Annotated in this window: 208 protein-coding genes and 7 pseudogenes (2 of these 215 cut by a window edge); 122 read left to right on the top strand and 93 right to left on the bottom strand. The window is 58.6% G+C overall.

Annotated features, from left to right (window positions below):
• The 5 genes and pseudogenes from LJU29_RS18340 to LJU29_RS18320 form a co-directional block, all read left to right on the top strand.
• A pseudogene (locus LJU29_RS18340) lies at positions 1–48 on the top strand (sialidase family protein); it begins 1,226 nt to the left of the window's first position.
• Positions 45–665, top strand: a complete 621-nt coding sequence (locus tag LJU29_RS18335) for a hypothetical protein (protein ID WP_257111025.1) — start codon at positions 45–47, stop codon at positions 663–665. The pseudogene LJU29_RS18340 and the gene LJU29_RS18335 overlap by 4 nt, the downstream one beginning before the upstream one ends.
• 10 nt (positions 666–675) lie before the next feature.
• Positions 676–2,709 carry an LTA synthase family protein gene (locus tag LJU29_RS18330; RefSeq protein ID WP_122320759.1) on the top strand — a complete coding sequence of 678 codons (2,034 nt, stop codon included), beginning with the start codon at positions 676–678 and terminating at the stop codon, positions 2,707–2,709.
• Positions 2,710–3,059: 350 nt separating this feature from the next.
• Complete coding sequence (locus tag LJU29_RS18325) at positions 3,060–3,674, top strand: biliverdin-producing heme oxygenase (protein ID WP_005746349.1); 615 nt, start codon at positions 3,060–3,062, stop codon at positions 3,672–3,674.
• Positions 3,671–5,908 (top strand): annotated as a pseudogene (locus LJU29_RS18320) (ATP-binding protein). The gene LJU29_RS18325 and the pseudogene LJU29_RS18320 overlap by 4 nt, the downstream one beginning before the upstream one ends.
• A 46-nt stretch (positions 5,909–5,954) precedes the next feature.
• Here the strand turns inward: LJU29_RS18320 and LJU29_RS18315 are convergent.
• The 14 genes and pseudogenes from LJU29_RS18315 to pobA form a co-directional block, all read right to left on the bottom strand.
• Positions 5,955–6,236: pseudogene (locus LJU29_RS18315) on the bottom strand (permease); the annotation flags it as partial.
• A gap of 145 nt (positions 6,237–6,381) precedes the next feature.
• Positions 6,382–7,362: an IS5-like element ISPsy2 family transposase gene (locus LJU29_RS18310; RefSeq protein ID WP_054078085.1), complete on the bottom strand. Its 981-nt coding sequence runs from the start codon at positions 7,360–7,362 to the stop codon at positions 6,382–6,384.
• A gap of 100 nt (positions 7,363–7,462) precedes the next feature.
• A pseudogene (locus LJU29_RS18305) lies at positions 7,463–8,147 on the bottom strand (permease).
• Positions 8,144–11,542, bottom strand: coding sequence for a toxin VasX (locus LJU29_RS18300; RefSeq protein WP_257111023.1), 3,399 nt, complete (start codon positions 11,540–11,542; stop codon positions 8,144–8,146). Before LJU29_RS18300 ends, LJU29_RS18305 begins: the two are co-directional and overlap by 4 nt.
• 292 nt (positions 11,543–11,834) lie before the next feature.
• A complete protein-coding gene (locus tag LJU29_RS18295; protein WP_054994749.1) occupies positions 11,835–12,605 on the bottom strand; it encodes a DeoR/GlpR family DNA-binding transcription regulator in 771 nt (256 codons plus the stop codon).
• Positions 12,606–12,644: 39 nt separating this feature from the next.
• Positions 12,645–13,331 carry an SDR family NAD(P)-dependent oxidoreductase gene (locus LJU29_RS18290; protein WP_004664406.1) on the bottom strand — a complete coding sequence of 229 codons (687 nt, stop codon included), beginning with the start codon at positions 13,329–13,331 and terminating at the stop codon, positions 12,645–12,647.
• A 53-nt stretch (positions 13,332–13,384) separates the two neighbouring features.
• Complete coding sequence (locus LJU29_RS18285; protein WP_257111022.1) at positions 13,385–14,509, bottom strand: sialidase family protein; 1,125 nt, start codon at positions 14,507–14,509, stop codon at positions 13,385–13,387.
• Positions 14,496–15,911, bottom strand: a complete 1,416-nt coding sequence (locus LJU29_RS18280; RefSeq protein WP_005744538.1) for a sodium:solute symporter family protein — start codon at positions 15,909–15,911, stop codon at positions 14,496–14,498. Before LJU29_RS18280 ends, LJU29_RS18285 begins: the two co-directional genes overlap by 14 nt.
• Before the next feature lie 78 nt (positions 15,912–15,989).
• Complete coding sequence (gene pdxA / locus LJU29_RS18275) at positions 15,990–17,024, bottom strand: 4-hydroxythreonine-4-phosphate dehydrogenase PdxA (protein WP_005731526.1); 1,035 nt, start codon at positions 17,022–17,024, stop codon at positions 15,990–15,992.
• Positions 17,017–18,276: a four-carbon acid sugar kinase family protein gene (locus LJU29_RS18270; protein WP_057423769.1), complete on the bottom strand. Its 1,260-nt coding sequence runs from the start codon at positions 18,274–18,276 to the stop codon at positions 17,017–17,019. Before LJU29_RS18270 ends, pdxA begins: the two co-directional genes overlap by 8 nt.
• Complete coding sequence (locus LJU29_RS18265; RefSeq protein WP_005780387.1) at positions 18,273–19,442, bottom strand: iron-containing alcohol dehydrogenase; 1,170 nt, start codon at positions 19,440–19,442, stop codon at positions 18,273–18,275. The genes LJU29_RS18270 and LJU29_RS18265 overlap by 4 nt, the downstream gene beginning before the upstream one ends.
• 10 nt (positions 19,443–19,452) lie before the next feature.
• Positions 19,453–20,331 (bottom strand): 4-hydroxy-tetrahydrodipicolinate synthase, encoded by an 879-nt coding sequence (gene dapA / locus LJU29_RS18260; RefSeq protein ID WP_257111021.1) that lies wholly within the window; start codon positions 20,329–20,331, stop codon positions 19,453–19,455.
• Between the two features lie 171 nt (positions 20,332–20,502).
• On the bottom strand, positions 20,503–21,828 hold the full coding sequence (locus tag LJU29_RS18255; RefSeq protein WP_010198285.1) for an MFS transporter: 1,326 nt from the start codon (positions 21,826–21,828) through the stop codon (positions 20,503–20,505).
• 296 nt (positions 21,829–22,124) lie between these two features.
• On the bottom strand, positions 22,125–23,309 hold the full coding sequence (gene pobA, locus LJU29_RS18250; RefSeq protein ID WP_005759358.1) for a 4-hydroxybenzoate 3-monooxygenase: 1,185 nt from the start codon (positions 23,307–23,309) through the stop codon (positions 22,125–22,127).
• A 152-nt stretch (positions 23,310–23,461) separates the two neighbouring features.
• Here pobA and LJU29_RS18245 point away from each other — a divergent pair, with 152 nt between their 5' ends.
• Positions 23,462–24,331 carry a helix-turn-helix domain-containing protein gene (locus tag LJU29_RS18245; protein WP_057422180.1) on the top strand — a complete coding sequence of 290 codons (870 nt, stop codon included), beginning with the start codon at positions 23,462–23,464 and terminating at the stop codon, positions 24,329–24,331.
• 51 nt (positions 24,332–24,382) lie between these two features.
• Here the strand turns inward: LJU29_RS18245 and ppnN are convergent, their stop codons facing one another.
• Complete coding sequence (gene ppnN, locus LJU29_RS18240; protein WP_002554339.1) at positions 24,383–25,756, bottom strand: nucleotide 5'-monophosphate nucleosidase PpnN; 1,374 nt, start codon at positions 25,754–25,756, stop codon at positions 24,383–24,385.
• A 452-nt stretch (positions 25,757–26,208) separates the two neighbouring features.
• On the opposite strand from ppnN, the gene LJU29_RS18235 reads away from it, so the two are divergent.
• The 7 genes from LJU29_RS18235 (at position 26,209) to LJU29_RS18205 (ending at position 32,503) form a co-directional block, all read left to right on the top strand.
• A complete protein-coding gene (locus tag LJU29_RS18235; protein WP_002554338.1) occupies positions 26,209–26,883 on the top strand; it encodes a TIGR04211 family SH3 domain-containing protein in 675 nt (224 codons plus the stop codon).
• A 367-nt stretch (positions 26,884–27,250) separates the two neighbouring features.
• On the top strand, positions 27,251–28,852 hold the full coding sequence (locus LJU29_RS18230; protein WP_005759356.1) for a tetratricopeptide repeat-containing response regulator: 1,602 nt from the start codon (positions 27,251–27,253) through the stop codon (positions 28,850–28,852).
• Complete coding sequence (locus LJU29_RS18225; RefSeq protein ID WP_257111020.1) at positions 28,849–29,544, top strand: sensor histidine kinase; 696 nt, start codon at positions 28,849–28,851, stop codon at positions 29,542–29,544. The genes LJU29_RS18230 and LJU29_RS18225 overlap by 4 nt, the downstream gene beginning before the upstream one ends.
• A gap of 275 nt (positions 29,545–29,819) precedes the next feature.
• A complete protein-coding gene (locus LJU29_RS18220) occupies positions 29,820–30,029 on the top strand; it encodes a hypothetical protein (RefSeq protein ID WP_005759354.1) in 210 nt (69 codons plus the stop codon).
• 52 nt (positions 30,030–30,081) lie between these two features.
• Positions 30,082–30,843, top strand: a complete 762-nt coding sequence (locus tag LJU29_RS18215) for an SDR family NAD(P)-dependent oxidoreductase (RefSeq protein ID WP_054995771.1) — start codon at positions 30,082–30,084, stop codon at positions 30,841–30,843.
• Positions 30,840–31,481, top strand: a complete 642-nt coding sequence (gene vioB / locus LJU29_RS18210) for a dTDP-4-amino-4,6-dideoxy-D-glucose acetyltransferase VioB (RefSeq protein WP_002554333.1) — start codon at positions 30,840–30,842, stop codon at positions 31,479–31,481. The genes LJU29_RS18215 and vioB overlap by 4 nt, the downstream gene beginning before the upstream one ends.
• 5 nt (positions 31,482–31,486) lie before the next feature.
• Entirely contained in the window at positions 31,487–32,503 is a 1,017-nt protein-coding gene (locus LJU29_RS18205; protein WP_004658699.1) for a ketoacyl-ACP synthase III, read from the top strand.
• A 62-nt stretch (positions 32,504–32,565) separates the two neighbouring features.
• Here the strand turns inward: LJU29_RS18205 and LJU29_RS18200 are convergent, their stop codons facing one another.
• The 3 genes from LJU29_RS18200 to vioA all read right to left on the bottom strand — a co-directional run bounded on the left by LJU29_RS18200 (position 32,566) and on the right by vioA (position 38,005).
• The gene (locus LJU29_RS18200; RefSeq protein WP_257111019.1) at positions 32,566–36,087 is read right to left on the bottom strand and encodes a glycosyltransferase; all 3,522 of its coding nucleotides are present in this window, start codon (positions 36,085–36,087) and stop codon (positions 32,566–32,568) included.
• Between the two features lie 74 nt (positions 36,088–36,161).
• Entirely contained in the window at positions 36,162–36,887 is a 726-nt protein-coding gene (locus LJU29_RS18195; protein WP_005759347.1) for a class I SAM-dependent methyltransferase, read from the bottom strand.
• Positions 36,887–38,005, bottom strand: coding sequence for a dTDP-4-amino-4,6-dideoxy-D-glucose aminotransferase VioA (gene vioA / locus LJU29_RS18190; RefSeq protein ID WP_002554329.1), 1,119 nt, complete (start codon positions 38,003–38,005; stop codon positions 36,887–36,889). Before vioA ends, LJU29_RS18195 begins: the two co-directional genes overlap by 1 nt.
• A 384-nt stretch (positions 38,006–38,389) precedes the next feature.
• On the opposite strand from vioA, the gene LJU29_RS18185 reads away from it, so the two are divergent.
• Both LJU29_RS18185 and LJU29_RS18180 read left to right on the top strand, forming a co-directional pair.
• Positions 38,390–39,631, top strand: a complete 1,242-nt coding sequence (locus LJU29_RS18185; RefSeq protein ID WP_257112781.1) for a glutamine synthetase family protein — start codon at positions 38,390–38,392, stop codon at positions 39,629–39,631.
• 54 nt (positions 39,632–39,685) lie between these two features.
• The gene (locus tag LJU29_RS18180; protein WP_057423409.1) at positions 39,686–41,095 is read left to right on the top strand and encodes an MFS transporter; all 1,410 of its coding nucleotides are present in this window, start codon (positions 39,686–39,688) and stop codon (positions 41,093–41,095) included.
• A gap of 78 nt (positions 41,096–41,173) precedes the next feature.
• On the opposite strand, the gene LJU29_RS18175 is transcribed toward LJU29_RS18180, so the two are convergent.
• From LJU29_RS18175 to flgA, 4 genes are all read right to left on the bottom strand, one after another.
• The gene (locus LJU29_RS18175; RefSeq protein WP_005759338.1) at positions 41,174–41,920 is read right to left on the bottom strand and encodes a flagellar brake protein; all 747 of its coding nucleotides are present in this window, start codon (positions 41,918–41,920) and stop codon (positions 41,174–41,176) included.
• An 82-nt stretch (positions 41,921–42,002) separates the two neighbouring features.
• Positions 42,003–42,470, bottom strand: coding sequence for a flagella synthesis protein FlgN (locus LJU29_RS18170; RefSeq protein ID WP_002554325.1), 468 nt, complete (start codon positions 42,468–42,470; stop codon positions 42,003–42,005).
• A 49-nt stretch (positions 42,471–42,519) separates the two neighbouring features.
• Positions 42,520–42,834, bottom strand: a complete 315-nt coding sequence (flgM, locus tag LJU29_RS18165) for a flagellar biosynthesis anti-sigma factor FlgM (RefSeq protein ID WP_004664423.1) — start codon at positions 42,832–42,834, stop codon at positions 42,520–42,522.
• A 160-nt stretch (positions 42,835–42,994) separates the two neighbouring features.
• Positions 42,995–43,753 carry a flagellar basal body P-ring formation chaperone FlgA gene (gene flgA, locus LJU29_RS18160; RefSeq protein WP_044299339.1) on the bottom strand — a complete coding sequence of 253 codons (759 nt, stop codon included), beginning with the start codon at positions 43,751–43,753 and terminating at the stop codon, positions 42,995–42,997.
• A gap of 78 nt (positions 43,754–43,831) precedes the next feature.
• On the opposite strand from flgA, the gene LJU29_RS18155 reads away from it, so the two are divergent.
• Positions 43,832–44,758 (top strand): chemotaxis protein CheV, encoded by a 927-nt coding sequence (locus tag LJU29_RS18155; RefSeq protein WP_002554322.1) that lies wholly within the window; start codon positions 43,832–43,834, stop codon positions 44,756–44,758.
• A gap of 51 nt (positions 44,759–44,809) precedes the next feature.
• Positions 44,810–45,637 carry a protein-glutamate O-methyltransferase CheR gene (cheR, locus tag LJU29_RS18150; protein ID WP_004658712.1) on the top strand — a complete coding sequence of 276 codons (828 nt, stop codon included), beginning with the start codon at positions 44,810–44,812 and terminating at the stop codon, positions 45,635–45,637.
• 103 nt (positions 45,638–45,740) lie between these two features.
• On the opposite strand, the gene cynR is transcribed toward cheR, so the two are convergent.
• On the bottom strand, positions 45,741–46,643 hold the full coding sequence (cynR, locus tag LJU29_RS18145) for a transcriptional regulator CynR (protein WP_005747420.1): 903 nt from the start codon (positions 46,641–46,643) through the stop codon (positions 45,741–45,743).
• A gap of 73 nt (positions 46,644–46,716) precedes the next feature.
• Here cynR and cynS point away from each other — a divergent pair, with 73 nt between their 5' ends.
• The 8 genes from cynS (at position 46,717) to LJU29_RS18105 (ending at position 52,803) form a co-directional block, all read left to right on the top strand.
• Positions 46,717–47,184, top strand: coding sequence for a cyanase (gene cynS / locus LJU29_RS18140; protein WP_054995769.1), 468 nt, complete (start codon positions 46,717–46,719; stop codon positions 47,182–47,184).
• Between the two features lie 10 nt (positions 47,185–47,194).
• A complete protein-coding gene (locus LJU29_RS18135) occupies positions 47,195–47,668 on the top strand; it encodes a nuclear transport factor 2 family protein (protein ID WP_003370064.1) in 474 nt (157 codons plus the stop codon).
• A gap of 59 nt (positions 47,669–47,727) precedes the next feature.
• The gene (locus LJU29_RS18130; RefSeq protein WP_221033945.1) at positions 47,728–47,967 is read left to right on the top strand and encodes a hypothetical protein; all 240 of its coding nucleotides are present in this window, start codon (positions 47,728–47,730) and stop codon (positions 47,965–47,967) included.
• Complete coding sequence (gene flgB / locus LJU29_RS18125) at positions 47,948–48,355, top strand: flagellar basal body rod protein FlgB (protein WP_003370068.1); 408 nt, start codon at positions 47,948–47,950, stop codon at positions 48,353–48,355. Before LJU29_RS18130 ends, flgB begins: the two co-directional genes overlap by 20 nt.
• 3 nt (positions 48,356–48,358) lie before the next feature.
• Positions 48,359–48,799: a flagellar basal body rod protein FlgC gene (flgC, locus tag LJU29_RS18120; protein WP_002554316.1), complete on the top strand. Its 441-nt coding sequence runs from the start codon at positions 48,359–48,361 to the stop codon at positions 48,797–48,799.
• A 15-nt stretch (positions 48,800–48,814) separates the two neighbouring features.
• Positions 48,815–49,501, top strand: coding sequence for a flagellar hook assembly protein FlgD (flgD, locus tag LJU29_RS18115; RefSeq protein WP_002554315.1), 687 nt, complete (start codon positions 48,815–48,817; stop codon positions 49,499–49,501).
• Between the two features lie 25 nt (positions 49,502–49,526).
• The gene (gene flgE, locus LJU29_RS18110; protein WP_005754780.1) at positions 49,527–50,852 is read left to right on the top strand and encodes a flagellar hook protein FlgE; all 1,326 of its coding nucleotides are present in this window, start codon (positions 49,527–49,529) and stop codon (positions 50,850–50,852) included.
• A 190-nt stretch (positions 50,853–51,042) separates the two neighbouring features.
• Positions 51,043–52,803 carry a flagellar hook-basal body complex protein gene (locus LJU29_RS18105; RefSeq protein ID WP_257111018.1) on the top strand — a complete coding sequence of 587 codons (1,761 nt, stop codon included), beginning with the start codon at positions 51,043–51,045 and terminating at the stop codon, positions 52,801–52,803.
• Here the strand turns inward: LJU29_RS18105 and LJU29_RS18100 are convergent, their stop codons facing one another.
• Positions 52,804–52,995: a hypothetical protein gene (locus tag LJU29_RS18100; protein ID WP_005754776.1), complete on the bottom strand. Its 192-nt coding sequence runs from the start codon at positions 52,993–52,995 to the stop codon at positions 52,804–52,806.
• A 283-nt stretch (positions 52,996–53,278) separates the two neighbouring features.
• Between LJU29_RS18100 and LJU29_RS18095 the strand changes: the two genes are divergently transcribed.
• The 50 genes from LJU29_RS18095 (at position 53,279) to LJU29_RS17850 (ending at position 109,468) form a co-directional block, all read left to right on the top strand.
• Positions 53,279–54,019: a flagellar basal body rod protein FlgF gene (locus LJU29_RS18095; RefSeq protein WP_257111017.1), complete on the top strand. Its 741-nt coding sequence runs from the start codon at positions 53,279–53,281 to the stop codon at positions 54,017–54,019.
• A 46-nt stretch (positions 54,020–54,065) separates the two neighbouring features.
• A complete protein-coding gene (gene flgG / locus LJU29_RS18090; protein ID WP_002554310.1) occupies positions 54,066–54,854 on the top strand; it encodes a flagellar basal-body rod protein FlgG in 789 nt (262 codons plus the stop codon).
• Between the two features lie 84 nt (positions 54,855–54,938).
• Positions 54,939–55,652 (top strand): flagellar basal body L-ring protein FlgH, encoded by a 714-nt coding sequence (gene flgH, locus LJU29_RS18085; protein ID WP_004658720.1) that lies wholly within the window; start codon positions 54,939–54,941, stop codon positions 55,650–55,652.
• A 13-nt stretch (positions 55,653–55,665) separates the two neighbouring features.
• A complete protein-coding gene (locus LJU29_RS18080) occupies positions 55,666–56,775 on the top strand; it encodes a flagellar basal body P-ring protein FlgI (protein ID WP_003404340.1) in 1,110 nt (369 codons plus the stop codon).
• Between the two features lie 10 nt (positions 56,776–56,785).
• Complete coding sequence (gene flgJ, locus LJU29_RS18075; RefSeq protein WP_005754767.1) at positions 56,786–58,030, top strand: flagellar assembly peptidoglycan hydrolase FlgJ; 1,245 nt, start codon at positions 56,786–56,788, stop codon at positions 58,028–58,030.
• 11 nt (positions 58,031–58,041) lie between these two features.
• On the top strand, positions 58,042–60,102 hold the full coding sequence (gene flgK / locus LJU29_RS18070) for a flagellar hook-associated protein FlgK (RefSeq protein ID WP_057424307.1): 2,061 nt from the start codon (positions 58,042–58,044) through the stop codon (positions 60,100–60,102).
• Between the two features lie 13 nt (positions 60,103–60,115).
• Positions 60,116–61,708: a flagellar hook-associated protein 3 gene (locus LJU29_RS18065; RefSeq protein WP_257111016.1), complete on the top strand. Its 1,593-nt coding sequence runs from the start codon at positions 60,116–60,118 to the stop codon at positions 61,706–61,708.
• An 88-nt stretch (positions 61,709–61,796) separates the two neighbouring features.
• A complete protein-coding gene (locus LJU29_RS18060) occupies positions 61,797–65,372 on the top strand; it encodes a glycosyltransferase (RefSeq protein ID WP_257111015.1) in 3,576 nt (1,191 codons plus the stop codon).
• 141 nt (positions 65,373–65,513) lie between these two features.
• Positions 65,514–68,420 carry a glycosyltransferase gene (locus tag LJU29_RS18055; protein WP_122358933.1) on the top strand — a complete coding sequence of 969 codons (2,907 nt, stop codon included), beginning with the start codon at positions 65,514–65,516 and terminating at the stop codon, positions 68,418–68,420.
• A gap of 285 nt (positions 68,421–68,705) precedes the next feature.
• Positions 68,706–69,632 (top strand): ketoacyl-ACP synthase III, encoded by a 927-nt coding sequence (locus LJU29_RS18050; RefSeq protein WP_002554302.1) that lies wholly within the window; start codon positions 68,706–68,708, stop codon positions 69,630–69,632.
• Between the two features lie 329 nt (positions 69,633–69,961).
• On the top strand, positions 69,962–70,810 hold the full coding sequence (locus tag LJU29_RS18045; protein ID WP_257111014.1) for a flagellin domain-containing protein: 849 nt from the start codon (positions 69,962–69,964) through the stop codon (positions 70,808–70,810).
• A gap of 72 nt (positions 70,811–70,882) precedes the next feature.
• Positions 70,883–71,275 (top strand): flagellar protein FlaG, encoded by a 393-nt coding sequence (locus LJU29_RS18040; RefSeq protein ID WP_257112780.1) that lies wholly within the window; start codon positions 70,883–70,885, stop codon positions 71,273–71,275.
• An 82-nt stretch (positions 71,276–71,357) separates the two neighbouring features.
• Entirely contained in the window at positions 71,358–72,836 is a 1,479-nt protein-coding gene (gene fliD, locus LJU29_RS18035) for a flagellar filament capping protein FliD (protein WP_004664447.1), read from the top strand.
• Positions 72,837–72,961: 125 nt separating this feature from the next.
• Positions 72,962–73,360, top strand: a complete 399-nt coding sequence (gene fliS, locus LJU29_RS18030; RefSeq protein WP_002554298.1) for a flagellar export chaperone FliS — start codon at positions 72,962–72,964, stop codon at positions 73,358–73,360.
• Positions 73,361–73,386: 26 nt separating this feature from the next.
• Positions 73,387–73,683 carry a flagellar protein FliT gene (gene fliT, locus LJU29_RS18025; RefSeq protein WP_002554297.1) on the top strand — a complete coding sequence of 99 codons (297 nt, stop codon included), beginning with the start codon at positions 73,387–73,389 and terminating at the stop codon, positions 73,681–73,683.
• Between the two features lie 177 nt (positions 73,684–73,860).
• Complete coding sequence (gene fleQ / locus LJU29_RS18020) at positions 73,861–75,336, top strand: transcriptional regulator FleQ (protein WP_257111013.1); 1,476 nt, start codon at positions 73,861–73,863, stop codon at positions 75,334–75,336.
• 122 nt (positions 75,337–75,458) lie between these two features.
• Positions 75,459–76,673 (top strand): sensor histidine kinase, encoded by a 1,215-nt coding sequence (locus LJU29_RS18015; protein ID WP_054078054.1) that lies wholly within the window; start codon positions 75,459–75,461, stop codon positions 76,671–76,673.
• The gene (locus LJU29_RS18010) at positions 76,673–78,088 is read left to right on the top strand and encodes a sigma-54-dependent transcriptional regulator (RefSeq protein WP_004664453.1); all 1,416 of its coding nucleotides are present in this window, start codon (positions 76,673–76,675) and stop codon (positions 78,086–78,088) included. The genes LJU29_RS18015 and LJU29_RS18010 overlap by 1 nt, the downstream gene beginning before the upstream one ends.
• Positions 78,089–78,331: 243 nt before the next feature.
• Positions 78,332–78,661 (top strand): flagellar hook-basal body complex protein FliE, encoded by a 330-nt coding sequence (gene fliE / locus LJU29_RS18005; protein ID WP_002554293.1) that lies wholly within the window; start codon positions 78,332–78,334, stop codon positions 78,659–78,661.
• Between the two features lie 15 nt (positions 78,662–78,676).
• Positions 78,677–80,461, top strand: coding sequence for a flagellar basal-body MS-ring/collar protein FliF (gene fliF / locus LJU29_RS18000; RefSeq protein WP_002554292.1), 1,785 nt, complete (start codon positions 78,677–78,679; stop codon positions 80,459–80,461).
• Entirely contained in the window at positions 80,454–81,470 is a 1,017-nt protein-coding gene (fliG, locus tag LJU29_RS17995) for a flagellar motor switch protein FliG (RefSeq protein WP_002554291.1), read from the top strand. The genes fliF and fliG overlap by 8 nt, the downstream gene beginning before the upstream one ends.
• A gap of 15 nt (positions 81,471–81,485) precedes the next feature.
• A complete protein-coding gene (fliH, locus tag LJU29_RS17990; RefSeq protein WP_054072791.1) occupies positions 81,486–82,304 on the top strand; it encodes a flagellar assembly protein FliH in 819 nt (272 codons plus the stop codon).
• Entirely contained in the window at positions 82,294–83,652 is a 1,359-nt protein-coding gene (gene fliI / locus LJU29_RS17985; protein ID WP_004664459.1) for a flagellar protein export ATPase FliI, read from the top strand. Before fliH ends, fliI begins: the two co-directional genes overlap by 11 nt.
• A 6-nt stretch (positions 83,653–83,658) precedes the next feature.
• Entirely contained in the window at positions 83,659–84,108 is a 450-nt protein-coding gene (gene fliJ, locus LJU29_RS17980) for a flagellar export protein FliJ (protein WP_002554288.1), read from the top strand.
• An 85-nt stretch (positions 84,109–84,193) separates the two neighbouring features.
• Positions 84,194–84,544 carry an STAS domain-containing protein gene (locus LJU29_RS17975; RefSeq protein ID WP_002554287.1) on the top strand — a complete coding sequence of 117 codons (351 nt, stop codon included), beginning with the start codon at positions 84,194–84,196 and terminating at the stop codon, positions 84,542–84,544.
• Positions 84,501–86,207: a SpoIIE family protein phosphatase gene (locus tag LJU29_RS17970; RefSeq protein WP_257111012.1), complete on the top strand. Its 1,707-nt coding sequence runs from the start codon at positions 84,501–84,503 to the stop codon at positions 86,205–86,207. The genes LJU29_RS17975 and LJU29_RS17970 overlap by 44 nt, the downstream gene beginning before the upstream one ends.
• A 33-nt stretch (positions 86,208–86,240) precedes the next feature.
• Entirely contained in the window at positions 86,241–86,597 is a 357-nt protein-coding gene (locus tag LJU29_RS17965; RefSeq protein ID WP_005731569.1) for an Hpt domain-containing protein, read from the top strand.
• A 125-nt stretch (positions 86,598–86,722) separates the two neighbouring features.
• A complete protein-coding gene (locus LJU29_RS17960; RefSeq protein ID WP_122358934.1) occupies positions 86,723–88,126 on the top strand; it encodes a flagellar hook-length control protein FliK in 1,404 nt (467 codons plus the stop codon).
• Between the two features lie 777 nt (positions 88,127–88,903).
• The gene (gene fliL, locus LJU29_RS17955; RefSeq protein WP_002554282.1) at positions 88,904–89,404 is read left to right on the top strand and encodes a flagellar basal body-associated protein FliL; all 501 of its coding nucleotides are present in this window, start codon (positions 88,904–88,906) and stop codon (positions 89,402–89,404) included.
• Positions 89,405–89,413: 9 nt separating this feature from the next.
• Positions 89,414–90,382, top strand: coding sequence for a flagellar motor switch protein FliM (gene fliM / locus LJU29_RS17950; RefSeq protein ID WP_257111011.1), 969 nt, complete (start codon positions 89,414–89,416; stop codon positions 90,380–90,382).
• 61 nt (positions 90,383–90,443) lie between these two features.
• Positions 90,444–90,902 carry a flagellar motor switch protein FliN gene (gene fliN / locus LJU29_RS17945; RefSeq protein WP_002554280.1) on the top strand — a complete coding sequence of 153 codons (459 nt, stop codon included), beginning with the start codon at positions 90,444–90,446 and terminating at the stop codon, positions 90,900–90,902.
• Entirely contained in the window at positions 90,903–91,343 is a 441-nt protein-coding gene (fliO, locus tag LJU29_RS17940; protein ID WP_002554279.1) for a flagellar biosynthetic protein FliO, read from the top strand.
• A complete protein-coding gene (gene fliP / locus LJU29_RS17935) occupies positions 91,343–92,095 on the top strand; it encodes a flagellar type III secretion system pore protein FliP (protein ID WP_004664470.1) in 753 nt (250 codons plus the stop codon). The genes fliO and fliP overlap by 1 nt, the downstream gene beginning before the upstream one ends.
• Before the next feature lie 25 nt (positions 92,096–92,120).
• Positions 92,121–92,390, top strand: a complete 270-nt coding sequence (locus LJU29_RS17930; protein WP_002554277.1) for a flagellar biosynthetic protein FliQ — start codon at positions 92,121–92,123, stop codon at positions 92,388–92,390.
• 6 nt (positions 92,391–92,396) lie between these two features.
• Positions 92,397–93,182, top strand: a complete 786-nt coding sequence (gene fliR / locus LJU29_RS17925; RefSeq protein ID WP_002554276.1) for a flagellar biosynthetic protein FliR — start codon at positions 92,397–92,399, stop codon at positions 93,180–93,182.
• A gap of 1 nt (position 93,183) precedes the next feature.
• Positions 93,184–94,320: a flagellar biosynthesis protein FlhB gene (gene flhB, locus LJU29_RS17920; protein WP_002554275.1), complete on the top strand. Its 1,137-nt coding sequence runs from the start codon at positions 93,184–93,186 to the stop codon at positions 94,318–94,320.
• A 664-nt stretch (positions 94,321–94,984) separates the two neighbouring features.
• Positions 94,985–97,114, top strand: a complete 2,130-nt coding sequence (gene flhA, locus LJU29_RS17915) for a flagellar biosynthesis protein FlhA (RefSeq protein WP_002554274.1) — start codon at positions 94,985–94,987, stop codon at positions 97,112–97,114.
• 11 nt (positions 97,115–97,125) lie between these two features.
• Positions 97,126–98,454: a flagellar biosynthesis GTPase FlhF gene (gene flhF, locus LJU29_RS17910; protein WP_002554273.1), complete on the top strand. Its 1,329-nt coding sequence runs from the start codon at positions 97,126–97,128 to the stop codon at positions 98,452–98,454.
• A 115-nt stretch (positions 98,455–98,569) separates the two neighbouring features.
• Complete coding sequence (gene fleN, locus LJU29_RS17905) at positions 98,570–99,403, top strand: flagellar synthesis regulator FleN (RefSeq protein WP_003412391.1); 834 nt, start codon at positions 98,570–98,572, stop codon at positions 99,401–99,403.
• Positions 99,400–100,140 carry an RNA polymerase sigma factor FliA gene (gene fliA / locus LJU29_RS17900; protein ID WP_002554271.1) on the top strand — a complete coding sequence of 247 codons (741 nt, stop codon included), beginning with the start codon at positions 99,400–99,402 and terminating at the stop codon, positions 100,138–100,140. Before fleN ends, fliA begins: the two co-directional genes overlap by 4 nt.
• A 252-nt stretch (positions 100,141–100,392) precedes the next feature.
• Positions 100,393–100,767 (top strand): chemotaxis response regulator CheY, encoded by a 375-nt coding sequence (locus LJU29_RS17895; RefSeq protein ID WP_011169086.1) that lies wholly within the window; start codon positions 100,393–100,395, stop codon positions 100,765–100,767.
• A gap of 19 nt (positions 100,768–100,786) precedes the next feature.
• Entirely contained in the window at positions 100,787–101,572 is a 786-nt protein-coding gene (locus LJU29_RS17890; protein WP_002554269.1) for a protein phosphatase CheZ, read from the top strand.
• A gap of 33 nt (positions 101,573–101,605) precedes the next feature.
• On the top strand, positions 101,606–103,888 hold the full coding sequence (locus LJU29_RS17885) for a chemotaxis protein CheA (RefSeq protein WP_257111010.1): 2,283 nt from the start codon (positions 101,606–101,608) through the stop codon (positions 103,886–103,888).
• A 50-nt stretch (positions 103,889–103,938) separates the two neighbouring features.
• Positions 103,939–105,099 (top strand): protein-glutamate methylesterase/protein-glutamine glutaminase, encoded by a 1,161-nt coding sequence (locus tag LJU29_RS17880; protein ID WP_005754723.1) that lies wholly within the window; start codon positions 103,939–103,941, stop codon positions 105,097–105,099.
• On the top strand, positions 105,099–105,839 hold the full coding sequence (locus LJU29_RS17875; protein ID WP_002554266.1) for a flagellar motor protein: 741 nt from the start codon (positions 105,099–105,101) through the stop codon (positions 105,837–105,839). Before LJU29_RS17880 ends, LJU29_RS17875 begins: the two co-directional genes overlap by 1 nt.
• 6 nt (positions 105,840–105,845) lie before the next feature.
• Positions 105,846–106,733, top strand: a complete 888-nt coding sequence (gene motD / locus LJU29_RS17870; RefSeq protein ID WP_257111009.1) for a flagellar motor protein MotD — start codon at positions 105,846–105,848, stop codon at positions 106,731–106,733.
• Between the two features lie 44 nt (positions 106,734–106,777).
• The gene (locus tag LJU29_RS17865) at positions 106,778–107,566 is read left to right on the top strand and encodes a ParA family protein (protein ID WP_002554264.1); all 789 of its coding nucleotides are present in this window, start codon (positions 106,778–106,780) and stop codon (positions 107,564–107,566) included.
• 102 nt (positions 107,567–107,668) lie between these two features.
• Entirely contained in the window at positions 107,669–108,529 is an 861-nt protein-coding gene (locus LJU29_RS17860) for a CheW domain-containing protein (protein WP_005754721.1), read from the top strand.
• Between the two features lie 57 nt (positions 108,530–108,586).
• Positions 108,587–109,066, top strand: coding sequence for a chemotaxis protein CheW (locus tag LJU29_RS17855; RefSeq protein ID WP_003370201.1), 480 nt, complete (start codon positions 108,587–108,589; stop codon positions 109,064–109,066).
• The gene (locus LJU29_RS17850; protein WP_004644274.1) at positions 109,067–109,468 is read left to right on the top strand and encodes a DUF2802 domain-containing protein; all 402 of its coding nucleotides are present in this window, start codon (positions 109,067–109,069) and stop codon (positions 109,466–109,468) included.
• A gap of 565 nt (positions 109,469–110,033) precedes the next feature.
• Here the strand turns inward: LJU29_RS17850 and LJU29_RS17845 are convergent.
• The gene (locus LJU29_RS17845) at positions 110,034–110,582 is read right to left on the bottom strand and encodes an adenine phosphoribosyltransferase (protein WP_002554260.1); all 549 of its coding nucleotides are present in this window, start codon (positions 110,580–110,582) and stop codon (positions 110,034–110,036) included.
• 61 nt (positions 110,583–110,643) lie between these two features.
• Positions 110,644–111,378 carry a fumarate/nitrate reduction transcriptional regulator Fnr gene (gene fnr / locus LJU29_RS17840; RefSeq protein WP_054995642.1) on the bottom strand — a complete coding sequence of 245 codons (735 nt, stop codon included), beginning with the start codon at positions 111,376–111,378 and terminating at the stop codon, positions 110,644–110,646.
• Between the two features lie 152 nt (positions 111,379–111,530).
• On the opposite strand from fnr, the gene LJU29_RS17835 reads away from it, so the two are divergent.
• The gene (locus LJU29_RS17835) at positions 111,531–112,001 is read left to right on the top strand and encodes a hypothetical protein (protein WP_005754717.1); all 471 of its coding nucleotides are present in this window, start codon (positions 111,531–111,533) and stop codon (positions 111,999–112,001) included.
• A gap of 14 nt (positions 112,002–112,015) precedes the next feature.
• Here LJU29_RS17835 and hemN read toward each other — a convergent pair whose 3' ends face one another.
• From hemN to ccoN, 12 genes are all read right to left on the bottom strand, one after another.
• The gene (hemN, locus tag LJU29_RS17830) at positions 112,016–113,398 is read right to left on the bottom strand and encodes an oxygen-independent coproporphyrinogen III oxidase (RefSeq protein WP_005754715.1); all 1,383 of its coding nucleotides are present in this window, start codon (positions 113,396–113,398) and stop codon (positions 112,016–112,018) included.
• 96 nt (positions 113,399–113,494) lie between these two features.
• The gene (locus tag LJU29_RS17825; RefSeq protein ID WP_057453700.1) at positions 113,495–114,178 is read right to left on the bottom strand and encodes a sulfite exporter TauE/SafE family protein; all 684 of its coding nucleotides are present in this window, start codon (positions 114,176–114,178) and stop codon (positions 113,495–113,497) included.
• On the bottom strand, positions 114,171–114,374 hold the full coding sequence (gene ccoS, locus LJU29_RS17820; RefSeq protein ID WP_002554255.1) for a cbb3-type cytochrome oxidase assembly protein CcoS: 204 nt from the start codon (positions 114,372–114,374) through the stop codon (positions 114,171–114,173). Before ccoS ends, LJU29_RS17825 begins: the two co-directional genes overlap by 8 nt.
• Positions 114,353–116,827 (bottom strand): heavy metal translocating P-type ATPase, encoded by a 2,475-nt coding sequence (locus tag LJU29_RS17815; RefSeq protein ID WP_257111008.1) that lies wholly within the window; start codon positions 116,825–116,827, stop codon positions 114,353–114,355. Before LJU29_RS17815 ends, ccoS begins: the two co-directional genes overlap by 22 nt.
• A gap of 2 nt (positions 116,828–116,829) precedes the next feature.
• Positions 116,830–117,366, bottom strand: coding sequence for a FixH family protein (locus LJU29_RS17810; RefSeq protein WP_005754708.1), 537 nt, complete (start codon positions 117,364–117,366; stop codon positions 116,830–116,832).
• A 10-nt stretch (positions 117,367–117,376) separates the two neighbouring features.
• Positions 117,377–118,789 carry a cytochrome c oxidase accessory protein CcoG gene (ccoG, locus tag LJU29_RS17805; RefSeq protein WP_005754706.1) on the bottom strand — a complete coding sequence of 471 codons (1,413 nt, stop codon included), beginning with the start codon at positions 118,787–118,789 and terminating at the stop codon, positions 117,377–117,379.
• A gap of 64 nt (positions 118,790–118,853) precedes the next feature.
• Entirely contained in the window at positions 118,854–119,306 is a 453-nt protein-coding gene (locus tag LJU29_RS17800) for a type II toxin-antitoxin system VapC family toxin (RefSeq protein WP_257111007.1), read from the bottom strand.
• Positions 119,306–119,557 carry a type II toxin-antitoxin system prevent-host-death family antitoxin gene (locus tag LJU29_RS17795; RefSeq protein WP_003370228.1) on the bottom strand — a complete coding sequence of 84 codons (252 nt, stop codon included), beginning with the start codon at positions 119,555–119,557 and terminating at the stop codon, positions 119,306–119,308. Before LJU29_RS17795 ends, LJU29_RS17800 begins: the two co-directional genes overlap by 1 nt.
• A 125-nt stretch (positions 119,558–119,682) precedes the next feature.
• Positions 119,683–120,660 carry a cytochrome-c oxidase, cbb3-type subunit III gene (ccoP, locus tag LJU29_RS17790; RefSeq protein WP_057453697.1) on the bottom strand — a complete coding sequence of 326 codons (978 nt, stop codon included), beginning with the start codon at positions 120,658–120,660 and terminating at the stop codon, positions 119,683–119,685.
• Positions 120,657–120,848 carry a CcoQ/FixQ family Cbb3-type cytochrome c oxidase assembly chaperone gene (locus LJU29_RS17785; protein WP_002554248.1) on the bottom strand — a complete coding sequence of 64 codons (192 nt, stop codon included), beginning with the start codon at positions 120,846–120,848 and terminating at the stop codon, positions 120,657–120,659. The genes ccoP and LJU29_RS17785 overlap by 4 nt, the downstream gene beginning before the upstream one ends.
• Positions 120,849–120,853: 5 nt before the next feature.
• On the bottom strand, positions 120,854–121,462 hold the full coding sequence (ccoO, locus tag LJU29_RS17780; RefSeq protein WP_005754699.1) for a cytochrome-c oxidase, cbb3-type subunit II: 609 nt from the start codon (positions 121,460–121,462) through the stop codon (positions 120,854–120,856).
• A complete protein-coding gene (gene ccoN, locus LJU29_RS17775; RefSeq protein WP_057422786.1) occupies positions 121,462–122,904 on the bottom strand; it encodes a cytochrome-c oxidase, cbb3-type subunit I in 1,443 nt (480 codons plus the stop codon). Before ccoN ends, ccoO begins: the two co-directional genes overlap by 1 nt.
• Positions 122,905–123,575: 671 nt before the next feature.
• Here ccoN and LJU29_RS17770 point away from each other — a divergent pair.
• Positions 123,576–124,265 (top strand): alpha/beta family hydrolase, encoded by a 690-nt coding sequence (locus LJU29_RS17770; RefSeq protein WP_005744602.1) that lies wholly within the window; start codon positions 123,576–123,578, stop codon positions 124,263–124,265.
• A gap of 1 nt (position 124,266) precedes the next feature.
• Here the strand turns inward: LJU29_RS17770 and LJU29_RS17765 are convergent, their stop codons facing one another.
• The 3 genes from LJU29_RS17765 to LJU29_RS17755 form a co-directional block, all read right to left on the bottom strand.
• Entirely contained in the window at positions 124,267–124,725 is a 459-nt protein-coding gene (locus LJU29_RS17765; RefSeq protein WP_057422784.1) for a hypothetical protein, read from the bottom strand.
• A 91-nt stretch (positions 124,726–124,816) separates the two neighbouring features.
• A complete protein-coding gene (locus LJU29_RS17760) occupies positions 124,817–126,409 on the bottom strand; it encodes an immunoglobulin-like domain-containing protein (RefSeq protein ID WP_257111006.1) in 1,593 nt (530 codons plus the stop codon).
• A gap of 51 nt (positions 126,410–126,460) precedes the next feature.
• Positions 126,461–128,341, bottom strand: coding sequence for a hypothetical protein (locus tag LJU29_RS17755; RefSeq protein WP_257111005.1), 1,881 nt, complete (start codon positions 128,339–128,341; stop codon positions 126,461–126,463).
• A 765-nt stretch (positions 128,342–129,106) separates the two neighbouring features.
• Here LJU29_RS17755 and LJU29_RS17750 point away from each other — a divergent pair.
• Entirely contained in the window at positions 129,107–130,972 is a 1,866-nt protein-coding gene (locus tag LJU29_RS17750; RefSeq protein WP_257112779.1) for an autotransporter outer membrane beta-barrel domain-containing protein, read from the top strand.
• 64 nt (positions 130,973–131,036) lie between these two features.
• Here the strand turns inward: LJU29_RS17750 and LJU29_RS17745 are convergent, their stop codons facing one another.
• From LJU29_RS17745 to acnA, 5 genes are all read right to left on the bottom strand, one after another.
• Complete coding sequence (locus LJU29_RS17745; protein WP_257111004.1) at positions 131,037–131,561, bottom strand: hypothetical protein; 525 nt, start codon at positions 131,559–131,561, stop codon at positions 131,037–131,039.
• A gap of 933 nt (positions 131,562–132,494) precedes the next feature.
• The gene (locus LJU29_RS29700) at positions 132,495–132,722 is read right to left on the bottom strand and encodes a hypothetical protein (protein WP_371321893.1); all 228 of its coding nucleotides are present in this window, start codon (positions 132,720–132,722) and stop codon (positions 132,495–132,497) included.
• Between the two features lie 6 nt (positions 132,723–132,728).
• Positions 132,729–134,060 carry a methyl-accepting chemotaxis protein gene (locus tag LJU29_RS17740; RefSeq protein WP_371321892.1) on the bottom strand — a complete coding sequence of 444 codons (1,332 nt, stop codon included), beginning with the start codon at positions 134,058–134,060 and terminating at the stop codon, positions 132,729–132,731.
• A gap of 96 nt (positions 134,061–134,156) precedes the next feature.
• On the bottom strand, positions 134,157–134,948 hold the full coding sequence (locus LJU29_RS17735; RefSeq protein WP_057423534.1) for a CPBP family intramembrane glutamic endopeptidase: 792 nt from the start codon (positions 134,946–134,948) through the stop codon (positions 134,157–134,159).
• 130 nt (positions 134,949–135,078) lie between these two features.
• The gene (acnA, locus tag LJU29_RS17730; RefSeq protein ID WP_057423533.1) at positions 135,079–137,823 is read right to left on the bottom strand and encodes an aconitate hydratase AcnA; all 2,745 of its coding nucleotides are present in this window, start codon (positions 137,821–137,823) and stop codon (positions 135,079–135,081) included.
• Between the two features lie 192 nt (positions 137,824–138,015).
• On the opposite strand from acnA, the gene rlmM reads away from it, so the two are divergent.
• Positions 138,016–139,089, top strand: a complete 1,074-nt coding sequence (gene rlmM, locus LJU29_RS17725) for a 23S rRNA (cytidine(2498)-2'-O)-methyltransferase RlmM (RefSeq protein ID WP_057423532.1) — start codon at positions 138,016–138,018, stop codon at positions 139,087–139,089.
• A 528-nt stretch (positions 139,090–139,617) separates the two neighbouring features.
• Here the strand turns inward: rlmM and LJU29_RS17720 are convergent.
• The 5 genes and pseudogenes from LJU29_RS17720 to LJU29_RS17700 form a co-directional block, all read right to left on the bottom strand.
• Positions 139,618–141,078 (bottom strand): aldehyde dehydrogenase family protein, encoded by a 1,461-nt coding sequence (locus LJU29_RS17720; protein ID WP_257111003.1) that lies wholly within the window; start codon positions 141,076–141,078, stop codon positions 139,618–139,620.
• A gap of 184 nt (positions 141,079–141,262) precedes the next feature.
• Positions 141,263–142,123, bottom strand: coding sequence for a GNAT family N-acetyltransferase (locus LJU29_RS17715; RefSeq protein ID WP_005754672.1), 861 nt, complete (start codon positions 142,121–142,123; stop codon positions 141,263–141,265).
• A gap of 38 nt (positions 142,124–142,161) precedes the next feature.
• Positions 142,162–143,346: an NAD(P)/FAD-dependent oxidoreductase gene (locus tag LJU29_RS17710; protein ID WP_005754670.1), complete on the bottom strand. Its 1,185-nt coding sequence runs from the start codon at positions 143,344–143,346 to the stop codon at positions 142,162–142,164.
• Positions 143,347–143,365: 19 nt separating this feature from the next.
• Positions 143,366–143,758 (bottom strand): RidA family protein, encoded by a 393-nt coding sequence (locus tag LJU29_RS17705; protein WP_005744616.1) that lies wholly within the window; start codon positions 143,756–143,758, stop codon positions 143,366–143,368.
• A pseudogene (locus LJU29_RS17700) lies at positions 143,748–144,884 on the bottom strand (DSD1 family PLP-dependent enzyme). Before LJU29_RS17700 ends, LJU29_RS17705 begins: the two are co-directional and overlap by 11 nt.
• A gap of 96 nt (positions 144,885–144,980) precedes the next feature.
• Here LJU29_RS17700 and LJU29_RS17695 point away from each other — a divergent pair.
• Together LJU29_RS17695 and recR are read left to right on the top strand one after the other, a co-directional pair.
• Positions 144,981–145,865 carry a LysR family transcriptional regulator gene (locus LJU29_RS17695; protein ID WP_257111002.1) on the top strand — a complete coding sequence of 295 codons (885 nt, stop codon included), beginning with the start codon at positions 144,981–144,983 and terminating at the stop codon, positions 145,863–145,865.
• Between the two features lie 110 nt (positions 145,866–145,975).
• A complete protein-coding gene (gene recR / locus LJU29_RS17690) occupies positions 145,976–146,578 on the top strand; it encodes a recombination mediator RecR (RefSeq protein ID WP_002554228.1) in 603 nt (200 codons plus the stop codon).
• A 21-nt stretch (positions 146,579–146,599) separates the two neighbouring features.
• Here recR and LJU29_RS17685 read toward each other — a convergent pair whose 3' ends face one another.
• Both LJU29_RS17685 and fliK read right to left on the bottom strand, forming a co-directional pair.
• A complete protein-coding gene (locus LJU29_RS17685) occupies positions 146,600–146,923 on the bottom strand; it encodes an EscU/YscU/HrcU family type III secretion system export apparatus switch protein (protein ID WP_005754664.1) in 324 nt (107 codons plus the stop codon).
• Positions 146,923–148,560 (bottom strand): flagellar hook-length control protein FliK, encoded by a 1,638-nt coding sequence (gene fliK / locus LJU29_RS17680; RefSeq protein WP_257111001.1) that lies wholly within the window; start codon positions 148,558–148,560, stop codon positions 146,923–146,925. The genes LJU29_RS17685 and fliK overlap by 1 nt, the downstream gene beginning before the upstream one ends.
• A 190-nt stretch (positions 148,561–148,750) precedes the next feature.
• On the opposite strand from fliK, the gene ccmA reads away from it, so the two are divergent.
• Genes ccmA through LJU29_RS17630 form a run of 10 tightly spaced genes read left to right on the top strand, consistent with a single transcriptional unit; the run spans position 148,751 to position 156,129 of the window.
• On the top strand, positions 148,751–149,392 hold the full coding sequence (gene ccmA, locus LJU29_RS17675; protein ID WP_011169058.1) for a cytochrome c biogenesis heme-transporting ATPase CcmA: 642 nt from the start codon (positions 148,751–148,753) through the stop codon (positions 149,390–149,392).
• Complete coding sequence (ccmB, locus tag LJU29_RS17670) at positions 149,389–150,060, top strand: heme exporter protein CcmB (RefSeq protein ID WP_005754657.1); 672 nt, start codon at positions 149,389–149,391, stop codon at positions 150,058–150,060. Before ccmA ends, ccmB begins: the two co-directional genes overlap by 4 nt.
• Before the next feature lie 54 nt (positions 150,061–150,114).
• Positions 150,115–150,918 carry a heme ABC transporter permease gene (locus LJU29_RS17665; protein ID WP_057422198.1) on the top strand — a complete coding sequence of 268 codons (804 nt, stop codon included), beginning with the start codon at positions 150,115–150,117 and terminating at the stop codon, positions 150,916–150,918.
• On the top strand, positions 150,915–151,091 hold the full coding sequence (gene ccmD, locus LJU29_RS17660; RefSeq protein ID WP_005754653.1) for a heme exporter protein CcmD: 177 nt from the start codon (positions 150,915–150,917) through the stop codon (positions 151,089–151,091). The genes LJU29_RS17665 and ccmD overlap by 4 nt, the downstream gene beginning before the upstream one ends.
• On the top strand, positions 151,088–151,555 hold the full coding sequence (ccmE, locus tag LJU29_RS17655; protein ID WP_005754652.1) for a cytochrome c maturation protein CcmE: 468 nt from the start codon (positions 151,088–151,090) through the stop codon (positions 151,553–151,555). The genes ccmD and ccmE overlap by 4 nt, the downstream gene beginning before the upstream one ends.
• Before the next feature lie 3 nt (positions 151,556–151,558).
• Positions 151,559–153,532, top strand: coding sequence for a heme lyase CcmF/NrfE family subunit (locus LJU29_RS17650; RefSeq protein WP_257111000.1), 1,974 nt, complete (start codon positions 151,559–151,561; stop codon positions 153,530–153,532).
• Positions 153,529–154,065, top strand: coding sequence for a DsbE family thiol:disulfide interchange protein (locus tag LJU29_RS17645; protein WP_005754645.1), 537 nt, complete (start codon positions 153,529–153,531; stop codon positions 154,063–154,065). The genes LJU29_RS17650 and LJU29_RS17645 overlap by 4 nt, the downstream gene beginning before the upstream one ends.
• The gene (locus LJU29_RS17640) at positions 154,062–154,532 is read left to right on the top strand and encodes a cytochrome c-type biogenesis protein (protein WP_005744628.1); all 471 of its coding nucleotides are present in this window, start codon (positions 154,062–154,064) and stop codon (positions 154,530–154,532) included. The genes LJU29_RS17645 and LJU29_RS17640 overlap by 4 nt, the downstream gene beginning before the upstream one ends.
• Positions 154,529–155,710: a c-type cytochrome biogenesis protein CcmI gene (gene ccmI, locus LJU29_RS17635; RefSeq protein WP_257110999.1), complete on the top strand. Its 1,182-nt coding sequence runs from the start codon at positions 154,529–154,531 to the stop codon at positions 155,708–155,710. Before LJU29_RS17640 ends, ccmI begins: the two co-directional genes overlap by 4 nt.
• 11 nt (positions 155,711–155,721) lie before the next feature.
• The gene (locus LJU29_RS17630) at positions 155,722–156,129 is read left to right on the top strand and encodes a hypothetical protein (RefSeq protein WP_002554216.1); all 408 of its coding nucleotides are present in this window, start codon (positions 155,722–155,724) and stop codon (positions 156,127–156,129) included.
• A 59-nt stretch (positions 156,130–156,188) separates the two neighbouring features.
• Here LJU29_RS17630 and LJU29_RS17625 read toward each other — a convergent pair whose 3' ends face one another.
• Together LJU29_RS17625 and LJU29_RS17620 are read right to left on the bottom strand one after the other, a co-directional pair.
• Complete coding sequence (locus LJU29_RS17625; protein WP_002554215.1) at positions 156,189–157,187, bottom strand: sulfate ABC transporter substrate-binding protein; 999 nt, start codon at positions 157,185–157,187, stop codon at positions 156,189–156,191.
• Between the two features lie 103 nt (positions 157,188–157,290).
• Entirely contained in the window at positions 157,291–158,124 is an 834-nt protein-coding gene (locus tag LJU29_RS17620; protein WP_057424016.1) for an ion transporter, read from the bottom strand.
• A gap of 418 nt (positions 158,125–158,542) precedes the next feature.
• Between LJU29_RS17620 and LJU29_RS17615 the strand changes: the two genes are divergently transcribed.
• Positions 158,543–159,088, top strand: a complete 546-nt coding sequence (locus tag LJU29_RS17615; RefSeq protein WP_004657079.1) for a GNAT family N-acetyltransferase — start codon at positions 158,543–158,545, stop codon at positions 159,086–159,088.
• 20 nt (positions 159,089–159,108) lie between these two features.
• Here LJU29_RS17615 and LJU29_RS17610 read toward each other — a convergent pair whose 3' ends face one another.
• From LJU29_RS17610 to LJU29_RS17585, 6 genes are all read right to left on the bottom strand, one after another.
• Positions 159,109–160,542 carry an efflux transporter outer membrane subunit gene (locus LJU29_RS17610; RefSeq protein ID WP_257110998.1) on the bottom strand — a complete coding sequence of 478 codons (1,434 nt, stop codon included), beginning with the start codon at positions 160,540–160,542 and terminating at the stop codon, positions 159,109–159,111.
• Positions 160,539–161,423 (bottom strand): efflux RND transporter periplasmic adaptor subunit, encoded by an 885-nt coding sequence (locus tag LJU29_RS17605; protein WP_005744634.1) that lies wholly within the window; start codon positions 161,421–161,423, stop codon positions 160,539–160,541. Before LJU29_RS17605 ends, LJU29_RS17610 begins: the two co-directional genes overlap by 4 nt.
• Positions 161,420–161,629, bottom strand: coding sequence for a DUF1656 domain-containing protein (locus tag LJU29_RS17600; RefSeq protein ID WP_005744635.1), 210 nt, complete (start codon positions 161,627–161,629; stop codon positions 161,420–161,422). Before LJU29_RS17600 ends, LJU29_RS17605 begins: the two co-directional genes overlap by 4 nt.
• Complete coding sequence (locus tag LJU29_RS17595) at positions 161,626–163,713, bottom strand: FUSC family protein (protein ID WP_257112778.1); 2,088 nt, start codon at positions 163,711–163,713, stop codon at positions 161,626–161,628. The genes LJU29_RS17600 and LJU29_RS17595 overlap by 4 nt, the downstream gene beginning before the upstream one ends.
• Positions 163,710–164,162 (bottom strand): MarR family winged helix-turn-helix transcriptional regulator, encoded by a 453-nt coding sequence (locus LJU29_RS17590; RefSeq protein ID WP_257110997.1) that lies wholly within the window; start codon positions 164,160–164,162, stop codon positions 163,710–163,712. The genes LJU29_RS17595 and LJU29_RS17590 overlap by 4 nt, the downstream gene beginning before the upstream one ends.
• Positions 164,163–164,440: 278 nt before the next feature.
• Positions 164,441–164,680 (bottom strand): hypothetical protein, encoded by a 240-nt coding sequence (locus LJU29_RS17585; RefSeq protein WP_306459403.1) that lies wholly within the window; start codon positions 164,678–164,680, stop codon positions 164,441–164,443.
• 37 nt (positions 164,681–164,717) lie between these two features.
• Here LJU29_RS17585 and LJU29_RS17580 point away from each other — a divergent pair, with 37 nt between their 5' ends.
• On the top strand, positions 164,718–165,386 hold the full coding sequence (locus LJU29_RS17580; protein WP_005733740.1) for a polysaccharide lyase family 7 protein: 669 nt from the start codon (positions 164,718–164,720) through the stop codon (positions 165,384–165,386).
• Positions 165,387–165,405: 19 nt separating this feature from the next.
• Here the strand turns inward: LJU29_RS17580 and LJU29_RS17575 are convergent, their stop codons facing one another.
• Positions 165,406–166,794, bottom strand: coding sequence for a heavy metal sensor histidine kinase (locus tag LJU29_RS17575; RefSeq protein ID WP_257110995.1), 1,389 nt, complete (start codon positions 166,792–166,794; stop codon positions 165,406–165,408).
• Positions 166,773–167,462: a heavy metal response regulator transcription factor gene (locus LJU29_RS17570; RefSeq protein ID WP_002554192.1), complete on the bottom strand. Its 690-nt coding sequence runs from the start codon at positions 167,460–167,462 to the stop codon at positions 166,773–166,775. Before LJU29_RS17570 ends, LJU29_RS17575 begins: the two co-directional genes overlap by 22 nt.
• 170 nt (positions 167,463–167,632) lie before the next feature.
• Here LJU29_RS17570 and LJU29_RS17565 point away from each other — a divergent pair, with 170 nt between their 5' ends.
• From LJU29_RS17565 to LJU29_RS17555, 3 genes are all read left to right on the top strand, one after another.
• Entirely contained in the window at positions 167,633–168,238 is a 606-nt protein-coding gene (locus LJU29_RS17565; protein WP_002554191.1) for a hypothetical protein, read from the top strand.
• A 72-nt stretch (positions 168,239–168,310) separates the two neighbouring features.
• Positions 168,311–168,931 (top strand): cytochrome b/b6 domain-containing protein, encoded by a 621-nt coding sequence (locus LJU29_RS17560; RefSeq protein WP_004657063.1) that lies wholly within the window; start codon positions 168,311–168,313, stop codon positions 168,929–168,931.
• Positions 168,928–169,698 carry a molybdopterin-dependent oxidoreductase gene (locus LJU29_RS17555; protein ID WP_002554189.1) on the top strand — a complete coding sequence of 257 codons (771 nt, stop codon included), beginning with the start codon at positions 168,928–168,930 and terminating at the stop codon, positions 169,696–169,698. Before LJU29_RS17560 ends, LJU29_RS17555 begins: the two co-directional genes overlap by 4 nt.
• 748 nt (positions 169,699–170,446) lie before the next feature.
• On the opposite strand, the gene efeO (LJU29_RS17550) is transcribed toward LJU29_RS17555, so the two are convergent.
• The 4 genes from efeO (LJU29_RS17550) to efeU are packed head-to-tail and all read right to left on the bottom strand — an operon-like array spanning position 170,447 to position 174,722.
• On the bottom strand, positions 170,447–171,271 hold the full coding sequence (gene efeO, locus LJU29_RS17550) for an iron uptake system protein EfeO (RefSeq protein WP_005754622.1): 825 nt from the start codon (positions 171,269–171,271) through the stop codon (positions 170,447–170,449).
• Between the two features lie 29 nt (positions 171,272–171,300).
• Entirely contained in the window at positions 171,301–172,623 is a 1,323-nt protein-coding gene (gene efeB / locus LJU29_RS17545; protein ID WP_257110994.1) for an iron uptake transporter deferrochelatase/peroxidase subunit, read from the bottom strand.
• Between the two features lie 24 nt (positions 172,624–172,647).
• Positions 172,648–173,859 (bottom strand): iron uptake system protein EfeO, encoded by a 1,212-nt coding sequence (gene efeO, locus LJU29_RS17540; protein ID WP_257110993.1) that lies wholly within the window; start codon positions 173,857–173,859, stop codon positions 172,648–172,650.
• Positions 173,860–173,867: 8 nt separating this feature from the next.
• Entirely contained in the window at positions 173,868–174,722 is an 855-nt protein-coding gene (efeU, locus tag LJU29_RS17535; protein WP_057423622.1) for an iron uptake transporter permease EfeU, read from the bottom strand.
• 313 nt (positions 174,723–175,035) lie between these two features.
• Here efeU and LJU29_RS17530 point away from each other — a divergent pair, with 313 nt between their 5' ends.
• Both LJU29_RS17530 and ada read left to right on the top strand, forming a co-directional pair.
• Complete coding sequence (locus tag LJU29_RS17530) at positions 175,036–175,650, top strand: DNA-3-methyladenine glycosylase family protein (protein WP_004657053.1); 615 nt, start codon at positions 175,036–175,038, stop codon at positions 175,648–175,650.
• Positions 175,651–175,720: 70 nt separating this feature from the next.
• On the top strand, positions 175,721–176,827 hold the full coding sequence (gene ada / locus LJU29_RS17525; RefSeq protein WP_257110992.1) for a bifunctional DNA-binding transcriptional regulator/O6-methylguanine-DNA methyltransferase Ada: 1,107 nt from the start codon (positions 175,721–175,723) through the stop codon (positions 176,825–176,827).
• Here ada and ampC read toward each other — a convergent pair.
• Both ampC and LJU29_RS17515 read right to left on the bottom strand, forming a co-directional pair.
• On the bottom strand, positions 176,816–177,973 hold the full coding sequence (gene ampC / locus LJU29_RS17520) for a class C beta-lactamase (RefSeq protein ID WP_057453619.1): 1,158 nt from the start codon (positions 177,971–177,973) through the stop codon (positions 176,816–176,818). The two genes, ada and ampC, sit on opposite strands and share 12 nt — an antisense overlap.
• Positions 177,973–178,119, bottom strand: a complete 147-nt coding sequence (locus LJU29_RS17515; RefSeq protein ID WP_183135689.1) for a hypothetical protein — start codon at positions 178,117–178,119, stop codon at positions 177,973–177,975. The genes ampC and LJU29_RS17515 overlap by 1 nt, the downstream gene beginning before the upstream one ends.
• On the opposite strand from LJU29_RS17515, the gene LJU29_RS17510 reads away from it, so the two are divergent.
• A complete protein-coding gene (locus LJU29_RS17510; RefSeq protein ID WP_122322159.1) occupies positions 178,118–179,563 on the top strand; it encodes a SulP family inorganic anion transporter in 1,446 nt (481 codons plus the stop codon). The two genes, LJU29_RS17515 and LJU29_RS17510, sit on opposite strands and share 2 nt — an antisense overlap.
• Before the next feature lie 51 nt (positions 179,564–179,614).
• Entirely contained in the window at positions 179,615–180,730 is a 1,116-nt protein-coding gene (zapE, locus tag LJU29_RS17505) for a cell division protein ZapE (RefSeq protein WP_257110991.1), read from the top strand.
• A gap of 3 nt (positions 180,731–180,733) precedes the next feature.
• Here zapE and rarD read toward each other — a convergent pair whose 3' ends face one another.
• On the bottom strand, positions 180,734–181,618 hold the full coding sequence (gene rarD / locus LJU29_RS17500) for an EamA family transporter RarD (RefSeq protein WP_257110990.1): 885 nt from the start codon (positions 181,616–181,618) through the stop codon (positions 180,734–180,736).
• 224 nt (positions 181,619–181,842) lie between these two features.
• On the opposite strand from rarD, the gene LJU29_RS17495 reads away from it, so the two are divergent.
• A complete protein-coding gene (locus LJU29_RS17495; protein ID WP_005754603.1) occupies positions 181,843–182,994 on the top strand; it encodes an MFS transporter in 1,152 nt (383 codons plus the stop codon).
• Between the two features lie 6 nt (positions 182,995–183,000).
• Here LJU29_RS17495 and LJU29_RS17490 read toward each other — a convergent pair whose 3' ends face one another.
• Complete coding sequence (locus LJU29_RS17490) at positions 183,001–183,834, bottom strand: PhzF family phenazine biosynthesis protein (RefSeq protein ID WP_057453616.1); 834 nt, start codon at positions 183,832–183,834, stop codon at positions 183,001–183,003.
• Positions 183,835–183,962: 128 nt separating this feature from the next.
• Positions 183,963–184,445, bottom strand: a complete 483-nt coding sequence (locus LJU29_RS17485) for a multidrug/biocide efflux PACE transporter (protein ID WP_005754600.1) — start codon at positions 184,443–184,445, stop codon at positions 183,963–183,965.
• Between the two features lie 99 nt (positions 184,446–184,544).
• Here LJU29_RS17485 and LJU29_RS17480 point away from each other — a divergent pair, with 99 nt between their 5' ends.
• The 3 genes from LJU29_RS17480 to LJU29_RS17470 all read left to right on the top strand — a co-directional run bounded on the left by LJU29_RS17480 (position 184,545) and on the right by LJU29_RS17470 (position 188,046).
• Positions 184,545–185,429 carry a LysR family transcriptional regulator gene (locus tag LJU29_RS17480; protein ID WP_257110989.1) on the top strand — a complete coding sequence of 295 codons (885 nt, stop codon included), beginning with the start codon at positions 184,545–184,547 and terminating at the stop codon, positions 185,427–185,429.
• A gap of 97 nt (positions 185,430–185,526) precedes the next feature.
• Complete coding sequence (locus tag LJU29_RS17475; protein ID WP_011169042.1) at positions 185,527–185,745, top strand: DUF6434 domain-containing protein; 219 nt, start codon at positions 185,527–185,529, stop codon at positions 185,743–185,745.
• Positions 185,746–185,952: 207 nt separating this feature from the next.
• On the top strand, positions 185,953–188,046 hold the full coding sequence (locus tag LJU29_RS17470; RefSeq protein WP_257110988.1) for a hybrid sensor histidine kinase/response regulator: 2,094 nt from the start codon (positions 185,953–185,955) through the stop codon (positions 188,044–188,046).
• A 12-nt stretch (positions 188,047–188,058) separates the two neighbouring features.
• Here LJU29_RS17470 and LJU29_RS17465 read toward each other — a convergent pair whose 3' ends face one another.
• Together LJU29_RS17465 and katB are read right to left on the bottom strand one after the other, a co-directional pair.
• Entirely contained in the window at positions 188,059–188,619 is a 561-nt protein-coding gene (locus LJU29_RS17465) for an ankyrin repeat domain-containing protein (RefSeq protein WP_005734718.1), read from the bottom strand.
• A gap of 61 nt (positions 188,620–188,680) precedes the next feature.
• Positions 188,681–190,186 (bottom strand): catalase KatB, encoded by a 1,506-nt coding sequence (katB, locus tag LJU29_RS17460; protein WP_004665787.1) that lies wholly within the window; start codon positions 190,184–190,186, stop codon positions 188,681–188,683.
• A gap of 567 nt (positions 190,187–190,753) precedes the next feature.
• Here katB and LJU29_RS17455 point away from each other — a divergent pair.
• From LJU29_RS17455 to LJU29_RS17445, 4 genes and pseudogenes are all read left to right on the top strand, one after another.
• Complete coding sequence (locus LJU29_RS17455; RefSeq protein ID WP_054996453.1) at positions 190,754–191,479, top strand: GNAT family N-acetyltransferase; 726 nt, start codon at positions 190,754–190,756, stop codon at positions 191,477–191,479.
• Between the two features lie 151 nt (positions 191,480–191,630).
• Positions 191,631–192,446, top strand: a pseudogene (locus tag LJU29_RS29925) (MCP four helix bundle domain-containing protein); the annotation flags it as partial.
• Entirely contained in the window at positions 192,441–193,304 is an 864-nt protein-coding gene (locus LJU29_RS29920; protein WP_404940565.1) for a methyl-accepting chemotaxis protein, read from the top strand. The pseudogene LJU29_RS29925 and the gene LJU29_RS29920, both read left to right, overlap by 6 nt.
• Before the next feature lie 138 nt (positions 193,305–193,442).
• A pseudogene (locus LJU29_RS17445) lies at positions 193,443–194,212 on the top strand (CAP domain-containing protein).
• A 28-nt stretch (positions 194,213–194,240) separates the two neighbouring features.
• Here the strand turns inward: LJU29_RS17445 and LJU29_RS17440 are convergent.
• The 3 genes from LJU29_RS17440 to LJU29_RS17430 form a co-directional block, all read right to left on the bottom strand.
• Complete coding sequence (locus LJU29_RS17440) at positions 194,241–194,669, bottom strand: nuclear transport factor 2 family protein (RefSeq protein WP_032701925.1); 429 nt, start codon at positions 194,667–194,669, stop codon at positions 194,241–194,243.
• 141 nt (positions 194,670–194,810) lie between these two features.
• Entirely contained in the window at positions 194,811–196,439 is a 1,629-nt protein-coding gene (locus LJU29_RS17435; protein WP_054996456.1) for a methyl-accepting chemotaxis protein, read from the bottom strand.
• A 185-nt stretch (positions 196,440–196,624) separates the two neighbouring features.
• Positions 196,625–197,254, bottom strand: a complete 630-nt coding sequence (locus LJU29_RS17430; RefSeq protein ID WP_005780575.1) for a TetR/AcrR family transcriptional regulator — start codon at positions 197,252–197,254, stop codon at positions 196,625–196,627.
• A gap of 224 nt (positions 197,255–197,478) precedes the next feature.
• On the opposite strand from LJU29_RS17430, the gene LJU29_RS17425 reads away from it, so the two are divergent.
• The gene (locus tag LJU29_RS17425) at positions 197,479–198,000 is read left to right on the top strand and encodes a DUF3237 domain-containing protein (protein ID WP_005754575.1); all 522 of its coding nucleotides are present in this window, start codon (positions 197,479–197,481) and stop codon (positions 197,998–198,000) included.
• A gap of 58 nt (positions 198,001–198,058) precedes the next feature.
• Here the strand turns inward: LJU29_RS17425 and LJU29_RS17420 are convergent, their stop codons facing one another.
• The 3 genes from LJU29_RS17420 to LJU29_RS17410 form a co-directional block, all read right to left on the bottom strand.
• Positions 198,059–200,179, bottom strand: a complete 2,121-nt coding sequence (locus tag LJU29_RS17420; protein ID WP_122321284.1) for a TonB-dependent siderophore receptor — start codon at positions 200,177–200,179, stop codon at positions 198,059–198,061.
• Between the two features lie 109 nt (positions 200,180–200,288).
• Positions 200,289–200,726, bottom strand: coding sequence for a GNAT family acetyltransferase (locus tag LJU29_RS17415; RefSeq protein ID WP_057423423.1), 438 nt, complete (start codon positions 200,724–200,726; stop codon positions 200,289–200,291).
• A 54-nt stretch (positions 200,727–200,780) separates the two neighbouring features.
• Complete coding sequence (locus LJU29_RS17410) at positions 200,781–201,725, bottom strand: alpha/beta hydrolase (protein ID WP_005754567.1); 945 nt, start codon at positions 201,723–201,725, stop codon at positions 200,781–200,783.
• Positions 201,726–202,088: 363 nt separating this feature from the next.
• Between LJU29_RS17410 and LJU29_RS17405 the strand changes: the two genes are divergently transcribed.
• The 3 genes from LJU29_RS17405 (at position 202,089) to LJU29_RS17395 (ending at position 205,389) form a co-directional block, all read left to right on the top strand.
• Positions 202,089–202,571, top strand: a complete 483-nt coding sequence (locus LJU29_RS17405; protein WP_005747636.1) for a GNAT family N-acetyltransferase — start codon at positions 202,089–202,091, stop codon at positions 202,569–202,571.
• A 489-nt stretch (positions 202,572–203,060) separates the two neighbouring features.
• Positions 203,061–203,321: a DUF1652 domain-containing protein gene (locus tag LJU29_RS17400; protein ID WP_002554159.1), complete on the top strand. Its 261-nt coding sequence runs from the start codon at positions 203,061–203,063 to the stop codon at positions 203,319–203,321.
• A 667-nt stretch (positions 203,322–203,988) separates the two neighbouring features.
• On the top strand, positions 203,989–205,389 hold the full coding sequence (locus LJU29_RS17395; RefSeq protein WP_005754564.1) for a hypothetical protein: 1,401 nt from the start codon (positions 203,989–203,991) through the stop codon (positions 205,387–205,389).
• Positions 205,390–205,497: 108 nt separating this feature from the next.
• Here the strand turns inward: LJU29_RS17395 and csrA are convergent, their stop codons facing one another.
• From csrA to LJU29_RS17380, 3 genes are all read right to left on the bottom strand, one after another.
• Positions 205,498–205,686: a carbon storage regulator CsrA gene (gene csrA / locus LJU29_RS17390; RefSeq protein ID WP_002554157.1), complete on the bottom strand. Its 189-nt coding sequence runs from the start codon at positions 205,684–205,686 to the stop codon at positions 205,498–205,500.
• Between the two features lie 558 nt (positions 205,687–206,244).
• Positions 206,245–207,597, bottom strand: coding sequence for a GntP family permease (locus LJU29_RS17385; RefSeq protein ID WP_004667761.1), 1,353 nt, complete (start codon positions 207,595–207,597; stop codon positions 206,245–206,247).
• A 98-nt stretch (positions 207,598–207,695) separates the two neighbouring features.
• Complete coding sequence (locus LJU29_RS17380) at positions 207,696–208,184, bottom strand: gluconokinase (protein WP_005732609.1); 489 nt, start codon at positions 208,182–208,184, stop codon at positions 207,696–207,698.
• Between the two features lie 282 nt (positions 208,185–208,466).
• On the opposite strand from LJU29_RS17380, the gene gntR reads away from it, so the two are divergent.
• Both gntR and LJU29_RS17370 read left to right on the top strand, forming a co-directional pair.
• Positions 208,467–209,483, top strand: a complete 1,017-nt coding sequence (gene gntR / locus LJU29_RS17375) for an HTH-type transcriptional regulator GntR (protein WP_057423425.1) — start codon at positions 208,467–208,469, stop codon at positions 209,481–209,483.
• A 328-nt stretch (positions 209,484–209,811) separates the two neighbouring features.
• On the top strand, positions 209,812–210,783 hold the full coding sequence (locus tag LJU29_RS17370; RefSeq protein ID WP_002554154.1) for a WD40 repeat domain-containing protein: 972 nt from the start codon (positions 209,812–209,814) through the stop codon (positions 210,781–210,783).
• Positions 210,784–210,861: 78 nt separating this feature from the next.
• On the opposite strand, the gene LJU29_RS17365 is transcribed toward LJU29_RS17370, so the two are convergent.
• From LJU29_RS17365 to glcD, 4 genes are read right to left on the bottom strand one after another with little or no spacing between them, the layout of a single operon-like run.
• Positions 210,862–211,269, bottom strand: a complete 408-nt coding sequence (locus tag LJU29_RS17365) for a heme-binding protein (protein ID WP_002554153.1) — start codon at positions 211,267–211,269, stop codon at positions 210,862–210,864.
• Between the two features lie 35 nt (positions 211,270–211,304).
• Positions 211,305–212,537, bottom strand: coding sequence for a glycolate oxidase subunit GlcF (gene glcF / locus LJU29_RS17360; protein ID WP_057423426.1), 1,233 nt, complete (start codon positions 212,535–212,537; stop codon positions 211,305–211,307).
• A gap of 2 nt (positions 212,538–212,539) precedes the next feature.
• Positions 212,540–213,598, bottom strand: a complete 1,059-nt coding sequence (gene glcE, locus LJU29_RS17355; RefSeq protein WP_057454618.1) for a glycolate oxidase subunit GlcE — start codon at positions 213,596–213,598, stop codon at positions 212,540–212,542.
• Positions 213,598–215,097, bottom strand: a complete 1,500-nt coding sequence (gene glcD, locus LJU29_RS17350) for a glycolate oxidase subunit GlcD (RefSeq protein WP_057423427.1) — start codon at positions 215,095–215,097, stop codon at positions 213,598–213,600. Before glcD ends, glcE begins: the two co-directional genes overlap by 1 nt.
• Before the next feature lie 159 nt (positions 215,098–215,256).
• Between glcD and maiA the strand changes: the two genes are divergently transcribed.
• A complete protein-coding gene (gene maiA, locus LJU29_RS17345) occupies positions 215,257–215,892 on the top strand; it encodes a maleylacetoacetate isomerase (RefSeq protein ID WP_005744496.1) in 636 nt (211 codons plus the stop codon).
• A gap of 144 nt (positions 215,893–216,036) precedes the next feature.
• Positions 216,037–217,113, top strand: a complete 1,077-nt coding sequence (hppD, locus tag LJU29_RS17340) for a 4-hydroxyphenylpyruvate dioxygenase (RefSeq protein WP_257110987.1) — start codon at positions 216,037–216,039, stop codon at positions 217,111–217,113.
• 58 nt (positions 217,114–217,171) lie between these two features.
• Here hppD and LJU29_RS17335 read toward each other — a convergent pair whose 3' ends face one another.
• Positions 217,172–219,370: a putative bifunctional diguanylate cyclase/phosphodiesterase gene (locus tag LJU29_RS17335; protein WP_057454620.1), complete on the bottom strand. Its 2,199-nt coding sequence runs from the start codon at positions 219,368–219,370 to the stop codon at positions 217,172–217,174.
• A gap of 356 nt (positions 219,371–219,726) precedes the next feature.
• Here LJU29_RS17335 and LJU29_RS17330 point away from each other — a divergent pair, with 356 nt between their 5' ends.
• Positions 219,727–221,298, top strand: coding sequence for a sensor domain-containing diguanylate cyclase (locus tag LJU29_RS17330; RefSeq protein ID WP_057423430.1), 1,572 nt, complete (start codon positions 219,727–219,729; stop codon positions 221,296–221,298).
• Between the two features lies 1 nt (position 221,299).
• Here the strand turns inward: LJU29_RS17330 and LJU29_RS17325 are convergent, their stop codons facing one another.
• On the bottom strand, positions 221,300–222,091 hold the full coding sequence (locus LJU29_RS17325) for an IclR family transcriptional regulator (RefSeq protein ID WP_257110986.1): 792 nt from the start codon (positions 222,089–222,091) through the stop codon (positions 221,300–221,302).
• Positions 222,092–222,229: 138 nt separating this feature from the next.
• Here LJU29_RS17325 and hmgA point away from each other — a divergent pair, with 138 nt between their 5' ends.
• Both hmgA and fahA read left to right on the top strand, forming a co-directional pair.
• Positions 222,230–223,537, top strand: a complete 1,308-nt coding sequence (hmgA, locus tag LJU29_RS17320; protein WP_005754533.1) for a homogentisate 1,2-dioxygenase — start codon at positions 222,230–222,232, stop codon at positions 223,535–223,537.
• Complete coding sequence (gene fahA / locus LJU29_RS17315; protein WP_005754531.1) at positions 223,534–224,829, top strand: fumarylacetoacetase; 1,296 nt, start codon at positions 223,534–223,536, stop codon at positions 224,827–224,829. Before hmgA ends, fahA begins: the two co-directional genes overlap by 4 nt.
• Positions 224,830–224,847: 18 nt before the next feature.
• Here the strand turns inward: fahA and LJU29_RS17310 are convergent, their stop codons facing one another.
• Positions 224,848–225,462, bottom strand: coding sequence for a TetR/AcrR family transcriptional regulator (locus LJU29_RS17310; RefSeq protein WP_257110985.1), 615 nt, complete (start codon positions 225,460–225,462; stop codon positions 224,848–224,850).
• 194 nt (positions 225,463–225,656) lie between these two features.
• Here LJU29_RS17310 and LJU29_RS17305 point away from each other — a divergent pair, with 194 nt between their 5' ends.
• The 3 genes from LJU29_RS17305 (at position 225,657) to LJU29_RS17295 (ending at position 229,109) form a co-directional block, all read left to right on the top strand.
• Positions 225,657–226,766: an MBL fold metallo-hydrolase gene (locus tag LJU29_RS17305; protein WP_057454622.1), complete on the top strand. Its 1,110-nt coding sequence runs from the start codon at positions 225,657–225,659 to the stop codon at positions 226,764–226,766.
• A gap of 112 nt (positions 226,767–226,878) precedes the next feature.
• Positions 226,879–228,105 carry a cyanate transporter gene (locus tag LJU29_RS17300; RefSeq protein ID WP_257110984.1) on the top strand — a complete coding sequence of 409 codons (1,227 nt, stop codon included), beginning with the start codon at positions 226,879–226,881 and terminating at the stop codon, positions 228,103–228,105.
• 68 nt (positions 228,106–228,173) lie between these two features.
• A complete protein-coding gene (locus tag LJU29_RS17295; RefSeq protein ID WP_257110983.1) occupies positions 228,174–229,109 on the top strand; it encodes a LysR family transcriptional regulator in 936 nt (311 codons plus the stop codon).
• A 7-nt stretch (positions 229,110–229,116) separates the two neighbouring features.
• On the opposite strand, the gene LJU29_RS17290 is transcribed toward LJU29_RS17295, so the two are convergent.
• The 3 genes from LJU29_RS17290 to LJU29_RS17280 form a co-directional block, all read right to left on the bottom strand.
• Positions 229,117–229,266 (bottom strand): hypothetical protein, encoded by a 150-nt coding sequence (locus LJU29_RS17290; RefSeq protein WP_004656957.1) that lies wholly within the window; start codon positions 229,264–229,266, stop codon positions 229,117–229,119.
• A 126-nt stretch (positions 229,267–229,392) separates the two neighbouring features.
• Positions 229,393–230,070 carry a type 1 glutamine amidotransferase domain-containing protein gene (locus LJU29_RS17285; protein ID WP_005754517.1) on the bottom strand — a complete coding sequence of 226 codons (678 nt, stop codon included), beginning with the start codon at positions 230,068–230,070 and terminating at the stop codon, positions 229,393–229,395.
• 166 nt (positions 230,071–230,236) lie between these two features.
• On the bottom strand, positions 230,237–230,686 hold the 3' portion of the coding sequence (locus LJU29_RS17280) for an aldose 1-epimerase family protein (protein ID WP_057423434.1). The gene runs 768 nt beyond the window's last position; the window shows 450 of its 1,218 coding nt (coding positions 769–1,218); the start codon falls outside the window, past its right edge; the stop codon is at positions 230,237–230,239.

Raw genomic sequence — 230,686 nt, 5'->3', positions numbered from 1 at the left:
AAACATGTCAGCTTCAACGAGGCCTGGCTGGCGGAGCAACTTTTATGATCGCTTTGGGATTGGCTCATCTGGCGTTTGCCTGGACCCTGTTTGTGCTATTGGCTCCGCTGACCGCATCGTTATGGTGGCGCTGTGGCCTGCTGGCAGCGACCTCGCTGTTGAGCGTTATTTCATTCGACGGTTTGTCGATGGCGTCGTACGCTCGCAGCCTGACCGACGATCTGGCAATCAGCAGTCTGGTGGTGCTGGGCTGGCTGACCTTGCAGCGATTGGGTGTGCTCAGACCGATGGCAGTGTCCCGGCGATGGGTGATGCTGCTGGTGTTCGCTGTGCTGGCGCTGACGTTGTATCCGGGCACGCTGGGTCTGACGTACTTCGACCCCTACCGCTGGGGTTACAATCCGCGACCGATGATCATTATTGTCGCCGTTATCGCGTTGGGGCTGGTCTTGATGCGTAATGCGCTGGCTGTAGTGATGCTGGCTGCTGCGACGCTGGCATTCACATTTCGTATCAAACCGTCGGAAAATTATTGGGATTACCTGATAGACCCGCTTCTCGCCCTTTACTGCTGCGGGGCTTTGCTGAGCCTGGGCATCCGTTTTGTTTATCGCCGGGCAACGGAGTCGCGCCGTTCGGCCACCCTGTCTGCCGGCAATGTCTAGAGGAATGACGATGAGTTGGTTGCAATCGCGACGCCTGCATTATTGGCTGGGCGCGGTCATGTTGGTATTCCTGCTGTCGGCGTTACTGAGGGGGGTGTTTTTCTTCGGATTTTCTGGCGTCGAGCCGGGCGCCCTGTTTACCCATGGCGAGGTTGCGCAGACGCTGGGTATCGGCGTGCGTTTCGACCTGCGTCTGGCGCTGCTGATACTGCTGCCGGTCGCAGTGCTGCTCTGGTTGCCGCGCTGGAACATGGTCAGCCAGCCGGTCTTGCGCTGGCTGGCGCGAGGCTATCTGATTGTTGCGCTGGCTGTTCTGACGATGATTCATATCGTCGACTTTGGTCATTACGCCTATCTCGGGGTCAGGCTCAACGCCAGCGTGATGCGCTATCTGGAGGATGCGCAGATTTCCCGGGACATGCTCTGGCAGACCTATCCGGTGCTGTGGATCACTGCCGGCTGGTTGCTGACCGTTGCAGCGCTTGGCTGGGCGCTGCTCAGGCTTGAACGTGTCACTCTGGACCGCCAGGCCCGGCCGCTCAATCGCTGGTCCGTGGTCTGGGGTTCGGCACTGGTGGTCTGTGCGACCTTTCTCGGTTTGCTGGGCCGGGTCGAGAATCTCAATCTGGAAAATCCCGTACCGTTGCGCTGGAGCGATGCATTCTTCTCCGGCAACAGCCAGGTCGCGGCACTGGGGCTCAACCCGGCGCTGTTCCTGTACGACACGCTCAAGGTCTCCCAGTCCCACTTCGATGAAGCCCAGGTGCGTGAGCACTATGAGTCGGTCGCGCGCTATCTGGGTGTCCAGCAGCCAGATGCGCAGGCCTTGAGCTTCAAGCGTCACCAGCCTGTGCAGCCTTACCGAGTGCGCAGCGAGCGGCCGACGAATGTCATGTTCGTCATGCTTGAATCACTGGGCACCAGTGCTGTCGGTGCCTACGGCAATCCGCTGAACCCGACGCCGAATCTGGACCACCTGGCGACTCAAAGCTGGTTCTTCAAGCACTTCTATGTGCCGGTGACCGGCACCGCAAAAACGGTCTGGGCAAGCATCACCGGGGTGCCCGATGTCACCCGCCAGGAAACGGCCACGCGTCATCCGCTGCTGACGCGTCAAAACACCATCATCAATGACTTCAAGGGCTACGAGAAGCTGTACATGATTGGTGGCAATTCCGGTTGGGCCAACATGAACGCGTTGATCCGCCGCAGTATCGATGACGTGCGCCTTTACGACGAGCGCGACTGGAAGTCGCCGCAGGTGGATGTGTGGGGGATTTCCGACCTGGATCTGTTCAAGGAGAGCGACCGGATTCTGCGCGCGTTGCCAACTGACAAACCGTTCTTTGCCTACGTGCAGACCGCTGGCAATCACCGGCCATTTACCATCCCCAAAGACAACGATGGTTTTCAGGTCAGCGACAAGACACTGGAGCAGGTCCAGGCCGCCGGTTCGCGAAGCGTGGAGCAATACAATGCGGTGCGTCTGCTGGACTTCAATATCGGTCGGTTGATGGAACTGGCCAAGGCGGGCGGTTATTACGAAAACACCATCTTTGTGCTGTTTGGTGATCACAACACACGCATCAGCCAGATCCCGCACATGGCCCCGGCGTTCGAACAACTGGGGCTGGAGAGCAATAACGTTCCGCTGTTGATTCATGCGCCCGGCCTGCTGGGCACCCGGGTAGTCGATGACGCGGTCGGCCTTGCGGATCTACTGCCAACACTGGCGGGAATGACCGGTATGCCATTCACCAGCGGCACGATGGGCCGTGACATTCAGCAGCCCGCCCCCGAAGGCGAACGTGTGGTGCCGTTGGTACTGCGTGAAGGCACGTTCCCGCTGATTGGCGGTGTCACCCGTAACTACCTGCTGCAAATGGAGCACGATGGCAGTTCGCCCACGCTTCACGATCTGTCTTCCCCCACGCCGCTGGATAACGTCGCCGAGCAGAACCCGCAAGAGTTCGAGCGGCTGCGTGACCTCACTCGCGGCCTGCATGAAACCTCGCGAATGATGCTGTATCAGAACGTGCGCTGATCACCCGAACCGCGCCAGGCGCAGGATATTGCGCAAGCCTATGGTCAAGGCCGTATGCTCGCGTAATGATGGCATCTGTATTTGATGATGTTAAAGTGCTTGCCAATGTGAACCCTGCACGGATTAAAGACGTACATGGCGCTGTTTTCGACTATCGTCACCAGTCAAGAGCAAGTTCTTCGGGCGGTATAAACAGCTGCCCGAGGCACTGGCTATTTTTCTGGTGGATTATGGTATTTCATCGCTAATACCGGAAAAAACTGTCGGATTTTGCTTCGAATCTGTATTTTGGCGGCCTGTTTTCGCTCGGATGCGTTTTTTGTCTATTGCACACTCAAGAGCCTTCCTGGATGCCGGCAAGTTTTTCATGTGTTACCCCGCCGAAATTGCTTGCTGCACTGCGTGCTGAAACGAGTCAGCTTCACGTTAAGCTCGAAAAACGCATGCCGTTTTTTTCACCCGCGCTGGATCATGCTCTTTACCTTCGCTTGCTTAAGGCTTATTACGGCTTTTATGCACCGCTTGAAGCTGCATTGCACGACAGTGCCTTGATGCCTGCGGAGCTTATCCCGCAAGATCGGGTCAAAACCGCTGTGCTGGTCGAGGACCTGCGTGCTCTGGGTCTGTCTGATGACGACATCAGGCAACTGCCTCGCTGCGAGCAATTGCCAGCAGTGGATACGCCCGGTTCATGCCTGGGAGTCATGTACGTCCTTGAAGGTGCAACGTTGGGCGGGCAGGTGTTACGGCGCGAAATAAACAGGCGACTGGGTCTGGATGAGCAGAGTGGAGCGGCCTTTCTCGATGTTTACGGTGCCGATACCGGGCCACGCTGGAGGGCGTTTTTGAACCACCTGGATGCAGTGCCGCGAGAAGTTGTTTTTATTGACGCCGCAGCGTTTGCGGCGCAGTCCACATTTGCATGTTTCGAGCAATGGCTCGATGGTCAAGAGGTACTGCTATGAGCCAACTCGACAAGGACGCTTTTGAAGTCCTCCTGGCCAATTGTGCGGATGAGCCTATTCAGTTTCCCGGAGCCATTCAGCCTCACGGTCTGTTGTTCACTCTGGAAGAGCCAAACCTGACGATCCTGCAGGTCAGTGCGAACGTGCAGAGCGTGCTGGGCCATGCACCCGAACACGTTCTCGGTAAAGGCCTCGAGCATGTTCTGGGGGCCGGCTGGGCCGAGGTGATCAGAAGCGCCAGCGCTCATGATTTGTTCGTTGATGCGCAACGCTTGCTGATGACGGTCAATGGCATCGAGTTCGAAGCCTTGATGCACCGCAATCAGGATGTACTGGTTCTGGAACTCGAGATTCAGGACAAGGACGCGCAAGCGGTCAGTTATACCGAGCGCACTGGCAACATGGGCCGTATGTTGCGTCAGTTGCACGCTGCGAGTGATCTGCAAACGCTGTATGAAGTCAGTGTCCGCGAGATCCAGCGTATGACCGGTTACGACCGGGTACTGATCTATCGTTTCGAAGAAGAAGGCCATGGTCAGGTGATCGCTGAAGCGTCTGCGCCCAGCATGGAACTCTTCAACGGCCTGTTCTTTCCGGCGTCGGACATTCCCGAGCAGGCGCGCGAACTGTACCGCCGCAACTGGCTGCGCATTATTCCTGATGCCGATTACACCCCGGTGCCATTGGTGCCTCAATTGCGCCCCGACACTCAGCAGCAACTCGATCTGAGTTTTTCGACGCTGCGAAGTGTTTCGCCGATCCACTGTCAGTACATGAAAAACATGGGCGTGCTGTCGTCCATGAGTGTTTCGCTGATTCAGGGCGGCAAGTTGTGGGGGCTGATCAGTTGCGGGCACCGTACCCCGTTGTACGTGTCCCACGAACTGCGCAGTGCCTGCCAAGCGATAGGTCAGGTGTTGTCGCTGCAGATCAGCGCAATGGAAGCTCTGGAAATAAGCCGTCAGCGCGAGGCGAAAGTCAGAGCGCTTGAGCAACTGCATCAAGCCATGGCCGAGTCCGAAGAAAACGTCTTTGACGGTCTGGCACAGCAGCCACAATTGCTGATGGATCTGGTCGGTGCGACCGGTGTCGCGATCATCGAAGACCGGCAGACGCATTGTTACGGGGCCTGCCCGGAGGTTTCGGATATACGTGCGCTGCATACATGGATGATTGCAGGCGGCGAGCCGGTGTATGCCAGTCATCATCTATCCAGTGTCTATCCGCCTGCCGAGGCCTATCAGCCAATTGCCAGCGGCGTGTTGGCGATGAGCCTGCCAAAGCCTGTCGACAACGGCGTTATCTGGTTTCGCCCCGAGGTCAAGGAAACGGTTCAGTGGAGCGGTAATCCGAAAAAGCCACTGGATATGGAGAGCTCGGCAGGCGGCATGCGTCTTCGGCCGCGCACCTCGTTTGAGATCTGGAAAGTCGAGATGACCGGGATCGCTACGAAGTGGAGCTATGGCGATGTGTTCGCCGCCAATGACCTGCGCCGCTCCGCGCTGGAAAACGACCTTGCCCGCCAGGTGCGCAAGGAGCAACAGGCCGTTCGTGCCCGTGACGAACTGGTAGCGGTCGTTTCCCATGACTTGCGCAACCCGATGACGGTCATTTCCATGCTCTGCGGAATGATGCAGAAGTCGTTCAGCTCCGATGGGCCACACACCTCGCGGCGTATTTCCACGGCAATCGACACCATGCAGCAAGCAGCCAGCCGCATGAATGTGTTGCTCGAAGACCTGCTCGACACGTCGAAAATCGAAGCGGGCCGTTACACCATTACGCCGCAGCCACTGGAAGTCAGCCAGATTTTCGAAGAGGCCTACACCTTGCTGGCCCCGCTGGCGATGGACAAATCCATCGAGATTTCCTTCAATGCCGAGCCCGACCTCAAGGTCTAGGCCGACCCGGAGCGCCTGTTTCAGGTGCTGTCCAACCTGATCGGCAACGCCATCAAGTTCACCCCGAAACTGGGCAAGATCGGCGTGGCGGCGATGTCCAACGGCACTGAAATCGTGTTCACCGTGCGTGATTCCGGCGAGGGCATCCCACCCGAGCAACTGCCGCACATCTTCGAACGCTACTGGACCGTCAAGGAGGGCAACCCGACCGGCACCGGTCTGGGCTTATACATCTCCCAAGGCATCATCAAGGCCCACGGCGGAGAACTGGGAGCGCAAAGCCAGTTGGGTGAGGGTAGCGAGTTCCGCTTTACTGTGCCAATTGCGCATTGATTGCTTTCTCAGGCTTGAGGCGTAGATGACTCAAGCCTGAGCGGCATCAGCCCTGATGCCAGTCAGTGGCTTTTTCGATGTATTGAGCGTTGGCTGGAAGGGCCTTGCGCAGAAACGCGAGGTATTTGTCCATAAGCGCCTTGCTGGGAAAGCGCGCGGCGAAGCCGGTGGTGATATCGTCGCAATGGATGATGACCATCAGGCGTCTGTGATCGACCGTGACAAATTCATGCAGGTGCCAGGGGGCGGTTTGTCGATGGTGGACAGGGTTTTCCCAGTTCAGCAGTTTGATGGCTGTGATAAAGGCCATCGCCACTGGGCTGATTAGGGAAGGTTGAAGTAGCCGGATGTTTTCCGGCTACCGAGTCCTCAGCACTTTTCAAAAAACGATGCATGTCGAAATTTGCTCAATTATCTTCGCTTTTTAGCTCTTTCGGCCGCTGCAAAGCCTTTTGCGGTAACCATTTCCTGCATTACACGCGCACCTCTCCTGCGCTCGCCAACAAATGTCGGCGGGCCATCCACAGGTTTGACAGGGCGAACAACGTCACCATCTGCGCGGTGTTCTTGGCCAAGCCCCGAAAGCGCACTTTTTCATAGCCAAACTGGCGTTTGATGACCCGAAACGGATGCTCGACCTTGGCGCGAACCTGGGCCTTGGCCTTCTCGATTTTGCGGATCGCCTTGTACAAAATACTGCGTTTTCCGTGCTTTTTGTAAGTGCTGCGGCGGGCGGCAATCTGCCAAATGACCTTGCGCCCAGCGTGTTCTTCGCGCTTCTCGACCCCGGTGTAACCTGCGTCGGCGCAGACTACGTTTTCCTCGCCGTGCAGCAGTTTGGCAACCTGCGTGACGTCTGCCACATTGGCCGCTGTTACTACCACACTGTGCACCAGGCCTGACTCGTCGTCGGCGCCGATGTGAGCCTTGGCGCCGAAATAGTACTGGTTACCTTTCTTGGTTTGATGCATCTCAGGATCGCGTTTGCCATCCTTGTTCTTGGTCGAACTGGGCGCGTGAATCAGCGTGGCATCGACGATGGTGCCTTGACGCAACGACAAGCCACGGTCGCCCAGATAACCATTAATTACGCCGAGAATCCCGGTCGCCAACTCGTGCTTTTCCAGCAGACGACGGAAGTTGAGAATGGTGGTTTCGTCTGGAATTCGCTCCAGGCTCAGGCCTGAAAACTGACGCAGGATGGTCGTCTCATACAGCGCTTCTTCCATCGCCGGATCGCTGTAGCCGAACCAGTTCTGCATCAGATGAACACGCAGCATCGCCATCAGTGGGTAGGCGGGCCGGCCACCTTCTCCTTTTGGATAATAGGGCTCAATCAGGGCAATCAAGCCTTTCCAGGGCACCACCTGATCCATCTCGATCAGGAACAATTCCTTACGGGTCTGCTTGCGCTTGCCGGCATACTCGGCGTCGGCGAAGGTCATCTGTTTCATCATCGAAAAGCTCGGCGACTGGTGTCCGGAGATTTTGCCAAATTAGGAAGTCTTTTTCAGAGTTTCCTTAAGGGAGTGCTTATTGAGGTCGGCAACGGGGCTACCATTTCCAGGCTTTTTCCGTGAACTCAGTTGTTGGGGGGAGCACGGTGTGGAGAAACGCGAGGTATTTGTTGAACAGCACCTCATGCTGGAATCGGGCCTCAAAGCCCAGTGTGACATCCGTGCGGTGTGTGACGATCATCAGCCGTTTACGGTCGACGGTCACAAAGTTGTACTCATCCCAGGGCAGGCTTTGTTCATGGTGAATGGGGTTTTCCCAGCTGAGTAGCTTGAGGGCTGTGATACAGGCGATGGCTGCCGGCCCGACCAGGAAAAGCAGTAAGCCGGTGAGAGCGGCGATGAAGACGAATATCAGGATGACGGCTATGGCAATGCCCTTGAAGAAGGACGAGGCGAAGTCGGGGTAGTGAAGGTAGTACTCCAGGTGGGCACAGTTGGTTTTTATGGTGTAGTTGTAGATGGTTTTTTGGCGGATGAGCAGGCCTATGAAGTAAGCCAGAACCCCTCCAAGAGCAAGTATCAAGCCCGCTAGTAGAGGCGGGTTTTTTAAAAATACTTTCCAGCCCCCCCCAAATAAAAATTGAGCTCCCGGTCAGATGAATTGCGGCAAATATGGACTGCGCTATCATGATTTCTTTAGGTGATTTAGCCAGCGTTTTTATTTTCCAGTTTAGAATATCTCGGCCTTTTAGCAGGCATGGGGAGGGCGTCTGTTGAATCATAAGGGAGTACTCTCTGCGACTTCCAGAGTCAGGGTGCCAATTCTGCTTGATGCCTGTACTTCAAGCTCCACAGCAGCCAAACCATCAATAGCGGTATCGCCCCTTGTGCCAAGCTCCATCTGAAACAGATAGCCTCTATCGTCCTCACTAGGATTGATCAGATTGTTCGGATACCAGATTTGCAGCTCAAGATACGTTGCGTCCTTGTCGAGCGGCACCCAGGTTTCCCAGATGAGGTCTTCGTTTTCAGGTGGCATGAGAGGATAGGTGAAATCTTCACTCGTCTTGCCAGCTTGCTTGTTGGTAAGCGTCCCGAACTGTTCGGCCTTCCTGAATTGTCCGCGGTCCAGAAAAGCTTCATGCAGAGGGTCGTCCATTTTTTCTACAGGTAGCACTCCCCATGGTCGCTTGCTGCTGACTATGTTGAAGTGCACAGATTGCCCGCGTAACAGATTGGGTAAGCGCACTTGTACCCCTGCGCCATTTTGTACGGCTACGCTGTAGTAATCGCCTTTGCCAAGGTAACGGTCTTCGTAATGCACGGTGCTTTTTGCATGGACCTGCGGAGATAATTGAATTTCCATCAGCGCGCGCACTTCTTCCTGCTCACCTTCGGCGGTCTCAGCGTAACGATAGGCTAGGGTTCTCGACCAACAGCACTTGCGTAGCCACCAGCCAACACTGTCTTGCTTGAAATAATTCAGGGCCATCGTAGCGATGAGATAAATAAAACCAGTTGCCATCAAGGCTACGCTGAACCACGGATTCATCGCGATAATCGTAAAAACACCAGCGGGAAAAATGCCTGCCAATAACTGGGCTGCAGAACCCAATCCCATTACCAATACAGAAAATCCCTTAATGCCAATTCCGTATTCTTCTCCTGATGTTTTTGCTTCGTGAAAATCATCTGTGATATCAAATAGCTCAAGTACAACCGCCGCGATCCCAAACCCACCCATCGCCACCATCGAAACCCTGAACCCTCGTATTGCATCACCCCAAGTTACATTTCCCTTGGCTTTCCAATACGCACTGGACCTGTCCAGAACCCCCACATTCTTGCCATCGATCAGTACCGGTGTCGCATCCCTTATTACGCTCCACGGCGCTTCAACAAACACCGCCATCAACAGATTGAAGCTATACCCCAGTCCATAGGTAACCTTGCCAATATCCTTGGCACTGAAGTCTCCGTCTCGGGTGAGATCACGATAAGTAAGTGCGGTGTTGATGAAGTTGAGCATGATCACGCCCCAGGTGATCGAGCCTGCAGCGCCGCCGAGTCGGTCGGTCCAGCGTTTGGCTTGGGCGAGCCAGTCCTTGGCCAGGGTTTTGCCGGACTGGAAGTGCAGGCGAATCTCGTCCTGCAACTGCTTTGCGTATTGGTTGTTCTGATAGTCGAGCAGGGCGGGGATGCTCAATTCATGCAGACGAAGTTTTTCCTCAAGGACGCGAAGGTGGCTGGCGTTGCTTTTGCGGGTGTTGTAAGCGGTTGGATAAAGCCAGCTGCGACGGGTATCGCTGATCTGCTTGTTGAGGACCTGCCACTCGCGTATCCACTGTTTGAGCTTGGTGAATACCTGTTGATCGACTGCAATACGCGCCTTCGAATCAAGCAAAATCTGGCCGATCAACAGGGTGCGAAGCAATGCGACGATGTTCTGCTGTTTGCCCAGGGCCATGCGGCTGTCGATGGGTACCCAGGCCAGCAGGATACTCTCGAGCGTTGCCTTGCCTGCGCCTCTGGCCAGTTCGCCGAGAGCCTTGAAGGTACCTTGAACAGGTTGCTTCAGCGCCTTCATCCACGGCTTGTCGGCAAAGCCCTGGTGATTGAGGGCGCCATTGAGTTCGCCAATACGTGTAGCCAGGTTGGTTACGTCGCCAAGGCCGTTCAGCAGCGCGTCGGCCTCCTGGTGCAGTGCTTGTTTGAGCGCGGGTGAGAAGCCGTAGCGCAAGCTGCCAAACAGCGTGGTGGCGTTGGCTTCCTGCTCGGCCAGCCAGGTGGTGGCCGCGCTGTCCTGGGCGTAAATGATCTGCAGGTTGAGCATGATCGTTTGCAGGTACAGCAGTTGTGTTGGGCGGGTGGTATCGATAAACAGCTTGAGCGGGTCTGTGCCGATATGTGTCGCCCAGAGCTGAAAATCACTTTGTGTGTCACGCACCTGCTGCAGCAGTGCGTCTCCGCTTGGCAGATGCTGTTGAAGATACTGACGCGCGCTGGCCAGATCGACTTCGCGCCGCCATTTGTGGCGATCTTTCCAGGCCTGCGCGGCCTTTTCGGTAGGGACGCTGCCGTAACGCGCTTCGATCGATTTGCGCATGTCCAGGCTCTTGAACATGTCCGGCAGCAGCAGAAAATCTCCGGGAACGTTGCTGCTGCTGATCTGTGCTTCTTCAAGGATGCATTGCTCGAAGTACGCTTCGACCTCGCTCAGGTACTGGTGCGTGCGAGCCGCATTGCCGCGCACCGACGCTGGCAGTTTTAGCGGGTCGCTCTCGGCACCGCACAGTCCGGAGACAGTCTGGGCGATCTGGATTTTGTGTTCGTGCCTGGCTTGCCAGTCGCGAAAAGCCGCCTGATCAGCGGCCAGTTGCATGCCCAGATCATTGAAAACGGCCAGCGGGTCATCAAGGGCGATGAGCAGGGAACTGTCCTGATCGTCGACGCTGCCTTGCCAGAAAACGTCAGCACCCAGCGGTGTCCATAACGGATTGGTTTCTGCATCTTCCGCCAGCGGGCGAGCAGTGGGGATTGCCGAGTCAGCGAAACGGCCGTCGTCGGCAACATGGCTCTTGTCGATGTCCGCCACCGCCTCGGCGATACGGTTCACCGGCAGAGTGTCCGGCTCGGCCATGGTGATGCAGTAGCTGGCCAGATCCAGCGCTTTCATCCACAGCGCACGGCTTGGGGCGCTGGAGCGCATATGCTCACAAACTCGCCATGTCCATTGCTGCGGGGAAAAGGCGATGTGCAGTGTGCTACGTCTCGGGTAGAGCAGAAACGGCTTGCCATCGCTGGCGCCGCTTCGCTGATCACTGCCGATCTGCGCGTCCGTCCAGACAATGCGGCTCAGATGGCCGTTGTTTGCTGAAGCGACATATTCATGCAGCGTCCCGGCCGTTTCGTCGAACACATAGACGTAGCCGTCATACAGCTGGCGAAGGGTGTAGCTGCGTGTTTTCAGTGTCGGCATCAGCGCCCATTTGCCTTGTTTCGGCAATGGTTTCAGCTGCTCCGGCGCGGCGTCGTAGCGGGAGCGATCCAGCGCGTAGCGCACCGGCACGATGGCGACGTTCGGTCCTCTGAAAGGACAAAGGCTGGTGGCCGTCGCCGGAGTCTTGGGGAACAGTGCGGCGCGTCGTTGCTGGTGTGTGCCGTGTTTATCGGTCATGCGGGAAACTCTCTGCGCAGAAACGGGCAATTTCGCCCGCTGTATGCAGAAGTACATTCCAAGATGTGTGCCGACAATTTTTTTATCTATTTAAAACAAATAGATAGCGTTTAAAAGTTTAAAAAAAGCTCAATGGCCAGGCAAAAAACGCGAAATAGTGCGCAGGCTTTTGCGCATGTATGCGCAAGCTCGTTTAGGTGCTGGAGGGCTTTGTGTATGGGGCGTGACCAGTTTCAGCGTCAGGTGATGCGCAAGAATTTGCACATCACGGTTTTATGCCATGAGCGTGAAGTCAGCCGGGCAGGGCAATTTCCACCTGAATGCTCTTGCGAGCCCTGAATGGGGCGAGCAGTGACTCGTCATCCACCGGGTTGGTGATCAACGTCCAGGGCTGGCGCAACGGTGTCCAGTGCTGCTGACGCGCGCGGCCCAGCTTGGTGATGTCGGCCAGTACGAAGACCTGTGCGGCACGCGCCAGCATGTTTTCCTTGAGGTACGCCTGCTCGGCGCTGGCCTCGCACAGGCCCAGTTCGGCCACCACGCCGTCGGCACTGATGAACAGTTTGTCGGCGCTCAGGTGTTCCAGCGCTGCCTGCGCCGCCACGCCATAAGTCGACATGCTCGATGCCCGCAGTGTGCCGCCCAGCACGGTAATACGGCCATCGGGTATCAGCGCCAGATCGCTGAGTGCCAACAGGTTGTTGGTGATTACATGCAACCCGCGTCGCTGATTGAGAATGTGCGCCAGCGCGCTGGTGCTGGTGCCGCCTTCAAGAAACAGTGTGTCGTGATCGTTGATATGCGCCAACGCGGCACGGGCGATGTCCATTTTTTCCTGGCTGTGCTGGCGGCTTCGCTCTTCCAGCGAGGTTTCCGGTTCGCGCTGGCCGACATGCGCCGCGCCGCCATAGGTGCGCAGGATCAAGCCGTCTTCGGCCAGGGCTGTGAGGTCGCGGCGTACAGTGGCTTCCGAGACGCCGAGTTGGGCGCACAGCTCGTCCACGTTGGATTTGCCGGAAAGAACCAGTTCGAGTATCGCTTGACGACGGTTGGCGACTTTCATTACAGCCCTTGCGTTAAAGCCTGGAAACGGGATGCAACCTTACAACGACGCACCGCCGCACACCACAAGGCTTTGCCCGGTAATTGCACCCGCGTCGGGGCCAAGCAGAAAGGCCGCCAGACCGGCGATTTCATCCGGTTGCACAAAACGGCCGATGGGTGGTTTTCGCGGTGGCGTGCCACTGCGTCCGGGGGCCAGCAACATGGGCGTTTCGGTGGCACCGGGGGCGATCAGGTTGACGGTGATGCCGCGTGGCGCCAGTTCGATGGCCCAGGAACGAACCATGCCTTGCAGCGCCGCTTTGCTGGCAGCGTACTGACTGCGTCCGGCGGCACCCTGCATGGTCCGGCTGCCGATCATCAGAATCCGCGAACCGGCGCGCAGCCGTGGGTACAGCGCGTTGACCATGTGACTGGCAGCGGCGACATGCAGATGCCACATGGCTTGGCCATCGGCGTCGTTCAGCTCGCCCAGCGGCGCGGTGCGCATGAAGCCTGCCGCATGGATCAGCGCATCGATGTGCGGCGTCTGTTGCAGCGCCTTGTCCAGCGCGGCGAAGTCATTGAGGTCGCACTCGCGCCAGGTGAAGTTCGGGTGTTGCAGGTCTGGCGCACGACGGCTCAGACCGGTGACCTGCAAGCCCTGTTCCAGCAGGCGCGTGACAATGGCTTTGCCGATGCCGGAGCTGGCACCGGTGACGAGTACGGACTGGATCGGTTCGGGCATGACATGGGTTCCGCAAAGGCGTCGATCAGCAACAGGCCAATCGACGCGGAGTGTCAACGGATCGCGTTCAGCGGCAGGTGAACATGCTTGATCTTCTGCCGGAAGTAGGTGAACGCGACGTGCAGGCTGCCATCGGCGGCCTGAATGATGCTGGGGTAGGAGAACTCGCGATTGAGCTTTTCCTGCGAGTTGTTGGTCAGGCAGAAGCCGTCACCCAGCTCCAGGTCCAGCCGGGTTGGCCAGCTGTGCCCGCCGTCGCGGGAGATCGCCAGGCTCATCGGTGCGCGGGGGATGCCCCACACCGCTGCCTTGCCGTCCTGACGTGCGCCCGGTGTGACGCGGTCGTCGCTCTCATCCTCGATTTCGTCGTACAGCGAGGCCCGGCGCTGGGCGTGGCCTTCGGCACTGACCGGGTTGTAGACCAGGGCCAGTTCGTCGGTCGCCAGCTTCACGAACTGGATCGACGAGTTGTTGTTAGGCAGTTCGGTCGGCGTCGGGGCGCTCCAGGAGCGGCCACGGTCGGTTGAGCTGCTGCTGTAGATGAAGTCCGCCCAGCGGCTGCGGAACAGGCCGAGCAGGCTGCCATCCGGCAATTGATGAACATTCATGTGCACGCTGCCAGTGCTGTCCGGCACATCGTGGCGCGTCCAGCTGTGGCCTTGATCGGTGGAGATCATCACCGCGCTGACATCATGGTTGCCGACCCACTTTTCGCCGGGCCCGGTGATGCAGTACCAGACCGGTAGCAACCAGTCGCCGTTATCCAGCACCACTGGCGGCTGGCGCACAAAGGTGCCGGGCTCGTCGAACAGGGTATCGATCGGCCCCCAGCTTTGGCCGTTATCCAGCGACAGACGACGGCGGATGATGGCGGTCTCCTGATTGCCGGAAATCTGTGCTGTCCAGATCAGCCACAACGGGCCACCGGGTGCCTGGAACAGAATCGGATTCTGTTCCGAGCGGGACGAATCTTCGGACATCTTCTGCGGCTCGCTCCAGACGCCGGTGGCCGGGTCGCGGCGCGACAGCAGCACGAAGATGTCGGCCATGCCCTCCTGAGTACCGGCGAACCAGGTGCACAGCAGCGTGCCGTCGGCCAGCTCGTGCAGGTTCGCGGCATGGTTCTGCGCGTAAGGCGTTGGCAGGAACGCGTCCTGGCGGGTATCAGCGGTTGGCATGGGGAACCTCGGTTTGAGCAGGTTTGGACGACGCGGACTGCGGCAGCAGGCGCTCGATGGCAATGACGATAGCCGGTGTCACCAGCGCGATATACATGTTGTCGATGCCGTAGGGGTTGTCCAGCAGATACCAGACGCTGGTGGTGATGGCTGAAGCGATCAACCCCAGGGTAGCGCCTCGGCCCGAACCGAAGAACGGCAAGTAGATCGCGATCATGGCGACCACGGCAATCGACAGGCGCAGGGCACGGGTAAAGAACGACAGGTTAAGGATCTCGGGCACGAAGAATACGAAGAACAGCGGCACAAAACCGATCACCAGTGCAATCAGGCGGGTGGTTTTGAACTCCTGATCCACCGACGGCTTGCGCCACGGCACGTAGAAATCACGGACCACCAGCGAGGCGATGGCCAGCGCCACGGTGCTGACGCTGACGAAAATCGAGGCAACCAGCGAGATGGTCACCACGCCTGCCAATACCGGGCTCATCGATTGCAGGAAGATCGGCAGGGCGTACAGGCTGCTCATTTCCGGGTGCAGGTATTTGGAGGCGACACCGATGAAGCCCAGCGCCAGGGCAATCGGGATGCACAGCAGCGAGGCGTAGAAGGTCGAGCGGCGTGCCGCGTTCTGATTCTGGGTCGAGGAGATGGCCTGAATGATGAACTGCGTGGAGAAAATCGCGCCGACCGTGCCGATGATCCAGGCCATGATTTTCGAGCCGCCGATGGCACCGTCCCACGTGAAGTAATGCTCGGGCATGTTCTGCACCACGGGGCTGAAGCCGCCGGTCATTTTCAGCGCCACACCCAGCACGATCAACACACCGATGTATTTCACCCCGGTGTGCAGGATGCTCATGTAGGCCACGCTTTTCAGGCCGCCGAACACGTAGTACAGCGTGCTGATGATCGCCGTAATGAACGCCGCGGTGGTCAGGTTTATTTTCAATACCGTGGCAATGGCTGCCGCGCCGCTGACGTAGTTACCGACGTTCACCAGCAATAGCGCGTAGATCATGATGATCGAGACCGCGAGCTTGGTGGAGGTGCCATATTTTTTGGCGATGAAGCCGGAAATGGTGAACTCACCGGAGCTGTACAGTTTGCGTGCCATCAACAGGCCGAACAGCGGGAAGCCGATGGCCGCGGCGATCACCGACCAGGAGGCGGCGAAACCACTCTCGAATGCGGCCTGTGCCGTACCGACCGTCGACTTGGCACCGATGAACTCGGACATCATCAGCACGCCGACGACGAAGGCGGGCATGGTGCGCGAGGCGACCATGTATTGCTCGCTGGTCTTGCTGCGCAGGCGCATGCTCATCCAGGTGGTTATGACGATATAGACGACCACCATGCCGATGATGATCGAGGTGTCTTGCGCGTTGAAGGTATCCATCAGTCTCGCTCCATTGTTGTTGTTCTGGCGCGTTATGGGGTGCCGCTGGGGATCGTTGGGTCAGTACCGGTAACGACCTCAGACGGCGATGGAATTGCGGGTGTCGCGTTTACGGGTTGCCAGTTCCACGGCCTGACGCATGGCTTCGATCAGGCTGCGTTCGTCGGCAATGCCCTTGCCGGCAATATCGAAGGCGGTGCCGTGGTCCACCGAGGTACGAATCACTGGCAGGCCGATGGTTACGTTGACGCCGGCTTCCAGGCCCATGACCTTGACCGGGCCGTGGCCCTGGTCGTGGTACATCGCAACCACTGCATCGAAGTCGCCACGTCCGGCGCGGAAAAACAGCGTGTCGGCGGGCAGCGGGCCTTCCACACGCCAGCCGCGGGCGTGCAGTTCATCGATTGCGGGCTGAATCTTTGTGGCTTCCTCGCCATAACCGAACAGGCCGTTTTCCCCTGCATGCGGGTTGATGCCGCACACCGCGATCAACGGATTTTCGATACCGGCGCGAATCAGTGTTTCCCGGGCACGCTCAATGGTGCGCTTGACCAGCCCCGGCTCGATCCGCGCAATGGCGTCGATGATGCCGATGTGCGTCGTGACGTGAATCACGCGCAAGGTCGGGGTCATCAACATCATCGAGACTTCTTCGATGCCCAGCAGGTGCGCGAGCATTTCGGTGTGGCCAGGGAAGATATGCCCACCTGCGTGCAGCGCTTCCTTGTTCAGCGGGGCAGTGCATATGGCGTCCAGCTCACCGGCCTGAGTCAGTTGCACGGTGCGCTCGATGTAGCGGAAGGCTGCATTGCCGGCCACCGCTGACAGTTTGCCGTAGGGCAGGTCAGCGGGTATCAGGCCCAGATCGATGCAGTCCACCGTGCCCTGGGTGAAACGGGCTTCTGCAGGGCTGGCGATGCTGTTGACGCGCAACTGGCTACCGACGATGCGGTTGGCGTCTTCCAGGCGTTGGGCATCGCCGATCACCAGCGGACGGCAGGTGGCGTACACCGAGGCGTGGGTGAGCATTTTCATGATGATTTCCGGTCCCACCCCGGCGGCGTCGCCCATGGTGATACCAATGACGGGACGTTCAGACAGACGCTCAGACATAGGAAGCTTCCTCGTTGAAAGGGGTGCCGGTCGCAGCCGGTGCGTGGAGCATTTGCCAAGCGGTGAGCAAGGTGTCGGAGTTGCCGAACCCCCCAGCTTTGGTCACGACATTGAGCGTGTGTTTGCCCAGTCGGGCCTCGGCCAGAACCACGCCGGTGGCCAGTTCGCCAAACAGCGTCAAGCGTTTGATACCCGCTGCCATCAGAATGGCTCTGGCGGTTTCGCCACCGGTGGCTACCACTGAGCCGGCATGGGGCAGGGCGTGGGCCAGCCACTGCGCCAGCGCGTTGCTCAATGTGGCCGCCTGCGCCGGGTCGCGTTGTTGTTGATCGAGGCGTACCAGCACATCTCGCCCGGCAGCCAGGTGTTGTTGGAGTTGCAGGTACGCTGCGGCGCGCTCGGCGTGCGCATCTTCACTGAGTAACGTTGCCGGTTGCAGTGTCAGGCACAGTGGCTTGCTGGCCTGTGCGAGCCGGTCGGCCTGGGCCTGGGAATGCCGGGACATGCTGCCCACCACGGTCAGCACCGGTGAACGCGGCTCGACCTTGATCGGCAAGGCTTCGGCCAGCTCGAAAGCGTGCGGTAGATGGCGAGCCAGCCCGGCAGAGCCGACCCAGAACAGTTCGTCATGCCAGGCCACCGATGCCTGAGCCAGTTGCAGCAGGTCACTGTCCAGCTCTGCATCGCAGACCAGCGCCTGCACACCCTGTTCAAGTGCGTTGCGCAACGTGGTTTTGAGCCGTGAAGGATCACGCAGGGTGTCCAGGCCGAGCCACTGGGTACGCAGGCCCTGCGCGACAAACAGATCCAGCAGGTTGCCGGTACCTTGCAGGTTCTCGTTGCGCCAGACATCGCTCTGATCGACCGGCACACCGTCAATCAATTGCACACCCTGAACGGTCGTGCGTTTCATGGCCGGGAACGCCGGAGCGACCAGCGCCATGCCGCGCAGGCCTTGCAAGGCATCGACCTCACTGGCGACGTTGCCGCGCAGTGTGGAGTCGATTTTCTTGTACAGCGCCATACCGATTCGGGACTGCTGTTGCAGGGCTGCGCGGTTGTTTTCGGCGGCCTGTTGCGGGTCAAGGCGACGTGAGTCGGCATCAATGGCGATCACCCCCGACAAGTCTTTGGCATTGCCGGTCAGGACCACATGAGTGTCGATCCGTGAAGCAAAGTCCGCTGCGCAATCGGCTGCCCCCGACAGGTCGTCAGCAATGATCAGCAGGCCCGGAAATTCGGCGCGGCTCATGGCAGCAGGCACCGATACAGTTGCTGGATATCATCCAGGCTGAGGGCTTTGGGGTTGTTGGTCATCAGGCGTGTGACCTTGGAAGCCGCTACCGCCATGTCCGCCAGATGCTCTTCGGCAACCCCGAATTCACGCAGGTTCTGTGGGATGTTCAGCACCTGGGTCCATTGGCGAATCTGTTCGATCAGCTTGTGAGCAGCGGTCTCGTTACTGTCGTCCTGCTGCGCCACGCCGCAGACCAGTGCCGCGCGCTTGAGGCGTTCGGCGCAGCTGTCCAGGTTGAAAGCCATCACGTGGGGCAACAGCATGGCGTTGGCCACGCCGTGGGTGACGTGAAACTTGCCACCCAGCGGGTAAGCCAGTGCATGCACCGCTGCGGTTCCGGCGGCGGTCAGCGCCAGGCCCCCATACATCGAGCCCAGCAGCATGTCGCCACGTGCGCGAACCGATTCCGGTTGTTGCCAGGCTTCGACAATGCTGCCTGCGATCAGGCGCATCGATTCCAGCGCAAACGCATCGCTGATCGGGTTGGCCTTGGTGGAGATGAAGGACTCCAGCGAATGGGTGAAGGCATCCATCCCGGTCGCGGCGGTGATCGGGCGCGGCAGGCTGAGAGTCAGCAGCGGGTCGAGAATGACCAGCGTCGGCAGCAGATGACGGCTGACGACGCCTATCTTCAGTTCTTCATCGGGCAGAGTGACGATGGCATTGGGCGTCACTTCCGACCCCGTACCGGACGTGGTCGGGACCAGCACCATAGGCTTGCCGGGGTGAGTCACCTTGTCGATGCCCAGTAGGTCTCTGAGCGGTGTGTCGTTGGTCAGCATGACGGCGAACAGCTTGGCGGCATCCAGCACGCTGCCCCCGCCAATCGCGATCAGGGCGTCCGGGGCGTGCGGCGCGACATCTTCGCGGAATACCCGCTCGATATTTTCCAGCGTCGGTTCTATTTCGACGTTATCAAGCATGTGCACACGGATATTCTGCGCACTGAGTTGCTCGGTGACGCGCTGGGTAACCCCCAGGTTATGCATGGCGTTCTGAGTAACCAGAATTACGCTTTTGACCGGCACATCGAGCAGCGGCAGTTTTTCGCTCAGCAGGTCGAGGCTGCCGGGGCCGTGGAGCACATGTTTCACAGTCTGGAAGTGGTAGGTAGCAGACATCGCGATTACCTCAGGCTTGGCGGTAGACGGCCAGCAGGTTCTGGAGTTTTTCCAGTGCGGCGGCATCAAGCGGCTGCACGGGCGCACGGCATGGGCCGACCGGGACATTGAGCAGTTGCGTTGCGGTTTTCAGCACCACCGGCATGGTGCCCAGCGCGAAGGCATCGCGCAGCGGGCGCAGGGCTTCCTGCGCGGCACGGGCCGCTTCATGGTTGCCTGACTGGAAGTTGTTCCAGATCGACATGACCACCTCCGGCACGGCGTTGGCGGTTGCGGCAATAGCGCCGTCACCGCCAGCCAGCAGGTTCCAGTAGATCAGCGAGTCGGTTCCGGCGAACACCGCAAAGTCGTCGCTGCGGTACTGCATCATCTGCACCAGTGCGTCGAAATTGCCGGCGCTGTCCTTGATGCCCTTGATCTGCGGATGCTGGCTGAGGGTTGCGACGGCACCGATGCCGATCGACATGCCGGTCTTGGCCGGGATGTTGTACATCATCAGCGGCAGCTCGGCAGCGTCGGCGATGGCGGTGTAGTGCTTGATCAGTTCGGACTGGCTGATAGCGTTGAAGTACGGCGTGATGATCGACAGGGCATCTGCGCCCACATCAATCATCTTTTTGTTCATTTCAATCACTTCATGCGTAGCGAACGCGCCGGTACCGACCACAACCGGCACACGTCCTGCTGCGGCTTCGACAGTGATTCGAGCTATTTTGAGTTTTTCCGATTCGGAAAGGGTGAAGAATTCGCCATTGGTGCCCAGTACGAAAAGCCCGTGAACGCCTGCATTCAGGAGGTTTTCGATCAGATTACGCAGGGCCTGCTCGTCGAGTTGCTGATCAGCAGTGAAGGGTGTGACCAGAGTTGGAATGATGCCGCGAAATTGCATGGCCAGGTTCTCGTTTTATTTTTAGTAAAACGATAGTGATTGAATCAATCATTTATGGCAAGCCGTTTTGATCGTTTTTTTCACGTGTGGGTAGGGTTTCTGGCTGAAAGTGACAGGTTCAATCAAAAAGCCAGGCACATGGCCTGGCTCAAGAGAACGGTGTAGTTAAGTTCAGGCGGTCGCCGCAACCTTGCCTGTCGATTGACGACTGACTCGCAAGGCCATCAGGCTGCCGACGATGGTCAGCGCGGCCAGCGAGTACAGCGCAAGGGTGGTCGAGCCGGTCTGGTCCTTGATCCAGCCCACCAGATACGGGCTGAGGAAACCTGCCATCTGGCCGATCGAATTGATTAGCGCCAGCCCGCCCGCTGCAACGCTGGCGCTGAGCAGTGCGGTTGGCAAGGGCCAGAACATTGGCAGGCTGGTGAGGGCACCCATCGTGGCGATGGTCAGACCGAGAATGGCGATGATGGGCACTGTCGCGAAGTTGGCGGCGATGATCAGGCCCGTGGCGCCCATCAGCATCGGCACCACCAAATGCCAACGGCGCTCATTGCGCAGGTCGGCGGAGCGGCCGACCAGCAGCATGAACACGCCTGCCATCAGGTAAGGCACGGCGCTGATCCAGCCGATCACCAAGGCATCGCTGAAACCGAGGTTCTTGATGATTGACGGCAGCCAGAAGTTGATTGCGTAGACGCCGCTCTGAATGCAGAAATAGATAAAGCCCAGAATCCATATGAACGGCATGCTCAGTACCGAGGCCACCGAGCTTTTACCCTGCACCGGACGGCTCAGTTCATCGTTGGTGATATCGGTCTTGACCCGCTGACGCTGCTCGGGCGTTAGCCAGCGTGCGTCCTCGACCTTGTCACACAGCAGAACGAACGCCAGCACACCGAGCGCCACGGTCGGCAGGCCTTGAATCAGGAACATCCACTGCCAGCCCGCCATGCCGCCCTGACCCGCGGCGAAGTGGTTGAGGATCCAGCCGGAAAACGGACCGCCCAACAGCCCGGAGACCGGAATGGCCGACATGAACAGTGCCATGATCCGCCCACGCCTCTGGTTTGGGTACCAGCGCGAGAGGTACAGCACAATGCCGGGGAAGAAACCGGCTTCTGCCATGCCGGTCAGAAAGCGCAGTACGTAGAACTCGACCGGCGTGGTGACGAACAGCAGGCAGGTCGAGAAGATGCCCCAGGTAATCATCATCAGGCCGATCCAGCGGCGCGGCCCGAAGCGGTTCAGCGCCAGATTGCTGGGCAAGCCGCACAGCACGTAGCCAATGAAGAAGATACCGGCACCGAGACCATAGACCGTCTCGCTGAAACTCAGGGCGTCGAGCATCTGCAGCTTGGCGAAGCCGACATTCACGCGGTCCAGGTAATTGAACAGGTAGCAGATGAAGATAAACGGGATAAGGCGCAGGGTGATACGACGGTAGACATGATTGCCGTCAGCGTCGCCCGCCTCGTGGGTCGAGGTAGCGGTCATGGTGTGTGTTCCTCTGTGCTTGTTGTTTTTATGCAGCTATGGAGCTGTCTGGTGCACTGCCGATCATAGGGTGGCGTCCATGAAAACGCTTTGGGGTTTTGCACGGCTGTGGAGGGCGTGCGTTGTGTGATTGCACAACGCAGGGCTCTGCGCAGGCCTGCATCAGGTGGCTGCGCATCCTCTTGGCGAAGCTGCTCAAGACCGGACGCAGAGCTCACTACCGCTATCGTGCGACGCTCGGCGTCGGCATGCTTTTCAGGACGCTCTGCGTCCTCATACGCAATAGGTGAAATACGCTACTCAATCGCCTCATACGGCAAACCCACATAATTTTCTGCAATGGTTCTGCGCCCGGCTTGCGAGCCGACGTAGTAGTCCAGCTCGGTTTGCTGGATGCGCTGGCTGAACGCATCGGTGTCGGGGAAGTTGTGCAGCACCGAGGTCATCCACCAGGAAAAACGCTCGGCCTTCCACACGCGGCGCAGGCAGATTTGCGAATACTTTTCCAGAAGGTCGGTGCGGCCCTCGCGGTAAACCTTGAGCAGAATCCGGTACAGCGTGCTGACGTCACTGGCCGCCAGGTTCAGGCCCTTGGCGCCGGTAGGCGGGACGATGTGCGCAGCGTCGCCGAGCAGGAACAGGCGACCGTACTGCATGGGTTCAACCACGAAGCTGCGCAGCGGCGCGATGCTTTTTTCGATGGACGGGCCGGTCACCAAGCGGTCTGCCAGATGCTCTGGCAGACGGGCTTTCAACTCGGTCCAGAAGCGTTCGTCCCACCAGTCTTCGACTTTCTCTTCGGCACTGACCTGCACGTAATAGCGGGTGCGAATGGCCGAGCGCATGCTGCACAGGGCAAAGCCACGCGGGTGATTGGCGTAGACCAACTCCTCATTGACCGGCGGCGTGTCGGCCAGCACGCCGAGCCAGCCAAACGGGTAAACGCGCTCGAAGATTTTCAGCGTTTCAGAAGGAATCGATTGCCGCGATACACCATGGAAACCGTCGCAGCCGGCAATGTAGTCGCAGTCCAGGCGCACGGTTTCGCCGTCTTTCACGAACGTGACATAGGGACTGTCGGTTTTTGGATCGTGTATGTTCACGTCACACGCGTCATAGACAGTCATCGCACCTGCTGCTGCGCGCGCGGCCATCAAGTCGCGGGTGACTTCAGTCTGGCCGTAGACCATCACGGTTCTGCCACCGGTCAGGGTTTTCAGGTCGATACGCTCGCAGCGCCCGTCGAAGGCCAGCTCGAAACCGCCATGAATCAAGCCCTCGGCGTCCATTCGTTCGCTGACGCCTGCTTCACGCAACAGGTCGGTCATGCCTTGCTCAAGCACGCCGGCGCGGATGCGCGAGAGGATGTAATCGGGGTCCTTGCGCTCGACAATCACGTTGTCGATGCCGGCACGCTGCAGCAGTTGGCCCAGCAGCAGCCCTGAAGGGCCTGAACCGATAATGGCAACCTGGGTTTTCATGGCGATGGTCCTGTTTTTGATCCCTGCCAAGTGTCATCAGCGGGATATGATTGTTTTTGTCTCCTGCATTTTTAATGGATGCCATCGAGATAAGAAGGCAATATTCGACGCATTATCTGGACTTTTCGAGGGTCAGGACGGGAGAAGAACACATGGCCAGACCTGCCACTGCAACGATACCGGTGTTCAAGCTTTACGGGGAAACCGCGGCCTGGCCGACCCCGGACCTGATCCATTGCGAGTCGATCCCCGAGCGCAGCAAGATGCACGAATGGGAGATCAAGCCGCATCGCCATGGAGATCTGGTGCAGTTGCTGTATGTGCAGTCCGGCAGGGCGATGCTCAAGGTCGAGGATGTGGTCACCGAGGTCGAGACACCTTCGCTGCAGGTAGTTCCGACGTTAAGCGTGCACACCTTCAGGTTTGCCGAAGATATTCAGGGGCACATTCTCAGTCTGGCCAAACCCTTGGTGGAGCAGCTTGAGACGGCACTCGACAGCTCGGCAATGCGCACGGCACGGTGTTACGAGCTAGGGGCGGACAGCCATTACGTTGATACGCTGTTAAGCGCCATCGCCCGCGAGTACCGGCAGCCCAAGGCTGGTCGCGATCTGATGCTGCATTCATTGATCAACGTGCTGGTGGTCTGGCTCAGTCGGCGCAGCAGCGAGCATGCTGGCGAAGAAATTCACGCCATGGACCGCGGCCGTGAGCATTTGCAGGTGTTCATGCATCAGTTGGAGGCGAGTTTTCGCGAGCACTGGTCCATTCACCAGCATGCGCAGGCCATGGGCATCAGCGCCGCGCATTTGAATTCGCTGTGTCGGCGCCTGTGCAACCAGTCGGCCTTGCAGATCATCAGCCAGCGGCTGTTGCTGGAGGCCAGGCGCAACCTGATCTACACCACCATGACCATCAATCAGGTGTCCGACAGCCTCGGGTTTTCCGAACCCGCTTATTTTTCGCGCTTCTTCAAACGCGCCACCGGGCAGTCGCCCAAAGCGTTTCGTCAGCAGAAATAGAAACGGGGCGCTCAAGGGCACCCCGTTTGCCTGCCGGTTATTGCCGTGAGATCAGGCCACGACCTGATAACACGGCACGTAGGCCGCGCCACCGGGCAACTTCATCCGATGCTGATCGACAAACGCCTGCAGCAGCTTGTCCAGCGGCCCCATGATCGAAGGATCGCCTTGAATCTGATAAGGACCGTGCTCTTCGATCAGGCGAATGCCCTTGTCCTTGACGTTGCCCGCCACAATCCCTGAAAACGCCCGGCGCAGGTTGGCGGCCAACTCGTGAGTGGGCACGTCGTGGTTCAGTTGCAGCTTCGACATGTTCTCGTGAGTCGGATCGAAAGGGTGCTGGAAGCTTTCTTCGATCTTCAGCAGCCAGTTGAAGTGAAACGCGTCATTACGCTCGCGGCGGAACTGCTTCACTTCTTTCAGGCCCTGAGTCATCTGCCGGGCGACGTCTGCCGGGTTGTCGATGATGATCTGGTAATGACGCTGCGCTTCTTCACCCAGCGTGGCACCGACGAACGCGTGCAACTGTTGCAGGTACGGCTCGGTATTTTTCGGACCGGTCAGGATTACCGGGAACGGTACGTCCTTGTTGTCCGGGTGCATCAGAATGCCAAGCAGATAGAGGAATTCTTCAGCCGTGCCTGCGCCACCGGGGAAGATGATGATGCCGTGGCCAACGCGCACGAAGGCTTCGAGACGTTTTTCGATGTCCGGCAGGATCACCAGCTCGTTGACGATCGGGTTGGGTGCTTCGGCCGCAATGATGCCCGGCTCGGTCAGGCCCAGGTAGCGACCGCCGACAATGCGTTGCTTGGCGTGGGCAATAGTCGCGCCCTTCATCGGGCCTTTCATTACGCCAGGGCCGCAGCCGGTGCAGATATCCAGGCTGCGCAGGCCCAGTTCATGGCCGACTTTCTTGGTGTATTTGTATTCTTCAGTGTTGATCGAGTGACCACCCCAGCACACCACCATCTTCGGCTCTACGCCAGCGCGTAGCGTGCGGGCATTGCGCAGCAGGTGGAACACGTAATCGGTGATGCCCTGAGAATTGCTCAGGTCGATGCGCTGGCTGTCCAGTTCGCTTTCGGTGTAAACGATGTCACGCAGGGCGCTGAACAGCATCTCGCGGGTGCTGGCGATCATTTCACCATCGACAAACGCATCGGCCGGAGCGTTGAGCAGCTCCAGGCGCACACCGCGATCCTGCTGATGAATTCGTACTTCAAAGCTTTCGTACGCCTCAAGAATGGTCTTGGCGTTATCGACGTGGGCGCCAGTATTGAGAATGGCCAGGGCGCACTGGCGAAACAGGGTGTAGGTGCTGCCTGAACCGGCCGCGCTGAGTTGTTGCACTTCACGCTGGGACAGGGTTTCAAGGCTGCCTTTCGGGCTTACGGTGGCGTTAATCACTTGTCTTGGGATCATTCTATTTTCCATTAGAGCGATGCAGTCGAGCATCAGGATGGTGAACATTGAGAACATTCACCCCTGTGGAGCCTTTTCTACAGCACTTGGCCGGGAAAGCAAACGCCGGACCGCAGACGTCCCCTGTTTGAGCCTTTGTGCGCCATCGCAGGATTGAATCGGCAAGCGAATTCTTTTGAAAGCAGGCACTTGCCCGGCATGACCGTGCGGCTGAATTTTGACGCGGACAACGGGCAATAGTGAACCTGACCCCGTTAACGGAGTCTGTTAGCTGATGGACTTTCTGGACGGCCTGCACGAAAGGGATCATCAGGTGCTTTTTAAGCGCGCCTGATAGGCAGACATTCCGTCCGGGCAGGAGTTGCAAAACCTTTGATCGCCTGCCGCTCCCATCCTTAGCCGGCCCGTTAAACGAGGCTTTATTTTCATTTCAGATAAAGATAATTATCGCCATGTCTCGTCATTTCTCCGCACTTCTTTCCCGAGCCCCTGGCCTGTTCGCTGTTTCGCGTCGCTTGCTCGGCGCAGGCCTGTTTGGCGCTGCATTGACCGTTGTCGTTCCTGGCAACGCGCAGGCCGCAGGCAGCGATCGCTGGGTCAGCGACAGCCTCACCACCTACGTACGCAGCGGACCAACCGATGATCATCGGATTGTGGGGACGCTGAAATCCGGGCAGAAGGTCGAGCTGCTCAGCTCTTCGGGCAAGTTCAGCCAGGTGCGCGGCGAAGGCGGTTCCACGGTATGGATCCCCAGCACTGACCTGCAGGAGGTGCCTGGTCAGGCCGAGCGTGTGCCGCAACTGACCCAGCAGGTCAGCGAACTGACCGATCAACTGGCAGGCATCGACAATACCTGGAAGACCCGTGTGCAAGGCATGCAAGAGACTCTTGATGCGCGCAAGAAACTGGTCGACGAACTGGAAGCCCGCACCAAGACCCTTAACGATCAACTGGCTGATTCTCAGGCCGAATTGCGTGCCACTCAGGCGCGGCTCGGCGACGAGAACAAGCAGGTGATGATGCGCTACATGGTCTATGGCGGCAGCATTGCCGGTGCAGGCCTGCTGGTGGGCCTGATCCTTCCGGCGTTGACCAAGGGTCGCAAGAAGAACGATGGCTGGGTGTAAACCTGCCCGAAACACCTGTTCATGCTGGCGCCGCGCGCAGGCATGAACGAAAGGTGATGAGCCTCCGCTAAAACTCCCTTCCTGCTCCTGCAATTACGATCCAGCTCGCAAAATGTCTGCATGCCTGCCGCCCGGACAATGCGCGAAGTTGATGTTCGTTCTACAGTTTCTGCCCGTATGGTCGAAAAACTGAGTGTTGCCCTGAACCGCGTGGCTTGTTGCGGGGAGGGCGGCAACGGCGAACTGTGTTATGGCATGTTGCCATCAGTTATTATGTGCGTCCTGAAAAATGGGCTGCCGAGTCGGGTCTGAGTGGTTTTCAGGCCGTGGGTCTCATATTTTCACCCTCTCCTGTGCAGGAATCCGGATGCTGGCGTACAACCAAAAAAGCTTTCTTATCGTTGATGACTTCTCTGACTTTCGCAGTTCAGTGCGGTCGATGCTGCGTGAACTGGGCGTCAAGGAAGTGGATACCGCCGACACCGGCGAGCAGGCGCTGCGCATGTGCTCGCAAAAGCGTTATGACTTCGTATTGCATGACTTCAATCTGGGTGATGGCCGCAAGAATGGCCAGCAGGTGCTGGAAGACTTGATGGTCGAGCGGCTGCTGAGCTACGAAAGCGTGTTCATTATGGTCACCGCCGAAAACAGTCAGGCGATGGTCATGAGTGCGCTTGAGTGGGAGCCGGACGGTTACCTGACCAAGCCGTTCAACCGTGCCGGGCTGGCCCAGCGCCTGGAAAAGCTGGTGCAGCGCAAGACCTTGCTCAAGCCGATTCTGCAGGCCCTCGACCGGCGCAAACCGGCCGAGGTACTGGCCGCGTGCGACAAGCTGATCGAGCAGGACCCGCGTTATGCGCCGTTGTGCTTGCGCTACAAGGCGGATGCCTTGCGTGATTTGAAGCAGAACGAGCCACTGGAAGCTTTTCTCAAGACCATTCTGGCTGATCGTGCCACGCCGTGGGCCTACGGCGCGTTGGGCAGTCTGCTGCTGAAACGCGGCAAGACTGCCGAAGCGCAGGCCGTCTATGAACAGGCAATCAAGGCGTTTCCGGCCATGCCGGCGCTGTTCGACGGCCTGGCTGATGTGCTGGTGGCGCTTGGCGATGCCAAGCGGGCGCAGACGGTTCTGGAAAGCGCTGTGCGCCTGTCGCCTCTGGCAGTCCGTCGACAGAAGCTGCTGGGCAAGCTGGCGCTGGGCAACGAGGATTTTGAAAGTGCCTCCAAAGCCTATCGCCAGGCGGTTTCCCAAGGCCAGCATTCGCGCTTCAAGGACCCGGAAACCAACCTGGGTCTGGCACATGCTCTGATCAGCAAGGGCGGCGAGCAGGGGTTGGATGCGCGCACGCGTGTCGAGATCAACAACGCCCTTGTCGACGTTGCCAAGGAACACACCGACGACGAAGGTCTGCAAGTGCGCACCCGCCTGATGAAGGCTGCCAGCCTGCAGCACTCGGACCCGGAAACCGCAGCCAAGCTCACCGAACAGGCGATGGCCAGGCTCGATGGCATGGAGCAGGTGCTCAGCGCCGATGCCGCCCTGATGGTGGCTGCGCAGCTCAAGAAGCTGGGGCAGGAAGAAGCGGGCGCCAGTGTTCTGAAGAGCTGTGCTGAAGCCTATGGCGATGATCCGGCGGTGATGAAAAGCGTCGCCAGCATGACCGACGATCCCGCGATTCTGGGCGCCAGCAAGGCTGCAATCGATTTCAACCTGCAAGGCGTGCGCAGTTACAAGGCCGGCAACCTCACCGAGGCGCAGGCGTTTTTCCGCAGCGCGCTGGGCTTGCAGCCGAAGAACATCAGTATTGTGCTGAACATGGTGCAGTCGCTGCTTCATCCGGGGCAGAACCTCGGGCAGGCCGGCATTGACGAATGCCGTGCCAGCCTGAAGGTGCTGGGCAAGATTCCGGAAAGCGATCCGCGTTATGAGCGTTACCAGAAACTCAGGGAGAGGGCGTTTGGCGCATGAGTGAAGAGACAGAGCAGGGCCTCGACTTTTCCATGGTGATCGCCTCCACCGTGCACGACATGAAAAACTCGCTGGCGACCCTGACACAGGCGCACAGCGAGTGGCTGGCGAAGCTTTCCGGTCAGCAGCGTGACATGCCGGAACAGGGCGTCATCGACTATGAGTTCGCCAACCTCAACGGCATGCTCGTGCAACTGCTGAGCCTATATAAACTCGGTGTCAACCAACTGCCGTTGCGTCCGGATTACCACGAACTGGACGATTTCATCGAAGCGCAGCTGGCGCACCATCAGGACGTGCTGGCCAGCCGCGGTATCGCCGCGCGCTATGAAATCGATGACATGAGCCCCTTGGGTTTTTTTGACCGTGAACTGGTGGGCTCGGTGGTCGGCAATATCATCGTCAATGCCATCGGCTTTGCCCGCGAGCAGATCGTGATCAGCATCGGTGAAGAAGGCGGTCAGTTGAAGATCACCCTCAATGACGACGGTCCCGGTTACCCGGCGTATCTGATCGAGCGTCAAACCGAATACGTGCAGGGCATCAATCAGGGCAGTGGCAGTACCGGCCTGGGCTTGTACTTTGCTGCGCACATTGCCCGGCTGCATGTGCGCAACGGCATGCGCGGGCGAATCGAAATCGCCAACGGCGGCGTGCTGGGCGGGGCAATGTTCAGCATTTATCTGCCCTGAAACCCGAACTGCAATTGCTGCGAAATATGAGACAGCCGCGCACCAGCATTATATTGACGCGGTGCCGCGCACTTGCGTTATCCCGTTGTCGATAAGCCTGTCATGTTTTTGACTTTCGTGTCCTCAATGCCTGCCTTTTGCCCCTGTCCAGCCCGGTAACAGGGGCTTCCCCGTGTGCTCAATGGCTTGGTTCGATTATTGCTAACGTCCTGTCAGGCGCAGGCTTTGGTCGGCGCGCGTTTTAATCCAATAGCAGGCTGTCCGGGAGCATCGAGATGGAAGACAAAGTACTTAAGCTGATCGAAGAAGCGATGGAAGCAGGCGAAGGCACCTTGAGCAAAGGACAAAGTTTGGATTGGGACTCCATTGCGGTCCTGACCTTCATGTCGCTTGCGAATGAACGGCTGGATAAGAACCTGTCGGCCGACCGTCTCAACGCTTGCAAGAGTGTGGATGACGTCATCGGTCTCGTTACAGAGTCATAAGCGATCAGGGGTTTTCCAGGCGGTGCCGGTCAGCCCTGAAGAGGAACGTTGGGTGGTGAGTAATCCGTTTTCATTAAGCGGCAAATTGATCATGGTCACAGGTGCCTCTTCCGGCATCGGCAGCCAGGTTGCGATATGGCTGAGCCAGCAGGGCGCCCGGGTGGTACTGGTTGCCAGGAACACCGAACGGCTTGAAGCAACAAGGCGCCAGCTTCACGGTGAGAGTCACGGGGTCGAGCCTTTTGACTTGCTTGACGGGCATGCAGTCCCGGCCTGGATGAAAACCCTGGCCAGCACCTACGGGCCTTTCGACGGGCTGGTGCATGCTGCCGGTGTACAGATGCCGCTACCGATTCGAGCCCTGGCAATCGAGCAATGGGAAACGGTATTTGCCACCAACGTGACCTCTGGCTTTTCGCTGATAAAGTCATTCAGGCAGAAAGGCGTCTTCGTTCAAGGGGCCAGTATTGTTCTGCTTTCATCGGTAATGGCTCAGGCCGCCCAGCCTTCCCTGATGGCCTACTGCGCCAGTAAAGGCGCAGTGGAATCGATGGTCCGCGCTGCGGCACTTGAACTGGCCAGAGACGGAATAAGGGTCAATGCCATTGCGCCGGGCATAGTGCGAACCGAAATGACCCGCAAGCTTGAAGAACTGGTCGGTATCGATTCCATGGCCGTGGTTGAGCAGAAGCACCCGCTGGGGTTTGGTGAGCCGCTGGACATAGCCTATGCGGTCAATTACCTGTTGTCTCCGGCGGCTCGCTGGGTGACCGGAACAGCGATGGTTGTGGATGGAGGATACCTGGCGCAATGAATGCCAATAGATTGCTCATCGTAGGTGCCGGTGCTTTCGGCCGTGAAGTGCATGCGTGGCTGACGGATTGGGTGGAGAACAATCCGGGATGGCTCATCGCCGGATTCATCAATGACGGCCCCGGCTCAACCGAGCGCTTCGACCATTATCCGCCTGTCGTTTCGACGGTGGACGGCTACCAGCCAAAGCCCGAAGAGTATCTGGTCTGCGCGATTGGTGACCCGAGCGGCAAGCGCCTGGTCGTGGAAAAACTCCTTGCCAGGGGCGCGCAATTTTTCACCCTCATTCACCCCTCGGTCATCATTGGCGAAAATGTTTCCATTGGCCAGGGTGCGGTGATCTGTCCTTCAACGGTGCTCACGGTCGATCTTCGCATCGGCGCATTTGTAACCCTCAATATTGGCTGTCTGGTGGGGCATGACGCAGACATCGGCGACTTCTCCACCTTGAGCGGGCATTGCGATATCACTGGCGGTGTCGTGCTGGAGGAGGGTGTTTTCATGGGGACGCATGCCAGCGTCCTGCCAAAGGTAAGGATTGGCAAACAGGCTGTGGTCGGAGCGGGTAGCGTTGCAATACGCAATGTCGCCGCTGGCACTACAGTATTCGGTGTACCTGCCACACGCATATCGGGGTAACGCTCATGGGCGCTCATGCCAGGATCGTGAACATAGAATATGAACTGCCTGCTCATTCGCTGGACAATGAAACACTGGCGCGCGAATTTCCCGAATGGGATGTCGAGAAAATCTTCTCGAAGACCGGTATTGGCGAGCGGCGCATCATCGACAAGGATGAAACTGCGTCCGACCTTGCGTACCGCGCCTGCGAGAAGTTGTTTCTCAACGGAGATATTCAGCGCAGCGAAGTAGACGCATTGATTTACTGCACGCAAAGCCCGGATTATGTATTGCCCGCCACCGCCTGCATTCTGCAGCACCGCTTGCAACTTCCCACCCACTGCGCCGCCTTCGATTTCAATCAGGGCTGTTCAGGCTACATTTACGGGCTTGGCATCGCCAAAGGGTTGATCGAGTCAGGGCAATGCCGGAACGTATTGCTGGTGACGGCGGAAACCTACAGTCGCTACATTCATCCGCAGGACAAAAGTGTTCGTACCCTGTTCGGTGACGCCGCGGCTGTGACCCTGCTCAGCGCGACTGAGGGCGGGCCTTTCCTGGAACGTTTTCGTTATGGCAGTGACGGCTCCGGGGCGGAAAACCTGATGGTCCCGATTGGCGGTGCGCGAAGGCCCTCGGCGGAAAACCTTCAGCCTGCCGAGTATCAGGATGACGGTGGCAGTGTGCGTACCGATGCACACCTGTACATGAATGGCCCGGCGATTTTCGAGTTTTCCATGACCCGCGTACCGCAGTTGTTCGCATCGTTGTTCGATGACGAACTGGGTGTGGCCGATGTCGATCTGTTCGTGTTTCATCAGGCCAACCACTTCATGCTGGATGCCCTGCGTCGGCGTTTGAAGTTGCCGGTCGAGAAGTTCGTTTCTGCCTTCCAGCACTGTGGCAATACGGTGTCGTGCACCATTCCCATTGCGCTGAAGGAATCCTTGAACCGCGGTACGCTGAAACCGGGCGACCGGGTTGCTGCGGTCGGGTTCGGGGTGGGCTATTCGTGGGGGGCGTGCGTCATACGCTGGTAAACATCATCGCTCTGCGTCACCGCCCGGACGCAGAGCTTGTTGTTGGTTTTAATCCTTTCTGATCAGCCCTTCAGCCAGGCATCGCGCCAGGCTTGCAAGTGATCGGCCTCAAGCATCCAGTTATCAATGACAGCCTGTCTCAAGGCGTCGCCCTTGCGTGCGCACTCATCCAACTGATCAATGTGTTGCTCGATGGCACTGACCCAGGCATTCGTCTCGTTTTCCACCCGAGTGACGGGCAGGTCTTCAGGCACGCTGAGCACATCACTGCAAATGACTGGAAAACCGCAGGCACCGAACTCCAGCAGGGCCACCGGGCTTTTGCTCGTATTGATCAGGTTGGATTCTGCAGGCGCCAACACCAGATCCAGGTTCAGACTGGCCAGCGTCCCGGGGAACAAAGTGCCCTCCACGGGCGAACGCAGTTCATGAATATAAGGGCGTAGCCAGCGCGTGCAGGGTCCCATGATGACCCACTCCACACGGTCTGCCAGCGCCTTGATGACTTCTGACAGAATCAGCAGGTCGCCCGTTTCTGCCGCCGTGCCTACCCAACCTACACGAGGTCTGGGGCGAGTCTGGCGCTGGCTTTGCAGATTGCGCCATGGCTCAGGCGCAAGTCGGGTTTCAATCACCTGAACGTTGGGGTGTGAGCCCTCCAGCAGCTCCGCCAGCGCTGTTGTGGGGACTGTGATCAGATCTGCCCGCGCCAGCCCGTGGCGCAGGGAGGCCTGCACTGTTGCGAGTGGCACAGCGCTCTTGTCTATTTCAGCGTACGCCGGGTAGTGCGGCAGGTCGTAGGCCACCCAGGCATTGGTGTGGTCCTTGATCGCGTTGATGCTGGCAATCAGGCTTTCGTTTACTGGCCCCTGGATAACCACCGTATCCGGGCTGAGTCTGGCAATTTCCACGAATGGAAGCGGCGCATGGCTGATGATGCCGTCTGTCTCGCGCTCTGCGCTCAGGCTTTGCAGCGCGGTGCTGATGCGATTGCCGGCAGCCGCATGATTGCAGGGCAGAGCAAGGACCACCGGCAGTGGACGGTGGGTCAATGGCCGCCAGCTCAACTGCGGGTTGCTCTGGGCGACGAAACTTTCAGTCAGCGTCAGATTCTTGTTGTATGCAGGGTCCCAGGCCATGTAATGCAGCCAGCGGTGGTAGAGCGCGCGCGTCGCGAAGTCCAGTGCTTCAGCGTCGCTCTGTGCGTCGTCCGGGCGCAGCGCGACGATGGCGTGCGGTGTCCAGACGACCAGATGCCCAGTGCTGCGCGCCTTCAGGCACAGGTCCACATCATTGAAGTGCAGGGGGAACAAGTGTTCGTCCAGGCCTTGCACCTCTTCATGCACGGACTTGCGAATCATCAGGCAGGAGCCGCTGACAGCGCTGTAGTTCTGATCTGTTTCCAGACGTTGCGCATCGCTCGCAGATCCTGCGATGTCGCTGGCAGTGACGGTGGCCGCGGTGCCATTGAGGCCCATGATGATGCCGGCCTGCACGACATTACCATCCGTCGAAATGAGTTTCGCGCCGACAACACCCACTTCAGGGCGCAGTGCGTGGTTGAGCAGGTGGTTGAGCCAGTCCTGCTGGATGATCAGGGCGTGGCTGTCGAGCATCACAAGATAGTCGCCCAGCGCGTGTTCGGCTGCGGAGTTGAGCAGCGCCGACGGGCTCAGTGCCTGTTCGTGGCGAACGATGCGAATCCGTTCCGACTGCATCGAATCGATGGTCGCCAGCCATTGCGTGGTCTGTGCCGACTGGCTGTTGTTGTCGCAGATCAGAATTTCATAGTGCGGATATGTCGTGTGTTCCAGAATGCTCTCTACGCAGGGCAGCAGCGTTTCGAGCTGATCCTGCGAGGTGACGAGAATGGAGACCAGAGGCTGATCGGCATGGCCGTAATCGATCCGGTAAAGTCCCGATTCCAGCGCATGCACCTTACTGCCTGGGTAGCCACGCACGTGCAGATGCCGTTGCACGGTGCGCGCCTGATCGTAGTTCTCCTGCGCCTGCCATAAGGGCGAGATGATCATCGGCTCGCAAGAGTGCGCAAATTCGGTATAGCCCGAACCCTCAATCATGCGCAGGATCAGGTCGAGTTCAATGGCCTGCGCGTGGACTGGGTCGAAGCCGCCCACTTCCAGAGCTTTTTCACGATTGAACAGCCAATTGCGGCTGGTTGCCGCCGGGCAGGTCAGCAGGTAATCCAGGCTGAAGTCCGGGCGAAAGGCCAGATGAGCACCTGCCTGCGCATGCAGGGTCACTTCGTCGCCGAACACTGCACAGGCTTCGGGTGTTTCGATCATTTTCATGACAGCGCACAGCAGGCCGCTCGAGGTGAACGTCGTGCCGGCGTCAACCAGGATCCACCACGCTTGGTCGTTTTCCTGCATCAACGCGTTGATGACCGTCGCGCGGTTTTCCATGCTGGCATCCCGCCAGGGCAGTTGCGCTTGCAGCGGCGTCTGCTGTTCCCGGTCGTAGTCGGCAAGGACAAACACCTTGAGCTTGTCGAGCAGCGGCGCATCGGACGCCAGGCTTTGCAGCGTGCTCAGCACGCTCTCGGGCTGCTGATTGAAGTCCGACACGACAATCGCAACCGCAGGGCCGCCGTTGTGTTGTTGCAGGTACTCTTCAAGCAACACATGCTGGGCTGGCGTAGGTCGACGCTGAGCCAGCCAGCCGGCGACACGGGTATTCCGAACAGTGGCTTCGGGCCTTCTGTCGAAATAGGCCAGCAGGTCCATTTCCTGAATATTGTCGCGTTGTGACAGCGGAGCAACCTTGACCTTGCCATTGAACTCGTCAGGCCTTACCCAGCCCAGCTCTGTGGGAATGCGCCTGAAGTTGGCGTGACCTTCGCGAGGCAGGGTCGGGTCTTTTCTGAATGCCTCGCTGCTCTGCTGATCCGACACCCGGAAATAGGAAAGGGGACGGGCGAGCATCGCCAGGTTGCCATGACGCAAGAGCTTTACGTACATGGCCAAATCACCCAGCCCCCAGATCAGCACCTGTTGCAGAGACATGATGTCCTGCCCGAATACCAGCAGGTCTTCGCGACGAGACATGACTGCACTGGGCTCGCCGACGAAGTTGATCGGGTGACTGGCCAGAAAGGACACCAGCTCGGGACCGTTCAGAACGACGTTTTTGCCGAATGGGTAGGCCGTGTAGAGGTTGTCTGCCAGCAGAGCGCCGTTGGCGTCGATCCTCTTTCTGGTCGCTGACACGACTTTGATGTCCGGGCTGTCGTGCATGACATCGAACATCAGGCGCACGCAGTCCGGGAGAAGGATGTCATCGTCGTAGAGAAACTTGATGTACTCACCCTGCGCACGCGCTATGGCGTGTGCGATGTTGTGAGGTTCGCCCAGCGGCGTTGCATTTTTGAAATAGTGAATGGGCCAGCGGCTGTTCGGGCTGAGCTTTTCGACAATAGCCTTGATGCCATCGTCACGGCAGTCGTCGGTGATGATGATCTCGATGTCGTCGTGGTTCTGGCGCAGCGCGCTGGCAAGCGCTGCTTCGAAGAAAGCCGGTTTGTAAGCGGGGATGACAATACTGACCAGGCGTGAAGAACTCATCGCAATACCACTTTTGAAAAAGTTTTAAAAAACAACCGGGCAAAGCAGTCGGCGTCCATGATCTGCAGTTGTCGTCAGCTTTTTTGGCCTATATACAAAACCGACTGCTCCGTAATGCCGTGCTGCTTGAAGACGCCTTCACCAAATGCCTGCGAGCCGAGGGCCTTCACGTCGAAACCGGCCTGCGTCAAACGGGACTGGAAGTCTTGTCTGGCGTACATCCGCACATGATCGTCCTGGCCGAAGCGCGCCCAGCGCTCATCGACGCTGGCCTCGTCCGGGTCTTCTTCGGTTTCGGTGGCGGTCAGCAGAATCGGCACCATCAGGATGGCAGAGCCGCCTTTGGCCAGTACCCGAAACAGCTCGGACATGGCCTTGCGGTCATCAGGTACGTGCTCAAGTACGTGTGAGCACACGATGAAATCGAAGGACTCGCCGGCATACATGTGCATGTCCATGATGTCGACCACGTCATCAGCCAGCGGCGAGAACAGGTCGGCCGAGCGATATCGGGCGTTGGGCAGGCTGCGCAGAAACTTCGAGAGCACCACTGCCGGTGCGATATCGAGAATGCGCAGTGGTTTGCCCGGCGGGTTGTCGAGCATGTTCATGGCAAACAGCGCGTAAAGCCGGTCACGGTCCGACGCCATGCATTCGGGGCAGCTGTATTGCCCGACGTTAAGGGTCTCGAAGTCTTCGATGCAGTAGTGGACGTTCAGGCGGTGGAGGATTTCCAGATGGCTTCTACCCAGCGGATAGAAGTTCGGAAAACGACAGGAGCAGACCGGGCACGTTCGCATTAGCAGTTCTCTTTACTGGCTGTGACGATCACATCAATGATGCTGTCGAAGGCTTCATCCGTCAGGCTGTCGTAGATCGGCAGGCACAGGATCTGACTGGACAGACCGGTCGCGACACGCAGGCGATCAGGTTTTGCCGAGTCAAGGCCCCGGTACATCGGGAATGTGGAAATGAGCGGGTAAAAGTAACGGCGCGCCAGGATGTTGTGGTCGCGGAACCGCTGATAAAGGTCATCGCGAGAAATCGCGAAGTCTTCGGTGACCAGCACAGGGAAGTACGAGTAATTGTGTTTTTCGGTACTTTTCCAGAGAATTTTCAGCCCCGGTACCGTTGCCAGCGCATCGCGATAGCGTTCATCGATACGTTGCCGTTTCAAGAGCGCTTCATCGATGTACTTCAACTGAAGCAGACCGAACGCAGCGTTGATTTCACTCATCTTGCCGTTGATTCCCGGCGCGACCACGGTCACTTCGTCAGCAAAGCCGAAGTTCTTCAGGTAATCGATACGTTGCTTGGTCTTGGCATCCGGACTGATGATGGCCCCGCCTTCGAAGGTATTGAACACCTTGGTGGCGTGAAAGCTCAGCACCGACAGATCCCCGTGATTCAACAGGCTTTGCCCGCGATGCTGGACACCGAACGCATGGGCGGCATCGTAGATGACCTTCAGGCCATAGCGATCGGCGATCTGCTGAATGCGGTCGACGTCACACGGGATGCCGTAGCAGTGTACGGGCATGATCGCCGTGGTAGCCGGAGTGATGGCTTCTTCGATGCGCTCCGGGTCCAGGTTGTAAGTACCCGGGTCGATGTCGACAAACACCGGCGTCAGGCTATTCCAGAGCAGTGAATGGGCGGTTGCCACGAACGAGTAGGGCGTGGTGATGACTTCGCCCTTGATGCGCAGCGCCTGAATGGCGGTCATCAGCGCCAGCGTGCCATTGGAAAACAGCGAGAGATGCTGCACGCCCAGGTACTCGGCCAGCTCCTTTTCAAGCTGCTGGTGAAACGGACCGCCATTGGTGAGCTGGCGGCTTTCCCATATGTGTTCGAGGTAGGGAATGAACTCCTCCAGAGGCGGTAACAGAGGACGAGTTACTGGAATCGGTGCGCTCATGGAGAGTTCTCTGCTCGTGTTTTATCCGATTGCTGTTCGAAAGGGCATCTGCTTCAAGGGCTTCCGGCAAAGGCGTTGCCATTGACATAAAAATGACAGTCGAACTGTTGTGACCGGGGTACACAGCAAGAACCCGGCCAAGACCGCTTTTGCCGGATCAGGTAGAGGTCGGGTAGTGATCCTTCTCACGAAGGTGTTTCAGTGCTTGATATCCCGAACGCCCGCTGCGTATTTTGTACGGGTTGCCGCCAAGCGGCCTGGCCCATGACAAAGGATTGAACCATGACACGCAATGACCCCCATCCGCTGGCACAGCTGCTGATGGGCATTGATGAAGTGGAGTGTGTGACCCCGGACCTGAACGGCGTGCCTCGCGGCAAGGTGATGACCGCTGCCGGTTTTCTGGAGGGCAGGCGATTGCAGCTTGCGCGGGGGGTGTTGCTGCAATGCATCATGGGCGGGTACCCGCCGTCACGGTTTTACGGTAGCGATGATGGCGACCTCGCGCTGCTCAGCGATCCGCAGCAGGTCCATCGTCTGCCCTGGAGCGAGCAACCGCGCGCCTTGGCCATCTGCGATGCCGAAGAGTTGAGCGGCGAGCGTTGCAAGCTCTCGACGCGTAGCCAGCTAAAGGCCGTCATCGCCCGCTACGCCGCACGGGGGTTGGCACCGGTGGTGGCCACCGAACTGGAGTTCTTTGTCTTTGCGCCCAACCCCGAGCCGCTGTATCCGTTCGTGCCGCCGACAGGGCTGGACGGACGACGCGAGCAGGGGCATTCAGCGTTCAGTGTCAGCTCGAACAATGGCTTGCGGCCTTTTTTCGCCGAGGTATACGCCTGCATGGCGGCGTTGGGTCTGCCGCGTGACACGGTGATGCACGAGATGGGCGTCAGCCAGTTCGAGATCAACCTGCTGCATGGCGACCCGCTGCTGCTCGCCGACCAGACCTTTCTGTTCAAGCACCTGCTCAAGGAGGTCGCGCTCAAGCACGGGCTTATTGTGGTCTGCATGGCCAAGCCGCTCGCGCACACGGCGGGCAGTTCGATGCATCTTCATCAGAGCGTTGTAGCAACAGACTCCGGGGTAAACGTCTTCAGTGGTGCAGATGGCCAACCGACTGACACGTTTCGTCACTTTATTGCGGGTCAGCAGGCCTGCATGGCTGATTTCACAGCGCTGTTCGCGCCCAATGTGAATTCCTATCAGCGCCTGTGCCAACCCTATGCTTCGCCCAATAACGCCTGCTGGTCCTACGACAATCGCGCAGCCGGCCTGCGCATCCCGTCGAGTGCAGCGGCGGCTCGAAGGGTGGAGAACCGTTTGCCAGGCGCCGACGCCAATCCTTATCTGGCCATCGCCGCAAGCCTGGCGGCCGGGCTGCATGGCATCGAGCAAAAGCTGGAACCCACCCCGCCCATGCAAGGCGCGATTGAGGTGCCGGAAGAATTGTCATTGCCGTGTACCCTGCACGCCGCTCTGGAGCGTCTGAAAAGCAGTCAGTTGGCCAAGGAACTGTTTGGTCATGAATTCATCGAAGGCTACATCGCGTCGAAGACCCTGGAACTGACCAGTTTTTTTGACGAGATAACCCCCTGGGAACGGCGCGTTCTGGCTGCTCAGGTTTAAGAATCGCAGTGTTGGGCTCGCCCGGTGGGGCGACTCCCTATTTTTGGAAAGTTGATGCGCCAAATCTGGAAGTCCTTTCGAGCGCTTTATTTTGCCTCGTTGATGATGTTGATCGGTTCAGGTCTGCTGAGCACCTATCTGGCCCTGCGCCTGGCGGCTGATCAGGTCGACAGTCTGTGGGTCGGTGCGCTGATGGCCGCCAACTATTTCGGTCTGGTCCTGGGGGGCAAGATCGGTCACCGTCTGATCGGCCGTGTCGGTCATATTCGGGCCTATGCCACCTGCGCCGGTATCGTTGGTGCTGCGGTGCTCGGGCATGGCCTGATCAGTTGGTTGCCCGCCTGGCTGGTGCTGCGGGTGATTGTCGGCCTTGGCATGATGTGCCAATACATGGTCATCGAGAGCTGGCTGAACGAGCAGGCCGCCGCCAAACAGCGCGGCATGGTGTTCAGCGGTTACATGATTGCGTCCTATCTGGGCCTGGTGCTGGGGCAACTGGTACTGGTGGTCCACCCGCAACTGGGCCCTGAGCTGCTGATGCTGGTGGCATTGTGCTTCGCGCTGTGTCTTGTGCCGGTCGCCATGACCCGGGCAATTCACCCCGCACCGTTGCACCCGGCACCGCTGGAGCCGCTCTTCTTCATGAAGCGTGTGCCGCAGTCGCTGACGGCGGTGTTGGGTGCCGGGCTAATCATCGGTTCGTTCTACGGTCTGGCACCGGTTTACGCCGCCGAACAGGGGCTGTCCACCGAGCAGGTCGGTCTGTTCATGGGCTGCTGCATACTGGCCGGGTTCCTGGTGCAGTGGCCATTGGGTCTGCTTTCCGACCGCTATGACCGATCCGTACTGATGCGCATCTTTGCCGCTGCACTGGTGGTGGCGTCATTGCCGCTGGCGGTGTTTCCGAGTGTGCCTGTCGAAGTCCTGTTCGGCGTCGGCTTTCTCGCCTCGCTGATGCAGTTCTGCCTCTATCCACTGGCGGTGGCATTTGCCAATGACCACGTCGAGGCCGAGCGCCGGGTGTCGCTGACGGCGATGTTGCTGATGACCTATGGCATCGGCGCGAGTATCGGCCCGTTGGCTGCCGGCGTGGTCATGAAGCTGTTTGGCGGCCACATGCTGTATGCGTTCGTCTGTGGTGCAGGGGTGATTCTGGTGCTGCTGATCAGACCCAAGGCCGTTACCCATTTGCATCAGGTCGAAAACGCACCGCTGCATCACGTCGCCATGCCGGACAGCATGTCCAGTTCGCCGCTGGTGGTTGCACTGGACCCGCGCGTCGATGAGCAGGTGGTTCAGGAGCAGATGCAGACCACCGTCGAGCCGGAGTCCGAACCTGAGTCTGAAGTGGTGGCCGACGCCGACGCAAAAACCGAGGCACAGGCCGAGCCGGTCGCGGGCACGGAAACAGCCGAAGCTGAAGAGCACGAACGCGAGCGTGAAAGCGAGACCTGGAAGGCTTGAGTGTAGCGGGGGGCAGAGCAGGGGATTACGGTGTGATTGCGGCAGGTTGCCGCAATCACCAGCAAGCAGAAGCGGGGATCAGAAGTCGTCGTCTTTGTCGAAGCGGCGAGCTTCACGCTGCAACTGGTAGACGAAACGCTCAACCTGACGCTGCACAAGCCCACTCATGTTGTGGAAGCGCACGCCGGCAAAGGTGGTGTGAAATCTTTCTTCGAAGTGCAGATAACGCAGCTCTACGGGGGCTGTCATTGCTCCGAATGGCAACTTCGCAATAAAGCGTTCGTATACCTGGCCCAACTGCATGCGCTCGGACACATCGCCTTCAAAGCGCAGTTTGCAACCGGTTGCAGAGATGTCCAGCAGTTTGCCAGTCAGAGGGGATTTCAAACGGTCGCCGCCGATCTCGATGTCGACCAGCTGTGCCAGCTTCAGCGCTGCACGAAATGCGTTGCGCCGCTGGTGGTAAATCACTTCTTCAGGCATCGGTCCGCGGTACAGGCGCTGCCCGTCGGTATCGACAATCTCCATCTGAGACGAGCTTTCCCAGGCGATACGCACGCCGTCGTGAAAACCTTCGACGCGGAAAGATTCGCCATTACTTAAAAAGCGTTCGCCATCACGGGGGATCATTTCGTCGAGCGCCATGACGTTGCTGTCACGGTCGACTTCAAGCAGGTAGCTCTGAAAGCGTTGAGCACGCTCATGGAAGGTAATGATCAGAGGATCATGACTCTCGAGTAGCAACCGCAGGTTAGCGGCAATTTCCAAAGGTGTGTTGAGGACCTTCGGGGGCTGCGGAGCATCGTCCGCGCTTGAGCCATTCACGTTCTTGAATCTCCAGGCAAAATACTACGGCAACGCAACAACAGGCATTCTGCCACTACGCACGAAACCTTGATACAGGAAGTTACGCCTGACTCAGAGGGCGTGGTTTTGCTCTAAGCGCAGTTGACCCGCGACTGTCATAGAGCGTGGGCGTCTCACCGCCGTTCAGTATGCGAAGCTGATGAGCGGTGCTGATCTGTTGCAGCTGGATCAGACTACCATTCTGCTCGTTCAGCGTCTGGCATTCATTGATCAACGCATTCAGTTCGTCACCGGCCATCAGCAATTGCTCGCCGACATCCGACTGGCTGGCCAGTTGCTGGAGACCACTGCGATTGGCTGGCAGCCCCATGCCCGCAAGCACCTGGCTACGTTTGCGCCCATGTTGATCGAGAAGAATGACCAGCGCCTGTTTCTGCGCCAGCACCTGCTCCATCTCACCCATGTCGCGGCCGTGAAGAATCAGGGATTCGGCCTGCAGCAGCTCTAGAAGCTGTCGGGCCGAAACCATGTCGTCAGTGATCATCTGCAACAAAGTAGTGTCTTGCATCGCATGCTCTGGTTTTTAAGCGTCCAGAATATCCAGCGCCAGCCTTGGCTTAGCGTTGGGTTTCGAAATTCAACAGCTTGCTGGCGACACGGTTGCTGTCCACTGTGTAACTACCGTCGGCGATGGCCTGCTTGAGCTCGGCAACGCGAGCACTATTGACGGTTGGCAGATCGGTCAGCTTGTCCGTGATTTTCTGCAACTGTTGAGCCTCACTGCTCAAAGAAAAAGTTTCCCCGGTGCTTTTGATACCTGCGGTGGCTGCAGGAGCTGTCGCATCGGTTTTGACGGTGTCTTTACTGGCACTGGTACGTGTTGTACCGGCAACAGACTGTGAATTGTTAAGGCGACTGAAATCTATGACCATGATTGAAAAAACCTCTGGGTGTTTGGACGCTTGCCTTGTTTTCGGCCAACCCCTATCAAACTTTAGGCCGATTGTGAGAAAGCTTCCCAATAGACGCTTTTCACCGTCGGATATTCCCCGCAGTCTAAAAAAACACACCCTCTGCGCCAGCATCAATGCATTACATGGCCACTTCCACCTGCCCTGGGCCGGTGACATTCGCTTTGATCACCCGCTGGGAATTAAGGTTTTTCACCCGTATCTGTTCGTTGAAACCACCGTCGGACATCGCTTCGCCGGGCATGCGCACCGCCAGCGAACCGCTGCGGGCGATGATGACCACCTGGTCGCCCTTGTGAATCATTTGTGGCTGTTCCAGCGCCACCGGGGTAACGACCTGGTCGATGACCATTTGTCGGACAACCTTCTGACCGACTGCCTGATCAAGGGAGGCCAGGAATCCCTGGCCCAGGCTGCTCACGTCGCGCTCACGTAGCGCAACGTCTTGTTCAGTAACGATGGCGTCGCGTTTTAACGGGCGCATCACGGTTACGACGTTGCGATACAGCAGCACCTGGGCTGGCACAAACACTGTCCAGGGCGAAGAACCTTCGCAGCGTACCCGCACCGTAACCCGGCCGACCGGGCGCGGGCTTTCCAGTGTGGCTGTCAAATCCTTGTCACAGGCACCCATCCGTAAACGCGGGTCGAGCTGCTTGACCTGTATGTCATGACGCCCGTCAATCTGGTTGGTTGCCAAATAGTCTTCTACTGTGAACTCAAGAAACCCTTGGGTGACGCCGATAAGCTGTTCAGGCAGTGTGAAATTCTCTGCGCGAGCGAGGCTCACCGTGCCACAAAGGCACAGCAGAGCGATTGCGCACAGAAGCCTGCGGGTTTCTAATGCGAGGTGTCGAGAAATTGTCGTCTTTGCGTTCATGAGGTAATAAATAGCAAAGCCCGTGCCGCTTGTTGATCTGGTGTCTGGGCGGCGGTCATTTTGGTAAGGGGGTTCGGCATGGCAGGTGTAATGGATTCGGTAAACCAGCGAACTCAGCTGGTGGGTCAGAATCGCCTGGAGCTGCTCTTGTTCCGTCTCGACGGCAAGCAGCTCTATGGGATCAACGTCTTCAAGGTAAAAGAAGTACTGCAATGCCCGAAACTCACCATCATGCCCAAATCGAGCAAGATCGTCCGGGGTGTGGCCAATATTCGTGGCGGTACGATCCCGATCATGGATCTGGCGATGGCGACGGGTTCCACGGGCATGATTTCGTTGGTCAATTCCTTCGTCATCATTACTGAGTACAACACCAAGGTTCAGGGGTTTCTGGTGCATTCTGTAGAACGCATCGTCAACATGAACTGGGAAGAGATTCATCCACCACCCAAGGGGACCGGGCGCGATCATTACCTGACCGCCGTCACCCGGGTTGATAATCAGTTGGTGGAAATTATCGACGTCGAGAAGATTCTTGCCGAAGTCGCACCTATTTCCGAAGAAGTGTCAGTCGGTGTGATCGATGCCGAGGTTCAGCACAAGGCGATTTCGCTGCGTGTCCTGACGGTCGATGACTCGTCGGTAGCCCGCAAGCAGGTCAGCCGCTGCCTGGAAACCGTCGGTGTGGAAGTGGTTGCCCTGAACGATGGCCGTCAAGCGCTGGATTACCTGCGCAAAATGGTCGAAGAGGGTAAAAAACCGGAAGAAGAGTTTCTGATGATGATCTCCGACATTGAAATGCCGGAGATGGATGGCTATACCCTTACAGCTGCGATACGCAATGACCCGCGTATGCAGAAGATGCACATCACCTTGCATACCTCTCTGTCCGGGGTATTCAACCAGGCGATGGTCAAGAAAGTCGGCGCTGATGATTTTCTCGCGAAATTCCGGCCTGATGATCTTGCGGCCAGGGTCGTTGCGCGGATCAAGGCAGCAGAATAACCAGCCGGGGGCGTCGTCCCCGGTGATTCACATGATTTGAGAGGCGGCACCTTGTCTACGGGTAATTTGGATTTTGATCAGTTCCGGGTATTTCTGGAAAAAGCCTGTGGCATCTTGCTTGGGGAAAACAAGCAGTATCTGGTGTCCAGCCGCCTCAACAAACTGATGGAGCAGCAAAGCATCAAGTCGCTTGGCGAGTTGGTTCAGCGCATCCAGACCCAGCCGCGCAGTGGGTTGCGCGAACAGGTTGTCGATGCGATGACCACCAACGAAACCCTGTGGTTTCGCGATACCTATCCGTTCGAAGTGCTGAAGAACAAAGTGCTGCCCGAGCAGATCAAGGCCAGCCCTGGTCAGCGACTGCGCATCTGGTCGGCGGCCTGCTCATCGGGCCAGGAACCGTACTCACTGTCGATGTCGATCGATGAGTTCGAGCGCGCCAATCAGGGCCAGCTCAAATCGGGCGTGCAGATTGTTGCCACCGATTTGTCTGGTGCAATGCTCAACAACTGCAAGACTGGCGAGTACGACAGCCTGGCTATCGGCCGCGGCTTGTCGCCGGATCGCCTACAGCGCTTTTTTGACGTGAAAAGTCCGGGTCGCTGGGTCGTCAAAACGCCGATCAAGAGCCGTGTGGAGTTCCGCTCGTTCAACCTGCTCGACAGCTACGCTGCGCTGGGCAAGTTCGACATCGTGTTCTGCCGCAACGTACTCATCTACTTCTCCGCCGAAGTGAAGAAAGACATCCTGCTGCGCATCCACGGCACGCTCAAGCCAGGTGGCTACCTGTTTCTGGGTGCCTCCGAAGCGCTTAATGGTCTGCCGGATCATTACCAGATGGTTCAGTGCAGCCCGGGGATTATCTACAAAGCCAAGTGACGGTCTGTCAGTTGCTTGCCATGAACAAAGAGACCTTCGGGTCTCTTTTTTCATGGGCAGACAACAGCAGTTTTTCGTTTGCCTATCGGTTTCATGTTTACGTTCAGATATCACTCACCAGTTTGGCAAAAGCGTTGGCGGCGGCGCTCTGGTAGCCGTTTTTACGCAGCAGCAGCGCAACCGTCCGCCCAGGCAGGGCAGGGATCGTCTGAACTTCGCGCAACCCGGGCTGCTCGCGAACGATGGCATCGGGAAGAATGGTTGCCATACGCCCCTGGGCAACAACCTTGAGCAAAATGGCGATCGAGTTCGCCTCCAGGTTGACCGCAGGCTTGAAATTCTGCGTCTGGCACCAGGCATCCAGCAGCTGGCGAGTGGCGAATCCGGGGGCGAGCAAGGCAAAGCGAAGCGTTTGCAGGTCCTCAAGTGTCAGCGCGGTCTGCTTATCGGGGGCAGGTTTTGCCATGACCAGGCACAGTTGTTCATCGAACAGAGGCTGGCTGTCTATCTCGACAGCATGACTGCCGGCAAAACCAATGGCCAGATCGAGCGCGTCATTGATCAATGCCTCGGTAATCTGCTCCAGAGGCAGCTCTGTGAGGATTATCGCCACGCCGGGGTACAGCGCGTTGAAGCGGTCGATCAACGGCGCTATCAGGTATTCACTGAAGGTTGGCGTGACGCCGAGGCGCAATTGTCCGCGTGACAGATCGCTGACATCGTTGAGCGCACGCTTCCCGGCCTCCAGCTCAAGCAGGCAGCGACGCGCGTGGTCCAGATACACGCGGCCAGCATCGGTCGGCACGACGCTGCGGCGGGTGCGGTCGAACAGTTGTACACCCAGGCTGCTTTCCAGTTGCCTGATCTGTTGCGATAACGCCGGTTGCGAGACATGCAGGGCCTCGGCCGCCCGGGTGAAATTGCCGTGGTCGGCGACCACCAGCAAATAACGTATATGGCGTAACAGCACGGCATCACCATAAGGCAGGATTATGGCGATGATCATAAATCAGTCTTGGATCTTATGATGATAGTTGCTGATGCTGTGATTGATGTGCATTCATTCCGGAGGGTTACCTATGCCGCACAGCAACATTTCCAGAGCGCCGCGCCAGAATCTGACTGAACGTGTGCTGCAGGCCAAGACCGCAAAGAACCTGACGTGGGCAGGGCTTGCAGAGGGTACGGGGTTGAGCGTGGTGTATGTCACGGCTGCATTGCTCGGTCAGCACCCATTGCCGGAAGCGGTGGCCGAAGTGGTCGCCGAGCGTCTCGGGCTGGACAGGGATGCGGTCGCCGAACTGCAAACCATCCCGTTGCGCGGCAATGTCGAGGACGTTTCCAATGACCCGACGATCTATCGCTTCCACGAAATGGTTCAGGTTTACGGCACTACGCTGAAGGCATTGGTGCATGAGCAGTTCGGCGACGGCATCATCAGCGCAATCAACTTCAAGCTCGACATCAAGAAAGTCGAAGATCCGGAAGGGGGTGAGCGAGCCGTGATAACCCTTGATGGAAAATTTCTGCCCTACAAACCGTTCTGAGGACGCTGAGATGAGTGATAAAGGAAGACCGCCATTTCCACCCTTCACCCTGGAGACGGCTGTTCAGAAGGTCCGTGGCGCCGAGGATGGCTGGAACTCTCGCGATGCGGCTAAAGTTGCGCTGGCCTACACCGAAGACACCTACTGGCGTAACCGCAGCGAGTTCATCAATGGCCGCGCAGAGGCTCAGGCCTTTCTGGAACGCAAGTGGCGCAAGGAACTGGACTATCGGCTGATCAAGGAGCTCTGGGCATTTACCGATAACCGCATTGCCGTGCGCTATGCCTATGAATGGCATGACGACTCTGGCAACTGGTTCCGTTCGTATGGCAACGAAAACTGGGAGTTCGCTGCAAACGGCCTCATGCAGCGGCGCTTTGCCTGCATCAACGATTTGCCGATCGCCGAGTCCGAGCGCAAATACCATTGGCCACTGGGGCGCCGACCTGATGACCACCCTGGGTTGAGTGAGCTTGGCCTCTGATTCAGTCGTCAAAGAGACCTTCGGGTCTCTTTTTTATTGGGTGTCCGAATGAGGCAGTAATGAAGTGCCGCCATTGTCAGGCGGCAAGCCGATACTGGCAAAAAAACGGCACCCCTCTTGCCGCTTTCTTCTCCCACAGCGGAAATGCCTTGCCGCTTTTCTGGCATCGCCGCCTCGCCGCTGGCTGCGGCCCCCGCAATCATTGGCTTTTGCAACATGGCACGCTGATTGCTTTGTCAGTAACAACAGAATCAGGTCAACCGGCAAAGGTTTCCCGAAATGAGCATCAGCTTCGATAAAGCGCTAGGCATACATGAAAAGGCTCTGAACTTCCGGGCTCAGCGTGCAGAGGTGTTGGCCAACAACATCTCCAACGCCGATACCCCGAACTTCAAGGCTCGCGATCTGGACTTCTCGTCGGTGCTGGCTGCCGAAAACGACAAGGTGCAGAACGGTCATTTCGCGCTGAACAAGACCAACAGCCGCCATATCGAAGCCGAAGGCATGGGCAATGATGACGGGACGCTGATGTATCGCACCCCGTCCCAGCCTTCGCTGGACCAGAACACCGTCGATTCCCAGGTCGAGCAGGCCAGCTACACCGAGAACGCCATGGGCTTTCAAGCCAGCTTCACATTGCTCAACAGCAAGTTCAAAGGGCTGGTTGCAGCCCTTCGCGGAGAATAATTCATGTCACTAGCCAATGTGTTCAACATTGCCGGTAGCGCCATGAGTGCCCAGACCACGCGTCTGAACACTACGGCCAGTAACATCGCCAACGCCGAGACCGTGTCTTCGAGCATGGACCAGACCTACCGCGCCCGTCACCCGGTGTTTGCAACCGTGATGCAGGGTCAGCAGTCCACAGGCGGTTCGTTGTTCCAGGATCAGGGGGAAGCCGGGCAGGGCGTTCAGGTCAACGGCATCATCGAAGACAGCTCGAATCTGGAAGCACGTTACGAGCCCAATCATCCTTCCGCTGACAAGGACGGGTATGTCTACTACCCCAACGTCAATGTCGTGGAAGAAATGGCCGACATGATTTCTGCCAGCCGGTCTTTCCAGACCAACGCCGAAATCATGAACACCGCTAAATCCATGATGCAGAAGGTTCTGACCCTCGGTCAGTGATAGAAGGCGAACGTTATGGCTGATAACACCACAGCAAGCAGCGTCTCATCGACGTTCTTGAACACACTGCAGAATCCGACGCCGACCGCGACGAATTCCACCGGTACGCTGGGCAAGGACGCGTTCCTGCAGCTGCTCGTGACGCAGATGAAGAACCAGAACCCGCTGGACCCACAGGACAACACTCAGTTCGTGGCCCAACTGGCGCAGTTCAGCAGCCTTGAAAGCATGCAGAACCTGACGTCGACGGTTGACACGATTGCAACCAGTTACAAGTCGTCCCAGGCGTTGCAGGCATCGTCGCTGGTAGGTCGCTCGGTGATCATCGATTCGAGCTCCACCACCGTGGATACCACCAAGGGTATGACCGGTTCGATCGTTATTCCGAGCGCCACTACGGCGACAAGTATCAAGGTTTACGATTCGCAATCGAATCTGGTCGACACCGTCGAGCTGGGCGCGCAGAAAGTCGGCACCACCAGCTTTTCCTGGGACGGTACGGACAGCGACGGTACAGCGCTTGCGTCGGGCAACTATACCTTCAAGGCTGAAGGCTCGGTTGACGGCAAGAACACACAGCTTTCGACTTACCTGCCTGCCACGGTCAACAGCGTCACGTTGGGTGTGAATGGTGCAGAAACAATGCTCAATCTGGCCAGCGGCAGTGTTGCCCTGTCCAAAGTTCAAACCATCGGATTGTAGAGCCTACCAGGCGCAGGAGTGAAACATGTCTTTCAATATCGGCCTTAGTGGGCTCTATGCTGCAAACAAAAGTCTCGACGTTACCGGCAACAACATTGCCAACGTTGCGACCACTGGCTTCAAATCTTCGCGCGCGGAGTTTGCCGATCAATACGCTCAATCGATTCGCGGCACTTCCGGCCAGACCAATGTGGGCAGCGGCGTAACAACCGCAGCGGTTTCCCAGCAGTTCACGCAGGGCAACCTGACTACCGGTACTGCCAACAGCCTCGACCTTGCCATCAACGGCAACGGTTTCTTCATGCTCAGCAATAACGGCGAGAAGCTGTACACCCGTGCCGGTGCATTCCACACCGACAAGGAAGGCTACGTCGTCAACAGCGGCGGTATGAAGTTGCAGGGTTACAACGTTGATGCCAACGGCAGTGTGGTAACCGGTGCACTGAGCGACCTGCGGGTGGATTCGTCCAACCTTCAGCCCAAGGCAACCACCGCCATTACCAACGTTGCCAACCTGAATTCGACCACTGCCTTGCCGTCGCTCACTACGTTCGACGCGACTGACACCAAGTCGTACAACATGAAGTACAGCACGCCGACCTATGACACTCAGGGTAATGCGCATACGCTGGATCAGTATTTCGTCAAGACCGGCACCAACACCTGGTCCATGTACTCGCTGATGGACGGTCGCAGCATTTCCAACCCGACCACTACTACGGCCGACAAGAACGACCTGACATTCGACTCCTCGGGTAATCTGGTCGTCGCAGCGCCGGGCACCGTACCGACCGACAGTGCGAACATCAAGTTCAACACTGATGGCACCTTTACTGTCGCCAACTGGGTACCAGGTGTGCAATCCGGCACCGGCACGACCACCAGCTGGGGCGCGAACGGTGCTACGGGTGCCTCTATCAAACTGAACATGGCCGGTATTACCCAGACCGCGTCGGTGTCGGGCCTGATCACTCAGGACCAGGACGGTTACGCCACTGGCCAGCTCAGCGCGATGAGCGTTGATGCGACCGGCAACCTGTTCGCGACCTACACCAACGGCAAATCCCAAGTGATCGGGCAAACCTCGCTCACCAACTTTGCCAACGTGCAAGGCCTGGCGCAGGCAGGTGGCACCAACTGGCGTGAAACCTTCGCTTCGGGCGTACCGGTCAGCGGCACGCCGCAATCGGGCACCCTCGGCTACATCACTGGTCAGGCGCTGGAAGAGTCCAACGTCGATCTGACCATGGAGCTGGTCAACCTGATCAAGGCGCAGAGCAACTACCAGGCGAACGCCAAGACTATCTCCACTCAAAGCACCATCATGCAAACCACTATTCAGATGACTTGATAGTGTAGAGCGTTAAATAAAGCCCCTTTTCGAAGGGGCTTTATTTTGGTTGTTTTTTACAAAGTGATGCACGCTCGAGTTTAATTAAACTTGCAGAAAGTTCAGTCAATGTACTTGGAAATCTCCTACGCGCGATGATGTGAGAATCAAAACTCCTCTATGAGTTGCCCTTTGGGGTAAAGGAGTTTTCATGTCGTTCAATACCGCGATTAGCGGCATTCATGCCGCGAACAAAAGGCTGGAGGTGGCCGGTAACAATATTGCCAACTCCGGCACTATCGGGTTCAAGTCGTCGCGTGCGCAGTTCTCGGCGCTGTATTCAGCCAGCCAGTTGGGCAGTGGTCGCAATGCTGTAGGTGATGGCGTACGTCTTGCTTCAATGCAGCAAAACTTCAATCAGGGAGAAAGCATGACCACGTCGGGTAATCCGCTCGACATGCGTATTCAGGGCAACGGCTTTTTTGTGGTGAGTGACGGTGGGTCTCTTGCCTATACCCGTGCCGGAGCGTTCCTCAAGGACGCGGCGAACTTCGTTGTCGACAGCGAGGGTGGACGATTGCAAGGCTATGCGGCAAACGAGCAGGGCGAGATCAAACGGGGATTGCGTACCGACTTGCAGATTGACACGTCGAATGTGTCTGCCAGAGCTACCACGCGGGTTGCCGAGAACATCAACCTGGACGCCTCGCTGCCTTCGCTCGCGCGTTTGCCGGTCTTCGATCCGGCCGATCCTGCGACCTACACGCGGGCCGTTGGTCGTACCATTCAGGACGCGGGGTCTGGAGCAGGGGCTACTGCTTTGCCTGCGGCGGATCATGAACTCAAGCAGTACTTCGTCAAGACCGGCGACAGTCAGTGGTCCATGTATGTGCTGATCGATGGGCGCAATCCGGTGGATCCGAACAGCGTGGCGCCGTTGCACGTCACCCTTGAGCAAAGGCCAAACGGATCGTTGTCATACAGTGGTAATAGCCAGCACCTTCGTAAAATCTCGGACACCGAATTTGCCCTGCAAGGCTGGCGGCCGGCTGAAGAGGTCGGTGGTGCCTGGGTCAGTAACGGCGCTGCCAATGGCGGCACAGTGTCGCTGCCGTTGAATAATGGATCGATCAGCATGCTTGACCCTGGTGATGCGTTGATGGATCGCCCGGTTCCGGCGTTCGATCCATCGGACCTGAAGACGTACAGCGATATGTTTGCCAATGCGATTTTCGACAGCCAGGGCAATCAGCACGAGCTGAAGCAGTATTTCGTGAAGGACGGCACCAACAGCTGGCGCATTCATGCGCTGATTGATGGCCGCAACCCGCAGATGCCTGATTCCACCGACCCGCTGACGGCAAACATCGTGTTTGATTCTGGCGGCTGGGTACAGTCATTGACCGGCGGCCCTGGTTTTGCGAGTACCCATAGCAACGGTCTGCAACTAACCGGCTGGACACCGGCCATGCCTGCCGAGCGGGTCACAGGGCCAGAAAAATGGGTGCCCAACGGTGCGGCTGGCAGTGCGAAGGGCATTACGATCGACTTCAACAACCTGCTGCAGCACAACGCCGCCAGTTCGCGTTCTTCCACCCATGTTGATGGCCACGCGGCGGGGCAGTTGAGCAGCTTGAGCGTGGGGCGCGATGGCATCCTGCGTGCCGGGTTTACCAATGGCATGAACAAGAATATCGGTCAGGTGATACTCGCCAGCTTCGCCAATCCGCAGGGGTTGCAGGTGCGCAGTGATACGCGCTGGACCGAATCCGCCGACTCTGGCGTTGCCGATTACGATGTGCCGGGTGTCGGCACGCTGGGCAGCCTCATTGGCGACGGGCTGGAGGGGGCCAATGTCGTCCTGGCTGATGAGCTGATTGCTCTCATCCAGGCGCAGACGGCTTATCAGGCCAACTCCAAAGCTATATCGACAGAGGCGACCGTGATGCAGACGCTGATTCAGTCGACCTGATCAGATTGAGCAGTCGGATTTGATGAAGTGACCTTTCAGCCGTGTCCAGCCAGGCCCGGGGCTGGTCTGGGCGCAGACAATCCGGCTGTCGCCCTGCCATTTGTAATAGTGGGCGGGGGCGGCCTGGGCGAGGAGGGCGAGGGTCATCAGGCTCGCGCTGGCGATGCCGGCAATGCATGCACGAAAAAGCATGAGGGTTCCCGTTCAGGGCTGTGGTGTCGGCAAGATTATCACTGTCGATCCGCTTGTCAGCCCATACCAATGAAGTTTTTTTGGCGGTGCTCGCTGCTTGATGATCGGCAGGCGGCAGTCCTCCGCCGCTATTGGGTGGCGCTTTGCCCGAAGGGCCTCATCGAATGCCGGTTTTTGCTGGTTAATCAGGCATTTGTATCGAGCCTGACAAGTTGGTTCAAAAATTGCTTTAACCCTTTCAGAACAGCTACAGGCGGCAAGCGTCTGTCGGAGGAGGAAGACTGTGGACAAGTTGCTTTACGTCGCAATGAGCGGTGCATCCGAAAACGCAATCGCGCAGAAGGCTCACGCCAACAACCTGGCAAACGTATCAACCAACGGTTTCATGCGTGACCTTGAACAGGCCCGCTCGATGCCGGTGTTTGGCGAGGTCATTCCGTCGCGTGCCTATGCGATGAGCGAACGTCCGGGGACCGACTTTTCCGCCGGTGCCATGGTCGAGACCGGCCGTGAACTGGACATCGCCGTCAAAGGTGATGGCTGGATTGCAGTGCAGACCCCTGATGGTGGCGAAGCCTACACCCGCAGCTCCGGCATGAACATCGATGCTCTGGGTGTGTTGCGCGACGGCAGCGGTTTGCCGGTAATGGGCAATGGCGGTCCGATTGCCGTGCCGCCTCAGCAGCAGATCGAGATCGGTGCCGACGGCACAATCAGCATTCGCTCACTGGGCGAAAGCCCACAGGTGATGGCGCAGGTCGACCGTATCAAGCTGGTCAAGCCTGACCTCAAGACCATGGAAAAAGGCCCCGATGGCCTGATCCACACCAAGACCGGTCGGCCTGCCGACGCAGATGCCACCGTTCAGGTCGAATCCGGCTTTCTGCAGGCGAGTAACGTCAATGCGGTCGAGGAAATGACCTCGGTACTGGCCTTGTCCCGTCAATTCGAATTGCACGTCAAGATGATGAAGACCGCCGAAGAAGACGATCAGTCGATGGCTCGCGTCTTGCAACTTGGCTAATCAATGACAGCTTGCGCCGACAAACCGGCGCTTGAGGAGAACACACATGCTTCCTGCACTATACGTCGCTAAAACCGGTCTTGCCGCTCAGGACACCAACCTGACCACCATCTCCAACAACCTGGCGAACGTTTCGACCACAGGTTTCAAGAGTGACCGTGCCGAGTTTCAGGACCTGCTGTACCAGATCAAACGCCAGCCGGGTGCCCAGTCCACTCAGGACAGCGAGCTGCCATCCGGTCTGCAATTGGGTACCGGTGTGCGCATTGTCGGTACGCAGAAGAACTTCACAGCCGGTAGCCTGCAGACCACCAACAACCCGCTGGACCTGGCGGTCAACGGTCGTGGTTTCTTTCAGGTGACCCAGCCGGACGGCACTGTTGCCTACAGCCGCGACGGTACTTTTCACCTGGACGCCAACGGCCAGATCGTGACTGCCAACGGCTACGCTCTTGAGCCTGCGATTGTCGTTCCACAGAACGCCCAGACCTTCACTGTCGGTCAGGACGGTACTGTTTCCGTCACCCTGGCCGGTGCAACCGCCACACCGCAGATCATCGGCAACATCCAGACCGCTGACTTCATCAACCCGGCCGGCCTGCAGGCCATCGGCGGCAACCTTTATCTGGAAACCGGTTCAAGCGGCGCGCCGCAGATCGGCACGCCTGGCCTCAACGGCCTGGGGCCGACCCTGCAGAACACCCTGGAAAACTCCAACGTCAGCACAGTTGAAGAACTGGTCAACATGATCACCACCCAGCGTGCTTACGAGATGAACTCCAAAGTGATCTCGACCGCCGACCAGATGCTGCAGAACCTGACTCAGAACCTGTAAGTGTTTGATGTTGTTGCTCGTAAAACTGCTCAATCCGATAGGGCGCCCGATAAGCGCCTGTTACACCGCGAGGTTTCAAGTGTCATGAACCGCATTAGTGTTCCGCGTTTTTCAGTGTTGATCGCTTCATTGTGCGGGATCACCCTGCTGTCTGGCTGTGTTGCGCCGACGGCCAAGCCCAATGACCCTTATTACGCTCCGGTGTTGCCGCGTACACCCATGTCGGCCGCTGCCAACAATGGTGCCATCTATCAGGCCGGTTTCGAGCAGAACCTGTACGGCGACCGCAAGGCTTTCCGTATCGGCGACATCATCACCATCACGCTTTCCGAGCGTATGGCAGCCAGCAAGGCGGCCACTTCGGCGATGACCAAGGACAGCACCAACAGTATTGGTCTTACCTCGCTGTTCGGTTCGGGCCTGACCACCAACAACCCGATTGGTGGCAATGACTTGAGCCTCAACGCAGGCTACAACGGCGCTCGTACTACCAAGGGCGATGGCAAGGCCGCACAGAGCAACAGCCTGACCGGTTCGGTCACTGTGACTGTGGCGGATGTTTTGCCCAACGGCATTCTTGCGGTGCGTGGCGAGAAGTGGATGACCCTCAATACCGGTGACGAGCTGGTGCGGATTGCCGGGCTGGTTCGGGCTGATGACATCGCCACCGACAACACCGTGTCGTCCACCCGTATTGCCGATGCACGTATTACCTATTCGGGGACTGGAGCCTTTGCCGATACCAGCCAGCCAGGCTGGTTCGACCGGTTCTTCCTCAGCCCGTTGTTCCCTTTCTGATAGCGGGATAAACATGATCAAGCTCAAGCAACTGATAGCGGCGACCTTGTTGTTGTCCACAGCGTTCGGCGTTCACGCCGAGCGTCTGAAGGACATCGCAAGCATCTCCGGCGTGCGGGCCAACCAGTTGATCGGTTACGGTCTGGTCGTGGGTCTCAATGGTACGGGCGACCAGACCACCCAGACTCCGTTCACCCTGCAGACGTTCAATAACATGCTGTCGCAGTTCGGCATCAAGGTGCCGTCCGGTTCCGGCACTGTGCAGTTGAAAAACGTTGCAGCAGTTGCTGTGTACGCGGATCTGCCAGCGTTCGCCAAGCCGGGTCAGACGGTCGATATCACCGTTTCCTCGATCGGTAACTCCAAGAGCCTGCGCGGTGGTGCGCTGTTGATGACGCCGATGAAGGGTGTCGATGGCAATGTCTACGCCATCGCACAGGGCAACCTGGTGGTCGGCGGTTTTGACGCGGAAGGCCGTGACGGTTCGAAAATCACTGTCAACGTTCCGTCGTCGGGCCGTATTCCCGGTGGTGCGTCGGTCGAGCGCTCGGTGCCGAGCGGCTTCAATCAGGGTAATACCCTGACCCTTAACCTGAACCGGTCCGACTTCACCACTGCCAAGCGGATTGTGGACAAGATCAATGAGCTGCTTGGTCCTGGTGTTGCTCAGGCGCTGGACGGTGGCTCGGTACGTGTGACCGCGCCGCTTGATCCGGGCCAGCGTGTCGACTACCTGTCGATTCTGGAAAACCTGGAAGTCGATCCGGGCCAGACCGCTGCCAAGGTCATCATCAATTCGCGGACCGGCACTATCGTGATCGGTCAGAACGTCAAGGTTTCGCCTGCTGCGGTAACGCACGGCAGCCTGACCGTGACCATCACCGAAGACCCGATTGTCAGCCAGCCGGGCGCCTTGTCCGGTGGGCAGACGGCGGTCGTGCCGCGTTCGCGGGTCAATGCCCAGCAGGAACTGCACCCGATGTTCAAATTCGGCCCAGGCACCACGCTGGACGAGATTGTTCGTGCGGTCAATCAGGTGGGCGCTGCGCCCGGTGACCTGATGGCCATTCTCGAAGCCCTTAAGCAGGCCGGCGCGTTGCAAGCCGACCTGATAGTTATCTGAGGACTCGAGCATGGATATGCCCAAGAGCGGAATTTCGTCGGCGGTCGATTCGGGTGCCTACACCGACGTCAACCGTCTGGCGTCGCTGAAGCATGGCGACAAGGACAGTGTGGAAAACCAGAAGAAGGTGGCCCGCGAGTTCGAGTCGCTGTTCGTCAGCCAGATGCTCAAGGCCATGCGCTCGGCCAACGAAGTGCTGGCCAAGGACAACCCGATGAACACCCCGGCGACGCGCCAGTATCAGGACATGTATGACCAGCAATTGGCGGTCACCCTGTCCACCCGTGGCAACGGCATCGGTTTGCAGGACGTGTTGATGCGTCAACTGTCCAAGGACAAGGGTATTCAGCACGCAGCACCGACCGATACGACGGCCACGCCTGCAACGACCACCGATGCAACCCCGGCCAAAACCGGGCTGGCGACCAGTGTCTATCAGCGTCCGCTGTGGGCCACGCGCTCGGCGGCGGCAGATCAGGCGGCTGCGGCAGTTTCGGCATCCGGTGATGGACGCAATGACATGGCGGCGCTCAACTCGCGTCGTCTGTCGTTGCCAACCAAACTCACCGACCGATTGCTGGCCGGCATCGTGCCTTCCGCCACAGCCGCCGTCAGCAATAGCCCGGTGCCTGCTCGCGCAACGGCCAGCAGCAACGGCAACAACGGTGACTGGACGCTCGACCCCAACCTGGCACCCGCGCCTGAGTACGTGCGTTCCATGGCCCAGCCACCGCTGGCACCGGCCAAGCGCGCATTCAGCAACGCCGATCAGTTTGTCGAGACCATGCTGCCGCTGGCCAAGGAAGCAGCCGCACGCATCGGCGTCGATCCAGTGATGCTGGTGGCGCAGGCTGCGCTGGAAACCGGCTGGGGCAAGTCGATCATGCGTCAGCAGGATGGCAGCAGCAGTCACAACCTGTTCGGTATCAAGGCAGCGGGTAGCTGGAAAGGCGCTGAAGCGCGCGCCATTACCAGCGAGTTCCGTGACGGCAAGATGGTCAAGGAAACCGCGGATTTCCGTTCCTACGATTCCTACGCCGACAGCTTCCATGACCTGGTCAGCCTGCTGCAGAACAACAATCGGTATAAAGAAGTGGTCAATTCGGCCGATAAACCGGAACAGTTTGTAAAAGAATTGCAGAAGGCCGGTTACGCCACTGACCCGGACTATGCCAGCAAGATTTCGCAGATCGCGAAGCAGATGAAGAGTTACCAGACTTACGCTGCTGCATCGGGCTCTTCCACGACTTTATAAGGTTTTGAATCATGTCGCTGATTTCAATTGGGCTCTCAGGTATCAATGCCAGCAGTGCCGCGATCAACACCATCGGTAACAACACGGCCAACGTGGATACCGCCGGTTACTCGCGTCAGCAGGTAATGACCACGGCTTCGGCACAGATCAATATCGGCCTGGGTGTCGGTTACATAGGCACCGGTACGACGCTGTCCGACGTGCGTCGTATCTACAACAGCTACCTTGATGCCCAATTGCAAACCAGTACTGCCCTGAGCGCCGACGCGGTTGCGTACTCCGGCCAGGCCAGCAAGACCGATACGCTGCTGTCCGATAGCGCCACTGGCGTGTCCACGCAGCTGGCTGACTTTTTCACCAAGATGCAGGGTATTGCCACCAACGCTACTCAGTCGTCGGACCGTTCGGCATTTCTGACTCAGGCTTCTGCGTTGAGCTCACGCTTCAATTCGGTCGCTTCACAGTTGTCGTCGCAGAATGACAACGTCAATGCCCAGCTCACCACCTTCACCAAACAGGTCAACGAGCTGACCACGACCCTGGCAAGCCTGAACAAGCAGATCACTCAGGCAGGGGCTGGTAACACTACGCCCAACTCGCTGCTCGATTCGCGCAATGAGACTGTGCGCCAGCTCAACGGGCTGGTGGGTGTCAAAGTAATCGAGAACAACGGCAACTACGATATCTACACCGGCACCGGCCAATCGCTGGTCAGCGGTGGCACGTCGTACACCATGTCGGCGACCCCGAGCCCTGCCGATCCTCTGCAGTACAACGTACAAATCGCTTACGGCCAGACCAAGACTGACGTCACCTCGGTGATCAGCGGTGGCTCGATTGGCGGTCTGCTGCGCTATCGCTCGGACGTGCTGGTGCCTGCGACCAATGAGCTTGGCCGTGCCGCGATGGTGCTGGCCGATCAGGTCAACAGCCAGATGAGCCAGGGCATCGACAGCAAAGGCAACTTCGGTTCCAGCCTGTATTCCAACATCAACAGTGCCGACGCCATTTCGCAGCGCAGTACCGGCAAGACCACCAACAGTGCCGGTTCCGGCAACCTGGACGTGACCATTGGCGATACCAGCAAACTGACCGCCGACGATTATGAAGTCACCTTCAGCGACGCCTCCAACTTCACGGTTCGTCGCCTGCCCAACGGCGAAAGCGTCGGCACCGGTGCGCTGACTGACAACCCGCCTAAACAGTTCGATGGCTTCAGTGTCAGCCTCAATGGCAATGCGCTGGCTGCTGGCGACGTTTTCAAGGTCACTGCGACACGCAACGGCGCCTCGGGTATCTCGGTGGTGTTGACCGATCCCAAGGACATTGCAGCCGCCGCGCCATTGACCGCTACTGCCGGGGCCAGCAACTCGGGTACAGGTGGATTCACGCAGCCAGTGCTCAATACCAAATCGGACATCTATAACAGCGTTCAGACGTCTGACCTGCGTAACGCGATCAAAGACTCCGCGCCGATGAAGCTGGTGATGGGCGCGGTCAGCAGTACCGGTGTGCAGAGCTACACGCTGATCAATGCCAGTGGTGCGCCCGTGCTCGACCAGAATGGCAGCGCGGTAAGTGGCACGATCATTCAGGGCCAGAGCAACGCCATAAAGCTGAGCATCGGTTACACCGACAACACCACCACGCCAGCCGGCAAGACGGCATTCGAAGTGCAGATGACCCTCTCCGGTTCGCCGTTGGTCAATGACACGTTCAGCATCGGCCTGACGGGTGCCGGCTCTTCGGACAACCGCAACGCGCTGGCAGTAGTAGGGTTGCAGACGGCCAAGACTGTCGGCGTCACCAACGGCGGCGTGGGCACCAGCCTGTCCGGCGCTTACGCCGATCTGGTCTCGGTGGTCGGTACGCTGGCAGGGCAGGGCAAGAGCGATGTCACCGCCAGCGCTGCCGTCGTTGCACAGGCCAAATCGGCGCGTGATTCGGTCTCCGGCGTGTCGCTTGATGAAGAAGCGGCCAACCTGATCAAGTATCAGCAGTACTACACCGCCTCTTCGCAGATCATCAAGGCGGCCCAAACCATTTTCAGCACGCTGATCAACAGCCTTTAAGGAGTCGTGAACCATGCGGATCTCAACTACCCAGTTCTACGAATCCACCAACACCAACTATCAGCGTACTTATTCGAATGTGCTCAAGACCAGTGAAGAGGTCTCCAGCGGCATCAAACTCAATACCGCCAGCGATGATCCGGTAGGCGCTGCACGTGTCCTGCAACTGGCTCAGCAGAACTCCATGCTGACCCAGTACGCGTCGAACATCGGCACGATCAATACCAACATCGTCAATTCCGAGACCGCGCTGACCAGCATCGTCGATACGATGCAGACGGCCCGTGAAGTGATCGTGTCGGCAGGCAACGGTGCCTACACCGATTCCGACCGCCTGGCCAAGGCTGCTGAACTCAAGCAGTATCAGAGCCAGCTTCTCGGCTTGATGAACAGCCAGGACTCCAACGGCCAGTATATTTTTGCCGGGTCCAAGTCTTCGGCGCCGCCGTACGCGCAGAATGCCGATGGCACTTACAGCTACAGCGGGGACCAGACCAGCGTCAATCTGGCGATTGGTGATGGCCTGGTTTTGCCGAGCAACACCACAGGCTATGAAGCGTTCGAGCAAGCCGTCAACACTACCCGTACGTCGTCGACGCTGCTTTCGCCTGCGACCGACGACGGCAAGGTCGGCCTGACTGGCGGTCAGGTGACGTCCACCAGCGCCTACAGCTCGGGCTATCAGGCTGGCGAACCGTACACCATGACGTTCCTCAGTGGCACGCAGTTCAAGATTACCGATGCCAGCGGCACCGATGTCACGACCGATGCGTCAACTGCCGGTAAATTCAGCTATGGCTCGTTCGCTGATCAGACCTTCACCTTCCGCGGTGTCGAGCTGACCATGAACATCAACCTGTCAGCTGCCGAATCTGCCACACCTGCAACGGCCGCTACTGCACTGACCAATCGCAGCTATGAACTGGCCTCGACGCCGGACACGGTTTCGGCGTCGCGCAGCCCGGGTAACACGTCGGCCGCTACTATCAGCAGTTCGGCAGTAGGCAATACAACGGCTGACCGCACGGCGTTCAACAACACCTTTCCGCCCAATGGTGCGATTCTCAAGTTCACCAGTGCCACTGCCTACGACCTGTATGCGTCGCCCGTCACCAGCAGCAGCAAGCCGGTGTCGAGTGGCACGTTGACCGGTTCGACGGCTAATGCGTCGGGCGTCAATTTTACGGTCAGCGGTACGCCAGCAGCCGGTGACCAGTTTGTCGTGGAGTCCGGCACGCACCAGACCGAGAACATCCTCAATACGCTGACCGCAGCGATCAAGGCGTTGTCGACACCCACTGACGGCAATCTGGTTGCCTCGCAAAAGCTTGATGCCGCATTGGGCTCGGCGCTTGGCAACATTGCCAGCAGCATCGACCAGGCGTCCACAGCGCGCTCCGCCGGCGGCGCACGGCAATTGGCTGCGACGGCGCAGGGCACGACCAACGATTTGCTCAAGGGTAACAACACAGTTGAGCAAGGCACCTACGTCAACGCCGATATCGTTGAGGCCACCACCCGATTGACGTTGCAGAAGACTATGCTGGATGCCTCTCAGCAGGTATTCGTCCAGTTGTCCAAGCTGAACCTGTTCAGCCAGCTGTAACCCTGGCATTGAGCATCCGCCGTCTTTATTTCAGCGGTGAGGGAGGTTACTTGACCGGTAGCTTCCCGCCGCTCGCGAGTCTGCAATAGTGAATTCAGTCCCCCTCGTCAGTATCGTCATTCCCGCCCTCAATCCCCGGTTCTTCCGCGCCGCGCTACAAAGTGCCTTGAATCAGGTTTACGACAACCTGGAAATCATTGTCTGCGACGATTGCCGCACCGATGAAATCAAGGCCGTTTTCGACGAACTGGTGCCCGCATCCGGCAACCTCGCGCGTTACGTGCGCAACCCGCAGCGGCTGGGGTTTCAGGGCAACCTGCTGAAGTGCCTTGAAGAATCACGCGGCGAATACATCAAGTTTCTGTGTGACGACGACCGACTCTTTCCGTACTTCATCGCTAACCAGGCAGGCGTTCTGGATGCCTATGAAGACGTGAGTCTGGTCGTTGGCCGACGACATCTGGTCGACATCGATGACTACGTATTGCCACCCCGTCTGGAAAACGTCGGGCTCGTGCCCTACGACGCCGTGTTCAAAGGCGAGGACATGCTGGCGATTTTCGAGCGTACGCCACGCAATTATCTGGGTGGGTTCAGTGCTGCTCTGATGCGCCGTGCCGATGTTATGGAGTACCTGCCTTCGATTGCCCAGTCGGGACAGGGGTTTATCGCGCTGCTGGATTTTGCGCTGTTCATATGTCTGTTGCGCCGTGGCAATCTGGTCGCGCTGCACACTATTCAAAACGTCGAGCGCCGGCACCCGGATCGTTTCAGCGGCCAGCCCGACGTGATTCAAAAGGCCGCCACTGAATGGGGCTGGCTGAGCGAAATGCTCAAGGCACGTAGCGGTGAGCAGGCCCCGGCCCAGGGCTGGGTGCGCTTTTTGCCCTTGCGCAAGGCGCTGGAGCAGCCCCGCGAGTGGGACGAGGTCGGCCTTTACGGGATAATGGCCAGTCGTCAGGGGGGCATGCACAGCAGGGTGGGCAGCAAGAGCGAAACCTACGCCGAGCTCTACACTGAATGGCTGTCGTGTCGGCAATTTACCGCCCCGCAGAGAAAACTGATCGAGAAACGCATCGGACACTGGACATGGCAGCCGCGCATCGTTCCGGTGGTCGTTGACCCGTTTGGCGATGCCGAAGGGCTGGATATCACCCTGCGCAGCATTGCCGAGCAGGATTACGCCGCTGACTCAGTGGTTGTGTTGACCAATGCCGATGTTGACGATCCGCAGGTGCTGCGTTTCTCGTTGCAGCCAGATTGGGCGCGCCAACTAAATGAAGTGCTGCCGCTGTTGGAGAACGCCGATTGGGTTTATCTGCTGCGTGCCGGTGACCGGCTGACTCAGCCGTCACTGCTGGTGCTGGCAGAGCGAGTCGCGCAAAGCGAGGGCCTGTTGTGCATTTACAGCGACGAAGGCGCGCTGGTCGATGGAAAATCCAGCGAGCCGATCTTCAAGCCTGATTTCAACCTGGACCTGATGCGGGCCTATCCTTACGTTGGCCGCACGCTGGCGTTCCAGCGCCGCAAGCTGCTGGACACAGGCGGCTTCGACCCTGTGCACGGCGAGCTGGCACCGCACGATTTCATCTGGCGCCTGGTGGAAGGCGTCGGGCCTCAGGCTGTGGAACACATCGCTGAGGTTCAGGTTGAATCGACCCTGACCTACGCTGAATGGCTTTCGCTGCCTCAGGTGATCGAGCATAACGAGTCGGTCGTATCGGCCCATCTTTCGCGCATTGGCCGAGAGCACGTCATCCACCATGATCAGTTGCCACTGCTGAACCGGATCGAGTACCGGCATGCTACAAGCCCGCTGGTATCGGTGATCATTACCACCCGGGATCAACTGGCAGCCCTGGAGCGCTGTGTAGAAAGCCTGCTCAGCAACACGACTTACCCTTATTTTGAAGTGCTGATCGTCGATAATGCCAGCGAGAGCGCCGATACCCGCGCCTGGTTTGCCGCGATGAGTGAGCTGGGCAGCGACAAGCTGCGCATTTATGCGCTGACCGAGCCCGGCAGCGAAGCCAGCGCCCAGAACCTTGCCGCCCGGCACGCCAACGGCGATTATCTGCTTATGCTCAGCCCGCATGCCGTGCTGCATCAGGCTGACTGGCTGCAAGGCCTGCTCAATCATGCTCAGCGCCCCGAAGTCGGTATCGTCGGTCCACGAATCCTCACCCCTCAGGGCAATATTCTCTATGCAGGGATGGTGATGGGCATGGACGGGCTGGCGGGTCGGCCCTTCATCAATTATCCGACAGGCTCAAGCAGCTACATGCAGCGCTTGCAGTTGACACAGAACTGGAGCGCGGTCAGTGGCAATTGCCTGATGGTCCGCAAGGAAGTGTTCGACCACGCAGGCGGCATGGAAGCAGCAACCTTCACTCAGGGGCTGCAGGATCTGGACCTGTGCATGCGGGTCGGGCGTGACGGCTACCTGATTGTCGGCACACCCGATTCGTCTCTGGTATTGGCCGAGCCTGCCGCCGCCGAGCGTTCTGAAACGTCTCGTCAGGCGCTGGATAAAGAGCAGCAATCGTTCTTTGAAAAATGGCTGCCGAAAATGGCTCGGGACCCGGCCTATAACCCCAGTCTTCAGCTCAATGAAGTGCAGGCGTTCGATCTTGACCCAGGTCTGCAAATGGGCTGGGAACCGTTCTGCACCCGCCATCTGCCTTCGATTCTGGGCATGCTGGTCAACTCGTCGGCGGTAGGCCACTACCGTGTCAGCCAACCCTTGCTTGAGTTGATGGCAGCCGGGCGAGTGGTAGGCCGAATGTCCTATGAGTCGACTACGCCCGTCGAGATCGAGCGCCAGCGTCCGGACGTCATCGTTTTTCAAGGGCGTTATTCAGAACCCAAGATCAAGGATATCGTTCTGGCCAAGAATTACTCCAGTGCCATGCGCATTTTTGAACTGGATGACTACATCATCGATGTGCCCGAGCGCAACGAGCACAGGCGCAGCATGCCCGACAACATTGCCGAGATGCTGCGCAAGGGCATAGGCCTGTGCGACCGAGTGGTAGTGTCTACCCAGCCACTGGCTCAGGTGCTGTCGAGCATGCACAGCGATATTCGTGTCGTACCGAACATGTTGGCGACGCACTTGTGGAGCAGCCTCAAAAGCCAGCGTCGCACCTCCGGCAAGCCGCGCATCGGCTGGGGCGGCGGGACCAGTCATCGGGGCGACCTGGAATTGATTGTCGATGTCGTGCGTGAACTGGCCGATGAGGTCGAATGGGTGTTCTTCGGCATGTGCCCGGACTTGCTCAAGCCTTACATTCATGAGTATCACACAGCTGTAAGCCTGCAAACCTACCCGGCCAAACTGGCCAGCCTGAACCTTGATCTGGCCCTGGCACCGCTGGAATTTCATATCTTCAATGACTGCAAGAGCAATCTGCGGCTGCTGGAGTACGGTGCGTGCGGCTACCCGGTCATCTGTTCGGACACCGAGGCGTACCGCGGGCATTTGCCGGCTACGCGGGTCTACACCAACAGCTCCGAAGAATGGTTGCAGGCGATTCGCATGCACCTGTCAGACCCCAATGCGAGCTATCGTATGGGCGACGAATTGCGCGAAACCGTCTTGCGCGATTTCATGTTGCGCGGAGAAAACCTGCAATATTGGGCTAACGGCTGGTTGCCCGACTGACCCGACCTGTTTAATGCGCTCCAGTCACTTATGGCTGGGGCTGTGTTGTTCGCTCTTGCGTTGACCGGGTCTTTTGGTTATCAGGGTTTCTTCTGGTCACCAGGATTAGAGACGCGATCGGCACGCTATCAAGGAAAGCTCATGCAAAGCCATTCTGGAAATGAAACCACCCCGTTGAGCCAGCGTTTGACCCTGCTGTTGCTCGCCGAGAATCAGCCGGATTTCCTGCGTCGTGCGCTGAAGTACTACAGCAGTTATCCGTGCAATGTGATTGTGGTCGATGCCTCGCCTGCGCCCGACGCGCAGGTTGCGGAGCGTGCCGGGCTGCAGTACATCCACAACGCCGCCCTCAGTGAAACCGGGCTCAGCGCCAGAATTGCAGAAGGCCTCAAGCAGGTGTCTACGCCCTTTGTGGTGTACGCGCAGGTCGACAGTTTCCTGCTGCCTGACGCACTGACCGAGGCCGTGAGTTTCCTTGAAAGCAACGAGCGTTACGGTGCTTGCCAGGGCTATAGCCTGGGTTACCAGGCTTACGTCGATCACGTGGATTATTTCCGCCGCGACCGCAAGGTTCATGAGGACTACGCGTCTGATCAGGCCGACGAGCGGCTTCTGAGCTTCATGGGTCAGAGCGTGTCACTGCTCAACGCCGTGACCCGGACCAGGCTGGCGCGTCAGTGGTTCACGTCAGTGCCTGAGGGCACCGAGCGGCGCTGGCAGGAAATCGGCCATATGGCCTTTATGGTTGCGGCTGCTGCCTTGCGCATCCTGCCCATTCCCTATGCGTTGCACGTCAACGCCGGCAAGGAGGCAGAGCATCGCTATGGCACTGCCATAGCAGGCGCAGTCAAGCATATCGACCCCAAGGCCAAAGCCGAGCGCGAAACGCTTGCGCGCCTGGTTGTTTCGTCGCTCGGCAATAGCCGCGATCTGCAAGGTGAGCAGGGCGAGCACGCTGTACTGGCCGGCCTGGCAGCCATGGCTGAATGCCTCGAAACCCAGCCGTATCAGGGCGGCGAAAAAATCATCAGTTCAGCGTGGAACGTTGCCCTGACGCAGGCAGATGCGCAGTTCGAGCCTCGCCAGTTCGTTGAACTGCCGTTCTACAACCAGCCGTTGTTCGACGAACTGGCGCAAATCGAGTTTCTGATCCATCTCTTGCCGGCAGGGCAGGTGCAGATGGAAGGGCTGGAGTCCGTGCTGGTCAAGCAGGCCGAGCTGTTGCGTGTACAGAGCAACCCGGACGCCGAGTCGCTTTTGAGCCGTCTGTGGCAAGCCTATGCACACTACTCCTTCAGTCACAGCGTCGTGCAACGTCTGGCCGATGAGCTGGGCAAGTCCGAGGACGAGGACGACATCGAGCGCGCCGAGCGCATCGTTGCCTGGGGCCAGCGCCTGCAGTCTGATTCCGCTTTCGATAACAGCCAGCTGTTGCGTGGCATGCCTTCCGGCAAGTTGCTCGACTGGCTCGATGCGCGTGATCCGGCACCGGCACAACTGAAAAAGCTCACCACGCAGCTGACGCGTCGGCCAGCAGGATCGCAAATCGGTATTTTGCTGCTTGATCTGGACGCCGATGTGTTCAAGCTGCAGGCAACCTTCGACAGCCTTATCAACAGCCATTATCGAGCGTTCAAGGTCGTGGTATTCACCACCGGTGAGCTGCCGGCAACCACCAGCCTGAACGACACACTGCACTTCGTCAAAGTCACCGAAAGCAACTATGTCGACAAGATCAATCAGGTCGTCAAACAGGCTTCCAGCGACTGGCTGATGCTGGCGCAGGCGGGTGAAGAGTTCACCCGCAGCGGTCTGCTGCTGGCCAGCGCCGAGCTGATTGACGCCGGGCAGTGCCGAGCCGTTGCTGTGGATGAAATTCACCGTCAAGCCAACGGCACCCTGGCGCCGGTGTTCCGTCCGGGCTTCAACCTCGATCTGCTGCAAAGTGTGCCGACGCTGGCCGCTCGGCACTGGCTGATTCGCCGCGAACTGCTGGTCGAGGCGGGCGGCTATTCGCGAGAGTTTCCCAAGGCGCTGGAATTCGACCTGCTGCTGCGCCTGATCGAGCAAGGCGGCATGAGCGGTCTGGCGCATTTGAGCGAGCCGGTACTGATCTGCGATGCCCCCGAGCTTGAAGAGAATCAGGACGAGCAAAAGGCGCTGACGCGTCATCTGGGGCAGCGGGGTTATCAGGCTGAGGTCAGCTCGGCGTTGCCCGGCACCTACAAGATCGATTATCGCCATGCCCATCGGCCGGTGGTCTCGATTCTGCTCCACAGCCAGGACAATCTGCCGGAACTGCAACGTTGCCTGCACAGTATCCTGCAACGCACCCGCTATCAGCGCTATGAAGTGTTGATCGGTGATAACGCCAGCACCTCTGCCGAATTATCGACGTGGCTTGATCAGCAGCAACAGCTGTCCAGCCGGGTACGCGTATTCCGCGCCGAGCAGCGTGTCAGCACGGCCGCCTTGCGCAATCTGGTCAGCCAGGAAGCCAAGGGCGAGTACCTGATTCTGCTGGATGCCGAAAGCCAGATCGTCAATGTCGGCTGGATCGAGTCACTGCTCAACCAGGCACAACGTCCGGAAGTGGGCGTGGTCGGGGTCCGTCTGGTTGATCGTGAAGGAACCATTACTCAGGCAGGTCTTGTTCTGGGACTTAATGGCGGTGTCGGTTCCGGTTTCGTTGGCGAGCCAAAGACGTCGCGCGGTTATATGCAGCGGCTGGTGGTCGAGCAGAACTACTCCGCGGTGTCATCGGCCTGCCTGATGATTGCCAAAGCGTTGTACGACTCACTGGGCGGGCTGGACGAAGAGGCTTTTGCCGAGTCTCTGGGCGATGTCGACCTGTGCCTGAAGGCGGCGCAGGCGGGCTATCTGACGGTCTGGACCCCGCATGTTCAGGTGGTGCATTCAGGCGTGGTAAATGCTCCCCAACCAGCGCTTGGCGCGCTGGCCGGAAAGTGGGCGGCGCAGTTTGCCCAGGACGAAGCCTATAACGCCAATCTCGATCTCGATGGCAAGGGGTTCACACTGGCGGTTTAAGCTGCATGCATCACGCGATCCGGCTGTTTTACGGCCGGATCGTCGCCCTCCTGCTGCGGCAGCATTTTGTTTTTTCCCTCCGCCAATAATCGCAAAGCGTGCAAACCGGCGTGACCTGCGGGTCATAACGTGCATCTTCACTGTATTGTGTTACAGGGAGCGACACGCGCCTGGCTTGCTTTCACACGCCTTGCGCCCTGAAAATGTCTGCAATCACCCTTATTCGGTAGCGCCCTGATTCTGATCGGGACGAAAAATGACCTGTTTACTCATCGGGAAGCCATGATGATTGGCATTAAAAGCATAGCGAGTTACGTGCCCACTGCTGGCGTGGATAACTACGCTCAAGGTGCCAGTTTCGGCAAGGATGAAGATTTCATCCTCGGGAAAATCGGTTCCACGTTCCTGCCGCGTAAAGACGCTGGCCAGGAAACCTCGGACCTGTGCGTTGAGGCGGCCAATACCCTGTTTGCCAACAACCCGCAGCTCAAGCGCGAAAGTATTGACGTTTTGATCGTCGTCACCCAGAACGGTGACGAAGAGGGGCTGCCGCATACCGCAGCCATCGTTCAGGACAAGCTGGGTCTGTCGACCAATGTCGCTGCGTTCGACATATCACTGGGCTGTTCCGGCTATGTCTATGGCATCTACGCGATCAAGGGGTTCATGGAGGCAGCAGGGCTGAAAAACGGCCTGCTGATAACCGCTGACCCGTATTCGAAAATCGTCGACCCGCAGGACCGCAACACCACCATGTTGTTTGGCGATGCAGCCACAGCGACCTGGATGGGCGAGGACGCTGCCTGGCAACTGGGCAAGGCAAAATTCGGCACCGATGGTTCGGGTGCGCCGCACTTGAAGGTCAGCAACGGCGTGTTTTTCATGAACGGTCGTCAGGTGTTCAATTTTGCGCTGCTGAAAGTACCGGCGCACCTGCACGAACTGTTGGGAGAGTCAGACCTGACGCCTGACGATATCGATGCATTCTGCATTCATCAGGGCAGCGCTGCTATTGTCGATGCCGTGGCACGCCGCTTTGAAGACAAACCCGAGAAATTTCTCAAGGACATGGTTGAAACGGGTAACACCGTGTCGTCGAGCATTCCATTGCTGATTGAAAAGCACGTACTCAACTCTTCGTGGCATCGAGTAGCACTGAGCGGTTTTGGCGTGGGGCTTTCCTGGGGTTCTGCGATTATCTATAAAGCCTGAATCGCCGCAGGCTAAAAACAGCGCCCGTGACTAGTTCACCGGGCGCTTTTTTTTGAATAATCGATTCTGGTCACATTTTTGAACTTCTACAGTGGCCTGCTCTTTCTGGAACGTGAAGTTCAGACAACGGGTTTTCTCGCGTCATGTTGGTTTGGTTTCGCCCCAAACCCTTGTTTTATAAGGGGTGCATGCATGATGGCAAAATATTCAAAAAAAAACACTCAAGCAACCTGCCATCGCGACGATAACTATTACGAAGGTTCTCTAGGCACACCCGGCGCTTGCAGGGGCCGGAAGCCACGTAGTACCAAACCAACGAGGAATTCATCATGGCTTTAACAGTAAACACCAACGTAGCATCGTTGAACGTCCAGAAGAACCTGGGTCGCGCTTCCGACGCACTTTCGACCTCGATGACTCGTCTGTCTTCCGGTTCGAAAATCAACAGCGCCAAAGATGACGCTGCCGGCATGCAAATCGCTACCAAGATCACTTCGCAGATCCGTGGTCAGACAATGGCGATCAAAAACGCCAACGACGGTATGTCTCTGGCGCAGACCGCTGAAGGCGCACTGCAAGAGTCGACCAACATTCTGCAGCGTATGCGTGAACTGGCTGTTCAGTCGCGAAACGACAGCAACAGCTCGACTGACCGTGACGCGCTGAACAAAGAATTCACCGCGATGAGTTCCGAGCTGACCCGTATCGCTCAAAGTACCAACCTGAACGGCAAGAACCTGCTCGACGGTTCCGCCAGCACCATGACTTTCCAGGTCGGCTCCAACTCGGGCGCTTCGAACCAGATCACTCTGGCTCTGAGCGCAAGCTTCGACGCCAACACCCTGGGTGTCGGTTCGGCTGTGACCATCGCTGGTTCCGATAGCACCACTGCAGAGACCAACTTCTCTGCCGCTATCGCCGCCATCGACTCGGCTCTGCAGACCATCAACTCCACCCGTGCTGACCTCGGTGCTGCACAAAACCGTCTGACCAGCACCATCTCCAACCTGCAGAACATCAACGAAAACGCCAGTGCTGCACTGGGTCGCGTACAAGATACCGACTTCGCTGCTGAAACTGCACAGCTGACCAAGCAACAGACCCTGCAACAGGCTTCCACCTCTGTTCTGGCTCAGGCTAACCAGCTGCCATCCGCTGTACTGAAACTGCTTCAGTAATATCGGCATGAGTTTTAGCGGGGGAGTGCGTAATAGCGCTCTCTCGCTTTTTTACTTTCGGAGGTGATGGTCATGGATATGAGTGTAAAGCTGAGCGTGTCTTATCCGGCCGCTCAACCGGCGAGTCAGGCGCCAGTGCCAGACAAGTCTGTTGACAAGCCTGCCGATACGCCGTCAGTCGAGCGTGTTGCCGCCACGGCGGAAAGTAAAGGCTCAGATCTGCACAAGGATGACTCCCACGACGAGGCGAAAGTCAAAGCCGCGGCAGAAGACATCCAGAAATTTTTTCACTCGGTGAAGCGCAATCTCGAGTTTTCGATTGATGAAGCTTCTGGCAAAGTGATCGTCAAGGTCATTGCCAGTGACTCGGGTGAAGTGGTAAGACAAATTCCCAATGCAGAAATCCTGAAACTGGCCGATAGCCTGAGTGATGCGAACAGCTTGTTGTTCCGCGCCAAGGCCTGATTGTCAGTACGGTATTTGTTGCCGTTTTGCGAGACCTGTGAAAAGGCGGTGAAACCGGCGACATTCTTGAAGGGAGAAGCAAATGGCTAGTCCAATTACATCTACAACAGGCCTGGGTTCGGGTCTGGCAATCACGGCCATCGTTGAAGGTCTTGTGGGTGCCGAGAAAGCGCCCAAGCAAAACCAGATCGACAAGCAGACCGCCGCTACAACCGCATCGTTGTCGGGTGTGAGTCAGCTGACGTCGGCACTGGCCGCGTTCCAGAAAACCCTGGATACCCTGGGTAGCTCAACGACGCCTGCGTTTCAGGGCTTTGCTGCGACATCTGCCAACGAGGCGGTGGTCAAGGCAACGGCCGGCAACACGGCCGTCAACGGTACTTACGCGATCGGTATCACCCAGCTGGCAACGCCTTCAAAGGTGGCCACAGCTGCGCTGAATTCCACGCAGGCGAGTGCTATTCCGAGTGGTACCCTGAAAATCACTCAGAATGGCACTGACTACAGTGTCGTGATCGACAAGACCTCGACGTTGCAGGAAGTGCGCGACAAGATCAACTCGTCGCTGCAGGGTAAAGGCATTACTGCCAACATCATCAACGACGACAATGGTGCCAGGCTGGTATTCAGCTCGACGACCACCGGCAAGGGCAGTGATATTTCGGTAGTGGGTGCTTCCGGTCAGGAAGCGCTGAATATCGATGGCACCAAGCTGATGAGCGATACCAGCACGGGGACCGATGCCAACGGCAAGGCGATTCCCGGTGCTGGCGCTATTACTGCGACCGCCAAGGATGCTGCTTTCACTGTTGACGGCCTGAGCCTGACCAGCAAGACGAATACAGTCAGTACCGCGATTTCCGGCCTGACTTTCGATCTGGTTGCGCCAACTGCTGCTGGAGCAACCACTACCGTCACCGTCGCCACCAACACCGATGGGTTGAAAGCGTCGCTGCAGTCCTTCGTGGACTCTTACAACACGCTGGCCACCCTAGTGACTTCCCTGACCAAGGGGTCGATCAGCGACAAAGGTGTTTACACGGCGGCCGCGCTGACTGGCGATGCCACGCCGCGCGCGCTGCTGGCGACTATCCGTGATCAGCTGGCGAGTGCCTCTTCAAGTGCCGGCCTCAGTGCTCTTTCGCAGTTGGGCATCAAGACCCAGCAGTCCAACGGTACGCTGTCACTGGACACTGCTACATTCACAGCAGCGCTGAACGATAAAAAACTGGGCAGTCAGATTCAGACGATGTTCACTGGTACGGGGGCAACAAATGCCGACGGTACGGTTGATGGCGGCCTGGTTTCGCGTATGACCAAGGCGCTTCTGCCCTACACAAAGTCTGACGGTGTTCTGGCCAGCAAGACGAGCAGTCTTAATAAAATACAGACTCGTATTGCCAGTGATCAGGACGCACTGGATCGTCGTATTACAAGCTTGACGGCGAGTTTGACCAAGAAATACAACGCGATGGACCTGGTTGTAGGGCAGCTCAAGGCGACCGCTACCAGCATCACGTCGATCTTCGAAGCGATGAACGCGCAGAAAAACGCTTCGTAAATTCGTTTTACAGAAGTATCAAGAACCCGACTCCGTGTCGGGTTTCTGCTTTTGGGCTAAAGTTTCTGCGCCATGCGTCGATAGCTTGAGTATCAGTATTATGGATTTGCGACGAGGTCCCCCTTATGAATCCGATGTTAGCGTTGCGGCAGTATCAGAAGATCGGCTCCCAGGCTCAGACCTCGGAAGCCAGTCCTCACCGTCTGGTTCAAATGTTGATGGAGGGTGGCCTCGACCGTATCGCTCAAGCCAAGGGTGCCATGGCGCGCAAGGACGTCGCCAGCAAAGGCGTGTTCATCAGCAAGGCGATCGGCATCGTAGGTGGTCTGCGTGAAGGGCTTGACCTGGACAACGCCCCCAGCGAAGCGCTGGTCAGGCAGGACAGCCTTTATCACTACATGATGACGCGTCTGGCCGAAGCCAACGCACGCAACGATCAGAAGATGCTCGACGAGGTTGCCGGGCTGCTGATCACCGTCAAGGAAGGCTGGGATGCTATCGGTACCGCACAAGCACAACAATAAGTTGCTGCCCTGAGGAGAACAACAAGATGAGTGCTGCGCTCAAGCGTATCGAAGAAACCCGGGAAGCACTGGTGGGGGCGCTTGCCGAACGCGACTGGGAGGCTATCGTCAAACTTGACCTGGCGTGTCGCGAATGTGTCGATGCGGTGGTCAGCGAAGCGCCTGCTGACGAACCGGCTCTGCGCAGCAACCTTGAGGAGTTATTGGGGGTCTACAGGCAACTGATTGATGTTGCAACCGGGGAGCGTCAAGCAGTCGTCGATGAAATGACTCAAATCCAGAATGCGAAGAACGCGACGAAGGTATACCATCTGTTCGGTTAATGTTTAATTGTCATTTTTATTGTTCGACAAGAATTTCGCCATAAATTTGACTGTGTTCGTTTTTTTGACTTAACTAGTGATGTTTACTATTTTCTGGCGTCTCAAGGTTTATACAGCTGAGATGCCAAGCTGCCCCCCAATCATGGGCATTGAGTTGACTAGGGAAGTTGCTATTGCATGTTGCGTGAAATCAAGATTCTGCTAATCGATGACGATAGCCAGCGCCGCCGGGATCTGGCGGTTATACTGAATTTTCTTGGCGAAGAAAACCTCTCCTGTTCAAGCCAGGACTGGCAGCAGGTGGTCGGCTCTCTGGCATCTCCGCGAGAAGTCCTTTGTGTGCTGGTCGGCAGCGTAAACGCGCCGGGCAGCCTTCAAGGGCTTCTTAAGACCATCGCAGCATGGGATGAGTTCCTTCCTGTGCTGCTTATGAGTGAAAATTCTTCTGTCGAGTTGCCGGAGGACCTGCGCAGGCGGGTTCTTTCCGCGCTTGAGATGCCGCCCAGCTACAGCAAGCTGCTCGACTCCCTGCACCGTGCCCAGGTCTATCGCGAGATGTACGACCAGGCCCGCGAGCGTGGACGTCATCGTGAGCCGAACCTGTTCCGCAGTCTGGTGGGAACCAGTCGCGCGAATCAGCATGTGCGGCAGATGATGCAGCAGGTCGCTGACACTGACGCCAGCGTTTTGATTCTCGGTGAGTCTGGGACTGGCAAGGAAGTGGTAGCGCGCAACCTGCACTATCACTCCAAGCGCCGCGATGCGCCGTTTGTGCCGGTCAACTGCGGTGCCATTCCGGCCGAGCTGCTCGAAAGCGAGTTGTTCGGGCATGAGAAGGGCGCGTTTACCGGGGCAATCACCAGTCGTGCCGGCCGTTTCGAGCTTGCCAACGGCGGTACGCTGTTCCTTGATGAAATTGGTGACATGCCGCTGCCCATGCAGGTCAAGTTGCTGCGCGTGTTGCAGGAGCGCACTTTCGAGCGCGTGGGCAGCAACAAGACGCAGAGCATCGACGTGCGCATTATTGCCGCGACGCACAAGAATCTCGAAAACATGATCGAGCTTGGCAGCTTCCGCGAAGACCTTTATTACCGTCTCAATGTGTTCCCCATCGAGATGGCACCGTTGCGCGAGCGTGTTGAAGACATTCCGCTGTTGATGAACGAACTGATTTCGCGCATGGAGCATGAAAAGCGCGGCTCGATTCGTTTCAATTCCGCAGCCATCATGTCGCTGTGTCGTCATGCCTGGCCGGGCAACGTTCGCGAGCTGGCCAACCTGGTCGAGCGCATGGCGATCATGCACCCGTACGGCGTGATCGGCGTGGCCGAGCTGCCGAAGAAATTCCGCTATGTCGATGACGAAGACGAGCAGATGGTCGACAGCATGCGCAGCGATATCGAAGAGCGCGTCGCCATCAACAGCAACACGCCGAATTTCGCGTCGGGCGCAATGCTGCCGCCTGAAGGTCTGGACCTGAAAGACTATCTGGGTGGTCTGGAGCAGGGTCTGATTCAGCAGGCGCTCGACGACGCGAACGGTATTGTTGCCCGTGCTGCAGAGCGTTTACGGATTCGTCGCACCACGCTGGTCGAGAAGATGCGCAAGTACGGTATGAGCCGTCGCGAAGGTGATGAACAGGCAGATGATTGACGCCTGTCTGTAGCGCCAAAAATCAAGCCCCTGAATTTTCAGGGTTTTTTTTTCGGCACGAGGATTGCAAAGTCCCTCTCAACACACCGTTTACTGACGGTTCGCCACGAGAGAGATGAACTATGTCCCAGGCCGCCCAACTGACTTCTGCCCTATCTGCTCAGGCTCAATACTCCCCGGAGCTGGAAAGTCGTCAGGGGCTTGAGCAGGCGTTCTCGCTGTTCAATCAAATGTCGGCACAATTGACTGACTCCTATGGTCTGCTCGAAGCGCGTGTCACTGAACTCAAGGGCGAACTGGCCCATGCCGGTGCCCAGCGCCTGCAAGAGCTGGCGGAAAAGGAGCGGCTGGCCAACCGCCTGCAGAACCTGCTTGATCTGCTCCCCGGTGGCGTAATCGTTATTGATGGCATGGGCGTGGTTCGCGAAGCCAACCCTGCGGCAATTGATCTGCTGGGTCAGCCATTGCTGGGCATGCTCTGGCGTCACGTCATCAGTCGGTGTTTTGCCCCGCGTGAAGACGATGGCCACGAAGTCTCGCTCAAGGACGGCCGCAGGCTTTCCATTGCAACCCGCTCGCTGGACGCTGAACCCGGGCAGTTGGTGCTGCTTAATGACTTGACCGAAACCCGCCATCTCCAGGAGCAACTGGCGCGTCACGAGCGCTTGTCATCGCTGGGTCGGATGGTCGCTTCTTTGGCGCATCAGATTCGTACACCGTTGTCGGCCGCGATGATCTACGCCAGTCATCTGACCGAGCAGGAATTGCCGGTGGAAACCCAGCAGCGCTTTGCCGCACGGCTCAAGGATCGTCTGCATGAGCTCGAGCATCAGGTTCGCGACATGCTGGTGTTTGCCCGTGGCGAGTTGCCGCTGACGGATCGCCTGACGCCCGTTGCCTTGTTTCAGGCTTTGCAAAACGCTGCGGTCACCCATGTGCAGGGCGTACCGGTGCGTTGGCAGTGCGACAGTATTGAAGGCGAGTTGCTGTGCAATCGCGACACGTTGGTTGGTTCGTTGCTCAACCTGATTGAAAACGCCGTCCAGGCCAGTGCTGGCCGGACACTGCTGAAAGTTCATGTGTACAGCCGCGGCAATGTGTTGCGCATATGCTTCAGCGATAATGGCAGTGGTATGGACAAGGCTGCGCTGGCGCGTATCGGCGAGCCGTTTTTCACCACCAAGACCACCGGCACCGGGCTTGGTCTGGCTGTGGTGACGGCGGTGTCGCGTGCGCATCAGGGCGGCGTGCATTATCTGTCGCGGGTCGGTCGTGGCACCTGTGCAATTGTCAGCCTGCCATTGATTCCGGCTTCCGGCTCGATGGGTAACAACTGATGTCGATCAACGTGCTGTTGGTCGAGGACGACCGTTCGCTGCGCGAGGCACTTGGGGAAACCCTTGAATTGGCTGGCTATGGATACCAGGCGGTCGGCTCTGCTGAAGAGGCGTTGGTCGCAGCCGAGGCGCAACCGTTCAGTCTGGTGATCAGCGACGTCAACATGCCGGGTATGGACGGTCATCAGTTGCTGAGCCTGTTGCGCAGTCGGCATCCGCAACTGCCGGTATTGCTGATGACCGCTCACGGCGCCGTTGATCGCGCGGTCGATGCCATGCGTCAGGGCGCGGCCGATTATCTGGTCAAGCCTTTCGAGCCCAAGGCCCTGATTGCATTGGTTGCACGACATGCACTGGGTCGTCTGGAGCCTGCCGAGCGCGACGGGCCGATTGCTGTTGAACCCGCCAGTATCCAGTTATTGAACCTGGCCAGCCGTGTGGCGAAGAGCGACTCCACTGTGCTCATCTCCGGTGAGTCCGGCACAGGCAAGGAAGTGCTGGCGCGTTTCATTCATCAAAATTCTCCGCGTGCCGATAAGCCTTTTATTGCGATCAACTGCGCTGCGATTCCGGACAATATGCTGGAAGCGACGCTGTTCGGTCATGAAAAGGGCTCGTTTACCGGCGCCATTGCCGCGCAGGCCGGCAAGTTCGAACAGGCTGACGGCGGGACAATCCTGCTTGACGAGATTTCCGAAATGCCACTGGGGCTGCAGGCCAAACTGTTGCGTGTGTTGCAGGAGCGGGAAGTCGAGCGCGTGGGTGCGCGCAAGCCGATCATTCTGGATATTCGCGTTGTGGCTACTACCAACCGCGATCTGGCAGGGGAAGTGGCGGCGGGGCGCTTTCGCGAAGATCTGTTTTATCGCCTGTCGGTATTTCCACTGGCCTGGCAGGCGCTGCGTCAAAGGACTGCCGATATTCTGCCACTGGCCGAGCGGCTTCTGGCCAAGCACGTCAATAAAATGAAGCACGCGCCGGTTCGTCTTTCTGCCGAGGCGCAGCAGTGTCTGGTCAGCTACCCCTGGCCTGGCAATGTGCGTGAGCTGGATAACGCCGTGCAGCGAGCCTTGATTCTGCAGCAGGGCGGGGTGATACAGGCGCAGGATTTCTGTCTCTCCGGGCCGGTGACAAGTCTTCCAGCCGCTGCCGTGGTGGAGGCTGTGCCGTCTTTGCCTGTCACATCCTCGCCTGATAATGCAGGTGCTGGTGGCAATGCGGAGTCTGTCGGTGCCCTGGGTGATGACCTCAGGCGTCGCGAGTTTCAGATGATTATTGACACGCTGCGTGCCGAGCGCGGTCGTCGCAAGGAGGCCGCCGAGCGCCTGGGTATCAGCCCGCGTACCTTGCGTTACAAGCTGGCGCAGATGCGCGATGCCGGGATGGATGTGGAAGCCTATCTGTTCGCTACCTGAACCGGTGGCGCTGATCGGTGGTTGTGATCGCCGGTCACTGAATATTCGTATAAACGGCGCAAGCCGGAAATATCCGGATACCCCCATGAATACGGGAGGTCTGGAGTGATTTCATGTCGGGCAACATGGTATTCCCATTTGGTGTGGCAAATAGCCGCCATCTAGCTGGCACCGTTGTTGCTATGTCTTCTGTACCCGCTGAATCAGTGTCAAAAATTTGCGGGCCTTACGAGAGAAACGTCCATGAGCCAAGGTGTTGAATTTAATCGCTTGATGTTGGATATGCGGGCCATGCAGATGGATGCGATGTCTGCACCCAAGCCCGTGTCCGGCGCGCAGGAAGCCGGCGCCAGCAGCTTTGCCGACATGCTTGGCCAGGCCGTCAACAAGGTCGCGCAGACCCAGCAGGCCTCCAGCCAGTTGGCCAATGCATTTGAAATCGGCAAGAGCGGCGTGGATCTGACCGACGTCATGATTTCGTCGCAGAAAGCCAGCGTGTCTTTTCAAGCGTTGACCCAGGTGCGTAACAAGCTGGTTCAAGCTTATCAAGACATCATGCAGATGCCGGTTTAAGGGACGTACTGAGTCATGGCCGAAGCAACTGCCGATCCCGTTCCAGCAAGAGCGGGCGCTTCCGATAAGAAACCGTTGTTCGGTTTGTCTTTTCTGGAAAACCTTTCCGAAATGACCATGCTGCGTCAGATCGGCCTTATGGTCGGTCTTGCCGCGAGCGTGGCCATCGGCTTTGCCGTGGTGCTCTGGTCCCAGCAGCCTGACTATCGTCCGCTTTATGGCAGCCTGGCGGGCATGGACAGCAAGCAGATCATGGACACTCTGACTGCGGCGAATATCAACTACACCGTCGAACCCAATTCCGGCGCGTTGCTGGTCAAGTCCGATGATGTGCAGCGTGCGCGTATCCAGCTGGCGCAGGCAGGCGTGGTGCAGAACGACGCCAACATCGGTTTCGAAATCCTCGACAAGGATCAGGGCCTGGGGACCAGTCAGTTCATGGAAGCCACGCGCTATCGTCGTGGTCTGGAAGGCGAACTGGCACGTACCATCTCTGCCCTGAACAACGTCAAGGGTGCCCGTGTGCACCTGGCGATTCCGAAGAGTTCGGTGTTTGTCCGTGACGACCGCAAGCCAAGCGCTTCGGTACTGGTCGAGCTGTATGCTGGCCGCTCGCTGGAGCCCAGCCAGGTTATGGCCATTATCAACCTGGTGGCCACCAGTGTTCCCGAGCTGAGCAAGTCGCAGATCACGGTTGTCGACCAGAAGGGCGCTTTGCTGTCCGATCAGGCGGAAAACTCCGAACTGACCATGGCTGGCAAGCAGTTCGACTACAGCCGTCGCATGGAAGGCATGCTGACCCAGCGTGTGCAGAACATTCTGCAGCCGATTCTGGGCAACGATCGCTACAAGGCTGAAGTCTCGGCAGTAGTCGATTTCAGCGCCGTCGAATCGACCGCCGAAAGCTTCAACCCTGACCAGCCTGCCTTGCGCAGCGAGCAGTCGGTCAACGAACAGCGCTCCAGCAGTTCAAGCACGGGCGGCGTTCCGGGCGCGTTGAGCAACCAGCCGCCAGGTCCTGCGACGGCTCCGCAGAATGCAACGGCCGGTGCGGCCGGTGCTGCCGGCCCTATCGCTCCAGGCCAACCGCTGCTGGATGCCAATGGTCAACAGATCATGGACCCGGCGACCGGTCAGCCAGCGTTGGCTCCTTACCCGGCCGACAAACGCGTGCAGTCGACCAAGAATTTCGAGCTGGACCGTTCGATCAGTCACACCAAGCAGCAGCAGGGCCGTCTGACTCGTCTGTCAGTTGCGGTGGTAGTCGACGACATGGTCAAGACCAACGCCGCCAACGGCGAAGTCACTCGTGCTCCGTGGAGCGCGGCGGACCTGGCTCGCTTTACCCGTCTGGTGCAGGATGCCGTCGGTTTCGACGCCAGCCGCGGCGACAGCGTCAGCGTGATCAACGTGCCATTCTCCAGCGAGCGCGCTGAAGTGTTGCCAGAGGCGTCGTTCTACTCGCAGCCGTGGTTCTGGGACATCGTCAAACAGGCGGTGGGTGTGATCTTCATCCTGATCCTGGTGTTCGGCGTGTTGCGTCCGGTGTTGACCAACATCACCACCGGCAAGAGCAAGGAGCTGGCCGGTTTCGGTGGCGACGCCGAGCTGGGTGGCATGGGCGGCCTGGATGGTGAGTTGTCCAACGACCGCGTCAGTCTGGGTGGCCCGCAAAGTATTCTGCTGCCTAGCCCGACCGAGGGTTATGACGCACAGCTGAACGCAATCAAGAGCTTGGTGGCCGAAGATCCGGGTCGTGTGGCCCAGGTCGTGAAAGAGTGGATTAACACTGATGAATGATCGAGCCATGGTAGCCAAACTCTCCAAAGTCGAGAAAGCTGCAGTGTTGCTGCTTTCCCTCGGCGAAACCGACGCTGCTCAGGTGCTCCGGCACATGGGTCCCAAGGAAGTCCAGAAAGTGGGCGTAGCGATGGCTCAGATGCGCAATGTGCATCGCGAGCAGGTCGAAGAGGTCATGAGCGAGTTTGTCGACATCGTCGGCGACCAGACCAGCCTTGGCGTCGGTTCCGATGGCTATATCCGCAAGATGCTGACCCAGGCACTGGGCGAAGACAAGGCCAACGGCCTGATCGACCGGATCCTGCTGGGTGGCAACACCAGCGGTCTGGACAGCCTCAAGTGGATGGAGCCGCGTGCCGTCGCCGACGTGATCCGTTTCGAGCACCCGCAGATTCAGGCCATCGTGGTGGCGTATCTTGACGCTGACCAGGCGGGCGAGGTGCTTGGGCATTTCGACCACAAGGTCCGTCTGGATATCATCCTGCGCGTTTCCTCGCTCAATACAGTGCAGCCAGCAGCGCTCAAAGAGCTTAACCAGATTCTCGAGAAGCAGTTCTCCGGTAACGCCAACACGTCGCGTACCACCCTGGGTGGTATCAAGCGTGCAGCCGACATCATGAACTTCCTCGACAGCTCCATCGAAGGCGCGCTCATGGATTCGATCCGCGAGGTCGACGAAGACCTTTCGGTACAGATCGAAGACCTCATGTTTGTCTTCAACAACCTCTCCGACGTGGACGACCGCGGTATTCAGGCGCTGTTGCGCGAAGTATCCTCGGACGTGCTGGTACTGGCGCTGAAGGGCTCGGACGAGGCGATCAAGGAAAAAATCTTCAAGAACATGTCCAAGCGTGCCGCCGAACTGTTGCGCGACGACCTGGAAGCAAAAGGTCCGGTGCGTGTCAGCGATGTGGAAACCGCCCAGAAAGAAATCCTCACCATTGCGCGTCGTATGGCCGAGGCCGGCGAGATCGTACTCGGTGGCAAGGGTGGCGAGGAAATGATCTAAGGATTCAGCCGACTCATGTCCAGTTCCAATAAAGAATCGGCCAGCGACCTCATTCGCGCCAAGGACGCCGGGCTACTCGATATCTGGTCGTTGCCCAGCTTCGATCCACATGTGGAACCCGAGCCTGAGCCCGAACCGGAACCGGTCGATGAACCGGCCGAGATGGAAGAAGTACCGCTGGATGAAGTTCAGCCGTTGACCCTGGAGGAGCTGGAAAGCATCCGCCAGGAGGCGTGGAACGAAGGCTTCGCCACCGGTGAAAAGGAAGGCTTTCACAGCACCCAGCTAAAAGTGCGCCAGGAAGCGGAAGTCGTTCTTGCGGCCAAGGTCGCAAGCCTGGAACAACTGATGGGCCACCTGTTGGCACCTATCGCCGAGCAGGACACACAGATCGAAAAGGCCGTCATTCATCTGGTCGAGCACATCGCGCGGCAGGTCATTCAGCGCGAACTGGTCACTGATTCCGGGCAGATCGCCAGCGTGTTGCGCGATGCCCTCAAGCTATTGCCGATGGGTGCGCAGAACCTGCGAATTTTCATCAATCCTCAGGACTTCCTGCTGGTCAAGGCCATGCGCGAGCGTCATGAAGAGTCGTGGAAAATAGTCGAAGACGAAGACTTGCTGCCGGGTGGTTGCCGTATCGAAACCGAGCACAGTCGTATTGATGCCAGTGTCGAAACGCGAATCGCCCTGGCTATTTCCAAAATGCATGACCAGTTGCATGAGCAGGTGACGCATCCGGCTGCGGCGGACCTCAGCGTCGAGCTGGAGGCTGCGCCCGGCAAGGCTTCCAGTGCAGCCGAAGCTGACGCGGACACGCTCGATGCGCCTTGATCGCACCAGTTTCGGCAAGCGCCTCGGCTCCTACGCCGAGTCGATCAGTCTGCCTGCCCAGCCCGTTGTAGAGGGCCGCCTGCTGCGTATGGTTGGCCTGACACTAGAGGCCGAGGGCCTGCGTGCTGCGATGGGCAGCCGTTGTGTGGTCATCAACGATGACAGTCATCACCCGGTCGAAGTCGAAGCCGAAGTGATGGGGTTTTCTGGCGGCAAGGTGTTTCTTATGCCGGTCGGCAGCGTGGCGGGCATTGCGCCCGGTGCGCGGGTCGTGCCACTGGCCGATACCGGTCGCCTGCCAATGGGCATGAGCATGCTGGGCCGTGTGCTTGACGGCGCGGGCCGGCCGCTGGACGGCCGCTCGCCGATCAAGGCTGAAGACTGGGTGCCAATGGATGGCCCGACCATCAACCCGCTCAAGCGTGACCCCATCAGCCAGCCGCTGGATGTCGGCATTCGCTGCATCAACGGTTTATTGACGGTTGGCCGCGGTCAGCGTCTGGGGTTGTTTGCCGGTACCGGTGTGGGCAAGAGTGTGCTGCTGGGCATGATGACGCGCTTCACCGAGGCGGACATCATCGTCGTCGGCCTGATCGGTGAGCGGGGTCGTGAGGTCAAGGAGTTCATCGAGCACATTCTTGGCGAAGAGGGCCTGAAGCGCTCGGTGGTGGTTGCATCGCCAGCCGATGATGCGCCGCTGATGCGGCTGCGCGCTGCCATGTATTGCACGCGGATCGCCGAATACTTTCGTGACAAGGGCAAGAATGTCCTGCTGCTGATGGACTCGCTGACCCGTTTTGCTCAGGCTCAGCGGGAAATCGCCCTGGCCATTGGCGAGCCGCCAGCCACCAAAGGCTACCCGCCCTCTGTGTTCGCCCGGTTGCCCAAGCTGGTGGAGCGCGCAGGCAATGCCGAGGCGGGTGGTGGTTCTATCACGGCCTTTTACACGGTGCTGTCGGAAGGCGATGACCAGCAGGACCCGATTGCCGACTCCGCGCGTGGTGTGCTCGACGGCCACATCGTGCTGTCCCGGCGTCTGGCTGAAGAAGGCCATTACCCGGCCATCGATATCGAAGCCTCCATCAGCCGGGTCATGCCTGCGGTGGTCAGCCCCGAGCACATGGCGCGTGCGCAGCATTTCAAACAGTTGTGGTCGCGCTATCAGCAGACTCGCGACCTTATTAGCGTGGGTGCCTATGTGGCGGGTGGTGATCGCGAGACCGACATGGCGATTGCGTTGCACCCGGTGTTGGTGCGCTATCAGCGCCAGGGCCTGCGAGACAACGAAAGCATGCAAGGCAGTGGCGAGGCGCTGGCGTCTATATTCGCACCGGCACCTGGCGGCTGATAGCTTATGGCTCAGAGTCGAGCGGCGCGTCTTGCGCCAGTGGTCGAGATGGCGGAAGCCGCCGAGCGAACGGCGGCTCAGCGGCTTGGGCATTTTCAGGGGCAGGTCAATCTGGCCAACAACAAGCTGCAGGAGCTTGACCAGTTTCGTCAGGATTATCAGCAGCAATGGTTGCAACGCGGCAGTGCCGGGGTTTCCGGGCAGTGGTTACTGGGTTATCAGCGCTTTCTCAGCCAGCTCGATGTCGCCGTTGCCCAGCAATACAAAAGCCTTGAGTGGCACAAGGCCAATCTCGATAGGGCGCGGAGCGCCTGGCAGGATTGTTACGCGCGGGTCGAAGGCTTGCGTAAGCTGGTGCAGCGTTATATGGATGAAGCACGCAGGCTGGAGGATAAGCGGGAGCAGAAATTGCTCGACGAGTTGTCGCAGCGTCTGCCTCGTCACGAACAATTCTGACGTTTGACCCAATCAGACCCGCGGTGATTTCTCTGGCTGGTCTACGCTATCAATGTCTCGGTAATGAAACACCTCGAGGTTCCCCATGACAGTCACTTCCGAACGCTCTGCCGATGGCCAGACGCTGACCCTTTACATCGAAGGGCGCTTTGATTTTCAATCCCATCAGGCGTTTCGCGCAGCCTACGAGGATTACCCGCAGACGCTGAACTATGTAGTCGACCTGCGGGGCACGCATTACCTGGACAGTTCTGCGCTGGGGATGCTGTTGCTGTTACGCGACCATGCCGGTGGCGATAAAGCGGTGGTGCACCTTGTCAATTGCACGCCTGATGTACTGAAGATTCTGGCTATTTCCAATTTCTCGAAGTTGTTCGAACTGAGCATACCCAGTGCAGTCATCCCCGAAAAAACTGTGCATTCTGATCGCCGATGACAGTGCCAGTGACCGGTTGCTGCTTTCAACCATCGTTGCGCGGCAGGGCCACAGGGTTCTCAGTGCTGGCAATGGTGTCGAGGCTGTGGCCATCTTCAAGGCTGAAAGTCCGCAGTTGATTCTGATGGACGCCATGATGCCGGTCATGGATGGTTTTGAAGCTGCGCGACGGATCAAGGCGATGAGTGGTGAGTCGCTGGTGCCGATCATCTTCCTCACCTCGCTGACTGAAGGTGAGGCGCTTGCACGCTGCCTGGACGCCGGTGGCGACGACTTCATGTCCAAGCCTTACAACCCGCTGGTGCTGGCCGCCAAGCTCAATGCCATGAACCGCTTGCGGGTATTGCACGAAACTGTCCGTCAACAACGTGACCAGATCAGCAAACACCACGATTACCTGCTCAACGAGCAGCGTGTGGCCAAGGCGGTGTTCGATCAGATTGCCCATGCCGGTTGCCTGGGGGCCGGCAATATCCGCTACTTGCAGTCTCCTTATGCCTTGTTCAACGGCGACCTGATGCTGGCCGCCTACACGCCGGCCGGGCACATGCAGGTGCTGCTTGGGGATTTCACCGGGCATGGCTTGCCGGCTGCCGTCGGGGCGATGCCGCTCGCCGAGGTGTTCTACGGCATGACGGCCAAGGGCTACGGCCTGGTTGAAATCCTTCGTGAAATGAACGCCAAGCTCAAGCGTATCCTCCCTGTCGACATGTTCTGTTGTGCAACGCTGCTTTGTATCAACCTTGCACAACGGCAGGTCGAGGTCTGGAGCGGTGGCTTGCCGGACGGTTACCTGTTGCGCGGCGCGCAGGGTGAGCATGTGCCGCTGGCTTCCAGTCACTTGCCATTGGGCGTGCTGAGTGTTGATGCTTTCGATGCACGCACCGATGTCTATCCGTTGGCGCCGGGCGATCGCATCTTCCTGTTGTCCGACGGGGTGCTCGACACCAGCAACAGCAATGACGAACTGTTCGGTGCGCAGCGTTTGCGCCAGGTGCTTTCTGCCAACCGCGAGCCGCACTTGCTGATCGAGGAAATTCTCGAAGCGCTCAACGATTTTGGCGGCAAGGCACGTGACGATGTCAGTTTGCTGGAAATCAGTGCCGTCGATGAGCCATTGCAGAGTCTGCCTGCCCTGACCTATTCGGACAGCGGTGCCTCCAGCCCACTGGACTGGTCGGCCAGCTTCGAGTTTCGCGCTTCGACCCTGAGGCGCTTCAACCCGTTGCCGTACGTCTTGCAGTTGCTGCTTGAAGTTCATGGCCTGCGCAATCAGGGTGCTGCATTGCACATGGTGCTCGGCGAGCTTTATAGCAATGCGCTGGAACATGGTGTACTAGGGCTGGATTCGGCGCTAAAGCATGATGCAGCAGGTTTCGCCCTGTATTATCAGCAGCGCGCCGAGCGTCTTGGCATGCTTCAGACCGGGTTTATCCGCGTGACTGTGCGGGTCGAGCCGGTCGCAGCGGGTGGTCGGCTGACCCTCAGCGTGGAGGACAGTGGTCAGGGATTTGATATTGAAAAAGTCCGGATGCAGATACCTGCGGGCAATGAGCTGTATAGTCGCGGGCTCCGCCTGGTGTGTGAATTGAGTCGTGAGGCTCGATGGTCCGCGGATGGCAGGACGGCCTGCGTGGAATTTTCCTGGGAGGGAGTGGCATAATCCCCCCTGGAGTCTTGATCAAGGAGTGAACAAGTGTCGATTCATCTGGATTACAGCGTGCTGAATGCCTTGCAGGAAGTCATGGAGGACGAATATCCGACCTTGCTGGATGTGTTCCTCAAGGATTCCGAGCAGCGTATCGCGCAACTGCGTCTTGCTGTTCAAGTCAGCCATCCTGACTTTCAGGAATTGAGCCTCACCGCGCACAGTTTCAAGGGCAGCAGCGCCAATATGGGTGCCTTGCAACTTTCCGAGTTGTGTCGTCAGTTGGAAGAGCAGTCCCGTCAGCAGTTGTTCACAGGTCTGACAGAGTTGATCGGTAAAATCGACAGCGAATACATGACTATTCGCGGTTTGTTTAACGCAGAGCGGCAGTTGTTTGTCAGCTGATCACTGACTTCCAGATCCCCGATCTTCCTTTAATCGGCAACCTTTCAAGTGGGTGTGGAAGGTTGGCCCGCATATTGCTCAGTGTTCTGGTAAGGCGATAACCAGCAGCTTATGCGGAGACCGAAATGCCCCTCGCTACCAATGCGCTTCTTCAGGCCACAAGCACTGCGACCTCAAGGTCCGGTACGGCCAATAATGCGGTCAAGTCTGCTGACAGCAGCAAAGACGGGGCCTCCAGCTTTTCCAATGTCTATGCCAAACAGGCGAAGGATGCCGTTCCGTCGCGTGATGATGCGCCGGTCAAGCCGGCTCGCGACAAGGCTGCGCCTGACAAGGACAAGGTTGCCGCCGGCAAGGACAAGCCTGCCAGTGATCAGGCCAATGCTGCTGACACGTCGAGTGTTGCCGATAGCGGCAATGATTTGCCAACCCGATCGACTGCCGCTGAGGATGATGCTGCCAGTTCCGGTTCAAAGCAGGATGATGCACAGGCATCTGCCGACTCTGCATTGACTGAAGGGCTGGCGATTGTCGATCCGGTGCTTGACCCGGCGTTGCAGGCGATGGCTGCTCAAGCGCCTGCGTTGCCGGTCGCCAGACCACAAAGCCCTGACGTCACGGCTGCGCCCGTAGCTATCGTGCTCACGGTCACTCAGGCTGCTCCGCCCGCAGCGACTGAAGAAGCATTCAATCCGGACGCCGATCCGCTTGATGGTCTGGATGCAGTGCAATTGGCGCTGGAGAATGCCAACGCCAAAACGCAGCTGGCTGCGCAGAATACCCATGCTGCCAACAAAGCAACGCCGACCAACGCAGAGGCCGATCCAAACCAGAATCTCGTCAATAACCTGTCGGCCCTGAGCGAGCAGCTTCCCTCGGAAGAGAGCAGCACGGAAAGCAGTGACAAGTCGTTCAGCGGCTTGATCGGCGAAGGACTGAAGGATGTCAAAAGCGCCGCGGGCGACACGCGCGTCGACAACTTTGCCGATCGCCTCGCTGCGCTGAGTCAGGCCGCGCAACCGGCCCGTGTTGCGGCAGCACCTGCCGCAGCGCCGTTGATGAATCAGCCGTTGGCCATGCACCAAAGCGGCTGGACCGAAGGCATTGTCGACCGCGTCATGTACCTGTCGAGCCAGAACCTCAAAACCGCCGATATCAAGCTGGAGCCCGCCGAACTCGGACGTCTGGACATTCGCATCAACATGGCACCTGAGCAGCAGACCCAGGTAACGTTCATGAGCGCCCATATGGGCGTGCGTGACGCACTGGAAAGCCAGATGTCGAGGTTGCGTGAGTCGTTCGTTCAGCAGGGGCTTGGCAACGTCGACGTCAACGTTTCCGACCAGTCGCAACAGCAGGCCCAGCAACAGGCTCAAGAGCAGGCCAGCCGTGCCCAGCGCAACGGTCGTGGCAATGGCGTGAGCTCAGGCGACACTCCGGATGAAATTGCAGGCGTCGATGCCGCTGTTCCGGTCAGCCAGCCGGCTGCGCGCGTGATCGGCAGCAGCGAGATCGATTATTACGCGTGATGCTCCTGCCTCACATGGCAGCCGCGACGCGAATTCATGCCTTGTCTGCTAGTTGTTAAGGCAGAAATGCTTTTCGATCCCGATGGTACAGACGACGCAAATTGCGACCTTAGTGAAGGCTGAGTCCTGGCGCTGATCCGGGGGTAGCCTGGCAGGACGCCAGGCTAGCCGCACCGGGCCATGGATGGCCCGTTGCGGCGACCCCCGGATCAGTGACAGGGCGAAGGAACCCGACGAAGTCGGGCCGGAAACAGGAGCGAGGGGATTTGCCTACTTTGGCCCCATCAAAGTAGGTCGCCGAGGGGCGAAAAGGTAACCTGAGCCGGACACAAACATAACTGACATAGCAGAACCGCTGTGTGACGCAGAGCGTCACGAAAGGCATTACCACGCGGAGCGTGGGAACGAGAATCTGGGCCGAACGCCAATCTACCTGATCTCGCAGGACCGCTGTGTGACGCAGAGCGTCACGAAAGGCATTCCCACGCGGAGCGTGGGAACGAGAATCTGGGCCGAACGCCAATCTACCTGACCTCGCAGGACCGCTGTGTGACGCAGAGCGTCACGAACGGCATTCCCACGCGGAGCGTGGGGACGATAGTCATCAGCTCCCGGGTCGGGCTGATTCGGCACTGACACAAGCGTTACCATCCCTCCGCGCCCAGCCGCGTAACCGGTTGTGTCCAATACATCTCCATCTCGTACAACTCTGGCATAACACTTGCTCTGCCTCTGTCACGTATTGAAGAACCTCTTGAATAGTGACGGATTATTGGCATGGCGAAGAGCGAAGAAGTTAAAGACCCGGCAACCAAAGGCAAACTCAAGCTCATCATCCTCGCCGTTGTGGCGTTGCTGCTGGCGGTAGGTTTGTCGGTGGGCGCGACCTGGTTCCTCATGCACAAGAGCGAAAGCACACCAGACCCGGCTGCTGCCGCTGCCGCAGCTAACGTCAAGCCAGTGGCGGTGTTCGAACCCATGACCCCGGCCTTCGTGGTCAACTTCAACTCCAATGGTCGTCAGCGCTATATGCAGGTCAGTATCACCATGCTGGCGCGCAATGCCGCCGACATGGAAGCGCTGAAGGCGCATATGCCGCTGATCCGCAACAACCTGGTCATGCTGTTTGCAGCTATACCCTTTGAGTCGCTGGCCTCGCCGATCGGCCAGGAAATGCTGCGTCAGAAAGCGACCGCGAGCATTCAGGAAGTGGCACAGAAAGAACTCGGCAAGACTGTGATTGAACAGCTGCTCTTCACTAACTTCGTATTGCAGTAGGACTCTCACATGGCCGTGCAAGACCTGCTCTCCCAGGATGAGATCGACGCGCTGCTGCATGGCGTCGACGACGGGATGGTCCAGACCGACACCGTCAGCGAGCCTGGCAGCGTCAAAAGCTACGACCTGACCAGTCAGGACCGGATTGTCCGCGGGCGCATGCCGACGCTGGAAATGATCAACGACCGATTCGCCCGCTACACGCGTATCAGCATGTTCAACCTGCTGCGCCGCTCGGCGGACGTGGCGGTGGGTGGCGTTCAGGTCATGAAGTTCGGCGAGTACGTGCATTCGCTGTACGTGCCGACCAGCCTCAACCTGGCCAAGATCAAGCCGCTGCGTGGTACTGCGCTGTTCATCCTCGATGCCAAGCTGGTGTTCAAGCTGGTGGACAACTTTTTCGGCGGCGATGGCCGTCACGCCAAGATCGAAGGCCGTGAGTTCACGCCGACCGAACTTCGCGTCGTGCGCATGGTGCTGGATCAGGCGTTCATCGACCTCAAGGAAGCCTGGCAGGCCATCATGGAAGTGAACTTCGAGTACATCAACTCGGAAGTGAACCCGGCCATGGCCAACATCGTCGGGCCGAGCGAGGCCGTGGTGATTTCCACTTTCCATATCGAACTGGATGGCGGTGGCGGCGATCTGCACGTGACCATGCCGTACTCGATGATCGAGCCGATCCGCGAAATGCTCGATGCCGGTTTTCAGTCGGATCTGGACGATCAGGATGAGCGCTGGATCAACGCGCTCAAGGAAGACGTTCTTGATGTCAATGTGCCGCTCACCACGACCATCGCTCAGCGCCAGTTGCCGTTGCGGGACATCCTGCACATGCGTCCTGGTGACGTTATCCCGGTGGAACTGAGCGAGTCGCTGGTCATGCGTGCCAATGGCGTACCGTCATTCAAGGTCAAGCTTGGCTCGCACAAGGGCAAGATGGCCTTGCAAGTAATCGAACCCATAGCGCGACGCTGACCTGTCGGGTCAACGTCGGAAATTGTTGCGTAACTGAAATACTGCGTGCAGAGGACAACTGATGGCTGATGAAAACGATATGACGTCTGCTGAAGATCAGGCGTTGGCCGACGAGTGGGCTGCTGCATTGGGCGAAGCTGGCGACAGTCAGGCTGATATCGATGCGTTGCTGGCGGCGGATGCGGGGAATTCGGGTAGCCGGATGACCATGGAAGAGTTCGGCAGCGTGCCGAAAAGCACGGGTCCGGTTTCTCTGGACGGTCCCAACCTGGATGTGATTCTCGACATTCCGGTGTCGATCTCCATGGAAGTGGGCAGCACCGATATCAATATTCGTAACTTGTTGCAGCTCAACCAGGGCTCGGTGATCGAACTGGATCGCCTGGCTGGCGAACCGCTGGATGTGCTGGTCAACGGCACGCTCATCGCGCATGGCGAGGTGGTGGTGGTCAACGAGAAGTTCGGCATCCGTCTGACCGACGTGATCAGCCCGAGCGAACGCATTAAGAAGCTGCGCTAAATGAGGCGCTGGCTAAGTGTTCTGCTAACCCTGCCGTCGCTGGCCTGGGCTGCCGAGCCCGCTGCTCAGGCCGCACCTGCGCAGGTAGCCAATACGGTATCCGGCGGTATGGGCGGGCAGTTGGTGCAGCTGCTGTTCGGTCTGATACTGGTGATCGGTCTGATTTTCGTGCTCGCATGGCTGATGCGCCGCGTGCAGCGAGTGGGGCCGAACAATGGTCAGGTCATCGAATTGGTGAGTTCGCGCGCGCTCGGTCCGCGTGATCGGTTGGTGCTGGTGCAGATCGGCAGTGAGCAGATCTTGCTGGGTATCACGCCAGGGCGGATCACGCCCCTGCATGTGCTCAAGGAACCGGTACAGGTGCCAGTGCGTGAGCAGGCGACCCCTGAATTCGCTCAGCGCCTGATGGAGCTGATGGGCAAGGATAAGGACAAGAAGTGATGGGCGCGCTGCGTTTCGTGATACTGCTGTTGCTGGTCATGGTGACGCCTGCTGTACTGGCAGCCGATCCGCTATCGATACCGGCGATCACGCTGTCCAATGGTGCGGATGGTCAGCAGGAGTATTCGGTCAGTCTGCAGATCCTGCTGATCATGACTGCGCTGAGCTTCATTCCGGCGTTTGTCATGCTGATGACCAGTTTCACCCGGATCATCATCGTCTTCTCGATTCTGCGTCAGGCCCTCGGTTTGCAGCAGACACCTTCCAACCAGATCCTGACGGGCATGGCGCTGTTTCTGACCATGTTCATCATGGCGCCGGTTTTCGACCGCGTGAATCAGGATGCGCTGCAGCCTTATCTGGCTGAAAAGCTCAGTGCACAGGATGCAGTCGCCAAGGCGCAGGTGCCGATCAAGGACTTCATGCTGGCGCAAACCCGTACCAGTGACCTTGAGCTGTTCATGCGCCTGTCCAAGCGTACCGACATCCCCACCCCGGATGCCGCGCCGCTGACCATTCTGGTTCCAGCGTTCGTGATTTCGGAGCTCAAGACGGCGTTTCAGATCGGCTTCATGATCTTCATCCCGTTTCTGATCATCGATCTGGTGGTGGCCAGTGTGTTGATGGCGATGGGTATGATGATGCTGTCGCCGCTGATCATTTCGCTGCCGTTCAAGATCATGCTGTTCGTGCTGGTGGATGGCTGGGCGCTGATCGTCGGCACCCTGGCTGGCAGTTTTGGTGGCGTATGAGCCGTTTCACTGAGGAGTCTGCCCGATGACGCCGGAAGTAGCTGTCGATCTGTTTCGCGAGGCGCTGTGGCTGACCACCGTGCTGGTCGCGATTCTTGTGGTGCCGAGCCTGTTGTGCGGTCTGCTGGTGGCGATGTTTCAGGCGGCCACGCAGATCAACGAACAGACCCTGAGCTTCCTGCCGCGCCTGTTGGTCATGCTCGTGACGCTGATTGTCATCGGCCCCTGGCTGCTGAAAATTTTCATGGAATACATGCTGTCGTTGTACACCAGTATTCCGACGCTGATCGGCTAGCGCCGCATGCAGCCGATGCTTGCGCTGACCGATATCCAGATCAGTACCTGGGTAGCGAGCTTCATGCTGCCGATGTTTCGTATCGTCGCGCTGCTGATGACCATGCCGGTGATCGGCACCACGCTGGTTCCCCGACGCGTGCGTCTTTACCTCGCATTTGCCATCACTGTGGTGGTCGCTCCAGCGCTGCCAGCCATGCCGCCGGTTCAGGCGCTTGACCTCAGTGGGCTGTTGCTGATCGGCGAGCAGATCATCATCGGTGCTGGCATGGGGCTGTCCCTGCAGATGTTTTTCCATATCTTCGTGATTGCCGGGCAGATCATCTCGACGCAGATGGGCATGGGCTTTGCCTCGATGGTCGACCCTACCAACGGCGTATCTTCAGCTGTTATCGGCCAGTTTTTTACCATGCTGGTCACGCTATTGTTCTTGTCCATGAACGGCCATCTGGTGGTGTTGGAAGTGCTTGTCGAAAGCTTCACTACGATGCCGGTGGGTGGTGGTCTGCTGGTCAATAATTTCTGGGAGCTGGCGAACGGGCTAGGCTGGGCGTTGAGTTCCGGACTCAGGCTGGTGTTACCTGCTATTACTGCGTTGCTGATCATCAACATCGCTTTTGGCGTCATGACCCGTGCAGCGCCGCAACTCAACATCTTCTCGATCGGTTTCCCGCTGACCCTCGTGCTGGGCATGGTCATCCTGTGGATGAGCATGGGCGATATTCTCAATCAGTATCAGCCGATTGCCAGTCAGGCACTGCAATCGTTGCGCGACATGGTGAGGGCTCGTTGAGATGGCAGAAAACGAGAATGGCCAGGACAAGACAGAAGACCCCACGGAAAAAAAGGTCAAGGACTCCAGAGCGGATGGGCAGATTGCGCGCTCCAAGGAGCTGACCACGCTGGTGGTCATGCTGATGGGGGCGGGCGGGTTGCTGATGTTCGGCTCAGGCATTGCGCAGATGATGTCCGAGCTGATGCGCGACAATTTTACGATCAGCCGCGAAACGCTCATGGATCAGTCATACATGGGCAAGGCGTTGCTCAGCTCCGGCCTGCACGCGCTGGTCGTGATGCTGCCGTTTCTGATCGCCATGCTGGTGGCGGCGCTGGTGGGGCCGATCATGCTCGGCGGCTGGTTGTTCGCAACCAAATCGCTGATGCCCAAATTCAGCCGGATGAACCCGGCGGCAGGGCTCAAACGCATGTTTTCACCGCATGCGCTGGTCGAGCTGCTCAAATCTTTCGGCAAGTTTTTGATCATCCTCGCCGTTGCGCTGGTGGTCTTGAGCAACGAGCGCAATGATCTGGTGGCCATCGCTCATGAGCCATTGGAACAGGCGATGATACACAGCCTGCTGGTGGTCGGCTGGAGCAGCTTCTGGATGGCCTGTGGTCTGATATTCATTGCTGCTGCCGACGTGCCCTTTGTACTGTATGAGGCGCACAAGAAGTTGCTGATGACCAAGCAGGAAGTGCGCGACGAGCATAAGAACAGCGAGGGCAGCCCTGAGGTTAAGCAGCGTATTCGCCAGTTGCAGCGCGAAATGTCCCAGCGGCGGATGATGGCGTCGATTCCGGAAGCGGATGTCATTATTACCAACCCGACGCACTTTGCCGTAGCCTTGAAATACGATCCCGAGCAGGGCGGGGCGCCGATGTTGCTGGCCAAGGGTACGGACCTGGTGGCGCTGAAGATTCGCGAAATCGGCGCGCATAACCAGATACTGATTCTGGAATCTGCGGCGTTGGCCCGTTCCATCTACTACAGCACCGAGCTGGACCAGGAAATCCCTGCCGGGCTCTATCTGGCCGTGGCCCAGGTGCTGGCCTATGTCTACCAGATCCGCCAATTCCGCGCCGGTCAAGGCAAGCGCCCAGACCCACTGGGTGACATCAAGATCCCGCCCGACCTGCAGCGCGATGCGTAGCCATTTGCTTTGTCGCCAGCAGACCACCCTCGCGCCCGTGCTCCGCATGGGTATGCGGTTCCTGAAGCTCTGCGTCCGCTCTTGGGCGTGTGGTGCGGCGCAGATTTGTGACGCAGAGCGTCACCCACGGCATTCCCACGCTGGAGCGTGAGGAACGATCATCTCAACTATCGTGCGACGCTCCGCATTGCATGCCGTTCCGGGCGCTCTGCGTCCGCTCTGTCCGATTCCCACGCAGAGCGTGAGGAGCGATCATCTCAACTATCGTGCGACGCTCCGCATTGCATGCCGTTCCGGGCGCTCTGCGTCCGCTCTGTGCGATGCCCACGCAGAGCGTGAGGAACGATCATCTCACTATCGTGCGACGCTCCGCGTCGCATGCCGTTCCGGACGCTCTGCGTCCGCTCTGTGCGATGCCCACGCAGAGCGTTAGGAACGATCATCTCACTATCTTGCGACGCTCCGCGTCGCATGCCGTTCTGGACGCTCTGCGTCCACTCTTGAAGATTTTCTGACTGCGCAAGGTATGCCGGTTTCACGTTAATTCTGCCTCTAAAGCCTTACCAGCACTGGCTTTGTAAAAGTTGGACAGCTTTTTGCACCAGGGTCGATACAGGTCGCCATCGGCGTCAATGTTTTGATCTAGTGCGCAGGTAAACAATCAGTGGATCGTTCTCAGATATTCAGTAGCGCACGCAGCAATATCACTGGCCTGGGCCGTGGTCAGTTGGGCGTTCCGCTGTTGTTGCTGGTCATGATGGCAATGATGATGTTGCCTATGCCGCCGTTTCTGCTGGACGTGTTCTTCACGTTCAACATTGCACTGTCCATCGTCGTGTTGCTGGTGTGTGTTTACGCTCTGCGGCCGCTGGACTTCTCGGTGTTTCCAACCATTCTGCTGGTCGCCACGCTATTGCGTCTGGCACTGAACGTTGCTTCCACGCGAGTGGTCATGCTTCACGGTCAGGACGGTCACGCGGCTGCGGGCAAGGTGATTCAGGCCTTCGGTGAGGTGGTGATCGGTGGTAACTATGTTGTCGGTATCGTGGTGTTCGCGATTCTGATGATCATCAACTTCGTAGTAATCACCAAAGGTGCCGGCCGTATTTCCGAGGTCAGCGCGCGTTTCACCCTCGACGCGATGCCAGGGAAACAGATGGCAATCGACGCCGACCTCAACGCCGGTCTCATCGACCAGCCAGAAGCCAAGCGTCGCCGTGCTGAAGTCGCTCAGGAAGCCGAGTTCTACGGTTCCATGGACGGTGCCAGCAAATTCGTGCGCGGCGATGCAATTGCCGGTTTGCTGATTCTGTTCATCAACCTGATCGGCGGCATGCTGGTCGGTATTCTGCAACACAACATGACGTTCGCTGATGCAGGCCGCGTTTATACCCTGCTGACCATCGGTGACGGTTTGGTGGCGCAATTGCCATCACTGCTTCTGTCCACTGCCGCAGCGATCATGGTGACCCGCGCTTCCGGTTCGGAAGAGATGGGCAAGCTGATCAATCGTCAGATGTTCGCCTCGCCCAAGGCACTGGCAGTTTCCGCTGCGATCATGATCGTCATGGGGCTGGTGCCGGGCATGCCGCACTTCTCCTTCATCAGCCTCGGCCTGGTGGCTGCGGGTGGTGCGTATCTGCTCTGGAAGAAAGAGAACCAGGTGAAAGTCGAGGCGCTGGCCGAAGTGCAACGCCAACAGGACCTGCTGCCTTCGCCGACCCGTGTTCAGGACGCCAAGGAGCTGGGTTGGGATGACGTCACCCCTATCGACATCATCGGCCTGGAAGTGGGTTATCGCCTGATTCCGCTGGTGGACCGCAATCAGGGTGGTCAACTGCTGGCGCGTATCAAAGGCGTGCGCAAGAAGCTGTCGCAAGAGCTGGGCTTCCTGATGCCGACCGTACACATCCGTGACAACCTTGATCTGGCACCCAGCGCCTACCGTCTGACGCTGATGGGCGTGATTCTGGCCGAGGCCGAGATTTATCCGGATCGCGAGTTGGCGATCAACCCCGGTCAAGTGTTCGGCACTCTGAACGGCATCACCGCCAGAGACCCGGCGTTTGGTCTGGAGGCCGTTTGGATCGAAATCAGCCAGCGCAGCCAGGCGCAGTCGCTGGGTTATACCGTGGTGGACGCCAGTACTGTGGTGGCAACCCACTTGAACCAGATTCTCTACAAGCACTCTCATGAACTGATTGGTCACGAAGAAGTCCAGCAGTTGATGCAATTGCTGGCCAAAAGCTCGCCCAAACTGGCTGAAGAGCTGGTCCCTGGTGTGCTGTCCCTGTCCTCGTTGCTCAACGTGCTGCAAGCGCTTCTGGCTGAGCATGTACCTGTGCGTGATATTCGCAGCATTGCAGAAGCTATCGCCAACAACGCCGGCAAGAGTCAAGATACCGCCGCTTTGGTGGCTGCCGTGCGAGTGGGTCTGAGCCGCGCAATCGTCCAAAGCATTGTAGGTGTTGAGCCGGAGCTGCCTGTTATCACTCTGGAACCAAGGTTGGAACAGATATTGCTCAATAGTTTGCAGAAGGCTGGTCAGGGTCAGGAAGAAGGCGTTCTTCTTGAGCCAAGCATGGCTGAGAAGCTCCAGCGTTCGTTGATTGAGGCCGCCCAGCGTCAGGAGATGCAAGGGTTGCCGGTAATTCTTCTGGTAGCAGGGCCTGTCCGGGCGATGCTGTCACGATTTGGACGATTGGCTGTACCGAACATGCATGTTCTGGCGTATCAGGAAATTCCGGACAACAAGCAAGTAACCATCGTAGCGACTGTCGGGCCGAACGGCTGAGGTAGTGAGTCATGCAAGTTAAGCGATTTTTCGCCGCCGATATGCGTCAAGCCATGAAACTGGTTCGCGATGAGCTGGGCGCCGAGGCGGCCATCATCGGTAACCGGCGCATTGCCGGTGGCGTAGAGCTGACTGCCGCTCTGGATTACAAGCTGTCCGCCCTGGCACCGCGTGTGCCGAACATGGAGCTCGAAGACGAGCTGCGCAAGACCCAGTCGCGCATCGTCTCTGCTCAGGCCGAATTGAACAACCGCAGCGACAGTGACGCGTCGATCAATCTTCAGCTGTTTTCCGGCAAACCGGTCAGCGCTGTCGATACGCACATCGAGCCGACGCTCGAAGAGCCGCCACGACCATTCGCGTACACGCCGCCTGCGCCCGCAGAGCCTGCTGTCGGCCAGCGCGCCTATGATTCGATGCGCTCCGAGTTGAACGGCTTGCGCGAGCTGCTGGAAGTCCAGCTTGGCTCTCTGGCCTGGAACCAGCTGCAGGGCAGTCGTCCGCAGCAGGCCAATCTGTGGCGCCGCCTGCAACGTGTCGGTTTGTCCGGCCCGCTGTCGCGCGATCTGCTGTCGATGATCCCGGAGATTGACGAGCCTCGTCAGGCCTGGCGCATGTTGCTGGCCCATTTGGCGCGCATGATTGCCGTGCCGGACATCGAGCCGCTAGAAGAGGGTGGAGTCATTGCCATGGTCGGGCCTGCCGGCATGGGCAAGACCACCACGCTGGCCAAACTGGCGGCACGTTACGTGTTGAAGTACGGTCCGCAGAATATCGCTCTGGTCAGCATGGACAGTTTCCGTATCGGCGCACAGGAGCAGCTCAAGACCCTTGGGCGCATCCTCAACGTGCCGGTTACCCATGTCGATCCTGGCCAGTCGCTGGTCCAGGCGCTGGAGCCGCTGCTGCGCAAGCGCGTGGTGTTGATCGATACCGCCGGGCTGCAAGCCAGCGATCCCGCGCTGCGCATGCAACTGGAAAGTCTGGCAGGGCGTGGCATCAAGTCGCGTAACTACCTGGTACTGGCGACCACCAGCCAGAAGCAGGTGCTGACCGCAGCTTATCACAGTTACAAGCGTTGTGGCCTGGCCGGATGCATTCTGACCAAGCTTGATGAAACAGCCAGCCTTGGCGAAGTCCTGAGCCTGGCGATCAGTCATGAATTACCTGTGGCCTACCTCACGGACGGACCCCGTATTCCTGACGACCTGCACACCCCGCGTCGTCATCAACTGGTGAGCCGTGCGGTGAGTGTGCAGATGCAGGATGAGCCGAGCGAGGAAGCGATGGCTGATATGTTTGCTGACCTCTATCACACCCCTGGCAAGAGAGTGGGTTAAGTGATGGATATTATTGGAATGTCCCTGCGTCAACGGTCTGCCATGCGGTGTTCATTTGCGAACGTGCAGCCCTCGATGTGGTTTCGGTCTACGCAAGACAAGGTAAAGAAATAACATGGGCAGCATGCATCCCGTACAGGTTATCGCGGTGACCGGTGGCAAAGGTGGCGTCGGTAAGACTAACGTGTCAGTGAATCTTTCACTGGCCCTTGCCGAGCTTGGCCGTCGTGTCATGCTGCTGGACGCCGATCTGGGTCTGGCCAATGTCGACGTTCTGCTTGGGCTGACGCCTAAACGTACACTTGCCGATGTGATAGAGGGCCGTTGCGAGTTGCGCGACGTTCTGTTGCAGGGGCCGGGTGGGGTGCGTATCGTGCCTGCCGCCTCTGGCACCCAGAGCATGGTGCATCTGTCCCCGGCCCAGCATGCGGGTCTGATCCAGGCGTTCAGCGAGATTGGCGACAACCTTGATGTGCTGGTGATTGACACGGCTGCCGGTATCGGCGAATCGGTGGTCAGCTTCGTGCGCGCCGCTCAGGAAGTGTTGCTGGTGGTGTGCGACGAGCCCACGTCGATCACCGATGCCTACGCCCTGATCAAACTGCTCAACCGCGACTACGGCATGAACCGCTTCCGGGTGCTGGCCAACATGGCGCAGAGCCCGCAGGAAGGGCGCAACCTGTTCGCCAAACTCACCAAAGTGACGGACCGTTTTCTTGATGTCGCGCTGCAGTATGTAGGTGCCGTGCCGTACGACGAGTGCGTGCGCAAGGCCGTACAGAAACAGCGCGCCGTCTACGAAGCATTCCCGCGATCCAAATGTGCGCTGGCGTTCAAGGCCATTGCCCAGAAGGTTGATACCTGGCCGCTGCCAGCCAACCCGCGGGGTCATCTCGAGTTCTTCGTTGAGCGACTCGTTCACCAGACCAGTGCAGGGCCTGTGCAATGACTGCGAGCGGCTACCAGATGTACAGCAAGGCTTCCCGTAATTCGCAATACGAGTTGATCGAGCGTTATGCGCCATTGGTCAAGCGTATCGCTTATCATCTGCTGGCGCGCTTGCCGGCCAGCGTGCAGGTCGAGGATCTGATCCAGGCTGGCATGATCGGTCTGCTTGAAGTCTCCACCAAATATGATTCAACCAAAGGTGCGAGTTTCGAGACCTACGCCGGCATTCGCATTCGTGGTGCGATGCTGGATGAAGTGCGCAAGGGCGACTGGGCACCACGCTCAGTGCACCGCAATACCCGAATGGTCAGTGACGCAATTCGTGCAATTGAAGCTAAAACCGGCCGTGACGCTAAAGATCACGAGGTTGCGGCCGAACTCCAGTTGAGTCTTGATGATTATTACGGGATTTTGAATGACACCTTGGGCAGCCGCCTCTTCAGTTTCGACGACCTGCTTCAGGACGGCGATCACGAAGGGCTGCATGAGGATGGCGCAAGCGGTTCGCTTGAGCCGTCGCGCGACCTGGAAGACGAGCGCTTCCAGGCAGCGTTGGCCGATGCAATTGCCAATTTGCCAGAGCGTGAGCGTCTGGTGTTGGCGCTGTACTACGACGAAGAGCTGAACCTCAAGGAAATCGGAGAGGTTCTTGGGGTCAGCGAATCTCGGGTCAGTCAGTTACACAGCCAGTGCGCAGCTCGTTTGCGGGGGCGTTTGGGGGAGTGGCGAGCGCGTTGACGGCAGTGCGCGACGTTTGTCGTGTGTTGTCTGCATGCCGGCTGTGCAAAGCGTTACGTGGTAGCAGGATAGACGAGGCAAGGGCCTGTCGGGCAATGTCTCGATGGGCTTTAGTCGCAGTCTTGACTGTCGTTGTGCCAAGCCCGTCGTCGTTTCGTATAGCTGGGGGTGTGCTGTGCCAGTATTGAGTGAACAGCGTGTTCAGGTGCTGAACGCGTTAAAGACTGCTTGGAGGTCGAATTGGACAAGAACATGAAAATCCTCATCGTTGATGACTTCTCAACGATGCGGCGGATCATCAAGAATCTGTTGCGTGATCTGGGATTTACCAACACATCTGAAGCGGATGACGGTCTGACCGCATTGCCGATGCTGCAGAGTGGTGCCTTTGACTTTCTGGTGACGGACTGGAACATGCCTGGCATGACCGGTATCGACTTGTTGCGTCAGGTCCGTGCGGACGAGCGTCTCAAGAGCCTTCCTGTACTGATGGTTACTGCCGAAGCGAAGCGTGAGCAGATCATTGAAGCTGCCCAGGCCGGGGTGAACGGTTATGTAGTCAAGCCATTCACGGCTCAAGCGCTTAAAGAGAAGATCGAAAAGATCTTTGAACGCGTCAATAGCTGATGCATGCCGCGAGGGCGCTATGGATAACAATGATTCGATGGCCGACTTTGAGTCGACCTTAAAGAGACACGCGCAGGAACTCGTCACCAGCCTTGAAAAGGGCCGCTTCGGTGACGCTGTGCAGCTGATCCATGAACTCAACCAGACACGCGACCGCGGCCTTTATCAGGAAGTGGGCAAGCTGACTCGTGAGCTGCACAGTGCAATCGTCAACTTTCATATTGATCCGCACATGCCTCAAGCCGAGGAAGTGTCGCAGATCACCGACGCAACCGAACGCCTGTCGTATGTGGTGAGGCTGACCGAGAATGCGGCCAACCGCACTATGGACCTGGTCGAGGAAAGCACACCGCTCATGAGCGGTCTGAGCTCCGATGCCAAGGCATTGAGTGACGACTGGGGTCGTTTCATGCGCCGCGAAATCGGTGCTGAAGAATTTCGTGAGCTGGCCAAGCGGGTCGATGGTTTTCTGACGCGCACCGAGCAGGAGGCCGATAGGGTTTCCGGGCATCTCAACGATATTTTGCTTGCCCAGGATTACCAGGACCTTACGGGGCAGGTTATCAAGCGCGTGACGCAATTGGTTACGGAAGTCGAGAGCAATCTGCTCAAACTGGTGCTCATGGCCAGCCATGTCGATCGCTTCGCAGGCATCGAACATGACGAAGAATCCATCCTTGCTGAAAAAGATCCTAAAAAACATCTCGCCAAGGGTGAAGGTCCGCAGATTCATGCCGATAAACGTGAAGACGTCGTATCCGGACAGGATGATGTAGACGATCTGCTATCGAGCCTCGGCTTCTAAGATCTGTTGACGGTTAATTTTAGGGAGCACCCCATGAGCTTCGGCGCCGATGAAGAAATCCTTCAGGATTTTCTGGTAGAGGCCGGCGAAATTCTGGAGCAGTTGTCAGAGCAATTGGTCGAGCTGGAAAGCCGACCGGATGATGCTGATCTGCTCAATGCAATTTTTCGCGGTTTTCACACTGTAAAAGGGGGCGCCGGCTTCCTCCAGCTCCATGAGCTGGTGGAGTGCTGCCACATCGCCGAAAACGTGTTCGACATCCTTCGCAAGGGTGAGCGTCGCGTTGATTCCGAACTGATGGATGTGGTCCTGGAAGCTCTGGACACCGTCAACAGCATGTTCGGTCAGGTACGTGAACGGACTGACGTAACTGCGGCGACGCCAGAACTGCTGGCTGCGCTTTCGCGACTGGCCGAGCCACAATCTGCCGACGAAGTCGCGGCGCCCGAGCCCGAGCCGGTGGTTGAAGCCGAGGCTCCGGTTGCCGAGCAAGCGGCCAGCGATGACATTACCGATGATGAGTTCGAGCAACTGCTCGATTCGCTGCACGGCACCAGTCCGGTGTCTGCGGCACCATCAGCGGCACCTGCGGTCGCGCCAGCTGGCGATGAAATTACCGATCAGGAATTTGAATCCCTGCTTGATCAGTTGCATGGCAAGGGCAAGTTTGCGGCCGATGCTGTAGCCGCTCCAGCCCCGGCACCTGCTGCACAGAGCAAGGGTGCAGCGCCTGCCGGCGATGAAATCACCGACGACGAATTCGAAGCCTTGCTTGATCAACTGCATGGCAAGGGCTCGTTTGACGGTGCCATAGCCGCTACGGCTGCTGCTGCTGCTGCACCTGCACCTGCACCTGCACCTGCGGCCGTTGCTGCCAAGGCACCCTCTGCTGCAGCGGCATCGGACGAAATTACCGATCACGAATTTGAAAGCCTGCTCGACGAACTGCATGGCAAAGGCAAGTTCGAGCCTGATGCGGTCGTTGCCAAGGCACCTGCTCCGGCAGCTGCCATAGCTGCTGCTCCGCCACCGGCTGCCAAGCCTGCTGCGGCGCCTGCACCTGCGGTAAAGGCCGAGCCCGCCAAGCCTGCTCCAGCACCTGCACGCGCTCCTGCACCCACTGGTGAAAAGCCGGTTGCGACTGAAGCCGAAACCACGGTTCGTGTGGATACCGCCCGACTGGACGAGATCATGAACATGGTCGGCGAGCTGGTACTGGTACGTAACCGCCTGGTGCGTCTGGGTCTCAACAGCGGCGATGAAGCCATGTCCAAGGCGGTTTCGAACCTGGATGTGGTCACTGCCGACCTGCAGACCGCGGTCATGAAGACCCGTATGCAGCCGATCAAGAAAGTCTTTGGTCGCTTCCCGCGTCTGGTACGTGACCTGGCTCGCCAGCTCAAGAAAGAGATCAATCTGGAACTGGTCGGCGAAGAAACCGACCTCGACAAGAACCTCGTAGAGGCGCTTGCCGACCCGCTGGTCCACTTGGTGCGCAACGCGGTCGACCACGGTATCGAAACGCCGGAAGAACGCGAAGCCTCGGGCAAGTCCCGCGGCGGCAAGGTAATTCTTTCGGCAGAGCAGGAAGGCGACCATATCCTGCTGTCGATTTCCGATGACGGCAAGGGTATGGACCCCAACGTGTTGCGCTCGATTGCGGTCAAACGTGGTGTCATGGACAAGGATGCAGCCGATCGGTTGAGCGACACCGATTGCTACAACCTGATCTTTGCACCGGGCTTCTCGACCAAGACCGAGATTTCCGATGTGTCAGGTCGCGGTGTGGGCATGGACGTGGTTAAAACCAAGATCTCCCAGCTCAACGGCTCGATCAACATCTACTCGACCAAGGGCCAGGGTTCCAAGATTGTCATCAAGGTCCCGTTGACCCTTGCGATCATGCCGACCCTGATGGTGATGCTGGGCAACCAGGCTTTTGCCTTCCCGTTGGTCAACGTCAACGAAATCTTCCACCTGAACCTGTCCACTACCAACGTGGTTGACGGTCAGGAAGTGGTGATCGTACGTGACAAAGCCTTGCCGCTGTTCTATCTCAAGCGCTGGCTGGTCAGTTCGGCGGCTCATGAAGAGCAGCGAGAAGGGCACGTTGTGATCCTGACGGTAGGCACCCAGCGCATCGGCTTCGTTGTCGATCAACTGGTCGGCCAGGAAGAAGTGGTTATCAAACCGCTGGGCAAGATGCTGCAAGGTACGCCAGGCATGTCGGGCGCCACCATCACCGGTGACGGTCGCATCGCCTTGATTCTCGATGTACCCAGCATGCTCAAGCGTTACGCCGCACGGCGTATCTGAACCCGGGGGTGCGGGCAGCCTGGCTGCCTGCAACACCTATTGGAGTGTTTATGGCAGTCAAGGTCCTGGTGGTGGATGATTCCGGTTTTTTCCGCCGCCGTGTTACGGAAATTCTTTCTTCGGACCCCAACATTGTAGTGGTTGGCACCGCCACCAACGGCAAGGAAGCGATTGAGCAGGCGCTGGCGCTCAAACCTGATGTCATCACCATGGACTACGAAATGCCGATGATGGATGGCATTACGGCAGTTCGTCATATCATGCAGCGTATCCCCACCCCGGTATTGATGTTCTCGTCGCTGACGCACGAAGGTGCGCGCGTGACGCTGGATGCTCTGGACGCCGGTGCCGTGGATTTCCTGCCCAAGAATTTCGAAGATATCTCGCGCAACCCGCAGAAGGTCAAACAACTGCTGTGTGAGAAGATCAACAGCATTTCGCGCAGTAACCGCCGTTCAAGCGGGTTTGGTGCGGCCAGCGCTGCATCGGCGGCTGCACCGGCAGCGCCGACGTCGTCCAGCCGTGCACCTGCGCCCACCGCGCCAGCCCGTGCCGTGCCGACGCGCACTGCAGCGCCTGCCACGGCCCCTGCGGCTCATGCTCACCATGCTCCGGCACACCCGACCACCTCAGGCACGCCCAAGCGCAAGGCATACAAACTGGTGGCCATCGGCACCTCAACCGGTGGTCCGGTTGCGTTGCAACGGGTACTTACCCAGTTGCCAGCCAGCTTCCCGGCACCGCTGGTGCTGATTCAACACATGCCTGCAGCCTTCACCAAGGCCTTTGCCGAGCGTCTCGACAAGCTGTGCAAGATCAGCGTCAAGGAAGCAGAGGACGGCGACGTTCTGCGCCCTGGTCTGGCGTTGCTGGCACCGGGCGGCAAGCAGATGATGGTGGATGCGCGCGGTACGGTGAAGATTCTGCCGGGTGACGAGCGCCTGAATTACAAACCTTGTGTAGATATCACCTTTGGCTCTGCCGCCAAGTCCTACGGTGACAAGGTGCTGTCGGTGGTGTTGACCGGCATGGGTGCCGATGGCCGTGAGGGCGCGCGCCTGCTCAAGCAGGCGGGCAGTACCGTATGGGCGCAGGACGAAGCGAGCTGCGTCATTTACGGCATGCCGATGGCAATCGTCAAGGCTGAGCTTGCAGATGCGATCTACAGTCTGGATGACATAGGTCGCCACCTGGTAGAGGCCTGTCTCTGATGGATGTACTCAGTCTTATCGGCCTGATCCTGGCGTTTGTCGCGATCATTGGCGGCAACTTTCTTGAAGGCGGACACCTAGGTGCGTTGCTCAATGGCCCGGCAGCCCTGATTGTACTGGGCGGCACACTGGGTGCGTCGCTGTTGCAGTCACCGATGAGCGCGTTCATGCGTGCCATGAAAATCATCCGCTGGATCATTTTCCCGCCTCGTATCGATCTGCCCGGCGGTGTCGACCGGGTGATCGGCTGGAGCATGACCGCCCGCAAGGAAGGCTTGCTCGGTCTGGAAACGGTCGCCGATTCCGAACCTGACAGTTATGCCCGCAAAGGCTTGCAACTGTTGGTCGATGGTGCCGAACCTGCAGCGATCCGGAGCATTCTTGAAGTGGATTTCATCACTCAGGAAACCCGCGATATTCAGGCTGCCAAGGTATTCGAAAGCATGGGCGGCTATGCGCCGACCGTGGGCATCATCGGTGCGGTAATGGGTCTGATTCACGTCATGGGTAACCTGGCCGACCCGAGCCAACTGGGCAGCGGGATTGCGGTGGCTTTTGTTGCCACCATTTATGGCGTTGCAATGGCCAACCTGATTCTGCTGCCGGTGGCCAACAAGCTTAAAGGCATTGCCCACCGTCAGTCGCGTTACCGCGAAATGCTGCTTGAAGGCTTGCTGTCCATCGCCGAGGGTGAAAACCCGCGCTCCATCGAACTCAAGCTGCAAGGCTTCATGGAGTAACAGCGCATGGCTCGCCGACGTCAGGCCGAAGAACACGAAAATCATGAGCGCTGGCTGGTGTCGTATGCCGACTTCATTACCCTGCTGTTCGCGTTTTTCGTGGTGATGTACTCGATTTCCTCGGTCAATGAAGGCAAATACAAGATTCTGTCCCAGGCACTGGTTGGCGTATTCAACGATACCGAGCGCACTATGAAACCGATCCCTATTGGTGAGCAGCGCCCGGTCTCGGTAAAGCCCGCCGAGCCGCTGGTCAAGGACAGCGAACAGACCGATGCCGGAATTGGCCAGGCTTCTGATGATCCGCTGCAGACCATCGCTCAGGATGTTCGCGATGCGTTCGGCGACCTGATCAAGTCCGATCAGATGACGGTGCGCGGCAACGAGTTATGGATCGAGATCGAACTCAACTCCAGCCTGTTGTTCGTCAGCGGCGACGCCATACCCAGCGACAAGGCCTTCACGATCATTGAAAAGGTTTCCGGAATCGTCAAACGCTTCGACAATCCCATACACGTTGAAGGCTTCACTGACGACCAGCCGATCAGCACTGCGCAGTTTCCGACCAACTGGGAACTGTCTTCGGCTCGATCTGCCAGCATTGTGCGCATGCTGGCGATGGACGGTGTCAATCCAGCGCGACTGGCCTCTGTGGGCTACGGTGAGTTTCAACCGATCGCGCCCAATACCACTGCCGCCGGACGCGCCAAGAACCGCCGCGTAGTGCTGGTCATCTCGCGAAATCTGGATGTGCGTCGCAGCCTGACCAGTTCAGGGTCGGCCAATATGCAACCGGATGCCGCACTGAGGCGTGCTGGCACACAAACTGCACCGGTGCCAGCAAAGCCGCCGGTACGTGCGAACGCCGTCAATTCTCCGTCACCTGCCCCCTAACATCGTATCGGTATGGTCGTTGCTGTACGCAAGGAAAAACATCAATGAGAGTCTGGGCAGTAGCCAACCAGAAAGGTGGAGTCGGAAAGACCACCACGACCATCGCCCTGGCCGGCCTGCTGGCCGATGCAGGCAAGCGTGTGGTCGTGGTCGATCTGGACCCCCACGGCTCCATGACCAGCTATTTCGGGCATAACCCGGACGAACTGGAACACAGTGCCTTCGATCTGTTTCTCCACAAGGGTGCGGTTCCGGAGGGGCTTCCGGGCCAATTGCTGCTGCCGACCAGCGACCAGCGTATCTCGCTGATACCCTCCAGCACGGCGCTGGCCACACTGGAGCGTCAATCCCCTGGCCAGAGCGGCCTGGGCCTGGTGATCGCTAAAAGTCTGGCGCAGTTGTGGCAGGATTTTGACTATGCGCTGATCGACAGTCCGCCGCTGCTGGGCGTTCTCATGGTCAATGCGCTGGCGGCTAGCCAGCAGTTGGCGATACCGGTACAGACCGAGTTTCTGGCTGTGAAAGGCCTGGAGCGTATGGTCAATACCCTGACCATGATCAACCGTTCGCGCAAGGTGCCGTTGCCTTACACCATCGTGCCGACCTTGTTCGACCGTCGTACTCAGGCGTCGATGGGCACATTGAAATTATTGCGCGACAGTTTTCCCGATCATGTCTGGCAAGCCTACGTGCCGGTTGACACGCGGCTGCGCGATGCCAGCCGTCTGGGGCTGACGCCGTCGCAGAATGACAGTAAGAGTCGCGGTGTGATTGCTTATCGGGCATTGCTCAAGCATATGCTCGCCGAGCAGCTCAATGCTCAGGTGGCCTGACGTGAACGTCCATTCTTTCTACACAGTTTGCTCAAGTGATGCCTCAATGCGGCCGATAACTCTATCAGGTTGCACCTGCTCCATTTTTTGTTGGGCCCCGGTATGAACCGCCCTGTAGAAGTAGCAACACGACCCAAGCTGGCGTTGCAGTCCTATCTGGACGCATTGCTGTACGACGCGACTGAAGTGCTTGAAGAGCCTGTCAGCAGCATCGATGAATTTCAGGCGGCTGTGCTCGAAGAGCAAGCCTTTGATGCGCGGATGCAAGCGCAGATCAAACCGCTGGCGGTTGCGGTGGCCGCGCCGGCTCCGGTGGCTGTAGCGGTAAAGGTTGAAGCGCCTGCGCCGGTGATTGAAGTCGCTCCGGTGATTGTTGCCGAAGTGGTGAAGGTTGAAAAAGCAGTTTCGACCGTTGAGCTGGTCGAGCCGGTCGCTGAGTTGAGCACACTGGTGACCCAGCGCACGCCGACGCCGCCGCCTACCAGTGATGGTCGCCCGGCATGGGCCGCCGAGCCGTTCGAATGCCTGTTGTTCGACGTGGCCGGGCTGACGCTGGCAGTGCCGCTGGTATGCCTGGGGTCGATTTACCCGCTGGCAGGGCAGGAGCTGACGCCACTGTTCGGTCAACCGGACTGGTTTCTCGGGATCCTGCCTTGCCAGGCGGGCAACCTGAAAGTATTGGATACCGCGCGCTGGATCATGCCTGATCGATACCGCGACGATTTTCGCCAGGGATTGCAGTACGTGATTTCGGTGCAGGGATACGAGTGGGGACTGGCGGTGCATCAAGTCAGCCGTTCGTTGCGTCTTGATCCGAATGAGATCAAATGGCGCACGCAGCGAGGTCAGCGCCCATGGCTGGCGGGCACGGTTATCGAGCACATGTGCGCGTTGCTGGATGTTGCAGAGTTGGCCGAGCTGATAGCCAGTGGCGCGGTCAAGCAGTTGAATAAGTCGAAATAATCATGGGTCGATGCCAGTGGCATCACCTGCAAAGAACACACGTGAGGGGTTGGGGTTATGAATAAGTCGTCTGCACAAGGTTCCGAAGATCCTATCCTGCAATGGGTTACGTTCCGCCTGGACAACGAGTCCTATGGCATCAACGTGATGCAGGTGCAGGAAGTGCTGCGCTACACTGAAATCGCCCCGGTCCCGGGTGCGCCAAGCTACGTACTGGGCATTATCAACCTGCGCGGTAACGTGGTCACCGTGATCGATACCCGTCAGCGCTTTGGTCTGGCTCCGGTTGAAGTCAGCGACAATACGCGTATCGTGATCATCGAAGCCGACAAGCAAGTGGTCGGGATTCTGGTCGACAGCGTGGCTGAAGTGGTTTACTTGCGTCAGTCTGAAGTCGAAACTGCGCCAAACGTGGGTAACGATGAGTCGGCCAAATTCATTCAGGGCGTTTGCAACAAGAACGGCGAACTGTTGATTCTGGTTGAACTGGACAAAATGATGTCCGAAGAAGAGTGGTCCGAACTGGAGAACATCTGATTGATCTTTGAGGTAGCTGTCGTCTTCCTGGGCATTCTCTGGGTAGTCACCCTGTTTATGTTCCTGGCCCATACCAGGCGTCAGCGCAAGCTCGATGCCGAGCGTGATGAGGCGGCTGCCTTGCGTGATCAGCGGATCAAGGAGTTGGCCAGACGCCTGGACAACTACCAGAACGGCACGGTGCGCATGGGCGAAGCGTTGCACGAGCTGCGTGCCATCGTTGCGCCGTTGCCGGACAAGCTCACTGCACTGGAACAGCGCGATCCCTCCACGCTGTCCTTTGCCCAGGCTGCACGCCTGGTCGGCATGGGTGCCAGCATCGATGAGCTGACCCAGTCCTGCGGCCTGACCCAGGCCGAAGCGCAACTGATGACCAAACTGCACAGCAATACTGCGAGCTAGTTTCTCTTCGGTACACGCCTGCGCTGCCCATTCAAGATCGGACGCAGAGCATCCAGAACTGCAACGATAATCTCAACTATCGTGCGACGCTCTGCGTCGCATGCCGCTCTGGACGCTCTGCGTCCGATTTTGAGTATGATTCTCGTGTCAATCACTCTGCATTGGCATGCTCTTCTTAACGCTTGGCGTTGCAAATTTCCGGTGCGGCAGAACATCATGCCTTACCTGTTAATGCTGCCATACAGTGCTTTTTTATCGCGATGGTACTGACGACGCAGAGTGCGACGTTAGTGACGGCTGAGTCCTGGCGCTGATCCGGGGGTAGCCTGGCAGGACGCCAGGCTAGCCGCACCGGGCCATGGATGGCCCGTTGCGGCGCCCCCCGGATCAGTGACAGGGCGAAGGAACCCGACGAAGTCGGGCCGGAAACAGGAGCGAGGGGGTTTGGTTACTTTGGCCCGTCAAAGTAACTCGCCGAGGGGCGAAAAGGTGACCTGAGTCGAACCCCAATCCATCTGACATCGCAGAACCACCGTGCAAAGCGGAGCCACGGTCAGCGCCGGTCTTACTGCTCGTCCAGCGCAAACTCGGTCAGACAGAACGTCGGGATCTTCAGGTCGTTAAGACGCTTGGAGCCACCCAGTTCCGGCAGGTCGATGATCGCAGCGGCTTCATGTACCTCGGCGCCCATGCGGCGGATGAGGTTGGCGGCGGCGATCAGCGTGCCTCCCGTCGCGATCAGGTCATCGAACATGATGACTGAGTCACCTTCGCACAGACTGTCGGCATGCACTTCCAGATACGCTTCGCCGTATTCGGTCTGATAGGCCTCGGAGAGTACGTCGGCGGGCAATTTGCCTTGTTTGCGAAACAGCACCAGCGGCTTGTTGAGTTGATACGCCACCACCGAACCAATCAGAAAACCACGCGCGTCCATGACGCCGATATGGCTGAAATCGGCTTCTATATAGCGCTGCACGAAGCTGTCGATTACCTGACGGGTAGCCTTGGGCGACTGAAAGAGGGGAGTGATGTCGCGAAAGACCACGCCCGGCTTGGGAAAGTCTATGACCGGGCGTATCAGGGACTTGAAGTTCGATTGATCGAAAGTCATCAGGGGGATCCATGGCAGGTTTGGCCGATAGTTTAAGCCGACCCGCCACAGATCGCACGTATCAGCTTTGCATTGCGCCGCCCGCCAGCGAGCACAGCTCGATCGGGGCGAGGATATGAATCTCTTTGCCTTCTGCAGCAATCAACTGGTTTTGCTGGAACCGGGTGAATACCCGCGACACCGTCTCGACGGCCAGGCCCAGATGATTACCTATTTCGTTGCGCGACATGCTCAGACGAAACTGATTGGCCGAGAAACCTCTGGCCCGGAAGCGCGCAGACAGATTGATCAGAAACGTGGCAATACGCTCATCGGCGGTCTTCTTCGACAGCAACAGCATCATTTGCTGATCTTCGCGGATCTCGCGGCTCATGACGCGCATCAACTGGCGACGCAGTTGCGGTAACTGCACCGACAGCTCATCCAGGCGTTCAAATGGTATTTCGCACACTGAAGTGGTTTCCAGTGCCTGCGCCGAGACCGGGTAAGCCTGGGCGTCCATGCCTGACATTCCGACCAGTTCGCTGGGCAGATGAAAGCCGGTGAGTTGTTCTTCGCCGTTGTCACTGATGTTGAAGGTTTTCAGCGCGCCAGAGCGTACTGCATAGACCGACTCGAAGGTATCTCCCTGACGGAATAGAAACTCGCCTTTTTTCAGCGGACGGCCCCGTTTGACGATCTGGTCAAGGCAGTCCATGTCTTCCGTGTTCAACGAGAGGGGCAGGCAGAGTGGAGCGAGACTGCAATCCTTGCAGTGGGCCTGGTTTTGAGCGCGCAACTTTACTGGCTCGGACATCACTTAATTCCTTGTGGGAAAACACACATAAGCCGTAAGGGTACCTCACCCTTGCTTGTCGGGGCCAGCCTACAAAGCCCTCTGTACCATCAAGGTTCCAGAGCGGCTGCCGATAAGCCTGTATTCCCTCGGATGAACCAGGATGCCTTGGCATGTCAACGACACTTCCGTTGATCAACAGTATTACGATACGTACTGCGACCTCGCAGATTACGTACAGCAGCCAGACCAGCGAAAGCAGCGTCGAGACGCCTGCCGGTGAGGCAAAGGGCGTTGAAGTCAATCTGTCGTCAGCAGGCAAGGCTGCCGCTGCGTCGTCTTCCAGAAATGCCGATATCGAGCAGAGCGGCCTGCCGGCTTCCGTGCAGAAGATCCTCAAGGCTATTCGCGAGCTTCAACGCAGGATCGCGGAAACCATGGAGCAGATCCAGAAGGCTCTGAAGGACCCGAGTCTGAGTCTTGAGGAGCGCCGCACCAAGGCCGCGGCGCTACAGACCGTGCTCACCACATTGCAGGCGCAGGTGAGCAATTCCACGGCCGATTTGTCGTCGCTGATGAACAGCCTGAACTCCAGCGACGCCGACAAGACCAAGGCGGGCATGCTGGTTCTGGCCAAAATGTAGAACCAGGCCGCTGCTCATATCACCTGGGAGAACTGCTGCCTGTTCTGCCGGGTCAGGTACGCATCGAAGACCATGCACACAGCACGCACCAGCAACCGGCCTGCCGGTTTCACTTCAATTCCCGCGGCGCTCAACGCAATCAGCCCGTCCTCCGCCATGCCAAGCAGTTGTGGCCATGCGTCGCTGAAATAGTCTCTGAAATCGATGGAGAATGCTTTTTCAATCTCGGCGAAATCCAGCATGAAGTGGCAGATCAACTGCTGAATGACTGCGCGTCTTATCCGGTCGTCATCGCTGCACATCAGCCCTCGTCTGGTTGCTGGCTGGTCGCTGTCCAGCAGCCTTTGATAGTCGCTCAGGTCGCTGCTGTTCTGACTGTACAGCTCGCCAATCTGGCTGATGGCCGAGACGCCCAGCCCGATCAGATCACAGTGACCATGCGTGGTGTAGCCCTGAAAATTGCGTTGCAGGGTCAGGTCTTCCTGGGCGATAGCCAACTCATCGTCGGGCAGGGCGAAATGGTCCATGCCGATGTAGCGATAACCGGCGTTGCCCAGTTGCTCGACGGTGCGCTCGAGCATGAGCAGTTTGCTCCGGGCATCCGGCAGTTCGGCCGTGTCGATGCGCCGCTGCGGCATGAAGCGTTCCGGCAGGTGGGCGTAGTTGAACACAGACAACCGGTCGGGCTGTAATTCGATGATTTCATCCACTGTGCGGCTGAAGGCTTGCGCGGTTTGTCTGGGAAGGCCGTAGATCAGGTCGATATTCACAGAACGAAACTGCAGCGTGCGGGCGGCTTCGACGATGGCGCGGGTTTCCTCCAGGCTTTGCATGCGGTTGATTGCCCGTTGCACGGTCGGGTCCAGGTCCTGCACGCCAAGGCTGACCCGGTTGAAACCCAGCTCGCGCAGCAGGCCCATGGTCGACCAGTCCGCTTCGCGAGGGTCAATCTCGATGCCATAGTCGCCGGAGTCATCTTCCAGCAAATTGAAATGCGCGCGCAGCTGCGCCATCAACCGACGTAGTTCAGCATGACTCAGGAAGGTCGGCGTGCCGCCACCCAGGTGCAGTTGCTCCACCACCTGGCCGGGTGCCAGGTGGCAGGCGAGCATCTGTATTTCGTGTTCGAGCCGCTGCAGGTAAGCCTGGGCGCGTCCGCGGTCCTTGGTGATGACCTTATTGCAGGCACAGTAGTAACAAATGTTCGCGCAGAAGGGCAGATGCACATAGAGCGACAGCGGGCGCAACGCCTTGCGGCTTTCCCGCAGAGCATGCAACAGGTCAAATGCGCCTATTTGTGTGTGAAGTTGCACTGCTGTCGGATAGGACGTATAGCGCGGTCCTGCCACATCATAGCGATGGATCAGGTCTGAATCCCAACGAATGGCGTCAAGCATGCGCACGTTTCCCGGTCAGGCTGGCGATGGCGCGAGCATACGCAGGCGCTCAAGGGCGTGCGTTGACGTAGATCAAACGGGGTGAGCTGCCCGGCCTCAGTGCCCCATCAGCCAATGCTGATGCGGCCCCGGCAAGGTCCAGAGGCCAAACACGATTACCAGCAACCCTCCGGCCATGCGAACACCTCGTTTGCGCAGCAGGACAGTGGTGCGCTCGGCGGCAAGTCCGGTGGCCAGCAGAACGGGCCAGGTGCCCAGCCCGAAGGCCAGCATCAGCAAGGCGCTATGGAGAGGATTGCCCTGGCTGGCGGCCCAGAGCAGGGCGCTGTAAACCAGCCCGCAGGGCAGCCAGCCCCACAGCGCGCCGAGCAACAAGGCGCGGGGCAGGCTGGACACCGGCAGCAAGCGGCTGGCCAGCGGTTGCAGGTGTCGCCACAGGCCTCGGCCCAGGCGCTCGATATGCGTCAGCCCGCTCCACCAGCCAGCCAGATACAGCCCCATCACGATCAGCAACACTGCGGCGATGACCCGCATACCCGTTGCCAGCGGACTTTGCGCGACTGCCCAGCCGACCAGCCCGGAACCCAGGCCAGCAACCGTGTAACTGAGAATGCGCCCAAGGTTATAGGCCAGCAGCAGCCGGAATCGACGGCTGCGCTGTTCCTTGGGAATGGCCAGTGTCAGCGCTCCCATGAGGCCGCCACACATCCCCAGGCAATGGCCGCCGCCCAGCAGCCCGAGAATGAGCGCCGAGAGCAGCGTCGAAGCAAGTTCAAACATCGTGTTTCTCGTCAGCGCCAGGCCGTTGCTGTTCTGGCCGGGCATGATCCACTGACGGCGGATCATCGAACAATATGCTGTGCGCCGGGCCTTCCATATCGTCGTACTGGCCGCTGTCCACCGCCCAGAAGAACACGTAGATCGCGACACCCACCAGCAGCAGCGCAGCAGGGATCATGATGTAAAGCGCGGGCATGAAACCTCCGGGGCAGGTTGTGACGTCAGGGCGCGGCGCGGCATGCGGGTCAGGCGCAAGGCGTTGAGCACTACGGTCAACGAACTGAGCGACATGCCGATGGCCGCCCATACCGGGGTGATCCAGCCCAGTGCCGCGAATGGCAGCATGAGGCCATTGTACAGGCTGGCCCAGAGCAGATTTTCGATAATGACCCTGCGCGTACGTCGGGCCAGATTCAGTGCGTCGATCAGCACCGGCAAACGGTTGCACAGCAGCACGGCGTCAGCGCTGGTTTTTGCAAGATCGGTGGCCGAGCCCATTGCCACACTGATGTCGGCAGCGGCCATGATCGGGACGTCATTCACCCCGTCACCGATCATCAGCACCTTGCGTCCCTGAGCCTGAAGTTGCCGCAGCACCTCCAGCTTGTCGTCCGGGTGCATACCGCCACGCGCTTCGTCTATCCCCAGCGCCTGCGCGACACTGGCGACCATCGGTGAGCTGTCTCCGGACAGCAGCAGCGTTTTCCAGCCTCGTGCCTTGCAGGCTTGTAACAAGGTGCCGGCATCGTCGCGCAGTCGATCGTCGAGTACCAGCCAGGCCAGCGGCCCTTGCGCATCGCCCAGCAATAGCCACTGGCCGGACTCATCGGTGATCACCGGCGGTTCAGTGCCGCTCGGCGCACAGACGAACGGCGCCTGGCCGATGCGCAGCAGTTTCCCGTCAACACGTCCTTCCAGCCCTAGCCTCGGTGTGCTGTGCACCTCTTCGGCGGCCCTTGACGCTCGACCAAAGGCGCGGGCAATAGGGTGCTCGGAACGGTTTTCCAGCGCCGCCGCCAGCTCAAGACAGCGGCTGGCGTCCAGTTCGCGTAGCGGGTGAATGCTGCGCAGCGCCAGATGTCCCTCGGTCAGGGTGCCGGTCTTGTCGAAGATGACTGTGTCGATCTGATTCAGGCCCTCCAGTACATGACCTCGGGTCAGCAACAGACCAAGCTTGTGCAGCGTGCCGGTGGCTGCTGTCAACGCGGTCGGTGTCGCCAACGACAGCGCGCAGGGGCAGGTGGCAACGAGTATTGCCAGGACAATCCAGAATGCACGGGATGCGTCGATTTGCCACCAGACAACGCCGATCAGCGCCGCCGCCATCAGCGAAAACAGTAGAAAGGTCTGTGCAGCCCGGTCGGCGATCTGCGCGAGACGGGGCTTCTGCGCCTGAGCGCGCTCGAGCAGGCGGACAATGGCCGAAAGACGGGTTTCCTGACCCAGCGCCGACACGGCAATGGTCAGCGGACTCTCGACATTCAACGTTCCTGCGGTGACCGCATCGCCCGCGCTGCGCACTTGTGGCAGGTACTCGCCGGTCAGCAGTGACTCATCGATACTGGAATGACCTTCGAGGATCCTGCCGTCAGCCGGGATCACCGCACCGGGGCGCACCAATATACGATCAGTCAAACGCAGTTCGCTGAGCATGATGCGCTGGCTCTGGCCATCGTCACCAAGGCGCAGGCATGAGGCAGGCAGCAGGTTGACCAGCTGCGCCGTGGCTGCCGCTGTGCGCTCGCGGGCGCGGCGCTCCAGGTAGCGTCCGGCCAGCAGGAATAATGCAAACATGCCTACCGCATCGAAATACAATTCGCCAGCGCCGGTGACCGCAGTCCAGATGCCGGCGACATAAGCCGCGCCTATTGCCAGCGACACCGAGACGTCCATCGTCAGTTGACGGCTGCGCAGGTCGCGCAACGCGCCGCGGAAGAACGGTGCGCAACTGTAAAACACGATCGGAGTGGTCAGAAACAGAGCCACCCAGCGCAGGATGGTGTGCATCTGCGGGCTGAGGTCGATGTTGAACTCCGGCCAGGTGGCCATGGTTGCCATCATTGCCTGAAACCACAGCAGACCAGCGACACCCAGTTGCCGCAAGGCCAGACGGTTTTCACTTGCCAGACGTTCGGCGGCGCGATCGGCCTGCCAGGGGTGAGCGACATAACCAATTGCGTGCAGCTCGCTCAGCAACTGACTGAGGGCAAGCTGGTCGCCGCGCCAGCGTACGTTCAGGCGATGGGTGGAGAGGTTCATGCGCGCTTCGGCCACTGCGGGCAAGCGGCTCAGGCGTTTTTCGATCAACCAGCCGCAGGCTGCGCAACTGATGCCCTCGACAAGCAAAGTGGCTTCTGACAAATCGCCTTCGTGGCGCACGAAAGGAGCCTGTACTTCAGGGCGGTCGTAGAGTGCCAGTTCCTCGATCAATTGCGTGGGCAGACTTTCCGGGTTGGCCGAAGCCTCGCTGCGATGGTGGTAGTAGCTTTCCAGACCGCTGGCGACGATGGCCTCGGCCACCGCCTGACAGCCGGGACAGCACAGCTTCCGGGGTTCACCGAGTACAACCGCCGTGAAACAGTCACCGACTGGAACGGGCAGGCCGCAGTGGTAACAGCACATTGGAGTGGCGGGGGGTAGCGTCGCCATGTTCAGTCTTTCCGGCGTTGCGCAGCTTGCAGGGGTTCGTCGCCCAAGGTCAGGTCAGCAGCGTCGACCTGCTCTTCTTCGAACAGACGCCAGGTCTGGTCGCCTTCGACACCCAGCAGTTCCACAAAGCGCCGACCCTTGACCCGGTCTTGCAACTGCCCGATGTAACGGCCCGGTTCAGACGGGCTGCGGGTCATGAACACACGGCGATCACTGGCAGGGCGCGTCGGCGAAATAAGGTTCAACTCCAGACGCTCCGGGTTGCTGTTGCCGCTCAGGCGCAGCTCGACTTCGCCGGTCAACTCGTCCAGATGTACACGGGCGTGCAGTTTGAGGTTTTGCGCAAGCACTTCCCGATTCAGCGAGCGATTGATGCCTTTGCCGGCCTCGTAGTAATTATCGGTAACCAGCGGGTCAGGGTTGGTGACTGCAATGAACACCATCGACAGACTCAACGTCACCGAGCAGGTCAGAATGGCGATGATGATCCATGGCCAGAGGTGCCTGTACCAAGGGCTTGCAGCAGTCGCAACGGGCATGACGGTGCTCTTAACGAAGAGGTGGGCCGATGAAACGGCTTTTGGTGTCGACATGTGTGTCGCTGTCGATGCCCTTGAGGGTAAAGGTGACTTCGTTGCTGTGTGCCGGGAGTTTTTCCGGCGCGCTGGACAGCTCCACCGGCAGACTGACGATCTCGCCTGCCGGGACGTTTATTTCCCGACGGCCCTGCAGTTTCAGGTCGGGCAGGCCGCTGGCTTCCAGCACATAGTCATGATCCACCTGATCCTTGTTCATCACTTTCACGGTGTAGACGTTTTCGATACGGCCTTCGGCGTTTTCCCGAAAAAGCATACGGTCCTTGCTGACCTCCAGACCCACCAGCCCACGCATGCAGAAGGCCGCGATCAGCAGCCCGATCATCAGCAACAGAACCAGTGCATAACCGATCAGGCGCGGGCGCAAGGTGCGGGTGCGCTGCCCGGACAGATTGTGTTCGGTGGTGTAGCGAATCAGGCCGCGAGGGTAGTCCATCTTGTCCATGACTGTATCGCAGGCATCGACGCACGCCGCACAGCTGATGCATTCCACCTGCAGGCCGTCACGAATGTCGATGCCGGTTGGGCAGACCTGAACGCACATCGTGCAGTCGATGCAGTCACCCAGCCCCAGTGCCTGAGGATCAGCCTCCTTCTTGCGCGGGCCTCGGGTTTCGCCACGATTCGGGTCGTAGGAGATGATCAGCGTGTCCTTGTCGAACATCACGCTCTGGAACCGCGCGTAGGGGCACATATAGATGCACACCTGCTCGCGCAGCCAGCCTGCATTGAGGTAAGTGGCCAGGGTGAAGAAGCCGACCCAGAAATACGCCCAGCCATCCGCTTCGCCCGTGAACAGATCAATGCACAAGTCGCGAATGGGAGAGAAGTAACCCACGAAGGTCATGCCCGTGGCAAAACCGATCAGCAGCCACAGGCTGTGCTTGGCGAGCTTGCGCGCCAGTTTGCCGGTGCTCATCGGGGCATGGTCAAGCCTGATACGCTGGTTGCGATCGCCCTCGGTGACTTTCTCGCACCACATGAACATCCAGGTCCAGACGCTTTGCGGGCAGGTGTAGCCGCACCATACCCGTCCGGCATAGACCGTGATGAAGAACAGCCCGAAGGCTGCAATGATCAGAATGCCGGACAACAGGATGAAATCCTGCGGCCAGAACGTCGCGCCGAAGATGTAGAACTTGCGTTGCGGCAGGTCCCACCAGACCGCCTGGTGCCCACCTTTATTGAGCCAGACCGTGCCGAAAAAGATAAGCAGCAACACGGCACCGCCCAGCATGCGCACATTGCGAAACAGACCTTTGAACGCGCGGGTGTGGATTTTCTGGCGCGAGGCATAGAGGTCGATGAATTCGCCGCTTTTTTCAGATGGCGGTGTGATGTCGTGTACTGGAATCTGGTTGCTCATTGATGGGTCCAGCGGCGGTGGAGTAGCCCGGGCCGATACAGGTCAGGCACGTTTACATCCGCGTTCAACGTGGCGCACGTGAATAAACGGCCGCTTCTTCATTCAACTGGCTGACCCAGGGGTTGAGCAGCGCGACCCCGCACGACTGAAAGTCGATTGTGTTGCGTGTGACCACGGTCATGCCATGCACCAGCGCAGTAGCCGCGATCACCGCATCGCATTCGCTGCGCGGGTCGGGGACATGCAGTTGGGCGCAGCGCCTTGCGACCTGAGTGTCGACTGTCAGGATACGCCCGGCGAACGCTTTCAATACATGCTGCTCAAGCCACATTCGCAATGCTGCGCTCTGTGCCGGGTCGCGGCGTTCGATACGCAGGATACCTGTTTCGAGCTCAAGAATCGTTATGGACGAGATGAACAGGCTGGACGCCATCTGGGTTCGCGACCAACGGAGCACGTTCGCATCGGCGTTGCGTTTTCTGAGTTCGGACACCACGTTGGTGTCGAGCAGGAACATCAGGACAGATCAACCTGTCGGGGCGTGATCACGGCGCGCTGAGGCTCGAACTCGATATCGATGTCAGTGGGCATTATCAGCATGTCGGCGATGCTTGCCGCACTGCCGGTCAGCTTCAGGTAATCCTCGATGCAAAGCAGCACATGGGCCGGGCGGCCGCGATCGGTAATGAACACCGGACCTTCGTTAGCCGCTTTCTTGGCCCCGCTGGTGTCCTGATTGAATTCACGGCTGGAGAGGGTAGTGGGCATGTGCGCGACTTCCAGAATGAGTAGACAGAGTGTCGTGGTCATGAACGAGTCTAGTCATGTAGAGATGTAACTACAAAGAATTTGTTCTTTCAGAATGCTACGGTCACAGGCTGACCGGAGCTTTGTCACCTGGATTCAGGTGGCTGCTCCTGGCGGGACAGGCTGTAAACATAGGCAGCCAGAATGTGAACGCGGTCATTGCCTTGCAGTGCTTGCTGAGCAGGCATCTGGCCCTGGCGGCCATCGCGAATGGTCTGCTGCAACTGCGCGAAGCTGGAACCGTAGATAAACGCGTTGGGATGCGTCAGGTCCGGCGCGCCGAGAATCGGCATTCCCTTGCCTTCTGGCCCGTGACAGGCAACGCAGAGTGTCGCGAAGGTCTTCTGGCCTGCGACCGGGTCAGCTTTGGCACCTTCGGGCAACTGCCGGGCGTCCAGTTGGGTCAGCACGTAGGCCGACACATCACGCACACCCTGTTCGCCCAGCACTTCGCCCAGGGCGGGCATCACGCCCATGCGCCCGGCCATGATCGACGTCTTGATCGCCTGAGCGTCGCCGCCCCAGCGCCAGTCGGCATCGGTCAGATTGGGAAAGCCGTAGGCGCCTTTCGCGTCAGAGCCGTGGCAGACCGAGCAGTTGGAGGCAAATAGGCGAGCACCGATTTTCAGTGCCTGCGGGTCTTTGGCTACCTCCTCGACGGGCATGGCGGCGTATTTGGCGAACAGCGGGCCATAGCGGGCCTCGGCAACGGCTACTTCCCGTTCCCATTCGTGGACACTGCTCCAGCCTTGCTGGCCGTCGGAGAATTGCACTTTGCTATCCTTGTCCCGATAGTCGTAACCGGGCAGCAAACCCTTCCAGTTGCCCAAGCCTGGGTACAGGACTAGATAACCCAGCGCAAAAACGATGGTCGCTATGAATAGATAGAACCACCATCTGGGTAGTGGGTTGTCGTACTCCTCAATGCCGTCGAACGCATGGCCGACGGTCTCATCTGTCGGTTCGTCGGGCTGACCTTTGCGCGTGGACAGCAGCAGCCAGAGCATGGCGATGATTGTGCCCAGCGTCAGGACCGCGACGTACAGGCTCCAGAACGTACTCATGGTTGGTCTTCCCGTTCAGCCCTGGCGCGCTCGACCCTGCCTATGGCCTCGGGGTCATCCGCGAAAGGCAACAGGGTCGCATCGTCGAAGTGCGCCTTGCGGGCAGGGCTGAACACCCACAGCATCAGGCCGATGAACGCGACCATCACGACCAGTGTGCCAAGGCCTCGAATCATTCCGATGTCCATAATGTTCACCGTTTGCTCTTGATGAGCGTGCCGAGGCCTTGCAGATAGGCCACCAGCGCGTCCATTTCGGTCTTGCCCTGCACGGCGGCGGCCGCACCGGTGATGTCCGCGTCGGTGTACGGGGTGCCAAGGGTACGCAGCACTTGCAGCTTTTTTGCCGTCTGCGTGCTGTCGATCTTTTTCTCGGCCAGAAACGGATAGGCGGGCATGATCGACGTTGGGACCACGTCCCGAGGGTTATTCAGGTGCACACGGTGCCACTCATCCGAGTAGCGACCGCCGATCCTGGCCAGGTCCGGCCCGGTGCGTTTGGAACCCCATAGAAACGGATGGTCCCAGACGCTTTCGCCCGCCACCGAGTAATGCCCGTAGCGTTCGGTTTCGGCGCGTAATGGCCGGATCATCTGTGAGTGGCAGCCTACGCAACCATTGGCGATGAATACATCGCGGCCTTCTACCTGCAGCGCGCTGCGTGGTTTCATGCCTTCGATCGGTTGATTGGTCACATCCTGAAAAAACAGCGGGACGATCTGCGTCAGCCCGCCGATGCTCACGGCAATAACCATAAAGAACGCCAGCAGGCCGATGTTTTTTTCGAGCACATCATGTTTCATCAATGCGCTCCCACGACGGCAATGCGCGCAGCTGCCTCGGCCGCCTGCGGGTCAGAGGCTCGCACTGTACGTATCACGTTGTAGGCCATCAACAGCATGCCGCTGGTGAAGATGGCACCGCCGATGGCGCGCACGATGTAGCCGGAGTGACTGGCCTGCATGGTCTCGATGAAGGAATAGGTCAGCGTGCCGTCGTCGTTCACTGCACGCCACATCAGGCCCTGGGTGATGCCATTGACCCACATCGAGGTGATGTACAGCACAGTACCGACGGTCGCGAGCCAGAAATGCGTGTTGATCAGGCCGACACTGTGCATGTGCGGACGGGCGTAGAGTTTCGGGATCATGTGATAAACCGACCCGATGGTAATCATCGCCACCCAGCCCAATGCCCCGGCATGTACGTGGCCGATGGTCCAGTCTGTGTAGTGCGACAGCGAGTTGACGGTCTTGATTGCCATCATCGGGCCTTCAAAGGTCGACATGCCATAGAACGCCAGCGAGACCACGAGAAAGCGCAGTATCGAATCGGTCCGCAACTTATGCCATGCACCCGACAGCGTCATCATGCCGTTGATCATCCCGCCCCAGCTGGGTACCAGCAGAATGATCGACATGACCATACCCAGCGACTGTGCCCAGTCTGGCAGGGCGGTGTAGTGCAGATGGTGCGGGCCGGCCCAGATATACAGGGTGATCAATGCCCAGAAATGCACGATGGACAAACGATAGGAGTACACCGGGCGCTCGGCCTGTTTGGGCACGAAGTGATACATCATGCCGAGAAAGCCGGTGGTCAGGAAAAAACCTACGGCATTGTGCCCGTACCACCACTGGATCATGGCGTCGGTCGCTCCGGCGTAGGCCGAATAGGACTTGAACAGGCTGACCGGCAGCGAGATGTGGTTGACGATGTGCAGCATGCCGGTCACCACGATGAATGCGCCGTAAAACCAGTTGGCGACATAGATATGCCGGGTCCGGCGTTTGACGATGGTGCCGAAAAATACCGCAGCGTAGGCGGCCCAGACGATCGCCAGCAGAATGGCCACCGGCCATTCAAGTTCGGCATATTCCTTGGTAGTGGTGTAGCCCATCGGCAGCGTCACGATGGCGCCGACAATCACGGCTTGCCAGCCCCAGAAGGTAAACGCCGCCAGGCCATCGGAAACAAGCCGCGTCTGGCAGGTGCGCTGCACCACGTAATAAGAGGTGGCGAACAGCGCGCAGCCACCGAACGCAAAGATCACCAGGTTGGTGTGCAACGGCCGCAGGCGTCCGAAGGTGGTCCATTCAAGTTCCAGGTTCAGTCCCGGCCAGACCAGCTGCGAAGCGATGAACACTCCCAGGCTCATGCCGATCACGCCCCAGACCACGGTCATGATGGCAAACTGGCGCACCACCGTGTAGTTGTAGGTCGTCGGACTGGTTGTTGTGTTCATTACAGACTTCCACGATTCAGATGTTGACCGCAGACGTAATCGGGCTCGGGCGATGCATCGCTGGAAATGGCATCGAGGCACACGAAAAGGCAGGGGCAGGAACAGACAGGCACATTAGCGAGCGTCAAATGGTTGCAGCAGACGTGTGTCGACGAGTTTAGCTTTGAAAGAAGGGTGTGGGAAGCCGCAGCGCGGAGCGGATAATCTGCGTTGTATTGTCAGCGAGTATTCCGCACCCCGTTGCAGGGTGCGGAGTTCACGCATCGCCGCTGGATTGGAGCAAAGCGGTGGCGACCCCTCGCGTACAGACGAGTTGATCAGGACTCGCGCAAAGACTGTCACGCATGTTCAATCGGCGGTTGCATCTGTCATAGCCCAGCAAACTGGCCTGAGCAGGCATATGACTCTGGCGACCGACTCAGCGGTTCTGTTGCAATTGTGCGAGGCCAGTACCGTCAATGAAACCGCCCGGCGGTGTCAGGTTTGGGGCGCTCATCGCCTTGGTACTTTTACCTTGTGCACCTTGGCAGATTAACCGGGCGGACCTGAATGGTGGCTGTCCGGCAGGGCGTCCCTGTCGATGCGTCCACGCGCTCTGCGCTTGCGCGATTCACGCAGGCTTCGCGGTTATAGTAGCGGGCTACTCTGAGACTCATCTGAACGAGGCAAGCATGAGCAAAGGCCCACAGCCCGGCATCGGCAAGGATCAATGGCTGCAACTGATCAACGAAAAAGGCTGGTTATGGACGCCCACCCTGCGGGCAGACGCGCACGAGGCGCCCACCTTGCTGCTGGCACATGGCGCAGGCGCACCGATGGACAGCGATTTCATGAGCCACATGGCCACCGATATTGCGGCGCAAGGCGTCAGCGTCCTGCGCTTCGAGTTTCCTTACATGGCCCTGCGGCGTCACGGCGGCAGCAAGCGTCCGCCCAATCCGCAGGCGCAATTGCTGGAATGCTGGCGAGAGGTCTATGCCTTGGTCAGGCCTTTTGTGGCTGGGCGACTGGCTGTTGGCGGCAAGTCGATGGGCGGGCGAATGGCCAGCCTGATTGCCGATGAGATCGAGGCGGATGCGCTGGTTTGCCTGGGGTATCCGTTCTATGCCGTGGGCAAGCCGGAGAAACCGCGCGTGGCCCATCTGGCTGAATTGAAGACACCTGCTCTGATCGTTCAGGGCGAGCGCGATGCGTTGGGTAATCGCGAAGCAGTGGAGGGTTATGCGTTGTCCAGCGCTATTCAACTGCACTGGTTGCCGACCGCCAATCACGACCTCAAACCATTGAAAGTCTCAGGTATCAGCCATGAACAATGCCTGGTCGAGTCGGCGCAAGTGATTGCCCGCTTTCTGCGCACCTGATTTATCGGCAATGTACGTCGAAAAAGCCGTTGGTCACTTCGAAATTAATCGATGACATGCTGAAACTGAAGCGTCCGCGCAGGCGCAGAGTATAGGGATTGGCTTCCAACAGGCTCAGGGTGCCGTTTTGAAAGTGTGCCGAATGATAGAGGGTGTTCTGCCGGTGCTGCGTCTCGCTGTAAATCACTTTGATCTGGGCATGGCCTGGCAGATTGTGATCACCGGGTTTCAGGTCGTTGTCCAGAAACAGCCCGATAGTCGTTCGTTTTGTGCCCACCTTGCCGTCGACGATCAGCTTCCATACCCACTGATCGGGTGCCTGTTCCAGCTCAGCCCGCAGGGTCAATTGGCCCGCCAGGGCAAGCACCTTGAACGGTCGCTTATTGACGCAGGCCTGAAAGCTGCCTTCACACGACGCGGGACGAACAAAGCGTTTGGCTGGGGATGTGGTGTGGTGCATGGCCTGACTCTGTAGAACGTATGAATAGAAGCAGGGCGTTGCCCTCTCAGGTAACGCCCTGTTTGATGATTACAGGTTCATCAGTTTTCGATCATCTGATGCCAACGCCAAGACTGGAGTTGTGGCTCTTCAACTTGAAGTTTCCGCCAGAGACCATGTTCTTCACGTAGTACCAGTTCCAGCCCCCGATGCCGGCGCTTGAAACAGTGGACGACCAATAATTACCGTTGCCCATCGGCCAGCGATTGCCGTACAGATTATAGATCTCCACCAGTTCGTGAATGGTCGGAATCCTTGCGCCATTGTTGCCTGCGTTTTTGCTGATCTGAGAAAAGCTCCCGCTGCCCAGGCCGATGCAATGGATGACGCCGACGACGGTAATCAGGTAGCTTTTACTCGCGCCCGAAGCATCGGTCGCCGTAATGGTGGTCGTGCCGTTGCCTCGAACCGAGGCCAGCCCGTTGCTGTCCACTTTCGCGACCAGCGGGTTGCTCGAGGTGTACTGATAGGGCGCCTGTCCGCCACTGGCCTGACGCTGAAGGGTGGTGTCGGCCGGGAAGTTCGGCAACAGTTCCGGCAAGCCTGGGAGCAGATACACCTTGCCGGCCAGCGTAACCGGCGAAGTGTCCAGCACCAGCTCGGGCTGCCCCATCAGAATCTGCAAGGCCAGTATGTCGGATACCTGTACCAGACCATTGACGCGATTGACCACATAAGAAACCGCCACCGTCTGCCCGGCGTTTGCCGTTACCAGCGCCGCAGCAAACACTACCTCCAGCGTCTTGCCCGCGTCCGCGCCGGTCAGCGTCTTTTCCCGTGTGTCATTGCCGTTGGGCCCTTGCCATTGCACGATCACCTGATCGCCGGCTTTCAGGTTGGCGGTGGCGTCGATCACCACGGTTGCCCCGGATGGGGCGTTAGCCGGGTCTAGCGTGTTGCCGGCGGCTTCTTTTATGGTTGGGGTGGGCAGGGGCGTCGCTTGCGCGAGTTGCAGCTTCACATCCACCGCCTCCGAGGCCATGGACAGATTCCCTGCCAGATCTGTAATCGTGTAGTAAACCGGTGCCTCAATGTCGCCGATCAACTCCAGAAACGGCCTGGCGAAGTCGACCATTGTTCGTTTAAGACCCACGTCATCACTGCTCACCACCGCCATCGGACCGGGCAGATCATTCCAGTAGGTGCGGACAACATCGCCCTCCTGCATGCCGTTGTAGCTGGCAATCGTCCCTGAAAGCACGTTACCCATGGTTTGCAGTTCTTCTGAGATCAGACCGTTCTGTACCTGCGTGGGAAAAATGATGGGGGCCAGCAGCGGATCGCCAGGCGGGGTTAGGTCTACGATTACAACTGTCTCGGCAGAAAACTCGACGACCATATTGATCGGGTTTTCGACCGCGTAAGCCACAGAGTGACGGCCTTCGGTCAACAGCTCGGATGGAATGTGCAGCATGAGGTCGTCACCTGGCATCTGCGAAAGCAGGATCTCTTTCTTGAGACCAATAAGCACTCCATCGAAGTACAGCTGATAGGTATAGCCGGGGCGCGCGCCTTGCCAGACGTTCAACAGCACTTCGAGGGGCGTGTTCAAACTGTCGATGGGTAATAGCCCATCGTTCAAGGCGGCTGCGATGACTGGCGCAGTCAGCACGGGTTCTTTTTTTTCAGTCGCAAGGTTATACATGGGTGTTCCTTATAAGTTTAAAAGTTGCGGGCTTTGTGAGCCCGCAACGGTTTAGCGACTCAGACAGGTAAAGTCGGTAGGTTTAAGCATATGCACGATGACGCGAGTGACCGTGGAGTTTGCCGGACTTTGATTGCTGCCTTCGACAGGGTCGACGGTATAACTCGCCTCCGCAAACCCTGTGCAAATAAACAGTGTGTTGATCTGAGGGACCTTGAATACATGCCCTTGCACAACATCCACTTCATCCAGCTTACGAGTCGTCACATAAGTAGCGGCTTCGATGGGATTATTGAAGTCGTCAAAACCCTTGAACGTGAAGGTGATCTTCTGGCCCTCGGCAATATTGACATAAGGTGAAACTTTTACATCGGCACCGTCCGGATTTTCATTGGGGCCCAGCACTCCGTTGGACGTGAGATTGAAAGTGGGCCCGGTCAATCCGTTTTCGCCACCGGGTTGCTCTTCCCGAGACCGTACTGTTACAGGCTGAGTCGGACTCGTCATACTGTTTGGGTTTCCTGTACGCGTGACTGTGAAATACACGGGAATGGCTTCGCCGGTGCCTTGCAACTTCATCAGCTCGTTATCAATCGGAATAATCAAGTCTCTTGCCGCTGCAACGTCGCTAGACCGTATTTGATACCACTGCGTTTTTACCTGATTGCCCCAGTACAGGTTCAGATCGTCATTGATTTCGAACCCCGTATTCCAGGCCACCACCCCTCTGCCGTTCAACTCGTAATCGTCTTCATCGATAAAGTTGTCCTGAGTGTTCGGGTTTTGTACGCTCGTCCCTTGTACCGTCAAATTGTTCAAGGGGGTGGGGAAGGGAAGTGTTGTAAAAACGTCTATATGAGTGTCCAGCGATGTGCCCGTCAGTTCGCCGTTGCGAAACACTTCATAATGAACCGCTGTGTCGCCTTGCGGACCTTGGGCAATGGCCTCAAATGGCAGTTTCAACGTGAGTATGACGGCTTCATCTTCGTCGCCAGGCGCGACGAATACAGGGGTCAAGGGATTACTGGTGCCCCAGAATAGCTGGATGCTATCAAGCGCCGCTGCGCCCGGGTAATGGGGGATGTCGACAAGTACTCCCGCTTGAGCTTCCAGATAATCAACCAGATCGCCTACCGCTTGATCAATGACAGGTGCCGGATAATCAGAAGGCAAGTCTTTCAGCCTTAATTTCACCGCTACAGTGTTCGAGAGGATTGAAGGGTTGCCCGCACGGTCGATGACCTGGTAACAAACCTGCTTTTCTTCCTCCCCCAACGTTTGCAGAAACGCTCGTGTAAAAGTGACCGAGACCTTGTCCAGCCCCATGTCGGTTTCGTTGACGACAGCAGTGGGGCCTACGATATCTCCCCACCTGGTCAGAATGCGGTCATGCTTGGCCATACCGGTGTAGCCGGCAATCTGTACATCAATTTGGCCACCCAGTTGATCGAGCTCGGCGGCAGTCAGACCGTTCTGGATCTCGGCTGGGAACTGTATGGCAGCAAGCTCCGGAGCGCCTGGCGCTGTCCGGTCGATCTGAATCCGGAAAATTTCCGATTTCTGTTCTGCCTGATTGATCGGATTGACAACGACGTACGCGACATCGTGGAAACCTTCCAGCAATAGTTCGGCCGGGATCTCCAGGTGCAGGGGGTCTCCTGGTGCATGTGAGGGCAGAATCAGTTTTCGGGGACCGGTCGCGATACTGTTGAACAGCAGTTGATAGGTGTAACCAGGAAGTGCGGCTGGCCATACAACGAGATCGACCGTCAACGTTTGGGATGCGTCAGCGACCGGTATGAGCCCTGGCGTATCCTGATCATGAAATGCGACTGCAATATCGGGTGCAGTCAATACAAGATTCAAGTTTCGATGCCTGTTTCCGGAAACTGAAACAGGTGTTGGGAGATAGTTGTTTGAGCAATTTTTCATGTGTAGATGCCTTGTCATTAAAATTTTGTAGGGGATTTCCTACTTTTTCGAACGTGTTTCTGAATGAGGTTTTTTGGCTGGTACTTGGCGAAAGAGCTAATGATGTTCTCAGTCACAATTGGACGTAATAGGGTTTTAGTGGGTTGGTCAAGTGGTTACGTGGGAATTATTTAATTGGTTTGCGAATTTTTTGCTTGGCGTCCATTTGGATGCTCGCTGTAAGAAAGTTCTTATATTATTTTGGGAATGCTCCTACGTTTTGGGTATTGAGCAGGGCCAGAGTTTATGAATTAAGTGAGCTATCTTTCCACTCTCAAAAAAACGAGGAGATGGACGGTGTCTAGTAGAAAAAGTAATGTCGTTAAGTCGCGGGGTGGCGCGTTTCAACTTGCCGTGATTGCCTTTGGTGCTCTAGCTAATGTGCAGGCGTCGGCAGCGGCATCGAGCGATAATAATGGTCTGTCTTTAGACACTGAAGCAGTCACCGGATTGTGGCCGGATGAAGAGTTGCCAGATGAAACCGTTAGACGGGCTGAAATCATTACCGTAGGTCCTGATACTCCCTTCGATTCTTATCATATTGGTGATCAAAGTATTCTTAATATTGTCGGTGGGCGAGCAGACCAGGTGGTCGTGAGAGACGCTACGGTCAATATTCAGTCCGGCGTGGTTGAGAGCGGTATCAGCCTTTCCGATGCGCTGGGTAATCTCTCCAACGCTACCGTGAAAAACGCGACAGATAGCGGCATCGTTCTTCATGGAGTGATCGGCTCTATCAACCCTGGCTCCACGGTATCGGCTCATTCAAGCGATGTATCGGGATCGGGCTACGGTATTTCAGTCGGGTTGTGGGGGGCGCTGAGTATTTTCAATACCGATGTGCGCGGGTTTGCGTCGCAAAGCAAAAGTGGCCAGGGGATTTTTGTTTCTGGCGCCAATGTGCTGATCGCCGACAACAGTCATGTGACAGGCGACATGAATGGAATCCATCTGGTAGATGGATCCCAAGCCGGAATACTGGTCGGAAACAAGTCCGTTGCTGTGATTGACCGATCGATAGTCCAGGGTTTGGCCGGGGCCGCTATCAAAGTAAACCAACGCGCTACGTTCGACATCGAGGCCGACATTGCTGTGCAAAACCATTCCGAGCTATGGGCCGGAAATGGCAACCTGCTGGAGGTGGAAGATCACAGCACTGTCAACTTCAACGTCGACAACAGCACCCTCAATGGCAACCTTGTCGCCGATGACACCAGCACCCTGAACATCACGCTGCAAAACGGCGCGCAATTGAACGGCGACATCGTCAATGGCAACCGTCTGGCGATTACCTCGGGCAGTCACTGGCAGATGCAGGGCGACAATGCCGTCAGGTCGCTTTCCCTGCACGGGGGGAGGGTTTCGTTCGCTGATGAAGGGTTCCATACACTTTCGCTGAATGAGTTGTCAGGGGGCGGCACGTTTGGTTTGCGCGTGGATCTGGACAACGGTGTCGGAGATCTCATCGACGTCAACGGCCAGGCCAGTGGTCAGTTCGGGTTGCGGGTGCGCAACACGGGGGTGGAGGTTGTCTCTGCTGACATGGCACCGCTCAAGGTGGTGCATACCGAAGGTGGTGACGCGCAATTCAGCCTGCTGGGCGGGCGTGTCGACCTCGGCGCCTATTCGTATCTGCTGGAGCAACAGGGCAATGACTGGTTCATCGTCGGTAAAGACAAGGTCATAAGCCCCTCGACCCAGAGCGCGCTTGCGCTTTATAGCGCGGCACCTGCCATCTGGATGAGTGAGCTGTCTACCCTGCGTTCGCGCATGGGCGAGGTTCGCGCGAGCGGCAGGGCGGGCGGCTGGATGCGTGCCTATGGCAACAGGCTTAATGCCACGACCAGTGATGGTGTCGACTATCGGCAGAAGCAAAGTGGCCTGTCGCTGGGTGCCGATGCGCCCGTCGAGGTCAGCAATGGCCAACTGGTGGTCGGTGTGCTGGGAGGGTACAGCACGTCCGGTATCGATTTGAGCCGTGGTACTACGGGAAAAGTCGACAGCTACTATGCAGGTGCCTATGCCACTTGGCTGTCGGACGACGGCTACTACGTTGATGGGGTGCTCAAACTCAACCGCTTTCGCAACAAGGCAGATGTTGCCATGAGCGATGCAAGCAAGGCCAAGGGTGACTACACCAACAACGGGGTAGGGGGCTGGGTAGAGTTCGGCCGCCACATCAAGCTGGCGGACGATTACTTCCTTGAGCCCTTCGCTCAGTTGTCCAGTGTCGTCGTTCAGGGACAGGAGCTGCGTCTGGATAATGGCATGAAGGCGAAAAACGACCACACCCAGTCGGTACTGGGCAAGGTCGGCACCTCGCTGGGCCGCAGTGTTGCGCTCAAGGATGGCGGAGTGCTGCAGCCTTATGTGCGTGTCGCCATTGCGCAGGAGTTTTCGCGCCATAACGAGGTGAAAGTCAACGACGTGACGTTCGATAACAGCCTGTTCGGTTCGCGCGGCGAACTGGGCGCCGGGGTATCGGTGTCGCTGTCCGAGCGTATGAAACTGCATGCAGACTTCGATTACATGAAAGGTCGGCATATCGAGCAACCCTGGGGTGCGAATGTGGGGCTACGCCTGGCATTCTGATTCTTAAGGCCAGTGCCTGAGCAACACCAAAGCCCCCGGTGAGTGATCACCGGGGGCTTTTCAGTTATTGATCGGTAAACCTGCGTTTGCGTTGCCTCTGTCGGGACGTGACAGGCACTGCGTAGTTGACGTTCACCCGCAACACCGGCGATGTGCCGATCAGGCGATGATCGCGATAAAGCTCGTAATACAGGTCAACCAGACCGTACTGAACATAGGGCGTGAAGTTGTAGGAAATACACAGCACACGTACCACGCTGTTTTCGCCTACCCGATGGAAAAGCGTTGTCGATGACAGGTTTTTCCCCCAATAGAAATGGATTTCGTCACCCCAGCACATTTTGACTGACCCGGGGATATGAATGGTAATGCCCGCATGTGCCTGCTCGTGACTGATGGAATCAGGATCGATGTCAGGCAGCACAGGTGCTTTCAGCGTACTGGAAATATCGGACGGAAGATGGAGGGGGCTCGCCTGTCGGTAGAGGCTCTCGTGGAGTGGGGCTTCTTGAACAGCACTCGCGCTTTTGGGGTTGTTTTTTTCTTTTTGGGTGCGCGCCGCTACATCCGTGGATTGTTCTTTATCCATCGTAAACTCTTTTATTGACATTAAGTTGAGTTGTTATGTATATGCCGGCAGTTGTCGGCAGCGGAAATATTACAAGGCACATAAGTGTTCAGGTCAAGTGTCTGCCCATTTCAAAGCCATGCATGGGTTGTGTATGGTTGTGCAGTTACATTTTGTAGCATGTGCGTACTAAATTATTGATCATTAGTGTCAAGGATGCTGTAAATAAAGGGTAAAGCTGGATGCAGGTATTTTTCTTGAACTTTTTCTGCGTGAAATACCTGTAGGACGTTAACTACAGATAAATCTTACAAAAGGTAAAAAACTGCGTTTTGTCTAGATTCCCACTCATGCATAGGAATATTCACTCAACTTTATCATTAGGGTCTCGCACGTATCAGCGTGCGAAACCGTCAAGGTTGTAGGCAAGAAATGTAGGCTGCTGTGCTTAAAGCTGCATTGACAGCGTCACGGAGTGCGAGAGCAGTGACGCATTGTCCGCGCAGTCGATGACCTTATAGTTGATCGTGACATGGTCGCTGGCAGGAACCTCTGACTGAAAGCTATCTATAGGGCTTGCTGCTGGAACACGGGTGTGGAAAATTGATAGTACTCGCTGAAATTCTGCAGGTTGTCTCTCCAATTAAAAAGGCAGGCGCCACATGGCGCAGAGCTGAAGTTTTTACTCAAGTGATAAACGATAGTTACGGGGGTAATAAATAACTACCGCACCACTTGAATTTCAACTCATCGGAGTATGAGTGCGCTGTCAACTGTAAAAAGTGCTAAGTTGCTGTCGTCGAAGGTGTTAAAGAAATATCCTACGCAGTCTTCAGATCGCTTCCCGGATTCTGTCAGATTTATATTTAAAGCTAACCGCGCATAACACTGGCACCCCATAAAAAAGCCCCGACCAACCGAAGTTTGTCGAGGCGTTGAAAACAGTCTCAAGTCTCAGCGATTAAACCGCTCCACCAGCGAATACTGCGAGTTTGCCGTATCGGTCAGTTCACCACTCAACACTGCCGAGCGATGGGCTTCGTCCGATGTCTGGTCAGCAAGGCTGGCGATGGTGGCGATATTGCGGTTGATCTCCTCGGCGACGGCGCTTTGCTCTTCAGTGGCAGTGGCGATCTGGGTGGTCATGTCAGTGATGTTGGCGACGGCCTCGCTGATGCCCACCAGTGCCTAGTCCGCTTCCAGCACCCGGGCCACGCCTTCTTCTGCCTGACGGCGACCGGCGTCCATGGTTTGTACCGCGTCGTTGGCGGTCTGCTGCAGTTTGGCGATCAGACCATGGATCTGCCCGGTGGACTCGGCGGTGCGTTGCGCCAACTGGCGTACTTCATCCGCCACGACCGCAAAGCCGCGGCCCATCTCGCCGGCGCGCGCCGCTTCGATCGCGGCGTTTAGGGCCAGCAGGTTGGTCTGGTCGGCGATGCCTTTGATCACATCGACCACGCCGCCGATTTCATCGCTGTCCTTGGCCAGTCGGGTCACGGTCAGGCCGGTTTCGCCCACCGAGGTGGACAGGCGCTGAATGGCTTCGCGGGTTTCACCGGCGATATCGCGGCCGCGACGCGTCAGTTCATTGGCCTGCTGGGTGGCATCGGCGGCGCGGTTTACGTGGCTGGCGACTTCCTGAGTGGTGGCGGCCATCTGGTTGATCGCGGCGGCGACCTGCTCGGTTTCCACACGCTGGCGCTCCAGCCCGGTCGAACTGGCATTGGCCAGCGAGTTGGACTGACGAGCCTGACTGGTCAAGTGTTCGGCGGTGTCCTGCAAACGCGTAAGACAAGTCTTCAGACGTGCTTCCTGGCTGAGGATCGACATTTCCAGGCGCGCTTGTGGGCCACGGCTGTCGGTATACATCTGTGCGATGAGTGGGTCAGAGGTCGTCTGCTCGGCCAGGCGCAACAAACGTTTGGTGCCGCGCTGCTGCCAGGACAACCCCAGCAGGCCCAGTGGCACTGAAAGCGCCGCCGCCAGGGCAAAGCCCCACTGCGAGTTGAGCCATACGCCGATCAGGAAACTCAGTTGACTGACCAGAATGAATGGCAGCCAGTCCTGAAGTATCGGCAGCCACTTGTCGCGGCCCGGTATCGCGCTCTTGCCCTTGTTGATCCGGGCATAAAGCGCCTCGGCACGACGGATCTGTTCGGCGGTCGGTTTGATGCGTACCGACTCGAAACCCACCACCTTGCGGTTTTCCAGCATCGGCGTCACGTAGGCGTTGACCCAGTAATGATCGCCGTTCTTGCAGCGATTCTTGACGATGCCCATCCACGGCTGCCCGGTTTTGAGAGTGGTCCACATGTGCTCGAAAACCGCAGGTGGCACGTCCGGGTGACGCACGGTGTTGTGCGCTGCACCGAGCAGTTCCGCCTCGCTGTAACCACTGATGTCGACGAAGGCATCGTTGCAATACGTGATCGTACCGCGGGTGTCGGTGGTGGAGATCAGTCGCTGCTCGGCAGGAAAAGTCCGCTCATGTTGAGTGATAGGCTGGTTGTTGCGCATTGGGTTTCGATCCTTCGATCCGGAAGACTATGGCGTGTTATCGGCCGGCGTGTCGATAAATTGAGCGGTGCGTCACAAATGACCGGGCAGTCAGCATTACCGGCTTAGCATGGGATAGGTGAAAAGCCCGAAGTGCACCAGATTCAGACCGAAGTGACTGATGATCGCCGCTTGCAGGCCACCAAAACGAAACGCGATGCCGTAACCCACACCTGCCATGCTCGCCAACACTATCCACTCCCAGCCGGCGCCTGTGTGAGCGAGCCCGAACAGGCTTGCAGCGAGGGTGATCGACAGTGCGCTCGCAAACCTAGAGCCCTTGAACAGGCGCTGCAGACCGCCTTGCAGATATGCGCGAAAAAACAGTTCTTCGGTCAGGGTCACCAGCAACAGGTTGTTGAGCAGCCATATCAGGCCTTGATCAGGCCATTTGGGTGCCCAGCCTACAACGTTGAGAATGACGGCTGCTGTCATGCAGAACGCTGACGTCACGATCAGCGCCAGAACGCCGGTTTGCAGCGAATGGGTCATGTCGACCCTGGGCATGATCCACGGGCAGGCCAATATCAGCCAGAAGCCGATCAGAGGCTTGTCCAGATAAAGCGACATGGAAAAAACCTGGGCATCGGCCGTGAATCGGGTGGCCTCGATGACTTGCGCGCTACTGAAGCCGGGTGCCAGATGAAAAGCCAACGCGAGGCCCGTCACAATAAACAGCGCGTGACCAAAAAGGCGGATGTATTGATGGGAGGGCAACGCCACGCATAACCAGGCGACGAGCAACAGGCCGAAACTTGCGGCCGCAGAAGGGGCAAGGCTGCCATAGGACAGTGCAAGCGCGTAGCCAGCACTCAGAAGAAAGAGAACCAGCCAGTGCCTCGTACTCATGAGATACATCCTGCTTCAAGAAGCGCAGGATTCTATCCGACGTCCCGCGATGCCGGTTTGAGCTTATACAAATTTTCATGCACGAGCCTGACCCCTAAGCGGGGGTAGGCTGCGTGTCAGGCAATGCGTGTCAGGAAGCGATCAGCTGTCGCAACACGTAATGCAGAATGCCCCCCGCCTTGAAGTATTCCACCTCGTTAAGCGTGTCGATGCGGCACAGCACGTCAACGGTTTCCTTGCTGCCGTCTTGGCGGTTGATATGCAGAGTCAGGCTCATGCCCGGTTGCACGTCGGCGTTGGTCAGTCCGGTGATTTTCAGCGTTTCCTTGCCGGTCAGGCCCAGTGTCTTGCGCGTCTGGCCGTTTTTGAACTGCAAAGGCAGCACGCCCATACCGACCAGATTCGAGCGGTGAATCCGTTCGAAGCTTTCGGCGATGACAGCCTTGACGCCTAACAGATTAGTACCCTTGGCCGCCCAGTCACGACTGGAGCCAGTGCCGTATTCCAGCCCCGCGATGATCACCAGCGGCGTATTTTCTGCCTGGTAGCGCATGGCTGCATCGTATATCGCCAGCTTCTCGCCGGAGGGCACATGCAACGTGTTACCGCCTTCCTCACCGCCGAGCATTTCGTTGCGAATGCGGATATTGGCGAAAGTGCCGCGCATCATCACTTCGTGGTTACCGCGGCGTGAGCCGTAGGAGTTGAAGTCCTGATATTTGACGCCTTTTTCCTGAAGGTAGCGTCCGGCGGGGCTGTCGACCTTGATATTCCCGGCAGGGGAGATGTGGTCGGTGGTCACCGAGTCGCCCAGCAAGGCGAGGATGCGCGCGTTTTCCACGTCTTCGATAACCGGTAATGGACCACCGATGTCTTCGAAGAACGGCGGGTGCTGAATGTACGTGGAGTCGTCCTGCCAGACATAAGTGGCGGCCTGTGGCACTTCGATGGCTTGCCATTGTTCGTCACCGGCAAACACTTCGGCGTATTCCTTGTGGAACATACCGGTGTTGACGCTGGCCACCGCGTCGGCGATTTCCTGCTGGCTTGGCCAGATATCGCGCAGGTAAACCGGTTTGCCGTCCGACCCTTCGCCTAGTGGCTCGCTGCTGATGTCGATGCGTACCGAGCCTGCCAGCGCGTAGGCAACCACCAGAGGCGGCGATGCCAGCCAGTTGGTCTTGACCAGCGGATGGACGCGGCCCTCGAAGTTGCGGTTGCCCGAGAGCACCGAGGCCACTGTCAGGTCGGATTGCTGAATGGCTTTTTCGATAGGCTCCAGCAGCGGGCCGGAGTTACCGATACAGGTGGTGCAGCCGTAACCCACCAGGTCGAAGCCCAGGGCGTCGAGGTATTGGGTCAGACCTGCCGCGTTGTAATAATCGGTGACTACTTTCGAACCGGGGGCCAGCGAGCTTTTCACCCAGGGCTTGCGCTTCAGGCCTTTCTCGACAGCTTTTTTTGCCACCAGCCCGGCGGCCATCATGACGCTGGGATTTGAGGTGTTGGTGCAGGAGGTGATCGCCGCGATGACCACGGCACCGTCCTTCAGGTTATAGGTCTGGCCGTTGTACTCATACTGGGTTTCACCGCTGACCTGAGCCTCGTTGCCCACCGCGACACCGCCGCCGCCTTCGCTTTCCAGACGACCTTCGTCGACCTTGGCAGGCTTGACCTGCAAACCGAGAAAGTCGCTGAATGCCTTGGATACATTCGGCAGCGCGACACGGTCTTGAGGACGTTTGGGGCCTGCAAGGCTGGCTTCCACGGTACTCATGTCCAGTTCCAGACTGTCGCTGAACACCGGTTCCTGACCTGCCAGACGCCACAGGCCCTGAGCCTTGCAATACGCCTCGACCAGCTTGACGGTCTCGTCAGGACGACCGGACAGACGCAGGTAGTCCAGCGTCACCTCATCGACCGGGAAGAAACCACAGGTCGCGCCGTATTCCGGTGCCATGTTGGCAATGGTCGCCCGGTCTGCCAGTGGCAGATCAGCCAGGCCGTCGCCGTAGAACTCGACAAACTTGCCGACCACACCTTTCTTGCGCAGCATCTGGGTGACGGTCAGCACCAGATCGGTAGCGGTGATGCCTTCCTTCAATTTGCCGGTCAGCCTGAAACCGATGACTTCCGGGATCAGCATCGACACTGGCTGGCCAAGCATCGCCGCCTCGGCTTCGATCCCACCCACGCCCCAGCCCAGCACGCCAAGGCCATTGATCATCGTGGTGTGCGAATCGGTGCCGACCAGAGTGTCGGGGAACGCGTAAGTGCGGCCGTCTTCTTCCTTGGTCCACACAGTGCGGCCCAAGTACTCGAGGTTCACCTGATGGCAAATGCCGGTGCCGGGCGGCACTACGCTGAAGTTATCGAAAGCGCTCTGACCCCAGCGCAGGAACGCGTAGCGCTCACCGTTGCGCTGCATCTCGATGTCGACGTTCTCGCCGAACGCTTCGGCGTTGCCAAACTTGTCGACCATCACCGAGTGGTCGATGACCAGGTCCACCGGGGACAGCGGGTTGATGCGCTGCGGGTCACCACCAGCCTTGGCCACGGCAGCGCGCATGGCGGCCAGATCGACCACTGCCGGCACACCGGTGAAGTCCTGCATCAGCACGCGGGCAGGGCGGTATTGAATTTCCCGGTCCGAATGGCGCTCGGTCAGCCAGTCGGCAATAGCCTTGAGGTCGTTACCGGTGACGGTCTTGTTGTCCTCCCAACGCAGCAGGTTTTCCAGCAGCACTTTGAGTGACATGGGCAGCTTGTCGAGGTCGCCAAGGGAGCGGGCAGCTTCCGGCAGGCTGAAATAATGGTAGGTCTTGTCGTCGATTTCGAGCGTTTTCAGGCTCTTCAGACTATCAAGGGAGGGCATGAATGTCTCCTTTCTGGATTGTTCTCCGAACATCGGTTCACGGGCTCCATGTGCATCAGGTCGGGAGCGCCGCATCAGGCTTCAACTGCTGTGGACTGTTGTGCAGCACCAGTGGTTCCTGGATTGGGCTATCATGCGCGGCTTTCAAGTCTGCGGGGTTACGCCCGAGTGCCCACTGCCCAGGAGTAACCCATGAATACACTGTTTATGCATTGCAGACCCGGTTTTGAAGGTGAAGTCTGCTCGGAGATATCCGATCACGCTGCGCGCCTTGACGTTGCCGGGTATGCCAAGGCACGCCCCGATACAGCCTGTGCCGAATTCATCTGCACCGAGGCGGATGGTGCCGAACGGTTGATGAATGGTCAGCGTTTCGACGCGCTGATCTTTCCCCGGCAATGGGCGCGGGGGATGTTTCTCGAGTTGCCGGAAACCGATCGCATCAGTGTGATCCTTGCGCAGCTTTCGGCGTTTCCGGCCTGCGGCAGCCTGTGGCTTGAGGTCGTGGATACCAACGACGGCAAGGAGCTGTCGAATTTCTGCAAGAAGTTCGAGGCACCGCTGCGCAAGGCTCTGATGCAGGCAGGCAAGCTGGTTGACGATCCGCGCAAGCCGCGTCTGTTACTGACCTTCAAGAGTGGCCGTGAAGTGTTTCTCGGTCTGGCCGATGCGGACAACTCTGCCATGTGGCCGATGGGCATCCCGCGCCTCAAGTTTCCCCGCGAGGCGCCTAGCCGTTCCACCTTGAAGCTGGAAGAGGCATGGCACCATTTCATCCCCAGAGACCAGTGGGACGAACGCATTTCCGGCGACATGACCGGCGTGGACCTTGGCGCCGCACCGGGTGGCTGGACGTATCAACTGGTGCGCCGGGGCATGCTGGTGACGGCCATCGATAACGGGCCGATGGCGGAAAGCCTGATGGATACCGGGCTGGTCCAGCACTTGATGGCTGACGGTTTTACCTACAAACCCCGGCACCCGGTGGACTGGATGGTCTGCGACATCGTCGAGAAGCCTGCGCGCAATGCCGCGTTGCTGGAAACCTGGCTGGGTGAAGGCCTGTGCCGCGAAGCAGTGGTCAACCTCAAACTGCCGATGAAACAGCGCTACGCCGAAGTACGCCGCTTGCTCGACCGTATCGAAGAAGGCTTTCAGGCGCGTGGCGTACGGGTGTCGATCGGCTGCAAACAGCTCTACCACGACCGCGAAGAAGTCACCTGCCACCTGCGCAGGCTTGATGTGGCCAAAGCGGCGAGAAAGTAATTTCTCACGCTCGCGCCGCATGCTTTAGTGACTATCGTGCCTGCGCTCTGCGTAGGTATGCAGTTCGTGAGACTCTGCGTCACAAATCTTCGATACGAAACAATGTCATGCCTTACACGCAGTCGCTGCCAATGCAGTGCTTTTCACCCGCGATGGCACTGTCGACGCAGAGTGCGACGTTAGTGACGGCTGAGTCCTGGCGCTGATGCGGGGGTAGCCTGGCAGGACGCCAGGCTAGCCGCAGCGGGCCATGGATGGCCCGTTGCGGCGACCCCCGGATCAGTGTCAGGGCGAAGGAACCCGACGGAGTCGGGCCGGAAACAGGAGCGAGGGGGTTTGGTTACTTTGCCCCGTCAAAGTAACTCGCCGAGGGGCGAAAAGGTGACCTGAGTCGACCTTCAATCCACCTGAAACCACAGAACCGATGTGTGACGCAGAGCGTCACGAACTGCATTCCCACGCGGAGCGTTGGAACGATCCTCATCGTAGTCTGAGCCCCATTTTCTGGACTTTCAGCACCAGCGCCACTCAACCAAACCCCACAATAGCCTTGGTCTCCAGATACTCTTCAAAGCCATGCACGCCATACTCGCGGCCATTGCCCGAGCGCTTGTAGCCGCCGAACGGGGCCATCGGGTTCCAGGCGGGGTAGTTCAGATGCACTTGTCCGGCACGAATGCGCGAAGCCACCGAACGGGCCTGCTCAAGATCCTGCCCCTGTACATGCGCGCCCAGACCGTAAACGGTGTCGTTGGCAATCGCCACGGCCTCATTAACCGCGTCGTAGGCAATCAGGCACAGCACCGGACCAAATATTTCTTCCCGGGCGATACGCATGGACGAGTCCACTTCGGAAAATACCGTCGGCCGGGTGTAGAAGCCTTGCTCATGGCCTTGCACACGCCCTGGCCCGCCGCAGACCAGCTTCGCGCCTTCACTCAGCCCGGCATCGATCATCGCCTGTACGCGGTGAAACTGTGCCTCGTTGGCGATCGGCCCCAGCACCGTTTCCTCCCGCTGCGGATCTCCCACAATGATCGCCTTGGCCGTCTCGGCTGCCAGCGCCTCAACTTCCGCCAGTCGGTTCCTGGGCACGATCATGCGGGTCGGCGCGCTGCACGACTGGCCAACGTTGCGGAATGCGGCCATCACGCCGGGCGGCACCGCTTTGGCGAAGTCGGCGTCGGGCAGCAGAATGTTCGGTGATTTACCGCCCAGTTCCTGAGTTACCCGTTTCACAGTCGGTGCGGCGGCCTGCGCCACCAATGCGCCTGCACGGTTGGACCCGGTGATCGAGATCATGTCGATGTCAGGGTGCGCAGCCATCGCGCCGCCCACTTCAGGGCCGCTGCCATTGACCAGGTTGAACACTCCCGGCGGCAGGCCCGCGTCGTGCACCAGTTGCGCGAACAGCAAGGCGCTCAATGGCGAGAGTTCGCTGGGTTTGAGCACCACCGTGCAGCCAGCGGCAATCGCCGGGGCGACTTTTGCAGTAATTTGATACAGCGGCCAGTTCCACGGCGTGATCAGCCCGCACACACCGATGGGTTCGCGTTCAATCGCGGTGCCGCTTTCGACGCTCTTGAAGCGATAGGTCGCCAGCAGGTCACGCGCAACACGAACGTGCTCTGCGGCAAGTGGCACCTGCATCGCCCGCGCAGAACTGATAGCTGCACCCATCTCCAGCGAGATGGCCTGCGCCAGTTGTTCCTTGCGCTCGAGGATAAGCTCGTGGATGCGCCCGATTATCTCCGCCCGGGCGGGCGCCGAGGTGCCGGACCAGCCCGCAAAGGCTGCCCGCGCCGCTGCAACCGCGCGGTCGACGTCGGCGGCCGAGCCACTGGCAACGTGCGCCACCACTTCTTCGGTCGCCGGGTTGATCACCGCAATACTGGCCGGGTTGAGCGGCGCCGACCAGCGACCATCGATATAGAATTTCTGCGCGGTGTCTGGATCAACGCGATGGCTGTTCAAGGACTGTGAGGTCATCCAGTGGGCTCCCTGGAGCGATAATGGGCGAGGTCAGGCCGTTTGATATCAGGCCGTTATATGCCTATAAGCTAACAAAGCGGTCTGGATAAAAAGCGCCGATCTGCCGGGCTGCAAAGAATAATCTGCTGTATGCAACCCGCTAACATTGCGGACCTGTTCCGTGGCTTTATCCGCGCTGATTTCAGCCTATGGCCTGGGTCACCAGTGCAAACTGCTGCACGTTCTTGCTTGATGGCGGTGGCGTTCCGAGCACCATGCGCGGTGCCCTGTCGACACACGGCAGGCCCAGGCTTTCGAGCCACGGTGCCAGGCCGCAATCAGCCAGAATGTCGAAGCGCACGAACATGTCTGGTATCCGTTGCAGCAGGTTGGCAATCAATTGCCGGGCCTGCTCTGCATCACCGGCCACCAGCGGGCCGATGATATGCCCGCGGCCGAAGCGACGCAGCAGGGCGATGCCTGTCAGGCGCCCCTCATGGTCGATGCCCACCGCCTGTTCTGCATCGCGCGACAACAGGTCATTCAGCACGACAGTGCGATCCAGACCGCTGCCTGCGTTGGCCAGCCTGATCAGTTCGGCATGGTCGGCCGGACCCAGCGTGCGAATCGGCAGACCATCGCTCGGCGTCGCCAGCCCTGACAGGTCAGCAATGCCCTGATGCTGCTGGATCCGCGCAAAATCGACAAAGCCAAGGCTCCGGTACAACGGCGCGCCCAGTTCCGTGGCATTGAGGATCGGTGTACGCGGTGCGGTTGCGTCAAGGCACAGATGCATCAGGCGGCGGCCGATGCCTTTGCCCTGATGTTCATCGCTGACAATCACCAAACCTATGGATGACCAGTCGCCCTGGTGGCAGGTGAATGCCACGCCCACCAGCTGGCCATCACGTTCGGCGACAAAACCCTCGGAGGTGCGTTGCACCATGGCCCAGTCTTCTTCGCGGTGCGGCCATTTGAGGTGTACCGAGAGGGCATGGGCCGCAGGAATGTCCGCCTCAGTCACCGGGCGATATCGATAGAGGGTATCTGGGGTCGCGTGCATAGAGCCTCCGTTGCAAGGGCGAAGTGGGTCGTTTCGGCTCATATGAGCTTGCCTGTGCTCATCAGGCTGGACGTGAACGGCATCTCGATAGCCGTCGGGTCAGTGAAGCGGCGGATATCGAATGGGGAGATCAGCGTGCGCGTGCTGCCGGCGCTGATCAGCTCGGCCATGACATCGCCGACGCCGGGGCCGAGCTGAAAGCCGTGGCCGCAGAAGCCAAACGCGTAGAACAGGCCGTCCACCTTGCCACTGCGGCCCATGATCGGCAGCGAATCCGGCGTATAGCTCTCGATGCCGCTCCAGACACGGATGATGTTCAGCTTCTCTGCGCCGGGTAACAGGCGTTTCATCTGCTTCATCTGGTTGATCAGGCTTTCCGGCTTGAAGTAGGCGCGGCGGTTGAGCATGTCCGGTTTGTTGCGATTACCACCGCCGATGATGATGTTGCCGCGCGGTATCTGGCGGAAATAGATCACTTCTTCCTTGATTTTGGTGAACACTCCGATCACCGTCGGCAGGGCGTAGGGCACCGGTTCGGTCACTGAGATTTGCGGCCCGTTGGGCTCCAGCGGAACCGGCTCGCCGAACTGCTCGGCCAGCTTGGCCGCCCAGGCCCCGGCGGTGATCAGCAATTGCTCGGCGACGAACAACTGGCCGTCGGTGGTGCTGACGTGAAACTCGCCGCCGACCTTCTGCACCTCTGCCACCTCGGTGCGCTCTTCGATTCTTGCCCCGGCGCGAATCGCCGCACGGGCGAAGGCGGGTGCGGCCAGGCGCGGGTTGGCGTGCCCGTCGTGGGGCGCATAAGAGCCGCCTTTGACCTCCGGGCCGAGAAACGGGAAGCGCTCATGCAGCGTCTTGCCCCTGATCACCTGCAAATCCAGCTCGCGGGCTTCGGGTGCGGCGGCATAGGCCTCCAGTTCAGCGATTTCGTCTTCGCGATAACACACGCGCATATGGCCGCTTGGAATGAACTCCAGGTCTTCGCCGATCAGTTCGGGCAGGCGTTTCCACAGCGCCCAGGAGCGATTGGAGAGTTCCAGCTGGCCGAGAAAGCGGCCCTGGCGGCGCACATTGCCGAAGTTGACGCCGCTGGCGTACTGGCCGATCTGGTCGCGCTCCAGCAGAGTTACCGAGCGCCCGTGCTGGCGCAGGAAAAACGCTGATGACGAGCCCATGAAGCCGCCGCCGATAATCAGAACGTCGCTTTTTTGCGGGGTCATGAGGTGCTCCCGATAGTGTTCATCGTACGGTGCGCGCCAGGGCTTCGATCTCGATCAGGTAGCCGTGGTGCAATTCTGGAACCGGCACCACGGCGCGGGCCGGGCGATGGTCGCCCAGATAGCCTGCATAAATGCGGTCGAAGGCCGGCCAGTGCTGGATGCCTGCGATGTAAATGGTCACTTTCAGCAGGTCATCGGTCGTGCATCCTGCTGCCTCAAGAATGGCAGCCAGGTTGTCCAGCGCAATAGCGGCCTGCACCTCGAATGGCTCGTCGACGCTGTGGCTGCCGTCAGCGCGCACCGGCAGTTGCCCGGAAACATGCAGCGTGCCTTCATGCAACACTGCCTGGGAATAATGCCCGCCTGGTGCGGCGGCCAGGGGTGTGCGAATCAGTTCGATATCACCAGCCATGCAATCGACTCCAGGTGTGAATTGCGCCTTCGGCATCGCAGGCGTGGTAGTCCGGGAACTGCGCACCGGTAGCACAGGCGTGGTTGGGCAGAATGCGCAGCCGGCTGCCGATGGGGAAGCGCGTAGTAATGTCTGCCTGGCTGCCGGTGGCGAGCGTGATGATGCCATGCTCCTGATTGGCACCCGTCACCCGCGCGCCGTCGATCCACTCGCCGGTTTCGCTGCACACCTGGCCGTAGCCGAAATCCTCACGCTGGCGCTGGGTGCCGCGATCCCGGCTCATGGCCATCCAGCCTGCGTCAACGATGATCCAGCCCTTGTCTTGCTGATGGCCGATGACCGTGGTCAGCACACTCAGGGCCAGTTCGTCGGCGCGGCACACGCCGATGTTGTGCATCACCAGATCGAAGAATACATAGACCCCGGCACGTACTTCGGTCACGCCTTACAGGCTCTGCGCCGACAGCGCGGTAGGCGTTGAGCCGATGCTGACTTTCGCGCAGGGCAGCCCCGCTTGCCGAATGCGCTCGGCGGCGCTGACGCAAAGCCTGCGCTCCTGCTCGGCGAGGGCTTGCAGCGCTTCGGGGGTGTCGAGGTCGTAACTGGACCCGGCATGGGTCATGACCCCTCGCAGGTGCATGCCGCCCTCGATCAGCGTTCTCGCGACTTCGACGAGCGAAGGGTCGTCGACGGTCAGCCCGGAACGATGGCCGTCGCAATCGATTTCGATCCACACATCAAAGTTCTCATCATGTCGCTGGCCGAAGGAGACAATCGACTGGGCAGCGGCCACGCTGTCGGTCAGGATGCTCAGGCGGCAACCATTGCGCCGCAGTTTGAGTGCCTGGTCCAGTTTGCCAGGTGCGATGGCGACGGCGTAGAACACGTCGTCGATGCCCTCGGCAAAGCAGTGTTCGGCCTCCTTCAGGGTCGAGACCGTCACGCCGCTGGCACCTGCAGCTATCTGCGCCTGAATCACCGGCAGGCATTTGCTGGTCTTCACGTGCGGACGCAAACGCACACCCAGCTCATTCATGCGGTGTTGCATGCGCTGGATATTGCGCTGCATACGCGGCACATCAAGCAACGCGACAGGCGTATCGAGAGAAGACAAGAGGGCAGACATGGACAGAGCTCGCGTGACTGGGTACGGCTGCCACTCTACTCACGGGTGATGAAGCTGTGGTTCAATGCTTTGTCATCAATCCTTAAGCTGAGCTGAATGATCGCTATCGAAGACCTGCGTCTGGCCGTGGCGCTATCGCGCTGCGAGTCCCTCAGTGCTGCGGCCAGAGTCCTGAATGTCTCGCCGCCCGCGCTGTCGATGCGCTTGCGCAAGCTGGAGACGCAGTTGGGCATTACCCTGGCCAATCGCGACGCCAGACGCCTGAGCCTGACGGCCGATGGCGAGCGTTTCGCACAGGAAAGCGCGCACCTGCTGGAACAGCTTGAAGCGCTTCCGGAATCGTTCAAGCAGCACGATGAGCGACTGGTCGGCACCCTGCGTCTGGCAGCTCCGTTTGGTTACGGTCGCCAGCGCATTGCGCCTTTGCTGGCGCGCTTTGCCAAACTGCACCCGCAATTGCGTCTGCACCTGGACCTGCGCGAAACGCCGTGGCCCGATCGGCATGACAGCGACGCAGTGATTCATATCGGCAGCCTCAATGACAGCCTGTGGATCGCCAGACCGTTGGCGCACAACCATCGCTGGCTGTGCGCCAGCCCGGCGTATCTGGAGCAGCACGGCGCGCCTTCGACGCCTGACGAGCTGGAGTGTCATCGCTGCATCTGCATTCGCGAAAACGATGAAGACGTGACCCTCTGGCACCTGAGCAAGGGCCAGGCGAAAAAGACCCTGCGCATCGAGCCTGCGCTGCTCAGCAACGACGGCTCGGTTGCCCGGCGCTGGGCCGAGCAGGGACTGGGCATCGTCTTGCGCTCGCAGTGGGACGTCAGCGACGCCATTGCCAGCGGCAGGCTGGTGAGGTTGCTCGCCGATTGGCAACTGGCCAGCGCGCCGATCAACCTGCTGGTGCCCGTGCGCAAGCACCGCAGCGCCAGGGTGCAGGCACTGACGGAGTTTCTGGAGACGGCGCTGAAGGGCTGATCACGCTAATCACGTAGGCGCTGTTGGTCGCATTATCGAACACCTCAATTGACGCTCACGGCAAGGCGCGGGTATAAACTGCGTCTTGTGTTTTTGTCGGATTTTTCTCCATGAGCTTCAGCCCCCTGATTCGCCAGTTGATCGATGCCTTCCGCGTGCTGCCGGGCGTCGGTCAGAAAACCGCTCAGCGCATGGCGTTGCAGCTGCTGGAGCGCGACCGTAGCGGCGGCTCACGGCTGGCGCTGGCCTTGGGGCAGGCGATGGATGGCGTTGGTCATTGCCGCTCATGCCGCACCCTCACTGAAGAGGAGCTCTGCCCGCAATGCGCCGACCCGCGCCGTGATGACACGCTGCTGTGTGTGGTGGAAGGGCCGACGGATGTCTACGCGGTGGAGCAGACTGGTTATCGCGGTCGCTACTTTGTGCTCAAGGGCCATCTGTCGCCACTCGACGGCTTGGGGCCGGAAGCCATCGGCATTCCGCAACTGATGGAGCGTATCAGCCAGCAGGGCACCTTCACTGAGGTGATCCTCGCCACCAACCCGACGGTGGAAGGCGAAGCGACGGCGCATTACATCGCCCAGTTGCTCCACGAAAAAGGCCTGGTCGCGTCGCGCATTGCTCACGGTGTGCCATTGGGTGGCGAGCTGGATCTGGTCGACGGCGGCACCCTGGCGCACTCGTTTGCAGGGCGCAAGCCGATTGCGTTGTGATGCGCCCTTGTTCCTGCGCTATCAGTAGCGCGGGGTAATATCCCGCTCCACAGGCGGCGCATTCGGGTCCTGGCCTGCCGGAAACTTGCCTTTCAGGTGCCAGGCGAAAGCGATGATTTCGGCAATCGTGCGGTACAGTGGCTCGGGGATGCTATCGCCCAGTTCCATGCGTGCCAGCAGTTTGACCAGTTCGGCGTTCTCGTAGATCGGCACTTCATATTCACGGGCAATGGCCAGAATGGCCTCGGCCAGCTGGTCGTCGCCCTTGGCGCTGAGCGTCGGGGCCTGTTGGCCGCCGTAGCTCAGGGCAATAGCCTGGCGCGGGACATGGTCGGGTAGGGACATCAGGCGTTCTCGTCAATCCAGCGTTGTTCAAGGGCGGTGCGCCGGCCACTGGGCGGTGCGCCGTGGCTGCAGGCCAGTTCGCCGACTGCTAGGCCGCAGGCAATCAGCCGCTCGCGCAAATATCCCAATTCATGTTCAATCAAGACCGCGCTGTCGGGCCGCTCGGCCCACAGCTGACTGGACAGCGTGCCGCGCAACAACTGCGCATGCACCTGCAGCGGCCCCAACGGCTCAAGGTCGAATGCCAGATCGACTTTCCAGAGCTTTTCCCGGGTTTCCTTGACCTCGACATCGTCACGGTCTTCGGCAGCTTCCTGATCCGGCTTGTCTTCACGCTGCACCTTGACCTGCAAGGGCACGATGTCATGCGCGTTACGCATTGGCACTTCCAATTGCCAAGTAGTCACCTGAGTGCCGTCGGCATTGGTGCGGGTCTGCTCCAGACCGCCCAACTGGTGGCTTTGCAGGCGCGAAACAGCTGCCGCAGCCAGCTTGAGCAGAATCTCCAGGTCGTCCTCTTTTTCGCCACCGCTGACGTTGCGCGACGGCAGCGGAAAGATGCTCGGCTGGGTGCGTGCGGCAACCAGCCCAAGGGTGCCCAGGGCATTGCGAATCGCATTGGGCATGGCCCGCGCCAGGGTGTTGGAAGCAGCGGCGGCGCTGTAAGTGGTGTTGTCCGGCAACCCCGGAAGAATCTGCGCAATCAGGCGCATCAGGTTGGCTTTCATGTCCGGAACCTGAGCCGGATTGAGCCCGGCAAGCAGCTTTGCTTCCAGAAACACGCCACTGGCATTGAGGGCCTGGGCGACGCCTTTCGGTGTGCTCATCTGCTCTATGTCGGGCAGATCGTCCAGCAACTGGCTGATGGCGGCTTGCAGCGGGGAACTGATCGCTGAGTTGCTGGCAGGGCTGGCACTGGTTGTATTGGCTGACTGCAGGTTTTGCAGGGCGTTGATCAGGTTATCCAGCGAGCCTTGGCGGTTCTGCTGGGCGGCCAGTTGCTGCGCCACGGCCAGTTGATCGAAACGACCGGGCAGGGCGACGAAGTTCAGCGCCTGGTTGCCTTGTACCTGCGCGCTCAGCAGGCTGCCGACCGTCAGCGGCTGCGGGCTTTCGATGGTCAGGCTGGAGCCCGCCAGCGCAGTATTGAGCAGCATCACGATGGAGCGATAAGTGGGCGTTGCGGCACCCGGGTTTTGCGTGGCCAGTTGATTGACTGCCTGCGCGATCACCTGGCTGGTCATGACCTTGCCCTGCAACAGCGTGCCGACCGGCAATTGTTGCGTATCGATGCTGGTCATCGAGTTTTTCAGCGCGCTGTTGATCTGTTGCAGCGTCAGTGTCAGCTCGTTGGGCGAGGCTTGCGCCACCTGTAACAGGCTGCCGGGCGTGAACGGTACGCTGCTGGTGACCTGCAGGTTGGTCAGGCTGCCATTGGCGAGTACCAGCCGCAGCAGCAACTGGAAGTTCTGGTTGACCTGCTTGAGGGTCAGCACTTCGGCGTCGACGGTTTCGCCTTCGGGAATCAGATTATCCGCCGATTGCAGCAGGGTCAGCACCTGCGCAGGGGAGATGCCGGCGCGCAGCAGGGTTGTGGTAGGGATTGTCGCCGGGACGCTGGTGATGTCGCCTGTCATTGAAATATCGACCTGAGGAAATTGCCCCTTTGATAACAGGACTCGCATGTATAATACCGGCCAAAACCGGACCAGCCGCCATTAACTTCTCTTCATGTAACGGCCATATCACCCCCGACTTGAACCGCCTTTTACTGCGTATGTGTCTGTTTTGGTACATTTCGCGACGCTCCAGCACTGGAAACGCCCGATGATCCCAGCCCCCCCATTTTTGCAAGCGACGGCTCTGACGTGTGAGCGGGACGGGCGGATGCTGTTCGAAAACCTTGATCTGCAGGTGCGCACGGGGGACATGCTGCAGGTCAGCGGTCCCAATGGCAGTGGCAAGACCAGCCTGCTGCGCCTGTTGTGCGGGCTGATGCAACCCACGGCCGGGCACGTGCTGCTCAACGGCCAGCCAGCGGGCCGCCAGCCGACAGCGCCGGGGCTCAATCTGTTGTGGGTTGGCCATGCGTCGGCGCTCAAGGACCTGCTGACACCGCTGGAGAATCTTTCCTGGCTCTGTGCGCTTCATCACCCGGCCGATGCCGATGCCATTTTCAATGCGCTCGACGCGGTCGGGCTGGCAGGTTTCGAAGATGTGCCGTGTCACACCTTGTCGGCCGGGCAGCAGCGTCGCGTCGCGCTGGCGCGTCTGTATCTGCCAGGCCCGCCACTCTGGTTGCTCGATGAACCGTTCACCGCGCTGGATCGCCAGGGCATTGCCCAACTGGAAAACCATCTCGCCGGGCACTGTGAAAAGGGCGGCATGATCATCATGACCACTCATCACACCCTGAGCCGCCTGCCTGCGGGCTATCGGGACATCGATCTGGGGCAGTGGGCAGCATGAGCAACGTCTTTGCCCTGCTGATCGCTCGTGAGTTTCGCCTGCTGGCCAGGCGTCCGGCAGAGCTTGCCAACCCGCTGGTGTTCTTTGCGATAGTGGTCGCCTTGTTCCCGCTGGCACTGGGGCCGCAGACGCAATTGTTGCAAGCCTTGTCACCGGGGCTGGTCTGGGTCGCGGCACTGCTGGCCGTGTTGCTGTCGCTGGATGGGCTGTTTCGCAGTGATTTCGAGGATGGCTCGCTGGAACAGTGGGTCCTTTCGCCGCACCCGCTGGCCCTTCTGGTCCTGAGCAAAGTGCTGGCACACTGGGTTTTTTCCGGGCTGGCACTGGTATTGTTGTCGCCCTTGCTGGCGCTGATGCTGGGGCTGCCGGTGCGGTGCCTGCCGGTGTTGATGGTGTCGCTGCTATTGGGCACGCCAGTGCTCAGCCTGCTGGGTGCAGTCGGTGCGGCGCTGACCGTGGGTTTGAAGCGCGGCGGCCTGTTGCTGGCGTTGTTGATTCTGCCGCTGTACATCCCGGTATTGATTCTGGGCAGCGGTGCGTTGCAAGCCGCGCTGCAAGGCATGCCAGCGACTGGCTATCTGCTGTGGCTGGGCTGCCTGAGCGTGCTGGCGATCACTCTGACCCCCTTTGCGATAGCCGCTGGCCTGAAAATCAGCGTCGGTGAATAAATTGAGGTTCCGGGATCGAGAATTCGATGCCGGTCAACACCCTGGATACACCTGATGAAAAGCAACGCCATGAAAAGCAGCATCGGTTGGGCCTGGCTGCACACACTCGGCTCACCGAAAGGGTTTTACCGCATCAGCGCACGTCTGCTGCCGTGGCTAAGTGTGGCCGCTGCACTGCTGCTCGGCATCGGCATCATCTGGGGGCTGGCGTTTGCGCCGCCGGATTACCAGCAGGGCAACAGCTTCCGGATCATTTATATCCATATGCCTGCCGCCATGCTCGCCCAGTCCTGCTACGTCATGCTGGCCCTGTGCGGCGTGGTCGGGCTGGTCTGGAAAATCAAACTGGCCGATGTCGCGCTGCAATGCGCTGCACCCATTGGCGCGTGGATGACCGCGCTGGCACTGGCGACCGGCGCGATCTGGGGCAAGCCGACCTGGGGCGCGTGGTGGGTCTGGGACGCGCGCCTGACCTCAATGCTGATTCTGCTGTTCCTGTATTTCGGCCTGATCGCGTTGGGCAATGCCATCAGCAACCGCGCCAGCGCTGCCAAGGCCTGTGCACTGCTGGCCATCGTCGGCGTGGTGAATATCCCGATCATCAAATATTCGGTCGAGTGGTGGAATACCCTGCACCAGGGCGCGACGTTCAGCCTTACGGAAAAACCGGCCATGCCTGCCGAAATGTGGCTGCCGTTGCTGTTCACGGTGTTGGGTTTCTACTGCTTCTTCGGCGTCGTATTGCTGCTGCGTATGCGCCTTGAAGTGCTGCGTCGCGAGTCGCGCACCCAGTGGGTCAAGGCCGAGGTTCTGCGGAGCCTGGGGCAAACGCCAGCACCGTCGGAGGGCAGGTCTTGAACTTCGCGTCATTCAGCGACTTTCTCGCCATGGGCCGCCACGGGCTGTTTGTCTGGTCGGCCTACGGTCTGTGCCTGTTGGTGTTGCTGATCAACGTGGCAATGCCGCTGGTGGCGCGCCGGCGGTTCCTGAAACAACAGGCGCGTCGCCTGAAGCGGGAGAATCGTTGGTGAACCCGTTGCGCAAAAAACGTCTGTTGATCATTGCCGCCCTGCTGGCTGGCGTCGGGCTGGCCCTGACCCTGGCGCTCGGTGCGCTGAAGGAAAACATCAATCTGTTCTACACCCCAAGCCAGATCGCCAACGGCGAAGCACCGCTGGACACGCGCATTCGTGCTGGCGGCATGGTGGAAAAGGGCTCATTGCAGCGTTCGGCGGACTCGCTGGATGTGCGTTTTGTGGTCACCGATTTCAACAAGTCGGTGACCATCACCTATCGCGGCATTCTTCCCGATCTGTTCCGCGAAGGGCAGGGCATTGTCGCGTTAGGCAAGCTCAATGCGCAGGGTGTGGTGGTGGCCGATGAGGTGCTGGCCAAACATGACGAGAAGTACATGCCGCCCGAAGTCACCAAGGCGCTGCGCGACAGCGGCCAGGCGGCACCGGGCGGCTCTTCCACACCTGCGAAACAGGGCTGATCGATGATTCCCGAACTCGGCCATCTGGCGATGATTCTGGCACTCGGCTTTGCGCTGGTGCAGGCCATTGTTCCGCTGATCGGTGCATGGCGCGGCGACCGCCTGTGGATGAGCCTGGCGCGTCCGGCGGCGTGGGGCCAATTCAGTTTTCTGATCTTTGCCTTCGGTTGCCTGACCTACGCGTTCATGACCGACGACTTTTCCGTTACCTATGTGGCGCAGAATTCCAACACGGCGCTGCCCTGGTATTACAAATTCAGCGCCGTGTGGGGCGCGCATGAAGGCTCGTTGCTGCTCTGGGCGCTGATTCTCGGCGGCTGGACCTTCGCTGTTTCGGTGTTTTCCCGGCAATTGCCTCAGGTAATGCTGGCGCGGGTGCTCGCCGTGATGGGCATGATCAGCCTGGGCTTCCTGTTGTTTCTGATCCTCACCTCCAACCCGTTCGCCCGTCTTCTGCCGCAAATGCCTGCCAACGGACGCGATCTTAACCCCCTGTTGCAGGATATAGGCCTGATCGTGCATCCGCCGATGCTCTACATGGGCTATGTCGGTTTTTCCGTGGCCTTTGCCTTCGCCATCGCCGCCTTGCTTGGCGGCCGACTCGACGCCGCCTGGGCGCGCTGGTCGCGGCCATGGACGCTGGTGGCCTGGGCCTTTCTCGGTGTCGGGATCAGCCTTGGCTCATGGTGGGCTTATTACGAATTGGGCTGGGGCGGCTGGTGGTTCTGGGACCCAGTGGAAAACGCCTCGTTCATGCCATGGCTGGTGGGCACTGCGCTGATTCACTCGCTGGCGGTCACGGAAAAACGTGGTGTGTTCAAGAGCTGGACGGTGCTGCTGGCAATTGCCGCATTTTCCCTGAGCCTGCTGGGTACGTTTCTGGTGCGTTCCGGGGTGCTGACTTCGGTGCACGCTTTCGCCTCGGACCCGGCACGCGGCGTGTTTATCCTGATGTTCCTGCTGGTCGTGGTGGGCGGCTCGCTGACCCTGTTTGCGATTCGTGCGCCGGTGGTCAAAAGCCATGTCGGCTTCGGCCTGTGGTCGCGGGAAACCCTGTTGCTGGGCAATAACCTGTTACTGGTGACTTCTGCGTCGATGATCCTGCTGGGTACCCTTTATCCGCTGGTGATCGATGCCATGAGCGGAGCCAAGATGTCGGTCGGCCCGCCGTATTTCAATGCGCTGTTCGTACCGTTGATGGGGCTGTTGCTGGTGGTCATGGCGGTCGGCGTGCTGGTGCGCTGGAAGGACACACCGCTGAAATGGCTGCTGGGTATGCTTGCCCCGGTACTGGTTGGCAGCGCCGTGCTGGCAGTGCTCGCCGCTCTGCTAATGGGCGATTTCCAGTGGGCGGTGCTGGCCACCTTCATGCTCGCCGCCTGGGTGCTGCTGGCCGGGGTTCGCGACCTGCTCGACAAGACCCGTCACAAGGGCCTGCTTCGCGGCGCGCTTGGCCTGACCCGCAGTTATTGGGGCATGCAGCTGGCGCACCTTGGCATTGTGGTGTGCGCGCTGGGCGTGGTGTTGTCCAGCCAGAACAGCGCCGAGCGCGATTTGCGCATGGCCCCTGGCGAGTCCACTGAGCTGGGCGGTTACGTCTTTGTATTCGAGGGCGCGAAGCATTATGAAGGGCCGAATTTCACCTCCGATCGCGGCACCGTTCGCGTTCTGCGCAACGGGGCGCAGATCACTGAATTGCACCCGGAAAAACGTCTGTACAGCGTGCAGCAGTCAATGATGACCGAAGCAGGCATTGATGCCGGTTTCAGCCGCGATCTTTACGTAGCATTGGGTGAACCGCTGGGCAATGGCGCATGGGCCGTACGGGTTCACGTCAAACCGTTTGTGCGCTGGATCTGGCTTGGTGGTCTGCTGACCGGTCTGGGTGGTGTGCTGGCGGCGTTTGACCGTCGTTATCGCACGCGGGTCAAAAGCAAAGTGCGCGAGGCGTTGGGCATGTCGGGAGTTGCACTGTGAAGCGCTGGGTCATGCTCCTGCCGCTGGCGTTGTTTCTCGGCGTGGCGGCGTTCCTGTATCGCGGTTTGTATCTGGACCCCGCCGAGCTGCCGTCGGCGCTGATCGGCAAGCCGTTTCCGCAGTTTTCGCTGCCCGAAGTTCAAGGCAGCCGCGTATTGACCCGCGCCGACCTGCTGGGCAAACCCGCGCTGGTCAATGTCTGGGGCACCTGGTGCGTGGCCTGTCGGGTCGAGCATCCTGTGCTGACCCGGCTGGCGCAGCAGGGCGTGCTGATCTACGGCGTGAATTACAAGGACGTCAACGCCGACGCGCTGAAATGGCTCAAGGAATTTCACGATCCTTATCAGCTGAATATCCGTGACGACGACGGCTCGCTGGGGCTGAACCTGGGCGTGTACGGTGCGCCGGAGACCTTCCTGATCGACCGTCAGGGCATTATTCGTTACAAGCATGTCGGGGTCATCAATGATGCTGTGTGGCGAGAAAAGCTCGCTGCCCGTTACCAGCAATTGGTTGATGAGGCGCAGCCATGAAGCGCTGCCTGATGATTGTCCTGCTCAGCGTGCTGTGCTCAGGCATCGCCCGCGCCGCCATCGACGCCTACACTTTTCGCGACGATGCCGAGCGTGCCCGCTACAGCGAACTGACCAAGGAGCTGCGCTGCCCCAAATGCCAGAATCAGGACATCGCCGATTCCAACGCGCCGATTGCCGCTGACTTGCGCAAGGAAATCTACCGCATGCTGGGTGAAGGGCAGAGCAATCAGCAGATCATCGACTTCATGGTTGATCGCTACGGTGACTTCGTTCGCTACAAACCCAGCCTCAATGCGCGCACTTGGCTGCTCTGGTTCGGCCCGGCCGGTCTGCTGATCGGCGGTCTGGTGGTGATCGGTTTCATCGTCGGGCGGCGTCGCAAGGCGCACTCCGAACAGGCCGATGTGCTTTCCGAGGATGAGCGACAACGCCTCGCCGCTTTGCTGGATGACCACCGCCCATGATCGATTTCTGGATCGCTACCGGGCTTCTTTTGCTCGTGGCGCTGGGTTTTCTGCTGATACCGGTGCTGCGCGGCCATCGTGCGCAACGTGAAGAAGACCGCACAGCCCTGAACGTGGCGTTGTATCAGGAACGGCTTAGCGAGTTGCAGGTTCAGCAAGAGCAGGGCGTGTTGTCGGTGACGCAACTGCAAGGCGCTCGTGCCGAAGCTGCGTGCGAGCTGCTCGCCGACACTGAAGGCGCAGAGCCTGCCCGCACATCGCGTCTGGGCAAGCCCTCGCTGGTGCTGGCTGCGGTGCTGGTCCCTGTATTGGGGCTGGCGGGTTATCTGCAACTGGGTGCCAGTGACCGGGTTGAACTGAGCCGCGCATTCTCTCGACCACCAACCTCGCTGGCAGACCTGACCCAGCGCCTGGAGCGCAGCGTGCAGGCTCAGCCGGATTCAGCCGAAAACCTGTATTTTCTGGCGCGCAGCTACATGGCGCAGAACCGCCCCGGTGACGCCGCGCAGATGTTCGAGCGCTCGGTGACACTGGCCGGAAGATCGCCAGAGCTGCTCGGGCAATGGGCGCAGGCGTTGTATTTCGCCAGCGACAAACACTTCACCGCACAGGTGCAGGCGCTGACCGACGAAGCGCTGCAGGCCGACCCCAACGAAGTCACCAGCCTCGGCCTGCTGGGGATTGCCGCGTTCGAAACACAGCGTTATCAGGCAGCGGTGGATTACTGGACCCGCCTGCTGGCGGCGTTGCCCGCGCAGGACGCTTCGCGCTCGGCGCTGGAAGGCGGCATAGCCCGCGCCAGAGAAAACCTTGCCGGGCAGGCCGCGCCGGTCAAGGCCAGGGCGCTCAAAGTGCGTGTCACGCTGGCTGCCTTGCTCAAGGGTAACGTTCAACCGGGTGACAGCGTGTTCATCTTCGCCCGTGCAATCAACGGCCCGGCCGCGCCACTGGCGGTCAAACGCATCACGGTGGCGGACCTGCCTGCCGAGGTTGAACTGAGTGATGCCGATGCAATGATGCCGCAACTGAACCTGTCGAACTTTGCGCAAGTCCAACTGGTTGCGCGAGTGTCTCGCGCAGGGCAGCCAACCACCGGTGAGTGGGTTGGCCGCAGTCAGCCGCTGGCCAGCGACATCGCGGCGCAGCAGTTGGTGACCATCGACAGTCCGGATAACTAGAGAAATTGCTTATGTACCGTACCGCACGCATCACCTTGTTGGGGCTGGTCGTTGGCCTGAGTGCCTGTGCTGTCCAGCATCCGGCACCGCCTCACAGCCAGGATCCGATCCTTAACCTGCCGGGCGGCCAGCAACCCGGCGCACCGCGCCCGAACACGGCGCCTGCCGAGCCTGCCAAAGCGCCAGCCGCAGCGCCGAAGACCTCGGCCAGTTTCGCCCCGCCACCGGGCGGTGGCAGCCATTGGGACCCGCGCCTGGGCGTGTACGTGATGGACGATCAGCCCAACACCTTCTATCGCCAGCGTACTTACTATCAGTGGAACAACGGCTGGAGCTGGGCAACCAACCCTAACGGTCCGTGGCAGGCGACCGATGCCAGCGGCGTTCCGGCCGGGCTGGGTAAGCAGTTCAGTAACTGATTCAAGCCTGCAAATGAAAACGGCGACCTGATGGGTCGCCGTTTTGCGTTTCGGGGGACTTATTTGCCCGGATAGATCTGGTCGAACACACCACCGTCAATGAAGTGGGTCTTCTGCACTGTGCGCCAGTCACCGAAGGTTTTCTCGACCGACAGGAAGTCCACTTTCGGGAAGCGGTCGGTGTATTTGGCCAAGACCTGCGGATCACGTGGGCGCAGGTAGTTTTTCGCCGCGATTTCCTGACCTTCCGGTGACCACAGGTATTTCAGGTAATCTTCGGCCAAGGCGCGGGATTTTTTCTTGTCCACGACCTTGTCAACCACACTCACTGGCGGCTCGGCTTCTGCCGACACGGACGGGTAGACCACTTCAAACTGGTCGCGACCGAATTCACGAGCGATCATTTCCGCTTCGTTTTCGAAGGTCACCAGCACGTCGCCGATCTGGTTGGTCATGAACGTTGTGGTCGCGCCTCGACCGCCCGTGTCGAGTACTGGCACATGGCGGAACAGTTCACCGACGAATTTCTTCGCGGCCGCTTCATCGCCACCTTTTTTCAGGGTGTAGCCCCAGGCCGACAGGTACGTGTAGCGGCCGTTGCCCGAGGTTTTCGGGTTAGGCACGATGACTTCCACGCCGTCCTTGATCAGGTCCGGCCAGTCTTTCAGGGCTTTCGGGTTGCCCTTGCGCACGATAAACACAGTGGCCGAGGTGAACGGAGCACTGTTGTTCGGCAGGCGGCTGACCCAGTCTTTCGGCACCAGCTCGCCATTGTCGGCCAGCGCGTTGATATCGGTCGCCATGTTCATGGTAATCACGTCAGCCGGCAGCCCGTCGATGACCGAGCGCGCCTGCTTGCTCGAACCGCCAAAGGACATCTGCACGGTCACGTCTTCATTTTTCTCGGCTTTCCAATGCTTCTGGAAGGCGCTGTTGTAGTCCTTGTAGAAATCACGCATCACGTCGTAGGAGACGTTGAGCAGCGTCGGGGCTGCCTGGGCAGCGCTGGCAAAGGCCAGGCCAGCGGCCAGTAGCGAGGCGGCGAAGAGTTTATTCACTGCAGGGTCCTTGAGATGAAGAGTCGTGTGTAAAGCCTGATGGCGTAATGCCGCGACACTATCAGTATCGCGCCTGCTGTTTAAAGACTGAAAAGGTCTTTGCTTATGCCTTGGACTCTACTTTTGCAAACAATTGATTACCGCAGCGTGAGCAGAACGCCGCGCCGTGTTCGTGGAAGTTCTTCGAGCACATCGGGCAATCGTGTTTCAACTGTTCGCCGCGCATGGCGTTGGCCAGTTCGGCGGTGAATATACCGGTGGGCACGGCGATGATCGAGTAGCCGATGATCATCACCAGCGACGAGAGCATCTGCCCGACCGGCGTCTTCGGCACGATATCGCCAAAGCCCACAGTGGTCAGGGTCACGATAGCCCAGTAAATGCCTTTGGGGATGCTGGTGAAGCCGTGCTCCGGGCCTTCGATCACGTACATCAGCGTACCGAACACCGTGACCAGAGTGGAAACGGTGACCAGAAACACGATGATCTTCTGCTTGCTGCCGCGCAGCGCAGCCAGCAAATAGTTGGCCTGGCGCAGGTAAGTGCCGAGCTTGAGCACCCGGAAAATCCGTAGCATACGGATGATCCGCACGATCAGCAGGTATTGCGCGTCGCTGTAATAGATCGACAGAACCCCCGGCACAATGGCCAGCAGGTCGACCAGCCCGTAGAAACTGAACGCGTACTTCAGCGGTCGGGGCGAGCAGTACAGGCGCAGGATGTATTCGATCGCGAACAGCAGCGTAAAGCCCCATTCGATCCAGGCGAACAGCATTGCGTAATCGCGATGAATACTCTCGATGCTGTCGATGACCGTGACCAGCAGGCTGAGCAGAATCGCGACCAGCACAATCTTGTCAAACGTTCTGCCGGCAGGCGTATTCGCCTCGAAAATAACGATATGCAACCGCTCGCGGCGGCTGAGAGAGGTGTCCATGGTGCTTCCCGATTCGAATATCGGCAGAGCCTAGGAGCATTGGGCAGGTGAGTGCAAGCACACAACACCTGCGGGAGCGAGTCGTGCGACGCTTCGCCTGCTCGCGAAGAGGTCGTTATAGCCCGCGTAAACAGGGTGTTTGGAGCAACGTCTTCGTGAGTAAGCTCACTCCCACAGAAGTCTTTACTCACAGTTCGACAGGCGGCAGCTCCCGCTTTTCGGGTTCTTGTAAGACCTACGTAGACAGATCGGCGCTGGAGCGTAAGGAACGACAGCCTCAATTATCGTGCGTCGCTCTGCGTCGCATGCCGTTCTGGACGCTCTGCGTCCTCTTGTGGCGTAGAGCGTCCAGTGCTGGAATCATCAGGTATAACAAGCCAGGTGGTGAGCGTCGGCAATGACTGACGCGGGAGGATGCATGCAGTATTCAGGTGAGGGCTTTTCGATCAGAGTATTGGCGTTTGATGATTGCGAGTTGATCAACCGGTACGAAAAGGCCAATCGCAAGCATCTGCAGCCTTGGGAACCGTTCAGGGACGATGACTATTTCATTCTCGAAAACGCCAGATCCAGGGTTCAGCAGCAGTGGGAAAGCATGCAGTCCGGCAGCGCGGTTTTCTTCCTCGTCATCGACTCAGACGGCGGCGAATTGCTGGGGCGGTGCAGTTACACGAATATCGTGAGGGGCGTTTTTCAGGCCTGCAACCTCGGCTTCTCGCTGGCAGAGACTGCTCAGGGGCGTGGCTTGATGCAAAGGGCGCTTGAGGTGAGCAATCGCTATTGTTTCGAACAGATGGGGCTGCATCGAATCATGGCCAGCCACATGCCAGCCAATGTACGCAGCGAGCGACTTCTGCAATCACTCGGCTTCGAAAAGGAAGGGTACGCGCGCGCCTACCTGAAAATTGCCGGAGTTTGGGAAGACCATGTCCTGAGGGCACTGATCAATCCGAACGAGGCCTGATGGCGAGGCGAGCGCCTTTCCTACTTCTGCGCCACGTCATCCTTCTCCCAGCCGCCGCCGAGCGCCAGAAACAGGTTGATCTGTCCCATGGCCACCTGGGTGTTGGCTTCGGCCATTTGTGCGCGCACGTCGGTGTAAGTGCGTGTGGCTTGCAGGTCAGCGAGGAACGAGGCGCGTCCGGCCTGATAGAAGCGGTGGGTCTGGTCAGCCGCTTCCTTGGCCGATTGTTCGGCTTCCTTGAGAGCATCGCGACGGTCGAGCAGGGCGGTGTATTGCGCCAGACCAGTCTGGGTTTCACGGATGGCGTTGAGCACTACACCGTCAAAGCGCGCCAGAGCAGCCTGGGCCGAAGCTTCGGCCTGATGGATGCGTGCGCGTGAGCCGTTGGACGGGATGGTCCAGTTCAGCAGCGGCCCGAAGCCCCAGCGGTTGGCGGCCGGTTTGCCGAGGTTCTCGATCAGGCCGGTAGTGCCGATGCTCGCGCCGATGCTGATGTCCGGATACAACTCGCCGGTGGCAACACCGATCTGCGCAGTCGACATCGCCAGATGACGTTCAGCCTGACGCACATCCGGGCGGCGTTTGAGCAGTGTTGCGCCGTCGCCTACCGGCATGACCTGCGCAATGTGCGGCAGCGCATTGCAGCTGCTGACCCCGGCGGACAGTTGCTCTACAGGTTTGGCCAGCAGCATCGACAGGCGGAACATCGCCGCCTGACGCCGCGCTTCGTAACGGGGCATTTCGGCGCGCAATGACTTGAACTGCGTCTGTGAACGAGTGACCTGGGTTTCATCGCCACGCCCGGCATCGCGCAGGCGCTGGTTGAGGGGCACGCTCTGTTGCTGCAGGTCCAGCGATTCGCGGGCGATATCGAGTTCTTCGTTGGCAGCGCAAATCTGCGTGTAGGCGCGCACCACATCGGCGACCACGGTGATACGTGCCGTATCCACCGCCGCCTGATTGGCATCGACATTGGCCTGCGCTGCTTCGATGCCGCGCTGCAAGGTGCCGAACAGATCGAACTGATACGACGTAGTCAGACCCACATCCCCGACGTTGGCGACCGGCACCTTGTTGGTCAGCAGAAACGCTTCGCCTGATTCCTGCACGCGCTGTGCGCCGATTTTCGCGCCGTTGGTAAATCCGCCCGCCGCCTCGGCCTCCGAGGTCTGGTAGCGGGCGCGCTGCAGGTTGGCGGCGGCGATGCGCAGGTCGGTATTAGAGGCAATGGCCTGGCGCACCAGTTCATCCAGACGCGCATCCTGATACAGCCGCCACCAGTGCGCAGGCACCGGGGCCGATACCGTATTGACCGAGCGCCCGGCCAGTTCGCCCTGTAAATCCGGACGATTGATCGCGCCATCCTTGGGCAGTTGGTAATCCGGCCCGACTACCTGACAGGCCGACAACACGGCAGTAAAACCGAGTGCGGCCATGCGTAAGGCACGTTTCATCGTGTGCCCTCCTGCGTATCGTCGATGATTGACACCGTTGCAGTACGCCCGGCGATCATACGGAAGTCGGCAGGTACGTCATCAAAGGCAATGCGTACCGGAATGCGCTGTGCCAGACGCACCCAACTGAAGGCCGGGTTGACGTTGGGCAGCAGGTTCGAGCCACTGCTGCGGTCGCGGTCTTCGATGCCGGCAACGATGCTCACCACATGGCCGGTCAGCCGTGCGTTGTCACCGATGACGCGAATGTCGACGCCCTGGCCGACATGAATGCCGTCCAGTTTGGTTTCTTCGAAATAGCCGTCGATATGGAACGATGCGGCATCGACCACCGATAACACCGGACGCCCGGCGGTGACAAATTCATGGTCGCGGGGCGCGCGGTCGTTAAGGTAGCCGTCCACCGGGCTGCGGATCACCGAACGATCCAGATTCAGCTGCGCGGCATCCACTGCGACCTTTGATTCACCGAGCGCAGAAAGGGCACGCGCTTCGCGGGACTGGCTTTCTTCCAGTTGCTCACGCGCCACCAGGTTGCCCAGGCCACGGTTACGCCTGTTCTCGCGGCGTGCCTGCTCCCAGGTTTCCTGGCGCTCGGCGACTGTCGCCTGCGCCTGACGCAAGGCCAGGCGGAAGCGGTCCTGATCGATGGTGAACAGCACCTGGCCCTTGTGTACGGGCTGATTGTCGGTGACCTCGACCTTCTGGATTAGCCCGGACACGTCCGGCGCGATCTGCACGATATCGGCGCGAATATGCCCATCGCGGGTCCACGGCGCGTACATGTAATACATCACCATGCGCCATACAACGACGGCAGCCAGAGTGACAACCAGCAGGGTCAGGACCACGCGGCCCAGTGTCAGTATCGGTTTTTTCATGTCATCAGGTATCGACTTAGAGTATCCACGGCGCCGAGCAACAAAGCGTATAGACCTACGTTGAACAAAGCCCGGTGCCAGACCAGACGGTAGAAGTGGGCACGCGACAGCAGCGCGTGCACGGCGAGAAACAGCAGATAGGCGATGCCCATCATCGCCAGGAACGTGGGGATGAAGATCCCGCTGATATCCAGATCACCGATCACAGGGGCGCTCCATCGATGTTATGCGGCAGTTGCTCGGTCAGTTCGCCGCCCACGGTGACAATCTCGACCCCCGGCAACAAGGCCAGACGCAGGCCGCTGAGGGCGTGCAACAGATGCAACCGGGCCGGGTTGTCGCCCATCTCCTGAGCCGTCAACGAACGGCGTGCGCGGTCCATGGCCATCAGCAGGCCGCGGGGCGCGGGCAGCCTTTCACCGGCCTTGCGACAGTGTTTGAAATAGCCGCTGACTTCATCGATCACCTGACGCAACAGCACTTGGGCCGCAGGCGTGGCGCGTCGGGTGTAGGCCAGCAGGTCGAGCATGTTCAGCGCGACGCGCAATTCACGCAGGGCAATCCCGGTGTCCTGCGCGGTGAGTGTCAAACGCGGCAACTGCTGCATCAAACTGTCGAGCATTTGCACGCCCATGCGCCGGTGTTCGGCCAGAGACGCGTCTTCGCTAAGGCTGGCGATGTCACGCCAGCTGAAACGGGTCAGACGCTTGACCGCCAGTTCAACCCCGAACGGGCGGAACACCAGCGTCCAGATAAAGGCGAACAACAGCCCGGCAGGTCCGGCCAGGTTGGAGTTGAGAAAGTTCATGAAGTCCGCGTCGTAGGCGCTCTGAATGCTGATGAACGACGAGGTGTTGACGATGGTCAGCAGCGTGCCGAGAAAGAAGCGCGGTTGCACAGTCAGGGTGCCGACGCAGATGAAGGGCACCGCAAAGGCCAGCACCAGCATCGGAAAGTCGTGCAGGTTAGGCAGCACCACGAACAGGTACAGGCTGGCAAATACCACCGAAAGCAGAGTCCAGAAAAAGAACCGGTAGATTTGCGGGGCAGGGTCGTCTATGGCTGCAAAGAAGCTGCACGACACCGCTGCCAGCGCCACGGCACTGGCGCCGTCTTTCCAGCCCAGCAGAATCCACAACACCGATGCAGCGATGATCGCCAGCACCGTCGAGGTCACTGAATAGAGCATCAGGCCGCGGTCCAGAAACGGCGTCAACCGACCCAGACGCCAGTGGCGATAGACCGCTCTCCATGGCGATTGATCGTCTGTCTTGATCGCATATTGCAGGGTCCGGCAATCCAGCCACAGGTCGATCCACTCGCCGAGCCTGAAAAGCGTGTTGGAGAGCAGCAGCTGATCGCGGTCGTCCAGTTGCGTAGAGTTCGGCTCAAGGCGTTCCAGCTCATCATGCAGCTGTTGCCATTGCTCCCGTTGCGGGCCGTCGGCAGTGCTTTCAAGCCAGTCGCAAGCCTTTTGCAGCACGGGTTTCAGGCTGGCCAACAGCTCAGGCGTGCGTCGCTCCAGCGCCCACAATGCGTCATCCAGTGCATCGATGACCGGCAAGAGATGGATCATCCGGCCGCGCAGCTCATTGGCGTTGCGTACGGTTTGCTTGCGTGCGCCCTCGTGGCTCAACTGGCCGATCATCATTTCCAGAGAGTTGAAGCTGCCAACCATCGAATTGCGCAGTGCGCCGATTTCCTCGGGCTGACAGGTGCGGCTGATAAAGCGCTGGCTGTAGGTCGAGGCGTCACTGAACCATTTTTCCGTGGTGGCCTGAAATACCGGTGCCAGACGTCTGGGCCAGAACATTGCACCCACGACGGCGGCGCAGATGATGCCGAGGAAAATCTCTTCGGTACGCGACACGGCGATGTCGAACACGGCCTGCGGGTTGTCGACCACCGGCAGGGAAATCAGCGGCATGGTGTAACCCGCCAGCATCAGTGCGTAGCTGTTGGCGGTGCGCAAGTGCAGGGAAAGGAACAACAGGGTGCCGGTCCACAGTCCGACCACGATGGCCAGTAGCAAGGGCGTCTGTACGAACATCGGTACCAGCAGCACCGACGCCGCTGCACCGGCCAGGGTGCCGGCGGCCCTGTACAGGGCTTTGGAGCTGGTCGGGCCGACAAAGGGGCTGGAGACAATGTACACCGTGGCCATGGCCCAATAGGGGCGAGGCATTTCCATCAACAGCGCGATGTACAGCGCCAGCATCGACGCGCCGAAGGTACGCACGCCGTAGAACCAGTCGCGTGCCGGTGGGACGCTGGAGAAAAATCCGTTCAAACCTGCCACCCGTGCTCACCTTGTGCAGCCTCGGCGAAGGCCTGAAATACCCGCAAGGTGGCTTCGAGATCGGCAGGTTGAAGGCCCTGAAGCACATCCGCCCGCAGACGCGTCAGCTCCAGTTCTATCGAGCCAGCCAGCGCACGACCCTTGTCGGTCAGGCTGAGGGCCTTGGCGCGGCGATCATTGGGGTCTTCGCTGCGGCAGACGATGCCGGCCTTGCACAGCTGGTCGAGCAGGCGCACCAGTGTCGGGCTTTCCATGCCGGCCGCCTGCGCGACTTTTACCTGATGCACGCCGTCACCCAGGCGCGCAATGGCCAGCAGTGGCCCGGCACATGCTTCAGAAATTTCATAGGTGACCAGTGTTTTCTGGCAAATGCGTCGCCATTGGCGAGAGGCGGCTACCAGGCCGCTACTGACAGCGCGATGCAGTGGGTCGACAAGCATGAATCACCGGGGGCTGAGTCGTGAACAATTTAGTTAGGAACAATATTGTTAGGGAGGATATTAGTAGGATGCTAACTAATATCTCGTAACAAGTTCTTACAGTCAACCCGTAACTGCCCAGTGGGGCTTTTTGGGTTGCAGGCACGCCGGAAAGGGTTTTTTGAGGGGGCGTAGAGGCGATGAACGGCTGTTTGCGTCCGCCTTTAGCGGGGAAAGTTCATTATTTCAAAAAATAATTGCTACCGTTCGTCGGTAATAAGCCCAAAAATCCCGCGCATCTACGCAGCACCATTCAAAAAAATGGCGCGGCACCCGATAAGAGGGTCCTGATGAATCGCCGTCTGCAGCAAATGGATGGCAATCTGCCTTGTGTCGTGATCTGGCATCAAAGTAGTGGCATCGGTCTTTTTGTGGCGGTTTATTGGCGTCATTTCGTTGTCGTTGCTGTTTAAAAAATAAACGATTGAGCCGATAGTCTGGTTGACCACAACGGGCCAGCACGCCCGTTCCAGAGCCATTCTGTCGGTGCGCAATGCGTACCTTGCGAGCTACTCCATGATCGACCTTGCCACCTGGAATCTTTCCGTCCCTGTCGGAAGTCCCGCGACCATCATCGAAACCCCCAAGTTGGTTAAGGGTTATCGGGATGGCTATTTTCAATCCGGGGATACGCTGTTTTTCTGGGCACCGGTGACCGGTTCCACCACAGAGAACGCCAAGTACCCGCGCTCCGAATTACGCGAGACGACGTCCGATGGCAGGGTCTTCAACTGGGCCTACTCAAGCGCTGACAATTTTCTGCGCGCGACGCTGGAGGTCGATCAAGTGCCTTCCACGGGCAAAATCGTGATCGGTCAGATTCACTGCTACCAGAGCACCGAGCCGCTGCTGAAGGTGGAGTACCAGTACAAGGAGAAGCTGCAGACCGGCAATATCGTCGCCAAGTTTCGTCGTACGCCAGACTCGGAAATCGAGGTCATTACCATTGCGCAGGGCGTGCCGCTCAACAAGCAGTTCAACTACACCATCAACCTGTCGCCCAGCGGCGACCTGACGGTCAATGCCTTCGACGCAGTCTGGTACGCCAAGCTGGATTCAGCCTGGGCCAGTAAACTGTTCTACTTCAAGGCAGGGGTCTATACCCAGGACAATACCGGTTACACCACTGAAGGCGGTTCGGCCACTTTCTACAAGCTGGCCATTGCCCACGAGAAAAAGAATTGATCGTTACGGTCTGGAAGATTCAGACCGCTGGAAATATCAGACTGAAGCAGATTCTGCCGGCTGCGGGTTGAGCCACTTCGACCCGCCCGCCATGCAGGTGCATGATTGCTGTAACAATGGCCAGCCCCAGGCCGTTGGAGTCCGAGCGCTCATGGCGCGAGGCGTCACCCCGATAGAAGCGGTCGAACAGTCGCGCGAGCGTGGCTTGGGGTAATACCGGGCCCTGATTTTCTACCTCGATTCGCCACTGACGATCAACTGCCGCAACACGAATCAGGATTTCGCTGTTTTCATTCGCATAGCGAATTGCGTTGGCGACCAGATTGCTCAGTGCACGGCGCAGCAGGATCGGGTCGGCCAGCAACGTGCCTTGTCCGCTGTGGCTCAGCCGCAGATTACGCTCTTCAGCCAGCCCTTCGAAATAACCGGCCACGCGTTGCAATTCATCGTGCAGGTCCAGCGGCTGGCGTTCCAGCGCGGCCTGGGCTTCGTCCGCTCGTGCCAGAAACAGGATGCTTTCCACCAGCCTTGAAATACGTTCCAGCTCTTCCAGATTGGAAGCCAGCAGGGCTTGATATTCGTCGGCGCTACGGTTCTGGCGCAAGGCAACCTGGCAGTGGCCCATCAGCGAACCGACCGGCGTACGAATCTCGTGGGCCAGATCGGCGGAGAACTGCATCAGGCGTCGATAGCCATCGTCCAGACGGTCAAGCATGGCATTGAAGGCATCGCTCAATTGTTGCAGCTCGACAGGCGTGTCGTGGCTGTCGAGCCGTTTGTGCAGGCTGGCCGGGGTTATTGCGGCAGCGTGGGCGGCCATTCTGCGCAGTGGGCGCAAGCCGCGTCGCAGCAATATGTAACCCAGCACGGCGGTAATCAGGAACGCCAGCGCAACGGCGATATAAATGCTCTGCCGGAAGCTGGCGAGCATGGCCATCTCCTTGACCATCAGGTGCGCGGCCTGCAAACGCACTGCAACGCCATTGGACATTACTTGCACCGCCGCGGCACGCAACGGCACGCCTTGCAGGCTCAGGCCGCTGCGCAGGTCCTCGACTCGTAAAGGCTGATCCTGCGCCACGGTCGGCAGTTCTGGCAGTGGCGCGGGTTGCGGGTTGACCGATATCACCGGTGGCTTGCCCGGTTCGCCGATGATGAAAATATCTTCCTCGCTGTCGAGCATGTTCTCGAACAGTTGCGGGCTGCCTTTGAGGTTGTCCATCGTCAGGTCATAGCGCAACAGCTTGCGGAAATGATCGAGCCGCGCCAGTACCGCGTGGTCGCTGCGTTGCATGACCGTTTCTTCTATGGACTGGTACAGATAAAGCCCCGCGCCGCTGACCGTAAGCATCGCCACCAGCGCGAAGGCGAGGGTAGAACGCAGGGTCAGGGAAGGCTGGCGTCGCATGGCCGCACCTCGCACACATAACCGATACCGCGTACGGTGTGGATGAGCTTGACCGGGTAGGGCAGGTCGACCTTGCTGCGCAGGCGCTTGATGGCGACGTCCACAACATTGGTGTCACTGTCGAAATTCATGTCCCAGACTTCCGAGGCAATCTGTGCCCTGGACAGTACGTCGCCTTCGCGGCGCAATAACAGGTGCAGCAGGGCGAACTCCTTGTTGGTCAGCACGATAACCTGCTGCTGACGCGTCACGCGGCGGCGCAGCAGGTCCAGTTCAAGGTCGGCCAGATGAAAATGGTCTGCCTCGCGCACCACGCCCCGGCGCAGGATGGTGCGGATGCGCAGCAGCAGTTCAGTGAAGGAAAACGGCTTGACCAGATAATCGTCAGCGCCGAGCTCCAGCCCGCGAATCCGGTCCTGCAACTGGTCGCGAGCGGTCAGGAATAGCACCGGCACGTCCTGCCGGGCGCGCAGCACTTCGATGATCTGCCAGCCATCGATGCCTGGCAGCATCACATCCAGCACGATCAGGTCGTAGCGGTTTTCCAGTGCCAGGTGCAGGCCGTCGGCACCGTGCTGGGTCCAGTCGACCTTGTAGCCGGATTCACCCAGGCCCTTCTTCAGGTATTCACCGGTTTTGGTGTCGTCTTCAATCAGCAGGATATGCATCGTTTTGTCCGCTACGCTTTTGCAGGCACCCACGGTGCACCGATGCCGAAGTCTAACCAGTTGCCGACAAGGTGTCCGGCGAATGACAAAAATGTCATTGCCCGGTCATTCTGCGGTGCCGGTAACGGTGCAAGGATGGGTTCCAGATATCAACTGCCAAGGAAGTACCGATGAAGACTGCACTCTCTACAACGTTCGGCCTGCTGTTGCTCAGCGCTGCTGTCATGACTCAGGCTGCTGACATGAAGGTGGTTAAACCGATGCGCGGGACCGTCGACAGCGTCAGCGCCGACACCCTCGATTTCACCACCCGCTCGGGTCAGCACGAAAGTATCAAGCTGACTGACAAGACCGGTATTCGTCTTGTGTCCGAAGCTGACTTCAAGCAAATCAAAGGTGACAGTTTTGTCGGTTCGGCTGCCATCCCGCAGGCGGACGGCACACTGAAAGCGCTGGAGGTGACCGTTTTTGAAGCCAGCCTCAAAGGCAGCGGCGAAGGCCACTATGGCTGGGAAAACGCTGATGGCAGCACCGGCACCATGACCAATGGCACCGTTGGCACGTTGGCTGGCACCGATGGCCGCACGCTGACCGTCAAATACGAGGGTGGCGAGAAGAAGCTGGTGGTGCCGCAGGATGTGCCTATCGCCTACGTCGAGCCAGGCAAGGTTGATCAGTTGACCAAAGGCGCCAAGGTCGTGGTGTTCCCGGCTGACGACGGCAAGTCGGCACGCGGTGTGGCAGTCGGCAAGGACGGGTTTACCCCGCCGATGTAATCGCAGCCGAGGCTGTCAGTGGCAGGCTGCTGCTGACATCCTCGATTACACCTGATCTAGAGGGATCTGCGCATGAAAACCCGCCCTATTCACCCGTGGCCGGTGCGCCTGACGCATTGGGTCAATGCCGTGGGCATGGTCTGCATGTTCATGAGCGGTTGGGCTATTTATAACGCGTCGCCACTGATGCCATTCACCTTTCCCAAATTCCTGACACTCGGCGGCTGGCTGGGCGGCTCGATCGCCTGGCACTTCGCGGTGATGTGGCTGTTGGTGATCAACGGCCTGCTGTATGTGCTGTATGGCGTATTCAGCCGCCACTTCAAACGCGATCTGCTACCTGTTCGACCGTCTGAAGTGAAGCGTGACATGAGTGATGCGCTGCATTTTCGCCTGGCCCACGTCAAAGGCCGTTACAACGCGGTGCAACGGCTGATGTACTGGCTGGTGTTGATCATGGGCGTGCTGGTGGTGGTGTCCGGGCTGGCTATCTGGAAACCGGTGCAGTTTCAGGGCCTGGTTGCCCTGCTGGGCGGGTTCGATTTTGCCCGCTGGGTGCATTTTGGCGCGATGACGGCCATCGGCGCGTTTGTTGTTGTTCATCTGGTGTTGGTCGTGCTGGTGCCCAGTACCTTGTTACCCATGATTACCGGCGGCCGCCAGCCGAACGAAGACGGAACTGCGCAACCATGAACGAACCTCGTAAACGCATCACCCAGCGCATTCGTCTGGAGCCTGCGCAGCAGAGCCAACTGGTCGATATTCAGCGCCGCTCGTTTCTACGCGCCGGGCTGACAGTGGGGGCGATGTCGATGCTCACCGGCTGCAACCTGCAGGATGGCGATCAGGTCGACAAAGTGCTGTGGGCCATGTCGCGCTGGAATGACCGGGTTCAGGCCTGGCTGTTCAACGGCCAGAAACTGGCCCCGACCTACAGCAAGGCGCAGCTGACCAACCCGTTCCCGTTCAATGCGTTCTACCCCGAATACAACGTGCCGGAGGTGGAGCTTTCCGACTATCGGCTGGCGGTGTCCGGGCTGGTGCGTGACAAGCAGCCGTGGACGCTGGATGCACTGCGCAAATTGCCGCAACGCACCGACATCACGCGGTTGATCTGCATTGAGGGTTGGAGCGCGATAGGACAATGGGGCGGTGTGCCGCTGAAGACTTTTCTGGAGTACATCGGTGCCGATACCACGGCACGTTTCGTCGGCTTCAAGTGCGCCGATCGCTATTATTCAAGCCTGGATATGCCTACTGCGCTGCATCCGCAGACATTGCTGGCGCTGGACTTCGGTGAAGTCGCCCTGCCACCGGATTACGGTTACCCGCTGCGGGTGCGAGTGCCGACCAAGCTGGGCTTCAAGAACCCCAAGCACATCGTCGAGATCTTCGTCAGCAACGAGAATCCTGGCGGGTATTGGGAGGATCAGGGCTACAACTGGTTCAGCGGGATCTAGGCGCGGACGCAGAGCGTCCAGAAGGGCATTCGACGCAGAGCGTCGCACGATGGCGGTAGTGAGACTATCGTTCCTCACGCTCCGCGTGGGAATGCTGTTCGTGACGCTCTGCGTCACATGGCGGTTTTTTCTTTGTCAGGTGAATTGAGGTTCGGCTCAGGTCACCTTTTCGCCCCTCGGCGAGTTACTTTGATGAGGCCAAAGTAACCAAATCCTTTCGCTCCTGTTTCCGGCCCGACTTCGTCGGGTTCCTTCGTCCTGGCACTGACGTCGCACTCTGCGTCGTCAGTGCCATCGTGGTTGAAAAGCATTTCGGTGGTAGTTAATGCGATTTTGACTATCGTTCCTCACGCTCCGCGTGGGAATGCCGTTCGTGACGCTCTGCGTCACATGGCGGTTTTTTCTTTGTCAGGTGGATTGAGGTTCGGCTCAGGTCACCTTTTCGCCCCTCGGCGAGTTACTTTGATGGGGCCAAAGTAACCAAACCCCCTCGCTCCTGTTTCCGGCCCGACTTCGTCGGGTTCCTTCGTCCTGGCACTGATCCGGGGGTCGCCGCAACGGGCCATCCATGGCCCGGTGCGGCTAGCCTGGCGTCCTGCCAGGCTACCCCCGGATCAGCGCCAGGACTCAGCCGTCACTAACGTCGCACTCTGCGTCGTCAGTGCCATCGCGGTAAAAAAGCGCTTTCAGGTGCAGTAACCGCTGGTACGGCAAAAAGCCGCACTTCGAACAGGCGCGGCGCTTCGGATCAATTCAGGCCCAGTTTGCCGCGCAGGGTCGAGAGGTCTTCGGCCAGGGTGTTGACCGGGCCGACCAGGGCTTTGCGGTCGTTCTCTTTCACCTTGTCGTAGGTTTCAAAGCCACCGTCCTTGGTCTTGTACTTGGCCAGAATCTTGTCCACGGTGGCAAAGTTCTTGTCGACTTTGCTGGAGAAGGCTTTGTCCTGCTGCTCGATCTGCGGGCGGAACAGGTCGACGATTTTCTTCGCGCCGTCGATGTTGCCCTGGAAGTCGTACAGGTCGGTGTGGCTGTAACGGTCTTCTTCGCCGGAGATCTTGGTCGCCGCCACTTCTTCCAGCAAGGCGGCTGCGCCACCGACGACTTTTTCAGGCGGGAAGGTCAGTTCGGCTACGCGCTTTTCCAGGTCCTTGACGTCGCTCATCAGTTTGTCGGCGATAGGGCCCTGGTCCTTGGTGGTGTTCTGCGAGAACAGCGCGTACTCCAGACGATGGAAACCGGTGAAGTCTTCTGCCGTGACGCCTTGTTCGTGGTCGTCGACGCGTGAGTCGATGGACGCGTCCAGGTCACTGAACAGTTCGGCAATCGGCTCTACCGACTCGTAGTACACGCGGGTAGGGGCATACAGCTTTTTGGCCGTCGCGATGTCGCCCTTCTTAACGGCATCGGTGAACTTCTGAGTGTGGCTGACCAGTTCTTCGATGTTTTCGGTCACGTAAATCTTGTAGTCCGAAACCGGACCTACCAGGTCCAGCGGCGCGGTGGCGGCAAAGGCAGCCAGTGGCGTCTGGAGCAGGCCAAGGGTCAAGAGCAAAGCCAGGGGCGTCTTTTTCATGGGTGTCTTCCGGGTCTGGAGTGGGTAGGTCATGCGGTTTTAGTGGGCGAAGCAGCTGCCAGCAGCGAGCGGCCGATGAAATCCTGGTCACCGGTTACCCCCGGCAGGGTGAAGAAATAACCACCACCGACCGGCTTGAGGTATTCCTCCAGCGGCTCGCCGTTGAGGCGGCTCTGAACGGTGATGAAGCCTTTTTCCAGGTCAGCCTGATAGCAGATGAACAGCAGGCCCATGTCCAGCTGACCGTTCTTGTTCACCCCGTTGGAGTAATTGAACGGACGGCGCAGGATCAGGTTGCGCTGGCTTTCTGCGGTACGCGGGTTGGCCAGGCGGATGTGCGAATCCAGTCGGGTTTTCTTGCCTTCCGGGTCTGCCGCGTAGTTGGGTACGTCGGTCTCGACCTTCCCGTCCATAGGTGCACCGGTGCTTTTGCTGCGGCCGAAAATCGATTCCTGCTCCTGCAATGGCGTGCGGTCCCAGCGTTCCACGAAGTTACGGATGATTCGCACGGCCTGATAGCTGCCTTTGGCGGCCCACGCTGGCTCGTCGCTACCCGGCTGCACCCAGATCAGCTCGTTCATGGTCTTCTGGTTGTTGGAATCCGGATTTGCCGAGCCATCCCGGAAACCGAGGAAATTGCGCGCGCTTTCCGGCGGCTGACCGGGCTTTTTCGGTGCCTGGGGCGGCACGGTGCCTTCCTGTTTCCAGCGCACCAGCAACAGGTCAGGCAGGTTCTTGACGATGTCGCGCAGGGCGTGAATGTTGCTGTCGGCGGTGTTGGCGCAGAACTGGATGCTCAGGTCGCCATGGCAACTGGCCGGATCCAGCGCGTCGTTGGGGAAGCCGGTCATGCGGATCAGGCGTCTGGGTTTGACCGGGGTCAGGCCAAAGCGCTCATCGAACAGCGATTCGCCTACCGACACGGTAATGGTCAGGTTATCCGGGGTGACCACAGGGCCAAGAATGCCGGAATCAGGCGGTGGCAGTTTCGGGTCGATCTCCGGCACCGGGCCGCCGGTCATCAGGAACGCGATGCGCTCATTGAGCGTGCGGAACAGGCGCTCGAGATCTTCGCGGTCGGCAGCCAGCACGTCGAACGCGACCAGCATGCCTGCGGCCGGACGCGGGTTGACGATGCCGGTCTGATGCAGGCCATGAAAGTCGTTGTGGTCCTGGGTCTTTTCACTGTTCGGTGCTTCGGTGACTTGCGCCGGCGTTGCGGCCAGTACGTTGCCGCTCAGGCTGCTGCCAGCCAGCGCGGCACCGGCAGCACCGAGACCCATCAGGACACGGCGACGCTGTATTGAAGCGGGGGCGTTAGTGGCTTCTGGACTGTTGTCTGGGTTTTTCATCGTAGTGTGCTGTGCTCCAGTGAATCAGAGGTCAGAAAGGCCAAGTGCCGCGTCGATGCCATTGAGTGCGTCAGCCAGAGCGCCAGCCTTGGCAGCGATCTGCTTGCGCTGCGTCTCGTCCACCTGGTCATAGGGGCGCATGCCTCCCTCAGTGGTGCTCAACGCATCAAGTGTGGTGTCCAGATCAGCCATGGCCGCATCGATCTTCTGCAGCAGATCGGCAGCACTGCGGGTCAACAACGGACGCAGCAGATCGACGATTTTGCGGGTTCCGTCCAGATTGGCGGCAAAGCCGTTGAGGTCGCTGTGGCTGTAGCGTTCTTCTTCGCCGTTGCTGCGTACGTCAGCCAGGCTGCGCATCGTGCGGGTGGCGATGGCGGCCAGTTGTTCGGGGGCCAGCGATTGCGCCATCAACTGCTGTTTGAGCTGAGTGACATCGGTTTGCAGGCGCTGCGCGACGGGCGACAGGCCCTCGACGCTGTGCTGATCGAACAATGCGTATTCAATGCGATGGAAGCCGGTAAAGCCCGGATCCTGTTCACGCTTCTCGTAGTAATCGGCGCGGGCGTTGATGGCGTTGTCCAGTTCCGAGAGGCGCTGAGCAGCCGGAGCAATACGCTGATACGCGGTGCGGGCGGGCAGGTAGGCCGCCTGAGCGGCGCTCAGGTCGCCAGCTTCAATGGCTTGTTGCAGAGCCGTCACGGCCTTGATCAGCGCCGAACCTTGCAGGCTCAGGTACACCCGGTATTCGGAAAGAGGGCCGATGAAGGCGGTCATCGACGGGCGCGCCTTGGCTTTTGCATCGGACTCGGCGGTCGGGGTGACGTGCAAGGTGCCGCGCGGGTTGCTGAGCAGGCCGCAGGTAATCGCGTAATCGCCGGGTGCCAGGTTGGCATTGATCACCTGGCTCAACCCCGGCGCAATGTTTTCCCGCTCTTCAACCACCAGCACGCCATCGAGAATTTCCCATTCGACGGCGCGTTCCGAGCGGTTGACGATGCGGAAGGCATTCTTGCCCGCCGCCACCGTCAGCACATTTGGCTCACAGTTGCGGGCGTGAATATTGACCACGGTTTCAGTGCCGGCATTGGCCGCGCGCTTTTTTGCCGCGACCTGCGAGGCGTAATAGAACAGCCCGCCTGCGGCAATCATCAGGATCACCGAACCGGCGACAGCCAATTGCAGGACACGGGGCGGCCGGGCGTTCTCGGAAGGCCCTGGGGTACGGATAGACATGGGTGCCCTTATTCGTTCGTCACAGAAGATGTTTTCGGCTGTACGGTCTTGCCGGACGCCGGGGTGTGCGGCATGAAGAACAGCAGCAGCGCCCCGATCAGGTAAATCAGGTAGACGCTCAAGGTGCTGACGGTCGGAGCGTCCTGGTAACCGAACATGCCAGCCAGTACCGAGCCGGCAGGCCCGTCCATCGGCAACAGTGCGCTGATGTCGAAAACCACTTCCTGCAGATGATTCCAGACTCCGGCTTCATGTAGCGCCTGAACGGAATTAGCGAGAATGCCCGCGGCCACCACCAGAATAAACAGCCCGGTCCAGCGGAAAAACAGGCTCAGGTTCAGACGCATGCTGCCGCTGTAAATGGCCACGCCGAAGCCCACGGCCAGCAACAGCCCGAGCAGGGCACCCAGCGGCGCGCCCGAGCCTTCACTCTGCTGGAATACTGCGAGCAGAAAGAATACGGTCTCCAGCCCTTCGCGGGCCACGGCGAAAAACACCATGGCGATCAACGCGTAGGTCTGGTTTTTCGAGCCGGTGAGGGCAGCGTCCAGAGACTCATGCAAAGCGTGCTTGATCGAGCGGGCGACCTTGCGCATCCAGAACACCATCGAGCTTAAAATGCCCACGGCGATCATGCCGACAATGCCTTCGAACAATTCCTGTTGCTTTTGCGGGAACTCGGCGCTCATCAACTCAAGCCCGCCACCGACGAACAGCGACAGCGCGGCAGCGAGGAACACGCCGATCCACACCGCAGGCATCCACTCGCCGCGGCCGGTCTGCTTCAGGTAACTGGCGATAATGCCAACAATCAGCGCGGCTTCGATGCCTTCGCGCAGCATGATCAAAAACGGAACGAGCATATCTCACCGGGTCAAAACTGTAGGCTGAACGTGCTTCAGCGAGCTATAAGCCGGAAACACTGCGTAACATAATGATACTCATTCTTGACTGCGGGTAGTTGTTTTTTATCTGCATCCCGGTTTTGGCAGGTTGTTCAGGTCAGGTTCAGCTGGGCTGGCTTGAGCGTAATAAATACCGGGGCGGCCTACTGTGTGGTCTGACATGCCTATTTCAATTTGGGAAAACACGATGTCATCAGAATCAGACGCACCTGATAGCGAGTGCGTACCGCCACGTGACGCGAACGCTGCTGCACATGCAGAGGCGGTCGAAATGCTCAAAGCCATCGACAGGCGATGGGAATTACTGATCAATCACGTCGGCCCCTGCCTGCACCCGGTCACTGCCGCGCAGGATCCATTTCAGGCGCTGATCAAGGCCGTCGCCTATCAGCAACTGCATGCCAAAGCGGGTGACGCTATGGTGATGAGGCTGCGCGCGCTGTTTCCAGACGCAACCTTTCCGGCCGCGCAGGCATTGATCGATCTGGATGAGCAAACACTGCGCTCCTGCGGTTTCTCGGCGTCCAAATGTCGAGCGATCAAAGCCATTGCCGCGGCACGGGTCGATGGTCTTGTCCCCGATGTCAGCGCTGCATTGGCCATGAGCAATGAAGCGCTTGTCGAACGCCTCATACAGTTGCCGGGCGTAGGTCGCTGGACGGTTGAGATGATGCTCATTTACGGTCTGGGCCAGATGGACGTAATGCCCGCCAGCGACTATGGCGTGTGCGAAGGCTATCGACGGCTGTATGCTCTTGAACTCAAACCGGGTCATAGGGAAATGGCCAGAATTGGCGAACGGTTCGGCCCTTACAGGACGATTGCCGCCTGGTATTTGTGGCGAGTACCGGCCAACTTCAGCGACATCGATTTATCTCGAATTTGAGAGCAAGACTCGGAGTGCCTGTGTGTTGCGACAGGGATAGGCTCATCGAAACCCAAGACAGGCCATCAGCATGGAAAACATGAAAGGCACGTTGAAAACGCGTGCGCCACGAACCGAAGAGGACCCGCGCTGGGAGATCCTGCTCAATCGTCGTTCAGGCGCGGGCGCTGACTTCGTCTACGGTGTGCTGACAACCGGTATCTATTGCAAGCCCGGCAGCCCTAGCAAACTTCCAAGGCCGGAAAACGTCGTGTTCTTTTCTTCGGCGAGCGAGGCTGAAGCTGCCGGGTTTCGCCTGTCGCGGCGCAGTGGCAGTGATCAGCAAAGCGTGGACCTCAAGCATGCTTCGGCCGTTTCCGAAGCCTGCAGGCTGATAGACGCCTGCGACTCGATGCCCAATCTCGCTGCGCTTGCAGAAAAGGTCGGGATGAGCAGTTTTCATTTTCATCGCACTTTCAAGAAACTCACCGGGTTGACGCCCAAAGCCTACAGCGTCGCGTCCTTGCGCTCGCGAGTGAAAGTCCAGCTTTCCCACGATGTGACCATCACCAGTGCGCTGTATGAAGCAGGTTTCAACTCCAACAGCCGATTCTATGAGGCTTCGCAAAAAATGCTGGGCATGAAACCTTCTGAGTACCGGGCAGGCGGGGCCAATGTCGACATCAGGTTTGCACTGGGTGAAAGCTCGCTGGGTTCGATTCTGGTGGCCAGAAGCCCCAAGGGTATCTGCGCCATTTCACTCGGAGACGACCCCAGTGTGCTGGTCGAAAAGTTTCAGGATCAGTACCCCAATGCCAACCTGATCGGCGGGGATGAAGAGTTTGAACAACTTGTCGCCAGGGTCGTGGGCTTTGTCGAGTCGCCTGCGACCGGACTCGCGCTGCCGCTGGACATCCGCGGCACGGTTTTTCAGGAGCGGGTATGGCAGGCGCTCAGGGATATACCTGCCGGATCGACCGCAACCTACACCGATATCGCCACGCGTATCGGTATGCCCAGCGCAGTTCGCGCAGTGGCGAATGCGTGCGGTGCCAACACGCTGGCAGTTGCCATTCCCTGTCATCGGGTCGTGCGCAGCGACGGGTCGTTATCCGGTTATCGCTGGGGTGTCGAGCGCAAGCGCAAGCTGCTTGAAATCGAAGCTGCCGGGGGAACAGGGCTTCTTTCAGGGCTTTGAACAGCAGCCTGACTCGCCGAGAATCCGGTAGGCCAGCCTTACCCGTTCTTCATTCGGATAGTTCTTGTTGGCCAGAATCACGATGCCGAGCTGTTTTTCCGGTATGAACGCGACATAGCCACCGAAACCGTTGGTTGATCCGGTCTTGTTGACCCAGACCGCAGATTGCGCTGCCTGCGGCGGCTCGATCACTTCGGTTTTGAGGGTGTTCAGCATGGCACTGGCGTTGCCTTCAAGCAGCTGCCCCAAGCCAACCGGCATCGGATACTGCTCCCAGATCAGGTCCTGAGTCATGCCGCCGACTTTGAAATAGCTGATCCGTGTGTCACTGAGAGCGCGTTGCAGCGGCGCGTCGTACTGACCAGGCCCAAGGTGTGCCTCGACAAAACGAATCATGTCCCGCGCACTCGATTTCACGCCGTAGGCTTCACTCGCCAGAGGACCTGGGTTAACCCTGACCGGTTCGTCGAGTTTGTTGTAGCCCTGTGCATAAAACGCCTGCTTTTCGTCGGGCACGGTCACGTAGGTGTTGCTCAGGTTCAGCGCCGGAAACAGACGCTTCTGGAGGGCTTTTTCATACGGCAGCTTCATGCTGCGCGCCGCAACCATACCGAGCAGGCCCACACTGGGGTTGGCATAGGTGCGGTGGGTGCCGGGCAGGTAGTCGGGCTGCCAGGCCTTGAAATAGTCCATCAATTGGCGAGTGTTCTGCACCTTGTCGGGCACTTGAAGGGGGAAACCGCCTGCTGTGTGGGTGCCGAGGTGAAAGACCGGTATTTTGCCCAGACGTGTGTCATTCAATTGCGGCAGGTAGGTGTCGATGCTGTCGGTCAGCGACAACTGCCCATTGGCCTGCGCCCAGGTGGCCAGTGTGGCAGTGAAGGTTTTGCTGATCGAGCCCAGTTCGAACAACGTATCGCTGGACACCGGCTGGCCGGTTGTTTTTGAGGCGACGCCGTAGTTATAGAACTGTTGTGTACCGTTGCGGGTGATGGCGATGGACATGCCTGCAATGTTGTTTTCCTGCATCACCTGCTGCGCAGCTTGCTGCACAACGGCATCAAGGTCAGGTGCCGGGTCTTGAGCGCAGGCAAGGGAAGCGTTCAGCACAAGCGCCGCGCATAACAGTGTCTTATTCCTTGGCATCACATGATTCCTTGTTGTTCTGGGTCGCCGCAGATCATCGAAGAACGCTGTTTTGAAGCCTTGCTGCGGTGGTCGGTGGCGGCGGGTTTGCGTAATATGCTTCCTTTTTTGCGCTTCCTCCACGGGGCGCGGTTCAGGTAACCCATGAAATCAATCCGTATACGCGCCGAAGTCCTGGCCGGGCTCACGACATCCTTTGCCTTGGTGCCCGAGTGCATTGCCTTTGCACTGGTGGCCCATCTCAACCCGCTGATGGGGCTCTACGGCGCGTTCATCATTTGTACGCTGACGGCCCTGTTCGGCGGGCGTCCGGGCATGGTTTCCGGCGCGGCCGGTTCGATGGCGGTGGTAATCGTCGCGCTGGTGGTTCAGCAGGGTGTGCAGTATTTACTGGCGACCGTATTGCTGGGTGGCCTGATCATGATCCTGTTCGGCTTGCTGCGGCTCGGCAAACTGGTGCGGCTGGTGCCTTATCCGGTGATGCTGGGCTTCGTCAACGGCCTGGCGATTGTCATCGCGATGGCGCAACTGGAGCACTTCAAGGTGGGTGAGTCATGGCTCAGCGGTACGCCGCTTTACGTGATGCTCGGGCTGGTGGCGCTGACCATGGCGATTGTCTATCTGTTGCCACGCCTGACCCGCATTGCGCCGCCAGCGCTGGTGGCGATCCTCAGCGTCGGGCTGGCGGTCTACCTGCTCGGCCTGCCGACCCGCACCCTGGGCGACATGGCGCACATTGCCGGTGGCCTGCCGGTATTCGCCATGCCGGACATTCCGTGGAACCTGGACACCCTGCGCATCATCGCCCCATACGCCATCCTGATGGCGCTGGTCGGCCTGCTGGAAACCCTGCTGACCCTGAACCTGACCGACGAGATCACCGAAACCCGTGGTTACCCGGATCGCGAGTGCGTGGCACTGGGCGCTGCCAACGTGGTGTCCGGTGCCTTTGGCGGCATGGGCGGCTGCGCGATGATCGGCCAGACGGTGATCAACCTCAGTTCCGGCGGCCGCGGTCGTGTGTCGGGCGTGGTGGCGGGTTTGATGATCCTGATGTTCGTGCTGTTTCTGTCGCCGCTGATCGAGCGCATTCCATTGGCGGCGCTGGTCGGGGTGATGTTTGTGGTTGCCCAGCAGACTTTCGCCTGGGCATCGTTGCGTGTGCTGCGCAAGGTGCCGGTCAATGACGTACTGGCGATCATTGCCGTGACCGTTGTCACGGTGCTCACCGATCTGGCCACTGCGGTGCTGTTCGGGATCATTATCGCGGCGATCAACTTCGCCTGGCAGCAGGCTCGTGAGCTGTACGCCGACAGCCATGTCGAAGCCGACGGCAGCAAGGTCTACCACCTGCATGGCACGCTGTTCTTCGCCTCGACCACACCGTTTCTCGACCAGTTCAACCCGGCCGAAGACCCGGCGCAGGTGACACTGGATTGCCGCCACCTGAGTTTCGTCGATTACTCGGCCATTGCTGCGCTCAAGACCTTGCGCGAGCGCTATGTCAAAGCGGGCAAGCATTTGCGCGTGGTGCATCTGTCCGAGCGCTGCAAGCGGCTGCTCAAGCGCGCCGGCGTGCAGCACGCATGAGCCTCGTTTCAGGCAGGATGTCTTTTCTCTGATACCTAAGGTGTGTGCCTGATGGATGCCGTTTCCCCGCTGCAAGCCTACGAACGTGCCGTCCGGCGTGGTTTTCAGCCCGATCAGGCGCTGTTGCAGGCTGCCCGACAGTTGCAGGCGTGCTATGAGGCCCTGGCCGATGCGCGGGGTCGGGCACAGGGCGTCTATTTGTGGGGGCCGGTCGGGCGCGGCAAGACCTGGTTGATGGACCGCTTTTTCGAAAGCCTGAGCGTGCCGGCCCGGCGGCAGCATTTTCATCACTTCATGCGCTGGGTGCACAAGCGCATGTTCGAGCTGATGGGCACGCCTCAGCCGCTGACCGTGGTCGCCAAAGAGCTGGCGCGGGAAGTGCGGGTGATGTGTTTCGATGAGTTGTTCGTGACTGACATCGGCGACGCAGTGATTCTCGGCGGGTTGCTGCAAGTGATGTTCGAAGAGGGCGTAGTGCTGGTCTGTACGTCCAATCAGCCACCGGAAAAGTTGTACAGCCACGGCCATAATCGTGAGCGCTTCCTGCCAGCCGTCGCCGCGATCCTGAAATACATGAATGTGGTGGCGGTCGACGGCGGCGAGGATCATCGCCTGCACCCCGGACAGTTGCACCAGCGTTACTGGGTTGCACAGGCCGGTCAGCCAAGTGCATTGAAGGGGATATTCGAAGCGCTGAGCGCTGGCCAGCCGGTTCACGACTCGCAGGTCATGCTCGGCTATCGCAGCATCAATGTGGTTCAGCATTCCGATACGGCAGTGTGGTGCCGCTATCGTGACCTGTGTGAACAACCGCTGGCGGCGATGGATTTTATCGCGTTGTGTGATCGTTTCTCGGTGATTCTGCTCAGCGAAGTGCCGCCCCTCAGCGCCGCCCAGCGCGAGGCGAAGATTGCCCGTGGCACCGAGGATGGCGTGGAGCAGGTGACGGCAGGCGACCGCGAGCTGCCGCAGTTATCGCCCAACGACGACGGCGTGCGACGTTTCATTGCGCTGGTGGACGAATGTTACGACCGGCGCATTCCGCTGTATGTCGAAGCGCCTGTGCCAATAGACGAACTGTACACCCAGGGTTATCTGTCGTTTGCCTTTCGGCGCACCCTGAGTCGGCTTCAGGAAATGCAACTGGAGCGTTTCACCGAGACCTGAGCTTCAGGCTGCATCCCGACGGCGCTGGGTCAGCACGTGTTTGGCACCTTCGATCATCAGCACCACGACGGCCAGCCAGATCGGCAGGTAAGTCAGCCATTCATCGCGGCCGATGCTCTCGCCCAGCAACAGGGCGACGCCGACCAGCAGCACCGGCTCGACATAACTGAGCAAGCCAAACAGGCTGAACGGCAGCAAACGGCTGGCAACGATGTAACTGACCAGTGCCGAGGCACTGATGACCCCGAGCACGGGAATCAGCAGGTACAGCAGCGGTGCCTGCTGGATGGCTTGTGGATGACCGTTGGCGATAAACCACAGGCCGATGGGTAGCATCAGCAGCATGTCGAACCAGAGCCCGCCGAGGTGGCCGGTCTTGAGCTTGCGTCGCAGCACGAAGTACAGCGGATAACCGCCCGCGACCAATAGCGTCTCCCACGAAAAGCTGCCCAGCCGCCATAGCTCATGGCCAACACCGATCATGGCAAATACCGCCGCGACCTTTTGCAGATACGAAAGGTGCTCGCCGTACACGATGCGGCCGGTGAGAATCATGCTCAGCGGCAGCAGGAAATAACCCAGCGATACCTCCAGACTGCGCCCGTGCAGCGGTGCCCACATGAAGATCAGCAATTGCGCGCCGAGCAGCACCGAAGACAGCAGCAGCGCGAAGATCAGCAGCGGTTGCTGCCTGAGCCGGACAGTCACTTCGCGGACTCGCCGCCAGTCTCCGCTGACCAGCATGAACAGCGTCGCGCATGGCACGGTGAGCAGCATGCGCCAGCCGAAGATCTCTTCACCGTCGAGCGGGGTCATTAGTGACGTATAGAAATACATGACTCCGAACAGCGTTGACGCCAGGATCGACAGCACTACACCTTTGTACACGACGGCCTCCGCGACAGCTGATTCGACAGATTGCGCACCTGTCTGGTGCGCGTGGTCGTCAGTCTACTGGCCTGAGGTGCAAAAAGCTGCAAATCGGACGGCCCTTGCACGACGATGGAACGAGCCTCATGCAAGTGCATCAGAGGTTTTGGCTAATCGATCAGCTTTGTTAGGCTGTCGCGCTGGCCGGTGTGACCGTACTCGGCAAATTACAAGGAGCATGCATGACCTCTTTTAGCACCGCAGCCCATGATGCCAAGGCTCGGGCGGAGCAGTCTTCGACGCGTATCGCGTTTTTCATTGCCGGTTTCAGTGTCGCCTCTTGGGCGCCGCTTGTGCCTTACGTCAAACAGCGGATGGGCCTTGATGAGGGCACGCTCGGGCTTTTGTTGCTGTGCCTCGGCGTAGGCTCGATTCTCTCGATGCCGTTGGCCGGTGCGCTGGCAGCGCGGTTTGGCTGTCGGCGGTTGCTGGTCTGCTCGACGGTGTTGATCTGTCTGTGTCTACCGCTATTGGCGACGATATCCAGTCTGCCGCTACTCATAGCCACGCTGTTCCTGTTTGGCGCGGGCATGGGGGGTGTGGATTGCACGGCCAACGTTCAGGCGGTGATTGTCGAGCGTGCCAGCGGCAAGACCATGATGTCGGGATTCCATGGCCTGTTCAGCCTCGGTGGGATTGTCGGTGCCGCGGGTGTCGCCGGCTTGCTCAGTCTGGGCATCTCGCCGTTCACGGCGATGCTGATCGTGGTATTTCTGACGTTGGTTGCGCTGGCCAAAGCGGCGCCGAATCTGTTGCCTTACGGCAGTCCGGCCGATGGGCCAGCCTTTGCCATCCCGCGTGGCGTGGTGCTGTTCATCGGCCTGCTGTGCTTCACCGTGTTTCTGGCCGAAGGCGCAATGCTTGACTGGAGCGCGGTATTCCTGACCTCGTTGCGTGGTGTCGAAGCGTCGTATGCCGGACTGGGCTATGCGGTATTCGCCGCGACCATGACCCTGGGGCGGTTGTTTGGCGATGCGGTGGTAAAACGGGTGGGCTCCAATCGAGTGATCATTCTTGGCGGGCTGTGTGCCGCAGCGGGGCTGGCCGTCGCGACATTGATCCCGGTCTGGCAGGCGGCGCTGCTGGGGTATGCATTGGTAGGCGCGGGTTGCTCGAACATCGTACCGGTCTGCTACAGCGCAGTCGGTCGGCAGAAGACCATGCCGGAAAGCGTGGCGATTCCGGCGATCACCACGGTTGGTTACGCCGGGATTCTGATTGGTCCTGCGGCAATCGGTTTCATCGCCCATGTCAGCAGCCTTGAGCTGGCGTTCATGATCGTTGCCGTGATGCTCTTGGGCGTGGCTATCGGCGGCAGCAAGCTCAGGACCTGATTCTGACTACAACGTGCGTGCCATCCCCGACACCCGGATCGAACTCCCGGGCTGCTCGGGGATTTCCGCGCGCAGACGTGACGGGCTGCCCATGTCCTCGCCCTGAATAATGTCTATCAGGCCACCGTGCGGCCAGCCTGTATCGCGCAGATAACCACCCAGGGCCGCCGTGGCCGCACCGGTAGCCGGGTCTTCATAAACGCCGCCGAAGGCAAACGGGTTGCGAGTGTGGAACAGCTGTTCGGTTTCGGCCCATACCAGCAAAATAGTCGCCCAGCCTTCGCGTACCATCAGCTCTCGACCGGCCTGCTGGTCATAGTGCATAGCCTTGAGCTGTGCCCGGCTGTTCAGCGCCAGCACAAGGTGCCCGGCACCGCCGTTGATATGCGCTGGCTTGATGCGTTCATCCAGATCGTTGTGCGTATAGCCGAATAGCGCCAGGGCTTCTTCCAGCAACTGCGCGCTGATCGGCTTGCTGAAGGTCGGTGGCGATTGCAGTGCTGCCGAAGTCAGGGAGCCTTGCGCATGACCCTCGACAGTGATCTGCGCCTGATTGAGCGTCAGGTTGAACACGCCGTCGCCTTGCCGTGCCGCCAGCGCTGCGCCCAAAGCGATGGTCGCGTGTCCGCAGAACGGGACCTCTGCCAGCGGCGAGAAATAACGTACACGCCAGCAACCTTCCACAGGAGCGGCAAACACGGTTTCGGAAAAGCCGACCTCGGCGGCAAGCTGCTGCATGACGAGGTCATCGGGCAGCGCATCGCCAATCCACACGCCTGCCAGGTTTCCACCGCGATCGCCATCGCTGAATGCCGCCAGTTTGAGTATTTCAGTTGTCATTGAAGGATGTCCTTGCCGTGGTCATTGGGCGACAGTTTGCAACGGAGCTGATTTGATAATCCAGTGAGAAGAACTGATGCGGTGCATCTATATAGCTGATGCCTGAGCGCCCGCGCAGGCCTCTCCTCTCAAGGCACCTCACACCTTGCCATACGCCGCTGCACTACACGTTCACGCAGTGCGTCGTAGGCCCAATTGAACAGCATGGTGTAAGGCAGAAACATCAGCAGCAGACCGATATCCAGCCAGAATGCTTCCATCAGGCTGATCGTCAGCCACCATGCGGCCAGTGGCACGACGGCCAGAATCAGTCCGGCTTCGAAACCTGTTGCGTGCAGCACGCGAGTGGTCAGGCTCATGGCAAACCCGTACTTGTTGCGCAGTTTGTCGAACAGGGCGTTGTAGAGCATGTTCCAGAGCATGGCGATGGTGGAGATCATCACTGTCATGGCGCCCATCATTGCCAGCGAATGGTTCATGAGCCAGGCCAGCAGCGGTGCGACCAGAATCACGCCACCGATCTCGAACAGGCTGGCGTGCAGCGCCCTTTCACGCAGGGTTTTGGACGCTACGGATGCGTGCTGGCTGGCGTGTTGTGGGCTGTTGCTCATGATAAGACTGTCCTTTGTGCTCGTGGGTGGCAGCATTATCATCGGTGTTTGCGTTAACCTGAAAATCAATACCATCGGTAAAGCCGATAAGAGAGTGTCATGAGTTATTCACCGGAAGCCCTGGAAGCCTTCGCCCAGATTGCCGCACTGGGTTCGTTCAGTGCAGCTGCACGCCGTCTGGGCAAGAGTCAGTCGACGATCAGTGAAGCAATTGCGCGCCTGGAGATCGATTTTGGGCTGGAGCTGTTCGATCGCTCTTCCAGGCAACCGGTTCTGACTGAAGCCGGGCGGGTCATGCTTGGCCGTGTCGATGACCTGTTGTGCGCCTCGGACCGACTGCGCCGGGCTGCTGCAAGGCTTGCGGCAGGCGTCGAGCCAAGGCTGACGCTGGTGCTGTCGGACGCCAACCAGTTCGCCGATTTCGAGCGGCTGATGACCGAGCTGGATCAGCGCTTTCCGGAGCTGGAGATGGAATGCGTATTCGCCGAGCACGGTGATGCCATCAGCCTGGTGCAGTCGGGCAGGGCATCATTGGGGCTGCTGTCGGCGCAAGCCAGCTACCCACTGGAGATCGGTCACGCGACCATCGACGAAAGTGCCGATTTCGGTCTGTTCGTCTCGCATAAACATCCGCTTGCCGCGCTGGAACGGGTCGATTATCAGCAACTGGCGGGTTACCGCGCATTGCGCCTCAACACGCTGGTCGAGCACAGCATCCCCACCGACGACCTGCCCACCAGCGGTCACCGTCATTGGTCAGCGCCCAATTACCTGCTGTTGATGGACATGGCTGCCTTCGGTTTTGGCTGGTCGGCGTTGCCGCGCTGGCTGGTGTCGCGCTATTCGGGCGGGCTGCTCAAAGAGCTGAAAGTCTCGGGCTGGCCGCGTCGCTCGGCGGTCGATGTCATCTGGTCATTCCAGCGCAGCCTGGGGCCAGCAGGTGCATGGCTGCTGGAGTCGTTGGTGCCGTTTGCCGGAGAGTAAGCGGATCGGCTCTCATAACCGGCAGTCAGCAGTCGCGGGGCTTGCTGATTTCCAGCTATAAAGCACAGACTTTCAACACTGTCGGGTAGGGTAACGCATGACATTCGACTGGCACTCCGATCCTGTTACACGTGATACCCCGGTGGACGACCGCTACCGAAATACGCAGAACGTGAGGCGCTTCATGACCGGACAATGCGGGCCGTCGTTCAGGTTCGACCGGCCATTCATGGCGTGGATCACTAATGGCGAGCCCAAAAACATGGGCCAGGTCGTGGATGAATGGTTGCGTCTGCGAACAGCAGGATCGGAATGAGCTGACGTTGTGGCTGTTGGAGGGCTGCCCGCCCGGGCTCGCTCTGTCTGTATCAAGAAGCACATACCGCTCTGACTTTTCGAAAATCATCGATTTTCGAGTGCAAAATGCCATTATTTTTGCAACCGAGCGTTTTTTCTCGTAGCGTGCTCGTGCCGCCCTGCCTGAAGGGAACGCGGCGCAACCCATACCGCAGGTGCCTCCGCCGTGACCCCGACAGATCTACAACATCTCCAGAGCCGATTATCGGCTCTGGAGCAGGAAAACGCCTCGCTTAAAGAGCGCCTGAGCGTCAGTGGTCAGGAGGCCGAAAACGCCCTGGCGCACTCTCAGGAGCGTTATCGTTTTCTGTTCAACGCGATGGATGAAGGCTTTTGCATCATCGAGTTCTTTGACGGCCCGCACGGCCCGTTGAGCGATTACATTCATATTGAAGCCAACCCGGCTTACGAGTATCACGCCGGCATTCCCAATGTGGTGGGCAAGAAGCTGCGCGAGATGGTTCGCGAAGAGGCGGATGGCTGGGTCGAGTTCTACGGCAAGGTATTGCGCACCGGTGAGCCGGTCCGCTTCGAGCGCGAGCTGGTGGCGACCGGGCGCTACCTGGCACTGACCGCGTTCCGCATCGAGCCGGCCAGCCGCAAGCAGGTAGCGGTGTTGTTTCAAGACATCACCGAACGCAAGCGCGCAGAGCTGGCGTTACAGCAGATGAATGAAACGCTGGAGGCTCGTATTGTCGAGGCCGTCGCCGAGCGCAATGTGCTCGCCGATGTCGTCAATGGCACCAATGCATTCATCCATGTCATCGACGCCAATTACCGCTGGATGGCCATCAATGGCTCAGCGCTACGCGAGTTCGAGCGTCTTTTTGGCGTCCGTCCTCAGGTAGGCGACAATATGCTCGACCTGCTGGACGACTGTCCGCAGAGCAAAGCGGGCCTTAAGCAGCGCTGGACGCGGGCGTTGGCAGGCGAGGAGTTTGCGGAAAGCGTCAGCTTCAGCGATTCGAAGGATCCGGCCAGCCACTTCGAAATGCGTTACAGCACGCTTCGCGATGCACAAGGCCAGGCCATTGGCGCGTATCTGTTTGCCTACGATGTCAGCGAACGGTTGCGAGAGCAGGAACGCCTGGCTCAGGCTGAGGATGCCTTGCGCCAGTCGCAGAAGATGGAAGCGGTTGGTCAGTTGACTGGCGGTATCGCCCACGACTTCAACAACCTGCTGACCGGTATCACCGGCTCGCTGGAACTGCTCAAGACGCGCATGAGCCAGGGCCGTTTCACTGAAATAGATCGCTACATAGGGGCTGCGCAGGATGCATCCAAGCGTGCAGCGTCGCTGACTCACCGGCTGCTGGCGTTTTCACGTCGACAAACGCTGGACCCCAAGCCGGTCGACATCAACCGGCTTGTGATCGGGATGGAAGAGCTGATTCGACGTACGGTCGGAACTCACATCACGCTGGAAGTCGTGACCTCAGTCGGGTTGTGGTCGACGTTCATTGACGCCCCGCAACTGGAAAATGCGCTGTTGAACCTGTGTATCAATGCCAGGGATGCCATGCCGCGAGGCGGGCGAATCACCATCGAAACCGCTAACCGGTGGATTGACGAGCGCGGCTCCCAGAGCCGTGACCTGACACCGGGGCAATACCTGTCGCTGTGTGTCAGTGACACCGGTACCGGCATGTCGCCTGAGGTTATCAACCGCGCGTTCGACCCGTTTTTCACCACCAAGCCACTCGGGCAGGGCACGGGTCTGGGATTGTCGATGGTGTACGGTTTTGTGCGCCAGTCCGGTGGGCAGGTGCGTATCTACTCTGAACCTGAGCAGGGCACGACCATGTGCCTGTACCTGCCGCGTCATTACCTTGGGGCTCCGGAAGAGGTCGAGGCTGTCGAGACTTGCGAATCGGCGCCTGCGCAGACCGAGCGTACGGTGATGATTGTCGACGATGAGCCGACCATCCGCATGCTGGTGGCCGAAGTGCTGGAGGATCAGGGGTATATCCCGATCGAGGCGGGCGAGGGCGCGTCTGCGCTGAAGATGCTGGAGTCCGATATGCGTATCGACCTGCTGGTAACCGACGTCGGGTTGCCTGGCGGCATGAACGGTCGGCAACTGGCGGATGCTGCGCGCATCATTCGACCAGACCTTAAAGTGCTGTTCATCACCGGTTATGCTGAGAACGCCATCATTGGTAACGGCCATCTGGATCCGGGGATGTGGGTGCTCACCAAGCCGTTCACCATGGACGCGTTCGCCAGCCGCATCTACGAAATGATCGAACGCAAGGATTGAGTCCAAAAAACGTCAGCGGGCAGGCAGCGTCTGGAATTCACCTTTCGACAGGCCCTGCACGTCGTTGCCCATGCTGTCACGGATGGTCAGGTCGGCACCTTGGTCGGTCAACGCCTTGAGCACTTCAGTGCGTTTGAACAGCGCCGCGTACATGGCCGCCGTCTGCCCGGCATTGTTGGTCAGGTTTGGGCCGCAATCGGCCTGAACCAGGCGCTTGGCGATGCTCAGTTCACCCTTGAAAATCGCGCCCATCAGTGCAGTGTTGCCGCGATTGTCCTTGGCGCAAGGGTCAGCACCGGCATTGATCAGGCGTTCCACCGAATCTTCATGGCCGTGATAGGCGGCCAGAATAAGGCCGGTATAGCCCTGTTCGTCACGCACGTTGAGGTCGTAATGGGCTTCGATGAAGGTGTCCAGCATCGGGTTGTTGCCTTCACGGGACGCGTCGAAAAACAGCGTGCGCAACTGGCTGGCGGTCTGTTCAGCGGTCAGTTCGGAAGCGGGTGCCGGGGCGGGTGGGGTTGCGTTTGCGGCTGCAGCAAACAGCAGCAAGGCATAGATCAGATTTTTCACAGGCGTTCTCCTGGCTGGAACCGCCCCGGCGTCGTAAACGCTGGAGCGGGACGTCAGATCATCAGTCTTTGAGGCTTGCAGCCAGCGACTTGACCTTGCTCAGATCGCCCTTGGCGACTTCGGTTACCCGAGTGCCGTAGTCCGGATCTGCCTTGTACAGGAACGACAGCATAATGTTCTTGCTTTCGGTGTCGGTGTCAGCCAGCGACTCGCCAAAGCTCTGCACCAGGTCGGTCTTCTCTTTAGGGCTGTAGGAGCGATACAGATCACCCGCCTGCTTGAAGTTCTGCTCACGCGTAATCTTCGCCTGCTGGGTGGTGCCGCTGATCGGCAATTCGCTGTAGCGCGCTTTTTCGTCGGCTGGACGTGGCTCCAGACGGCTCGGCTCATAGTTGACGCCGCTGGTGGTGTGGCCGGTATTCAGAGCACCGTCCTGATTACCGTTGTTCACCGCAACCTTGGGCTGGTTGACCGGCAGGCTCAGACCATTCGCGCCCAGGCGATACATCTGGGTGTCGGCGTAGGAGAACACACGGCCTTGCAGCAGACGGTCCTCGGAAGGCTCGATACCAGGAACCAGGTTAGCCGGGGCCATGGCGACCTGTTCGGTTTCCTGGAAGAAATTGTCGACGTTCTTGTTCAAGACCATCTGACCGATTTTCTTCTCAGGGACGTCGGGCCAGATCTTGGTGGCGTCCAGTGGGTCGAAGTCGAATTTCGACAGCTCTTCAGGCTTCAGGACCTGAACGTACAAGTCCCATTTCGGGAAGTCGCCTTTTTTGATGGCACCGACCAGATCGTTGGTCAGATGGCTGTAGTCCTTGGACTGGACCTGAGCGACTTCTTTCGGATCAAGGTTCTTGATGCCTTGCAGGGTCTTCCAGTGGAACTTGACGTAGTGCACTTCGCCTTTGGCATTCACCAGTTTGTAGGCGTGTACGCCGTTGCCGTCCATGAAGCGATAGCCTGCAGGTGTACCCTCATTTGAATACAGCAGTGTCAGCGTACGGGTGGCTTCTGGAACATGCGAGAAGAAGTCAAAGCGACGCGAATCGTTGTCCAGGTTGGTACGCGGGTCAGGCTTGAAGGCGTGGACCATGTCCGGGAACTTGATGGCGTCACGGATGAAGAAGGTTGGAAAGTTGTTGCCTACCAGGTCCCAGTTACCGTCTGCCGTGTAGAACTTGGTGGCGAAGCCGTGTGGGTCGCGCAGGGTTTCAGGCGAGTGGTTGCCATGGACAACGGAGGAAAAGCGCACGAAGACCGGGGTTTTTTCGCCCGATTTGAACACCGTGGCCTTGCTCAGATCGCTGATATCGGCCGATGCGGTGAACTCACCTTTGACACCCGTGCCGCGAGCATGGACCACGCGCTCCGGAATACGCTCGCGATCAAAGCGCTGCAGCTTTTGCAACAGCTGCACATCTTGCAGCAGGACAGGCCCTTGGGCGCCTGCAGTCTGAGAGTTCTGATTGTCGCCGACGACGGCACCATTGTCGCGAGTCAGGGTGTCTGCTGCATAGGCGGTCGGAACAGTAACGAGACCGACTGCAGTCAGACACACCATATGTCTGGACCAGTTTAATAACGGCATTTTGAATCCCTCATATTTTTAGTAGGCCGGTTTATCTTAGGCGCGTGAGGGCAGGGCGGTGATTATAAAAATATATCGGGGTGATTAAGATAAATACTGAGAGGGGAGAGGAACCGAGTAAAAACTTTCACAATTAGTTGAATAATTTCCTTGGATATGAGGAAGGCGGGCTACAGGTGAACGTATAAAAAATCATGGTTTTAGTTATGTATAACCTTGAAAATAAAGGAATTTTTATTAAATGTTGGTATTAATCAAAGGCGCGTTTAATAACGCCATCTAGGGTTAATAGTAATCATTATCATTTTGAAAGCTCGTCAATAATAAAGTGCTGGCGTCCCGGTGTGGAACGATCGTGCAACTAAATAATGCGATGTTCAAGATTGCTGGCTTTTTGATATTGTCTTCTAAGGTCGTCGTATAAGTTACAACTAAGTTATCCTGCGGCAAAGTGACATTATCGGTTTTGAAAGCGTTGACGCGCTATCATGTGGCCACACCTTGTGCAGCCACGCCGCGTTTAATGGAGCCCCTCGTCTCATGCCCACCATCATGTTGCTACAAACCCCGCCACCGGAGTTCATCCGTAGCCAGATCCAGCAGATGGTCGTGGACTACGTGACCGACATCAGCATGGTAGCCATTGCGCCGAGCAATCCGCTGTACAACCTGTATCAGTATGGCGTGGGGTATGAAGTGCATCTCTACCTGAACGCCATGGACGGCTCGCAAAACCTGGCGGTCGAACTGATCGTCGCGCTGGACGATGAGGACCCGGAAACCGTATTGGGGTTTTTACTGTACCTGCCTGTGCAGGATGATCCACAGGCTTGTGCCGTGGCCTATATGGCGGTGCGCGAAAGCCATCGTCGCCAGGGCATTGCACGCTCGATGCTGAATAAGATGGTCGGCCGCTACCCGCACGCAGAACTGTATTGCGTGGTGGGCAAAGTGGCGTATTTCGAAGCGCTGGGCTTCCAGGTCCTGGGCGCACGCGGCCCGCAGGTCATCATGAACACGTTGGATCACGGAACGGATGGCCTGCTTGCGGTCATGGACATCGCTCCGATCTACAGCTCGGTGGAAGTGCGTCAGATTCATGCGTACCTGCTCAAACAGCACGGCAAGAGAGCGATGGTCGATGCAGAGAAGCAGCGTGACCGTCATCTCGACCGTATGACCCGGGATGCCAGGGCGTTCGCCGAGCAGCGTCTTGAAAACCCTGGCGTGCCGGAAGGTGTTGCGCAAGCGTCAAGGCTGCACTGACAGCCAGGGTGTCGCGCGGGCAGACCTGTATTGATAGACGGAAGTAGTTGCACAAGCGCTATCTATCAAAAAAGTGGAGAGTGCGTTGGAACGATCCAAATGCAGCGAAGTCATTATGACATCATGACTATTTGGCCACTCTCAGGCACGGATGTCGTCCCTCATTCAGCAACAGGTAAGCCCCATGAATTTCCTGCGTCAGTCCAAGTTTTCGACCAAGCTTCTTTCGGCATTCATTGTTTGTGCACTGATCACACTGGCCGTTGGCGGACTGGGCATGGTCGGGGTTACCCGCTTGGGCAACGCGCTTGAGCTTACCTTTTCCAACAACCTTGTTTCTGTCAGCAACACTAATGAAACGCTGACCAGCCTCACCGCTCACAACCGTGGACTGTACCGTTTGCTGGATGCGCAGGATGGCGGTGTTCCTGAAGCCGACAAGGAACGTGTTCGACAGGCGTTGAGCGAGGATCTGGCTCGCGCGCAGAAGGTATTTGCGATTTACCGTGCCACGCCGCTGGAAGATGACGAGCGTGCTGCCGGTGACCAGTTTGAGCTGATGATGCCCGGCTACGTTGCCGGCGCCCAACAGGTCGTCGATCTGATAAGGGCCGGTGATAAAGACGCTGCCCGCACCCGACTGAACACACTGTCCTCGGAAGGCTTTACCAAGGTGCGCAGCTATTTGCGCACTATGATTGATTCCAACAACCGTCAGATCAAAGAGGGTGCTGCGGCCGCTGCGAGTCTGCGGAACTCTTCATTGATGATGCTGGAAATCGGCGTGGCCATCGCCTTTCTGGTGGCAATCATGCTGGGGCTGTTGATCACCCGCATGATTACCCGGCCGTTGGCGGTCGCGGTGGCAAGTGCTCAGCGCATTGCCGGTGGTGACCTGACCCAGCCGATTGTTTCTGACCGTGGCGATGAGGCCGGGCAGCTGCTGGACGCACTGTCCGACATGCAGACCGGTCTGAAAAATACCATTCAACAAATTGCCAGTGCTTCAGACCAGTTAGCCTCTGCTGCCGAAGAATTGAGCGCCGTTACCGATGAAAGCACCCGCGGACTGACTCGCCAGAACGACGAAATCCAGCAGGCTGCGACTGCCGTGAATCAGATGACTGCTGCCGTGGAAGAAGTGGCGCGTAATGCGGTGTCGACGTCCGAGGCGTCGAAGGCTGCAACCGATGATGCAGTCGATGGACGTGGTCAGGTGGATCATACGGTCAAGGGCATCACCACCATGGTGCACGAGATCACCGAGTCCACTGGCGCTGTGTCAGAACTGGCCGGGCATGTGCGAGAGATCAGCAAGGTGCTGGACGTGATTCGCAGTATCGCCGAACAGACCAACCTGCTGGCGTTGAATGCCGCCATCGAAGCCGCGCGTGCCGGCGAACAGGGTCGTGGTTTTGCGGTGGTGGCTGATGAGGTTCGTGCCCTGGCACACCGTACCCAGGCCTCGACAGTGGAAATCGAAGGCATGATCAGCACCGTGCAGTCCGGGGCCGATGGTGCCGTTGCTGCGATGGGCAAGAGCCTGTCTCTGGCCACCAATACTCAGGAGCTGGCGCTGCGTGCCGGTGCCGCGCTGGAAAAAATCACCCAGGGTGTGGCGACCATCAACGAGCGTAACCTGGTCATTGCTTCGGCTTCCGAAGAGCAGGCCCAGGTCGCCCGCGAGGTGGACCGCAACCTGATCAACATTCAGGACCTTTCGACCCAGAGCGCCGCAGGTGCCAACCAGACCAGCGCTTCAAGTCAGGAACTGTCGCGACTGGCCACCTCGTTCAATTCGCTGGTCGCCAACTTCAAGCTTTGAGCCGTTTCAACACGGTACTGTCTGGCGCACGTCTTTGCCTTTTCGGTGGCTAATTTCCGCACTGACATGAAAAAGGCGTTGCGCCCGACCGGGTCATTTCGCGCATCATAGGCGGACTCAGCCCGAGAGAGACTTTTCATGCCTGTCATTTTCAACACCCTGCGCCTGTCGCTCCCGAGAGTATCGTTATCATTTGTGGCCGTGCTGTGCTGTGGAATCTTTGCCAGTGCTGCGTTGGCCAGCGACGATACGCAACTGATCGAATCCATCAACGCCTATCGTGGTCAGGCACAGCGCTGTGGCGAGCAGGTATCCATGGAACTGCCGCCACTGACCAGTGATGCACGTCTGGTGCTGCCCGCCAGTGGCAATCTGGACCTGCAACAGGCGCTGACGCGTGCCTCCTATCCAATGGTCACTGTGCAGGCGATCAGTCTGTCCGGCCCCAATGACGCTGACTCGGCACTTAAAGCGGTGCTGGAGAGTTTTTGCCGAGTAGTGCTGGACCCGCAATTTGTCGACATCGGGGTTAGCCGGCAGGGGCGAGACTGGCGCATTGTCCTGGCACGCTCGCTGGTGGCTTCGCGTCTTGGCGATTGGCAGGTAGTGCCGCACAACGTCATTCGCAGGCAATGGCCAATCAGAACTTTTTTGACCACAAGGATCGCGACGGCCGTACGCCTGGCGATCGGGCCGAACTTGCTGGCTATATAGGCCAGCAGGTCGGTGAGAACATCGCTGCAGGCCAGGACAGCGCGCGCAAGGTGGTGGATGGCTGGCTGCTGAGCCCCGGCCACTGCGCCAACCTGATGAGTCCTGATTTCCGCGAGTTGGGAGCAGCCTACGCGATGGACCCGAAAAGTGACGCAGGGATTTACTGGACGACGATGTTCGGCACGCAGCAGTAGCGCCTGCTGCTGCCTTGAACCGGTGGGTTTAGAAGCGGAATGCCTGACGGCCGATGAGCAGCCATTGGCCATTCTGCTTCTGCCAGATCTGGAAGTTCTCGATTTCGGTCGGCACAACCTTGCCGCTGTTCACTGCCTGTGCCGAGAAATGATTGCGCACCAGGGCGGTGTCGCCGGAAAGAATGATTTTCTGATTGAGCATCTTCAGTTCGTTAAAGGCGCTCTTGCCGGTCTCGATGTCTGCGATGAACGCTTTCTTGTCCTGAATGGTGCCGCTGGAGTGTCCGTATGTGAGGTTGTCGGCGGTCAGCGCATTGAGTTGCTTTATGTCCTTGTGCCACATGGCTTGCGTGAGCTTGTCTACCGCCTCGGCAACATCAGTCTCGTCAGAAGTTGCCGCAGCGGCGTAGCCGGTAAACAGGCACAGAAACGCCATTAGCAGTGTCAGCTTTTTCATGTTCATCCCTTTTTCTTGTCGTTATTGAATGTGAGCGAAGCCCGCGTAGATGAGTAATTCATCTGTCGTCGTACAACTTAGATCAGGGCAGGCCATTCGACAAGGAGAGATGCCGGGAAGCGCGCTTCCCGGCGATAGAGATTAAACGCGGAACTGCTTGGTAAGACGGTTCAGGCCTGACGCCAGCGTCGACAACTCGGCAGTGGCGATGGCGGTCTGATTGGAGCCCTCGGACGTCTGACTGGACAGGTCACGAATGCTGACCAGGCTCCTGTCGACCTCACGAGCAACCTGGGCCTGTTCTTCGGCAGCGGTAGCGATCATCAGATTGCGTTCGTTGATCTGGCTGATGGAGTCGGTAATTTCAAGCAGGGCCTTGCCGGCGCCATTGGCCATCTCCAGGGTCTTGTGTGCCTGAACGCTGGTCTGCTCCATGGCAGTGACAGCGTTGCCGGTGCCGGTCTGAATCGAGCCGACCATCTGTTCGATTTCGCGGGTCGATTGCTGGGTGCGGTGTGCCAATGCGCGTACTTCGTCCGCGACCACGGCAAAACCTCGCCCTGCTTCGCCTGCACGGGCCGCCTCGATCGCAGCGTTGAGTGCCAGCAGGTTGGTTTGTTCGGCGATGGCGCGGATCACATCCAGCACCTTGCTGATGTCCGTTGCCATGACCGCCAGGCCCTGCACCTCGGTTGAGGTGATCTGCACTTTGGAGACCATCAGGTTGATCGCCGTGACAGTCTCATCGACCTGCGCACGTCCGGCCATGGCTGCGGTGCTCGATTGAGACGTCACTTCCGATGCCGATGCGGCGTTGCTGGCCACTTCCTCTACCGCCGCGCTCATCTGGTTGACGGCCGTAGCTGCCATTTCGATCTCATTGCTCTGACGCTGAATGGTGCGCGATGCATCTTCGGTGACTGCGTGCATCTCTTCGGAAGTAGCGGCCAGTTGGGTGGACGAGTCGCCGATGAGAGTCAGGGCACTGCGCAGGTTGGCTTGCATCAACGCCAGTGCGGCGATCAGCCTGGCCGCTTCATCACTGCCGTCTTGTGGAATGTCTTTGCTCAGGTCATTGGCCGCAATGCGTTGCGCAATGTTCAGCGACTCACCGATCGGTTGAGTCAGGCTACGGGTGTACATCCAGGCCAGCAGCAGGGTAGTAATCACGCCGACCGCGATAAAAATACTCACCATCAACAAGGTTTGCTGATAAGCAGATTCGGCTTGATCACCCGCTTTTTCCGCTTTGCTGTCGTTGATGCCGATGAGCTTTTTCAGCGCGTTTTCGACCTGATCCGCCGCAACTTTCATGTCGCCATTGGAAATGGCAACTGCCCCTTCCAGATTGCCCGCTGCAACAGAGGCCAGGTAGCGATCCTGGGCTGTTTGATAGTCGGCGTTGGCTTTGCGGAGCTCGTCGAATGCCTGACGCCCTTGAGGGGTAACGATCAGTTTGCTGAGAGAGTCCGAAAGACCGGCAATCAGCGAGCGGGCCTGCTGAATGTCGCTAAGTGCCTTGGTCTTGCGATCCTGCGGCTCAAGGGGGTTACGAAGTCGGGCGTTATTGCCCCTGATACCGACAAACTCCCTGTCCAGAGAGCCGAGCAGTTTTACGCTGGGTAGCACGTTGGTTTCGATGAATTTTTCTGCTGTGTTGAGAAGTGCTGCCTGACGCAAAGCCAGTAGGCCCAGTGCAACGATCATCAGGCAAAAAATACCGAAGCATAAAGCCGAACGCAGTGCAAGATTGAGTTTTCGCAGGATCATTATTATTTCTCCGAAGTGGGCATCAGGCTATCGCCTGTCTTCGGGTTTTCTTTATGAGCTATACGGGCCCGGAATCGAGGTTTGAATCAGGTTGTCCGGATAAATCGTAAGCAAATATGTCACGGCCTGGCAGCTTTACATTTTAACCAGCATTTAAAGAGGGCTACCTGTCGCAGCCCGGTGAATCAGCGCTTTTCCATGCCCAGCATAAAAGTATCAATTGCTCGTTTGACCATGCTTTGAATCTGCTCGACGCTCAAGCGTGCGGGTGTTTGTTGATAGAGGCGAATGTCGGTTTCCGCGGTCAGCAGCGAGGTGAGTTGCAGCGCTGCGATATGCGGATCAGTGGTACGTAGCTGGCCACGTTGCATGGCCGCATTCATCAGCGTCGTCACCGTTTGCAGGAACTCCCTGGGGCCTGAGTCATAGAACATTGTGCCGATGTCGGAGTGCCCGGATTCGGCCACTACCATGCGGTACACCGCCAACGCGCTGTCATCATTGATGAGTACCATCAACATTCGCTCCCCGAAGCGCGTGAACAGCGTTCGCAGGTCTAATTCTGCATCTGTGTCCTTGTCGACAGAGATCGCCAGTTCCGAAACGGCCTCGGCAAGATGAGCGGTTGCAACCCTGTTGACCACGGCGATGAACAGCTCCTCCTTGGAGGGGAAGTAGCTGTAGATCGTTGCTTTGGAGCCGCCCATCCGTTTGGTGACTTCATTCATCGACGCACGTTCGTAGCCCATTTCAAGGAAGACACTTGCTGCGGCATCGATGATGGCTTCGCGGCGTGCTTCAGTACGCACCTTCATTTATATCCTCAATCCCTTAGTGAACCGGGTAGTACAGTAAATGCAAAATTCTCTAGACTGGAACTGAACCGTTCGGTACGATTTCAGCCGGTTTCAAGGAGCTTACTGGAAAAGACAGCGCAGATAAATGCCGACGTATCGAGGCGCTCTATATTTTGCAAATCCGATGGCTGGGCCCAGCCATCCATTGCCCGAATTCATTCAACGATGGAGTGAACAGGTCCATGAACATCATCGATTTCAAGAAACCCGTCAAACGCTCTTTTCGTGGTAATACGGCAGTGGTGCCTCAGCTTGAGAAAGTGCTCACCGTCATTCTGAAGACCGACGTTCCTGTGCTTATGGGCATATGCAGCGATGGACTGCGTAGCAGCAGCAGGATTCTGGGCGGAGAGTTCCATGCCGAATATTTCAGCGGCTTGGTGCAGGCTGGCGGCAGCAGTATGCAGGTTGAATTGTCATCCGAGCTTGCCTTTCTGGACACTCGTTTCACTCTGGTCACGCAATTGGGTGAATTGATCAGCGTTGAAAGCCAGGGTGTTCTGCTCATGGACGAATTGGGTCAGCAGGAATTGCAGAACGGGGTCTGGCCGATCAGTGACGGCCATTACCAATGCACGTGCACGCCGCGCTTCAAGGTTTCCCTTGGGCCTAATGAATGGCTGGAAAAGAGCGCCTTCATTGGCAAGACCGAATACATTCAAGACAATGAAACGCTGATCAGTTTTTATCGGATGAAGTCCTGATTCGTCCCTTTGGTTAGGAGTGGAGCAGGCCGTTGCAGGCCTGCTCCGTTGTAACTGGTTAAAAAGTGACACTTGCGCTCAGGCGCGCGGTGCGCGGCTCGCCAACGTTGACCTGCAACTGGCTGCCTGTACTGGACGGGTAGTACTGCTTGTCGAACAGGTTATCGACGTTCAATTGCAGGCGCGTCTTGTAACCGGCCATCGGCACATCCCAGCGTAGAAACGCATCGGCTACGGTGTAGCTGCTCGTACAGAAGGTATTGGCATCATCACCAGCGCGCTCGCCCACATAGCGTGCGCCGCCACCTGCATGCCAGTCGCCCAGACCGGACGGGACTTGCAGATGGTGGGTGAGGTACAGGCTGGCCGTATGCTTGGGTGCCTGGCTAAGACGATTGCCCTTGTTGCTTGGATCATCCAGCACTTCTGTGTGGGTGTAAGCGTAAGTGCCGATCATGTCCCAGCGCTCGGCTATGCGCCCGGTCACGTCCAGCTCCACACCTTGTGAGCCGACCTTGCCAGCTGCTTCGCTGACGCCGGTCACGCCAGTGGGGGTGACGACGTTTTTCTTCTCGATGTCGAACACCGCGAGGTTGAGGTTAAGCGCCGGTGCCAGTGCATATTTGGCACCGACTTCGTAACTGCGGCCTTCTTCCGGGTCGAAGGTCGTGCCGTCATCGTTCACATCGTCGTTGGGCACGAACGAACGGCTGTAGTTACCGTACAGCGAGAGGTCTTCATTGACCTTGAATACCAGACCGGCCATTGGCAGAAATACATCGTCATTCTTGTCCAGATTGGTGACTCGGCTAGCACCAAGACCTTGTTTGATGTACTGGTCATAATGCTGATAGCGACCACCCAGGACCAGAATCCAGCGGTCATCGAGGTGCCAGTTGTCCTTGAGGTAAATGGACGACGAGGTCAGTTGATTGCTCAGGTTGCTGGTGGTCGTACTGACGACACTGGGTTCAGCCAGGCTGCCGTAGCTGGGCGAAAAGATATTGAAGCCGTTTTGAGCCGTGTTGCGGTAGGTCTTGCCACGATACTTGTCGGAGTCTTCCTGCTCGGCACCGATCAACAGATCATGTTGCTGGCCAAGAATCTCTTGCTTGCCGATGAAGTCCCAACTGGCATAACGCGTTTCATAATCATAGTGGCCGCCATTGGCCTGACGACGCAGCACACCGCTGCTGGACAATGTGCTTGGCTGGGCAATCGAGAGGCTGTAGCGGTCGTTGTTCCAGCCGTAGGTCAGACGGGTTTTCCAGTCATCGCTGAGCTGATACTCGAAGCGCGCGGTTGCGGTTTCGCTGATGCCCACGGTATTGGCCCACTTTTCGTCGAGCCGCTTGTCATAGCTGATATCGGCCGGATGACCACCTGTGAACACCGTGCCGCGGTCGAACGGGCTGATGTAGTCGTTGTATTCGTAGGCGAGCGTCAGGCTGGCGCGTTCTCCGGTCCAGGACAACGAGGGCGCGATCAGGGTGTGCTGATCGACGCCATAGTTACGCCAATAGTCCTCGCTCTGACGCTCTGCCACCAGTCGGTAGGCCAGCCCGGAATCGCCAAGCGGTCCGGTGGTGTCGATGCCGAAACTGCCACCGCCTTCGCTGTAGGCCGAGCCACTGAGCGTGGTGCTTTGCACATATTGCGGTTGTTTGCTGATCACGTTGATCACGCCACCCGGCTCCATCGCGCCGTACAGCAGCGATGCCGGACCTTTGAGTACTTCAACGCGCTCGGTGGTGGCACCGAAGTTTTTCGATACCACCGAGCGTACGCCATCGCGCAGGATCGAGCCGTCGTCGTTGGTACCGAAGCCACGCTTGATCACCGAGTCCTTGGTGTTGCCCAGTGTGTTGCCCTGGCTGACGCCGCTGACAAACTTCATGGCATCGTCCAGTGAGCGCACGTTGTAGTCGGCGATGGTCTGCGGCGTTACCACATTGACCGACTGTGCCTCCTCCTTGATCGGTACATCACTTTTGCTCGCGGTGCTGGTGCTTTCGGCGCTGTAGCCTTCCCGCCCTTCGGTAGCGGCGGCGGATACCTGCGTGGCAGGCAAGGTTGCGGTTTCAGCAGCATGCACTGCGCCGCTGGCGCACATCGCCAGTGAAAGTGCGGACAGCAAAAAAGGGCCGGGACGGCGAGGGCATTGGGAGGAGGTGCTCAAGGGAAATGCTCAGCAAGGACGTTAATAGCAATAATTGTAATTTGATACTGATTCTCATGTAAATAAATGATTGAGCCCGGTGCTCTGCAAACAGGGGCCTTTCAGGTTATCAATGACTATCGACGTTGGCGTCAATCCGCTTGCCCATGCTGATGATGGGCTCGGGCGTGTACCCCAATGTTTGATAAAAAGCCTGCACACTTTCGTTGAACGTATGAATCTGCAGGTTGATCTTGACGCAGCCAAGGTCCGTAAGAGCCTGTTCTGCGTGCCTGACCAGTGCTGTTCCCAGTCCTTTGCCACGCTGGTGCGGGGCAACTGCAACCGAATACAGCCAGCCGCGATGGCCGTCGTAACCGGCAAGAATGGTCCCGGTCACGCGGGCGTCCATGACGGCGACGAACAACAGCCGGTCCCCGACAGCCAGTTTCTTGTCGATCGACAACTCCGGACGGTTATGCGGCATGGGGTCATTGAAGACGGTCTTCCACAGCTCGATGACGGCAAGGCGGTGATGCGGGTCTGAATACTCGACAATGCAGTTCATTGCGCGGTCTCTGAGTGATGAGCCCAGAGACTACTGCGTCGTGTCCGGCCATGTCTAACCGGCGTTCTTTGACGGCTGGTCCTGTGTTGTGACCCTGGGCAGTGATGCCGGTGTATCGAGCAACGTACGGATGGCCCGACTATAAGCGGGCTGTCCGATCTGCATGCTGTTGTTGTGTGTACCGCCAGGCACCAGTATCAGCTTCTTGGGTTCCCGCGCTGCTTCGAACAGCTGCTCGCTGAAGCGTGCCGGTACGTAGCGATCCTCGGTGCCGTGCACGATCAGCACCGGCATGTGGATGTCTGCAATCTTGTCCAGAGAGTCGAACTTCTGCGACAGCAGCCAGCGCACAGGCAGCGAGGTATTGGCCAGCGCAGTGGCCACATCGGCCAGGTCGGTGAAGGTGGATTCTATTATCAGCCCGCGGGCCTGAATCGGCGCGTTGTCTTTTTCTGCGTCATTGCCCAGTTCGGCTGCCAGATCCACCGCAACTGCACCGCCCAGCGAGTGCCCATATATAAGTCTGCGTTGCGGATCGGGCTGCAGTTGTTTCAGGCGTGCCCAGGCGATGCGTGCATCTTCGTACACCGACTTCTCGGATGGCAGCTGGCCCATGCTCTGACCGAAACCCCGATAATCGATTGCCAGTATCGAGTAGCCCTGTGCCTTGAGTTGCTGGATACGGAACAACTGGCCGGTGAGGTTCCATCTTGAGCCATGCAGGTAAAGCACGGCCGGGGCGTTCTTATCCGATGCGGGCCACCACCAGGCGTGGATATTCTGCGATGGTCCAAATGACGGTGCGCTGAGTTCGATCTCCTGCACATCGGCGGGCAGGCCGCTGTACCAGCTTGCGGTGCCGGGCTCGATGCGAAACACCAGCTCGCGTTCCTTGTGCTCAAGCACTGCACAGCCGACCGGGAGGCCAATAATGATGGCTAACATGCAGACCCATTTGATCGGACGAGCCTTGAAGCGAGCCAGGGGCGAAATCGGCATAAGACGCATGATCCAGTCAACAAAGTGAAATAAATGCCGGTTCTGCGTCAGGGTTGCAAGATGAACCACCAAACATGGGTTACAGAATATTGCACAGCGGGGTTCCGGGTATGTTTTCAAGCTGAGCAATCATGATGTACACGCAACCCCCTACGCTTCAATACGTTGCGCCAAGAGGTCCGAATGCAGCGTCAACAAAGGCGCTCAATAGCACAATTCGTTATTGAGGTGCCCTTTTCGATAGCCGGGGATTATGCTGTGAAGGGACAGGCGCTGTATTTTTGTCACCAGCTGTCGCCCAAATCGCCGATCTGCTTAACGTTTACTCGCGCTTTCTTCAATTTCTTCAAGAGGTTATCGCTCATGTTCCATCACCGCCCCCTGGAAGAAAAAGACATCCCCACGATTTGCGAACTGCCGCAGAATGCCGACGAACTGTTCTACATGTTCCCCAGAGCGACTTACCCGCTGACTGCCTCGCAACTCAGCGAAGCACTGGAGACCCGACACGACTCGACCGTCATCGAGATGGATGGCGAAGTTGTCGGTTTTGCCAATTTCTCTCAATGCAAATTTCGCGGCCGTTGCTCGCTGGGTAATGTGATCATCGCTCCGAAGGCCCGCTCCAAAGGGGTAGGGCGTTATATGATTACCAGTATGATGGGGATCGCATTTGACAAGCACGAAGCGACTGAGCTGATTGCATCCTGCTACAACCATAACGTCCCCGGGTTGCTGTTTTACCCGCGGATGGGCTTTCGCCCTTATGCCATCGAAGAGAAACGCGATAAAAAAGGTGCCCGGGTGGCGCTGATCCATCTGCGTCTGTCTGGCTCGGAACAGTAAGTTTTTCATGCGGGGGCACGCACGGCCATTATTGCATCGGCCCGGGCGTGCCTTTTATCTTCAACCCGTTTTTCAAGCGACTCGATAACAGTGTCTGGTTATTTTTTCAGATAACGCCGTCCCGACAGTCGACCGTTCGTCAGTATTTATGCTGCTTTCTAGTGTGAGTTCTGTACGCCGTGATTCACGTCAGGCCGTAGTACGCTGGAAATCATTACGGTGAATCGTTTTTTCTGTTGATTCTTCAATAAGGGACAGCATTAAAAGGAGCAAGGATATTCGGTTGTGGAAGTTGCTAGAGGGGCTGCGAGAGGTGTATAACTCGCTTAAGCATAACGCGAGTGACGACAGATAATTGGCGGGCTGGTCTGGGCCGTTTTTTAAAAGAGTCATCAACAATAAAAATTGTCAAAATTTGTCATGGTCGGGACATGCTTACACCCATAAGGAGATAAAGAGACATGCTTACACCCATAAGGAGATAAAGAGATGATTACGAGTGGACTGTCTGAGTTAGAACTCAGGAGTATCGTTGAACGTGCATTCCTGCCGTTGCGTTGCACCTGCACCATTGCCAACGATCAGATGACGGTGCAAATAAGCGATCCGGTGTCCGGGCGTACCCATCGTCAGACGAGCCTCCCGCTCAGCCGTATCAAGACTGTCCGGGATATCTCTGCACTGGTAGCCGGGTTGCGTGAAGAACCGGCAAAAGCCAAGGCGTCACAAGCGCATTACAGCGCTGCCTGATACTGCTTCATCCCTCTGATGCCCAGGCATCACGCAGCAGGGCCTCGATCAGTGTTGATCGGGGCCTTGTCGTAGGTGCGGTTGCCGGTTCTACTTTTTTCGGGCAAAACTCGCTGCCCGGTAGCCCGTCAATTTAACAGCGTCGGAGTCATGCTGTTTCGGAGATGGGCGATAAAAAAATAATAGAAATTCATGAAACTTTTTAACCGTCTTGAACCATGCGCACGTCAAGGTTTTAAAAAGGTACAAGCGCCGTGAAATCATCAGGTTATAGCGCGCTATTGAACGGGTTGCTCAACGCCCTGCCTATTTGACACTTTTGCGTTTCTTTGCAACTATTCGATTGCCTCCTGAATGCGTAACGCATTGTCACGCTTTTCCACTTGATAAAAACGCCGCCTTAAAAAACGGGCGGTAGCATTGAGCGGTTTTTACTGCCCACTCCGTTACTTCAAGGTCCCGCCTGTTTTACGTGTTGTAACTTTCTGTAAAAAAACACTGTTTCATGACGACTCATCACTTCGGTGAATGAGCCTTTGTCGGTGTTCGGTTGTATGTGTTTCGCCTCGAATCGTGCAGGGACGCTGGTTCGCCTGATCAGCCAGGCACTCGATCATCCAGAACTTCTGTGCTGCACCAACGTATGAAATGACGATGGAGCATCATCATGTTTGATAACGGTATGGAAACAACCTGCGGCTGCGTCGTCGGAGGGGCCGGGCTCGCCGGCATGGGTTTTTTGTTCAATGCCCTGAAAACCGGCGCAATGCCAAGAATTGCCGCGAAAGGATTGGTCGTCATTGATGCAAGCGACCGGCCCGGAGCAGGCGTGCTGGGGGAGTATCGGATTACCGCCAATTCTGTGGGCGATGTATTCATCGATTGCCTGCGCGATCCGGCATTACGTGAGGTATTCAAGCCGTTGGAAAACTCGGCAGCGTATTGGCGTATCAAAGCGCAGGCGCAAAGCGCGCCGCAGCTGTCTGATGCCGGTCTGCTCATGGCCGAGGCCGCCAGGCTGGTGCTGGACCACATCGTGCAACGCTACGGAGTAAAAGTCTGGTCCGGTACGACCATTAATGAAGTGGTCAGTGACGGCGACACATTTTGCCTGCACGTTGACGGTCCGTACGGCAAAAGACGTGTGCGCTGCCGGGCGCTGGTACTCAATCTGGGTGGGCGTCAGGACCCACAGCACCTGATTGACGCTCTCGCCGGGCAGGGGCTGGTGCTGCCAGGCAATGTGAGTATTCAGAGCGCGGACAGGTTGCTGCGTATGAATGCGGTGCAATTACGCGAAGTGTTCGGTCCCGCGCTGGCCGGTAAAGGGCGAATCACGATTGTGGGTGGATCACACAGTGCCTTTTCAATGCTGGAAAATCTGGCAGATGCACTAGAGTTCGCGGGCTTGCAGGAACTGACGCTTATTCATCGAAGCCGCATCAGGCTGTTTTACGAAAGTGTCGAACAAGCACAGGCAGCTGGTTACCTTTTCGACGCCCAACACGATGTGTGTCCGGTATCAGGCCGAGTCAACCGCTCCGGCGGCTTGCGTTATAGAGCGCTGGACATTGGGCGCGAGGCGCTGTGTAGCGGCCGTGTCGGCAAGACGGGCGTGCGGGTGCAGATGTTTCAAACGCTGGGCGGGCGACCTGATGACCACGAGCCGGCCCGACTCGCGCTTGCCGACTCGGCGGTGATCGTGCAGTGCTCTGGCTATCAACCTGTGCTGCCGACGATAAAAGATGCCGAAGGCAACTTCATCAGCCTGCGCGAGACAAAGGGCGGTCTTGAGTCCGACGCTTGCGGCTGTCCGTTGGACCAGCAGGGTCGTCGAATGAAGGGCCTGTATATTTTTGGTCTGGGGGCCGGGCTTGGCGTCGATCCGCATCTGGGCAGTGAACCCGCCTTCGATGGACGTATCTACGGCGTCTGGCAGTTTCACCATGATGCAAGCCGAGCAGTGGTTGAGGCCGTCACCAGCAGGCTGTCCTGTCCAGCTGCTGTTCCCGAGATGATCGGTATGGACTTATTCATGCAGGCAGCGCTTCACATTCAGGCGGGTTAGGCAGCAATTACAGGTAAACAGCACCATAAAAAACGGCGCCCCAGGGACGCCGTACGGCTGTCTGCCAGTAAATGGCAAATCAACATTGAATAAGGGGTACTGCAGGAATTATTGTGGGTCCTGGTTCGGAGCCAGTTCTGCCTGGATACGTTTGTAGATTTCTTCACGATGCACTGAAACATTTTTTGGTGCATTGATGCCCAGGCGGACCTGAAGCCCTTGAACGCCAAGAATCGTGACAGTGATCTCGTCACCGATGTTTATGCTTTCGCCTACTTTGCGAGTGAGTATCAACATAATCTTTTCCTTGATGGCCTCTTGAAAACGCCTCTCTCAAGAGGCTGGCGTTTGCCTTTGCGTGGTGATTGTTGCCGAGTGCATCCAAATGCATCCGTCTTATGACGTCACATGGGTGAATTAAATTCCCTCGGTTCATTTTCTTGTCATCGAGATTTGCATCTGCGATACGACGAGCGCGCCAATTCTGCCCGTTTCGACGTGAAAATGCCCGTATTTACTGGCGTCATGTAAAAAGTATCGTGAACCGCTGCACGCTGTGAGGTCGTCATCGTCTCACTCGACGAGGCGGGATAAGCCCATCTCGGCATGAGTGTAAGCGTAGGCATGACTTTGCGAGATTGCTCGGACTTTCTGAAAATTCAGTTGAAAGTGTCGAACGAGGATGTAGGAAAGGGCTGCCGGGTCGCCATCGCTACTACGCTCAGGCTTGTTGACGCTATTAGGGACACTGGGTGGCCGATCCGGAGTGCGCGCTGTGGCGCAGAGATGCGATGTACAGCAAGGCGTTGGCCTTCGCGGGTTTCATTGCCCGCAAAGGCCCTGCCGGAATTGGGCTTAAAGCGCCATCGACAGCAACATGATGAAGATCAGGCCGACCACCGACAGGATGGTTTCCATCACCGTCCAGGTCTTGAAGGTTTCGGCAACCGTCATGTTGAAGTACTGCTTCACCAGCCAGAAACCGGCATCGTTGACGTGCGAGAGGATCAACGAGCCGGCACCGGTTGCCAGCACCAGCAGTTCGCGGTTGACGCCAGGAATCAGGCCGACCACGGGTGCCACGATCCCTGCGCCGGTGATGGTTGCCACGGTAGCCGAACCGGTTGCAATACGGATGACGGCAGCCACCAGCCAGGCCAGCATGATCGGGTTGATCTGAGCCTGCACAGCCATGTGTCCGATCACGTCGCCCACGCCGCTGGCGACCAGCATTTGCTTGAAGCCACCGCCTGCACCCACGATCAGAACGATTGCGGCAACCGGTGCCAGGCTCTGGTCCAGTAGTTTCATGATTTTTGTACGGTCAAAGCCACGCGCCGCACCAAAGGTGTAAAACGCCAGCAAAAGCGCTGCGAGGAGGGCGCTGATCGGGTGACCGATCAGGTCCATCCAGATGCGGAACATGTTGTTTTCCGGCAACACCACGTCGGCAAAGGTCTTGAGCAGCATCAGGAAGACCGGCAGCAGAATGGTCACCAGCGTGATACCGAAGCCTGGCAGGTTCTCAGTGCTCGACTCTTTGGCAATCTGGTCCATCAGTTCCTTTGAAGGAGTGCCAGGGATGCTTTTTGAAATCCAGCTACCGAAGATCGGGCCAGCGATGATGGCCGTCGGCAGTGCAACGATCAGTCCGTAGAAAATGGTCTTGCCAATGTCGGCACCGAAAATGCCGATGGCCAGCAACGGACCCGGATGTGGCGGAACCAGGCCGTGCACGGCTGACAGGCCTGCCAGCAATGGAATGCCGATCTTGACGATGGATACGCCGGTACGACGGGCAACAATGAACACCAACGGGATCAGCAACACAAAGCCGATCTCGAAGAACAGCGGGATGCCCACCAGAAAGGCCGAGAACATCATGGCCCAGTGCACTTTCTGCTTGCCGAAGGTGCGTATCAACGTTTGCGCAATCTGGTCCGCGCCGCCCGAGTCCGCCATCAGCTTGCCGAGCATGGTGCCCAGGCCGAGGATGATACCGACAAACCCCAGTACGCCGCCGAAGCCGTCCTGAAACGATTTCATGACTTTTTCAACCGGCATTCCAGAGGTCAGGCCAAGAAAGCCTGCCGCCAGGGTCAGCGCGACGAAAGGGTGTACCTTGAAGGTGGTGATCAACAGTACAAGGCCGACGATGGTCACCAGCGCATCGACGAGCAGGAACGTCTCATGGGTCATACCGAACATGGGTGTTTCTCCGGTTTATTGTTTTAAGGAGCTGTTAACAGCGCCGACGTTTATCGTGTGTACGCAAGACAGCGCTGTCTTCTGCGCTCACGCCTTTATCAGGCGTGGGAGTCCTTCCACCATGCTGCGGCTTGTTCACCGATGACATCGATAGGCTGCGATGCGTCGACGATCAACGTCAGCGGCTCGCCGTAAGGCGGCTCGAGGGTTGCGAACTGGCTGTCCACCAGACTGGCGGGCATGAAATGCCCCGGCCGGTGCGAGCAACGTTCGGCGGCAAGTTCCTTGGTAAGTTCCAGGAAAACAAAACCCAGGCCGGGTACGGCATCGCGCAGACGCTGGCGATAGATAAGCTTGAGTGAGGAGCAGGTCAGCACAGGGTGCTCACCGTTTGCCAGGGCAGCAGCCATCTCTTCGCCCAGGCGGGTCAGCCAGCCGGCCCGGTCGTCATCATTGAGAGGGGTTCCGGCGCTCATTTTTTCGATATTGGCGGGAGGGTGGAACGCATCGCCTTCGATCAGGCGACCGCCGCTGTTGCGGGCGATCTCGGCACCGACGGCGCTTTTGCCGCAGCCAGAGACACCCATTACCACAAGGGCGGAAATAGCAGTATTCGCAGTTGTCACAGTAGGCACCTCATCTGGAGACAGCGCTGTCTTTGTCCGGTGGACATCAGGCTCAGCCCGGGCTGTTCCAGTTTTTGTCGTTGTTTTGGGCTCGTCAATAAGCATTGGAGGCTGTTCTCCGCGGCGACCCTGACCGGGTGGCCCATGTGAAACCAGCGATAAAGCATTGTCACCTTCCATGAGACAGCGCTACCTTATGGGGCATTCGACACATTTGGCAACCCCTATGTTAGTTGGCAACGCATGATCCGCATTGGTTCCCGCTCTACTGGTCGCCCTACGCTCAATGAGGTGGCGAGGCTTGCTGCCGTTTCGCCGATCACGGCCTCCCGGGCGCTGCGCGGCGTTACCACCGTTGCGCCGGAGCTGGCGGAAAAGGTCCGCGCTGCGGCACAGACCCTGGGCTATGTCGCAAATTCTGCAGCCAGGGCGCTGGCCTCTTCCTTCAGCCAGACCGTCGTTGTGCTGGTACCTTCACTTTCCAACCAGTTGTTTATCGAGACGCTGGAGGCCATTCAGGACGTATTGCGCATCCGTGGTCTGGACGTGGTGATCGGCAACTATCACTATTCGCCCGATGAGGAAGAGAAACTGCTGCGCAACCATCTGGTCAATCGTCCTCGCGGTATTCTGCTGACCGGTTTCGATCACACCGCAGCGTCGCGCCAGATGCTTGAAACCAGCGGCGTGCCTTGCGTGCACATGATGGAGCTCGATAATCGACTCGGTGCCTATTGCGTTGGCTTCTCGCAACAGCAGGCCGGGGCAGAAGCCGCACGCCATCTGCTGGGGCGTGGTCGTCGTCGACTGGCTTACATGGCCGCTCAGCTCGACCCTCGCGTATTGCAGCGCGGGGCCGGGTTTCGCCAGGTGCTGGAAGACGCCGGGCTGTTCGACCCCGAGCTGCAGGTCTCGACGCCTCAGTCGTCCTCGATTGGCTTGGGTGGTGAGTTGTTTGCCCGCCTGCTGGAGCAACATCCGGATGTCGACGGAGTTTTCTTCTGCAATGACGACCTGGCGCAGGGCGCTGCCCTTGAGGCTTTGCGTCTGGGCGTCGCCATTCCCGAACGCGTATCGCTGGTGGGCTTTAACGACCTGCCCGGTTCTGCCCACATGGTGCCGCGCCTGACCTCGATACGCACGCCCAGGGAGGAAGTCGGGCAGCGTGCTGCACAGGTGCTGCTGGGCCTGCTCGACGGGGTCACGCAGCATTCGCAGGTGGATCTGGGGTTTGAGCTGATGGTACGGGAGAGCTCCTGAGTATTTATTAAGGCCATCCCTGCATGCTTCCCCCCTGGCTATCACGCTGACCAGTGGTCGTTGCGCTCCGGGCTTTCCCGGCGCTGGGCTGGAGTGCCCGACGGCCCTGTCCTGCAACGCTGCTGATACCCTCATTCGAACGGTTTCGGTGCGTCTGGACTGTTATTTCTGACAGTACCCATCCCCTCGTGTTGAGTATTCAATGACCCTACGTTTTTGGATCGGAGCGGCATAAGTGTCTTGGCCGCATCGTTGGATGACGGGGATATATCTTCTTATCTATTCCCCGTCCTGGCGGTCTTACAAGACCTATTGAAGGGTGAGAGAAATGCAAAAAAAAGCATCTCAAAACGTTAGAGCTCTGACTCACATCGCAGACCCGGTCGGTTCAGGAGTCCCTCTGGACATCGCATGGTTGACCGGCATTATCCCGCTGGGCTTTGTACCCGCTGAGATCGTTATCAGTCCCGATGAAACTACGCTGTATGTCGCTCATGAGAGTGGCCGCGAAGTCAGCGTGGTCGACATCGCCAGTGCAAGCGTGGTTGGCAGTATCAAGCGGGCAGGCGCGGGTGCGATTACCCTGAGCCCCGATGGGAAACGGCTTTATACCATTGGTCAGAAGAGGTGCTACGTGGTGGACACTCGCTTGCGCGAGGTCATCAGGATACTTCCGGCTGCCAACGTCAACCGCATCCTGTGCAGCCCGGATGGCCGGTTTATCTGCCTGTCCTTTCAGAATGCGCTTGGCGGGCTTATCCGCCTGATCGAGACCGAGAACTACACGGTCGAAAACGAGTTTGATCTGGGTGCCCTGACCAATGCGTCGCTGGCCCTCGGGATCAGCCCCCTGAATGACCGGTTTTACGCAACGATGCTGGTCGACCGGACGGCACCCACCGATGTTCTTGCAATCAGCAGGGTGGATTACCTGCAGCATGATATTCCCGGGTTTTCCGATCCGCGGTCGATGGCCTTCAGTTCCGATGGCGCCTGGCTGTATGTGGGCGGAATCGACGAGGTGTACATTATCGATGCCGCCACCAACAAAATGTTTTATCGGGAGAAGATAGGTACCCAGGGCTATCCGGTAAAAGTCATAGGCGTCACGCCGGATGAGCGCTATGTGTATGCGATCTACACCTGCAATTACGACGTCTACCGGATCGACACTGTGAAGGGAATCGCCACCTGTATCGCCTATTTTCCTTCGGTGGGCGGCGCAGTACTCAACAGGACCGGTACGTATATCTACTCCTCCCACCCGGACATGAGCTGGATTTCGATCTACAGGCTGTAGGTGCGCCTGCCAAACCTGCCAAGGCGGATGACGCGGGCGCAGTGGCCGGTTGTATATAGTCATCGGCGGCTTGCGCTGTCAGTCGGCATTCAGCGCCGCGATGCCGGCCTTGGCCACTTGTGCATCCTGCTCGGCCTTGACGCCGGAAACACCCACCGCGCCAATCACCTGGCCGTCGACGATGACCGGAACGCCGCCTTCCAGCGAGGTCAGCAGCGGGGCGCTGAGAAATGCCGTACGCCCGCCGTTGACCATTTCTTCGTAACCTTTGGACTCACGTTTGCCGAGTGCCGAGGTGCGGGCTTTTTCGATCGAGATATAGCTGCTGATCGGCGACGCGTCGTCCAGTCGCTCGAATGCGAGCAGATGGCCGCCGTCATCAACGACAGCGATGGCCACAGCCCAGCCATTGGCCTGGGCCTCGTCGCGTGCGGCACCGAGCATCAGGCTCACTTCGGTTTGGGTAAGGACGGCTTTGATTTTCATGGGTTGCTCCGGAGCAGTGGTTATTGGATAGGAGTTCAGCGAGATTCTAGAGTGCCAAGCGCTTCATCAATCAGCTCGATCCAGTGCCGTACCGAAGTTCGGTTGGCGCTGGCCAAGTGAGTCTGACAACCGATATTGGCGGTGGCGATGACCTGAGGTTTGCCGCTTTCCAGCGCGTTCATGCGGTTGTCGCGCAATTGACGGGCCAAGGCCGGCTGAGTGATTGAATAGGTGCCGGCAGAGCCGCAGCATAAATGGCCGTCCGGCACCTGGGTCAGGTTGAAGCCTAGACGAGTCAGTACGCGTTCCACTTCACCACCAAGTTTCTGTGCGTGCTGCAAGGTGCATGGGCAGTGGAACGCCAGTCGCGTGTCGACCTTGATGCCCAGGGTTTCCAGCGGCTCGTCACGCAGTACCTCGACCAGATCCTTTGTGCACGCACTGATGCGCTCGGCCTTGTCTGCATAGGCTGGGTCGTGGCGCAGCAAATGACCGTAGTCCTTGACGAATGCACCGCAACCGCTGGCCGTCTGGATGAGGGTTTCGGCACCGCCTTCGAGCGCGGGCCACCAGGCGTCGATGTTGCGCCGCGCCCGGTTCAGACCTGCCTCCTGTGCATTCAGATGGTAATCCACGGCGCCGCAGCATCCGGCCTTGCTGACCGCAGTAATACCGATGCCCAGACGATCAAGCACGCGTGCCGTGGCAGCTTTGGTATTAGGTGACAGACCTGGCTGCACGCAACCATCAAGCAGCAGCGCCTGACGCGCATGACGAGTGGTCGGCCGCAGCCCGGCAGCATGGACTGTTGCAGGCAGTTTGGTTGCCAGTGTCTGCGGCAACAAGGGCCTGAACTTCATGCCCATTCCGGTCAGCAAACGGAACAATCCGGCATTGGGAATTACCTGGCGCAGGCCTTCACGCAGCAACCGCTGGCCAAGCGGGCGGGGCACCAGGGCCTCAACCGCTGCACGGCCGATGTCCAGCAGGTTGTGATAATCCACGCCGGACGGGCAGGTGGTTTCGCAATTGCGGCAGCTCAGGCAGCGGTCCAGGTGCAAGCGGGTTTTTTCGGTGACTTGCTGGCCTTCGAGCACCTGTTTGATCAGGTAGATCCTGCCGCGCGGGCCGTCCAGCTCATCACCCAACAGTTGATAGGTCGGGCAGGTGGCATTGCAGAAACCGCAATGCACGCAACTGCGCAGGATGTGTTCGGCCTCTTCGGCGCGGGGCAGGGTTCTGGCGTGTTCACTCAATGTGGTCTGCATGCTTAAAACTCCGCGTACAGTCGGCCGGGGTTGAAAATGCCCTGCGGGTCGAGCCGGGCCTTGAGGGCCTGGTGGTAACGCAGTACAGGTGCGGCCAGCGGCTGGAACGGGTTGTCGACAACGCCCTGGCTGTAGCAGGTTGCATGCCCGCCAGCCGCCGTGGTGATCGCTCGAATGGTTTCGCCGTCTGCGTCGGATTTCAGCCAGCGTTGTGCGCCGCCCCAGTCGAGCAGTTGCTCGCCTGGCAGTTCCGGTACGGCGCTTTGGGCAGGTACGCAGAGCCGCCATAAAGGTCGCGGGTCCAGAAAAAAGGGCAGACGCTGCTCATTCAATTGCTGCCAGTAAGCACCATCGAACACTTCGCCACCGAGCCGCTCATGGGCTGCTGCCACCGAGCCTTCGCCGCCCTCAAGACGCAGGCGCAGCACTTGACCGTCGTGGCTGGCTGCGCTGATGGGCATAGGTTGCTGACCCCATTCAGCGAGGCGGGCCAAGGCTTGCGAGCTGTCCATCTGCAACGCGATGCTGCTGCACAGACGCGGTTTGGGCAGCACCTTGAGCGACACCTCGGTCAGCACCCCAAGGCAGCCGAAACTGCCTGCCATCAGGCGTGAAACGTCATAGCCTGCAACGTTTTTCATGACTTCGCCGCCAAAGCGCAGATGCTTGCCGAGGCCGGTGATGACCCGGGTGCCCAGCACGAAATCACGCACCGACCCGCTCCAGGGGCGGCGCGGGCCCGACAGTCCTGCGGCGACCATGCCGCCGAGCGTTGCGCAGCCAAAATCGGGCGGCTCACAGGGCAGCATCTGGCCTGCGGCGTCCAGCACCTGCATCAGCTCGCTCAGCGGCGTACCGGCGCGGACGGTGATCACCAGTTCTGTCGGGTCGTAACTGACGATGCCACGGTGTTCGCGGGTATCGAGCACCTCGCCTGCTGTCTCACGGCCAAGAAAGGCTTTGCTGTTGCCACCCTGAATCCGTAACGGCGTGCTGTCCCGCAGCGCTTGACCTACCCGATCGAGCAGAGCCTGGCTGACGTCTTTGTCCATCTCGCTCATCAGAAGCGCTCCAGTTCGGGAAACGGCAATTGCCCGGCATGAATATGCATGGCACCGAATTCCGCGCAGCGATGCAGGGTCGGGATGTTCTTGCCGGGGTTGAGCAGGCCGCTGGCGTCGAATGCGGCCTTGATGGCATGGAAAAAAGTCAGTTCGTCACTGTTGAACTGCGCGCACATCTGGTTGATCTTCTCGCGACCGACACCATGCTCGCCGGTGATGCTGCCGCCGACCTCGACGCACAGCTCAAGGATCTTGCCGCCCAGCGCCTCGGCGCGCTCCAGCTCACCCGGCTGATTGGCATCGAACAGGATCAATGGGTGCATGTTGCCATCGCCAGCATGAAACACATTTGCCACGCGCAGGCCGTACTGCGCTGACAACTCCTTGATGCTGCGCAATACCCCTGGCAACTCGCGTCGTGGGATAGTGCCGTCCATGCAGTAGTAATCCGGTGACAGACGGCCCACGGCGGGGAAGGCGTTCTTGCGCCCAGCCCAGAAGCGCACCCGTTCGGCCTCGTCTTTCGCCTGACGCACTTCGGTCGCGCCAGCCAGTGTCAATACCTCGCGAACCCGTTCGCAATCGGCATGTACATCGGCTTCGACCCCGTCCAGCTCGCAAAGCAGGATGGCTTCTGCATCAACCGGATAGCCTGCGTGAATGAAATCCTCGGCGGCACGAATCGCCAGATTGTCCATCATCTCCAGCCCGCCGGGGATGATGCCTGCGGCAATGATATCGGCCACCGCACCGCCGGCTTTTTCCACGGAATCGAACGCCGCCAGCAGCACTTTGGCCACTTGCGGCCTGGGCAACAGCTTGACCGTGACTTCGGTAATGACACCGAGCATGCCTTCGGAGCCGGTAAACAGTGCCAGCAAGTCGAAGCCCGGTGAGTCCAGCGTGTCGCTGCCCAGGGTCATTGGCTCGCCTTCGACGGTCAGTATCTCGACCTTGAGCAGGTTGTGCACGGTCAGTCCGTATTTGAGGCAATGCACGCCGCCTGCATTTTCTGCCACGTTGCCGCCGATGGAACAGGCGATTTGCGAGGAAGGGTCGGGTGCGTAATACAGACCGTGGGGTGCTGCTGCCTGGGAAATGGCCAGGTTGCGTACGCCGGGCTGGACCCGCGCCAGACGAGCAGCCGGATCAATAGCGAGGATTTGATTGAAGCGCGCCATCACCAGCAGCACGCCTTTCTCCAGTGGCAGTGCGCCACCCGACAACCCGGTGCCCGCGCCGCGAGCGACCACCGGCACGCGATGCGCATGGCACAGTTTGAGCAGCGTCTGCACTTCTTCGACATGCCGTGGCAGCACCACCAGCATCGGCGTGGTGCGATAGGCCGATAACCCGTCGCACTCGTAGGGCCGAAGCTCTTCGGCGCGGTGCAGAATGTCCAGGTCGGGCAGTTGGCGTCGTAGCTCGTGCAGCAATTGTTGCTTGTCGACTGCGGGCAGCAGGCCGTCGATGCGTTCGTCATAAAGAATATTCATGCAGGCACCCAGCGTTGTTTTTATCGGGTTAATGCATCCTAGCTCATTCAGCACAAGGCTTGAGTTGACAGCGTCAGGCGGATCGCGCAATTTACGCATTACGTAATGTGGTTACGAAAATAATAAACACAGCACCCGTGCGTCAGGCAGGCGACTTCCGTGGACCTATTCACTTACTACCGCTCGACCTCAAGTTACCGTGTGCGTATTGCGTTGGCCCTAAAAGGGCTGGATTACGCTGCGATCCCGGTCAACCTGCTGCTTGATGGCGGCGAGCAGCGCACACCCGGCTACAAGGCGGTCAACCCGCAGGGCAGGGTGCCTGCATTGAGGCTGGACGATGGCGTGGTCATCACCCAGTCACTGGCGATCATTGAATACCTGGAAGAGTGCTACCCGCAGCCTGCGTTACTGGCGCAGGATGCTGTTCTGCGTGCGCGCCAGCGGGCCGTTGCGGCGCTGGTCGGCTGTGACATTCACCCCTTGCACAACGTTTCGGTACTCAACCGGTTACGCGGTCTGGGTCACGACGAACCCGCTATTCTGAGCTGGATCGAGCACTGGATCGGCGAAGGTTTGCAGGCCGTCGAGCAGTTGATCGAAAAGGATGGTTTCTGTTTTGGTACGAGCCCCGGCCTTGCGGACATTTACCTGTTACCACAGCTGTATGCAGCCCATCGCTACAACGTCCAACTGAGTGCATACCCGCGTATCCAGCGGGTCGAGCGTCTGGCCATGCAACATCCGGCCTTTCAACAGGCACACCCTGATGCACAATCGGACAAGCCGGAGTAGGCTGCCCTCATGAAGATTCTTGGTCTGCAACTGATATTCGGTGATTTTCTCGCGCACAGCGTGCGAGGGATCCCGTGTGCGCCGCCCGCAGGACAGTGATTGCGCTGGTTTAACCACTCTCACTTTTCCTGCAAGGAGCCAGTCATGGCTGATCTCTACGAAAACCCCATGGGCCTGATGGGCTTTGAGTTCATCGAATTCGCGTCACCGCCCCCCAACAGCCTGGAGCCTGTGTTTCAGATGATGGGTTTCACCAAAGTCGCAACCCATCGCTCCAAGGACGTGACCCTGTATCGTCAGGGCGCGATCAACCTGATCCTCAACAACGAGCCGCACAGTCTGGCCTCATACTTTGCCGCCGAACATGGCCCTTCTGTGTGCGGCATGGCGTTCCGCGTGAAAGACGCGCAAAAGGCTTACAACCGGGCACTTGAACTGGGCGCACAACCGCTGGAAATCGCCACCGGCCCCATGGAATTGCGCTTGCCCGCCATCAAGGGCATCGGTGGCGCGCCGCTGTACCTGATCGACCGTTTCGGTGAGGGCACCTCGATTTACGACATCGACTTCAACTTCATCGAAGGCGTCGATCGCCACCCGGTCGGTGCCGGCCTTAAATTCATCGATCACCTGACCCACAACGTGTATCGCGGGCGCATGGCGTACTGGGCAGGGTTCTATGAAAAGCTGTTCAACTTCCGCGAGCTGCGCTATTTCGACATCAAGGGCGAATACACCGGTCTGACCTCAAAGGCCATGACCGCCCCGGATGGCATGATCCGCATTCCCCTGAACGAAGAGTCGTCCAAGGGTGCGGGGCAGATTGAAGAGTTCCTGATGCAGTTCAATGGCGAAGGCATTCAGCATGTAGCGTTCTTTACCGATGACCTGATCAAGACCTGGGACGCGCTGAAGACAACCGGCATGCGTTTCATGACGGCGCCGCCGGATACTTACTACGAAATGCTTCAGGGAAGACTGCCCGATCACGGTGAGCCGGAGGCCGAGCTCAAGTCACGCGGTATTCTGCTCGATGGCTCTTCCGAAGGCGGCGAGCGTCGCTTGCTGTTGCAGATATTCTCCGCAACGCTGATGGGTCCGGTGTTTTTCGAATTCATTCAGCGCAAGGGCGACGACGGGTTTGGCGAAGGCAACTTCAAGGCGCTGTTCGAATCCATCGAGCGTGACCAGATACAGCGTGGCGTACTGACGCCGGATTGAGCGATAACCGGAAGTGTCCGCCTTGCGATCAGACGAGCCTGCTCAGGCTCGTTCTGAGTCATTTGTGCTTGAGCACGTCAGCCTGCCGATTGAGAGACGAGATATAACGCTCGGTAAATTCATGCGCTGGCATGGGACGACCATACAAATAGCCCTGACCCTCGTCGCACACATAATGGCGCATCAGACTTTCCTGCTCGCGGGTTTCTATGCCTTCTGCCGTGACCTGGAGATTGAAGCCGTTCGCCAGCCTGATAACGGCCTCAATGATGACTTCGTCTTTCTTGCTGCGCTCCACGCCACTTACGAATGAGCGGTCAATTTTCAGCCGTGTCACCGGATAGTCTTTCAGCAGGCTCAGGGACGCATAGCCGGTACCGAAATCGTCGAATGCAATGCCTACACCCAATGAGCGAAGGTGGCGCAACGGTTCCATAATGCGTTGTTCGTTTCGCAGGATGATGTTTTCCGTGATCTCCAGCTCGAGTGAGTGTGCCGGCAAGGAAAAGTCTTCAAGCGCACTTTCAACCATTTCGGCAAAGTCACGCATGCGAAACTGAGCGGCGAACAGATTGACGCCGATGCGAAATTCGTCACAGCCGGTGTTTCGCCATTGTGCTGCCTGCTCACAGGCCGAGCGCAGGATCCATTCGCCCACCGGTACCGCGAGAAGACCCGCTTCCAGTGCAGGTAGAAAAACCGCCGGAGACACCACACCCAGTGTCGGATGGTTCCAGCGTATAAGGGCTTCGGCTCCGGTAATACGACCGTCCGCAAGTCGTACCTGAGGCTGGTAGTACAGCTCGAACTCTTTGTTGGCCCACGCCTGACGCATCGATGAGCTGAGCGCGCCTCTTCTTGACGCGGTCTGTCGATGCTCGGAGGTGAAGGTGCGAACAAGGGAGCGTCCGTCAGACTTCGCCTGGTAGAGCGCCAGATCCGCATTGCCGAGCATTTGCTCCTCGTCGTAGTCGGAGCCGGACCTTACGGAGACGCCGATGCTGGCACCGATGTAGATTGAATTGTCTTCAAACTCAATCGGCTCCTCGATGACCGCTATGAGCGCCAGGCCCAGCCTGGTTGCGTTGTCAGGGTCTGCCGTGTCTGACAGGAATACGACAAACTCATCGCCGCCCAGACGGGCGACCATATGGCAGGCCGGTACGTGTTCGCGAAGACGCTGAGAGGTCACCTTGAGCACAAAATCACCCGCAGCGTGGCCCAGCGTGTCGTTGACGTCCTTGAAACCGTCCAGATCGATCAGCAGGATAGCTGCTGGCAGCTGCGCATCGCACGCCTCCTTGATCCGCCTTTTGAGTGTCGATCGATTGGCAAGCCCGGTCAGATGATCGTATTCAGCCGCATGCTTGAGTAATTTGTCCGCCTCGACACGCTGGGTGACGTCACGAATGATCGCCCCGAATTGTGGCTCGCCGGCATACGTCCATTGTGAGAGCGAAAGCTCGATCGGGATTGTATGACCGTCGCGATGTATGGCCGTCAGGTTAATGGATTTTCCGATAATGAATGTCGGGCCGCCTGACGCCACCCTCGACAAACCTGCATGATGCCTGGAGCGCATTTCGGGCGGAATAATAATGTCGAGAGGCTTTCCCATGGCGTCCTCGGATCGATGCCCGAAAATGAGCTCGGCCGAGTTGTTCCATGAGATGATCCGGTTTTTGCTGTCCGAGCAGATAATCGCGTCGGGTGAAGTCGAGGTGATATTCATGAAGCGGGCGTGGCTGTCTTCATTCTCAAGCGCAAGCCGACGCAACTCCATTCTTTCGATGACTATGACCGCCAGATCCTGAAGAACCCATTGATCTCGCTGCGAGAAAGTCTCCCGAGGTTTATTGTCGATCAGGCACAGGCTGCCCAGCACATGACCGCTGGCGGTTATCAGCGGCGCCCCGGCATAAAAGCGAATATAGGGAGCGCCTACTACCAAGGCGTTTGAGCTGAACCTCTCATCCTGCAATGCATCAGGCACCAGAAAAACGTTACGGCCCATGAGTGCAAAATTACAGAATGAGACGTCACGACCCGTTTCGCAGACATCGAGGCCGATACGCGCCTTGAAGAATTGCCGATCGCGATGAACCAGCGAAATCAGCACAATGGGCACATCGAAAATCCGCGATGCCATTTGCACGATCTGATCGTATTCGTGCTCAGGTGGGGTATCCATCAACGAAAAAGTATTCAAAATCCGAATACGCTCTTCGTCGTCATCGCCGACTGGGTAAGTACTCATTTGAGGTCATCGCTATAAGCTGATCGCGCCTGAAACGCGAAGCGATCGATGTACAATGCCGCTGTGCCGGCATCGGTGAAAACACCCTGCCAACACGCGCTTGCGCCATGCCGGAAAAGCAAAGTTCGATACATTGCAGCACCTCTCACAGTAGTGTATCGGTAGCTGCCTCTAGCAGCTTAGAAGCTGTATCGTCAAAAAACCGAATACCTGTAATGACTTCTTGAGCAACTAGCCTGCGGGGCATTCATTCAACTAAGCCCCGCGTGACCTCGGTGTAACAACGTATTCGGGTTAGTGGCGCTAAGGTATGGAAACTGCATGGCGGGGTTCACTGCCAATTTGATGACAACCCTATGAAACGGTTTTCCTTTATTTCGACGAGGCTTACACCTTCGGCGCTCAGCAAAGCGTTGATCGGCTTCATTGCCCTGGTTTGTCTATCGCTGACCCTGGCTACCGTCTGGCAGATGAACCAGTCGAAGCTCGAGCGCGCGGCCACCGCCAGGATTGCGGTGTCCAATATCGTGCTTGCCGCTGAGCAGCAGGCTCAGGACACCCTGCAACAGGCTGACAATACGCTGCGTGACCTTGTCGAGCGTGTGGAACAGGACGGGGTCGCAGGCCAGCAGCAAAGCCGCTTGACCAGGCTGATGGCTCAAGACCTGATAAACGTCAAAGGGCTTCAGGGGCTGTTCATCTACGATGCTCAGGGCAACTGGGTCGCCAATTCCTTTGCCAACGGCGTGCACACCAGAAACAACGAAGACCGCGATTACTTCATTTACCATCGCGGTAACCCTGACCCGTCCATTCATGTAGGGTCTATCGTAGAAAGCCGTAATACCGGGGATATGGTCATCCCGGTCAGTCGGCGTATCAATGCTGCGGATGGCAGTTTTGCTGGCGTTGCACTGGCCACCGTACCGGTGGCTTATTTCCAGGCGTTTTTCCAGCGCATGGATGTAGACGACAAGGGGGTGATCTTTCTCGCTCTGAACAATGGCGACCTGCTGGCGCGGCGCCCCACATTAACCGCACTGATGACCACCAATGTCGCCAAGGGCGATATCTTCACTCGCTATCTGCCCTACAGCGACAGCGGCACCGCGGTGATCAACTCCGTGGTGGACGGAGTGGAAAGGATCTACGCCTATCGGCGGGTGTCCGGGTTGCCGATCGTCGCCGCTGCAGGCGTCTCCTGTCAGCATGTGTTCGCGCCCTGGTGGGCCTATGCACACCGGTCCATGACCATCACCGGCATTATTATCCTTGCGCTGGTTTTGCTTGGTGTCCTGCTGTACCGGCAAATCCAGCAGTTGATCAATGCGGAAGGTGAACTGAACATCGCCAGGAACGAGCTGGAGATCATCGCTCACACGGACAGCCTCACGCACCTGGCCAATCGACGCTGCTTCGATGCGGCCTTGCAGCAGGAGTGGGGGCGGGCGAGCCGGAATACTGCAACTATCGCGATCATTCTGCTGGATATTGACTGGTTCAAACAATACAACGACACCTACGGTCATCTGCAGGGAGACGACTGCCTGAAGCAAGTGGCTGGGCTCATAGGCAACAGTCTTGACCGGGCTGGGGATATCGCGGCACGTTACGGCGGCGAAGAGTTTGTCATTCTGCTGCCTGAAACCGACCTGGCAGGGGCGCTGAAGATCGCGGAAAAAATCAGATCATCCGTTGAAACCAATCATATAGAGCACTCGGCCAGCCCGCTGGGCAAACTGACCATAAGCTCGGGCGTGGTGTCGATCAACGCAGCAGAGAAGGATGGACATACCGCCGCGTTAGCGGAAGCGGATCGGTTGCTTTACCTGGCCAAAACCAAAGGGCGTAACCGCGTCGAAGGTCGGCTGATTCACGGCTGGCATGGAGCGAGCCATTTTGCCAGGGTATCAACCGCCTCTTCCTGAGTCAGTCTGACGGACGGCTACCGCCCATACGCTCGCTGATGGCCTGCGCCGTTTGCAAAAGCCGCCTGGCCGCCAGATTCTGCGTCTCGTCGTTCAACACCGATCCCGGCCCAACCACGGTGATCACGCCTACCAGCTTGTTGCCCATGGCGAACAGCGGCGAAGAGGCTGCGTTTATGCCCGGCATCAGCAAGCCCTGAATCTGGTGGACGCCCGTCGTACGGATCTGCTCGATATGCAGCTTGACGTCGCGCAACTGGTCGGCACTCAGCAAAGGTATTTCCTGCTCGCGAAGCGCAGCGGTTTCGCGCTCGTTCAGAAAGCTGTCGAATACCAGGCCGGTAGACGAGCCGAGCAACGGCAGCACCGAGCCGATCTGCGTCACCAGCGTCACTGCGCCCATCGACGCTTCGACATACACCACGGTCGGCCCTTTGTTGCCCCATACCGCCAGGAAGCAGGTCTGGTTCAGTTCATCACGCAGGCTGGTCAGCCACGGTGCCGATACTTTCAGCACGTCCATTTTGCCGAGTGAGGCCAGCCCGACCAGCAACGCTTCGCGCCCCAGCCCGTAGTGATTGTTGACAGCATCCTGCTCGGCAAAGCCACTGCCAATCAGCGCCTGTAGATAACGATGAACCTTGCTGGCAGGCATGCCCAGATGCTCGGCCAGTTTCGACAGGGAAGTGGAGGGCGACAGATCGGCCAGCGCCTTGAGCACGCCCAGCCCAACTTCGGCGGCCTGAACCTTTTGCTGACGTCCGCCTGTCGGTCTTTCGATGTCCTGGGTCATGGGTGCTGTGCGCCGATCGGGAAAGGCAGCTTTATAGCTTGACCGGCTGGCAAACTCAAATTACGTTATGCGTAATAGTTTTACGTTAAATGATGTTTTACCCGTCTCTGCCCGACCCCATAACAACAAGAGGTCCAGATGGCTATCCACTCCCGTTCCGACGCATTGGCTTATCAGTCGGGCTTTGGCAACCAGTTCAGCAGCGAGGCGCTGCCCGGAGCATTGCCGATTGGTCAGAACTCTCCGCAGAAGCACCCGCTGGGGCTGTATGCCGAGCAGTTCTCGGGTACTGCCTTCACGGTCGCGCGCAGCGAAGCCCGGCGTACCTGGTTGTATCGCATCAAACCTTCGGCGGCCCATCCGCGTTACCAACGCATGGGTCGGCAGATCGCCGGTCAGGAGCAGGGCCCGATCAACCCCAACCGGCTGCGCTGGAACGCCTTCGATATCCCCGCCGAGCCTGTCGATTTCATTGACGGCCTGATCCCTTTGGCGAGTACCTCGGCGGCGGATCAGGCAGACGGTGTGAGCGTCTACGTATACGCAGCCAACACTTCGATGCAGCGTGCGTTTTTCAGCGCCGATGGCGAATGGTTGATTGTGCCGCAACAGGGGCGACTCAGAATCATCACCGAATTAGGTCTGCTGGACATCGAGCCGCTGGAAATCGCCGTCTTGCCGCGAGGCATGAAGTTTCGCGTGCAACTGCTCGACAGCAGCGCCCGCGGTTACATCTGCGAGAACCACGGTTGCGCCTTGCGCCTTCCGGAGCTTGGTCCGATCGGCAGTAACGGGCTGGCCAATCCACGTGATTTTCTGACGCCAGTGGCCTGGTTTGAAGACAATCAGCAACCGGTGGAGCTGGTGCAGAAGTTCCTTGGTGAACTGTGGTCGACACACCTGGAGCATTCACCCTTTGATGTGGTGGGCTGGCACGGTAACAACGTTGCGTACAAATATGATCTGCGGCGTTTCAACACCATCGGTACGGTCAGTTACGATCACCCGGACCCATCGATTTTCACTGTGTTGACTTCACCAGGTGCCGCCCACGGCCAGGCCAATATCGATTTCGTGATCTTCCCGCCGCGCTGGATGGTGGCGGAAAATACCTTTCGCCCGCCGTGGTTCCACCGCAACCTGATGAACGAATTCATGGGCCTGATCGATGGCGCCTACGACGCCAAGGCTGAAGGCTTCATGCCCGGGGGGGCCTCGCTGCACAACTGCATGAGCGCGCACGGCCCGGATAATGTCACGGCAGAAAATGCCATTGCTGCCGAGCTGAAACCGCACAAAATCGAAAACACCATGGCCTTCATGTTCGAGACCGGCAAGGTATTGCGTCCCAGCCGCCACGCGCTCGGCTGCCCGCAACTGCAAGCCGATTACGATGCCTGCTGGAACGACATGACCAGGACATTCAACAAGGAACCGCGCCAATGACTGGCTCTCTCAATCGTCGTAGCTGGGTGGCATCGGCCAACGAGCACGCTGATTTTCCGTTGCAGAACCTGCCGCTGGGTGTGTTCAGCCATGGCACTACCGGCCCGCGTGGTGGCGTGGCGATTGGCGATCTGATTGTCGATCTGCGCGCAGCAACAGCCGCGGGGGTTTTTCACGGGCAGGCCGCCGAGGCTGCCGAAGTGGCCAGCCGCGATCAGCTCAACGATTTTTTTGCGCTGGGCGCGCCAGCCCGTCAGGCATTGCGCAGCGCATTGCTGCAACTGCTGGATGCGGACAACCCGCAACGTGACAGTATGCAGGCCGTTGCAGGTTTGCTGCTGCCGATGAGCGAGTGCAGCCTGCACATGCCGGCGCGGGTAGGTGATTATTCTGACTTCTACGTTGGTATTCACCATGCGCTGAACGTCGGAAAGCTGTTCCGTCCGGACAACCCGCTGTTGCCCAACTACAAATATGTGCCGATTGGCTACCACGGCCGGGCATCGACCCTCTGTACATCCGGTACGCCGGTCCGGCGGCCCAATGGGCAGACCCTTGCGCCGGGTCAGGACGTTCCGGTTTTCGGTCCCTGCAAACGCCTGGATTACGAACTGGAGCTGGGTGTGTGGATCGGGCCGGGGAATGCGCAGGGCGATGCCATCGCGATTGACCGCGCCGCAGAGCACATCGCCGGGTTCTGTCTGCTCAACGACTGGTCGGCGCGTGACATTCAAGCGTGGGAGTACCAGCCGCTGGGACCGTTTCTGTCCAAGAGCTTTGCCACGACGATCTCGCCCTGGGTGGTAACCGCCGAAGCGCTGATACCCTTCCGCAGCCCCCAGCCACTGCGTCCGGAGGGCGATCCTCAGCCGCTGCCGTACCTGCTTGATCAGAATGATCAGCAGGGTGGCGCGCTGGACATCGAGCTGGAAGTGCTGCTGCTGACCGCGCAGATGAAGGCCGAGGGGCTGGAGCCTTTCCGGTTGGGTCTGAGCAACTCGCTGAACATGTACTGGACCGTGGCGCAGATGGTCGCGCACCACAGCGTCAACGGTTGCAAGCTGCAACCGGGCGACCTGCTTGGCACCGGTACGCTGTCCGGCCCTCAGACAGGTCAGTACGGCAGCCTGCTGGAGATGACCGCAGGCGGCAAGCAGTCAGTGGCGTTACCCAACGGTGAAAAACGCATATTCCTGGAAGCTGGCGACGAGGTCATCCTTCGTGCCCGTTGTCATCGGGAAGGGCAGGTGTCGATTGGCTTTGGCGAGTGCCGGGGCGTAGTACTCGACTGAAAAACCGGATCAGAAGCCTCAGGGAGTCACTTCGTACCAGCCCAGAAACATGTTCAACGCCGACTCGACCACATCACTTTGCTCCTGAGGGTTGAGCCGTGCGGCATTGAAGGTTACCTGTGGCCAGAATGCGAACGACTTGAGCAACGCGTGCATCTGCGTCGCCGCAAAACCGGGGTCGACAGGCTTCAGGCGACCGCCTTTCTGGGCCGCCCGGATCCACGCGCTGAAGGTTTCTTCGCGCTCATTGATACGGGCCATCCACACTTGAGCACGCTCGGGCGAGTGAATGGTAGCGCCCACCACGACACGCGCCAGGTCGAGAAAATTACTGTTGGTGAGGTTGCGCATCTTGCCCCACAGCAGGTCTCGAAGTTGCTCGCGCAGACTGACGTTGGGGTGATAAATCACTTCCGATTGCGGCGGGGCACAGTTCCACAGACGCTGCAGCATCTCGGCGAACAGCTCTTCCTTGCTGGGGAAATGGTTGTAGACCGTGCGTTTGGACACCTCGGCCCGAGCAGCGATGCGGTCCATGCTGGTGACCTCGAAACCACGATCGCCAAATTCGGCAATAGCTGCCTGGACGATGGATTCGCGTTTCTGATCGGTGAGGCGCATGGGTGCGGTCATAGGTTCGCTTCAAACGGACGTTTAGAGAAAGTTACACTCAGCAGTTTACTTGTCGCCAAGAATCATGCAAGCTTAAAACTACACCGTGTAGTGTAAAACACTGTTACTTATCTTTCATCGAGCATCCTGCAACGGGATCACGTACAAAGTATGCACGGCTGGAGCCTCAACCTGTTCCCAGGAGTCAGCAAACCATGGCCTCGACACATCAGAAAAAGGATGCTTCTTCACTGCCTGTCCTGTCCCGTCATGAGGGGCGATATCGGAATCACGCGACGATGAAACCGGCGAGTCTGCTGCGAACGCTCCGCATTTTCTGGGATCAGGCATTCAATAAGCCCAAGGACACGCGCCCCGCAGGCGAAATTCCGGTGCAGCCGCTGTCGCGTCAGCAGTTGCTGGCAGCGCCCAACAACACGGTGTATCGCCTCGGGCATTCGACGGTCCTGCTCAAATTACGCGACCAGTTCTGGCTGACTGATCCCGTGTTTGCCGAGCGCGCGTCGCCGGTGCAGTGGGCGGGGCCGCAGCGCTTTCATCAGCCGCCGATCAGCCTCGAAGATTTGCCACCGATCAAGGCAGTGATTCTTTCGCACAACCACTACGACCATCTGGATCGTATGGCGATCAAGGCGCTGACCGACAAGACCGAGCATTTTCTGGCACCACTTGGTGTAGGCGATACGCTGATTGAATGGGGCGTACCCGCTCACAAGGTCCGCCAACTGGACTGGTGGCAGTCCACCGAAATGGCGGGCATCGAATTTGTCGCTACGCCTTCGCAGCATTTTTCCGGGCGTACGCTGCTCGACAGCAACCGTACCCTGTGGGCGTCCTGGGTGATAATCGACGGCGATCAGCGGATCTTTTTCAGTGGCGACAGCGGCTATTTCGATGGCTTCAAGACCATCGGCGAGCAATACGGGCCGTTTGACCTGACGCTGATGGAAACCGGGGCCTATAACGTCGAATGGCCGCATGTGCACATGCAACCCGAGCAGACGCTGCAGGCGCATCTGGACCTGCGTGGTCGCTGGTTGCTGCCGATTCACAACGGCACCTTCGACCTGTCGATGCACGCCTGGCACGAACCGTTCGATCGCATCCTGGCGCTGGCCTGGGAGCAGAATGTTTCGATCACCACGCCGGTGATGGGCCAGCCGTTCTATGTGCAATACCCGTGTCGCGGTTTGACATGGTGGCTCGGCGTCGATGAAGTTGCCGAGCCTGAACCCGAGCCCGAGCCCGAGCCCGAGCAGCACGGCCGAGTAACGAACTGCAAATGCCCTCGGCAGAATGCCTGAAACTGCCCGCGCCATTGCTGAACTGATTTTTAAATAGCAGCACCCAGATTTTGATTTGTCATATGAGCACGCGCCCGGCCTAATCCTGATCATCGAAAGTAATGGTGACGGTATGCAGGTGCGTAGCTTGGCGGTTCGGAATATGGGGTTGATGGTCAGTATCGTACTGGTGGCGCTCAACCTGCGCCCATCGATGGCAGCGGTCGGTCCGTTGCTTGCGGCGATTCGTCTGGAGGTGCCGCTGGGCTTCGGGATGGCGTCATTGCTGACCATGCTGCCGATCATGGCCATGGGGCTGGCGATGTTTTTCGGCATCGGCATCGCGCGTTACCTGGGGACGCATCGCAGCATCCTGCTTTCACTGGTGCTTATCGGCCTGGCAACCCTGGCGCGTCTGGTTCTCGATTCTGCTGTCGAACTGATTTTCAGCGCTGTGCTGGCAGGTCTTGGCATTGCCTTGATTCAGGCGCTGATGCCCGCATTGATCAAATCGCGTTTCAAGGCCAACGTCTCATTGTGCATGGGCCTGTACGTAACCGCGATCATGGGTGGCGCGGCCCTTGCCGCATCATTCAGCCCATTGGTGATGAGCAGCAGCGGCAGTTGGCGCGCTGGTCTGGCGGTGTGGTCGCTTCTGGCACTGTTGGCAGTGTGCGTCTGGTTCGCCCAGCGGCGCGTGTTACAGGTTGACACTTCAAACGCTGCCGGGCCCCGGCAGGCTTTTTTCCATATACCTCGGGCCTGGATGCTGGGAGTTTTCTTCGGCCTCGGTACTGCGTCCTATACCTGTGTACTGGCCTGGCTTGCGCCTTATTACCTGGAGAACGGCTGGAGCGAGCAGGATGCCGGCCTGTTGCTGGGCTTTCTGACCCTGATGGAGGTCGTATCGGGTCTGCTGGTTCCGGCGCTGGCCAACCGCAGTCGCGATAAACGCGTAGCGCTGGCGGTGCTGCTGGTGTTGATGATGATCGGTTTTGCCGGGCTGATTCTGCTGCCGCAGCGGCTGGGCCTGCTGTGGACCTGTTTGCTGGGGTTGGGTATCTGCGGTTTGTTTCCGATGAGCCTGATTGTGTCTATGGACCATGCCGATGATCCTCGACAGGCAGGCGGCCTGACCGCATTCGTGCAGGGCGTGGGTTATCTGATTGCCAGCCTGTCGCCGCTGTTTGCCGGAATAATCCGCGACCTGACGGGCAGCTTTGCAGGCGCATGGTGGTCACTGATGGCGTTGGTCGCGATCATGCTGTTGATGGTGGTGCGACTCGATCCCCGACGCTATGCTGAGCACCTGCGCAGCGCCGGCGTCAAACCGGTCACTATTGGCGAGGGGGCGGCATGATTGCATTTTGATGCTATCTTGTCCGCGTGGACCTGATCGTCCGGTCGCAGCGCCAGCGAGATGCCTCAATGCTCAACAGTAATGCCCTGAGAAAGCTGGACATGCAGGACCTGATGGTCTTTGTCTCGGTGTATGAACAGCGCAACCTGACCCTGGTCGCAGATGCGCTGCATGTCAGTCAGTCAACGGTTAGCTACTGCCTGAAAAAGCTGCGCGCCAACTTCGAAGACGATCTGTTCATCTGCACCCGCAATGGCATGCGTCCGACCCGCAAGGCATTGGCCATGCACGCCCATGTAAAGCAGATTCTCGAGTCGGTCAATTTGTGTCACGACGGCCTGGGCCTGTTTGATCCGACCCGCAGGCAAACCACTTTCAAGGTATGTGCCCCAGAGTATTTTGAACTGCTGGTATTGCCGCACCTGATGCGCGACTTTGTCGCCGCTGGCTTTTCGGTAACGGTCAATGTGCAGAAGCTTGAGAAGCAGTTACCCGCCGAGCAATTGAACGATGGTCGTTTTGACCTCGCCCTGTGCTTCGGACCGGGCTTTCACCGAGTCCCGGACGGCCTGGTTTCACAAGTGTTGCTCGAAGATGACCTGGTCTGCGTCATGGACGCCCGGTTCGCGCCGCTCAGCGCCCTGATCGACATTCAGACCTTCATCGGGCACCGCCATGTGTACCCGACGCCATGGACGTCCGACACCAACATGGTCGATGGCTGGCTGCAACGTCAGGGGCTGGAGCGCAACATTGTCGCGCGCGCGAACAGTTACCGCGCGGCGTTGCAATTACTCGAGGGCACAGATTTCATTCTGGTGCTGCCAAGGCGCATTCAGACGCTGCTGGGCAATGAGCCATGGATTGCCGTGTTCGAGCTGCCGCCGGATCTGCCTGGTTTCAGTCTGGACATGCTGTGGAGCGCCCAGGCCGATCAGGACGAGGCCAGTGGCTGGCTGCGTGAGCAAGTCGTGAAGGTCTGCGCCGAGCGCGGTCTGCTCTGACGCGTGGTCAGTTGCCAGACTTGTCTTTCTGCGGATCTGGCGAAGTACCAGGCCGCGGTTGCTCGCCCTGTTGATTGAGCTGTTTGTTCTTCTCGCCCACCTTGCCGGCGTTTTCCGGTTTGTGCTCGAGGTCTTCGCGTTTGGATTCATCTGCCATGACCGTATTCCTTTTTGTCGGGGGGTGTGGTGATTGGTCAGTGTGGCGGGTGCAAGATTCGATTTAAATGACGCGCGGTTCATTGTCCGGTGCTGTTAGCGTCGGACGCTGAACCGCGCACATCGATCAGCTCAACAGAGTGATCAAGTCTTTGGCCGCCTGCGCAGAGCTGGCCGGGTTCTGGCCAGTCACCAGCTTGCCATCGGTCAGCACGTAGACGCCCCAGTCCTCACCCTTGGAGTAGTCACCGCCCAGTTGCTTGAGCGTGTCTTCAACCAGAAAAGGCACGACATTGGTCAGGCCGACCGCTTCTTCTTCACTGTTGGTGAAGCCTGTGACACGGCGGTCCTTGACCAGCGGTTGGCCGTCCGGCGACTTTACGTGAAGCAATACGCCGGGTGCGTGGCAGACCATCCCGTGTGGCTTGTCTGCCTTGGCAAAGGCCTCGATCAGCGCGATGGAGTCCTTGTCTTCAGCCAGGTCCCACAGCGGGCCGTGACCGCCCGGGTAGAACACGGCATCGAAATCGGCCGCATTGACGCCAGACAGAAGGCCCGTATTGGCGAGCGTTTTCTGCGCATCAGCATCTTTGGAGAAGCGCTTGGTGTCGTCGGTCTGAGCGTCAGGCTCATCGCTTTTCGGGTCCAGCGGTGGTTGACCGCCTTTCGGAGAGACCAGCGTAACGTCGGCCCCGGCCTCTTTGAATGCGTAATACGGCGCGACGAACTCTTCGAGCCAGAAACCGGTTTTCTTGCCGGTGTCGCCCAGTTGGTCATGGGATGTCAAAACCATCAGGATTTTCATGTGCATGCTCGTCTTCGAAGGGGTGAGAGGGTGTAGACAGGCGAAACCCTCAAGTGTTGTGAAAATTTTTTACCTCAGGAACAAGCAGGGCCGGATATCGACACAATGGCTTGCGTCGACATCCGGCCCTGTTTCACCGCTGCGTTGGAGAAACGTCAGATGAGGATCATTGCTCCTTGGTCAGATCCACCAGCGGCTCTTTGCGCACCTCAGTCTCGCGACCGTCCTGAATGCTCTTGACCTGGCCAAGCGCCTTGTCGACCGCGCCCTTGTCAGCCAGCAGGCTGTAGCTGATCTGGAACTGACGTTGCTCTTTGGGCGCTATGGTCGGTACCAGATTCAGCGGACGCTGGAAGCGGCGGTTGTAGGAGAAGCTGGTGCCCGGTTCCAGCCCGGTCACGTAACCCTGGCCTTTGGTATCAGTGTTTTTCCACAGTGAGAACACCGGCAACTGCCTGGTATTGAAACCAACCGACACACCCAGGTTGCCCGCCTTGTTGTGCAGCACGGTCAGCGTATCGCCCTTGGCATCGCCATAAGGCACGAGGTTGTAGACCGTTTCGTCGTAATCCGGCGTCGGCGCACGGTAGGTCTGCCAATCGCCCAGATCACCCTT

It is taken from the genome of Pseudomonas ficuserectae, assembly GCF_024584585.1.
Taxonomy (GTDB): Bacteria; Pseudomonadota; Gammaproteobacteria; order Pseudomonadales; family Pseudomonadaceae; genus Aquipseudomonas; species Aquipseudomonas amygdali.
This window is presented reverse-complemented; position numbering and strand designations above follow the sequence as displayed.

Excerpts from the sequence above, each read along its gene's own strand:
- LJU29_RS17510 (WP_122322159.1), top strand. The coding sequence starts at position 178,118 with ATGAAATCAATCCGTATACGCGCCGAAGTCCTGGCCGGGCTCACGACA.
- fliJ (WP_002554288.1), top strand. The coding sequence starts at position 83,659 with ATGGCTCAGAGTCGAGCGGCGCGTCTTGCGCCAGTGGTCGAGATGGCG.
- LJU29_RS18310 (WP_054078085.1), bottom strand. The coding sequence starts at position 7,362 with ATGAAACAGATGACCTTCGCCGACGCCGAGTATGCCGGCAAGCGCAAG.
- fliA (WP_002554271.1), top strand. The coding sequence starts at position 99,400 with ATGACTGCGAGCGGCTACCAGATGTACAGCAAGGCTTCCCGTAATTCG.
- LJU29_RS17740 (WP_371321892.1), bottom strand. The coding sequence starts at position 134,060 with ATGCGCAACAACCAGCCTATCACTCAACATGAGCGGACTTTTCCTGCC.
- fliG (WP_002554291.1), top strand. The coding sequence starts at position 80,454 with ATGAATGATCGAGCCATGGTAGCCAAACTCTCCAAAGTCGAGAAAGCT.
- LJU29_RS17885 (WP_257111010.1), top strand. The coding sequence starts at position 101,606 with ATGAGCTTCGGCGCCGATGAAGAAATCCTTCAGGATTTTCTGGTAGAG.
- LJU29_RS17720 (WP_257111003.1), bottom strand. The coding sequence starts at position 141,078 with ATGACCTCACAGTCCTTGAACAGCCATCGCGTTGATCCAGACACCGCG.
- LJU29_RS18205 (WP_004658699.1), top strand. The coding sequence starts at position 31,487 with ATGGGCGCTCATGCCAGGATCGTGAACATAGAATATGAACTGCCTGCT.
- LJU29_RS17705 (WP_005744616.1), bottom strand. The coding sequence starts at position 143,758 with ATGGCTGGTGATATCGAACTGATTCGCACACCCCTGGCCGCCGCACCA.
- cynR (WP_005747420.1), bottom strand. The coding sequence starts at position 46,643 with ATGATCATCGCCATAATCCTGCCTTATGGTGATGCCGTGCTGTTACGC.
- LJU29_RS17580 (WP_005733740.1), top strand. The coding sequence starts at position 164,718 with ATGATCGACCTTGCCACCTGGAATCTTTCCGTCCCTGTCGGAAGTCCC.
- LJU29_RS17865 (WP_002554264.1), top strand. The coding sequence starts at position 106,778 with ATGAGAGTCTGGGCAGTAGCCAACCAGAAAGGTGGAGTCGGAAAGACC.
- LJU29_RS18065 (WP_257111016.1), top strand. The coding sequence starts at position 60,116 with ATGCGGATCTCAACTACCCAGTTCTACGAATCCACCAACACCAACTAT.
- fliO (WP_002554279.1), top strand. The coding sequence starts at position 90,903 with ATGAGGCGCTGGCTAAGTGTTCTGCTAACCCTGCCGTCGCTGGCCTGG.
- dapA (WP_257111021.1), bottom strand. The coding sequence starts at position 20,331 with ATGCAATTTCGCGGCATCATTCCAACTCTGGTCACACCCTTCACTGCT.
- fliP (WP_004664470.1), top strand. The coding sequence starts at position 91,343 with ATGGGCGCGCTGCGTTTCGTGATACTGCTGTTGCTGGTCATGGTGACG.
- LJU29_RS17890 (WP_002554269.1), top strand. The coding sequence starts at position 100,787 with ATGGATAACAATGATTCGATGGCCGACTTTGAGTCGACCTTAAAGAGA.
- gntR (WP_057423425.1), top strand. The coding sequence starts at position 208,467 with ATGATCCGCATTGGTTCCCGCTCTACTGGTCGCCCTACGCTCAATGAG.
- LJU29_RS18225 (WP_257111020.1), top strand. The coding sequence starts at position 28,849 with ATGAGTGAAGAGACAGAGCAGGGCCTCGACTTTTCCATGGTGATCGCC.
- LJU29_RS17735 (WP_057423534.1), bottom strand. The coding sequence starts at position 134,948 with ATGAGTACGAGGCACTGGCTGGTTCTCTTTCTTCTGAGTGCTGGCTAC.
- LJU29_RS17665 (WP_057422198.1), top strand. The coding sequence starts at position 150,115 with ATGAAAAGCAACGCCATGAAAAGCAGCATCGGTTGGGCCTGGCTGCAC.
- LJU29_RS17570 (WP_002554192.1), bottom strand. The coding sequence starts at position 167,462 with ATGCATATCCTGCTGATTGAAGACGACACCAAAACCGGTGAATACCTG.
- LJU29_RS17425 (WP_005754575.1), top strand. The coding sequence starts at position 197,479 with ATGAACATCATCGATTTCAAGAAACCCGTCAAACGCTCTTTTCGTGGT.
- LJU29_RS18280 (WP_005744538.1), bottom strand. The coding sequence starts at position 15,911 with ATGGATACCTTCAACGCGCAAGACACCTCGATCATCATCGGCATGGTG.
- flhB (WP_002554275.1), top strand. The coding sequence starts at position 93,184 with ATGGCAGAAAACGAGAATGGCCAGGACAAGACAGAAGACCCCACGGAA.
- LJU29_RS18050 (WP_002554302.1), top strand. The coding sequence starts at position 68,706 with ATGATTGGCATTAAAAGCATAGCGAGTTACGTGCCCACTGCTGGCGTG.
- vioA (WP_002554329.1), bottom strand. The coding sequence starts at position 38,005 with ATGAGCGCACCGATTCCAGTAACTCGTCCTCTGTTACCGCCTCTGGAG.
- LJU29_RS17385 (WP_004667761.1), bottom strand. The coding sequence starts at position 207,597 with ATGTTCGGTATGACCCATGAGACGTTCCTGCTCGTCGATGCGCTGGTG.
- LJU29_RS17895 (WP_011169086.1), top strand. The coding sequence starts at position 100,393 with ATGAAAATCCTCATCGTTGATGACTTCTCAACGATGCGGCGGATCATC.
- LJU29_RS17395 (WP_005754564.1), top strand. The coding sequence starts at position 203,989 with ATGTTTGATAACGGTATGGAAACAACCTGCGGCTGCGTCGTCGGAGGG.
- LJU29_RS18170 (WP_002554325.1), bottom strand. The coding sequence starts at position 42,470 with ATGCAAGACACTACTTTGTTGCAGATGATCACTGACGACATGGTTTCG.
- LJU29_RS17565 (WP_002554191.1), top strand. The coding sequence starts at position 167,633 with ATGAAGACTGCACTCTCTACAACGTTCGGCCTGCTGTTGCTCAGCGCT.
- LJU29_RS17480 (WP_257110989.1), top strand. The coding sequence starts at position 184,545 with ATGAGTTATTCACCGGAAGCCCTGGAAGCCTTCGCCCAGATTGCCGCA.
- LJU29_RS17300 (WP_257110984.1), top strand. The coding sequence starts at position 226,879 with ATGCAGGTGCGTAGCTTGGCGGTTCGGAATATGGGGTTGATGGTCAGT.
- fliN (WP_002554280.1), top strand. The coding sequence starts at position 90,444 with ATGGCTGATGAAAACGATATGACGTCTGCTGAAGATCAGGCGTTGGCC.
- LJU29_RS18195 (WP_005759347.1), bottom strand. The coding sequence starts at position 36,887 with ATGCGAACGTGCCCGGTCTGCTCCTGTCGTTTTCCGAACTTCTATCCG.
- recR (WP_002554228.1), top strand. The coding sequence starts at position 145,976 with ATGAGCTTCAGCCCCCTGATTCGCCAGTTGATCGATGCCTTCCGCGTG.
- flgE (WP_005754780.1), top strand. The coding sequence starts at position 49,527 with ATGTCTTTCAATATCGGCCTTAGTGGGCTCTATGCTGCAAACAAAAGT.
- LJU29_RS17575 (WP_257110995.1), bottom strand. The coding sequence starts at position 166,794 with ATGCGACGCCAGCCTTCCCTGACCCTGCGTTCTACCCTCGCCTTCGCG.
- ccoP (WP_057453697.1), bottom strand. The coding sequence starts at position 120,660 with ATGAGTACGTTCTGGAGCCTGTACGTCGCGGTCCTGACGCTGGGCACA.
- fnr (WP_054995642.1), bottom strand. The coding sequence starts at position 111,378 with ATGTCCGAGCCAGTAAAGTTGCGCGCTCAAAACCAGGCCCACTGCAAG.
- LJU29_RS17370 (WP_002554154.1), top strand. The coding sequence starts at position 209,812 with ATGCAAAAAAAAGCATCTCAAAACGTTAGAGCTCTGACTCACATCGCA.
- LJU29_RS17330 (WP_057423430.1), top strand. The coding sequence starts at position 219,727 with ATGAAACGGTTTTCCTTTATTTCGACGAGGCTTACACCTTCGGCGCTC.
- efeU (WP_057423622.1), bottom strand. The coding sequence starts at position 174,722 with ATGCTCGTTCCGTTTTTGATCATGCTGCGCGAAGGCATCGAAGCCGCG.
- fleQ (WP_257111013.1), top strand. The coding sequence starts at position 73,861 with ATGTTGCGTGAAATCAAGATTCTGCTAATCGATGACGATAGCCAGCGC.
- LJU29_RS17415 (WP_057423423.1), bottom strand. The coding sequence starts at position 200,726 with ATGAACTGCATTGTCGAGTATTCAGACCCGCATCACCGCCTTGCCGTC.
- flhF (WP_002554273.1), top strand. The coding sequence starts at position 97,126 with ATGCAAGTTAAGCGATTTTTCGCCGCCGATATGCGTCAAGCCATGAAA.
- LJU29_RS17810 (WP_005754708.1), bottom strand. The coding sequence starts at position 117,366 with ATGCCCGTTGCGACTGCTGCAAGCCCTTGGTACAGGCACCTCTGGCCA.
- LJU29_RS17365 (WP_002554153.1), bottom strand. The coding sequence starts at position 211,269 with ATGAAAATCAAAGCCGTCCTTACCCAAACCGAAGTGAGCCTGATGCTC.
- efeB (WP_257110994.1), bottom strand. The coding sequence starts at position 172,623 with ATGAAAAACCCAGACAACAGTCCAGAAGCCACTAACGCCCCCGCTTCA.
- LJU29_RS17555 (WP_002554189.1), top strand. The coding sequence starts at position 168,928 with ATGAACGAACCTCGTAAACGCATCACCCAGCGCATTCGTCTGGAGCCT.
- ccoS (WP_002554255.1), bottom strand. The coding sequence starts at position 114,374 with ATGCCCGCGCTTTACATCATGATCCCTGCTGCGCTGCTGCTGGTGGGT.
- LJU29_RS17795 (WP_003370228.1), bottom strand. The coding sequence starts at position 119,557 with ATGCCCACTACCCTCTCCAGCCGTGAATTCAATCAGGACACCAGCGGG.
- LJU29_RS18230 (WP_005759356.1), top strand. The coding sequence starts at position 27,251 with ATGCTGGCGTACAACCAAAAAAGCTTTCTTATCGTTGATGACTTCTCT.
- LJU29_RS18330 (WP_122320759.1), top strand. The coding sequence starts at position 676 with ATGAGTTGGTTGCAATCGCGACGCCTGCATTATTGGCTGGGCGCGGTC.
- flgK (WP_057424307.1), top strand. The coding sequence starts at position 58,042 with ATGTCGCTGATTTCAATTGGGCTCTCAGGTATCAATGCCAGCAGTGCC.
- LJU29_RS17285 (WP_005754517.1), bottom strand. The coding sequence starts at position 230,070 with ATGAAAATCCTGATGGTTTTGACATCCCATGACCAACTGGGCGACACC.
- LJU29_RS18155 (WP_002554322.1), top strand. The coding sequence starts at position 43,832 with ATGGCAGGTGTAATGGATTCGGTAAACCAGCGAACTCAGCTGGTGGGT.
- ccmI (WP_257110999.1), top strand. The coding sequence starts at position 154,529 with ATGATCGATTTCTGGATCGCTACCGGGCTTCTTTTGCTCGTGGCGCTG.
- fliE (WP_002554293.1), top strand. The coding sequence starts at position 78,332 with ATGAGCCAAGGTGTTGAATTTAATCGCTTGATGTTGGATATGCGGGCC.
- csrA (WP_002554157.1), bottom strand. The coding sequence starts at position 205,686 with ATGTTGATACTCACTCGCAAAGTAGGCGAAAGCATAAACATCGGTGAC.
- LJU29_RS17640 (WP_005744628.1), top strand. The coding sequence starts at position 154,062 with ATGAAGCGCTGCCTGATGATTGTCCTGCTCAGCGTGCTGTGCTCAGGC.
- LJU29_RS18255 (WP_010198285.1), bottom strand. The coding sequence starts at position 21,828 with ATGACCGCTACCTCGACCCACGAGGCGGGCGACGCTGACGGCAATCAT.
- glcE (WP_057454618.1), bottom strand. The coding sequence starts at position 213,598 with ATGAGCGAGATGGACAAAGACGTCAGCCAGGCTCTGCTCGATCGGGTA.
- flgA (WP_044299339.1), bottom strand. The coding sequence starts at position 43,753 with ATGAACGCAAAGACGACAATTTCTCGACACCTCGCATTAGAAACCCGC.
- fliL (WP_002554282.1), top strand. The coding sequence starts at position 88,904 with ATGGCGAAGAGCGAAGAAGTTAAAGACCCGGCAACCAAAGGCAAACTC.
- acnA (WP_057423533.1), bottom strand. The coding sequence starts at position 137,823 with ATGCCCTCCCTTGATAGTCTGAAGAGCCTGAAAACGCTCGAAATCGAC.
- LJU29_RS18010 (WP_004664453.1), top strand. The coding sequence starts at position 76,673 with ATGTCGATCAACGTGCTGTTGGTCGAGGACGACCGTTCGCTGCGCGAG.
- LJU29_RS18235 (WP_002554338.1), top strand. The coding sequence starts at position 26,209 with ATGTCTCGTCATTTCTCCGCACTTCTTTCCCGAGCCCCTGGCCTGTTC.
- LJU29_RS18285 (WP_257111022.1), bottom strand. The coding sequence starts at position 14,509 with ATGCCAACCGCTGATACCCGCCAGGACGCGTTCCTGCCAACGCCTTAC.
- LJU29_RS18055 (WP_122358933.1), top strand. The coding sequence starts at position 65,514 with ATGCAAAGCCATTCTGGAAATGAAACCACCCCGTTGAGCCAGCGTTTG.
- LJU29_RS17325 (WP_257110986.1), bottom strand. The coding sequence starts at position 222,091 with ATGACCCAGGACATCGAAAGACCGACAGGCGGACGTCAGCAAAAGGTT.
- LJU29_RS18300 (WP_257111023.1), bottom strand. The coding sequence starts at position 11,542 with ATGACCGATAAACACGGCACACACCAGCAACGACGCGCCGCACTGTTC.
- flgC (WP_002554316.1), top strand. The coding sequence starts at position 48,359 with ATGTCACTAGCCAATGTGTTCAACATTGCCGGTAGCGCCATGAGTGCC.
- LJU29_RS17975 (WP_002554287.1), top strand. The coding sequence starts at position 84,194 with ATGACAGTCACTTCCGAACGCTCTGCCGATGGCCAGACGCTGACCCTT.
- LJU29_RS17745 (WP_257111004.1), bottom strand. The coding sequence starts at position 131,561 with ATGGATAAAGAACAATCCACGGATGTAGCGGCGCGCACCCAAAAAGAA.
- motD (WP_257111009.1), top strand. The coding sequence starts at position 105,846 with ATGGCTCGCCGACGTCAGGCCGAAGAACACGAAAATCATGAGCGCTGG.
- LJU29_RS17475 (WP_011169042.1), top strand. The coding sequence starts at position 185,527 with ATGACATTCGACTGGCACTCCGATCCTGTTACACGTGATACCCCGGTG.
- LJU29_RS17490 (WP_057453616.1), bottom strand. The coding sequence starts at position 183,834 with ATGACAACTGAAATACTCAAACTGGCGGCATTCAGCGATGGCGATCGC.
- LJU29_RS18100 (WP_005754776.1), bottom strand. The coding sequence starts at position 52,995 with ATGCTTTTTCGTGCATGCATTGCCGGCATCGCCAGCGCGAGCCTGATG.
- LJU29_RS18040 (WP_257112780.1), top strand. The coding sequence starts at position 70,883 with ATGGATATGAGTGTAAAGCTGAGCGTGTCTTATCCGGCCGCTCAACCG.
- LJU29_RS17585 (WP_306459403.1), bottom strand. The coding sequence starts at position 164,680 with ATGGCTCTGGAACGGGCGTGCTGGCCCGTTGTGGTCAACCAGACTATC.
- LJU29_RS17485 (WP_005754600.1), bottom strand. The coding sequence starts at position 184,445 with ATGAGCAACAGCCCACAACACGCCAGCCAGCACGCATCCGTAGCGTCC.
- LJU29_RS17860 (WP_005754721.1), top strand. The coding sequence starts at position 107,669 with ATGAACCGCCCTGTAGAAGTAGCAACACGACCCAAGCTGGCGTTGCAG.
- LJU29_RS18130 (WP_221033945.1), top strand. The coding sequence starts at position 47,728 with ATGAAGTGCCGCCATTGTCAGGCGGCAAGCCGATACTGGCAAAAAAAC.
- LJU29_RS29920 (WP_404940565.1), top strand. The coding sequence starts at position 192,441 with ATGCAGACCGGTCTGAAAAATACCATTCAACAAATTGCCAGTGCTTCA.
- LJU29_RS17435 (WP_054996456.1), bottom strand. The coding sequence starts at position 196,439 with ATGATCCTGCGAAAACTCAATCTTGCACTGCGTTCGGCTTTATGCTTC.
- LJU29_RS17630 (WP_002554216.1), top strand. The coding sequence starts at position 155,722 with ATGTACCGTACCGCACGCATCACCTTGTTGGGGCTGGTCGTTGGCCTG.
- LJU29_RS18135 (WP_003370064.1), top strand. The coding sequence starts at position 47,195 with ATGAGTGATAAAGGAAGACCGCCATTTCCACCCTTCACCCTGGAGACG.
- LJU29_RS17590 (WP_257110997.1), bottom strand. The coding sequence starts at position 164,162 with ATGCTTGTCGACCCACTGCATCGCGCTGTCAGTAGCGGCCTGGTAGCC.
- pdxA (WP_005731526.1), bottom strand. The coding sequence starts at position 17,024 with ATGTCTGAGCGTCTGTCTGAACGTCCCGTCATTGGTATCACCATGGGC.
- ccmB (WP_005754657.1), top strand. The coding sequence starts at position 149,389 with ATGAGCAACGTCTTTGCCCTGCTGATCGCTCGTGAGTTTCGCCTGCTG.
- ccmA (WP_011169058.1), top strand. The coding sequence starts at position 148,751 with ATGATCCCAGCCCCCCCATTTTTGCAAGCGACGGCTCTGACGTGTGAG.
- LJU29_RS17530 (WP_004657053.1), top strand. The coding sequence starts at position 175,036 with ATGCTCAAAGCCATCGACAGGCGATGGGAATTACTGATCAATCACGTC.
- LJU29_RS18245 (WP_057422180.1), top strand. The coding sequence starts at position 23,462 with ATGGCCAGACCTGCCACTGCAACGATACCGGTGTTCAAGCTTTACGGG.
- ccoO (WP_005754699.1), bottom strand. The coding sequence starts at position 121,462 with ATGAAACATGATGTGCTCGAAAAAAACATCGGCCTGCTGGCGTTCTTT.
- LJU29_RS17855 (WP_003370201.1), top strand. The coding sequence starts at position 108,587 with ATGAATAAGTCGTCTGCACAAGGTTCCGAAGATCCTATCCTGCAATGG.
- LJU29_RS17380 (WP_005732609.1), bottom strand. The coding sequence starts at position 208,184 with ATGGGTGTCTCTGGCTGCGGCAAAAGCGCCGTCGGTGCCGAGATCGCC.
- LJU29_RS17610 (WP_257110998.1), bottom strand. The coding sequence starts at position 160,542 with ATGAAACGTGCCTTACGCATGGCCGCACTCGGTTTTACTGCCGTGTTG.
- flgB (WP_003370068.1), top strand. The coding sequence starts at position 47,948 with ATGAGCATCAGCTTCGATAAAGCGCTAGGCATACATGAAAAGGCTCTG.
- fahA (WP_005754531.1), top strand. The coding sequence starts at position 223,534 with ATGACTGGCTCTCTCAATCGTCGTAGCTGGGTGGCATCGGCCAACGAG.
- fliD (WP_004664447.1), top strand. The coding sequence starts at position 71,358 with ATGGCTAGTCCAATTACATCTACAACAGGCCTGGGTTCGGGTCTGGCA.
- LJU29_RS17695 (WP_257111002.1), top strand. The coding sequence starts at position 144,981 with ATGATCGCTATCGAAGACCTGCGTCTGGCCGTGGCGCTATCGCGCTGC.
- LJU29_RS17650 (WP_257111000.1), top strand. The coding sequence starts at position 151,559 with ATGATTCCCGAACTCGGCCATCTGGCGATGATTCTGGCACTCGGCTTT.
- LJU29_RS18105 (WP_257111018.1), top strand. The coding sequence starts at position 51,043 with ATGTCGTTCAATACCGCGATTAGCGGCATTCATGCCGCGAACAAAAGG.
- cynS (WP_054995769.1), top strand. The coding sequence starts at position 46,717 with ATGCCGCACAGCAACATTTCCAGAGCGCCGCGCCAGAATCTGACTGAA.
- LJU29_RS17455 (WP_054996453.1), top strand. The coding sequence starts at position 190,754 with ATGCCCACCATCATGTTGCTACAAACCCCGCCACCGGAGTTCATCCGT.
- LJU29_RS17760 (WP_257111006.1), bottom strand. The coding sequence starts at position 126,409 with ATGTATAACCTTGCGACTGAAAAAAAAGAACCCGTGCTGACTGCGCCA.
- LJU29_RS17685 (WP_005754664.1), bottom strand. The coding sequence starts at position 146,923 with ATGTCCCTACCCGACCATGTCCCGCGCCAGGCTATTGCCCTGAGCTAC.
- hemN (WP_005754715.1), bottom strand. The coding sequence starts at position 113,398 with ATGCTTGACGCCATTCGTTGGGATTCAGACCTGATCCATCGCTATGAT.
- LJU29_RS17620 (WP_057424016.1), bottom strand. The coding sequence starts at position 158,124 with ATGGACACCTCTCTCAGCCGCCGCGAGCGGTTGCATATCGTTATTTTC.
- LJU29_RS17835 (WP_005754717.1), top strand. The coding sequence starts at position 111,531 with ATGTCAACGACACTTCCGTTGATCAACAGTATTACGATACGTACTGCG.
- LJU29_RS17290 (WP_004656957.1), bottom strand. The coding sequence starts at position 229,266 with ATGGCAGATGAATCCAAACGCGAAGACCTCGAGCACAAACCGGAAAAC.
- LJU29_RS17440 (WP_032701925.1), bottom strand. The coding sequence starts at position 194,669 with ATGAAAAAGCTGACACTGCTAATGGCGTTTCTGTGCCTGTTTACCGGC.
- LJU29_RS17410 (WP_005754567.1), bottom strand. The coding sequence starts at position 201,725 with ATGCCGATTTCGCCCCTGGCTCGCTTCAAGGCTCGTCCGATCAAATGG.
- fliS (WP_002554298.1), top strand. The coding sequence starts at position 72,962 with ATGAATCCGATGTTAGCGTTGCGGCAGTATCAGAAGATCGGCTCCCAG.
- flgG (WP_002554310.1), top strand. The coding sequence starts at position 54,066 with ATGCTTCCTGCACTATACGTCGCTAAAACCGGTCTTGCCGCTCAGGAC.
- LJU29_RS17845 (WP_002554260.1), bottom strand. The coding sequence starts at position 110,582 with ATGACTTTCGATCAATCGAACTTCAAGTCCCTGATACGCCCGGTCATA.
- fliI (WP_004664459.1), top strand. The coding sequence starts at position 82,294 with ATGCGCCTTGATCGCACCAGTTTCGGCAAGCGCCTCGGCTCCTACGCC.
- LJU29_RS17605 (WP_005744634.1), bottom strand. The coding sequence starts at position 161,423 with ATGAAAAAACCGATACTGACACTGGGCCGCGTGGTCCTGACCCTGCTG.
- LJU29_RS17960 (WP_122358934.1), top strand. The coding sequence starts at position 86,723 with ATGCCCCTCGCTACCAATGCGCTTCTTCAGGCCACAAGCACTGCGACC.
- LJU29_RS18325 (WP_005746349.1), top strand. The coding sequence starts at position 3,060 with ATGCCGGCAAGTTTTTCATGTGTTACCCCGCCGAAATTGCTTGCTGCA.
- LJU29_RS17815 (WP_257111008.1), bottom strand. The coding sequence starts at position 116,827 with ATGGCGACGCTACCCCCCGCCACTCCAATGTGCTGTTACCACTGCGGC.
- LJU29_RS17560 (WP_004657063.1), top strand. The coding sequence starts at position 168,311 with ATGAAAACCCGCCCTATTCACCCGTGGCCGGTGCGCCTGACGCATTGG.
- hppD (WP_257110987.1), top strand. The coding sequence starts at position 216,037 with ATGGCTGATCTCTACGAAAACCCCATGGGCCTGATGGGCTTTGAGTTC.
- LJU29_RS18270 (WP_057423769.1), bottom strand. The coding sequence starts at position 18,276 with ATGAGCCGCGCCGAATTTCCGGGCCTGCTGATCATTGCTGACGACCTG.
- LJU29_RS17515 (WP_183135689.1), bottom strand. The coding sequence starts at position 178,119 with ATGGGTTACCTGAACCGCGCCCCGTGGAGGAAGCGCAAAAAAGGAAGC.
- LJU29_RS17770 (WP_005744602.1), top strand. The coding sequence starts at position 123,576 with ATGAGCAAAGGCCCACAGCCCGGCATCGGCAAGGATCAATGGCTGCAA.
- fliR (WP_002554276.1), top strand. The coding sequence starts at position 92,397 with ATGCAGCCGATGCTTGCGCTGACCGATATCCAGATCAGTACCTGGGTA.
- LJU29_RS17305 (WP_057454622.1), top strand. The coding sequence starts at position 225,657 with ATGGCCTCGACACATCAGAAAAAGGATGCTTCTTCACTGCCTGTCCTG.
- fliK (WP_257111001.1), bottom strand. The coding sequence starts at position 148,560 with ATGACAGGCGACATCACCAGCGTCCCGGCGACAATCCCTACCACAACC.
- LJU29_RS18180 (WP_057423409.1), top strand. The coding sequence starts at position 39,686 with ATGCGCCAAATCTGGAAGTCCTTTCGAGCGCTTTATTTTGCCTCGTTG.
- LJU29_RS17335 (WP_057454620.1), bottom strand. The coding sequence starts at position 219,370 with ATGAGTACTTACCCAGTCGGCGATGACGACGAAGAGCGTATTCGGATT.
- zapE (WP_257110991.1), top strand. The coding sequence starts at position 179,615 with ATGGATGCCGTTTCCCCGCTGCAAGCCTACGAACGTGCCGTCCGGCGT.
- fliT (WP_002554297.1), top strand. The coding sequence starts at position 73,387 with ATGAGTGCTGCGCTCAAGCGTATCGAAGAAACCCGGGAAGCACTGGTG.
- ada (WP_257110992.1), top strand. The coding sequence starts at position 175,721 with ATGGAAAACATGAAAGGCACGTTGAAAACGCGTGCGCCACGAACCGAA.
- LJU29_RS17875 (WP_002554266.1), top strand. The coding sequence starts at position 105,099 with ATGGATGTACTCAGTCTTATCGGCCTGATCCTGGCGTTTGTCGCGATC.
- fliF (WP_002554292.1), top strand. The coding sequence starts at position 78,677 with ATGGCCGAAGCAACTGCCGATCCCGTTCCAGCAAGAGCGGGCGCTTCC.
- LJU29_RS18080 (WP_003404340.1), top strand. The coding sequence starts at position 55,666 with ATGATCAAGCTCAAGCAACTGATAGCGGCGACCTTGTTGTTGTCCACA.
- pobA (WP_005759358.1), bottom strand. The coding sequence starts at position 23,309 with ATGAAAACCCAGGTTGCCATTATCGGTTCAGGCCCTTCAGGGCTGCTG.
- efeO (WP_005754622.1), bottom strand. The coding sequence starts at position 171,271 with ATGAAAAAGACGCCCCTGGCTTTGCTCTTGACCCTTGGCCTGCTCCAG.
- LJU29_RS17615 (WP_004657079.1), top strand. The coding sequence starts at position 158,543 with ATGCAGTATTCAGGTGAGGGCTTTTCGATCAGAGTATTGGCGTTTGAT.
- ccoN (WP_057422786.1), bottom strand. The coding sequence starts at position 122,904 with ATGAACACAACAACCAGTCCGACGACCTACAACTACACGGTGGTGCGC.
- katB (WP_004665787.1), bottom strand. The coding sequence starts at position 190,186 with ATGGTGTGTCTGACTGCAGTCGGTCTCGTTACTGTTCCGACCGCCTAT.
- LJU29_RS17405 (WP_005747636.1), top strand. The coding sequence starts at position 202,089 with ATGTTCCATCACCGCCCCCTGGAAGAAAAAGACATCCCCACGATTTGC.
- LJU29_RS17825 (WP_057453700.1), bottom strand. The coding sequence starts at position 114,178 with ATGTTTGAACTTGCTTCGACGCTGCTCTCGGCGCTCATTCTCGGGCTG.
- LJU29_RS18265 (WP_005780387.1), bottom strand. The coding sequence starts at position 19,442 with ATGTCTGCTACCTACCACTTCCAGACTGTGAAACATGTGCTCCACGGC.
- LJU29_RS17800 (WP_257111007.1), bottom strand. The coding sequence starts at position 119,306 with ATGTTCCTGCTCGACACCAACGTGGTGTCCGAACTCAGAAAACGCAAC.
- flgM (WP_004664423.1), bottom strand. The coding sequence starts at position 42,834 with ATGGTCATAGATTTCAGTCGCCTTAACAATTCACAGTCTGTTGCCGGT.
- glcF (WP_057423426.1), bottom strand. The coding sequence starts at position 212,537 with ATGCAGACCACATTGAGTGAACACGCCAGAACCCTGCCCCGCGCCGAA.
- LJU29_RS17495 (WP_005754603.1), top strand. The coding sequence starts at position 181,843 with ATGACCTCTTTTAGCACCGCAGCCCATGATGCCAAGGCTCGGGCGGAG.
- glcD (WP_057423427.1), bottom strand. The coding sequence starts at position 215,097 with ATGAATATTCTTTATGACGAACGCATCGACGGCCTGCTGCCCGCAGTC.
- LJU29_RS17295 (WP_257110983.1), top strand. The coding sequence starts at position 228,174 with ATGCTCAACAGTAATGCCCTGAGAAAGCTGGACATGCAGGACCTGATG.
- fleN (WP_003412391.1), top strand. The coding sequence starts at position 98,570 with ATGGGCAGCATGCATCCCGTACAGGTTATCGCGGTGACCGGTGGCAAA.
- LJU29_RS17880 (WP_005754723.1), top strand. The coding sequence starts at position 103,939 with ATGGCAGTCAAGGTCCTGGTGGTGGATGATTCCGGTTTTTTCCGCCGC.
- LJU29_RS17710 (WP_005754670.1), bottom strand. The coding sequence starts at position 143,346 with ATGACCCCGCAAAAAAGCGACGTTCTGATTATCGGCGGCGGCTTCATG.
- rlmM (WP_057423532.1), top strand. The coding sequence starts at position 138,016 with ATGAATACACTGTTTATGCATTGCAGACCCGGTTTTGAAGGTGAAGTC.
- LJU29_RS17715 (WP_005754672.1), bottom strand. The coding sequence starts at position 142,123 with ATGCACGCGACCCCAGATACCCTCTATCGATATCGCCCGGTGACTGAG.
- LJU29_RS18335 (WP_257111025.1), top strand. The coding sequence starts at position 45 with ATGATCGCTTTGGGATTGGCTCATCTGGCGTTTGCCTGGACCCTGTTT.
- hmgA (WP_005754533.1), top strand. The coding sequence starts at position 222,230 with ATGGCTATCCACTCCCGTTCCGACGCATTGGCTTATCAGTCGGGCTTT.
- LJU29_RS18185 (WP_257112781.1), top strand. The coding sequence starts at position 38,390 with ATGACCGCTGCCGGTTTTCTGGAGGGCAGGCGATTGCAGCTTGCGCGG.
- LJU29_RS17400 (WP_002554159.1), top strand. The coding sequence starts at position 203,061 with ATGATTACGAGTGGACTGTCTGAGTTAGAACTCAGGAGTATCGTTGAA.
- efeO (WP_257110993.1), bottom strand. The coding sequence starts at position 173,859 with ATGTCTATCCGTACCCCAGGGCCTTCCGAGAACGCCCGGCCGCCCCGT.
- flgJ (WP_005754767.1), top strand. The coding sequence starts at position 56,786 with ATGGATATGCCCAAGAGCGGAATTTCGTCGGCGGTCGATTCGGGTGCC.
- vioB (WP_002554333.1), top strand. The coding sequence starts at position 30,840 with ATGAATGCCAATAGATTGCTCATCGTAGGTGCCGGTGCTTTCGGCCGT.
- LJU29_RS17755 (WP_257111005.1), bottom strand. The coding sequence starts at position 128,341 with ATGAAAAATTGCTCAAACAACTATCTCCCAACACCTGTTTCAGTTTCC.
- LJU29_RS18015 (WP_054078054.1), top strand. The coding sequence starts at position 75,459 with ATGTCCCAGGCCGCCCAACTGACTTCTGCCCTATCTGCTCAGGCTCAA.
- LJU29_RS18290 (WP_004664406.1), bottom strand. The coding sequence starts at position 13,331 with ATGCCCGAACCGATCCAGTCCGTACTCGTCACCGGTGCCAGCTCCGGC.
- LJU29_RS18045 (WP_257111014.1), top strand. The coding sequence starts at position 69,962 with ATGGCTTTAACAGTAAACACCAACGTAGCATCGTTGAACGTCCAGAAG.
- LJU29_RS17930 (WP_002554277.1), top strand. The coding sequence starts at position 92,121 with ATGACGCCGGAAGTAGCTGTCGATCTGTTTCGCGAGGCGCTGTGGCTG.
- ppnN (WP_002554339.1), bottom strand. The coding sequence starts at position 25,756 with ATGATCCCAAGACAAGTGATTAACGCCACCGTAAGCCCGAAAGGCAGC.
- fliH (WP_054072791.1), top strand. The coding sequence starts at position 81,486 with ATGTCCAGTTCCAATAAAGAATCGGCCAGCGACCTCATTCGCGCCAAG.
- LJU29_RS17785 (WP_002554248.1), bottom strand. The coding sequence starts at position 120,848 with ATGGACATCGGAATGATTCGAGGCCTTGGCACACTGGTCGTGATGGTC.
- flgD (WP_002554315.1), top strand. The coding sequence starts at position 48,815 with ATGGCTGATAACACCACAGCAAGCAGCGTCTCATCGACGTTCTTGAAC.
- ampC (WP_057453619.1), bottom strand. The coding sequence starts at position 177,973 with ATGCCAAGGAATAAGACACTGTTATGCGCGGCGCTTGTGCTGAACGCT.
- LJU29_RS18295 (WP_054994749.1), bottom strand. The coding sequence starts at position 12,605 with ATGAAAGTCGCCAACCGTCGTCAAGCGATACTCGAACTGGTTCTTTCC.
- ccoG (WP_005754706.1), bottom strand. The coding sequence starts at position 118,789 with ATGAGCAACCAGATTCCAGTACACGACATCACACCGCCATCTGAAAAA.
- fliM (WP_257111011.1), top strand. The coding sequence starts at position 89,414 with ATGGCCGTGCAAGACCTGCTCTCCCAGGATGAGATCGACGCGCTGCTG.
- LJU29_RS17310 (WP_257110985.1), bottom strand. The coding sequence starts at position 225,462 with ATGACCGCACCCATGCGCCTCACCGATCAGAAACGCGAATCCATCGTC.
- LJU29_RS18200 (WP_257111019.1), bottom strand. The coding sequence starts at position 36,087 with ATGAGTTCTTCACGCCTGGTCAGTATTGTCATCCCCGCTTACAAACCG.
- LJU29_RS17765 (WP_057422784.1), bottom strand. The coding sequence starts at position 124,725 with ATGCACCACACCACATCCCCAGCCAAACGCTTTGTTCGTCCCGCGTCG.
- LJU29_RS18220 (WP_005759354.1), top strand. The coding sequence starts at position 29,820 with ATGGAAGACAAAGTACTTAAGCTGATCGAAGAAGCGATGGAAGCAGGC.
- flgH (WP_004658720.1), top strand. The coding sequence starts at position 54,939 with ATGAACCGCATTAGTGTTCCGCGTTTTTCAGTGTTGATCGCTTCATTG.
- LJU29_RS17430 (WP_005780575.1), bottom strand. The coding sequence starts at position 197,254 with ATGAAGGTGCGTACTGAAGCACGCCGCGAAGCCATCATCGATGCCGCA.